Below are 230,686 nucleotides of genomic sequence, written 5' to 3' on the forward strand. Positions count from 1 at the left end.
GACAGTTGAAAGCTGATGAACAACTTTTCCTGGTGGCTTTTCTTCCCTTGCATATTACAAGATAAGAAACACCTCGCCTTTCATTATTAATGTCTTTTCAACATTGTGTTAGTTGTGCAACAGCCACTTTCTCTCAAAAGAAAAAAGTACCAAAAAAGAAAAGTCGCGGCTGCGCAAGGAACTTTGAAGGCTGTGCTTAGGCAGGGCTTGTGCTATCCGTTCCTTACGATGCCGCATTTTATGCGGTATGTTAGGTTTGTGCTTTTGTTTGGCGATTACCCAAAGCCCTTCTGCCTTACTCCAATCCTCCCTCATCTCACCCTACAAATCCTCCGTGTAACTCCGTGCAAACCTCTGCTATCTCCGCGGTTAAATTATAAACCCGTGCAATTAGAAAGCCTACAACTCACCCCGCCAAACTCTGTTCTCCACCCTTATCCTAACGTTAAGCATAGCCGCGTTGAGCAAAGTGAATATTACAGCAGTATAATACAGGTGAAATACCAGCGGAATAATGGCAATTTCGCAGATCACCTCCATATAGTTGGGATGTTTGAAGTATTTGAAAGGTCCTTTGGTAACGGGCTGAAAATTGGGTATGCGAAAGATCCGCGTGTTCCAGTATTTACCGAGCGATGAGATCACCCAGAATTTAAACAACAACAGCCCTATAAAAATAACCAGGAAAAGCCAGTTGATTGGTGTGCCGTCACGCCACTGGTATTCGGCAATGAGCGATACAATGAACAACGTGTGCATAGCCACCATAAAGGGGTAATGCTCCCGGCCGTATTCAATAGCCCCTTGTTGCAACAAAAAATGCTGGTTGCGTTTGGCTATCCATAATTCGGACAAGCGTTGCACAATAAACAGACTGATGAATATGGCGAAATACATTAGGCTTAGTTGTTTTCCATTTTTAATAATACCATTTCGCTGGAGAACCCCGGCCCCATAGCCAGCATTAATCCGTAACCATCATTAAAGCCTGCGCTCATGAACTTTTCCAGTACATACAACACTGTACAGCTCGACATGTTGCCATAATCGGCCATTACCCCACGGGTAAAGGTGAGCGCCTGTGGTTCAAGTTCAAGGGCGGTGGTATAAGCATCCAGTACTTTTTTCCCTCCGGGATGAAAGATGAAGTTTTTAATATCGCTTAGCTGTAACTGATGTTTACTTAAAAAAGCGGTAATGTCGACCTTAATGTTATTGTTGATAAATGTAGGGATATCTTTAGAGAACAGCACCTTAAAACCGGTATCCTGAAAATCCCAGCCCATTACTTCCAGCGAATCATAATACAACTTACTGCCCGATGCCAGGTATTGCACCCCGGTATCGTCAACATGGTTATTGCCTTTGATAATGCAGGCGGCTATTCCATCGCTAAATAAACTCGAACCTATAAAATTGCTCTTACTATAATCATTACGGATCAGCGTAAGCGAACATAACTCGGCCGACACCAACAGCACCACGGCATTCGGATTAGCCTGCGCGGCCGTATTGGCCTTTGCCATGCCCGATACCCCACCGCCGCAACCCAGCCCCCAAATGGGTGTGCGGTTAATGTGCGGATTAAGCCTCATTTTATTGATAATGAGCGCGTCCATACTGGGGGTGGCCAGTCCGCTGGTAGATACGAAGATGATATCGGTAAGCTCACTTTCGGTAACGCCTGCTTTGGCAAGGCATTCTTGCACCGCCTGTACCGAGTAGGCGAGCGTGGTTTCAATATAGTCGGCATTACGCTCCTCAAACGTATGCTCTTCTTTGTAGTAACTTAAAGGCTTGCAAAAATTACGAGTAATGATTTCGGTATTGTCAAAAGCGTATATCAGCCTGTCAACCTGCGGAAAATTGGCCGCGAACATGGCCCTGGCCTGTTCCTTTACTTCCTGCTGATCGGCACGATAGGGTAGATCTATTTTTGATACTGCTGCTATAAATGGCATAAATAAGTTTTACAGCAGCATTATTGAAGCCGCCGGGGGTAATAGTATAATTTACATCTGCTGTAAATTGTTTCGGCCGCGCTAAAGTATAAATTGCCGGTAAGCGTGCCTGTACTATACATACGTATGTAAACGCCGCGCAGTTGCCTAAGTAAATTTATATTAAATTATTACCAGCCCTTCATAAACCTGTTTTTAAAATTGTATTTTTATACTACGCTGTTTAGCGTGCCATTATAAACCGTGAGATTATTAACCTGTTCAATATTATGCCTGTTGGCAGCAATGGTTGTGTTAAACACATCATGCAATGTAGGTGCTCAAAAAAGTGATGCCGATAATAATAATACAATTGATGGTAACCGGTATATCCCCTTTAATTCGGCAAGTAAAACCATACATGTATTTGTAGCCCTGTGCGATAATAAATACCAGGGCATTGTACCCGCACCTGCTAAAATAGGTAACGGGCAAGATGCCGAAACTAACTTATACTGGGGCGGATTATGGGGTGTACGTACCTTTTTCAACAAAAGCCGTGAATGGCAATTATTAAAAAGCTACAATATTGATACGCTTATTTTACAGCGTCTAATTTATAAACACAAAACCGCCAATTTTTATTTAGTGGCCGATGCCTATAACGGTAAATACATAAAACGTTGCACTGCCGATTTTTTAAACAGCTGCGCGGGTAAAAGTAAAGATACACTCACGGTGAATAATACCATCGGCATAAACGGTAATGCCAAATTACTGGCTTACATTGGGCACGATGGATTGATGGACTTTAAGCTGAACGATGAATACATGAATGTTGATAGGCAACAACGCGACGCTATTATTTTAGCCTGCATCAGTCAGCAATATTTTGCGCCCTATATGCGATCGAGCAACACCCGGCCCTTGGTGTGGACCACCGGACTCATGTGCCCCGAGGCTTATACCCTTCACGATGCACTATCGGCTTATGTTAAAGGCGATAACGCGACCATAGTGCGCAAACAGGCAGCTATGGCTTATGCTAAATACCAGCACTGCGGCGATAAAGCTGCTTTGGATTTGCTGGTATCGGGGGTAAATTAATCCAGATGCTCTTTCAAACGTTGCACCAGTTTCGAAGCGCCCGAATCTGAATACGTTCCAAAGGCGTTTACCACCACGCCTTTAATGCCATAGTTTGGTGATGATACCGCGTAAACTACCATTTCATCGCCCGGGTCGGTTTCGCCTTCAAAACGATGGGTTTCATCAATCTCAAAATCTTCCGGCGAAAGGCTCACTTGTTGCTCGGGGCAGTTAAGGAAGTCATTTTGGGCATCTACATTAAAATTGGCAGTATATCCGCGTTCAACAAGGTCGTTAACGGCTTCGCTTACGGTATCATAGTTTTTCATGACACTAAGTTAGCAATTATGCATGGCATGTAGTGTTACGTAAACCTGGTTTCGCTAAATCTGAAAGTAATTTTTTCTCAATATCCGCTTGCTTAAATGTGTAAACTACAATACCCTTTTATACTTCCGGTATTCTTTGTCGGTTATCCAAATGTCCCTGCTTTTAAGGCATCGGGCACAAAAAAAACGGCGTATCGGTAAAAAGAACAAAAAGTTCCTCCCAATCCAATTTCGTTTTTTTGGATAATGATATGGGGTGCCGCACTTATAGCACCGCAAATCTGGCTTCTCATCGCTCATATAATTGGTTAGTACAATTGATTACGCTACAAATTAACAATTTGTTAATACAATATTTAGGTTTTGGCAATAATATTAACACCTATATAATAAAATTGTTACTAAATGCACACGCTATTGCCTCAGCAATATTGCGCTTATCATGTATTACAAAATATTATGCTTAGGTTAAAAATCTTCGTTTACAGCTTCACAGCCTATATTTTGTTGCGGTAAATGGTGTTCACGCGCCAGTTCTGCAAGCTTATCGGTTAATTGGTCGTCAATATTAAGGTCGGGGTCAAGCCTTAAGGTATAAGTATATATGGTGCTGTTATCGGCTTTATTATAATATCTGAAGTAGCTTAAATTGGTGTCCATATATAACAGAACACCTGCAATATAAAAAAAGTTTTATTAAAAATATCAGCCCTTTATGCCACGTACATTAATTACAATTACGCTGCTATGGGGTATACCCAGGGTTGTACCGGGCGTAACATTGAGGTATAGTTTTAAATAGCCGTCAACAATGCCGCTCATTACACGTACGGTGGCTTTATAGTTTTCGGGATAAATAAAAAGTTTAGGTTTACGAAAATGCAGCACGCCCTTATCATCCACATAAACGGTGAACGCGTAGCCAAAATTAGCATAAGCCTTGTTGATGGTAATGTTATATTCGGGCAGCAAATAATCGGCAACGGCATCCAGGCTATTGGCCGAATCTATCTTCATATAATTACGTTCAACCTTCACCAACGGACTCTTGCTTTTTACCGTAGCAGGCTGAAGCGCGGCAAATGAACTATCGGGCACCTTAACGGCAAGTTGTGTTCTGCTGCGGATGTAATCGGTATCTTGTTTTGAGGGCTGCCCCATGCGGGCGATCTTACCGGCAGGTTGTTTTTTCAGGTATTCTTCGGAGTAGAGTAATACGTAAATGTTTGAGCGCAGATTGTATATCGTTTTGCCGTCCACATTCATTACCTGCAATACCATGCTATCCCTGTTGGCCGTTTTCAGTTTGTACCAGGCATTAGCCATGTTGAAGATAGAATCGTGATCGAAGTATACCTTAAAATTGAAGTACTTATCGCGCTGCGGACTATACATGCTCACCGAATCTTCCGTCAGGAAATGCAATTTGTATGATGGCACCAGTTGAAAACCCTGGCTATCAAACTTCAATCCATTGGCATAAGCACGCCGTACCTCGGTATATTTTACACCTACTATGGGCGCGAAAGATGGTTTGCCATCGTCGGCAAGGGTACCGGGTTTACCTTTTTGGTTACATGAAATATAAACGGCAGGAATTATTAGCAGCAGCAGTAACTTAGCAATTTTCATACATCCCAAAATAAAGAAAAAACCTGTGCATGAGCACTTAAAAATTGCAAAAAGCTTTTAGGCTGATGAATGCTGTTATTTTTTGATGGTGATATAGAAAGTAGCCCCTTCGCCCACTGCCGATTTTACATGGATACTGCCCTTTAAAGCCTTCACCAGATCTTTAACCGTGGAGAGGCCTATGCCGTTACCCTTTTTATTGTAGCGGTCGGTTATTTTAAGGGTGAAATTATTGGCAAATATTTTTTCGTGGTATTGTTCGGTTATACCCATGCCATTGTCTTGTACCTCGAAACGGTAATAGTCATCGTCCTGATCAAAACGGATCTGTAACACCCCCTGTTCTTTATCATTGTAACGGATGGCATTACTTATCAGGTTCAGAAAGATCTGCTCAAAAGCTACCGATGATATATTGAGCATGTGATCGCCCTCAGGCAGTTTTACCTCAAAACTGTGCGGAATTACTACCATACAAAGCACCCGCTGCAACAAATCTTCCAGGCTTGCGCGTTGCTTTTTGGCCAGCAAAGTAGCAGGCGTTTGCGAGTAGGTGAGCATTTCATCAAGCATGGTAATAAGCCGATTGGTTGATGTGATATTAAGATCAACCAGTTTGCCGCAGCCTTCATCCTGCAATTTGTGCAGACGAATTTTTAAGGCCTGCGAAGTAAGCAATATACTGCTCAGCGGATTTTTAATATCATGCGCCGCCATCGAGGCAAATTTTTTGATAAACACGTTGCTATCCACCAATTCCTGATTGGTTGCTTCGAGTGCAGCCATTTTGCGGCGGAGTTCCAGCTTGTCCATCACCTGCTTGGCGAGTATCCTTAAAGCGTTGGCCTGCTCGGCCGTAAGTTTTTTTTGCTGATGATCAATGATACAAAGCGTACCCAATGCAAAACCATCCTCATTAACTAAAGGCACTCCCGCGTAAAAAACAATATTGGTATCGCCGGTTACCAGCGGATTGTTGGCAAAACGCACATCGCTGCGGGCATCGCTGATCTCCATTATATCGGCAGGCTTCGCGATAGCATGCGCGCAAAAAGACTGGTCTTTCGGGGTTTCAGAAACATCAACTCCAGGGTGCGATTTAAACCATTGCCTTTCGGCATCAACTAAACTGATAAGCGCTACTGGTGTATGGCAAATTGCCGAAGCGAGGGTTGTAATTTCGTCGAAGTCAATTTCTGCGGCGGTATCTAAAACACCATAAGAATTGAGCGCAGCTAATCTTTCATCTTCATTAGCAATTACTGGGAATAGCGGCATAAGAGGGGTACGGTCAATAGTTTTAATTAAAGCTAACCTACGTAAATTTGGTAACTTGTAGTTTGGGTTTATCTATATTTAACACATACCTTAACATTTAAACACTGAGGTTGTTTAAATCAATTAAATAAAATATCCAATTGTTGCAATTCCGCTGAAATTAAGCATCTTTAATGGATAGAAAAATCCTAAACTGTTTATGTTAACCACATTAAAGCATCACACCTTACTCATAGTACTATTGGCCATCTTATCAGCAGGCTGTTCACCGCTGGTGGTACCATCTGCTTACCAGGTACCAAATGTAAAAGAGCAGGGTGACGTTAACCTTACGGTAGTTACCGGTGTATCGGCATTAAATGTACAGGCAGCGGTAGTGCCTGTAAAGCATTTACTGCTTACATCTGCCTATAGCAATAACATACACCATACTTTAAAGGGGAATATTTATAACCATACTACTTTTGGTATAGGGTATTTAACCAGCCCGGCTAAAGTGCAGTTTGGTACGCTGTTCATATACGGCTTTGGCAAAAGCCGCGATAATAGCATCGACGAAAACGAGGGCAACAAAATATATCACCATACCGGCGTAAAGTATAAAGATTACCAGCTACAGCCTTACATGAATGTTAAAGCAGGCGAACATATTGATTTTTATACAGGCGTACGTTCGTCGTTTATTGATACCTACGCTTATGATAGTAACGAAACCAGCCGCAAAAACCCGGGTAACATGTTTACCGCCGAGCCTTTTTTGGGCATGCGCTTAGGGTTTGAAAATTTAAAGATTGATTATCAGTTCGGTATTTATAAACATAAAAGAACCTATGTAAGCAGTGTTTCGGGCGACGCGTTACTTAATATGCATATAGGCCTCACCTACACTGTAAACTGGAAAAAGGTTTTTAAACTTTAGCATGCCTATTTGCCGGCATCTACATCTTTTATAAATTTAATTATCCCGTTCATATATACCTGCTGATCATCCCACATAGCTAAATGGCTGCCGTTAGGGCAATACAGGTAATTGGCATGGGGCATTTGCTTGCTCATCCATTCCATATAACCGGGATCCATGGTATCATATTTGGCGCCTACGGTTAGGGTGCGCACCTTAATATCTTTCAGCCTGGCGGTTATATCCCAGTTAACGAGCCTGCCACCTGTTTTAAATTCGCTTGGCCCCTGCATCATTACATATATTTCGTTGTTGATATGTTTAAAGGTTCGCGCTACAGGCTCGGGCAGTTCGGGCAGGCGGCAAAGGTGCTGACTGTAAAAGTGTTCGGCCACCAAGGCCTGATAGGTGCTGTCCTGGTATAGTCCCTTTGCTTCGTAACCTTCCAAACTATCCACCAGCGATGGGCGCATTTGGTTGCGCAACAGTTTATTATAGTCGGCGTATGCCGGTATGCTGGCCATCATGTTGCCAACTATAAGGCCTTTCAGGTTGTTGGGATATTTAAGCGCATACTCCATACCCAGCATACTACCCCATGAGTGACCTAAAATGTAGAAGTTGCTGTTATCCAGTTTCAGTGCTTTGCGCACCTGCTCAACCTCGTCAACAAAGCGGGGGAGTGTCCACAAGCTGCTGTCACGGGACTGATCGCTGTAATACGATCCCAGCTGATCGTATTCTATCATCTCAAAACCCTCCTTAGGAAAAAAGCTTTCAAAGCACTCCATATACTCATGCGTAGTAGCCGGACCGCCGTGCAACAGCAAAATTTTAATACGAGGATTGTTGCCAATGCGCTTGGTCCACACCTTAAATTTACCCACAGGCGTTTCAATAGTCACCATTTTAATACCACCGGCCTGTACGCCGCTGTCAACAGGTGCAAAGTAAGTAGCCACGGTTGTCCCCTGGTTATTGCAGGATAATAAACCCGCAAGAAGTACGGCAAATGCGAGGTAAAGGAACATTTTCATAAAACTAAGATATTAATATTCTGATAATTAAACGCTCACACCTTTTGGTTGTCTTAATTATGTTGTGATTGGCTTTTTTAATTTTTATAATTGCAACATAGTTGCATGTAAAATGAAGTTAGACTACGAAGTAATCATTATAGGCGGAAGTTATGCCGGTCTTTCTGCCGCCATGACGTTAGGGCGTTCGCTCAGAAAAACGCTCATCATCAATAGCGGTAAGCCCTGCAACCGGCAAACCCCGCATTCGCATAATTTTATTACGCAAGACGGCGAAGCCCCGGCCATGATAGCCGCCAAGGCCATGACCCAGGTAATGAAATACCCTGATATTACCTACCAAACCGGGCTGGCAACCGGCATTGAAACCATATCCGAAGGCTTCCGTATAACTATCAAAGAGGGTGGAGATTTTACCACACGCAAGGTTATATTCGCTACCGGCATTGCCGATACCATGCCTGCCATACCCGGCTTTGCCGAATGCTGGGGGATTTCGGTTTTGCATTGCCCGTACTGCCACGGTTACGAGGTACGTAATAATAATTTAGGGCTATTGGTAGATGCCGGTACCGCTACCGATTTTTACAAACTGATCCGTCACTGGAGCCCCATCATCACCCTGTTTACCAACGGCGCCAAACTTACCGAAGAGCAATACTCTCTTTTTGCCAAACGCAAAGTAACCGTAAGGCACGAGCATATAAAGCAAATTGAGCACGACAATGGTTACATGAGCGATATCCACCTGTCGGACGGGACTACGGTAACCCTCGATGCCCTGTTTGCCCGCGTACCCTTTAAACAGCATTGCGAATTACCGCAAGCTTTAGGCTGCACCCTCACCGAAATGGGCTACCTGCAGGTTGACGAAATGGGGCACACCAACATACCGGGTATATACGCGGCCGGCGATAATACCACCCCAATGCGCTCGGTTGCCACGGCTACCGCGGCAGGCAATAAAACTGGTGCTATGTTGAATAAGGATTTGATAGATGAGGATTTCCTGTAGTTTTTTTAATATGGGTTTAAGCTTGGTTTAGATTTTACCGCAGAGTGCGCGGAGGTTTGCACGGAGTTGCGCGGAGCCTTTATTAGTTGTTATGAGTGAAGAGAGTTAAGTCATGTATCAATTAAAATCATAAGCCTGACATAACCAAAAAATGCGACATTATTAGGAACGGTAAACAAGTAAATCCCAATAAATCTCTTTGACATCAGCAATATAATTTGTAGTATGCAGCGGTTTAGCCATACCAACAAACCATATTAATAATGAAACATAAAGGATACTTTGCCGGAGCTACGTTACTGATAGGCTGCCTGATTTGCATGGGTTTTGCTACCATACACAACAAACCTAAAAAGGAACATTGGGTACAGCTTTTCAACGGTAAGGATATTAAGGACTGGAACGTTAAGATCAACCACCACGATTATAACGATAACTTTGGCAATACCTTCCGGGTGGAGGATGGCATTATAAAAGTGCGTTACGATAAATATGGCGCGTTTGATAACCAGTATGGTCACTTGTATTATAAAAAGCCTTTTTCGCACTTTAAACTGCGTGTAGAGTACCGCATTACCGGCGACTGGAAAACAGATGCGCCCGGCTACACCATTGGCAACAGCGGTATCATGTACCACTCGCAGGATCCTAAAACGATGCTGAAAGATCAGGATTGGCCAATATCGGTTGAATTTCAATTGCTTTGCGGTTTAGATGACGGCAAGCCCCGCCCAACAGGTAATATGTGCTCGCCGGGTACCGATATTGTATACAAAGGCATTATCGACGATAGGCACTGTATCGAATCATCCTCAAAAACCTACAAAAAAGAAGAATGGGTAAATGCCGAACTGATTGTACTGGGCGATTCACTTGTTACCCACATCATCAACGGCGATACCGTACTGCAATACTCAAAACCCCAAATAGGTGGCGGAGTGGTAAATAACTACGACAAAAACATAAAGATCGACGGTAAACGCCTTACCCAGGGTTTCATCGCCCTGCAAAGCGAAGGCCAGCCGGTTGATTTCCGCAAGGTAGAGATATTGGATCTGTCGGAAAAGAAGAAGTAAGCTAACTGAAACACAGTGCGTTTTTGGTTTAAAAGACTTTTAGTCTCTCTTGTGCTGGTTTTTTGCTGCTTACACAGTGAAGCAAGCTCAATACAGTATGCTTATAAAAATTTTGTTTTAAATAAAGACCAGATATGGGTGCTGTTGTATGATGGCAGGATAAAGATTTTTAGTACTGTCGATGGCAGATTGATTAAGCAATATGCACCGGCTAATAAGATACAGTGGCTGCTGGACGATAATTTGGGTAATATAATTATTGTTAATAATGGCAGGGAGATGCAGCAATTTGATACAGAAAACCAATCATGGAAAAACTTAGCGCTACTAAAATATAAAACACTGTATGGTATTGCCTTTAACAGTTTAAATGAATGCATTTTACTAACTGATGAGGGTATTGTAAAAGAAGGCGTAAATAGAAAAGTTTATTTGCCGGCATATGAATTTTATAATTCAGAAGCAGGTATGCGAGGAGCTGCCGGATGGGAAACGGATGAAAAAATGCAGTTTTATATGGACTCGCGAGATAATTTGTGGGTAACAACATCGCATGGGGAGTGGGGCGACGATCTTTTTATATTTAATACTATTGCCAACAAATTTATAAAATGCGAATATCCGTTAACGTCTCCATCATTAGAGCTAAACGGTCATCTTTATGCACTTTATGGTAGTATGTTTGATTATGTGGTTGTTCAATATACTCAAATACAAAACGACTCGTCAACTTCTTTTAAAGGCAAGCTTGTATACGAGTTAAGTAAAGATCCGGGCTTTAATAGCAAGGGAAAGAAACTCTCAGACGGATGGATAAGTAAATGTATCTTTAACAAAACAGACAGTAAATTGTACCTGCTAACTTCTAACGGATTATTTAAAGCAAAACCCGATAAGGAATTATCATTGTTGAAATATTGGACTAAAGTAGAAACCTTTTATCCTACCCCCAAGCAACTAAAAGGCTCATTTGGTTACCTGGATGGAAAAAAATATTCGACAGACCCCAAGGATGAATATTTAACAATGGATGATGATAAAGTTCCCGGACGTGTTAAAAAATGGAAAACATCTTCTAAAGATGATTACGAAGGATTCAATTTTGTTATAAAAATGCAATTTGCTGCTAACGGTAAGTTGGTTCTTTTATCGGGCTATAGCGGAGTTGGGTTGTTTGATGGTAAGCAATTTAAACTTCTTAGATAGGGATGTATGCTAATTTAGTATATGAGCTTTTGTCGATAATTACTTAAAAAGCTTCTTGCACAAGCCAGCCTCAAACTCAACTGCTTATTTTGCTACCTTTGCGCTATGGTAAAATATAATAAGTTAAGCAACCCTGTTACACTCTACTGAATTTCGTTCCAAACTACTTTTCATAGGCAAGTATGATATGCCCAATAACAATGTTGTTTAAATTTTAATTGATAAGGGATGAAGCCTTATTTACGTCTTTTTGATTTTTCGCAAAAAATAAATTATAAAAATGAAGTGCTGGCCGGTTTAACCGTTGCCATGACCATGATGCCCGAATCCTTATCGTTCGCTATACTGGCAGGCTTGCCGCCGCTGGTTGGCTTGTACGCGGCATTTATAATGGGGTTGGTTACTGCTGTTTTCGGCGGCCGGCCGGGATTGATTTCAGGAGGTGCCGGGGCTACTGTGGTAGTGTTGATCGCGCTCATGAAATCGCATGGAATTGAATATGTTTTTGCTGCCGTAATAGTGGCCGGTGTTATACAAATACTGGTTGGCGTGTTTAAACTGGGCAAATTCATCAGGCTGGTGCCGCAACCGGTAATGTATGGCTTTGTAAATGGACTGGCTGTAATTATTTTTATGGCACAGCTGGAACAGTTTAAAACTATAGTTGGCGGGCAGCAGGTATGGCTAAGCGGACCGGCGTTGTATGTTATGGCTGCCTTGGTAGCGCTTACAATAGGCATTGTGTTTATAGTGCCGCGTATTACTAAGGCAATTCCGCCCTCGCTGGTGGCTATTGTGGTGGTGTTTTTGCTGGTGCTGATATTTGGTATACCTACCAAAACCGTGTGCGATATTGCGGCTGTTAGCGGTGGCTTGCCGCCATTCCACATCCCTGCGGTACCACTAAGCGCCGATACCTTAAAGATCATATTTCCGTATGCGCTGATAATGGCCGGTGTTGGGTTAACTGAAGGCCTGCTTACCCTAAACCTGGTTGATGAAATTACCGCTACACGCGGCAACAGCAACCGCGAAAGCATAGCGCAGGGAAGCGCCAACATACTAAACGGTTTCTTTTTTGGTATGGGCGGTTGCCCTATGATAGCGCAAACGTTGGTTAACTTATCGGCAGGGGCAGGGGCGCGGTTATCGGGCATCATAGCCTCATTAACCATATTACTCATCATATTAATTGGCGCGCCGGTAATTGAACGGGTACCCATGGCCGCACTCACCGGCGTAATGATCATGGTGGCGATAGGTACTTTCGAGTGGATCAGTTTCCGCATTATTAATAAAATGCCCCGGCAGGATGTGTTTGTAGGGATACTGGTAGCCGTAATTACCGTTTGGCTGCATAATTTGGCATTAGCGGTTTTAATTGGCGTAATTATATCGGCATTGGTATTTGCCTGGGAGAGCGCCAAACGCATCAGGGCTAAAAAGTATATTGATGCTAATGGTGTAAAACATTATGAAATATACGGGCCGTTGTTTTTTGGTTCGGTAACAGCATTTAACGAAAAGTTTGATGTAAATGGCGACCCTGCCGCAGTGGTTATTGATTTTAAAGATAGCCGCGTGGCAGATATGTCGGGCATTGAGGCGCTTAATAAACTTACCGAACGCTACCATAAAGCGGGCAAAACATTACACCTGAAACACCTGAGCGATGATTGCCGCCTGTTACTTCAAAATGCGGCAGACGTTATCGACGTAAACATACTCGAAGACCCCGCTTACAGGGTGATGGATTAGGCGGATAATACAGCTGTGTGATAGAAAATTATTTCGCCCCCTTATTAGCTATAACCCTTTTAAAATCCTATTTTTAGCGCCCGAAATTGATACAGCAATATCAATTATTGATGCTAAATAAAAACACATAAATGAAAGTTTTAAAATTTGGCGGAACATCAGTAGGCAGTCCCGAAAGGATGAAAAAACTGCTTGATATTATTGATGCTTCGCAAAGGCAAATTGTAGTGCTGTCTGCAGTATCGGGCACTACCAATAGTTTGGTTGAAATTGGTCAGGCGTACCTGGCCGGCGATAAGCCCAGGGCTATTTCGCTCATCAATACACTAAAGGATAAGTACGAAGTATTTATTAAGGAACTTTTTGCCAAGCCGGAGTTTTTGGCCGAAGGTAAAGAAGTGATCGATTATCATTTCAACTTGCTGAGCAACCTCGCTAATGATCTGTTTACTTCTATTGAAGATAAGATCATAGTGGCGCAAGGCGAATTGCTGTCAACCACGTTATACCATGTATATCTGAAAGAGATTGGCGTACCATCTGTACTGCTGCCCGCTTTAGATTTTATGAAGATAGATGAAGACAATGAGCCCATTGTTGACCACATCACTACGCATTTAACCCCGCTGCTGGATAAATACCCAACTAATAACCTGTTTATTACGCAGGGCTATATTTGCCGTAACAGCTTTGGCGAAATTGATAACCTGCGCCGCGGCGGCAGTGACTATACCGCTTCGTTAATAGGAGCAGGCATCCGCAGTGAAGAGGTACAGATATGGACCGACATTGACGGTATGCACAATAACGATCCGCGGATTGTAAAGGGTACACAGCCTATAGCCCAGTTATCATTTGATGAAGCTGCCGAGCTGGCTTATTTCGGGGCGAAAATATTGCACCCGCAAAGCGTGTTCCCGGCGCAAAAATATAAGATCCCGGTTCGTCTGCTCAACACTATGGACCCGCAGGCACAGGGTACACTTATTACTAACGACAGCGAGAAGAATAAAATAAAATCGATAGCGGCTAAAGATGGTATTACAGCCATCAAGATCCAATCGAGCCGCATGCTGCTGGCTTATGGCTTTTTACGCAGGGTGTTTGAGGTGTTTGAGCGTTATAAAACATCTATCGATATGATCACTACATCAGAGGTGGCCGTGTCGTTAACCATTGATGACGTGACCAATCTCGGCGAGATCACCAAAGAGTTAAACTCTTTCGGTTCGGTTGAGTTGGATGTTGACCACACCATTATTTGCGTAGTGGGCGATTTTGGCGCCGAAAAGCATGGTTATGCTGCCCGCGTGCTCGAATCATTAAAACATATACCCATCCGTATGATATCTTACGGCGGCAGCGATCATAACCTGTCGTTACTGGTACGTACCGATGATAAAGTAGAAGCTTTAAGAAGCCTGCACAGCAGGTTGTTTTAAGCGTACCTATTATGTCATTGTAAGTTATAAATCCGGGGAAATATGAAGGTGAGATAATGTGTAAGATCAGATATGGCATGGCCTGTCACCCTGAGCTTGTCGAAGGGTGTGTGGGTGAGGGCCTCTGCGCACGATCCTTCTACAAGCTCAGGATGACCCGTTTTAATATGTAACGGTAGGACTAAGCAATGACAGCTTTAAAAAGAATTAAAACCGCACCTCCGGGTGTGGCACAGGCGGGGAAACCCGGCAAACAAAAAATTACATCATGTTCAATAACGATACTATAACCCGTTTTCAGCAGTTAGAAACACCTTTTTATTATTACGATCTTAACCTGCTGCGCCAAACCCTTAGGGCTTGTCGCGAGGCATCGGATAAATACGGTTTTCATGTGCATTACGCCATGAAGGCCAATTTTAACCCGAAGGTGCTGGAAGCGGTACAGTCGTTCGGTTTTGGTGCCGATTGCGTAAGCGGTAATGAAGTAAAGGCTGCTATTGAGTACGGTTTTGATAAAGGCAAAGTAGTATTCGCAGGCGTAGGTAAATCCGACAGGGAGATCAACGCCGCGCTGGATGCCGAGATCTTCTGCTTCAATGTAGAATCGGTACAGGAGCTGGAAGTGATCAACGAATTAGCGGCCGCCAAAGGCAAAACAGCCCGGGTGGCAATCCGCATTAACCCCAATGTCGACGCGCATACCCACCACTACATTACCACCGGTTTAGATGAAAATAAATTTGGCGTAAATACCTGGCAACTGAACGATGTAGCCGATGCTTTGCGTAAACACAAGAATATCCAGTTTATCGGTATCCACTTCCACGTGGGTTCGCAAATAACCGATATGGATGTCTTTAAAAGCCTTTGCGTAAAGATCAACGAGATTCACCAATGGTTTGATGAGCATGGTTTCACCGTAAAAGTACTTAATGCAGGCGGCGGACTTGGGGTTGATTACTACAGTCCGGACAATAACAATATTGCCGATTTCGACAGCTACTTTAAGGTGTTCAAAGATTTTCTGAACATAAAACCCGGCCAGGAAGTGCATTTTGAACTTGGCCGCGTGCTGGTAGCCCAAAGCGCTTCGCTGATATCAAAGGTGTTATACGTAAAGAACGGCCTGAAAAAGAACTTCCTGGTATTAGATGCCGGCATGACCGAACTGATTCGCCCGATGCTATACCAGGCCTACCACCAGATAGAGAATTTGAGTAAGTCGGGTAGTCTGGAAGTCCGAAAGTCCGAAAGTCCGGAAGCAGCCCCCACAACTCACAACCTACAACATACAACCCAAAGTACTAAGTATGACGTAGTAGGCCCTATATGTGAAAGTACCGATTGTTTCCGTAAGGATGTTGACCTGCCCGAATCATTTAGGGGCGATCTGATAGCTGTGCGTACTGCCGGGGCTTACGGCGAAGTAATGGCGTCGGGCTATAATTTACGCGATAGGGTAGCGAGTGTATACTCAGAATAGTATTTACAGTTTAGATTCCTTTTAAATTATATTTGCATTTTACCGATAAATTATACCTACCTTGCGGCCTTTAATAAAAAATACAATGCAAAAAGAAGGAACAGTAAAATTTTTTAATGAAACAAAAGGTTTTGGTTTTATTACACCAAGCAATGGTGGCCAGGACGTATTTGTTCATGCATCAGGCTTAATTGACGAGATCCGCGAGAACGACAAAGTAGAGTTCGAAGTGGAAAACGGCAGAAAAGGCCTTAACGCGGTAAATGTAAAAGTTATATAATTATAATATATCATTAAATCGTACAAGCATCAGCCTTATTAGGCTGATGCTTTTTTTGTGCTGTTTACACGGCAATTTCGTTTATCGCTTTTTGCAGCGCGTTCTCTTTTAAAGCAGGTATGTTAGTACCTTCCACACGTACGGCGGTAACATCCGTCATGCCGATAAAGCCTAAAAACTTGGTTAGGTAAGGCACTACAAAATCATAGCTCTGCATAGGGCCTTCGCTGTAAACGCCGCCGCTTGATACGGCCAGGTAAACCTTCTTGTTCTTCACCAAACCTTCAACGCCTTTATCTGAATAGCTGAACGTTACGCCCGCGCGCGAAATATGGTCTATCCACGCTTTAAGGGTAGAGTGTATACCGAAGTTGTACAGCGGCGCGCCAATAACAATGGTATCGGCATCCTGTATTTCCTGAATGGCCGTATCTGAATGTTTTACCGCTTCGGCGCTTTCGGGGCTGCGCTGTTCGGCCGGGGTATAAAATGAGGTAATGTGCGATTCCTCCAGGTGCGGAAAAAGCTCCGTAGTAAGGTCGTGAACCTTAACCTCGCTCTCCGGCGATTCTTCTTTTAGTTTATCAATAATGGCGTTACCCAATTTGATACTGTATGATTCGGCACCCCTTGGGCTCGAAATAATGTGCAAGATCTTTTTCATTTGTTTGTGTTTAATTATTTGTTATTTGACACAAACCTATTTAACTTTACTATCAAAAAGATACTACTATCCTTTAGGATACCGGTATCCTAAAGGATAGCAACAAGCTTATGACCTATTTAAAGTATAACCATAATAGTGAAACCTGCATGCAAAGTATCGTAGCGGTGCGCGATGCCTTGTATGTATTGAGCGGTAAATGGAAGCTTCCGCTGATAGTGGCGCTTTCATCGGGCCCGCTGCGGTTTAAGGATATTCAGCGCGCGCTGGAAGATATCACGCCCAAAATACTCTCCAAGGAATTGAAGGAGCTGGAGATCAACGGGTTTATTGAACGTAAAGTGTTTGCCACCACGCCGGTAACCGTATCGTACGAGTTAACGCCATACAGTGCCACGCTTGATAATGTAGTGGGCGCGCTGCGCGAGTGGGGTATGCAACACCGCGACCGTTACCGCACCAAGCCCAAAGAAACCACAGTAACAGAACCTATCCCCGAAACTGCCGAATAAATGAAATATCTGTATCTGGCTATCGCCATTATTGCCGAGGTAATAGCCACCAGCGCCTTAAAGGCATCGGCACAGTTTACCAAACTTTGGCCAACGGTAATTGTAATTGTGGGCTATTTAATAGCGTTTTACTGCCTTAACCTCACGCTTAAAGCATTGCCGGTTGGTATAGCTTATGCTATATGGTCGGGTGTGGGTATTGTACTGGTATCGGTTATTGCCTGGGTGCTGTATAACCAAAAGCTGGATATGCCCGCCATTTTAGGTATCGCGCTGATACTGGCCGGTGTGCTCGTTATCAACCTGTGGTCTAAATCGTCGGCACATTAATTATCGGGATATGGTTTCGGTATTTATTAACTTTCTGCAACTTTTTGGGGATATCCCGGAGGCCGACCGGCAACTAATTGAGGCGGCAATGCACAGCAGGGCATTAAAAGAAGGGGATGTGCTTTTGGAGGAAGGGCGTGTTTGTAAAGAGCTGTTCTTTATTTGCAGGGGTATATTACGCATTGTAAAGCTGAACGATAAAGGCAACCAGGTAACTTATTTCTTTTTAAAAGAGAACCAGTTTTGCTGCATCCTCGATAGTTTTAATAATAAAGTACCTGCCGAAGAAGGTATACAAGCCGCTTGCGACAGCGAGGTGCTAACCATATCGCGCGCCGCGCTCGATGGGCTTTACGAAAAGCTGCCTTACCTCAAAAAACTCATCACCGGTATTATAACACAGGGTTTGCTGGATAAGATAGCCCTGCGAAATTCATACCTCGGCGAAGACTCTACCAGCCGCTACCTCAAATTCATGACACGTCAGCCCGAAGTCGCCCTCCGTGTTTCCCTTACCGATGTGGCCTCGTACCTTGGTATCACTCCGCAGTCGTTAAGTCGTATCCGTAAAAGTATCAGGTGATCGTTTTTACCATATGGTAAGTGACCGCCGCTGCCTGGTGCTGAAATTTGTGCTGTTAAATATTCAATACAATGAAAACACAAACAGCACAACAAACATCAGGCAACTCATTAACCGGTAAAAAAGTAGTTATACTTGGCGGCAGCGCAGGTATAGGCCTGGCTACAGCACAAGCCGCCGCAGCGGCAGGCGCGCAATTAGTAATAGTTTCGAGAAGCATCGATAAGGTAAATAGCGCGCTTAAAAGCTTGCCCGCCACGGCCACAGGGTTAACAGCCGACCTATCAGACGAAGAACAGATCAAGGCATTGTTCGCTAAAATAGGCGGCTTTGATCATTTGGTGTACACCGCGGGCGAAAACCTCAAACTAAGTAATGTGGCAGATACCAATATGGACAATGCCCGCCGCTTTTTTTACACCCGCTATTGGGGCGCTTTCACCGCCGTTAAGCATGCTGCCTCGTAAATTAACGAAGGTGGCTCCATGACGTTAACCGGCGGTATTGCAGGCAGCAGACCGGGCAAAAGCTGGGCCGTGGCATCAAGTATTTGCAGCGCGATGGAAGGCCTCACCCGTGCACTGGCCGTAGAACTGGCCCCGGTACGTGTAAACCTTGTAGCGCCGGGCATAGTAAAAACCGACCTATGGAACGAAATGAGCCCCGCCGACCGCGAAGCCATGTTCAGTAATTTTGATAATACCCTGCTGGTAAAACGCGTAGGCGAAGCCGAAGACATTGCCAAAACCTACCTGTACCTCATGGAACAGCAATATAGCACCGGCCAATGCATTGTTGTAGATGGGGGAGGAGTGCTGGTTTAAAGGGAGGGGAAAGCTGAAAGGAGAAAGGTAAAGCTGAAAGGCAAAAGCGAAAAGCCCAAAAAACTCCCTCTTTGCGCAGCAGAGAGGGATGTCGAGCGCAGCGATGACAGGGTGAGTTAAAATCTTCTCCAGCAATGCCTGTCCTAATTCCTGACTCTTAACTCTTATTTCTAATCACAACCTGTAACACTGGCACCATAGTTGCATCTAAACAGTATAAAACATTAAAATTCAAAACTATGGGCCTGTTAAGATCTATTGCAATTGGTGCAGCTGTGGCTTACGGAGTAAGCTATATTACTAAAAAAAGAGCCGACGGTACATCATTAGCTGATGAACTGGTTGATAAAGCTCCGGAATGGTTTGGTAAAGCAAAAAAATACGGCGAAGAAGCACTCGAAACCGTAAAAGAACGCGTTAAATCATAATTAAACAACAAAACCTGCATTGCAGGTTTTGTTGTTTAAAGTCAAAATTCAAAAAGTTAAAGTCAAAATCCGGCGCATTTTATCTCACATATAAAATCTCACATCTCCTATCTAAATTTACTGCACCGTTATAGTCTTCGTTTGTGTAGTATGCGCGCTAAAATAGCCCAAGGAGTTATTGTTGATATTTGACGGCGGGTTGCCCGGTGTTACGCCGCCACCCGGTCCGTTTTGGGTTTGCTGGCTCAAGGTATACCAATATTTAAAAATATCGTTATCTATACACTGCATCTCCACTTCTACTTCATCGTTAGTGTCCAGTTCTTCATTGTCATCATCGCTACCATAAAATAATTGCTCTTTAACGTTGTTGCCGTTGGTAAGGCGGTCGTTATCGGCATATACGCGCCTGGTGAGTGTGTTGTTCACTTTCATAATAAAGCGGTACTGGTTGGTAGTAGTTTCCGGATCCTGGTAATGAACCGCCACTATTTTACGCAGGCTGCTGCCAAATTTGAGGTTTACAATGCTCAACGAATCTGCCCTAACGGGCGCAGGCATGGTTGACGATGCTGTGTAAATAGCTGTTTCGATCACTACTCTTAAAGTGTAAGTTTTACCCGGTATCCCTTTATACGGACCAAAGGTGTAGTTGCCCGGAGTAGACTCTTTGAAATGCAATACAACGCCATCATTAGTGGTAACCGAAACGTCGGCATTTTGTACCGGCGGATATACATTACTATCGGTATACGGTACTGATTGGGTTATCTTGATAGTTTGCAGATCAAGCTGATCGGTAATATTGCCTTCAATAACCAATTGATTGGGCGGGGTTTTAATATCAACATCAATTACCTTTTCGCACGATGCTAATAAGAGGCTGCCTGTGGCAAGGAGTAGTAGAGTATATATTTTATTAAGCATGATGTTAAAATTTAAAGTTCCAGGTTACTGATGGTATTACGCCGAAAAGAGATATCTGCACGGCTTCGGTACGGGTAGCATCATCCTTTTTATCCCTGAAGTTGATGGCGTAAGGGTTTTGGCGGTTAAGCGCGTTGTATAACCCAAACGACCAGCTCGATTTAAATTTCTTGGTTTCTTTCCCCTTCAGCGTAGCGCTGATGTCAAGTCTGCCGGTATAAGGCATACGGCTGGCATTACGATCAGTATAATAATAAGTAGTAAGGCCACCTATATTATATTTCCCGGCAGGGTAAGTCACCGCGTTACCGGTACTGTATACATAATTGGCGGCAAAGGTCCAGCGTTTACTCAGGTTGTAAATACCTACCAGCGCAAGGTCGTGCGTACGATCCTGCCTTGCCGGGAAGTAATTGCCGCTGTTCAGCTGATCAAATTTACGTTCGGTGCGCGACAGCGTGTAGCTCAACCAGCCGGTAAGCCTGCCCTTGGTTTTTTTAGCGTACAGCTCAAAGCCATAAGCACGGCCGCTGCCATAAATCAGTTCAGATTCTACATTGGCATTGGCAATCAGCTGCGCGCCGTTCTTGTATTCAATTTGGTTTTGCAGCCATTTATAATATACCTCGCCCGAAAACTCGTAAGCATTGTTAGCCGCGTTTTTAAAATAGCCGAAAGCTACTTGGTCGGCAAGCTCAGGTTTAATATTGTTGCTGCTCATCACGTACTGATCGGTAGGTGAGCTCGAATTGGCATTGGTAAGAATGTGTATATTCTGCGTATTTCGGTTGTACGATGCCTTAATAGAGTTTTCATCATCAAGACTATAACTTGCCGAAAAGCGTGGCTCTATGTTGAAATAGCTTTTGGCAAATTCGCCGCTTTTGTAGGTCGCCTCTGATGCTACTTCGCCATCGGCATTGTAGGTATTGAAAGTGCCCGGCCCTAATAACGAGAAACCGCTAAACCTTAAGCCATACAAAAAGCTCAATTTATCGGTCACTTTCCACTCGTCAGACAGGTAGGTGGCCAGCTCAACACCATAACGGTTTTCTATAGAAAGATCGTTAAAGCTGGAACTGCCCGAAGTGGTAATATCCGATGGAGCAATGCGGTGGTGTGTTGCCTGTAAGCCAAAGCGTAAGGTATGCTTGTCGCTGAAATATTGCAGGTCTTCTTTAAAATTGAAATCACGAATAAGCGAAGTTACATCGGCATTATTATCCTCATCAAGCAGCTTAATGCTGTAGCTGTATTTATTGTAAATGAGCGATGTATTGCTGAATAACCGGCTGTTAAACACGTGGTTGAGGCGAATGGTAGCAGTGGTATTCCCCCAGTCGTTATCAAAAAGGTTTTTTATGCCGATGTTATCCTGCCCGAAATAGCCGGATACAAACAGCGTGTTCTTATCATCAAACTTGTAATTTACTTTGGCGTTGATGTCGTAAAAGTTGAGGGTATTGCCACGCGTGGCCGAATCCGGCGATGCTTTCAGCAGGAAATCGATATAAGTACGCCTCGCGCTAATCATGAACGAACCCTTGTTTTTAACAATTGGCCCCTCTACCTTTAATCGCGAAGCAATTAAACCTATACCACCTTCGGCACCAAACTCTTTGTTGTTGCCATCCTGCATCTTTACATCCAGTACTGATGACAGCCTGCCGCCGTACTGCGCGGGCATGCCACCTTTGTACAGGCCAACATCTTTTACAGCGTCGGCATTAAAGGTAGAGAAGAAGCCCAGCAAGTGCGATGAGTTGTAAACGGTGGCCTCATCCAGCAATATCAGGTTCTGATCGGCCGCGCCACCACGTACAAAGAAACCGGTATTACCCTCACCGCCCGATTTTACACCCGGCAGCAATTGAATCGTCTTCAATACGTCCTTCTCGCCAAATATAACAGGGATATTGTCGAGGTCTTTCATGTTGATCTTATCCAAACCCATTTGCGGGCTGCGCACGTTCTCGTTCTTGCGGTCGGTAGCGTTAATGGTAACCTCCTTCAACTCACTGCCCGATTGTAGCTCGATATTCAGCTTTATGCTTTTATCAAGCGTAACCTTTTGCGTGGTGGTAGTGTAACCGGTGTAGGTTACGGTAAACTCATATTCGCCCTCGTTACCGGTTAACGAGTAAAAGCCGTACGCGTTGGTTGCCGCGGCAGTTTGCCCGCTGGTACCCTGTAATTTAACAGTGGCGCCTATGAGCGTTTCGCCGGTGGCCGCGTCGCGTACGGTACCGCTTATGGTATAACGTTTTTGAGCAAAGATAGGTGTGGTACAAAAAAGAGTGATCAGTAATAGCAGGGGAGTAAGGTAGCTGTTTCGTTTCTGCATGTAAATCAATAGATGTGAATGATGTATGTAATAAAATTATCGCAGGTTAAGACGAAAACTACTCTTTTTTGTTACAAGCCTTTCAAAAATTGTAATAAAAAGCATTGGGCTATTAGCTTTCATCCCCCGGTTCCCAAAGCTCAATTTTATTGTCTTCAGGATCATACACCCATGCAAATTTGCCTATCTCGTCGTTATGACGGCTTTCGTCAATACGCACACCTGCAGCTTGCAGCTGTTCCAGCAACGTATCCAGATCGCTAACGCGCAGATTGAGCATAAATTGCTGATCGGGCCTGCCAAAATAATTGGTTGTGGCCTTAAATGGCGCAAACACGGTTGGCCCACCCTGTTGCAGCCATGGTTCGCCGCTCATCATCGAATTAATACCAAAATGTTGTTCATACCATGCGCTAAGCGCCGATGGATCTGCCGCCCTGAAAAAGAAGCCGCCGAAACCTGTTACTAAACTTGCCATAATGTGTGTTTTTAGTTTGCTGTAAATATAAACGCTTTTGTAATTGCCTATGAGGGCAAACGCGTAATAAAGAAGGGCATACGCGACAAATTGTTCACTATTGTTGACAGGCATTCATTATTTGCTATTTTTACAACATCTTACTGTCTTAATAAATATCATCCACTCCCGATGATCGGATCTGCCTCCATGGTTATCCGCACAGGCAACTATTGCCTTCAAATTTCCTATCAAAATTTATAAAAAGACAAAGATCAAATGAATCAGCATATTAAGGTCGCGGTTATTGGCGGCACCGGTAAAGCCGGAAAATACATTATAAAAGAGTTAATCAGCCAAGGGTACAGCATTAAGATGCTATTGAAACGACCGCATTTGCGCGCGCAATTCGAGCATCCGCAAATACAATTTACAGAGGGCAACATGGCCGATGCCGAAACAGCCCGCGCGTTAATTAAGGATTGCACCGCGGTGATCAGCGCCATAGGCCAGCGGCAGGATGAACCACTAATATCTGCCCTTGCTACCACCAATATAATAGCGGCAATGAAGGAGTACGGTATAAAGCGTTACATCCTGATCACCGGCATCACCATGGATGTACCGGGCGACACCAAAAACACGTATACCCAGGCCATGACGGACTTTATGAAAAAATCGTATCCCGAAATAGTGGCCGATAAACAACGCGTGCTGGATATTTTAAACAACAGCGATATCGATTGGACGATTGTGCGCCTGCCAGTCATCAAACAAACAGATGAACGGGGTAAGCTGCTGGTCGATCTGCACGATTGCCCCGGCGAAAGTATCAGCACAGCCAACCTCGCCGCGTTTTTAGTACAGCAGATTACGGATACCGGATATATAGGTAAAGCACCGTTTGTAGCTTCTGAGTGAAAGGTTAAAGCTGAAAGGTAAAAGGAGAAAGCTGAAAGATAAGCTGAAACCAAAAGCTGAGAACTCCCTCTTTGCGCAGCAGAGAGGGATGTCGAGCGAAGCGATGACAGGGTGAGTCCCCCCGGTTTAACTTATTATCAAATAACTTAAACACCACGGCATACTATTTGTTATCAGTACAGTAAAACATCTATATAAAAGTAAAAAAACATGAAAGATCAATCAAAATTAGTTGCTGCACTTTTAATAGGTGCTGCTGCAGGAGCCGCTGCGGCTTTGTTATTAGCGCCTGATAGCGGTAAAGCTACAAGAGACGAAATCGCTGATTATTTCAACGATTTGTTAGATACAACTAAAGAAAAAGCACGTACTGCTGCTGCTGATGCAAAAGAGTACGGATCACATATAGTAGATAAAGCGAAAGCTAAATTTGGTAGCGTGGTTGACGAAGCCGGCGAATATCGCGACAAAGCTGTTGACGCTGTTAAATCAAAAGCATCAGAGCTTAGCGATAAAGCTAAAACTTACGGACAAGAAAAAGTAGAAGGCGCTAAAGATGAAGTGAAAGCTACTGCCGATAACTGGAATAATTCGGTACAAAACGCTTAATTAAGCATTTACTGATAATGAGAAAAGGCCTGCTGTGAAGCGGGCCTTTTCTCATTATATACGACTTATCAGCATTACAATGTAAAGCTATTATCACTTTCGGTAGCATCCATAAATATGCCTCCATCCAGTTTTACGGTTTTAACCGTTTTGCCTGTTTTTACGTTGATAGTGGCCTGTTTTTGGTTCGCTTTCCAAACAACCGGGGTTTGGTGTACGCTTTCGGTTGTGCCATCGGCATAAGTTAATTTCACATCAAACGGAACAACAAAGCCGCCTATGTTTTGTACCGATACGGCATAGCCATCCGCGCTTTTGGTTACTTTATCAATAGCCAGGTCGATATAGTAATTGGTGAAATACCAGTTGTTAAAGAACCAGTTCAAATCCTGGCCCGATACATTGCTCATCGAGTTAAAATAATCCCACGGAATAGGGTGCTTACCATGCCAGCGATCCATATAACCATGCAGCGCTTTCTTAAACAGCTCGTCGCCAAGCATATCTTTCAGCGCGAAATGGCTTAATGCCGGCTTGCCGTAAGCGTTGTTACCGTAACCGGCTTTCAACTCGCTCGATGGAGTGATGATGGGCAGATCCTGCGCGGTAGCAGGGTTATGGATCCAGCCATCCACACGAAATTGTTTAAACAATGCTTCAGCTTTTTCTTTACCTACTTCTGATGTACCTATCAGCAATTCAAAAGTAGTGGCCCAGCCTTCATCCATAAAAGCATAGCGGCTTTCGTTAATGCCCATATAAAAAGGGAAGTAAGTATGCGCTACCTCGTGATCTTGTACAAACTGGGTAAAGTGTGGATCATCGGTATGGCTGTCGTTACACATCATCGGGTACTCCATATCGGCAAAGCCCTGGAATGATGTCATTTTAGGGAACGGATACGGTACGCCCGGCCAGTTGTGTGATAACCAACCCAGCGTATTGCGGCCAAACTGTACCGCCTGGTGAAAATCTGCCGAGGCATCGGCAAAGGCAGCCTGCATACTTGCACGGCGTTTGGTTTTAGGGTCGACGATTACGCTGGCCGCGTCCCACACATAATGGTCGCTTATACCCACGGCCATATCGCTGATGTCGTTAGCGGTCCATGTCCAGGTATTGGTGGCGTTTTGGGTGGTAATATTCTTTTTAGCCAGATCCTGAGCGGTAGCTACGTGAATGGTAGAATCGCTGGTGTATGATTTTTGCAGGCGTTTAGCATACTCGGGCTGCAACACTTGTTTGGTATTTTGTAAGGTACCGGTAGCCCAAACTATATAGTTTTTAGGTACGGTTACATTAAGGATGTAGTTATTAAAGTCGTTGTAAAACTCCTGCGCGTCTGTAAAATCAAGGCGATCCCAACCGTTATAATCATCATAAACTGATACCCTTGGGTAAAAATACGCCAGGAAGTAAGTAGTAGAATCAATCATCCCTTCGCGGCCGCTTTCCAATGAGATCTGGTAGTGCCAGTCAATATCCAGCTTAACCGAATCTTTAGGCAACAACGGCTTTTTAAGCACGATACCCATGTTGGTGGTAGCTGCTTCGTTATTGTAAGTTAAACTTTCGCCATTGGCCAAAAGCTTATCTATTTGAGCGCCGGGCGTTAAATAATCTTTATTGGCACCATAAAACCTTGCCGCGCCGGGTTTATGTATGTTCAATATCATTTTCATGTTCAGCCTTTTCAAGGTATCGGGGCTGTTATTGAAATAGGTAATAGTTTCGGTACCCTTAATATCGCGACTTGGCGGCAGGGCGGTAATACTGATGTTGTAATTACCGGTATTTTGCCAGTATTTGGTGCCGGGTTTACCATCGGGCGAGCGGGTGCCCTTTTTAAATGCCTTTTGAATATCGCGTGGCATATACAGGCTTTGCGCCTGTGTTTGCGTAAAAGCAGCCGCGAGCAGCGCTGCTACAATTAGTTTTTTATACATGAGGTCGTAGAAAAATAAGGCCGAAGATAGTTATAAAATACAAATAGCCTATAGGTGGTAAACGCCTTTACTTCAGCTTTATAACAATTGTGTTACAAAGGGTGCGACTGTGTTAAATTTATTTACGTTTGTATTAAGTTATTTTAATAGGGGTATTAGATAACTGAAAACCTAAACCGGGCTTGTGCCTGGTTTTTTTTGTTTTAGTCCAGATTGATATACTCCTTGGTGATCAGTAAAAATAACTGGTCGTTATCTATCGACTCATCAAAGCACTCTATCAGCAACTGTTCTATTTCTTTATCGTCCAACTGTACCGATAGCGCTTTCAGCATTCGGCACGATATTATATTGATGTGCTCCAGCATCTGCACGTAAAGCAAAACATCGGTATCAAGTAAAACCGACACCGGCTGGGCATCATCCAAACAAAATTTATCTTTTACAATAGCTTTAATGGGGTTACAATTGGCATCTGAAGGGGTTTCTTCTATCAGTTCGTATATTACTGCCATGCGTTTTATCTGGCTGTTAATATCATCGCCAAACTCCTGTAAAGCCAGTTTTAACGAGTTGAATGATGCCAGTTCAATAAGGCTGCCTATAGTTTTGCTGATATATTGCTTGCCAAAGTAAAGCCTGTTAAGGTGATGCAGAAATACTTGTTTTACAAATTGCGGATCTGACGTTTTGGGTGACATACCTGTTTTTTGTGTAAATGTTAATGAGGTGATAATAAAAAGTTTAACAACACGTGGTTGTGAGCCTTGTTTCAAAAATACCATTATAAAAGCGGATAATTTTGAATTTTAATTATAAACTAATTCGCGATGCCGCTTAAGTTAAAAACTTATACATAAGGTGTATTTTTTTAATGCTTATATGACGGTCGTCTGGCGTAATTTACCCGGTAAATAACAACGCATCGCCACACAAAACCTTATATTTGCTATACTATGAAATATAAATTAGGCGATTTTGTACGCTTTGTAGACGAAAAAATGGAGGGTTACGTAACCCGCATTATTGATGAGCAAATGATAGGCGTAACCGGCGACGATGATTTTGAGATACCTGTACTGGCCAGCAAGGTAACCACGGTACATGGCTACGAGGGGGGTAAAAAAGCCGAAACAAAAACAGGTACCGAAGAAGCTGCCATACCGGCAAGCGAATTTATAAGCAAAGGCATATATATTGGTGTGGTTAATGATGCAAAGGCGGGTTCGGTAGTGCATTTTCATTTGCTGAACGAAACATCTTTCCAGTTGCTGGCATCATTTACTACCGATACCGGCGGCAAATACAAGGGCGAGTACGCGGGCATTTTAGCGCCAAATACTTCGGTGCAGATCTATTCGGCCCAACTGGCCGATTTGCAAGTATGGCCAAAGTTTAGCTTGAATGTGGTTTATCATACCAAGCAAAACGTAAAGCCCGAAGAGCCATTAGTGTTCACCGAAAAATTTAAGGCTAAAGATTTTGCCGGGGCGAAAAAGAAACTGCCCGTTAACGGTTTACAAGGCTGGTTGATTCGTGTGGATGAACCCGAACTGGTAATTGATGCCGATAAACTGAAGGAAAGCTTCTTTAAAACAGCCGAAGAAAAGACATCCATACCGGCTAAACCGGTAACCGAGGTTGACCTGCATATTGAAAAACTGCGCGAAGATCACCAGTTCATCAACAGTAGCGAGATATTGAAGATACAACTTACCCATTTTAACAAAACGCTTGATGCCGCCATTGTGCACCAACTGCCCGAAATTACCTTTATACATGGCGCAGGTAACGGCATATTACGCCACGAGCTGCATAAGCTATTGAGCAAACACCCCAAAGTGCAAACTTTTATGGATGCCCGTAAAGAGAAGTTTGGCTATGGCGCTACCAAGGCCATATTAAAATAATACACCATGAATGCCCGGCAGCTACTGCAATACCGCCTGTATAACCAGCAACTATCAAAGTCGCGTTTTAAAAACGCGGGCGAACTGGTAAGCTACATGGGGGCTATACAGGCGCAGGATTACGCCGGAGCGAAATGGGCATTGGGCTTGCGTTTAAATAACGCTACCGATAGCAAACTCGAAAAACAAATAAATGCCGGGGAGGTATTGCGCACCCACGTGTTGCGGCCAACCTGGCATTTTGTAAACCCGGCAGATATACGCTGGATGATAGAACTTACCGCGCCGCGCCTTAATCAGCAAAGCGCGGGGCGCAACCGGCAGCTAAAGCTGGATGCCAAAACCTTTGCAAAAAGTAATGATATACTGGCGAAAGCCTTGCAAGGAGGTAAGCAACTCACCCGCACTGAAATTGCAGCAATATTGGAGCAGGGCGGCATTGCTACTGATACCCAGCGCTTAATTCACCTGCTGTTTACCGCCGAACTCGATTGTGTAATTACCAGCGGCGCGAGGCAGGGCAAGCAGTTTACGTATGCATCCTTTGATGAACGGGCGCCAAATGCGAAATCGCTCCCCAGGGATGAATCCATCGCACGGCTGGCGCTCACTTATTTCAACAGCCGCGGACCGGCAACCCTCCACGATTTTGTATGGTGGAGCGGCCTCACTGTAGCCGATGCCAAAACCGGGTTGGAAGAAATTAAGGAGAAGCTGACCAATATCAGCCTCGACAACCAAACCTACTATCTCCCGCAACACCTGCCCGATACCAAACTGCCCGCACCCATATCGTGCCTGTTGCCCCCGTTTGATGAATACACCATTGCCTATAAAGACCGCAGCGCCGCCATCAATACAAAACATGCCGAACAAGGCGGTTACCTAATTTTCGACCCGGCCATTATGCTCGGCGGCAGTATCGCCGGCAACTGGAAACGCAGCATCGGCACAAAAAACATTACGGTTAATTTAAACCCCTTCGACGTACTAAAACCCGCCCAGCAAGCTGCTGTTGATAAGAGCCTGAAGCACTACGCTAAGTTTATGGGGATGGGTGTTGAAGTGAGGTAAGTGTTTGTGATTGTTGTGCCTAGGTTGTGTTTGTGCTGCAATTAGCGTTAGCCTGCTCTTGGGCGCAGTGCCCCATTACTTTTGAGCCCAAAAGTAACAAAAGGCTTGTCCAGCAAAAGGCTTCTTTGCCGCACAGGGCCCTTGCCCTGCAAACCGTGCAGAACTTGGGGCTGGAACTTTTGCCCCGCCGCTCATTTCCTCCCCACATGCAACAAGTTCCTATGCCCGCCTTTGCGCTCATGGTCTCCACAGTTCTGCCCGTTTTCGCCCGAAGCTGTTTGCTGACGGGAAAAGAAATATTTAAAGCCCTCTCCTATGGAGAGGGTTGGGTGAGGCAAACACTTCATGCTCCGTAACATTTTCATTATTTGTAAATAATTATCACTAAATCCGTTGCCATTATTTATTTTCATGGCAGTATGCGAAAGGCCTTATCCGCAGTTAGTACTGCATTGTTTGTTTTTGTTTTATTGTGGCTGCAACCAGGTTTTGTGCAGGCAGCCAATCCTGTAGTTCATGTTTCGGCTAAGCCTGCCTGGTTAAGCACCGTTAAACCTTATGATAAAAAGCCGCCTGCCCGTACGGTGCAAAACGGGTATTTCTATGCTTTAATTGAACGGCAGGTAAATGTAGAACAGCATGCCGATTATAACCACATCATCCGCGATATCGTATCCGGAGCGGGTATCCAAAACGGATCGCAAATTTCGGTAAGCTTTGAGCCCTCTTTCGAGCGGGTCGATTTCCACGAGATCATCGTATGGCGCAACAATAAACCCATCAACAAACTTAACGCTTCGGCCTTTAAAGTACTGGCAGATGAGCAGGAACTATCCAGCTTTATTTACCAGGGTAGCTACTCGGCCTTATATATCCTAACCGATATCCGCAAGGGCGATAGGATAGAGTATTCGTACACGGTAACAGGCAGCAATCCCATCTTTGCCAATAAATTTATGGGTAACTTTTATTTTCAAAGTCACCAGCCTATAGCCCATCAGTACACCGCATTAATTGCGGCTGATAAGAGGGCTTTGAATATCAAAACGTTCAACGCGGTGCCTAAAGCGGTGATAACACAAGCTGCCGGACTAAAAAAATATGAGTGGGAAGCTTTTATGGTTGCCGCCGGTACTTATGAAGATAAGCAGCCCGCCTGGTACAATTCCTTCCCCTACGTGCAGGTAAGCGAATACAGCAACTGGAACGAGGTGGCCAAATGGGCATTATCCATCAACCCGGTTATCACCAAATTTACCGGCGAACTGGCCGACGAGGTAGCCCAGCTAAAAAAGCAATCGGGCAATAGTAAAGAGAAATATTTCAGGAACGCCGTAAAGGCCGTGCAGGATGAAGTGCGCTATATGGGTATCGAAATTGGCGAATACTCGCACCGGGCCAATAATCCGGCAAAGGTGTTCGCTCAGCGTTACGGTGATTGTAAGGATAAAGCCTTACTGCTTACTTCGCTGCTGCGTGCAAACGGTATTGATGCCTGGATGGTGCTGGTAAACACCAGCATGCGTGGCCGGGTAGATCAGTATTTGCCAACAGCCAACGCCTTTAACCATGCCGTAGTAACCGCGGTAGTAGATGGTAAGCAGGTTTGGGTTGATGCCACTATAGCTTATCAGCGTGGTTCGGGGACTGATATTTATTTTCCGCCGTATGGCAAAGGCTTGATATTGAAGGATGGAACACACGCGTTAACCACCATCCCGGTAAAGACAGGCGGCAAAATGGAACTGACCGAAACATACAACGTTATGGATGCCGTAACACCTGCTACCTTAACGGTGTACACGGCTTATACAGGTTCAGAGGCAGATTACATGCGCGATAAGCTGGCCTCATCGAGCATGGCCGAAACAGAAAAGACGTATATTGATTATTACGCCAAGATTTACCCCAAAATTGAGTCGACAGATTCTGTTACGGTGACCGATGATGAGCAGGAAAATAAGATCGTAACTATTGAAAGTTACAAGATCCCTGATTTTTTTAAAAAGGATTCGGTTGAGGGTGGTTACGTACGCGGCTTTTATGCCAATTACATCAGCGACCAATTATCAGAGATCAACAGCAGGTTAAAAACGCCGGTGTCGGTAAATTACCCTTACAATATTGATTACTCCATAAAAGTAAACCTACCCGGCGGCTGGAGCATAGATGCAAGCCATACCGATATTGAACGTGATGCTTACAGGCTAAATACTTCTACCTCTGCAGACGGCGATATGCTCACGTTGAATTATAAGTTCTCTTATTTGCAGGATCATATCCCGGTGAATAAACTCGACGAATACCGTAAGGATGTTAAAAAGATAAGCGACGACGAGTTAGCCTATACATTTACCTACAATCCGGGTAACGAAACAAAGCCGCTTAATTTGAAGCCCATGCGTGTGAATATGTACATGGTGCTTTGTATAACTTTATTGGGTATTGTTATCGCGGTGGGCGGTGTATTGATCTACCGCAGGGAAACGCCGGGGATCGTGTTTTCATTCGGCTCGGGATTTGAGCCATTGGGCGGATGGCTGATATTGATACTGGTTGTATTTTTCTTTATAACAATAGCCGGTTTCTTTTCCTTATTCTCCGAAGGTTATTTTGATTTAGATAAGTGGAACAAATACGGCACAGCTGCCTTAAGTAATCAAAATAAAACATTGATTACGATTAAAGCGATAGGGCATATTATTTTAACCGGATACTCCATTTTTTGCCTCATCTTATTTTTAAACCGCAGAGATATTTTACCAAAGTACATTATAGGGTTTTTTATATCCGTAGTGGTGGTAAACGCTGTTACCTATATAGTTTCTTCAAGTACATTGCCGGATAAAAATGTATATAACGATCTTATATTTTCAATAGTGATGGGCGCTATATGTATACCTTATTTCATCAAATCGCATAGGGTTAAATACACTTTTATTGTACCGCAACCGGCTAATAACTACAGCTACGAAATGCGCGGTGCCGATGCATTCCCTGCTAATAAAGAGCAACAGTAAAGATGCCCGTAAACAAATATCGCGATGCTTTTAGGCATCGCGATTTAGGTTGAAAATAAATTATAATATCGCATCATAATTTACCTTAAGTTCTTTTGGGTAGTGTAAGGTCTTTTAGTTCGTCAAAACTAATGGATATACGCAGGCTTACCACATAAAGTTTTTAAAACCGATAATAAATTTGGTTGTTTATTCGGCTATTGGTTGCAGGCGTGCAAGGTACTGGCCGTATTCGTCATCTACCAAAATATCGGTGCTCCAGCCGGTCTTTTTTGCCACATCGGTTAAGGTATGTTCGTCCACATATAACCAGTTGAACCAATCTGTTTTTTTGCCTTTGTATTCATATTGATATTTAATTTCGCCATAATACCTGTCCTGCGGCGGGTTGCCCTCGTACAGGTAAGCAATGTCCGACGAATCGAACAGCAATTGCCCTCCCGGTGCCAGCAGCGTTTTAGCGTATTGCAGAAAATTAGCCAGGTTTTCCAGCGAACCGGTAAGCCCTATGCCGTTCATCAGTAAAAGCAGGGTGTCATATTTAGGCCCGGTGTAGGTAAATATATCGGCCTCAATTGCCTGTTGTAAGCCGCGCTTGCGCATCACCTCAACTGCCAGCGGCGAAATATCCAGCGCGGTAATATCCATACCCCGGTTTTGCAGTTCGAGACTGTGGCTGCCTGCCCCGGCACCTATGTCGAGCGTTTTGCCCCGGCATTCATTCAGGGCATGCCATTCCAGGTCGGGCAAATCATCTTCCTTACGGAAATAGGTTGATACCGGCATCTCCTCCTTCGGCCCATATTGATTATGGATCCAAAGTTTATGCTTGCTCAGTTTATGGTAGCGGTCGTAAATGGCTTGTCCTAAAATATCCTTCATGTGTTTACAAAGGTATCAAATCAATATATTTGGGCAATTGCTCAATTATGACCATCAGGAAAATCGCGTTTAGAGTTTTATTCCCCTCTCGAGAGGGGGCGGGAGAGGTTGAGCGTTGGCAGGGGTGTGTACTTGAACATGGCTATTCAAAAATGAACACACCCCTCCACCCCTCTCAAGAGGGGAGTCACACAATCCCGTTCCGCAATGTTTTAAAATCGATTTCACTTTTATGACCATCGCCCACTTTTTACTCATCATCATAATTACTGCCGGTATGATAGGCAGCGTAAAAAGCAGGAAGCTCACACTCACGGCAGCTATTACAGGCGGTTTGGTAAGCATCCTCATTTATATATGCGCTGCTTTTACGGGCATAGCCATCATAACTACCTTCTTTTTGGCGGGTACTTTAGCCACGCTATGGCAACGCGAACTAAAGCAAAGCATAAACGCCGCCGAAGCCAACGGAGGCAGACGAACGGCAGGGCAGGTACTGGCCAACGCGGGAGTGGCCGGGTTAACAGGCATCGCAACACTGATCTATCCGGATTTCCGGGAAGTATTTCAATTAATGCTGGCGGCATCCTTCGCTTCGGCAATGGCCGATACTTTGGCATCTGAACTGGGGATGCTTTATGGCAGGCGGTTCTTCAATATCCTCACCTTGAAAGCAGACATACGCGGCGAAAACGGCGTGATCAGCATAGAAGGTTTGCTGATTGGTGTGGCGGGCAGCAGCATTATCGCGCTAATATACGCCATTGGTTTTGGGTGGAGCTGGGCCATTTTGAAGATCATCATTGCAGGAACCATCGGTAACGTTACCGATTCGGTACTTGGCGCAAGTCTCGAACGCCGAAACCTGATCGGCAATAACACGGTTAACTTTTTAAATACGCTTATTGCGGGTTGTGTGGTGCTGCTGTTTTAAACCGGGCCTCGGTTTATCAACACATCTTTAAAACTACAAACTAATGACCCGGCCTGCTTATAAATATGTGCCGGATATTTTTTAGTTTTGTCGACTGAAAATGGGGTGAAATACTCGCCCTAATCCTTATTTTAATTAGCCCACATAGTGAAAAAACTCACTGAAAGTAATGCAGCGCGGTACGCGTTAACGTTAATCATTATCACATTCATTATTCGCATACTAATAGCCGCTTATACAGGCTTGGGTATCGGCGAGTCGTACTACTTTCGTGGTGCCATTACACTTGAACTAAGCTATTTCGATCAGCCGCCATTGTTTTTTTGGTTGAGCTGGTTAAGCACAAAAATATTCGGCTTAACTACACTGGGGCTGCGCTTCCCGGCAGTATTGCTGTTTGCAGGTACCAGTTGGATGTTGTTTTTACTTACACGCCAACTATTTAACGCCAAGGCCGGTTTTTGGGCGGTAGTGGTAATGAATTTGAGCGCGGTATTCACCGTGGCCATAGCCTGCTGGTTTCAGCCCGATGCGCCGTTGATGTTCTTTTGGCTGGCTGCCGCGTACTGCATAGTACAGGTAATGCAGGTTGGCGAAAATAGGGGCACTATCACTTTTAATAAACGTAAAACCTACCTGTGGTGGGTAAATATAGGCTTGTTGATGGGGCTGGCTACGCTTAGCAAATACCACGTATTGTTTTTATTTGCAGGTGTGTTCTTGTTCATAGTAGCCAATAAATCGCAAAGGCATTGGTTGAGGAACCCGGGGCCATACCTGGCGGTTTTGATCACGCTGATTATGGCGTTTCCTATCATTTGGTGGAACTATCAGAACAACTGGGCTTCTTTTGTTTTCCAGGGATCGCGCGCAGGTACCGGTCAAAAGTTTCAGCTGCATATCGATTGGTTTTTACGCAGCCTTGGCGGGCAGGCACTTTGGTTGCTGCCATGGATCTGGGTACCTACCTTCAGGCAGTTATTTGTATCGTTCAAGCAAAGGGTTACTTCGCTATCATACAGCTACGTGTTTTGGATTGCCGTTTTACCTATTGTTTTCTTCACCGTGATTACCCTTTGGGCCGATCTTCAATATCACTTTCACTGGCAGGCACCCGGCTACATGATGCTTTTCGCGCCGCTGGGTTACGCTATTGATAAAAAGCTGAGTAATACTGAAACCGCACGGGGCACACGCAGGTGGATGAACTTTTCGATATGGTTTACCGTTATCACGATTACCGTATTGAGCCTGCACATGGTAACCGGTTTTTGGACATGGTATGGCCCGAAATGGGCGGTAGGCCTCGCAGGTGATACCGACGACCCGACCGTACAGGGTATCGACTATAACGATATTAACACCCGCTTTGAAAAAGAAGGCTGGTTCAATAATAAAAACCTGTTTGTAGGTACGCCGCGCTGGTGGCTTACCGGTAAGGTAGATTGGGCGCTGAAAGGTAAAAAGGAGATCATCTGCTTTAACCACGACCCGCGTAACATGGCTTACCTTGTTGACCCTAACAAGCTGATTGGGCACGATGCCATTATTGTTTCGCAAGGCGAGTACGAAAGCGTTACCCAGGATGCCAAGCCGTTTTTCGACAGTATTACCGAACTGCCCGAGATCAAGATAATCCGCAGCGGCGTAACCGAGTTGCACATGCAGGTTTATTACTGTAAAAACTTCCACGTAACCAAAGAAACCCGCGAAGATTTACCGCTGTATAAACAGCTCACCGGCAGGCCGCCATTCGGTCCGGGTGAAAAACCGCAGGATTAATACTATCCCATAAAATATTAAAAAGAGGTTGTAATTGTAAAATTATATCCTCAAGTTTGTAATCATCAGATGATATGATGATTCAATTAAAATGGCAATATTAAAACGTAGTTCACTGGCCGATGAAGTAGCCGCCGCTATACAGCACCAGGTTAAAGCCGGGAAATATCAGATCGGCGAGAAGCTGCCTATTGAACCCGAATTGATGAAAAACTTTGGCGTTGGGCGCTCCACAATCCGCGAAGCGATAAAACTGCTGACCAACTCGGGCTTATTGCGGGTGCAGCAGGGTCTGGGTACCTTTGTTGAGGATACCTCGGGTATACGCGAGCCGCTGGCACAGCGTTTTAAACGGGCCAGCGCGCAAAATTTGGATGAGGTGAGGCAACTGCTGGAAATGAAAATAGCCGAAAAAGCCGCTGTTAACCGTACCGATGACGACATAGCCCAAATAAAGGCCATGTTTATACGCCGTACCGAAGCCGCCCGTGCAGGCCTGATGGCCGATTGCGTGGAGGCCGATGTGAGTTTCCACACCGCTATAGCCGAGGCATCCGGGAATGATATCCTGGCCGATCTGTACAAATCAGTTGCTACACACCTCAAAAGCTGGTTTATGGAAAGCTACCCCGATACGCAGATATTTGTGAGCACCACCCATCTGCACGAGCAACTCATGAACAGCATTATTGAAGGCGATGCCAAAAAAGCCTGGAACTGTGCCGCCCGCATCATTGGCCACGTTTCGCAATAAACTACTTATCCATCTATCCGTAAGGATAAAATATATATCTAAAATGAAACCATCCGCAGAAATTACTACCGACTCTACCGCTCCGGGCAGTATCATCAGTACCGAAACCAAACAGGCGGTGCAGCAAACGGTGTATCCTATTTTGTTCGCCATCAGTTTTTCGCACTTACTGAATGATATGATGCAATCGGTCATCCCATCGGTATACCCCATGATCAAAACCAACTTCCACCTGTCGTTCACGCAGATCGGGCTGATCACACTTACCTTTCAACTGGCGGCATCATTACTGCAACCCTTTGTAGGCAACTATACCGATAAAAAGCCAAGCCCGTATTCGCTGGCTATTGGTATGGGTTTTACACTGATAGGTTTGTTGAGCCTGTCAATAGCATCAAGTTTTATATTCATACTGGTTTCGGTAGCATTGATCGGTACCGGTTCGTCGGTATTTCACCCCGAATCGTCAAAGGTGGCCTATATGGCATCGGGTGGTAAACGTGGTTTGGCACAATCAATTTTCCAGCTGGGCGGTAACGCGGGCAGTGCTATCGGGCCTTTGCTGGCCGCGCTTATTATCATTCCGTTCGGGCAGGGTAATATCAGGTGGTTCGCGCTGGCGGCTGTACTGGCTATTTTTGTATTGTTGAAAGTGGCCGGTTGGTATAAAGGCCACCTTGCATTAAGGGCACGTAAAAAGGTTGCTGTTGAAGAGAGCCGCCCGGCATTATCAAAAGGCCGCATCATTACGTCGGTAGTGATCTTGCTGCTGCTCATCTTCTCCAAATATTTTTACATGGCCAGCATGACGAGTTATTTCACCTTCTACCTCATCGGTAAGTTCCACCTGTCGGTACAGCAATCACAAATGTATTTGTTCGTTTTTTTGGCGGCAGTAGCTGCGGGTACCTTAATTGGTGGTCCGCTGGGCGATAAGTTTGGTCGTAAATACATCATTTGGATCTCGATATTAGGTGTGGCGCCATTTACACTACTGTTGCCTTATGCCAGTTTATTTTGGACAGGCGTATTATCTGTATTTATCGGTGTAATTATAGCCTCGGCGTTTTCGGCCATATTGGTTTACGCAACCGAGCTTCTGCCGGGCAAGGTGGGCATGGTATCGGGCTTGTTCTTCGGTTTCGCCTTCGGGATGGGCGGATTGGGTTCGGCATTATTGGGTCGCCTGGCCGACCACACCAGTATTGCGCACGTATTTAACCTGTGCGCTTACCTACCGCTGATAGGTATTATTACAGGCTTACTGCCTGATATTGAAGGGAAAAAGAAGTCAGCCGTTAAATAAACAGCTGAACATCTCTTGTCGGCATAAAGTAAAATACAAGGCATCCTTTAAGGGTGCCTTTTTTTGTTGAAGAATGTTGCGCATCTTTGTACTGTAATATTTATAATTACAGTAAAGATGAACGGCCGCTTTCATATATCAGTACACATACTTACCCTGCTGGATGCAGCTAAGGGAGAGTTGGTATCGTCTGATTATTTGGCGGGCAGCATCAATACAAACCCGGCACTGGTGCGCAAAGAGCTAAGCAACCTGCGTAAGCACGGATTGATCATTAGCAAAGAAGGTAAGGCAGGCGGTTATATGCTGGCAAAATCGCCGGATCAGATCCGGTTTGCCGATGTATACGAAGCCGTTAAACAAACGGCAATTTTGGGACAGGCCAGGAATGAGCCAAACCCGAAATGCCCGGTAGGCAGGCAAATTAACCAGCATTTAAAAGATATGGACAAGGAGATTGAAGACGCGGTGATAAAAAAACTGTACGACTTTAACCTGGCCGATTTTAGTGAGAAATTTTATTGATTTTTTTTTAACATAAACTGTAATAATTTTAATTACAATAAACCAAACAAAAATGAAAGTAGCAATTATTGGCGCATCGGGCTTTGTAGGAGCCAGCGTATTAACAGAAGCATTAAACCGCGGTCACCAGGTAACCGCCATAGTACGCAACCCCGAAAAAATTACTGTACAAAACGATAACCTTGCCGTAACAGGTGCCGATATTTTTGAAACAGAAAAACTGGCAGCCATACTTGCAGGTAATGATGTAGTGATCAGCTCATATAACCCGGGCTGGGGTAACCCCGAAATTTATGACGACTTTATAAAAGGATCAACCTCAATACAAGAAGCTACAAAAGCAGCCGGTGTAAAAAGGCTGATAGTAATTGGCGGCGCGGGTAGCTTATATATTGACGGCAATCAACTGGTTGATAGTCCGCAATTCCCGGCTGAGTGGAAAGCCGGTGCTACAGCAGCACGCGATTTCCTTACCGAACTACGTAAAGAAGAAGAGCTGGACTGGACTTTCCTGAGCCCTGCCATCAACCTGCACCCCGGCGAACGTACCGGCAAATTCAGGTTAGGCACCGAAAGCCCCGTATTTAACGAGCATGGCAAAAACGACATCAGCGTAGCTGACCTTGCCGTGGCTTTGTTGGATGAAGTAGAGAACAAGCAGTTTGTAAAACAACGTTTTACGTTGGGTTATTAATATAGAGGGTTATGGCTTACTTAAGTCTTAGCTGTCATTCTGAACGAAGTGAAGAATCTTCTTCGCTATGCTAATCGGCGAATAGATGCTTCGTACCTCAGCATGACAGTTGTTTAAATAAATTATGCTATACAAACAGGGCTTAGAAAGTTTTTAAAAACTTTCTAAGCCCTGTTGCTTTTATACACTATTACACGTTTAACCTTTGAATAGAGGATACTGTAATTTAACAGTGTTTAAACAAGTAAAGCAATTAAAAGAAATAACTTTGCCGTATGAAAAACTATAAACTGATATTATCTGCCGCTGCTGTGCTGGCGCTTTCTGCCTGTAGCGTTGGTTCAAAAACATCACAAGGTCAAACCGATTCTGCTGGTACAGCGCAAACCGCCGATAGCACCGAAAGTAAAGTCCTGTTTGCAAAAATGAGCATCAGCGATGCTGTTAAAGGCAGCGATTCGGTACAACTTAAGTTTACTGTTTATAACCCTGCCGATACCGCGCAGCAATTTTGCAAATGGCATACCCCGTTTGAGCCTTTAATGAGCAAATACCTCGATGTTAAAGATGAAAGCGGGCAGGAAGCCAATTACAAAGGCGCTATGGCTAAACGCATAATGCCGCCTCCTGCTGATAGCTATATCAAGGTAAAACCTAAAGACAGCTTATCGGTAACGGTTAACTTGCTGAAAGGTTATGATATTACCAAGCCGGGTAAGTATACCGCTATCTACGTAGGCCAAAACATGAGTGGCTTAGTGATTAAAGATAGTGTTACGTTTGTTTACGAAAAGTAAGCTGACTCACCCTGTCATCGCTATGCTCGACATCCCTCTCTGCTACGCAAAGAGGGATTTTGTTTTTTAAGTCTTTTCACCCTCTTTGCGCTCGCGCAGAGAGGGTCGACCAGCGCAGCGTAGTCGGGGTGAGTAATTAAACTCCGATTTTAAAGAGCTTTTCGCTTTCAGCTTTCACCTTTCAGCTTCCCACTACCCCGTAATTGTTATCTTATATTTAGCCAGCAAGCCACTCAAACCATGTATGCTGAATTTTGCTTTGGCTATGGAGTTGTTTTCAGGGTCTATCACAAAATTATAGGCCGAACTGAAGTCGGCGCCTTTGAGTATGGTGTTATCAAATATTACACGGTTGAGGTCGCAATTGTCAAATACGGCGGAGGTGAGGTCGGCTTCGCTAAAGTCAGATTCATTTAAAATGCAATCGCTAAACTTAGTGCCTTTCAACCGCTTTTTGTAGAAGATGCTGTTCGTCATATTACAACCGGTAAAGCTAACCTCGAACGAGAAATGGTTGGATTTATCAAAATGGGCTCCCGCGAGTTTGCATTCCTGAAAGCTCACGTTTTGCAGGCCGGTATCGGTTAATTGTACCAGGGATAGGTTACAGGTTTTAAAAACACAATCAATAAACGTAATGTGCGACAGGTTGGCGTACGACAGATCGCAGTTCAAGAACTCACAACGTTCAAACACCCGTTTATGGCCCTCAATATCTGCCGGTTTGCTATTTTTAAATACTACGTCCTCGTCAATTTTGTAACTCATAATTGTGCCCTGTAAAATTGCCGCTAAAGTAATAACAATAGCCAATTTTGCAGATGTTAAAGCAGCTTTATAAATAAAATAAAATGTTTACCGCTTAGGTACATGCTGTTAAACAGGGCTTTCCACAAATCTTCTCATTCTTTCTTCATATCCAATCAATCAACCGCGAGCATGCAGGGGGCAAGCTATTTTAATATATTTTTAGGCACTGATTAATATTTAAACATATATCAATTTAACCAAAATAATAATTATTTACCCTGAACAATGAATTTTAAAAAGATTGTAGCCTTAGCGTTCGCTATAGCGCCCTCGCTACTGTTTGCGCAGGAGTGGCAGCCTAAAAAAGCTGTGCTTATGAGCAAGTTTGCCAAGGATGTAAACCCTAAAAGCGTATTGCCCGAGTACCCTCGTCCGCAGCTTACCCGTACCAAATGGCTCAACCTTAATGGTATATGGCAGTTTCAGGCAAGCAGCGGCGCTGCCGAAGCCCAGCCAAAAGGCAACCTGTCGAAAACAATATTGGTACCGTTCCCGGTGGAGTCGGCGCTTTCGGGCGTAATGGAGCAGCATGAGCGTGTTTGGTATCGCCGTAAATTCACCGTTCCGGCAGATTGGAAAGGCCAGAAAGTATTATTGCACTTCGGCGCGGTTGATTACGAATCGGAAGTATTTGTAAACGGCAAAAGCCTGGGTGTGCACACCGGCGGTTATGATCCGTTCACTTATGATGTTACTTCGGCCATTGCCAAATCGGGCGAGCAGGAAATTACCGTTCGCGTTTATGATCCTACTGATAAAGGCGGTTTCCCTCGCGGTAAACAAACGCTGAATCCGCAGGGTATCATGTATACCTCAACTACAGGTATATGGCAAACCGTATGGCTGGAGCCTGTGCCGGTAACCAGTATCGATAATATTAAAATTGTGCCTGATATTGATAAAGGCGTAGTAAACCTTACTGTAAATACTGCCGGTGTTACCGATGGTTATACAGTAGATATTAAAGTGAAAGATGGCGGCAAAGTAATTAAAACCACAACAGGTGGCGCCAATACCGTAATTAGCGTACCGGTAGAAAATGCCAAACTATGGTCGCCAGATGCACCTTTCCTTTACGACCTGGATATCAGCCTGACCAAACAAGGCAAAACTGTTGACGCGGTTGGCAGCTACTTTGGTATGCGTAAAATATCAGTAGGGCAGGAGGGTGAGTATAAAAAACTATACCTGAACAATAAATTTTTGTTCCAGATAGGTCCGTTAGATCAGGGTTTCTGGCCTGATGGTTTATATACCGCGCCTACTGACGCTGCATTGAAATACGATTTGGAAATGATCAAGAAGTTTGGTTACAACATGGTGCGCAAGCACATTAAGGTTGAGCCTTACCGCTGGTATTACTGGGCCGATAAGCTGGGCTTACTGGTATGGCAGGATATGCCGTCGCCAAACTCGTATACCGAGCATGTGCCGCCGGTTGATACAGCCGCTTTCCGTTCGGAACTGGTACGTATGATCAAAACCCACTGGAACTCACCGTCAATTATTACCTGGGTGGTATTTAACGAAGGCCAGGCGCAGCATAATACCAAAAACCTGGTAGATATGGTTAAAACCTTAGATCCATCGCGTTTGGTTAACCAGGCCAGCGGCGGCGGTCACTTTGATGCCGGTGATTACCTTGATATCCACAGCTACCCGCCTCCGGCAGTACCGGCGAGCGATAAACAAATTTTGGCTTGCGGCGAATATGGCGGTATCGGTTATATCATCCCTAACCATACCTGGGCTACAGGGCCAACGTATATCATGATTGATAATGAAAAGAAATACACCGACCTGTACGATACTTACGCTAACGACCTGGTAATGTACAAAACCAACAAAGGCTTAAGCGCGGCGGTATACACCGAAATTACCGACGTTGAAATTGAGCTGAACGGGTTATTAACGTACGATCGTGAAGTGATCAAAGGCCCTGTAGAAAAGATAGCGGCATCAAATCATAAAGCTATCCATGATGATCTTTACCTTGCAGAGATATTGCCATCGTCGCAAGTTAACCCGCGCACCTGGAAATATACCTTTGATAAACCTGCCGATAGCTGGTTTACCACCAAGTTTGCTGATGCGGCATGGAAATCGGGTCAGGCAGGTTTTGGTACCAGCTTTACGCCGGGTGCCAATGTAAAAACCGTTTGGGACGGTAAGGACATCTGGATCCGTCAGGAATTTACACTTGGCGACCTGAAAGACATCAAACGTGAAGACCTTGTACTATACATTCACCACGATGAAAAATGCGAGGTATACATTAACGGTGTAAAGGCTGCTTTTAAAGAGGACATTACATCGGGCTACGTTATCTCAACCATGAGCAAGGAAGCCCAGGCTGCATTGGTATCAAACGGTAAAAACGTAATTGCTATTCACTGTAACCAAACAGGCGGCGGCCAGTATATTGATGCCGGTATATCGGTAATTTCAAAAGACAAAGCCGTTCCGTTTAAAACGAACTAAGTTCTAATTCTAATAATAATTCAACCCGAAGCGGTGGGGCATTCATTTGCTCCCCGCTTCTTTTGTTATGGGGGGATTCGGGGCAGTTAAATTAAGAGGTTGATCAATATTGACTCACCCCGACATCGCTTCGCTTGTCACCCCTCTCCGCAAGCGGAAAGAGGGTTTTTAAAATCGTTTTTATTTTAATCCAGCCCTCTTTACGGCAAAGCCGTAGAGGGCGGTCCAGCGAAGCGTAGACCGGTGAGTTAATTATGCGAGATGACTTGTAGGTTTAATTCACGAACATTTGTTCAAGCTTCAGTTTCTTTTGTACTTCCAGCTTATAATTACGGCCAATGGGCAGCTCATGCCCGTTAATTTCGAGGCTGTAGGAGTAGAAGGAGTTGATCTTCGCCAGTGCTACAATAAACGAACGGTGAATACGCACAAATTGCCTTTCGGGTAACATTTCCTCTAAAAAACTGATCTTCTGCTTGCTGATGTATACTTCCTGCTGGGTAACCACTTTCACGTAATCGCGCAGGCTCTCTATCCATAAAATACTGTTGATGTTCAGTTTGATGGTTTTGCGGTCTACCTTAATATACAAAAAGGTGTCTTTATCGCCCACGGGTACTTCGTTGGCAATACGCACAGTTGCCTTATTATCGTAACGCTGGTACACTTTATCCATTGCCCTTAAAAAACGTTCGAACGAGATGGGTTTAAGCAGGTAGTCAACCGCGTTCAGTTCAAAACCTTCTAAAGCATATTCGCTGTAGGCCGTGGTGAAAATAATTTGGGGCGGATTCTTAAGGCTTCGTACAAAATCAATACCGCTCAGGCCCGGCATTTTAATATCCAGAAATATAAGGTCGATAGGTTTTTGTTGCAGCAATTGAAAAGCCTGTATGGCATTACTGCATTTACCTACTATTTCAATATCATCAAAGTTTTGCAGATAAGTACTGATTACTTCAATGGCAAGAGGTTCATCATCAGCTATAAGTACGCGTATCTTCATGTTGTTTCAACTGTGTTAAGGGTGTTAGCGTGGCTTTCAGCGGTACTTCCATCACTACTAAAAAAGCCTCATCATCGTTGAGTATTTTCAGTTGGTGCTTGCCGGGATACAGGTAATCCAATCGTTTGGTTACATTTTGCAGCCCTATGTTACCAAAATGCTTATCAGCATCAGCCTGTACCACATCTGCCTTACTATTAGACGTCTTTAATTTTAAAACGTTACCGCTCACCTCAATATTAATGTTGATCCATGCCTGGCCAATATTTTCGCTGGTGCCATGTTTAAAAGCGTTCTCTATAATAGGTAATAACAAAAGGGGCGCTATCAGTTTGTTTTGCAGATCGCCGCTGATGTTAAAGGTAAGGTCGAGGCGGTCTTCGTAGCGCAGTTTCTCCAAATCGGTATAGTTCTTCAGCATCAGTATTTCTTTACTCAGCGGTACATATTCGTCACCGCATTCGTACAGCATATAACGCAGCATTTCCGACAGCCCCAGCACTGCACCCGGCGATTTGTCCGAATTTTGCAAGGTAAGCGAGTATAAATTATTAAGCGTGTTGAACAGAAAATGCGGATGCAGCTGGCCTTTCAAAGCACTGAGTTCGGCCTTTACGGCTGCCTGCTTACGTTCGTACCACATTTTAAATAGCTTAATACCAAAAGCGACCCAAACTATAAAGTTAATGCCCTTAAAAGCGCTGATATAGCCGTTGATATCCGTTAATTGTATTTCAAGCGGACGGGTATCGGGCCAAAAATCTCCCTTGGGGGCGTATTTTATGATATAGGGATAAGTAATTAAAATGTCGATAAACCGGGATGCCACGGCAAGCAGTAAATTCAAAGCCAAGGTTAACAGGATAAACCAGGCGTACTTGTTTTTAAGCAAGTATTTAGGCGCCAGCCAGTAAGCCGTTGCGTAAAAGAAGATCAGGTGTAGTGGTATGTAAAAAACGTTATTACGGGCGGCTATCCAAAAGCTGCTTTTAGGGGCATAAATAAGATCGGTAAATATTATGGCCAATACCCAGAATGCCACATGTTGTATCACCCGTGTACGCGGCCACCGCGCCGAAATATTTACCATCGCTTTCATACAGCTAATTTACAATAAACCAATATTTTAAATACCATAAGTAGATGAACGGCATCTATTTGCATACCAACTGCATAATAAGGCTTACCTAAGCGGTTTTACGCATGACGAAAGGTGTTCATCATAAGTTAACGGTATTTTAATACTACTGTAGCGTTTTGCATCAGTACACGTAATATAATGTACCGTGCACTAAATACTTTTGGTGTATAATTTAAAACATATCACAATGAAAAAGATCATTTTAACCTTAGTAATCGCGGCTATCACCATAGTACAGGGCATAGCGCAAACCAACCAAAAAGTTCAGGAACCACAACAAGGGTTTTGGGTAGTTGAAGGCAGTACGCACAACAAAAAGCAAAATACCGTTAAGTTTTATAACGAAGAGAAAGAGCTTGTTTACGAAGAAACAGTAAATAAAAAACTGAAAGTAAGCGATAAAAAAGTACAAACCAAGCTTAATCAATTACTTGCCGTATTGGTAAACCAAAAGCAATACACTGCCGATAAAAGCCTGCTGGCCATTTGCTTTAACGTGCAAACAAACCAGGAAGAATTATAAGAACATTTAAACAATCACCTTTAACCATTAAGCGGCAGCCTGTAAAGCTTGCCGCTTTTTTTATTGGGTACAGGCCATAAAAAAGCCGCTCCTTGTTAAGGAGCGGCTTCGGTTTGTTTATTAGGTAGATGGATGTATTTTAAAATTTATAGGCAATGCTGCCAATGTATGCCCTTGGGCGTTGTGCCTCAAGGGTTGACCAGCCTTTGTAGTATTCTTTATTGGTAAGGTTATCTACCTTAAACGTAAACGTAAAAGCCTTAGCCGCGTAAGATGCCGAAGCGTTTAATACGGTGTAAGCAGGTAAAGCGAATACGCCGGTGGTTAGCCTGTTTAGTATTTGGTTTTCGCTGGCGTAATTTCCGCCGAAGCCTAATCCTAAACCTTTTACCATGCCTTCATCAAAGCGGTAGCTGATCCAGGCATTTATCATGTTTTTAGGACCGGCTTCTTCCGGGCGTCTGCCTAAAAAGTCTTCCTGGCTTGTTTTGGTTGTTTTACTGATGTTGCGGCTGTAACCTGCAATAATATTCAGCCCTTTTACCGGGTTAGCAGTGATATCAGCCTCAAATCCCTTGCTGTTGTTTTCGCCATCCTGTACGTAAGTTTGATTAACGTTTGCACCAATTGAACGTACCACATCAGTAACCTTAATATTGTAATAGCTAAAGCTGGCTGCAATTTTATTATCCCAAATGTTCAGTTTGGTACCAAACTCAAGCTGGTTTGCTTGCTGTGGGTTAAAGGTTACCCTGCGGCCCGAGCCATCAGTTGCAGGTGCAACATTGGTAAAACCGTTCATATAATTGGCAAATAACGAAAGCTGATCTTTTATTGGCTGATAAACCAAACCGAATTTTGGTGAGATGTGGGTTTGCGAATATTTACTATCGCCTGCATCTAAACCGCCGTTAACAAAGTGGTCAATACGAGCGCTCACCATGGCCGATAAGCTTGGCGTAAAATTAAACACATCAGACACGTAAGTGCTGTAAGTTTTTTGCTCCAGGTTGCTGTAGCTAACCGGCTGACCGGCCAACAAGCTATCCACCTGCGGTACTGATAGTATACCGGTATCGTCACCGCCAATGGTAACCATACCTACAACGGCATAACCTGTACCGTTATCAATATTTACACGGCTAAAATAGTCAACACCGGCCACTATCCTGTTACGCATACCGGCTATACTGAAATCGCCGATAAAGTTTTGTTGTAGATCGGTAGTAGTAATAGTAGCGTTTTGCTTGTTAATATAGCGGCCAAATACCGATGGGATATTCGGATAGCCAGGGAAATACTGCGAAGTTTCATACAGGTATGAATAATAACCGTCAGATTTCGCGGTACTGCGCGATACCACCGTTTGCGATCTCCACTCGGGCGATAGCTGGTAGTTCATTTGCGCCTGTATGTTGGTAGTAGGGTTTTTAATGGTAAGGTTATTACTGGTGTATGATTTTTTATAATCGTAACCTAAATCTTTCAGGTTATTTACCCTTAAGGCTATATCACGATCAAAAAACAACATGGTTGGGTTGGTACTCTCTGCACTTAACACCTCTGCGTTAAATAAGAATGATAGTTTATCATCAACCTTGTAAGATAACGTAGGGGCGAAGAAACGTGTTTTCTTAAAGCCTTGATCCTGAAAGCTGTTTTCATCGTGATAAGCGGCATTAACTCTTAATAACACATTACCTTCTTTATCAAGCGGGGTATTAACATCGGCAGTAATACGGTTTAAACCAAAGCTGCCCGCGGTATAAGTTACCTCGGTAGCGAAGGTTTTAAAAGGTTTTTTGGTGATGATGTTGATTAAACCACCATACGATATTATTGAACTACCGAATAAGGTACCCGATGGGCCTTTTAATACTTCAATACGTTCGGTATTAGCCAGGTCAAGTCCGCCTGTGGTTAAACCTGCAAGGCCGTTAACCAATGTTGGCTGTACCGCGAATCCTCTTAGCGAGAAATAGCCTGCACCATCACCACCACGACCGGTTGATGTCCATAATTTATCAATACCGGGTACATTTTTCAATGCATCGTTAAAATTGGTAATTACCTGCTCTTTTATCAGTTCAGATGATACGGTGTTGTATACCTGCGGATTTTCGAGATTGCTTAAGGGCATACGGGCAACATAATCGCTTGATTTTTGAGCGAATTTGTTCACCTTGCTGCCTTTAATATTTACTTCAACCAATTGGCTAAGGCTTTCGGAAAGGGTTACCTCAATAATGCTGGACTGGCCCGCGCCTACCGAAACGCTTTTTTCCTGGCTTACCAGGCCTACCGCGCTGATGAGTATAGTATAGTCACCTGCTTTAAGGTTTGAGATAGTGTGCTCACCATTTTCGTTGGTGGTGCCACCTCTTTTTGTGCCTTTTATGTAAACGGATACAGCTTCGGCCGCCTGGCCGTCGGATGTTTTTACAATGGTTTTGATACTGCCTGTTTGCTGGGCAAATAGAAATGCCGGTATCAGCATCAGCATAATTGTGTAAGTAAGGATTTTCTTCATGTGGTAATTTATTTAGACTAAATAAAAATAATGCCACAAAACAACTGAAAATTATCCAAGTATCAAAAGAGAATTTGTTTTTATTTAAGATGTGCTGGCTATGAATTTGTGATAACTATCATATTATCAGCAAATTTTACGTGATGAAACTGTGTGTAAATATTACACTAAACCCCAAAGCACAAGCTGTACCGCTTACACTTTGGGGTTATTATATATGGGGGTAGTTGATTTTTAATCTTCGCGATACAGCACCATACCTGCATGGTACAGTATACCGTTGCGGAAATCGCCATCGGCGGTGAAGCCTGTATCGTCAACATATTCGATATGGTCGCCGGTGATGATGTAGCTGCCTCGATAGGCACTTTTGCGTTCGCCGCGGCCCTCATCGTAGCGGCCGTTAGGTAGCAGGTGATGGCGGATATAGCCATCGCGTGTTACCCACATACCGGCGTATTTGTTGTTTTCCATTAATTAAAAACCGGTTGAGGTGCTTAGTTCTTTCCATGTTTCCAGGTCGCTTTTTACGGCATCCATTTTCACGTAGGCCATATCGTAGGCATCCTGCCCTAAAAACAAATGCAGCGGCGGGTTGCTTTCGTTTGCTGTCGCGATGATGGCCGCAACACCTTTTTCCGGGTCGCCGGGTTGGTTACCGTTGATCTCGTTTTGGTGAGCCGCCTGCGAATCGCGTACGTTTTGGTAAGCATCGTTAGGATTTTTAGGTACAATAAGCGAACCACTGTCTAAAAAACTGGTGCGGAAATAACCCGGCGATACCACGGTAACGTTCACCCCGAATGGTTTGGCTTCGGCTGCTAATGATTCGGTAAAGCCATGCACCGCGAATTTGGTGGCGCAGTAAATTCCCCATCCCGGAAAGTTGCCATTAAACCCACCAATTGAGGCGATGTTAAAAATATGCCCCGAACCTTGCCCGCGTAAATACGGCATAGCCTCGCGGATCACATTGAGCGAACCAAATACGTTCACATCAAAATTGGCACGTGCCTCGGCATTGCTCACTTCTTCCAGTCCGCCTACCATGCCGTAACCGGCATTGTTCACCACTACATCAATATGGCCAAAGGTGTTAATAGTGGCATCAATGGCTTCTTTTACGCTGGCTTCGCTGGTAATATCAACAGCAAGTGGTAAAAAATTAGCGGCATTGCTGCCAACGGCGCCGGTAAGGTCGGTTAACTTGCGCGATGTAGCTACTACATTGTAGCCTTGTTTTAATAATTGGTTCACCATAACCAGGCCCAGTCCTTTTGAGGCGCCGGTTATGAACCATGTTTTTTGGTTGCTCATGTTTTAGTTTTTTAAGTTTTTGTGTAGATTAAACTGTTTGATAATCTGTTGATTTGGTAAGCCCTTCCCATTTGCGGAACTCGTTCACCATGTTTTCTACCTTGGTGATGGCGCGGCTGTAAGCATCGCTGCCCAGTAACAGGTATAAAGGCGGGTTTGGTTCATCAACCACGGCTATCATCGCCTTGGCAGCCTTTTCAGGATCGCCTATTTGGGTGCCGTTCATTTTAAGGTAACGAGCATGTGTTTCGTGCACATCTTTATAAGCGTCGATCGAATTTGCCGCAATGCTTAATGAATCTGGCGTTAAGAAACTGGTGCGGAACGCGCCCGGCGCTACCAGGGTTACCTTGATGCCAAAGGCTTTTACATCTGCCGCCAGTACTTCGGTTAAACCGGCCACAGCGAATTTTGTAGCGCCGTAAACCGCCCAGCCTGTTGCCGGGGCAATACCTGCTATTGATGAGATATTAATGATATGGCCTGATAACTGCGCACGCATATACGGCAACACGTGGCGTACTACATTGAGCGTACCGAATACGTTAATATCAAAGCTGTCGCGGGTTTCTTTATCGGTTAACTCTTCAATGCTGCCACCAATGCCGTAGCCCGCGTTGTTAACTACTACATCAATACTTTTAAAGGTATCAACAGTGGTTTTAATTGCGGCGCTAACGCTGGCTTCGTTGGCCAGGTCAACCTGCAAGGGTAAAAAATTGGGGTTTTCGCCAACCGCGTTGTGCAGTTCGGCAGGGTTTCTGGATGTACCTGCAACGTATTGTCCGGCTTCCAGCAGTTGTTTAACAAGGCTGAGGCCTAAACCTTTTGATGCCCCGGTAATGAACCATACTTTTTTGCTATCCATAATTTTGTATTTTTTGATAGCACAAAGGTATAGCGGCAGGCGAGGGGAGCGTTTGCGCTAATCAAACCAATGGTTACGAAATTCAAACAATCCGAAAAGAAGTAGGGGTGATATTGGTTTGTTTTTTAAAAAAGTTATTGAAATGGCTGGCTTCTTCAAAACCCAGACAATAGCCAATTTCGGCAATGTTCCAGTCGGTATGCCTTAATAGGGATTTTGCTTCGCTCAATAAGCGTTCGCTGATGTGCTCGGTAGTGGTTTTGCCGGTGGTTTGTTTAATAGCCCGGTTAAGGTGGTTCACGTGTACCGACAGGTTATGCGCGAAATCTTTTGCCGACCGCAGTCTGAACCGTTGCGCGGGTGTTTCTATCGGGAACTGGCGCTCCAGTAATTCGGTAAATACCGATGTAATGCGCGAGCCTGCATCCGGGTGCTGGTACAGGGTATCGGTTGGCTGCGCTTTTAAAGCGTAGTGGGTAAGCTCGGTAGCGTAGTTACGCAGCAGGTCATATTTATAGGTGTAGTCTGATTGTATCTCATCAAGCATCTTGTTGAATATGTTGCTGATAAGTTCGTCCTGCGCCTCATTTAACAGGTAAGCTGGTTTGCCGCCAATGGCAAACATGGGCAATTCGCTAAGGCTGCCGCGAATTTTTTCGGTAAAGAAAGCCTCTGTAAATATGCAGAAGTACCCCGTTACGTTTTCTGATAACGACTCCCATTTGTAAGGTACATTGGGGTTAAAGAACATCAGCGTTGAACCCGATGTTTCAATACTTTTATCGGCATAATGGTAACGGCTGTTGCCGCGCAGTAGGGTTACCTTATAATAATCGCGCCTGCTGTAGGTAATTTTAACCGCGCCATCGCCCATACAATCTTCCAAACGGAAAACATTAAAATGGCCGATGCCCTGCTGAAGGTTATCGGGCATCCAGTTAAATTTTTGCTTGTAAAAGTCTTGAAGGGTTTCAGTGGTCATAAAAAGCAAATTACATAATTCAAACCGATTAATGCAATAGGGTATTGTAAGCTGAAGGTCAGTTTAACCTGTCGGCAAGCGTAATTGTACGGCTATATTTTTTACGGTACTCCTGTGGTGTAAGGCCGGTAATACGTTTAAATATCATCCGGAAGGTTTTTACATCGTTATACCCAGCATCGTACATCAGTCCGTTTATATCCTGGTCGTTTCGTTCCAGGGCTTTTTTGGCAGCTTCTATCTTTACCCGTTGCAGGTACTCGATAGGCGTATTATTGGTAGCGCTTTTAAACCGCCTGATGAAGTTGCGGGTACTCATATTACTTTGCTCGGCAATTTGATCGATAGACAGTTGCTGCTGAAAGTTCTTTTCAATAATATCCTGCGCTTTCAGTATCACCTTATCCTCGTGCCTGCGCTGGCTCTGAAAAATAGCGAAGTGCGCCTGGTTCACCTTATCAATATCTATCGAGAACATTTTACTTGCCCAAACAGTAACTTCCTTGCCGCAAAATTTCTCGATGAGGTACAGCACCAGATTGAGCGATAAAAACGCCCCGCCGCTGGTGTAAATACCATCCTGATCGGTGATCACCATATCGGGCTGTATATTCAGTTGCGGGTAGCGCTGGCGCATATCCTGCATGGCAGCCCAGTGCGAGGTGCAGGGTTTATCGCCAAGCAGCCCGGCTTCTGCCAAAAAGTAGCTGCCAAAACAAAGACTGGCAATCTCTGTCCCTTTGGCGCTCATTTCTTTAAGCCACGCTATCAGGTCGGCATTTTGGGTAAGCGCGGCATCGGCATCGCCCTGAAAGGCAGGTACGATAATAAGATCGGTGCTCACTACATCTTTCAAGGCCACCTTTTTCAAATCGCCGGCAGGCAGGTACAAATGCGTATTGTTCACATCGCGGCAAACCAGCTCCAGCTCAAAGGCTTCGGGCCTGCCCTGCATGCGCAAAAAGCCGTTAACGCCGCCAAAAATATCGGTAACACTCGAAATGGATGAAGAAATAGCGCCTTCGTATACAAGCAGAGAAATTTTCATAGGTTATGGTATAAAACTTGTTTTAGGTATAACGGCAAGTGAGATGTCCTGAATACCCCCTCAGTATGACAGCTATACACATGATTTGGTGTTATAAATTTGCAGAAATTTGAATAAATATAAAAACATTAGCCATGAAAGAAGAAGCATCCAAAATCAATTCGGCTATAACACAGCCAATTGGCCACAATAAAATTGTAAACGAAAGCGATTGGGTTATTCAACGTAAGCAACTGCTTGCCAAAGAAAAAGAACTGCTGCACCTGAAAGACGAGGTAAATAAACTGCGCCGCGCCCTGCCCTGGGTAAAGGTAGAAAAGCCGTATACTTTTGATGGCCCCGATGGTAAGGTAAGCCTTGCCGACTTGTTTGATTGCCGCAGCCAGCTTATTGTACAGCATTTTATGTTTGGCCCCGGATGGGAGGAAGGGTGCGTAGGCTGTTCGTACCTTGCAGACCATGTAGACTGCGCCCGTCGCCATTTTGAACATGCGGATGTATCTTTCGTAACGGTATCGCGTGCGCCCTACGCGGAGTTCGCGCCATTTAAAAAACGCATGGGCTGGACATTCAACTGGGTATCATCAAACGAAAGCGATTTTAATTTTGATTACCATGTATCCTTCACGCCCGAAGAAAAAGAAAAGGGTGAGGTGTATTATAACTACGAAATGGGCAAGTACTTTTTAGAAGAGTTGCATGGCGTAAGTGTATTTTATAAGGATGAGAATGGCGATATCTTTCATACCTATTCTACCTACGCACGTGGTGGCGAACCGCTGTTGGGTACCCTTGCCTTTTTGGATTTGGTGCCTAAAGGTCGAAACGAAACCGATGAGAATGGTAAACCTATCGACTGGTTGCGCCATCATGATAAATATGAAGACACCGCGACTAACCACTGCTGTTGCGGATAATTTGTGAAACCTAAAAGACACAGACCAATGGCAACCGAAAAATTTGAGGTAAAAGAAGACATCCTCACTATTTGTGAGCAGGCCAAAACCTTCCCGGCAGGTATACAGGATGCTTATGCAGCCTTATCGGCCAAAACGGGCGGCTTTACGGGGCGCGGCTGCTATGGCGTAACCGAAAAAGTTGACGGCCGTTATATTTATCGTGCCTGCGTAAGCGAAAGCTATCCCGGTGAGGGCGAAAAAATAGGAGCGGATCATTACACCATCCCGAAGGGAACCTATATAGCTAATAAATTAGGTAACTGGATGGAGAACATCCCGCGTATAGCAACCGTATTTGACGAACTCATGCGCCACCCCGATGTTACTATGGATGGCGGCATCGCCTTAGAATATTATGTGGGTAATGATGTTTGGCTGATGATTACAGCTAAATAATGGTGGCAGCAGCGCGTTAACAAACATTTGCGGGTAATTGAAATTCGCACATGTTTGTTAGCTGTTTTAATGTTGAATGCCTGCTGTTAAGTAGTTTTAGTGCTTCGGCTTTTCGGGTGGCGTGTCGCTTATTTCGCCAAATTCATTCACGTAAGCCATCATGTTCTCTAAACCACCGCCCGGTGAATTTTGCTGACGCTCTTCTCTGCGTTCCGCTTTTTCTTTTTTCTTTTTTAATCGATTATTTTCAAGTTGCTTCTTCATGAAGGATGCCTGAGATTTTGCCATAGTTATTATTAGGGTTTAAATAAATAAATTATTAAAAAATGCAAAAAAGCACCTCCCACAAGGAAGGTGCTTTACGACTAAATTTATAGTGATTTTTTAAATTACTTTTACATTTACCGCTGCAAGGCCTTTTCTGCCTTCTTCTACATCGAATGATACAGTATCGTTTTCACGAATTTCATCGATTAGACCAGTTGAGTGAACAAAAACATCGTTTCTGCTATCACTTTGTGTAATAAATCCGAAACCTTTAGTGGTATCGAAAAACTTTACAGTTCCTTCTTTTTGCATTATTTAATATTTGAATAAGTTGCAATGTAGTCATTAATATCGGCCAATTTTCTTTTTGGTGAAATTATTTAATGCAGTTTTAAATTTTAGGCATTGGTTAAATGATGAAAACAGCCTGCAATCTACCTTACTTGAAAGCGTAAGGCCATGTGCGATTCCTTCCCCAGGGAAGGAGGAGGAAGGGGTTTCTGCGCAATTAATATAAACAGGTTGAAAATTAATAGCAGTCATCCGGTAGGAATCAGGCTGCAAAAGCAAATCGTATATTCAACTCACCCCGACTACGCTTCACTGGTCGACCCTCTCTGCGCGCTGCGCAAAGAGGGTAAGGAAAAAATAAAAAATACAAAACCCTCTTTTTGCTTGCAAAGAGAGGGTGATCGAGCGTAGCGATGATCGGGTGAGTCCTCAACGCTTTGCAAAAGGGCAACCTATTTCAACCTCTCATTTAATTATTATTTAAAACCACCCATTATCCAATAAAGAATAATTACCTTTAGTAAATTCTACCCTTAGGCGTTGCCAATTTATAATACGGTGATAGTTAAGCTTCTGCTAATACATAACATCACTCAACATGCAAAACACCCACTACATTAAGTTTTATCGCGTTTTTAAAAACGGTACATCGGTAACCGAAATTCACAGTAACGATTTTAAGCCTACAATAACAAAGAATTTTAAAAGGGGATGGCTGATCGGTCCGCCGGTTGATGTGCTTTGTTCTATACCTTATAGCGAGTATTCGTTACCGGCCGATGAAACCATGTATTATGGTTATACCGATAAAATAACAGCAATGGAAAAAGCCAAAACAGGAGCTATTGTGCATGTTAATCAATTAATAAAAAATGCAGAGCAGGCCATTTTAAAATTGAAGCAATACCGCATAGATAATTACGAAGGCTTAAACCTTAGCCTGGTAGATACCAACATCCGCAGGTTAGAAAAAGAAATGAATATTAAATAATTTATATATGAGCAAAGAGAAAAAAGGTACCAAAGAAGTTAAAAAAGCCCCAAGTGAGAATGTAAATAAAAAACAATCGTCTTACCAAACAGATAAATCTTCAAAATCTGAAGCCCCAATTGGTAAAAAGGGCAAGTAATATGGACGAGCAAGCGATAGAAAATCAGGCAAGGATATTCCTATACGATTTGATGAACAGCCGCCATGAACACGGTTTTCATGCCGATGATACCTGGAACTTAAGCCTGGTATCAATTACCGATAGGGCTCAAATTGAAAAAGATTATTATCCGGCTATTGCCGTTAAAATAATCCCCGAGATACTGTTGCAGGTATATGTTGAAGTTAAAGCCAAACTTAAGCAGGCGTTAAACAAAGAAGAAGTACTGCTGGATGTTAAAACCGTTTTAAACAGCGATCTGAAATACATTGTAGCCTACAATCCTAAGCGGATACGCACATAGATCGATATGCGGGCGGTAGCCTGCGCACCTCCGCTGTTTAAAAGCTGGCTGGGCGGCATGTATTATACTCAATAGGCGTATAATCCATTTGTAATGTATGCTTTGTGCTATACTTTTACGCTTGGTCAATTATACGCCTGTTATATGATAAAAAAGCTCAGTTATTTATCTATTTTATTTATTTCGATACTGCCCATAGTCGCCAATGCGCAAAAGGTAAGTACGCCTGCACAAAGTTTAAAACTGTGGGATGATAAACCCGCCAAAGCCTGGATGACAGATGCCTACCCTATGGGTAACGGCCGTATAGGCGGCATGGTTTTCGGTGGTGTAGCCCGCGAACATATCCAGTTCAACGAGATCAGCCTGTGGACCGGCGACGAAACCAATACCGGCGCGTACCAGGCCTTCGGCGACCTGTTTGTTTACCTGAAAGGTAAAGATACTTCGGCCGCTACGCCTGCAAATTACCGCAGGCAACTGGACCTGAATACATCAACCCAAAACATCAGCTATACCGAAAACGGAATCACTTACCAGCGTGAATATTTTTGCAACTTCCCCGATAAGGTGATGGCGCTTCATTTTACAGCCAATAAAAAAGGCGCTTATTCGGCCATTGTACAATTAAAGGATGCGCATGGCGCTACCGTAACTGCCAGTGGTGCCGCTTTGCAAATTGCCGGTAAACTGGAGAGCGGCATGGCATACAATGCCCTTGTTCAGGTAAAAATAGAAGGAGGTACGGCAACTATTGAAGCTGACGGGAAAGGCGGTTCGCAACTCAATATTAAAAAAGCAGATGGCTTTACCATACTGCTCACCGCTGCTACAGATTACAGCAACAAACGCGAACAACACTGGAAAGGTGAAGACCCGGCTGTAAAAGTAAAAAGCGCTATAACCGCCGCCTCGGCTAAAACATACCCGCAGTTGCTTGCCGCTCACGTTAAAGATTACCAGGCATTGTTTGGCCGTGTGGCTATCAACCTGGGGAGCACCCCGGCTTCGGTACAGGCATTACCTACTTATAAACGACTCATCGCCTACAAACAAGCGCAGGACCCGCAACTGGAGGCTTTAATATTTCAGTTCGGGAGGTATTTGCTCATCAGCTCATCCCGCAAGGGCGGTTTACCGGCCAATTTACAGGGGCTTTGGAACGAGAGCAACAACCCGCCTTGGCGTTGCGATTATCACTCCAATATCAATATACAAATGAATTACTGGCTGGCCGAACCAACCAATTTGGCCGAATGCCATTTCCCTTATCTCGATTATATTAACAGTATGCGCGAGGTGAAAAAGGAGAATACCAAAAAGGAATATCCTGGCGTACGCGGATGGACGGTCAAGACCGAGAACAATATATTCGGTGGTGAAAGCTTTTTGTGGAACACGCCCGGCAGCGCCTGGTACGTGCAAAATATATGGGAGCACTATGCTTTCACTAAGGATAAGGCATACCTCAAAAACTTCGGTTACCCTATACTGAAAGAGATCACCGAGTTTTGGGACGATCACCTGAAACGCCGCGCGGATGGTACGCTGGTATCGCCGATGGGCTGGTCGCCCGAGCATGGGCCAACCGAAGATGGTGTAACCTATGATCAGGAAATTGTGTACGATCTGTTTACCAATTACATTGAGGCAGCCGATGTTTTAGGGCTGGATAAAACCTACCGCAATCACGTTGCCGATATGCGCGAGCATCTGCTTAAACCAAAAATTGGCAAATGGGGACAATTGCAGGAATGGGAAACAGATCGCGACGATCCGAAAGATACGCACCGCCATGCTTCGCACCTGTTTGGTTTACATCCGGGCAGGCAAATAAGTATAACGCAAACCCCCGACCTGGCTAAGGCCGCCAAAGTGAGCTTAACCGCTCGCGGCGACGAATCAACAGGTTGGTCGATGGCCTGGAAGATGAACTTTTGGGCACGCCTGCAAGATGGCGACCATGCCTATCTCATCCTCAAAAACTTTATTACCCTGGTTGGCGGCGATGGCGTTAATTATGATAACGGCGGCGGTATGTATGCCAACCTTTTCTGCGCGCATCCGCCGTTTCAAATTGATGGCAACTTTGGTTATACCGCAGGTGTGGCCGAAATGCTGCTGCAAAGCCAAACCGGCGAAATTCAGTTACTGCCCGCCCTGCCAAAAACATGGGCTACAGGCAGCGTAAAAGGTTTACGCGCCCGCGGCAACTTCGAAATAACAGATATGGTTTGGAAGAATGGTAAAATAGTTAAGCTCAGCATCAAATCACTATCCGGCGGCGATTGTAATCTGCGTGTACCTAATAGCCTGAAGGCTGCTTTTAAAGCAAACCCAGGCAAATCAACAGGCGATTTTACCTATGGTTTTAAAACACAAGCAGGTAAAGTATATAGCTTTATTGCTGGGTAAATAAGATAGGTTGTTTATTAAAAAGACTGATTTATGTAATATAAATCAGTCTTTTTAATTTGTGTGTTTTAGTAAAATACAGATTGCGTAATATTGTACTCCGAAATGAGAGCAAAAATACGCAGACACGTTACTACCGCTAAACACATCTTTTACAAAGAAACGCTGATCGATTTTAAAGAGCATTTGTGGACGTTCATCGGTTCGTTTTTAGGCATCGGAATTATCGGTTTTCTTAACAGCAGGCATCTTAATGCTAACGATAACCTGTTCCTTATCGGTTCTTTCGGCGCTTCATCAGTACTTATATATGGTATCATTAACAGTCCGCTGGCGCAACCGCGCAACTTAATTGGCGGGCACGTCATCAGCGCGCTGGTGGGCGTTACCATCCATAAATTTGTACCCGGCGAAATTTGGTTTACAGCGGCCCTTTCGGTTTCAGTCGCTATCGTTTTAATGCAGATCACCAAAACACTGCACCCTCCCGGTGGCGCAACGGCATTGATAGCCAATATTGGTTCGCCAAAAATTATAGCGCTTGGATACTGGTATGTGCTAAGCCCGGTATTCAGCGGGGTGATGATACTGTTGCTGGTGGCTATAATTTGCAACAATGCCACATCACACAGGCAATATCCCCGCAACAAACATTGGTTTAAAGTTTGGAAACGGAATTATAAGCATTAAGTATTTACCGCTGGTTTTATAAGTAAAGATTTGTAATTGCTTACAAGCATAACCGAATCGAAAAATAAAAGTTAATGCTTCTGATTATGCCGTTAATTGCCTTTATTTGAAGAAAAAACCGCTTATCACATGCGCTACTTCACATCTCCCCTTAAAACCAGGTTATCAGGTTTTATCTGTCTTTTAATTTTTAGTTTCATTATTTCATCCTGTGCAAAAAAAGCATCTGACGAGGAAGACTTACAGGCTGAACTCAATATTGAGGTAAATGACGCCACCAAATGGACATTAACCACGCCCGACGGTGAAGTATCTGCGGGCGCTACCGTAAACCTTTACCGAACCAAACAAGAATATAAAGATGCCAAACCGTACAAAACCGCTACAACCAATACCGAAGGAGTAGCCGGTTTTACAGTACCTGCAGGCAATTACTTTATTGTCGCCGAAAAAAATAGCGGAAGCAAACTGCTTACCAGTAACATAACAATTGAAACGGTAAATGGTGCCGACAAAGGCTATGCGCTTGATGGTATATTTCAAACTAAGGCAGAAATAACGGCTGCTCCTATACAAACATATGCCAAGCCCGGCAACTTTAAAAAGAAAGATATTAATGGCGATGGCATTGTAAATGATCTGGATTTGGTAGAATTGCCATATCTATCCACAACCGTAAAAAATACTCCAAATACCAAGGTGCGCATATTTATAGGCAGTACAGATAATGTACCCGGCAATGCGGTGAGTACCGTTGCTGATCTGTATAATATTTTAGATGCTACTGTTGAATCAGTATACAATTTTCAAAAGCAATTAACACTGGTGGATGAAATAGTAAGCGGAGAAGTGTCTTGTGATGGTAACTTATCCGCTTTTTGTTCGCTAAGCAACCGGCAAAATATCAGCCCGGCTGATGCAAACCTCTTAACACTTTGGAATTTAGGTTTAACATCGGTTACCAAAGCCAATACGGTTTTGTATTATGCTTCATATATTGACCTTGCCGCCAGCGATAAAAAACTAATAGAGGCAGAGGCCAAAGCTTTAAGAGGCTACCTATACTTTATGCTGGGGGCTTATTTTGACAGGGTGCCAATTGTAACTGAGCTTATAACAGACCCCAATGTTAGGTTTAACTTGCCCGAACCCGGCGAAGTTTCTATACAGGCAATTGCCGATCTAAGGCAAGCTGAAGCTGATTTGCCGCTTACCTGGCCAACGGAAAAAAGGAATTACATTAGTAAGTACGCGTGTAAGGGTTTAATAGCTAAACTTTTATTAAAATACCAGGGTTATGATGATGCTTTGGCAAAGGCCAACGAAATTATAAATAGCAATAGGTATTCTCTATCGGCCGATACCAATGCTGTATATTTTGATTTAAACGACGGCGAAGTGCTATGGAATGCAGGTAAGAATGAAAATGAAACCTTTTTTATGAACTACCTTGGCCGTGCCAAATACCAGCCAATATTGAGGCTTTCAGAAATTTACCTTATAAAAGCGAATGTATTAACGGAAAAGCAGCAGCTACACGACGCGTATAATGTATTAAAGATATTGGTAGACAGGAAGCAGAACCGCTTTTTCGATGATCAAACTGTTTTGTTATATGCAAGACGTTCTTTAAGCGAAGTATGGCAATATGAAATGCGTAACGAAGGCAGCCGTTATTTTAACCTGGTACGATGGCAAACCGTTTGGCATGAAGGGCCCATCGCGCAGTATAGATTGGTACTGCCCATACCGCAACATTTTTTGGATACTAACCCTGGTAACACACAAACCTATGGTTACTAACATGTAATAATATTCTACACCCGTCTTCGCGCTTTTCCCCGTCAACATTGGGCCTGCTTTTACCTGAAGCTTTTTTGCAGATGGCTATGCATTTTTCCGGTTCAAAGATGTAGTGAGGTGATTTATACAATAGATGGGCATGGTCGGTTATATTTTCATTACAAAAAAATGCTGCAATATAATGTGCGGATAGCAGAGCCTTTGCCATAACAAACCTACATTCTCCCTTTCTCTTCATCAAGCGCGTTGTCTTTATGTTTGCTCTTGCGGGCAAAGGTATCGCTGCCGAAGTTATAAGTAAAGGCGATGCCGAACCGGCGGGTGTCTGATTCGCCGGTTTGATAATAGTAAGCCTGTTTCAGCGCTACGGAATTGTTGCGGTATTTCCAGCTGTGAAAAATATCCTCCATCACCAGCCTGATGCTGCCTTTGTCTTTCCATATCTTTTTTTGCAAACCCGCATTAGCGCGTACCATGGCGGAAGTAAACGTTTGCCCGTTCAAATCGCGACTGGAATAATAACCACCCAATTCTGCACTCCAGCCCTTGCCGAATTGCAATTGGTTTAAGACATTGATGCGTGCCGCAAACGTCGCGGGGTTAAGCTTTTCGCCATACGCCTGTCCGTTAAGGCCCATGCGCGAAAGCAGCACATCGGTATTAAAAGTCCACCACTTGGCGGGTGAAATATTTAAACCCGAGTTGAACAACAGTATATAACCTTCTGATACGTTTTCGGGTTTGGTGATAAATCTACCCTCAACCACATTGGTGGTTTGAAAAATTACATTGGTGAAACGATTATAACTTAACCCGGTTCTGAAGGTTTGTCCGTGCTGATATTTCAGCTCATAGCGGTATTGGTATTGCGGGTTAAGTTCGGGGTTACCCAAACTGTACGAATACTGATCGCGATAAAATAAGAAAGGATTCAATAGCTGATAATTAGGCCGGTTAATACGGCGGGTAACAATAAACGACAGCGAGTTTTTTGATATTGTGTCCAGTTTATAATTAATAAATACGCTGGGGAAAACCTGTGTATAATCTTTATTGAACGCACTCGCTCCGCCAGCCTCATTGCCCAATTGTAGTCCGTTGGCGCTGGTATGTTCGGCACGCAGGCCCGCTTGGATGCCAATTCGTTTCCATGCCTTTTGCCCGGTGATGTAAGCAGCAGTAAAATCCTCGCGATATTTAAAATGGTTGGATCGCCCGTTATCAATAATTTGTTCGCCGTTAACAAGCTGATAGTAATCGGACGGATTATCATTGCTCACCCAGCTCCATTTAATGCCGGCTTCCAGCTTCGCCTTGTTCTTTAACGGGTGCACGTAGTCGGCTTTCGCCGTATAAATATTCATGGTTGATGGGAGGCTATACAGGAAGTTATCGCTGTGTTTTAAAGCCCCATCCGGTAAATAAACCAGGTTTTGTAAGTTCTGTTCCCCATCGGCTGTGTAGCGTAAGTAGTTAGCATCGGCAGTAATTTCGCGCCCTGTTTCACCAAAGCGGTGATAAAAGTTGAGGTTGGTATTCAAGTTATCGCGGCTGTCCCGGGCATCGGTATAGCTGTTGCCGGTGCTATCGGGTATAGTGATGCCATAATTAATATTACCGGAGTTGAGCACATTATACCGGGTGCTGTGGTTATAACTTACCTGCATACCATAGGTGGTGCTTTTAGTTGGCGCGTAATCCATACCTATATTGGTATTAATGCCCTTGCCTTTGTTCTGCTGGTAATTATTGAGTAATAAACGGTTAGTTACATTGCCATCGGTATTAAAAAAGCTGCGGTTATAAACATCGTCACTATAATTTTTATCATAGCTATAACCCAAGTTACTAAATATGTTGAGCTTATTGTAATTGTAATTAAGGTTGAGCGAATTGTTATTACGCGGAAGTTTACCCTGTGCGTAGCCTGATGACAAACTGCCGGTAAAGCCACTTTGCCTGTTCTTTTTGAGGCGGATATTGATCACTCCGTTACCTGCGGCATCGTATCGGGCAGGCGGATTATCCATCAGTTCAATCTTATCCAGGTTACCGCCGGGGATGGATTTCAGGTAATTAGCCAAATCAGCAGCCGAAAGGTAAGTTTGCCTGCCATCTATTAACACCAGCACACCAGCACGGCCGTTTAAACTGATCTCGCCACCGGCGTTCACGGTTACTCCGGGCGTTTTCTCCAGTACTTCGAGCGTGTTGCTGCTTGCGCTGCTCAGCATAGCGGCTACATTAACAACGGTTTTATCAATTTCTGTTTGTATCAGCGGGCGTTTCGATTTAATGGTGACCTCATTAAGCCCAATCTTTTTGGTGGCTTTTGAAGTATCATTAGTTTTATTGCTCCCCGTTTGTGCTAAACTTAATAAAGGGGCGAATAATATAATCAGGAAGAGGAGGGACGTTTTCATGTGCAGGTACTTTTAGTATTTGTTTATTGATGATGCAAATATTGAGGGGCGGCAACCGGCAGCGAAAAAAATATGTTGTACCTTGTTGCCTGGGTGACGAAAGCCTTAATTGAGGTGTTGGGCAGGTTTAAAACCTGTTTTTAGCTATTGGTCACCGGTTTTGCACTATCCGTAAGCAAGTATTTTGCAAGCGGATCATCTTGCACAGCTTTGCTATATGATTATCGAAGAAATTAAAACAGTAAACAAAAATGTACCGGCCGGGGCAGCTAAACCTACCGGCGGCTTTTTTGTAAGTAAGCTCTACTTTTTTGGTGGAGTATTGGCCGGCATCCCGGTGTATGTAGCCATAGCGCCGTATATAAGGTCTATGGATATCAGGAAAGATGAAATTGTTTCTCTTTCATGTACCATAGCATTTATAATGGGAGTTTTTACCGGGCGATACATGTCGCAAATGTGGGCCTCAAAATTAAGGACGGTACCGGTTTATGTGTTGGCGGCATTGGCTTTTCTTGTTTTTGCCTGTATGGCTTGGTTATTTTTTCATGCCGATTTCCCGCTTCATGGCCGCCCTGCTATTAACCTGATGATGTTCGCGTTACCGCTGGTAGTGGTCGGCATTACTTTTGGGGCTATCATTAAAATAGCGCATTCGGTTACATCCAATCAACTGGTAGCCGCGCAGCAGGAGGCCGACCATAGCAAGAGCGAATTATACCTGCTGCAATCGCAGTTAAGTCCGCATTTTTTGTTTAATACGTTGAATAACCTGTACGGGCTTTCCATTACTTCGCATCAGCGCATCCCGCCATTACTGCTCAAATTATCGGAGTTGCTGCGTTACTCGGTTTATGATGCAGGCGAAATTTATGTTCCGCTAAAAAGCGAACTGGCTTACATCAATAACTATATCGAGTTTGAAAAGATACGTATTGGCGACAGGCTGCAATTAACTACCGATATTGAAGATATTGCTGATGTCGAAATACGCATTGCACCCATGCTGCTGATCGTATTCATTGAGAACGCTTTTAAGCATTCAAAAAACACGGCGTCGCCCGAAGTTTTTGTAGATATCAAACTAAAAATATGGGCTAATTCTATATTGTTCTCGGTAAAAAATAGTTTCGGTACCGAAGAGCAGCAAGAGAGTGTATTGCCGCAAAGTAATGGCTTTGGGTTAGCAAACGCGCGTAAACGGTTAGAACTGCTATATCCGAACGCGTACGAATTGAACATCAATGATAACGGGAATTTTTATACTATTGATCTGCAATTAAAGATAAAAAAATGAACATCCTCAATTGCCTTATTGTAGATGACGAGCCGATAGCGCGGGATATTATTCAAAACTATTGCAGCCATCTGGATTATTTGCATGTGATAGCCGGCTGCGGCAACGCGCTTGAAGCTAAGGCTATTTTGCAATCGCAAGCTATCGATATTTTGTTTCTGGATATCAATATGCCGGTTATTGATGGGGTGTCATTCGCCAAAACGTTGAAGCATCAACCTCAAATAATATTCACCACCGCTTATAAAGAGTACGCCGCGGATGCCTTTGACCTTGCCGCATGCGATTACCTGTTAAAGCCGTTTTCGTTCGAGAGATTCATCATCGCCATTGATAAAGCCATGGAGAAATTACAGCCGGTATCATCGCCAAAAAGCGCAGACAACGATAGTGTTGCCACCAATAAAGCCGATGATTTTATTTTTATTAAAACCGACGGCCGGATTTACAAAATAATGCACCACGATTTGTTATACGCCGAAGCGCAAGGCAACTACACCAAAATTGTGACCGCTGTTAATACGCTGATGCCCAAAATGCCATTCTCGAACTTTGAAGAGCAATTACCGGATAGCCTATTTTTGCGCACTCACAGGTCATTCATTATCAATAAAGCCAAAATAGGTCATATAGAGGGCAACCGTGTTTTTATTAATAATACTGAAATACCCATAGGCAATAACTACCGCGAACAATTATTGAAACAGCTTGGTTTTTTAAAGTGAATACAAGGCTATAGTAATAAAGCGCTTAGTTAATTACATTTGCCTTACCTATGATTATAAAAACCTTACCCCGCTACGCGTTCGTCTGCTTGTTTTTACTGATATTTTCTGCCTGTAATAGTGATAAAAAGGAGGAGGGTTACCTTGCTATCCCCGATCCGAAAACACTGGGTGAAACCTTTATTACCAATACCGACGGACTGCTGAATAACGAAACGGTAAGCACGCTGAACCAAACATTGCAAGCACTCGATCAATCGGGCAAGGCACATATTGATGTGGTGGTTGTAAAATCCATTGGCGACGCGGTACCCAAGGATGCCGCCACAACCTTGTTCAGAAAGTGGAAGATAGGCGATAAGGAAACTAATAACGGCTTGCTGATACTGATAGTGAACGATCAGCACCGTATTGAATTTGAAACAGGTTATGGCCTGGAAGGCGACTTGCCGGATATTGTTTGTTACCGCATACAGCAGCAATATATGATTCCACATGCCAAAGCCAATGACCTCGACAGGGCGGTGCGTGAAGGTGTAGCCGCTGTAATAAGGCAGCTAAGCACTGGTAATGCCCAACTGGCCGATAGTACGGCTACGGATACCGCCACATCGGGCGCGGTAGCCATTACCGATTCAACAATGCAGGATATCGACTTGCCTTCCGGTGCGCTGGAAACAACCAGCTTAGTTAATAATAACTACCAAGAGCGTGAGTTACTGGATGGCTTCACCATAGCTATCGGTATAGTGTTTTTAATACTCACCGGTATTATCGATTTCCTTTTATATGGTTACCGTATTAAACGCAGACTGGCCAGCCTCATGTTTTGGCTCACCTTCTTGTTGCCGATAATAGTGGCTTTGTGCCTTAACTGGTTTTACCCGGTAAGCTGGTTTAATGGGCGTACCGCGTTGGTGTTTTACATAGCCATCAGTATTTATCTGTCCTTCCATTTTTTAATTGTTGGTAGCAAACTTGGTGTGCAGCTTAAGGGGAAAGACCGCTACGAGCAATACGTAGCCCGTAACCAAAGACACTACAACATGGTTTGGAGCGTGTTTATATTCCCCCTGCCTTTGCTGGCGGTGTACTGGGTTATTTATCACCGCATTATGTACAAATTGCGCAATACGCCCTATGCCTGTAAAGCCTGCGGTACGGCCATGCAAAAACTCTCGGAAACCGACGACGACAAGTACATTCAGCATGGGCAAAAAATAGAAGAGAGAGTAAAATCGGCAGATTATGATGTATGGACTTGCCACGATGAATCGCACGAGAAATTGATCTACGTTTACAAAAACCTGGGCAGCAGCGCCAAGGAATGCCCCAAATGCCATTATCTTACCTTGATGCCCGATGGTAAAGAAGTAGTTTCAGCCGCGACTGCTTCGTCAGAAGGGTGGGGCTGGAAACTGAAACGCTGCCACAATTGCGACCGCCGCGAAAAGGAACGCTATACCATACCCAAAGTATCAAGCTCATCGTCCTCATCCGGCGGTGGCTCATCATCCGGCAGTAGTTTCTCATCAAGCAGCGGCGGTTCGTCCGGCGGTGGCGGCGCGGGTAGCAGCTGGTAATGATTTCACAAAAGCTTTGACAACTTTTTAAAAGTTGTCAAAGCTACTAACGCCGTCAAAACTTATTATACACCATCAAAGCCTCCGCGAAACTCCGTGCAAAACTCCGTTACCTCCGCGGTAAAATCTAAAATCATATTTCTAATTTTATACTGACTACTAACCACTGGCCATTAACCATAGACTATCGACCATCGTCCATGGTCCCCCTCGTTAATTTCACACAACAGGTAGTTAAATAAACTTAACTAAAGCAACGGCAATCGATTGATTTTTATACCGAAGAAAATTTTATGAAAAGAAGAGAAGCAATACGCAGTTTGGCCGTGGCAGCGGCGGCCTTTCAGTTTTCAAAGGTATTGGCGGCAGGTAACAGCGCTATGCCTGGCGGGGCTAATGTATTTGAACCTACATGGGCTTCATTAAGTGCATACAAGGTGCCCGATTGGTTTAGGGATGCCAAGTTTGGTATTTGGGCGCACTGGGGGCCGCAATGCCAACCCGAACGTGGTGATTGGTATGCCCGTGGAATGTACGAGGAGGGGAGCGATCAGTATAAATATCATGTACAAAAATACGGGCACCCCTCAAAGTTTGGATTTAAAGATGTGATTAACGAGTGGAAGGCCGAAAACTGGCAGCCCGAGGAGTTAATGGCTTTATATAAAAGCGCGGGGGCCAAATACTTTATGGCATTGGCTAACCATCACGATAATTTCGACCTGTACGATAGCTCGCACCAGCCCTGGAACTCTGTAAAGTTAGGGCCTAAAAAAGACCTGATAGCAGGCTGGGCCAAAGCCGCCAAAAAACAGGGACTACCTTTTGGCGTAACGGTGCATGCCGCCCACACCTGGACCTGGATGGAAACCGCCCAAAGGGCTGATAAAAACGGGCCTTATGCCGGTGTACCTTATGATGGTAAGCTTACTGCCGCAGATGGTAAGGGTAAATGGTGGGATGGTTTTGATCCGCAGGAATTGTACGCCCAGCAACATGCTTTAAGTGCCGAAAGTCATAATAATGGTTCTATACATAGTCAATGGAATTGGGGCGATGGTGCCTCGCAACCAACTGATGCCTACATCAACAAATTCCTGAACAGAACGGTGGAATTAATAGACAAATACCAGCCCGAACTAATCTACTTTGATGATACCGCATTACCCTTATGGCCAATAAGCGACGCGGGTTTGAAAATAGCTGCCCACATGTACAACCAAAGTATAAAACGCAATGGCAAGCTAAAGGCTACGGTGTTTGGCAAAATATTGGATGAGCAGCAACGTAAGTGCATGGTATGGGATATTGAGCGCGGCCAAAGCAATAAAATAGAGGAGTTTGCCTGGCAAACCGATACGTGCATAGGCAGCTGGCATTACGACAGGCGCATATTTGAGCAAAAGGGATACAAGAACGCCAAAACGGTGATCCACACACTGGCCGACGTGGTGAGTAAAAATGGCAACCTTTTACTCAATATCCCTTTGCGGGGCGATGGCAGCATAGATGAGCAGGAGCGCGAAGTGCTTACCGGCATAGCCGCCTGGATGAAGGTCAACGAAGAATGTATATTCGGTACCCGCCCATGGAAAACGTTTGGCGAGGGACCGGCACTGGCATCGGCAGCACCATTGAGCGCGCAGGGCTTTAACGAGGGTAAAGGCAAACCATTCACTGCCGAGGATATTCGCTTTACCACCAAAAAGGGTAAGCTGTACGCTATATTATTGGGGGTACCGGCAGGTGGTGAGGTATCTATCACTTCATTAGCTAAAAAAGAAGGCAATACAGCGAGCGTAACTAAAGTAACCTTGCTGGGTTATAATGGCAAATTAGAGTGGAAACAGCAATCTGAAGGTTTAAGTATCACATTCCCGGTGTTACCTGTTGCTGCACAGCATGCCGTGGTTTTCAGTATAAGCGGCGTAGTGTAAGTTTAACTTACCCGGCAATACCAAGCCTGTAATTCAGCGGACTTTTGCCCGTGATATTTTTAAAACAGGTATGAAAGCTTGAAAAATTGTTAAAACCGCTCTCAAAGCAGATTTGTTTTACACTGATTCGGTTTTCCATCAGTAATTTACAGGCATATCCTATTCGCAATTCATTAATAAATTGCGAGTAGGTTTTGCTGGTTTTCGATTTAAAATACCGGCAAAACGATTGAGGTCTTACACTGGCTACATCAGCAATGGTATCCAAAGCTATCTTCTCCCTAAAATGCGCGAACGAATAAGCATAAATAAGATTGATACGTGCTTTATCGGCCTCGTCAAACACCGGCCTAAACCCTGCGGAGGAGAGCCACGCTTTTTCGTTGCCGCTTATTTCTATCAGCGCCTCTATCAATAACAATATGCGCATAGGGCCGTGGCTGTGTACAAGCTTCTCCATTATGCAGGCTACGCGTTCGGCTGTTTCTCCGTGTATCTGCAAACCCCTGCCTGCGGCTTCAAGCACTTGTTTTATGCACCTGTTTTCGGGGAGGTTTAAAAACTGGTCGCTCCAAAAATTATCATAAAAGTGGATAACGGTAGAGTAGGGACCGTTATTAGTTTCATCAGCGGGAGTGGTGTCTTCATCATATTTCCAGTAATGAGGCAGGTTTTTGCCCACCAAAACCATGTCCCCTGCGCTAAAACGCTTCATGTTGTCGCCAACAAACTGTGTTCCGCGCCCTCTGTGAAAATGGATCAGTTCTATCTCCGGGTGGTAATGCCAGTTGTTGTTAACGTTAGGCAGCATGTCTTGCCTCACATTAAATGAGTATTCGGGCTGGCTGTTTACTTTTAATAATTGCGGTTTCATTATTGGTTTATATGGCTAATTTACATTAAAAGATTACAAATGATCAATAGAAGGTTAAATTGACTTAATAGCTGGTTAACTACCTGTAACATTACCCACGCGCAGGTAACTTAATTTGAGCTATCGAAAAACCATTTTTCCCCGATAAATAAATGAAAATATTAAGCTGCGTAAAACCTTATGAATTGCGTTACCTCGAAAGCCCTGTTCCCCAGATACCGCCGGGACATGCGTTAATTAAGATAAAACGTGTTGGTGTTTGCGGTACCGATCTGCATGCTTTTGAAGGTAAACAGCCATATTTTAATTATCCCAGGGTGCTGGGGCACGAGCTATCGGGCGATGTCGCAGAACTGAATGGCGTATCCGATTTTAAACCTGGCGAAGCCGTTACCATAATCCCTTATTTTAATTGCGGTAATTGCGGGGCTTGCAGCGTGGGTAAATACAATTGCTGCGTGCGGCTTAAAGTATGCGGTGTGCACCAGGATGGCGGCCTTGCCGAATATCTTGTTGTACCCATATCCTCACTGGTGTATGGGCAAGGCCTGGGTTATGATGAACTGGCTTTGATAGAACCATTTGCCATTGGCGCGCATGCGGTTAACAGGGCTGGTATTAACAGTGATGATACCGTTTTGGTGATGGGCGCGGGGCCAATCGGTATGGCATGTATAACGTTTGCCAAACAAAGCGGCGCCAAAGTAATAGTAGCCGACAGGAATGCTTTCCGTTTGAATTTTTGCACTACAGTGTTAGGTGCTGATTTGGTAATAAATATTGAAACAGAAGACGCGCTTGCTTTACTGAACGATTATACAAATGGCCAAATGCCTTCGGTGATAATGGATGCTACCGGGAACCTTGCGGCAATTAACAGCGGCTTTAATTATATGGCGCATGGCGGTAAATATGTGCTGGTTGGCTTACAGGGCGGCGATATCAGTTTTAGTCACCCCGAGTTTCATAAACGTGAGGGAATATTGATGAGCAGCAGGAATGCTTTGCGTGCCGATTTCGATCAGGTTTTGGCATCAGTTGTGTCGGGTAGCGTACAATTGCACAGTTTTATTACTCATAGGTTAAATTTTGTCGAAGTAGTTTCAAAATTCTCGTTGCTGCTTTCTCCAAGCGAAAATGTAGTAAAAGCAATAGTTATCTTATAATAACTGTGAAGTTTTTGTGAATAAATATTGAGTAATAAATGTGGTCAAAAATGTATAACAAATTTATTTCTACCAAATAGCACGCCAAAAAATATTTGGGTAATTATTTGCCCAGTGTGTAATTTATTGCCCGTTTTGTTGTCTCTAATTTCCCCTGTTAGATGCCCCAAATTATTAATTTAACATTAGTAACAATAAACAAGGCATTAAATGCCAATGTATTAACTCAAATAGTGGTTTTTTTCGTTTTTGCTAATAAAAAGGTTAAAAGGCACGAAAATTGAATAGTTAATATTGCATTAATACCCCTAATTAAAATGCGTTAATAATTATATATACCCCCGGCATATTTAATAACCCTTTTGTAATTGGAGCGGAATTATGATAAAGCATCACGGTCAAATTGTAGAGCGATTAGTTAGAAGAAAAAATTACAGTATTACCGACCTGGCCAGGCAAACGTCTGTAAACAGGGGTATGGTGTACCATTGGTTCAATCAAAAATATCTGAAAGCAGATATCATTTTCCAGATTGGATGTGTGCTTGAGTATGATTTTTCGGTGGATTTCCCTGAATTTTTTACCAAGAACGATTTTAACAACCCTGAAAGTTATCGCAGGCAAAGGCCTACGTTAAGGGCGCCACAGGAGCAGTCGGACGCTAAGGTATGGAAAGACAAATACCTGTTCCTGCTCGAAAAATACAGCCAGTTACTAACTGAAAGAGCTGTTTATTAACCGCCTTTTTGGCGACACCTGTGATTGATACTGGCTGCGATAATTCGTTATTGCAAATGCCGTTTTTTAACTGTTTGTACAGGCTAAGCTGTTTCGTAGCTTAGGCAACAGTAATTTACATTTTAACATTATTAAAAAAGCTGAAGTATGCCATTTGATACTGCGGGAAAAGTATGGACTTTACTGAACGAAGAAGATATATCGCCCAGCCATTGGTTTCCGCTTGTAAAGCATACCGTGAGGTTGGCCAACGGCAAGGTGATCGATGATTACTATTTTTCGCCGCTGGGCGATGTGGCGCAGGTATTGGCTATAACCGCTAACAATGAGGTGGTTTTGGTAAAGCAGTACAAGCATGCTTTAGGGCAGATACTGCTTGAATTGCCCGGCGGCATGCAGCAAAAAAATAAGAGTATCATCGAATCGGCAATAAACGAGCTGGAAGAAGAAACCGGTATAAAAACAACATCTGAAAGGCTGATCCCGTTGGGTAAGATAGCCAACAACCCTACAAAGCTCAATCAGGTTACCTACGGTTTTTTATTGTTTGATGCCGAGATCAATACCGTGCAGAAACTGGATGAAACCGAGGAGATAGAGGTAGTTTTAATGCCCGCGCCCGAGGTGTTACGCCAGGCTATGAGCGGTGAAATATGGGTAACGGATTCACTCAATTTTATACTGAAGACGGCCTTACGCTACCCGGATATTTTTGAGCTGAAAGCTTTGCTATAAGTTTATAATATAGCGGGTTTTTACTTCGCTGTAGCCGGTTTTGGTTGATTGCCCGGGCCAACCACTGCCCTTAACAAGCTGCCCGATAATGCCGAAAAACCTCCTACCAGGCCACCAATTACTACGGTAACTCCTAAAATAAACACCCAGTTAGGCAGGTGGAATAATTTTGCCACCCTGTTGGCCAGTATATGCTGGTTAGGAAAACTTTTAAGCAAAGCCAATGCCAGCCAGGCCAATGCCACAGCCACACCACCCGACCAAAAAGCGCTGCCGTTTGTTCTTATTAAAAAGGCAAGTACAAGGCCAATTAAAGCGGCCAGCCACCATGGTAAAAAGAAACCGCTAATAAAAGTAAGTGCCAGTATGGCTGCAAATAATATCATCGCTTGGGTGTTTAAGTTTATTTACCTTTTAGTTTAAGTGTACTTTTTATCCGTGACGATTTTTCGTCGGCCGATTGCAGGTATAACAATTCGTCGAGTTTGCCATCTTTCCAGGTGGGCAGCATATCGTCGTAATAAAAACTACCTGGATTGCCCGATTCACCGCCCGGCAAAATGCCGTAGCCTTTTACCTGCGGACCTAATTGTACCACCATGCGCCATGAAGGCCCGTGCCCGCCAATAAGCGCGTTAACGGTTGAACCCGTTCCGCCCGAAATAAAGTTGCCTGAGCTGAATGCCGCCTGCCTTGTAAGGTGCGTTACCGACATCCTTTTTATACGGCCCCATTCCCAGTCTTGCCCCTGATCGCCGTGTTCGCGTATCAGCTGATCAATAGCGGCAATAAATGCCTTGTTCACAATGTCGCCGGCGGTTTCTATCGCCGGGGTCTGTTTATCATCGAACCATTTTGATGCCGGTTCTTTTAACAGGAGCTTCTCTGTTCTGTCTCTTGATGGTGCCGCGAGCGGTTCCTTCTTATCGCTAAAGGCTTTGTCCCAGGTTAGCTCATAAAACTTTCTCCACCAAAGATCAAAAATGGTAGCGCCTATGGCGTTCGCCGCGAAATGTTTGTTCCAAACGCTTACTGTTTTTAACGCGTCGGTTTGTGGCGCGTCCAATTTAGTGGCGTCAACATAACGCAGCAGGGTAGGTAAAACATCCTGTGCGCCAATGCTGTAATCGTCGGTTTGTAAAATGCGCAAACTATCTACAGTGGCGTTTTGCATAGCCGCCAGCCTGTCGTTTATACGTTTGCCGCGCTCATAACCGCCAAAATGCCAGTTGATATAGTAAGGATACGTTGGATCTGTTGATGATTGGTTAGCCGAACTTAAATAACCCTGAGCCGGATTTTTAACCGTTGGATTTTGCTCATACGGGATAAAGCCATGCCAGTCGTTCCCCGGGTCACTGCCGTCCATTATAAACTTGCCCTGCTCTTTATATTTAAGCGGGAATTTACCATTTGGTGTTATGGCGATATCTTTATCGGCATCGGCAAATATGAAGTTTTGTGCCGGGGCGGTGTAATATTTTAATGCTTCGCGATAGTCGTTATAATTGCTGCCGCGATTGAGCAGGTAAAAGGTCTTAAACTCGTCCGATTCATCATGTGCCACCCAGCGCAGGGCATTGCCAACAGGGATATTATCAGGTGCATCTTCCGTTTTTTTATCAGCACTTTCATATACTACCGGGCCGTGATGGGTGTACAGCACGGTATCGTACAATGGTTTTTTACCGCGGATGCCGATCACTTCTATACGGCGGGTAACTTTGTTCCAGCGGTTATTGTACCAGTATTCGGTTTTGGCGGCATCTTTAAATTTTATCTGGTACCAATCCAGCACGGATGCATCAACATTAGTAACTCCCCAGCTTATTTTTTGATTATAACCTATCACTATTCCCGGCGCGCCCGGTAAGGATACGCCGTAAACATTTACACCCGGTGCCGATAGTTGTGCCTGGTACCAAATGGATGGATAGGAGAGATTAAGGTGCGGGTCGTTAGCTAAAATAGGGTAGCCGCTGGCGGATTTGCTGCCGCTGATAGCCCAGTTGTTGCTACCAATACCTTCTACTTTTTGGCGCGTGTTAACATCAGATGTTTGCGCTAAAAAGCTTTTTGACGGCTGTGGAATGGCAACCGGCTTAAAATTCCATTTGGTGCCCGCCGGTATTATGGGCGACTCAAACATGGGATAATCCGGAAAGAGGTCTTTTACTATTGACGCGCCAAACTTATTGAGGGTGTTGGTCATGGCAAACTGGTCTGATCCGCCGGCCAGTGTTTGCGACATCAATTTTAACAGGAAAGCGCAGTTAATGGGCTTCCATAATTCAGGTTTATAATCAAGTAGTTTGTATTCTATCGGGTAATCTTTTGGGGCGAGGGATTTTATGTAAACGTTCACACCATCGGTATAGGCCTCAATCACCTGCTTCATTACAGGGTCTTTCATAATACCGCGCAGCGTGTTTTCTGCACCGTAAACCATACCCATGCGGCGGTTGTAACGGTCGGTTTCTAAGGCCTTATCGCCAATAACCTCTGCCAACCGGCCCGATGCGCTGCGGGTTTGGATATCCATTTGCCACAGGCGGTCGCGGGCGGTAATGTAGCCCTGCGCATAATACAGATCATGATCATTGCCCGCGAAAATGTGCGGAATGCGGCGCTCATCAAACTGAATAGTAACCGCTCCCTGTAAACCGGGTAAACTTAGCTCGTCGTTAATTTTGGCATTTTTGCTCTCGGCATTTTGCCAAAAACCCGATACCGGGTTAAGCAAGTTACCTAACACGGGGATATCACCAAATTTGGTTTGCAAGGCCCATAGCAATGCAACGGTTATGGCAAGTGACAGGCTGGCTTTTAAAAGCTTCATTGAGGATTATTTAATGGCTCACTAAAATAGATATAATTATAAAAGTTAGCTAATTATAGTGCCATCGGCCTCATATAAATATTGGGCGCGTCACCATTATAGTTCAAACCCGCCGGTCAGGTTGTGGTCGTTCCTAACCGGCGAAGTTTAAACACCCTAATTATTAGCTCTTCTATTACTTGTTATAGTACGCGAAATCTTTATGACGGATTTCGGCATCAGGCAATGACTTAAAGTAGTCAAGCGTGATCTTTAAACCTTCGCTGCGCGATACCTTCGGCTCCCAGCCCAGTATGGCTTTGGCTTTGGTGATATCCGGGCGGCGTTGTTTCGGATCATCAACCGGCAATGGCAGGCTGATCAGTTCTTGGTCTGTTCCCGTTAATTTGATGATCTCCTCACCAAACTGGCGGATAGTGATCTCATCGGGGTTGCCAATGTTCATCGGCTGGGCATAATCGCTGAATAACAAGCGGTAAATACCTTCAACCAAATCATCTACATAACAAAATGAACGGGTTTGTGAACCATCACCAAACATAGTCAGTGATTCGCCCCTCAAAGCCTGACCAATGAACGCAGGCAATACACGGCCATCGTTCAACCGCATCCTTGGCCCGTAAGTATTGAAAATACGGATGATGCGGGTTTCTAAGCCGTGGAAGGTATGGTAAGCCATCGTTATAGCTTCCTGGAAACGTTTAGCCTCGTCATATACACCACGCGGACCAACCGGGTTTACGTTACCCCAGTATTCTTCGGGTTGTGGGTTGATGTTCGGGTCGCCATATACTTCTGATGTAGAAGCGATCAGCATTCTCGCGCCTTTCACTTTGGCTAAACCTAATAAATTGTGTGTACCTAATGAACCTACCTTTAGTGTTTGGATAGGGATCTTCAGGTAATCGATCGGGCTGGCAGGTGATGCGAAGTGCAGGATGTAGTGCAGATCGCCGGGAACGTGTACAAAGCTGGATACATCGTGGTTATAAAACTCGAAATTCTCCAGTTTAAACAGGTGCTCTATGTTACGCAGGTCGCCTGTTATCAGGTTGTCCATACCAATTACATGGTAATCTTCTTTGATAAACCTGTCGCACAGATGCGACCCTAAGAAGCCCGCGGCCCCGGTGATCAGTATACGTTTTCTCGACATAATATTTTTAATCTTGTGAACAGATAGTTAAGGTTGCCCTTATCGGGTTTATTGCAAAAAGCCCTCTTTGTGAGCAAAGAGGGCCAAATAATTACTATATATAAGCTACACCGAAACGTTGTTTTACATCGGCCACTACTTGTTTTACATTTTGCTCTTCGCTGCGCGGACAGATCAGCAGCGTATTGTTTGATTCTACGACAATAAAATCGTGCAGGCCTTTTAGTATCACCAGTTTATCTTCGGGTACGTTAACCATGCAGTTGGTAGAATTGTACATGATCACTTTTTCAGCTGGGATCAACGCGTTACCGGCCTCGTCTTTATTGGTGAGGTCGTAAATAGAGGCCCATGTGCCTAAATCAGACCATCCGAACTCCGATGGAAGCACGTATACGTTCTCGGCCTTCTCCATAATCCCGTAATCTATAGAGATATTGGCGCAGTCGGCGTACACAGTATGCACATGTGATTTCTCACTTTCGGTGTTATATACTGTGCGGGCATCGGCAAATATAGTGTGCATATCCGGCAGGTGCTTGCTAAATTCGTCTACAATGGCTTTACCCGACCATACAAATATCCCGGCATTCCACAAAAAGTCGCCGCTTTCCACAAAGGTTTTGGCTACGTCAAGACTCGGTTTTTCGGTAAAGTTCTTTACTTTATGAAACTCATCGTTAAGCGTATCATCACTATATTGAATGTAGCCATAACCGGTATCGGGTCTTGATGGTTTAATACCCAGCGTAATAAGGCAATTATTCTCAGATGCTGTTTTTAAAGATTTTTCTATAGTAGCTATAAAAGCGGCTTCGTTAAGTATCAGGTGATCTGAAGGGGCTACTACTATGGCAGCATCGGGGTTTTGGCTTTCTATTTTATAACAACCATAGGCCACGCACGGTGCTGTGTTACGCATAACAGGCTCGGTGAGTATCTGGTGGTCGGCCACATCAGGCAATTGCGCTTTTACCAGGTCGGTATATATTTCGTTGGTAACTACGTAGATGTTCTCTTTAGGGCATACGCTCAAAAAACGGTCGTAGGTGTTTTGAATGAGGGTTTTACCTGTACCCAGTATATCTATAAATTGCTTTGGATGCGATGTACGGCTTATTGGCCAAAAGCGGCTTCCTATTCCACCGGCCATAATTATGGCATAGTAATTCTTATTCATGACAACAGGTTTGTGTTTATTTAATAGTTGATCTTAACTGTGATGCGGTGTTTTATAGCATCAGTACTTTTTCAGAAAATCGCTGTAAGCGAGGGTAATGCCTTCTTCCAGTTCTATCGTGTGCTTCCACCCCTGGCTGTGCAGTTTGCTTACGTCCATTAATTTGCGTGGTGTACCATCAGGTTTTGAGGCATCAAACGTTATCGCGCCTTCATAACCTACCACTTTTTTTACCAGCAAAGCCAAATCTTTGATGGAAATATCTTCGCCTGTGCCTATGTTAACCAGGCCCGGCTCATTGTAGTTTTGCATTAAGTAATAGCAGGCCTCTGCCAAATCATCTGCAAATAAAAATTCACGCTTAGGCGAACCCGATCCCCAAATAGCTACTTCGGGCAGGTTTTGCTCCTTAGCCTCATGAAACCTGCGGATTAACGCGGGCAGTACATGCGAATTTTGCGGATGGTAATTGTCATTATAACCATACAGGTTAGTTGGCATTACCGATATAAAGTTGCAGCCGTATTGGTCGCGGTAGGCATCGCACATTTTGATACCCGCAATTTTGGCAATGGCGTAAGGCTCGTTGGTAGGTTCAAGTGTGCCGGTAAGCAGGTAATCTTCCTTTAAAGGCTGCGGCGCCAATTTAGGGTAAATGCAGCTTGAACCTAAGAACATCAGCTTTTCAACACCATTTAAGTAAGCGTTGTGGATGATGTTGCTCTGTATTTGTAAGTTATCATACAAAAACTCGGCACGATAGGTATTGTTGGCCACTATGCCGCCTACTTTAGCTGCTGCCAAAAAAACGTATTCGGGTTTTTCCTGCTCAAAAAAAGCTTTTACCTGCTGCTGGTCGCGCAGGTCAACCTGGTCCGACGTTCGGGTTACCAGGTTGGTATAGCCCTCGTTTTGCAGTTTGCGGTAAATAGCCGAACCTACCATACCGCGATGCCCTGCAATGTAAATTTTCGCGTTCTTATCCATGCCGCTTATTCGTACTGGTTTTTAATCTGGTAACCCGAATTTTTAAGCAATTTCTCTCTTTGGAAAAGCTCAACATCGGCAGCTACCATTTCTTTTACCAGACCTTGCAGGTCATATTTAGGCTCCCAGCCCAGTTTTGTTTTTGATTTTGTAGGATCGCCAATTAAAAGTTCAACCTCAGTAGGGCGGAAATATTTAGGATCTACCGCTACTACTTCAGTGCCTTCTTCTAACTGAAAATCAGGATGAGCACAATGGGTTACATAACCTTTTTCATCCACACCTTCACCTTTAAACTCGATAGTGATACCCACTTCGGCAAAAGCCATGCGTACAAATTCGCGCACGCGGGTTGTTACACCGGTTGCAATTACATAGTCTTCAGGTACTTCCTGTTGTAATATCAGGTACATGGCCTCTACGTAATCTTTAGCATGGCCCCAGTCGCGTTGCGCGTCAAGGTTACCTAAGTATAATTTTTCTTGCAGGCTCATGGCTATTTTAGCCACACCGCGGGTAATTTTACGGGTTACAAAGGTTTCGCCGCGTAATGGGCTTTCGTGGTTGAACAGGATGCCGTTACAAGCGTAAATGCCATAAGCTTCGCGATAGTTAACGGTGATCCAGTAAGCGTACATTTTAGCTACGGCGTAAGGCGAGCGCGGGTAGAAAGGTGTAGTTTCTGATTGCGGCACAGCTTGTACCAAACCGTAAAGCTCCGATGTTGATGCCTGATAGATCTTGGTTTTTTTCTCTAAACCTAAAATACGGATAGCTTCCAGCAAACGCAGTGTACCTATACCATCGGCATTAGCGGTGTACTCCGGTGTATCAAAACTTACCTTAACGTGCGACATCGCGCCCAGGTTATAAATTTCGTCGGGTTGTACCTGCTGAATAATACGAATCAGATTGGTAGAATCGCTCAGGTCGCCATAGTGTAATACCAAACGCTGATCTTCATCGTGCGGATCCTGGTATAAATGATCTATCCTGTCGGTGTTGAATAAAGAGCTGCGGCGTTTAATGCCGTGTACTTCGTAGCCTTTTGATAATAGTAGTTCGGTAAGGTATGCGCCATCCTGACCGGTAATACCTGTGATAAGTGCCTTTTTCTTCATATTGTAATTATTGTGATGGAATGCTTAAATGTTACAAGCGTTCAACGAAAACACTGAATTTAATACTTAACAACTGAAATAGTATCACAAGTATTTGCAAACCAAGTGATTGTTTAAGTACCGTTGCTTCCCGAGATCTTTAGTTGGTTCTTCTCGGCGTTTTTTATTAATATTTCATTGTATCGCTCTAAAAGATCGATGTATTTATCTTTCCAATATGAATCTTCCGACTGCTCCGTTACGTGGTCATGGTCGCTATCGGCGTTTTTAAAGTCTTTATTGTTTTTGAACTCTTCTCCTGTAAATAAATGTGGAAACTCTACAGAAAAATCGTGCTGCAGGCACACACCTATGCGGTGGATGATCTCCAACTTTAAATTCTTTTGATTAAACCAATAGTAAACCGACCGTCTGTTAACCTTAGTGAACCTTGCTACTTCACTAATGCTAAAGCCCTTACGCCTTATTACCTTTTCAACTATTTGACCATAATGTAGATCCATACACGTCTTATACTAACTATACAGTTTCTTGCTATTTTATTGGTGACATTATTTAAATTGAGTTAAAAAAATTGAAAGGAACTTTCTTTTACATTTAACTGGCTACGTTTAAAGATACCTGATCAAAGCCTACCTTAACGGTTAGCACACAATCAAGCTGCTCGATAGCCATCAGTACTGATTTGCCCATAACCTGGCGCACAACGCCCTGGTAGTTCAGTAATAAGCCATCTTTTATCTTTACCTTATCTCCTATATTTAAACTTTGCGTGCTGTTTACTTCAACGTTTTCATAGTTGTTTACTATGGCGCTGATGCGTTCTATCTCTGAATCTTTTAAAGTTACGGCTTTACCGCAATGAAATACAAAGTTCAAAACGCCGGCTGTTTGCCTAATTTTAGTTTGCTCGCTCAAGCTAACCTTCACAAATAAATATGAAGGGAAAAGCGGCGATTCAACAACCTTGATCCTGTCGGCCCATTTATTTTTTGTTTTAATAGTGGGGCAAAAGGATGTAATACCTATTTCTTTTAAGCTACGGTCAATTTTTTTTTCAAATCTCGAACGCGTATAAACAACCATCCATTGCTGATGTGAAGTTTTATTGAGTTTGATCACTTTATTATCCATACATATGTATTAGTTAGGTTATTCATCGTAAACTTTGTTTAGCAGATTTATTGCAATTATTATTAATAATTATAATAATGATCGTGTGAAACAGGTTTCAATTAAAATTTTTATAAAAATCACGTTTTAAAGCAAGATTTTATACACTGAAAATCAACTTGTTTTAAAATTGTGAAATAATGTGAAGCATAAATCTGTTTACTTTACACTATAATTTATAGAATTGTATGCATTAGTAATATACTGATTATTAATGATATTGCCGTTTAAGCCAATTTATATACCCATTACTGAGTATTCCTTTACATAGCTATTTGCCCGGCGATGAAAATCAGCCGGTTCAGAAGGCTGTTTTTATGCTATTTGCCGATACAGGTGAAAGTAGGATGTCGTGTAGGCGATTTACACATTTCGCAAGCCGATTGATCACTTTACGCACCCACGTGAGAAATGCGTCTCGTTTTTTCTCGATTTTCAAACAAGCGGGTTTTCCGTTAACAAAAATTGAACGAAGTGCGTAATTTTATGCAAATAAATTATTGATTTGGTTGTTTCTTTTTGAAACTACAAAGAACTATATCAGTAATTACAAAAAAAGTAATCATGTAAGTGAAATGGCGAAGCTTTGAAATGCCGCCAGATATTGAAGATCATTCATTTACCGCAAAAATTACACATACAGGCTCTAAAACGCCTTTTTCGCCACAAACCCACAGTTACAATCATATAACCGGCAAACACTTTTTTAGCACTTTAACATTAAAATTTCTTCATTATTGGTTATCTCAATATTACCAAAGTGTGAAGGACGCATGTGATACAGCTTGAAATAAAGTGAAATTATTATCACACCCTTAATTAGGTGTTAATAATGCCCCAATAATTACACAATAAAATGAAAAAGCCAGAGACGTCAGGTAAAAGTGTACTAATAATAGGTATCAACTTTTCGCCGGAATTAACAGGAATTGGAAAATATACGGGCGAAATGGCTGATTGGTTGGTTAAGAACGACTATAAATGTCGTGTGGTAACTTCATTCCCTTATTATCCGTTTTGGAAGGTACAGGCACCATATACAAATAAGTTCTACAAAAAAGAAGTGTCTAACGATGGTATGCTTACCGTTTACAGGTGTCCTTTATATGTACCTCAAAAACCAAGCGGCTTAAAAAGGCTGATACACGATGCCAGTTTCTTCATTTCGGCATTCCTAATGACCTTCTATTTGCTGTTTAAACCAAAGGCCGATTATATATTTTGTATAGCGCCGCCTTTTCACCTTGGTTTTTTGGGTTTGTTTTACCGTTTATTCAGAGGCGGTAAAATAGTATACCATATACAGGATCTGCAAATTGAAGCCGCCCGCGACCTTCAGATACTAAAATCGAAAAAGGTATTCACCATATTATTCGCTCTTGAGCGCTTTATTATGCAAAGGGTGAACGTAATCAGCTCTATATCGGGCGGTATGCTTAAAAAGATAGCGCTTAAAACCAATAAGGAGATCACCTTTTTTCCTAACTGGGTTGATACCAAAATGTACTACCCTTTAAATGATAGCCGTGAGGACCTGAAGAAAACCTGGGGTTTTGAGGCGGATGATAAAGTGGTATTATACTCGGGCAGTATTGGTGAGAAACAAGGTTTGGAGGCTATTATAACAGTAGCCAAAGAGTTGCATCCGCTAAAATTTATCAAGTTTATTATTTGCGGAACCGGTCCTCACAAAGCAACGCTGGTTGCCAGCGCCGAAGAGCATGGCCTTACTAATGTGAAGTTTTTTCCTTTACAGGAAGCGCATTTGTTTAACAGTTTCCTGAATATGGCCGATGTGCACCTGATATTGCAAAAGCGTAACGCCAGCGATTTGATGATGCCATCAAAACTAACTACCATATTAGCTGTTGGTGGTTTATCATTGGTAACTGCCGAGCCCGGTACTGCCTTATTTGAACTGTTAAATGATAACGAAATGGGCGTGGTTATACCACCCGAAGATACCGATAGCCTTAAAAATGCTATTTATGATTGCTGTATCCGCGATAATTCATCTATAAAAAATAATGGCCGCAAGTATGCCGAGCAATATTTGAATAAGAACAATATTATCGAAAAAACAATCACCAAGTTAAAACCAGTACCGCCCTCATCAAAAGAGTCGGCATTAAAGTTTGAGTTGAACAGATAGCAGTACCATTTATGTGGTTAGTAAATGGCCGCCGTTTAAAATTGCTGCGTATGCCGGTTTACGAAGCTTCTTCGATATGGATAACCGCTTTAGGCTTCTTTAACGAAAACTCTTCCATAGCATACAAATAATTTGATGACGAATATTCATACACCTTAACATCGGTTAGGGTAACGTTAATTTCAGCATCAGTTTCTTTAATGAATTTTACCACCCCAAAAAAAGTTAAATCGAGTTCTACGTCAGTCAAATAAATTTTCCGCTGGGCCGGTTTAGTCATAGTAAGTTGTTTGGAGCGATAACGATTAATTGTCAGCATTATTATTTGTACGGTTAAAGGGTGAAATAGTTATAGAACCAAAACATTATTTTGAATAATTGAACAAAATGAACCGCCCCGGATTTGACATTGAAGGGGCACTTATAATGAATGTAATTTTCCTGAAAAGGAATGTAATAATTGATCTAATAAGCAGTATCATAATTTATTAATACTATTCAGCGTGAAATTAATAATCATTGACGATGAGCCCATTTATCATTTTATAATGCGTAAAATGATTGATGTGTATGTTCCGTCTGCACCAACAGTACAGTATCTTCAGGAGGGCGGTAAAGCCTTGCAATTTTTGGCAGAGAATAAAAACAATGCCGAAGAATTGCCTGATATCATACTGCTTGATATTCACATGCCTCTCATGAGCGGCTGGCAGTTTCTGGAGATATTTAAAAATATCCGCGGAACGCTAAGCAAACCGGTTTGGGTTTACGTGGTATCATCATCAATTGACCCTGTTGATATACACCGTTCAAAAGAGTACAATTTTGTACACGATTATATTATTAAGCCCATAACTAAAAACAAGCTTCAGGACATTTTGAAATAACCTGAAGCCCGGTAACCCGGCCTACTTAATTAAAAGATAGCCCGTCTTGCTTTTTTTACCGCCATCATCGGCTGTATATTCAATTACATAATAATAGGTGCCGGCCTGTTGCAGGCGCCCGTCGGTGCTCGATCGGCCATCAAAAACACGGTCTTTATTATTATAATCAGTTGTGTTGTAAACAGGCAGGCCATTACGGTCGTAAATAGTAACCTTGTTTTTAAGATAGTTTTCGATCCCATCAATCACAAAAACATCGTTTACACCGTCGCCGTTTGGCGAAAGCGCCTGGTTAACGGTGATCTTATTACTCTCAGCGGTTTGGCTGCTATCAACAGCCGCTGTAGCAGTAACGCTTGATGTTTTTAAAAGCGATGTTGTTTGTGTAGCAGGGTTTACAGCAATGGTAATACCGGCAATGCTGGTACCGCTGATATTATAAGCAGTAATAACATACTTGCTTGCGGCGCTTACCTCAGTTGGTTGCCCGCTAATTTGCCCGGTTGTGGTATCAAATATTAAACCGGCCGGCAATGGTTTACTGATGCTGTAGCAGGCAGGTACCGATTTAAGTATAGAATTTGTACCAAAATCGGCAATAAGTAAGTTACCCGATTCATCAATAGCCACCTGCCTTGGCGAGTGTAGCCCGGTTGATAAAGTGGTAGCTATTTTACCGGTAGGGCCTATACGCCTGATCATGTTGTTACCATAATCGGCAACGTAAATATTATCAAACTTGTCTCTGCTTAAATGGCGGGGGCCACTAAAGCCGGTTGCAAAAGTGGTACGTGCTAAAGTACCGGCAGCAACTTTAATAATATTGCCTGATCCTTGCTGGCTTACATACATGTTACCACCCGAATCAAATACGATACCGTAGGGTTTTGTAAATCCAGTTAAGTAGGTAACAGGCACAGTGGTACCAGCTTTAATTTGAAATATGGTACCCGTAAAATAGTTAGTAACATACGCGTTATCGTCAGCATCAAAAGCAATACCGTACGGGTCACTGAAGCCTTTTATTTTGGCTAATAATGTGCCCCCTTGGTTATACTTTAAAATGCAGTTTTGAGTAAACTGGGAAATGTAAATATTCCCGGCCTTATCAATACCAACGCCTGATGCCTGGTTATCACCTGTGCTCACCACACCAAGTAATTTCCCGGTGTTATCGAGCTTGGTGAGATCGCCGCTGGCAATACTGGTTGTGTAAACACTGCCATGGCCATCAATTGCCAAACTAAAAGGTGTTTGATACGATGACAACAAAACAGGGTCAGCGTATTTTGCCGGATAAACGGCGCCACCCGAATTAACGGGGGATATCGGAGTAATGACCTTCCCTACCGTGAAGGTGCCTGATGCGGGGTACGTAATTGCCGGCGATGTTTGTGCTTGAGCATTTACATTATTATCCCACAGTCCGATTACAATAACGAATCCAAATAATAAATGCTTTTTCAAAATCAATAACAGCTTGTGAAGCCAATGGTAATGAGTGCTTTTACGCTTATTTTACTAAAAAAGTTATGTAAGGGATTAATTTTTTTAAGTGAAAGACTTTAATTTAATTAAAACGATAATTTAACTGTGTTTAAACAAGTAAAATAAGGCGCTAAAAGTAACCAGGAATAATATGGCTATCAATGAATAAATGTGTTGCTTTGTCCTGTAAATGAGATGGTTATAAAAGTGTATTTATTTTGAAAAAACAGCAATAAAACATCTCGATCATTGCAAATCCACTAACAATAATCTCGAAAAAAAAGAAACTTTTAATTTAAATACTATCAATAGTTGTTTATTATAAGTTAAGAAATAACAACCTGATATATAGTTAGTTCGAAGCCATTTTGTTCATTTGCAGGTCTCAGTACAACTTTTTTTTAAAAAAGTTTGCCAACACTGTTTAAAAATGTGCGCGGTCACTGCAAACTGCTTACAAAAACTACTCAACAGCGCTACGGCGCTTCTACCATAACAATATAAAAATCAAAAATTAATATCCATAAAAACTCAAAACGTGATGATGAAAAACCATTTGTATAAAGGATTGCTATTCGTGATAATAGCAGTGCTGTCTGCATGTACTGCACAAAAAGATACCAGTTATTTCCAGGGACTTAAACGTAACTCGGAGCTTAGTTATAAAATCAACAATTACTCGCCGTTAACCATACAATCGGGCGATATACTGGCATTAAATATCAAAAGTTTGAACTCAGAAGGTTCAGCGGTGTTTAATACAGCCGCTGCTGCCGGCGCGGGTGATGCTAAAGGTGCTGCCGGTGCTGCCGGTGGTTACCTGGTAAGCGAAAAAGGCGAAATTGAGCTGCCCTTAGTGCATAGCCTTAAAGTAAGCGGTCTTACACTTGTGCAAGCACAGGCCACAATTCAAAAAGCCATAACCCCATACCTGAAAGAACCATTAGTTACCGTAAGCCTCGTGAACTTCAAAATATCGGTAATGGGCGATGTATCGCACCCTGATGTATTTAGTGTTAGCAGCGACCGTATAACTATACCGCAGGCTATTACTTTAGCAGGCGATCTTACTTCTACAGCAAAACGTAACAATGTATTGCTTATCCGCGAAATAGAAGGCGAACGCAAGTTTGTGAATATCGATCTTACATCGGCTCAGTTGTTTGACTCTCCTTATTATTATTTAAAAAATAACGACGTGTTATACGTTGAAGCCGGTAAGTCTAAATTCAAAACCGATAGCCCGATTCTGAAAATAATCCCTATTATACTATCTGTAGCCTCTTTGGTATTAGTTAGTATTCAACTGGGTAGATAGTATTCGTTAATAAAACATTAAATGAGCAAACAATCCAATCAAGATTTTTTTGGTTCTTCTAAAGTTGCCGAGGCAAAGTCTTTTAATATTCGCGAGTTCTTAAATAAGCTGCTGTATCATTGGCCATTGTACATTATATTTTGTGTGATATGCTTTAGTATAGCTGCATTTTATGTAAGGTATAAAAGGCCTGTTTACGAAATACATGCCAAGCTTTTGATTAAGGATAATCAGTCGGAAGGAAAGAAAACGGCGCTTGAAGAACTGAACCTAACAGGATCAACCAATAACCTCGAAGCTGAAATGGGGCTGATGAGTTCTATTCCGGTTACAAAAAGAGTAGTAGAAAGCCTTAAGCTTTGGGTAAGCTATTTTGAGCCAACCAAATACTATTCATACCGCGATCTGTATAAAGATTCACCGGTTGATTTCAGCATGATAAAACCGGGCGAAGGCCAGTTAGACCATGTATTCGATATTATTATCGCTGATGATAAATCTTTCCTGATAAAACAATCGGGCGATAAAACAACCCGGTTTAACTTTTCAAACAATATAAAAACCAGTTTTGGTGTATGGAGGCTTGATAAAACAGAAAGCTTTGCAAACTACATCGGCAGAACAATACGTATTAAACTGGTGGATCCTGATGAAGTAGTTAAATGGTATCAATATCAGATCCACGAAACCCCCATCCCTAAAAGCACCAATGTTGATGTAAGTATGGATGATGAGGTGCCGCAAAGGGGGCGAGATATTGTCGATAACCTGCTGATCTCGTACATGGATGCATCGGTACAGGAAAAACGCGAGTCAACCCACAACACACTCAAGTTTGTTGACCAAAGGCTGGCGTCGTTAACCGGCGAGCTGAACAATGTTGAGCGTAAATATGAAGGTTTCAAAAGTAACCAGGGTATCACCGAAATTGCCGATCAATCGTCACTTTTTCAGGGTAACGCCCAGGATAACCAAAAAAACCTTAATGCCATCAACATCCAGTTAAGTTTAATTGACGGTATTGAGGCTTATGTAAACTCAGACGAAGGCGCTATGAGTGCTCCTTCAACCATCGGTTTAGATAATTCGGGCTTAACCAGTTTGGTTGAAAAGCTAACCGCTTTACAGTTAGAGCATACCAAACTATTAGCTACGTTGCCCGAAACTAACCCTTTGTTTAACCCGCTTAACCAACAGATCAGCTCAACACGTAACGCGCTTAAACAAAATCTTAAAAGTTTTAAAAGCGGTTTGCAAACTACTAAAAGGTCGTTACAAAATTTAGGTTCGGGTTATCAGTCGTCAATACGTAACATACCCGGCCAGGAACGCGAGTTGGTTGATATTAAACGTATGCAGGGCATTAAAGAAAACCTGTACGTATACCTGCTGCAAAAGAAAGAAGAGCTGAGCTTGGATTATGCATCAACCATATCTGATGCCGTAATTATTGATTACGCGCACAATGGTAACCAAAAGGCACCTATCCCGAAATCGGTTTATGGTATTGCGCTTATGTTTGGCTTGTTAATACCAACGGCTTTAATATACGGTCGCGATGCCTTTAAAAACCGTATCCAAAGCAAAAACTCTATTATATCAGCCACGGGCTTAAATGTATTGAGCGAAATTGTACATTCTGATGATCCGGACCCAATTGTGGTACTTCACCAAAAAACATTCATTGGCGAGCAGTTTCGTGACCTGCGTACCAAGCTGAATTACCTACATGGTGGCCGTAGCGACGGGCGTACAACACTCTTCACATCAAGCATAGCCGGTGAAGGAAAGAGTTTTATACTAAGTAACTTAGGTACTGTACTTAGCGTTGCCGGTAAAAAAACGGTATTGCTTGAGCTCGACTTACGCAGGCCTACTTTTGCTACACGCTTTAAGCTTGATGATAAAAGACCGGGCTTAACTGAGTATTTGATAGGTAATGCTACCAAGAGCGAAGTTATTCAGCCATCGGGCATCTCCGAAAACCTATTTGTGATACCGGCAGGCATTATACCTCCAAACCCATCGGAGTTGCTGGAGAGTACCGAACTGGTGCAGCTAATTACTGAACTTAAAAAGGAGTACGCTAACGTATTGATTGATACGCCGCCTGTACACTTGTTAACCGATGCCATGATCATAGCGCACTTGTGCGATGTGAGTATGTACGTAATAAGACAGGATTACACACCGAAACACGAGCTTGAGTTTATTAAAGAACTGAATGCCGAGAAAAAGCTGCCGCGCCTGAACCTTATTTTCAATGGTGTGCAAAGCGATAAAACAGGCAGCAATTACGGCTATCAAAATAACAGCTATATTAAAGAGGCGCGTAAGCCATTTAAAAGCAGGCTTAAAAAATTCTTTAGCAGATTTTAATTGATTATGAAAGATTCTGCTACTTATGTTGCCGGTAACAGTGTGCGGTTTGAAAAGTTTAGTAAATGGACCAAACTCATCGCCGTTACATTTTCGGCCCAGGCTATTATACAGTTACTGGGTTTGTTTACCGGGATATTGATAGTTAGGTTACTGCCTACCACCGAATATGCCTTTTATACACTGGCTAACACAATGTTAGGTACCATGACGGTATTGGCCGACGGCGGTATCTCAACCGGTGTTATGGCGCAGGGAGGTAAAGTTTGGCAAGATCGCACAAAGCTTGGCGTAGTGGTAGCAACAGGCCTTAAACTGCGCCAAAAGTTTGGTATAGTTAGCTTATTGCTATTTATGCCGGTGCTTTTTTACATGCTGCACAGCCATGGTGCCAGCATCATGGTGGGGCTGGTTATTGTAGTATCAGTTATTCCATCGTTTTTTGCCGCGTTGAGCGATAACCTGCTCGAAATATCATCAAAACTTCACCAGGGAATAAACAAGCTGCAAAAAAATCAGCTTTCCGCAGCGGTGGGCAGGTTTATAATGATGACAGGTTCGTTGTTCTTTTTGCCGTGGACATTTATCGCTATACTGGGTAATGGTATACCGCGTATGTGGGCTAATATGCAACTCCGCAAAATATCTGCCGAATACGCCGATCCTAAGCAGGTATCTGATCCGGTAATTGAGCGCGATATACTTGCTATAGTAAAACGTACTTTACCGGGTGCTATATATTATTGCGTTTCGGGGCAAATTACGGTATGGTTAATTTCCATATTTGGTTCAACACAAGCTGTGGCACACATTGGCGCGTTAGGCAGGCTGTCAACAGTATTAACCATTTTTACTACGCTGTTCAATACATTGGTAATACCAAGGTTTGCCAGGTTACAAGAAGATAAGAAGTTAATTTTATCCCGGTTTTTACAAATACAAGGCGCCCAAATATTAATAAGCGTTGTTATAGTGGCCATTGTTATCCTGTTCCCTAACCAAATATTAATGGTATTAGGCAAGCAGTATGCAAACTTAACTACCGAAGTAATTCTTATATCCATATCAAGCTGCCTCGCAATGATATTGGGTGTTACCTATTCGGCAATAACAGCGCGGGGCTGGATATTGAAACCGGTACTTAATATCGCTATCAATATCTTGTTTCAATTGATCCTGATACTAACGATGGATCTTTCGAAAACTAAAAATGTATTGATGTTCTCTATCGTCGATTTCATTGTGAGCTATATCATCCTGATCATATTTTTCTTTTACCAGGTAACGCGTATTAAACCGGCAACGGTTAATGAAGCAGCAATATGATCTTTTCTTCAAAAAATGAATTAACAATTCAATTCCTGTAAAATTCTATACGGGCGCTACCCCTTGGCCCGTTTTATAAAAAAAACAGATAACAAAACCTTATGCAATCAGCAATTTGTACCTTATTTGAAGGGCATTATCATCATGGCTTAGCAGGCTTGACCAACTCCCTGCATAAAAACGGATTTCGCGGGCATATATATGCAGGTTACAAAGGGCAACTGCCCGATTGGGCTGCAAAAAGTGTGGCCAATAATGACCTTGGCTGGCCTGATGCCAAAACACTTACTTTGGCCGATGGCGTACAAATACATTTTTTGCCTGTAGTAACTAAAACTCACTTTACCAATTATAAACCCGATTATATGTTACAGCTCTGGGCCGGTCCGGCAAAGGATGCCCAGGGCTTAATGTACTTTGATCCGGATATCGTAATTAAATGTAAATGGGACTTTTACGAAAACTGGATAACCCACGGTGTTGCTGTAGTGCACGAAATTACGGCGAACGATATGCCGGCATCGCACCCTATACGCCAGGAATGGATAAAAGTGATCGAAAAAAGTGGTTTAACGGTTACAAGGCAGCTAACATCATACATTAACGCGGGCTTTTGCGGCATTAACAGAAACTGTATCGAGTTTCTCGAAAAATGGTCGATCATCATTAAAACCGCCGTTAGAGATTATGGCTTTGTAAGTGAAAACTTCCAGTTTACTAACCGCACCGATCCTTTCTTTGCAGGCGATCAGGATGCGATGAACATAGCCGCCATGTGCTGCGAATCGCCGCTAAGCGAGATGGGCCCCGAAGGTATGGACCTAACTTATGGTGGTTTTACCATGTCGCATGCAATTGGTTCGCCAAAACCGTGGAAAAAGAACTATCTTCAGTCGACTTTTAAAGGGATTGCCCCATCATTGGCCGATAAGGAGTTTTGGGCAAATATGCAGTCGCCGATATCGAGTTATAGTGTTAATACTATCAAGAAGAAAAGACTGTCAATGTCTGTGGCCGGGTTGATCGGTAGGTTTTACAAAAAAAGTTAAATCGACAATCTGAAAATCTTATATGGGACGCATCAGAAATTTTATCACTGAGTTTAGAATATGGTTCTGCAATTTTGTAATTGCCTACATTCCTTTTCATTTTATAAGGCTGGCCTATTACCGCCATATCATGAATTTTAAAATAGGTAAAAACTCAAGCGTTAACCTGGGTTGTGTGTTTAATACGCCGGGTTTGTTTGAAATGCAGGATAACAGCACGATCAATCAATTTTGCCACATAGATAACCGTGGCAGTATATTTATAGGTAACAACGTATCAATATCACCAAAATGCAGTCTCGTTTCGGCAGATCATGATGTGAACGATGAGGAATGCATAGGCCGGGTTGGCCCGATAGTACTGGAAGATTATGTATTTGTAGGTTACAACGCCATTATACTTAAAGATTGCACCCTTAAGCGGGGCGCAGTATTAGGCGCGCGATCTTTACTTACCCAATCGGCCGAGGCCGACGGAATCTATTTCGGGATACCTGCCAGGTTAAAAAAACACCGTAACCCTGTTTACAATTACTCAAGCGAGTACATGAGGCTTTTTCACTAAGCCGGCATTTACCCAACAACACACCTATACCTTACACAATATTGAGTTTGCCTTTCGGCGGGTCTTGCTGCTACATGGCAGCGTAACCGGCCGCAACACAAGGGCATACCAGCAACACGCAGCATGAGAATTGTTTTTATATGTGGCTCTTTAGCGCCCGGGCGCGATGGGGTAGGCGACTACACCCGCAACCTGGCCCGTCAATTAAGCATTACAGGCCATAAAGTTTCGCTGATAGCCATTGCCGACAGGTTTACCGAAGATATTGCCGAAGAGAAACTATTTGAAGACAGCTCCGAGGCAAACATTATAAGGATTCCACACAACTGGAAAAACAGCAGGAAACGCGAATACACTTCCAGCAAAATAAAAGACTTTAAGCCCGACTGGATCAGTATTCAGTTTGTGATATATAACTACCATCCAAAAGGTTTGCCTTTTGGTTTGCACAGGTTGCTTGGCGGGCTAAGCAAAAATATACGGGTACACATTATGTTCCACGAGTTGTGGATAGGTATAAGCGAGTATTCGCCGTTGAAGCACAAAATTTACGGATATTTTCAAATGCGCATCATCGCATCAGTAATTGAGGCGGTAAAACCAAAGGTAATATCTACCTCAAATATATTGTACCGCTATATTTTAGAGCGCATCCACACCTCATCAGTACTGTTGCCCTTGTTTAGCAATATACCGGTCGCGCCTAAAGATGAAGCTTATACCATATCGATTTTAAATCAGCTGGGTATAAAGAACGAAAGGGAACTATCACGCTGGAACATCGTAGGCGCTTTCGGCAAGCTTCATCCCGATACCAAAATAGAGCCGATACTGATACAGGAACTAAGCGCCTCGCAAAAGCTCGATCTGGATGTGGCATTTATAGCTTTCGGTAAAATAGGCGACGAAGGGCAGCAAGAATTTAACAGGTTAGAAAAATCATTGGCACCTGCTATTAGATTTCTGAACCTGGGCGAATTGAGCGAGGCCGAAATATCAAATACCATGCAGTTGCTCAACAAAGGCATATCATCAACCCCATTACATTACATAGGTAAAAGCGGCGTATTTGCCGCCATGAAACTGCACAATGTTGATGTATTCATCCCCGAAGAAGCCATGTTTCCGCAGTTTGATGCCAAGGTGAAAACTTATGTGAACGGCTTTGTAAAGCAAGACGCGTCGCAATGGGATGTAACCAATGTGGCTAAAAAGTTTTTGGGCCTCCTGCAATAATACTCGCGTAAATAACACACTCACTCTTACAATAAATAAGTACACAGTTAACCTTAACAAAACAATAATATGATTAACGTAGATAATATTTTACAGTTACAAGCAGATACTGTTATTGAATGGCACAATGAGCTAATCGTAAAAGAAGAAAAACTTCCGTGGAAATTTATTGAGGAAAACCACATGTGGAACTTTTCTTTATGGCACGAAGAAGATATAGCGAGGATAAAAGACATTGATCCTTTACGTATTGTAGAAGCAAAACGTAATATCGACAAATATAACCAGGCCCGTAACAACGCCATCGAAAAAATTGATGAGTGGATATTATCATACCTGGAAGTAGCCGGTACCGTACCGGGCGAAAAAATGCACTCTGAAACACCGGGTATGATCATCGACAGGTTGTCTATCATGTCGTTAAAAAGATACCACATGAACGAGGAAACTTTACGCGAAGATGCCTCTGCCGAACATAAATTATTGTGCGGTAACAAAGTGAAGGTGTTGGATGAGCAAATAAGCGATCTTTCAAACTGTCTTAGATTATTACTGATCAGTTTGCAGGCAGGCGAGTTGAAATTTAAGGTTTACCGCCAGTTTAAAATGTACAACGACCCGAGTTTGAATCCCGAATTGTATAAACGAGAACAGCAACTTAATGGCTAAGCGAAAATTAACCATCGACTCTTCTAAGGGCGGTAATGGTGATATCTGGATGCGATTGGTGAGCTTTTATGCCATCGCCGGTATATTAACCGATCTGGAGATCCATTTACTCATCCCTAAATTTTTACGCAACCTTGCACAGTACGCCTTTGGCGACAGGATAGTTATTGCCGACGAAGCTACCATAGGCCACATAGAACTTAGCTACTCAAATTTGGGTATGAAAGATCTGATCCGTGGCATCAGCAAAGGCAATAAATATATCAGCCCTTATCAACGGTCGGTAATAAACGATAAAAAGAAAAAGCAGCTTAAAGATTCTGTCAATTTGCTGTTGTTTACCATTGCCGATGTTTTAGGCGTGGTGCAGGTACCGCAGTGGCGATGGATAAAAACTTACCAGGGCTACCTGGACATCATCGGCATAAAAAAATTAAGAAGCGTTGATTACGATCAGTACATCAATAAAATGCAGGCCGATTATGAGTTGCTCTACAACAAACTTAACGGTCCCGATCTGCCCATATCACCTGAACTGGAATTTCCGGCCGATCTGCACGAGAGTACGGTAATATTCCCTACCGGTACCAGCAGGCAATTCATCCCGGTGTGGTGGGCAAAGCAAAACCTGCCCGATGCTTATTACGCCTTCTTCCATAAGGATGCCGAAGGCGAAAAATTTAAAGAAGCCGGCCTTAAGGTAGTGCCTTTTTATAAAGAAGCCGGTGACATCATTGCGCTTTCAAAAGCGGCTAAGTGGACGGTAAGTACCGATAGTTTCCCATCGCATTTATTGCAATACGCTTCAGAAACCTGCAGCATCACCATCACCGAAGTATTAAGATCAAGAATCATATCGCCCGTTTTTAAAGGTAAGGTGATTGACGCCCAGGTAAAATGCCACCCATGTTTGCACCTCGATCGTAAGAACCATCCGCTTTGCGCGGCCGGTTTTTCGGAATGTCAAAACTGGGTAAGCAGCATTTACACGAACGATCTTATCCAATCTATAGCCGTTTAAAATTACATTCGAGTAATGAATAAATTAAAGTCCTTGTATTTGGAGATCCTGCGTATTTCGGCAGCGTTTTATGTTTTCATCTTCCACGTAGGGTCAGTAACCATAGGCGGCGAGCGTTACTTTGCCACTACCGATTTTAATGATAGCCTGGGTTTAAGTAACCTTGGGGCGCATTATTTTGTGGTGGTGTTCTTTGTACTGTCCGGCTTTCTTATCACCATGTCGGTAAATAAGCCGGGGGTAACCATCAAAAGCTTTTTTATTGCAAGATTGGGTCGCCTTTATTCGGTATTGATACCGGCGCTTATATTTTCATTTGTGGTAAGCTTTGTAATTATTTACAGTGGCAGCATACCTGCCGAGCTGATCAAAAATAATGAGCACCTCGTGATACGGTTTTTCATGAACCTGTTGTTTTTAACGCAAAGCTGGACACTTTGCAGCACCCCGCCGCTCAATGATCCGTTTTGGTCGGTAACCTACGAGTTTATTTACTACGCGCTTATCGCAGTGATCACACTGGTTAAAAACTCAGTATTTAAATGGTTGGTTTTAGGCTTTATAGTACTGGTAGGTTTTCCAAAGGTTATTCTTTTGTTCCCAGCCTGGCTGGCCGGTTCGTTGCTGTATTTTGTTAGTAAAAAGGTAAGTATCAATAAAGGTGTTTCGGCGGTATTGTTCCTGCTTTCATTAGCCGGTATCATAGCGGTTATCATCAATCCCGAGTTGGTACCATTTACCAAAAATGAAAGTGATAACCAGTTTTTGGGTTTCAACCTTTTATTCTCATGGAATTACCTGGCCGATTTTGTTTACTCATTACTTATAGCTGCCAATATTTATTTCTTATTCTCCGTAGCTGATAGTAATTTGTTTAAAGGCGAGCAAAAGCTCATTACTAAACTGCATGATATTTTAAGGCTGGTAGGTAATTGTACTTATACACTCTACCTATTCCATTTGCCTTTATTGTTCCTGTTCGCATCGCTTTTACCTTACGACAGAACTAATTACCTGTACCCAACCGGTTTGATAGCTGCTACCCTGTTATCAGTATTTATAATAGCCCGGTACACCGAGTGGAAGGTGGATTTTTGGAGATCGGTAATGGAACGCACATTCAATTTATTCAGCTCCCTGTTTAAAGGGAATTTAAAAACATCGAAAATCTGATGGTTTCTATTTGCATACCAACCTATAATCAGGCGCCATATATTGAACTGGCTGTACGCAGTGTGTATAACCAAACAGTAAAGCCGTTTGAAATAATTGTATTTGATGATTGCAGTACCGATCAAACACCGCAGATACTTGAAAAGCTGGCACTGGAGATACCTATATTAAAAGTATTCAGGCAGCCACATAACCTTGGTATAGCGGGCAATGTTGATTCGTGCCTGCGTGCCGCAACCGGCGATTTGGTAGTCAGGTTAGATTCTGACGATCAGCTTTTTCCCGAATACGTTGAAAAGCTATCAGCACTGATCAGTGAATATCCCAACGCGGGTTACGCGCACGCTGCCATACAGGAAGTTGATCAATCGAACAATTTTTTAAATGAACGCCGCCTGTTCAGAAAAACAGGTTTTGTAACCGGCGAAACTGCCTTGATGGAAGCCTTAAAAGGCTACCGTGTTGCGGCAAATTTGATCATGTTTCGTCGTGAGGCTTTAGTAGCGGTGAACTACCTTGCAGGCAGGCCAAATTTTGGCGAAGATTACCACATGGCTTCGGCTATATCTGCCGCGGGCTACGGTAATGTTTATTTGAACGAAATTTTAGGTTATTACCGTGTATGGGTTGATGTGGGTAATGTAAGGCAAAAACGTAAGCTATCTGAAATTGACGGGATAAGACGCGTTTTTGACGATGTACTGGCACCTGCCTTTCAAAGGAATGGCTGGGGCTTAACTAAGGTTAATCAAACCCGCGTAAACTTCGCCGTTCGCCAATCAGACTGTTTGGGTTGGGATATTTACTCCGAACCCGAGAAAGAAGAATTGGTTACCGCTATATATAAATTATCGTCAGCGCCAAAAGTTAAGTTTTTTGTGTGGCTGCATTCTAACAAGATGGGCGGCTTGTTCAAATTATTCTCAAACTTAAAATCAGTACCTAAATCAATTATAAAAAGGTCTGTTTTAAAACTTCAAACCAGCAGGGCAAAATAAATGAAGATCATTCTTACACATCCAACAGGCAACCGTAACGTACGTGCCGTGCTTGATGGTTTATTACGCAACGACTTTCTGGCCGAGTTTGAAACTACCCTTGCCATTGACCCCGCTTCGGCATGGCTTAAAGTATTGCCAAAGGTGATGCAAAAAGAGCTGCTGCGCCGCTCGTATGATGTATCGAAAGACAAAATATGGTCGCACGAGGGATTGGAAATAGCCCGCATGGTTTTGCCAAAACTGAAACTAAAAAGGTATACCAATCACGAAAACGCTTTTGCCAGTACTTACTCGGTATATAAAGATTTTGATAAGGCTGCTTCAAAACGCCTTGCCAAATATGCAGGCCAAAGCAAACTTAACGCGGTTTACGCTTATGAGGATGGCGCTTTAGAGCAATTTAAAAGGGCTAAACAATTAGGTTTGGCTTGTATATATGATTTACCCATCGCTTACTGGGAAACCGGCCGTAAGCTGATGACCGAAGAGGCCGACCGCCTGCCGCAATGGGCCAAAACTCTTGGCGGTGGTATACTCGACTCTGAAAAGAAACTTGAACGCAAGACCCAGGAAATGGAACTTGCCGACGTAGTAGTTGGTCCGGGTTCATTTGTAATGGATTCGGTACCGGCCTGGGCAAAAACAAAGAAGATGATCGTATCCCCGTTCGGTTCACCTTCAACAACCAACACGCCCGTTATAAACCACAAAAAAACCGACAAGCCGTTAAGAGTATTGTTTGCAGGATCAATGGGGCAACGCAAAGGATTAGGGGATCTGTTTGCCGCATTGAATCTTGTAAACAGCAAAAACATCGAGTTGGTGGTAATGGGCAGTATGCTCGAAACACCGGAGTTTTACCGCAGCGAATTTGCCGGTTTTACTTATGAGCCCGGCCGTTCACATGCCGCGGTATTAGAGCTGATGCGCAGCTGCGACGTGTTTTGCCTGCCCTCTATAGTAGAAGGACGCGCGCTGGTTATGCAGGAAGCCATGTCGCAAGGGTTGCCGCTTATTATTACAGCAAACACCGGCGGCGCGGATTTAATAATAGAAGGCGAAACCGGCTTTTTAGTGCCTATACGCTCGCCGCAGGCCATAGCCGAAAAGCTAAACTGGTTTTTAAGCAACCGCGATAAAGTGGCAGCAATGGGTGAACAAGCCCGCCTGCACGCGGCCAATTACTCATGGGAAAAATACGGCTCAACCATAATTAACGAGCTAAAAGAATTTATACTTTAAAAATGCAGCAGTTTAATTGTACCTTTTCAGGGCGTTAAATTGCGGGGATATCCGGAAATGAAAGCAATCGGTTACGAAGCAAATAATACGCACATAGTTTCTCGTATGGATACAGCAGCAGATTTTAAGTGGTTAAAGAAAGCGATATGGGCCTACTTTTTGCTCCTCATTTTTGAAGGGGCTTTGCGTAAATGGTTCCTGCCCGGTTTGGCCACTCCCTTGCTTATCGTGCGCGACCCAATAGCCATGTGGCTGGTATATGAAGGCTGGCAACGCAATCTTTTTCCATCTACCATTTACCTGAAGGGGATGGTGATCATAGGGTTGATCAGTATTTATCTGGCGGTGGTTGCCGGCCATGGCAACGTAATAGTTGCTATATATGGCGCACGCATATTTTTGATACACTTTCCGCTCATATTTTTAATAGGGCGGGTATTTGACCGCGAAGATATTTTACAGATGGGTAGGGTTACCTTATATATAGCCTTACCTATGCTCATACTCATTAGTATGCAGTTCTACAGCCCGCAATCGGCGTGGGTAAACCGTGGTATAGGTGGGGATATGGAAGGAGCAGGCTTTAGCGGGTCGGGCGATTTTAAACGCCCGCCGGGCACCTTTTCTTTCACAAACGGTACAGCGTTGTACTTTGGCTGGCTGGCACCTTTTGTATTATACTTTTGGTTCCATCTAAAAAAGGTCAATATATGGCTGCTCATTTCCGCTTCGGGTGCCATGCTTATCGCCATACCATTCTCTATTAGCCGCACCTTGTTTTTTGAGGTGAGCTTAACGGTTGCCTTTGCGGTAATAGCCAGTGTGCGCAAACCCGAAAACTTTACCAAAGTTGTAATTGCCGGTATCGCAGGTATTATAGTACTGGGCATATTAAGTCAAACAGAATATTTCACCACAGCCACCGGTGCGTTCTTTGATCGTTTTGATACGGCTAATGAGCAGGAAGGCGGTTTGGTTAAGGGGGTAATTGGCGACAGGTTCTTCGGTGGTTTATTTACCGCGCTGGAAGAATCGTCCGATCAGCCTTTTTGGGGTTATGGTGTTGGCCTGGGCACAAACGTGGGCAGTATGCTGCTGTCAAATACCCGTATGTTCCTGCTTTCAGAAGGAGAGTGGGGCAGGCTTATCGGCGAGGTTGGCCCCTTACTTGGTTTAACTATTGTATTTATGCGGGTAGGTTTGGCGCTTAAGTTAACCTGGGGAGCATATAAAAAATTAGCTCAAAACGATTTTCTGCCCTGGCTGCTGCTCAGCTTCGCTTTTATCAATATTATAATGGGCTCGTGGGCACAACCTACGGCACTTGGTTTTGGTATTGTGATAGCCGGGTTATTAGTAGCATCACTTAAGCCGGAGCCAGAACCGGACACGGATACCGATTACGAAGATTCTTAGTTACTTAAGCATTATTATTTTGAAAATCATCTTCTTTACGCATCCCGACTTTTTGGGATCGGCGAGTATGCCCCGTTTTGCAAAAATGCTTGCCGACGGAATGATACAACGCGGCCACGATGTAGAGGTATGGCAGCCTAAACCAAAGTTCTTTAACTGGTCTAAAATTGGGTCGTTAAAAAAATGGCTGGGATATATTGATCAGTTTGTGGTTTTCCCGTCGGAGGTTAACAAAAAGCTTAAAAACTATGGTAACGATACTGTATTTGTATTTACCGATCATGCTTTAGGCCCCTGGGTGCCTTTGGTAAACAACAGGGCGCACGTAGTACACTGCCACGATTTTTTGGCCCAGTTATCGGCCCTTAACCATATACCAGAAAATCCTACCGGTTTCACCGGGCGTATCTATCAAAAATATATCAGGGGCGGTTATACCAAAGGGAAAAATTTCATCTCGGTATCTGAAAAAACAAACGAACTGCTTCAGCAATTTTTACCCGCTAAACCTGCGTTGAGCGAGGTAGTATATAACGGGCTTAATCAATCATTCAATTTAATTGATAAAGCCGAGGCAAGGGCAACATTATCAATCTTAACAGGCCTCAACCTTAATAATGGGTTTATAATGCACATAGGCGGTAACCAATGGTACAAGAACCGCGCGGGTGTTATTGCTATTTATGATGCATGGCGTAGTGTAAGCGATAAAAATTTACCCCTGGTGCTTGTAGGTAAAGCGCCTAATGCCGAATTGAACAGTAAAAAAGCGGCATCGGCCTACGCGAATGATATATACCTTTTAACCGCCGTAACCGACGAGCAATTGCAATTGGCCTATTCAGGGGCTACCATGTTACTGTTCCCTTCATTGGCTGAGGGTTTTGGCTGGCCAATTGCCGAGGCTATGGCTTCGGGTTGCCCGGTGATCACTACCAATCATGCCCCCATGACGGAGGTTGCTGCGGATGCCGCTTTCTATATTGACAGGAAGCCGGAAGTCGCAGAGGAAGAAAGTGCCTGGGCAAAAGAATCGGCCAAAGTTGTTGAGCACGTGGCCAGCCTCACCGCAGCAGAACTTACCGACGTAATAAATGCAGGCCTCAAAAATGCCGAACGTTTTGACACCGAAGTATCATTGAATAAAATAGAAAGCATCTACAAAAAAATATCGGCCAACGTAGCGTAGCTTGCTTTAAACCTAAACAAACATGAATAAACCTGTAAAAATAGCCGGGTATACCAGCATTATTTTAGATAGCCTGCGAATATTGGCTGCCCTGATAGTACTTGTTTTCCACATGTTCTATCACTGGTTTCACCCTTTAACCATGGCTTATAAACTAGATGATATCGCGCATGCCGCGGTGATCATCTTCTTTGTGCTGTCGGGTTATTTAATTTCATATACTACCACTACCAATAACAGGGGAAGTTCAAAATATTTTCAGGCACGCTTTAGCCGTTTATATTCGGTAGTTGTACCGGCCTTAATTGTAACCGCGCTATGCGAACTGGTTTTAAAAGCCATTCAGCCTGAAATATATGCTTCGTTTACCAGGGGAGCATCGTTACCAAGATATATCATATCAGGGTTGTTCATGAACGAGATCTGGTTCTTTTCGGCTGCTCCGCCAATGAACGGGCCACTGTGGTCGTTAAGTTTTGAGTTTTGGTACTATGTTATCTTCGGTTTGTGGATGTATAAAAAGAAAGGCATCCTATCGTACATAATACCAATAATAGGCTGCCTTATAGCAGGGCCCAAAATTTTACTGATGATGCCGGTATGGCTCATGGGTTACCTGGCTTTCCGTATACAGCGTGTTAATATTAACAACACGGTGGCCTGGTTGCTATTTGTGCTGATGTTTTTTATGGCGTTCTTTTTAATTACATCCATTTCGCCATTACCTTATAAACTGGGTACACCACCATGGTATTTTTCGGCACAGTTTTTTACCGATTGGATAATTGGTTTTTGTATAGGCTTCGCCTTGTGGATTATGCCTAAAGATACCACCGCTAAAACATCTGGTTGGATAAACGGTATCCGTATAGCGGCCGATCTTACCTTCCCGATATATGTGCTCCATAACCCAATACTGATACTTTGGGACGCGATATTTATAAACCATATAAAAGATGTATCGCAGTTATGGCAACCAACACTTTCGGTATTGGCGGTAACAGCTATAATCGGCTTTCTTTTAGAAAAACAGCGATATATATGGATTAACCTCTTCAGGAACCTGTTTAATCAGCTTAAAAAAATAATTACCTATCTAAAACCCGCTCCTAACGTAAAATAAAGGTTAATTTATGGTGGTCATTTTGGTCATTGTGTCAAAATTACACTTTGCGGAGTAACCTAAGTGGCTTTGTAACGTAGAAAGGGTTGAAAATCAATTGATTTTTAAGAGCGTTTATGAGTAAATTACCACTGACCCATATCGCCTCCACTCAAAAAACAGGAAAAAAGCTGTTTTGGAGGCTTGTTGTAGCATTTTTAGGATATCTGCTACCTATAGTTATTTGTTTAAAGCCGAATGCAGTTCTTGGCCAATCTGCAAATTATTTAACCAGTCCGGCTGCAAATACTTACACTTTAACCCAGCCGGCCAAAACCAGTGCAGGTATTTATACCAAGGATAGCATACTGGTACGTACCCTCTGGACAGCCAAAAGTTATGATGCCGGTACTTACCGCATAGAGTGGGATGGCAAAGATGATTTGGGTAACCCGGCGCCTGCCGGTGATTATGTAGCCAAAGTATTGGCTAATAATGTAAAGTATACCTGGAGCGGTGTTATCGGCAATTCGTCAGACAGTAATACCGGAAGCACAGTACATCGCGCTTCATATTATTTTATGACGGGTATGACCATCGTGAACAATACTGCCTACTATTGCAGCGGTTATAGCGAAGGCCGTCCGTCTATTGCCAAGTTTGTTACATCACAGCCCCAAAAGAAAATAAGCATTGAAAAGAATCCCGGCACTACCACCTCTAATATAGATTATGTTGCAAGTGATGGTAAACTGGTATACTGGTCGGGATATGATGCGTACGATCCTACAAATACCTGGGTTTTTGCCAATAAAATAGCCGATGACACCGATGTTACTTTTACCGGTGGCGTACAATACAACCAAAAGCACGGCAGAGGCTACAATGCCATTAGCTATATTAACCAGGCAAAAGCAACCATAACGGGTTTGGCCGTACAAAAGAAGGGTAACTTTTTATTTATAGCCAGGCAGGGTTTAAACAGGCTTACCATTTTAAACAAAACAACCGGTACCGCGGTAACCAACCTAACTGTTAGCGCACCTAAGTTTTTATGTATTGATGCCAATGATAACCTTTGGATGGTAACCGATAGTAACAAGGTTTCGAAATACATTGTTAACACTAACGGAACACTATCGACACCGGTTTTAACCATATCAAGCGTGCTTGCGCCTATATCAATGGCGGTTTCGCCGGATAATAACACATTAGCTATTGCCGATGGCGCTATTACCAGCCAGCAGGTGAAAGCCTTTAACACCACTACAGGTGCCAAGTTATGGATACTGGGTACAGCCGGTGGTTATATTCCTAACTCTTTAGTAAGCAACAATAAATTTTATTTTAACGATATAAGAGGCAGGATGTATGCGGCAGGGGTTTCAGGCTTCTTCCTTTTTATCGCTTTTCAACCCGATGGTTCATTTTGGGTTAATGATCCGGGTAACTACCGGGTGCAGCATTATTCGGCTCAATTACAATATATCGAAACTATTATGGCCATGGGGCCAAGTTACTCTACCTGGGCCGATAAAAATGATAATACCAGGGTAGGCGCTGAGTATCTCGAATTTAAAATAGATAATAGCGCGCCGTTAACCGGTAAAACAGGCTGGCAATTGGTAAGAAATTGGGGTGCCAATATATCTACCGCTTATGATCGTACCACTAAATTTACTAATGTGGTTACCTTAAAATCGGGAAGTGTATCAAGAACTTTTGGCTTTTTAAGAATAATGGATAATTATCACTTGGTAGAGTTTAAAAGCGACAATACACTGCGTTTTACGGGAGTAGTTAGAAGACGTTGTAATATAGATAAAGACGGAGCAATATTAACGGATGATTTAAGCCGTTATACTTTTAAAGGTTTCGACGCGCAAAATAACCCTATATGGAACACCGTGCCCGAGTCATTAGGCAACACGGTAATGTTAAATGATAAGTCGCCATTGCCTAAACAAGGCTTCAGAAATACGTACATCACCTCATCGGGCAAAGTCGTTTTTTACGATTACGGTATTGAGCTGAGTATCCGCCCAACGGTGGTGATCAACACCGGTTTCCATTTGGGTGCCATGCAAAAAGGTGGTAAAGATTATTTATGGAAAACCGCCAAGGGAACGCATTTAAGCTATAAAGGCGCTTATCCCGAACCCGACCTTTACGATATAGGCAACCAGGTTAACAATAATGCAGGCAGTTCTGCCATGGTGTTAAACAACAATATTATTACCGGTTACCATGGTGAGTTTTGGAAGGGTACACAAACCAATATGTACAACCATTACTTTGATAATGGTTTAGCAATAGGGCAGTTTGGTACCGTTGGCCAGCACAACGGCGAACAAGCCCCGGCAATGATGGCCGGTAATGCATTATCGCCCCAATTAGTAAAAGGTAACAATAGCGATGAAGCTTACCTGTTTCATGGAGATGAGAGTTTTCATAGTGGGATGCATAAGTGGACAATTTCAGGTTTAACTACTGTTAAATTGCTGAATGTGCCTATAAAGTATCCTTCGGATAAGGTGGCCGCTATTGTAGCGCCCGGTACCAATTTGATGGTGGGCTTACCATACGACCAGCTGCTGGTAAATAACACAGCCGGCTGGACAATGAGTCCTGAAACACAGCAAACAGGCTGGAGTGTTAGAACCAACGCCTTGGTATCTGATAAAAGGGATAATCCGGATGTATTTATAGTTTGTAAATCAGCAACAGGTACATTTAGCGTTAACCGCGACCTGGGTAATAATAACAAACTGGACTATTGGGCACTCAACGGTGAAATATCATATTACCTTACTGATCAGCAAGGCGTAATGAAACAATATTTTGATGTGCTGGATAACACCGGGAAGATCATTGTACGCATCAGCAATGTTTGGGCGCATTCATCAACTCCCGGCCAAACTAAAAATACTATTTACGGTAACAGCAAAGTATTGGTAACCGGTTTGAACGATAGCTTTATTGCACCCTTGATGCAAAAGCTGCAACCTTTGGAAATAAGAGGAAGCAAAGGATCGGTAATTATTAAATATGCCGGTTATTCGGTAACTGTTCCGCCTTTTGATGCTACGGCCAATGTATCATCGCCAAAAACAATGCGGGCATATATTACAGGCGGCGTTAACCCAACTGGGCGTAACTTTGGTTTTAAAGATATGCGTTTTGTTAATACCGTTACACCGCAAGCAATTACATTTGAACCGGTAGGCATAAAAAGCCTGGGCGATGCGCCATTTAACCTCATCGCGTCATCAACCAACAACATGCCGGTTAGCTTTAGCTTAGTATCGGGCCCGGCGGTAATTGATAAAAATACCGTTACCATAACAGGCGAGGGTGATGTGGTAGTTAACGCATCGCAATTAGGTAACTCGGCATACAAACCGGCCCCTTCTGTTAAACAAGCATTTACAGTAGCCGGTATCGAAAAGAATACACACATAGCCTTATAGGCTGATAAAAATATTGCAAACAGTAAGCAGGTGCATCACGCACCTGCTTACTGTTTTACTGATACCTTCAGGCGTAATAAATAAATCATTTATTACCGCGTAATACACTTTCTTCTAAATTTACAATGTGGCAAATTCGGCTTTGGCCGGATATTAACTGCTGCATTTATATCTGTTGCTCTATGCCAACCAACCTTTCCACCTTTACCATCGGCGATTATAAAAATGGCAGTAAAATAAAAGTACTCGTATGGTACTTTATCAATTACTATATTTTTAACAGCTCGTTTCCGTGGCCTTATAAGTTTAAAATTTTCTTGTTACGCGCTTTCGGCGCAAAAGTGGGCGATGGGCTGGTGATTAAAACCCGCGTACGTATCAAAAACCCATGGCGATTAACTATTGGCAACCACTGCTGGATAGGCGAGTCGGTATGGATAGATAACCTGGAAAATGTAACCATAGGCAATAACGTATGCATATCGCAGGAGGCGCTGCTGCTTACCGGTAACCACGATTATACAAAAAGTGATTTTCCGTACCGTTTAGGTGGCATTGAACTGGAAGACGGGGTTTGGATTGGTGCCAAAAGTACCGTATGCCCCGGAGTGGTTTGCAAGTCGCACGCTATTTTAACGGTAAACTCTGTTGCTAACAAAAACCTGGATGCCTGGAGCATTTACTCAGGTAACCCCGCTACGTTTGCACGCACGCGGAAATTTGAAGATTAAGCCATTCATCGCTATTGCTCTGATTCGTTCTCGGATCTGTAATATACCTTCTCTACCTGTAACCTTTACTTATACCTGTACCACTTGTTATTTTATTTATTAAAAGATAACAAGCATATTTACTCGAACAATCTTTCACAATTAAGTTACACATGCATCGAATTAAAAGCCTCGACGGGATACGCGCGATTTCAATTTTTATGGTTTTACTTGGTCATTGTGCCGATACCATAGGCCCAATTGTAACCGATAACAGTGCATTTCCGTTTTTTGCCAATGCCCGTTTAGGGGTGCGTATCTTCTTTGTGATAAGCGGCTACCTTATTACTAAAATACTTATCACCGAAAGAGATAAAACAGGGGGCATCAATTTAAGGAACTTTTATATCCGCAGGGCTTTCCGCATATTTCCGGTATTTTACCTGTACATTATAACCCTTATCGTACTTAAAAACTTTTTTATTCCGGAGCTTTTTGAAAGTTATGAGTGGATCGGTTTCGCATCGGTTTTTTTGTGGAATTACGCGCATTGGTTTATTGTGCCTAAAGCCACAAACGGCAACGTGGTATGGTTTTTCGGTCACTTCTGGACGCTATCCATGGAAGAGCAGTTTTATCTTTTATGGCCAATAACCTTTATTAAATTAAATGTAAGCACATTGAAAAAACTGGTTATCGGTATTATAATTGCCGCACCGGTGGTGAGGCTGGCTACTTATTATTTTATGCCTGATAGCCGCGGACAAATAGAGATGATGCTGCACTCGGGTGGGAGCATCATATTGATGGGCTGCCTTGGCGCGTTGATAGAGAACACCGCTTTCTTCAGAGATAAAGTGATGAAACTGGTTAACAACACCGCGCTTATCGCGTTCATCGGTCTGTTCGTTTTTGTTATTTCGCCGATGTTAGATCACCGTTTTCAGGGTGCTTATAAGTTACCCATTGGTGCCAACCTGGAGAGCTTGCTGATCATGATCTTGATATTCTGGAGTATTTATGTGCCATCAAAAGTAGCCGTATTTCTTAATAGCAAAATAATTACACATATCGGTGTGTTATCATACTCGCTGTATATATGGCAGCAGTTATTTTTAAATAATAAGATCGATTACTGGTTTAACCAGTTTCCGCAAAATATTTGCCTGGTAATTGTGGTAGCGCATATATCATATTACCTTATTGAAATGCCGTTTTTGAATCAAAAGAACCGTTTTATACGAAAACCCAAACCATTGGTTGTAGCAAGTGTTTAAAAAGGGCTTGCAGTATTACGGTATAAATAATATCTTTATAGACTACCTATGCGATCCGTCGGGTCGAGTTTATTAAGAATTTCTTTCATCCAATTTACCTTGCAGTTTAAGGCTGTTGCATCCTGAATGGAAAAAAAATTGAATTTGCTGTGCCTGCCTTTTGCGGGTGGCAGTAAATATGCTTATCGTGAGTTATTTACCAATATACCATCCATTTTTAATGTGATGGTTTTTGAGTATCCGGGCAGGGGAACGAGGATAAATGAAGATTTGTGTGCCGATGCCGCTACCATTGTTGATGACCTTTACAAACAGGCGCTAACCATCATTCATAAAGGCGAATATGCTATTTACGGGCATAGCTTAGGTGGAATGCTGGCCCACCTGTTGGCCTTAAAACTGGTAGAAAACAACCAACCACTGCCTGTACATATTTTCATTACAGGTACGCCCGGCCCATCAGCCCCTTCACGAACCACTAAGAAGCGGCATCTGTTACCTAAAAAGGAATTTATAGCCGAGGTAAAATCGCTGGGTGGTATGCCCGATGAAATTTTGGCGAGCGAAGACATGCTCGACTTTTTGGAACCCATACTGCGTAACGATTTTAAACTCAGCGAAACCTATAATTATAGCAATAAACCAGCACTCAATATCCCGTTAACGGTTATTACCGGTACTGATGAAGACCTGGAAAAAAAAGAAATATTGCTTTGGGAAAAAGAAAGCAACAGCGGAGTTGAATTTATAGAGATGGAAGGTAATCACTTTTTTATACTACAACACCAGGCAGCTATACTGCAAACCATACAAAACACTATCAGTAAACTTATTAAATCTCCCTATCATGGATAATAAACAAGTATATCTTAAACCAAACGTGGTATTTGAACCATTGGTAGATAAATGGTATGCCTGGAGCCATTTAATATCGCCGGCAACGGCAGCAATGAATATTGTAGGCAGGCATCTGGCTATCATCGAATCATACCTTTCGGCGCCTGCCATTCACGCCAGCGCGGTACTTAACCCTAAAATGAAGGGCGGTCCGTTTATGGATTTTGGCGGAGGCCGTGTAGACGAAGTTCGCGAACTGGAAGCGCAATCATACAAAAATCAAGATCGGGTAATTGAGTTTGCCAAAGCCATTAAATCACTCGACAGGTTACTGGCTGCTGAAGCTACCGGTTACGGTTTGGAAGACCTTTACCCTAAAGTACCCGATATTTTAAGGGGGTTTGTAGAACTGTATTACGATCGTAATAATAACCCGGGTTTCAGGTTTTTTGAAGCCTTATTATACCAAAGCGAGTTTTATAACAAAAGCTCGCAAAGCATAGCCTTATGGTTAACTGATAACGATGAGCGCCCGTTTTGTTTGAGCACACCACGACTTGAAGAATCACACGTGTTAGACTTGCAGGTACCTTTTGAGCATGCGTGTATAGATGAGCTTTCGAAAATGAAACGTGTACCGCAAAGCTACGAGTACATCAAAAACCTATGCGGTATTAAGCCCGATCAGGAAGCATTGTTTGAAACCTTCTTTACCGAAACCGTTCCGCCACCATACGAAAAATACACCGGCGATAAAATACGCATGCGTTATTTTGGCCATGCCTGTATCCTGGTTGAAACTAAGGACATCAGCATATTGGTTGATCCGTTGATCAGCTATTACGGTTATGATTCTGATGTAACACGTTTTTCTGATATCGACCTGCCCGATACTATTGATTATGTGCTGATCACCCACAATCATCAGGATCACATCCTGTTTGAAACCCTGCTGCCTTTGAGGCACAAAATTAAGAACCTGATTGTTCCGCGCACATCAAGCGGCAAGCTGGAAGATCCCGACCTGAAGCTGATGTTCAGCAATATCGGTTTCAAAAACGTGATAGGTATGGACGAGATGGAGCCCGTTCATTTCAACGATGCCATTATTACTGCCCTGCCATTTATTGGCGAGCACAGCGATATGAATATATTGACCAAATGCTGCTACCTGGTAAAAGTGGGTGATTTTAAGCTCCTCTTCCTGGCCGATTCGCGTATTGTGGAGCCAAGATTATACGAGCTTATTCATAAACATATTGGCGATGCCGATGTGTTGTTTATAGGCATGGAATGCGACGGGGCGCCTTTAACCTGGTTATACGGCCCACTGCTTACCAAAAAACTACCACGCGATATGGACGGTAGCCGCCGACTTGCCGGTTCTGATTGTGATAAGGGTATGGCACTGGTAGATATATTTAATCCGAAAGAGATCTATGTATACGCCATGGGGCAGGAGCCTTGGGTAGAGTTTATCAGCAGTATCAAATACACCGATGAATCGAACCCGATTGTACAATCGAACAAATTGGTGAAACTATGCACCGAGCGTGGTATTATAGCCGAACGCTTATATGGCGAAAAAGAGCTTTTATACGAAATGAATGCAGGCAGCTTAGCGGAACAAGAATAGCCGGCGCGCCTTTTTTGAACATTGAATAACCTTATGCACAAACCGTTTTTTCCTTTACACCCTGCCCAGCAGGAAGTGTTTGTTGACCAGCTTTTGAATATCGATAGCGCCCAATATAATATTGGCGGGTACATCGTATTGAAAGGAGCGTTGGATAAGGAGAAATTCCATGAGGCCGTGGGCTCGGCCCCGGTGGTGTTTGACGCGTTCAAGTTCAGGTTTGATTTGGCCCTTGCCGAATTAGGTTATCAATATGATGACAGCTTCGGCAAATGCGAACTGGTTGAGGTTGATTTCAGCGATCAGGAGGATGCCAGTGAAGAGGTCATCAAATGGATGCAGGGACGGTTCAATATTCCTTTCGCGTTAAGTGAGCAAACACTGCCTTTTGATCAATACCTGGTAAAAATTGCCGATGATGAGCATTGGTTCTTTGGTAAATACCATCACCTCATTACCGATGGTTACGGCTTTATTGTGTACGTACAATACGTAGCGCAAAAGTACAAGGCCCTGGCCAATGGCGACGATACGGTATTTAACTACCCAGCATACGGCGAAGAAATTGCCAATGCGGGCGAATACAACCAATCGGCACGTTATAAAGATGACGAGCAGTACTGGAACGAGAAGATCGCTGCCAAACCGCAAAAGCTGCTCACCCCGAAATATACCTTATCGGCAGCGCAAAAAGCAAGCACCACTTACAATATTGATATTCCGGCGGAGCAAAGGCTCTCGCTGGAGTATATTCAGCAGGTAAGCGGGGCCGGTTTTCAGCAGCTTACTTTAGCGGCATTGCTTATTTATTTTGGCAATGTATCGGCAGATACTGACTTCGTGTTTGGCATCCCGGTGCATAAACGGGGCTCAAAAAAGCTGCGTAATATGGTGGGTATGTTCAGCGGGGTTTTGCCGTTTAAAGGCAGCTTTGATAAAGAGCAAACGTTGGCCGGTTTATTGGCCGATGTTACCAACACGCAGAAAAAAGATTACCGCCATTATAACTACCCCATTGCCGACCTTAGCCGTAACCTTAAGCTGAATATTGCTGATGGTTATTTGTGCGAGGTGGTGGTAAACTACGAACCGCTTGATTTTGGCCTCGATTTCGGCGACGAAATTGAAGCCCGCATTATCCGCCTGGGTAATGATGAAGAGCGTACGCCATTGCAGTTATGCTGGCGCGATTACGGCAAAAACCAACCGCTGCAATTACAAATACAATTCAGAAACGAATACTTTACGGCAGAAGAGATTGATCTTTTAGGTAAACGTATCCTTTATATTATAGCGCAGTTTCCGCAGGCGCTTGATAAAAACGTAGGTGATATAACTATTTTACCTGCTGCCGAACGCGAAACGTTATTGGCATTCAGCACTTATACGCAGCCGGGAGCCAATACCGAAAGCTATCCCGAAGGGAAAACCATTACCGACCTGTTCGAGGCACAGGTGCAACAGTACCCTGATGCTATAGCCTTGCTGTTCGAAGGCAAAGAACTTAGCTACGCCGACCTTAACGCGAAGGCCAACCAACTGGCATATTACCTGCAAAAACAAGGTGTACAATCAGAAACATTGGTGCCAATTTGCATCGAGCGCGGTTTAGGGATGATCGTGAGCATACTGGCGGTTTTAAAGGCAGGCGGCGCTTATGTGCCCATTGACCCTGAATATCCGCAGGACAGGATCAACTACATGCTGGAAGATTCAGGTGCCAAACTGGTGATCGGCAGTTTGCAAACCCGTGAAAAACTGGCGGACTTTACCGGTATTATCATCGAATTAGATGGTATAGAAAATGTGTTACTAACAGAAAGCACGGATAACTTAAATGCTATATCAGGTACCAATAACCTGGCCTATGTGATCTACACATCGGGCTCTACCGGGAAACCTAAAGGGGTAATGGTGGAGCACAAAGGCTTGGTGAATTTGGCTGTTTATCACGATATTCTGTTTGATGTACAAGCGGGTACGCGCATATTGCAGTTCGCGTCGTTTAGCTTTGATGCATCGTGCAATGAAATATTTACGGCATTGGTCGGCGGCGGTACATTGGTACTATGCCGCAAAGAAGTGCTGTTATCGGCCGATGGTTTTAAGAACCTGATTGATACCTACAAGGTGGAGGTAGCTATTATACCGCCATCATTTCAGCAAATTATTGAGAACGATTTGGGTACGCTGCGCAGTATCATATCGGCAGGCGAAGCTCTGAACGAGCGTTTGGGCAGGCATATCCAATCGAAAGGTGTGAGGTTGATCAATGGCTACGGTCCCACAGAAGGTACCGTTTGCGCTACGCTTTCGGTTGATCCTATCCGCCCCGATGGCACTATCGTAATTGGCAAACCCATTGATAATGTACAGGTATACTTATTAAATGATGATATCTCACCGGTGCCAATTGGTGCTTATGGCGAATTGTGCATTGGCGGCACTCAAGTAGCTCGTGGTTATTTGAACCGTGCGGAACTTACTGCCGAAAAATTTATTGATAATCCGTTTGATACTACCGAAGGTGCAAAGCTTTACCGCACAGGCGACCTGTGCCGCTGGCTGCCCGATGGTAATATAGAATATGCCGGTCGTAAAGATGACCAGGTAAAAATAAGGGGCTACCGTATTGAGCCGGGCGAAATTGAAAGCGCGGTGCAACAAAGCGGCCTGGTAAAACTATCTGTAGTGGTAGCCAATACCGATGCGCAGGGCAATAAACGCCTGATAGGTTATGTAGTGCCTGCCGAAGGTTATACCAAAGAGGGCTTAGTAAAATACCTTAACGGTTTACTGCCCGAATACATGGTGCCGCAGCTGTGGATAGAGGAAGAAAGCTTTAAGCTGACCACCAATGGCAAAATAGATAAACGCGCACTTAAAGCGCCGGATTTTAGTGATTTACAATCCGTAGCGTACCGTGCGCCTCAAAATGAAACCGAGCAAAACCTTGTGCAGGTATGGAGCGGGTTATTGGGTATTGAAAAGATAGGTGTTGACGATAACTTCTTTGAGTTGGGTGGTCATTCGTTACTGGCCATGCGCGTCATCTCGCAGATCAGACTGCAAACAGGGAAGGAGCTATCGGTCCGTGATTTGTTTAATAACCCTACTATCGCCTTACTTTCTGCCAAAATAAACGATGAAAAAGTAATAGCTAACCAACCGGTATTAACAGCAGGCGAACGCCCGGCGGATATTCCATTATCTTTCAGCCAGGAGCGTTTGTGGTTTATCGATCAAATGGAAGGCAGCGTTCAGTACCATATCCCGGCGGTATTTAAACTGAAAGGAACGGTAAATAGAACGGCGCTTGAAAATACTTTTAAGGCTATTGTGAACCGCCACGAAGCATTACGCACGGTGATCACAGCGGCCGGAGGCATAGGTTATCAGCAGGTACAGCCTAAAGATAACTGGGCACTGGGTTATCACAAAACAGAACAAAACAACGAGGCAGAACTTCGCAGCCTGATAACTACCCTTATAAGCAAACCTTTCGACCTAAGTGCTGACAGCATGTTGCGTGCAGACCTGCTGGAAACCGGTACTGACGAGTATATGCTGGTGATCACCATGCACCACATCGCGTCGGATGGCTGGTCGGGTTCGGTATTGGTGAAAGAGTTTGTAGAATTATACAGAAGCGAGGTCACCCAAACAGCACCAAACTTAACCGACTTACCAATACAATATGCAGATTATGCCCTGTGGCAACGCGGCTACCTGCAAGGCGAAACACTGGAGCAAAAGCTGAACTACTGGAGAGAGAAACTGGATGATGTAGCCCCGCTGCAATTGCCAACAGACCATGCCCGGCCTGCGGTACAAAGTACCAAAGGCGCTACCCATACTTTTCAATTGAAAAGCGGTGTGGGTAAAAGTCTGCAAGAGTTAAGCAGGGAGCAGGGTGCTACTTTGTACATGACCCTGCTATCGGTATTTAAAGTATTACTGCACCGCTACAGCGGACAGGAAGATATTTGCGTAGGTACAGCGGTTGCAGGGCGCAACCAAGGCGAACTGGAAAGTTTGATCGGGTTCTTTGTAAATACTTTAGCCCTGCGCGATGAAGTGCGAGGCAATGATACATTTACCCAATTACTCGGCAAGGTGAAACAAACCACGTTAGCCGCTTACGAACACCAGGACGTTCCGTTTGAAAAGGTAGTAGAAGCAGTAGTAAAAGAGAGGGACACGAGCCGTAGCCCGCTGTTCCAGGTGATGATGGTGTTGCAGAACACACCCGAAACACCTGCATTGGAATTAAATGACCTGCAACTCGAATACAAACAAGAAGCGCACGGTACCTCGAAGTTTGATCTGACGATGTTTTTGACAGAGCAAAACGGCGAGATCACCGGCGAAATAGAATACAATACCGATCTGTACCAGGCTGCTACAATAGCAAGGATGATCGGCCATTATGAAGAATTAATAGGTGCGGTAATTACCAACCGGGCTGAAGAGATAGGTAAGCTGAACATCCTTACTGAAACAGAAAAAGAGCAGCAGCTTACCCAATTCAACAATACTCAAACAGTTTACCCGGCAGATAAAAGCATCGCGGAGCTATTTGAGCAACAGGTACAGGCAACACCATCAGCTACGGCGCTGGTTTTTGAAAACGCCGAGCTGACTTATGAAGAGCTTAATAAAAAGGCTAATCAACTGGCCGGCTATCTCGCCCGCCAAGGTGTAACTGCCGAAACACTGGTGCCGTTATGTGTGGAACGTGGAGTGGAGATGATGGTCGCGATTCTGGCTATCCTGAAAGCAGGCGGCGCTTATGTACCTATCGATCCTGAATATCCGCAGGATCGTATCGCTTACATGCTGGAAGATACCGATGCTAAGCTGATACTAAGCACCGTGGCAAGCCGGGATAAACTGAACAGCTTCACAGGTAAGGTGATCGAACTGGATAACAAGGCGACACAAGCGTTGTTAAGTAATGAAAGTGAAGAAAACCCGGCTGTAAAGGCATCGGCTAACAATCTTGCTTATGTGATCTACACTTCTGGTTCTACCGGTAAACCTAAAGGTGTTTTGGTAGAGCAAGGTAACGTGGTGAGCCTGGTGAAAAATGTAAGCTACGTTGATATCAGCAGCGATGATGTGGTACTGGTAACCGGTGCGCCAACCTTTGATGCCACTACTTTTGAGTACTGGAGCATGTTGCTGAACGGCGGCAAACTCATCTTGTGTAAAAATGAGGACCTGTTCATCGCGTCGTCGCTTAAAGCATTAATTACAAAATATGGGGTGACCACTATGTGGTTCACCTCAAGCTGGTTTAACCAGCTAACAGAGGATAGTCCGGAAGTATTTAGCGGGTTGAAAACTATACTGGTAGGCGGCGAAAAATTATCGGAACACCATATTCAAAAGATCAGGACAGTATACCCGGCTCTGAACTTAATTAACGGTTATGGCCCTACGGAGAATACTACCTTCTCGTTAACCTACCCCATAACAAACCCGGTCAGCAACCCTATCCCGATAGGGAAACCTTTAAATAATCGCACAGCTTATGTGCTCAACGGCAGCTATCAACTGGTACCTGTCGGCGCGATCGGCGAAATTTATTTGGGCGGCGCGGGTTTATCAAGGGGATATTTGAACCGTGAGGAATTAACCCGTGAAAAATTCATCAGCAATCCATACGATACCGGCGGCAGGTTATACAGCACCGGCGATTTAGGTAAATGGTTGCCTGATGGCAGTATCGAATACATAGGCCGCAAGGACGACCAGGTGAAGATCAGGGGTTTCCGGATAGAGCCGGGTGAGATTGAAAGCGTGGTAAAACAAAGCGGACTGGTAAAACAGGCCGTGGTAATTGTAGGTACCGATGCACAGGGCAGCAAAAGGCTCATCGGTTATGTTATCCCCTATGAGGGCTATAGTAAAGAAAACCTGCTGCAATACCTTAACAGCGTGCTGCCCGATTATATGGTACCGCAATTATGGGTTGAAGAAGAAATTTTTAAACTGACCGCTAACGGAAAAATAGATAAAAGAGCACTGAAAGCGCCGGATATGAGCGGCATCCAGTCGGTAGCGTACCGCGCGCCGGATAATGAAACCGAAGAAAAACTGGTGCAGATATGGAGCGAATTATTGGGGATAGAAAAAATAGGTACGGAAGATAGCTTCTTTGAACTCGGCGGGCATTCGTTGCTGGCCATGAGGCTTATCCACCGCATTGAAACGGGTTTATCCATCTCCATCCCGGTGAATATGCTGTTCAGATTTACCACTATTAAAGAATTAGGCAGGTATATTGAAACGCAAACGCACAGGGAGCCGGTTAACGAAAAACGGGCCTTCAAGGTAATGGATATATAGAGAGAGTGTAATGTCATTTAACACAAAAATTTAAGTACAAAGGGAGCCTAACTTATTACATGGAAGAGTTTTTTAATAAGGTTATTGACATACTATATGCGGCGAAGCAAAATGATGTGGAAATCATTCTGAATGGCGATCGCCTGCAACTTAAAGTCCCTGAAGATCAGGAAATAGATGAACAACTTTTAAATGATATAAGGGCTAATAAGCAACTGATAATTGATTTTTTAAGCAATGAAAGCTGGAAATCAAAAAGCATAAATGATACCGATAAAATAGCCGTATTTGACAGGGCTACACCTATCGATCTACCCTTATCCTTCGCGCAAGAACGCCTATGGTTTATAGACAGGCTTGAAGGCAGCGTACAATACCATGTGCCCGCGGTATTCCGCCTGAAAGGCGAAGTAAACAAGGCGGCGCTTGCAAAAACCTTTCAGACCATAGTTAACCGTCACGAAGTATTACGTACGGTGATGACGGAAAAAGGTGGCAGGGGCTACCAGGAGATAAAAGCCGAAAACAACTGGACGATAGAAGAACTGCAAGTAGCTGATCAAAGCGAAGCGGAACTACGGGAAACCATCCAGTCGCTGATCAATAAACCGTTTACGCTGACCGAAGACCACATGCTGCGCGCGGCATTGCTGGAGATCAGCGAAACGGAACATATTTTAGTGGTAACGATGCACCATATCGCATCGGATGCCTGGTCGATGCCGGTAGTGGTAGGCGAAGTGGCGGCGCTGTATAAAGAATATACCACAGGCGAGCAAGCTAATCTGCCGGAGTTACCGGTACAATATGCCGACTATGCCTTGTGGCAAAGAGGCTACCTGAAAGAAGAACTGCTGGAAGAAAAGCTGAACTACTGGAAAGAAAAACTGGACGACGTAGCCCCGCTTCAACTACCTGCTGACTATACCCGCCCGGCAGTACAAGGTACCAAAGGCAGCACACTGCTTTTCAGCATGGATACGGAAATAGGCAAAGGCCTGCAAACCCTAAGCAGGGAACAAGGCGTAACCTTGTACATGACCTTGCTTTCGGTATTCAAAGTATTGCTGTACCGTTATAGCGGACAGGAAGATATCTGCGTAGGTACCTCGATAGCAGGCAGGCCAAGACAGGAACTGGAAGGACTGATCGGCTTCTTCGTAAATACACTGGCTCTAAGGGACGAAGTAAAAGGCGAAGAAAGCTTTACGGACTTACTGAAGAAAGTAAAACAAACCACACTTGGTGCTTATGAGCACCAGGATGTACCGTTTGAAAAGGTAGTAGAAACGGTAGTAAAAGAAAGAGATAAAAGCAGGAGCCCGTTGTTCCAGGTAATGCTGGTGCTGGGTAATACACCTGAAGTGCCTGAAGTAAAGCTTGGCGGTCTGGAACTGTCGGGCTATAGCTATGAGCAAACCACGGTAAAGTTCGACCTGACATTCTTTGTAACCGAAACCAAAGACGGGTTACGCTTTGCGGTACAATACAATACAGATGTTTACGAGCATGTGCGTATCGCCCGCATGACGGAACATTTCCAGCAACTGATCAGATCAGTGCTGGCTAATCCGCAGGGAACAGTAGGCCATTTGCAGATACTGACAGCAGCGGAAGAGGCAAACCTGCTCAACCAGGGCAAAAGCACCGTTGCTTATCCGGAAACGGCAACAGTAGTTAGCCTATTTGAAGCGCAGGCAGCTAAAACGCCGGATGCGAAAGCGTTGGTGTTTGAAGATAAATCGCTCACCTATGCCGAACTGAACCAAAAGGCCAATCAGCTGGCGCACTACCTGCAAAGGCATGGTGTAAAGGCAGGTACTTTGGTGCCGCTGTATATGGATAGGGGCATAGGGCAGTTGACCGGTATGCTGGGTATATTAAAAGCCGGTGGGGCATATGTGCCACTGGATACCGATATGCCGCAGGAGCGGATAGGTCACCTGTTGGAAGATACAGACGCAAAAATAGCGATAAGCGAAAGCAAATACGCCGAACGCCTTACCGACGAAAACGACAACCTGAAAGTAGCGGAACTTGACGAACTGGATTGGGAGTTGTCGCTGGAAAGTGAAAGCAACCCGGCCATAACCCACAATGCTTACGATATAGCCTATGTGATCTACACATCGGGTTCAACAGGTAAACCGAAAGGGGTAAAAGTTAGTCACCGTAACTTGGTTGACTATGTTTACGGGCTCGACGAAAAGATCCAGATCAGCCGTTGCCGCAGGTTTGCTATGGTGACCACCATTGCAACCGATTTGGGTAACACTGTGCTTTATAGCTCATTGCTGTACGGCGGCGAGCTACACGTAATAAGCAAAGCGATGGCGAGCCACATAGAGGCCATGCAGGAATATGTGGAAGATAATCGCATCGACTGTATCAAGATAGTGCCATCACATTGGAAGGCTTTATCGCCCGAACCTGGTGCGCCTTTGCTGCCATCAAAGCTGTTGATCTTTGGTGGCGAGGCCTTGCCGAAATCATCGGTGGAGCGCATTCGTTTATATGGCGATTGCAGGGTGGTAAACCACTATGGCCCTACCGAAACCACGATTGGTAAACTGCTTTACGAAATACCCGCAGAGGAAGAAATTACCGGCAATATCATCCCGATAGGGAAATCATTTTCAAATACCGAAGTATACATATTAAGTAAAGAGGGCGAAGTGTGCCCTGTGGGCGTACCGGGTCAGCTGCTAATTGGCGGTGCTGGCGTAGCCGGGGGCTATTTGAACCGTGAGGAACTGACTGCCGAAAAATTCATCGATAACCCATTCGGAACAAATAAATTATACCAAACAGGCGATAAGGTACGCTACAATGCCGAAGGTTATATCGAATATCTTGGTCGTATTGACGACCAGGTGAAGATACGCGGTTACCGTGTAGAGCCGGGCGAGATCAGCCGTGTGCTGGAAACCAGCGACAAGGTAAAACAGGCGGTAGTCATCAGCCGTGAAGACAGGCAGGGCAACCTGCAACTGGCTGGTTATGTGGTAGCCGAAGGTAAGTTCGACCGCGGCGCGATACTGGATTACCTGAAAGCCCAACTGCCGGACTACATGGTACCGGCCTATCTGCAAGAAATAGAGAAAATACCATTAACCGCCAATGGCAAGGTAGACCGCAAGGCGCTGCCCGACCCGGAAGGCGAACAGATACAAGGTGGCCACCAGGCGCCGAAGAACGAAACCGAAGAAATTCTGGCGGAGATTTGGGCCGATATCCTTGAACTGGATACTGTAGGAACCACGGATAACTTTTTTGAACTGGGCGGTCACTCACTGCTGGCAGTACGATTGATCTCGGCGGTGCGCCGTGCATTTAAAGCGGAGTTGCCGATAAGCGACGTGTTCGATTACCCAACCATTGCCGAACTAAGCGAAAGGTTGCAAGGCGACCAAACTGAAAATAAAGAAGAAGCTGCCGCTCCGGCAGTTTTGCTGCCGCAGATAAAGGTGAGCGAACGCCCTGATGAAATACCATTGTCGTTTTCACAAGAGCGCCTATGGTTTATTGACAGGCTGGAAGGCAGTGTACAATACCATGTACCGGCTGTGCTGCGCCTGAAAGGTACTTTGAACATAAGCGCCTTAGAAAATACCTTTAAAGGCATAGTTAACCGCCATGAAGTATTGCGGACGGTTATCAAAGAACATAACGGTACAGGCTATCAGCAGGTAAAAGCGAAGGACAACTGGAACTTAAGTCAGCAAGATTTAACCAACCATACAGAAGAACAGGTAAAGCAGGCAATTCAAACGCTGATCAGCTTGCCGTTCGATCTGGCAGAAGATACATTGTTAAGAGCCACGCTGTTAACGCTTAGTGCTGCTGAATATATTCTGGTGGTAACCATGCACCACATCGCTTCAGATGGTTGGTCGGGTTCTATACTGGTAAAAGAATTTATAGAGCTTTACCGGAGCGAGGTTACCCAAACTGCGCCTAACCTGCAAACCCTGCCAGTACAATACGCGGATTACGCGTTGTGGCAAAGGAATTATTTGCAAGGCGAAACGCTGAATGAAAAACTTAACTACTGGAAAACAAAACTGGATGATGTAGCCCCGCTGCAATTACCTACCGACTACGCAAGGCCATCGGTGCAAGGCACGCAGGGTAGTACAACCACATTCCAACTGCCGGATCATCTAAGCAAAGCGCTTCACCAGATCAGCAAAGAACAGGGCGTAACCCTGTATATGACCGTGCTGGCTGTATTAAAAGTATTACTGTATCGCTATAGCGGGCAGGAAGATATCTGCGTAGGCAGCCCGGTGGCCGGCCGTAACCAAAGCGAGTTGGAAGGCCTTATCGGGTTCTTTGTGAATACGTTGGCTTTACGCAACGAGGTAAAAGGCGAAGAAACCTTTAACCAGTTATTGAGCAAAGTAAAACAAACCACGCTGGAAGCTTATGCTCACCAGGATGTACCATTTGAAAAAGTAGTAGAAACGGTAGTAAAAGAACGCGACTTGAGCCGCAGCCCACTGTTCCAGGTGATGCTGGTATTGCAGAACACGCCCGAGATACCAAAGCTGCAATTGAACGACCTGGAGCTGGATTACCTGCCCGAAGCACACGGTACATCGAAGTTCGATATCACCATGTTCCTGACAGAGCATAACGGCGGGATCCGCGGCGCGGTGGAATATAATACCGCCCTGTATAACGAAGCGACAATAGCAAGATTGATCAGCCATTACGAAGAACTGATCGCGGCTATCAGCAGCAATCCAACAGAAAAAATAGGCCAGCTGAATATCCTTACAAATACCGAGAAGGAACAGCAGCTTAATCAATTCAACAATACAAAAACAGTTTACCCAACAGATAAAAACCTGGCGCAGCTGTTTGAAGCGCAGGCAGAGAAAACACCATCAGCAACAGCGTTGGTGTTTGAGGGCAAAGAACTTACTTACGATACTCTTAATAAGCAGGCTAACCAACTGGCCAATCTCCTTAAAAAACAAGGTGTAAAGGCAGAAACACTGGTGCCGCTTTGCATTGAGCGGAGTACGGAAATGATCATTGCCATACTGGCGATACTAAAGGCAGGCGGCGCTTATGTGCCTATCGACCCGGAATATCCGCAGGATAGGATAGCTTACATGCTTGAGGATACCAACGCCGCTTTAATTATCACCAGTACAACAGGCAAAGAAAAGCTAAGCGATTATACCGGCAAAGTAATAGAGCTGGGCAGCGAAGCTATTCAAGCCCAACTGAATAACGAGAGCGAAGCAAACGTATTCACTGAAACCGCGCCGGATAACCTGGCCTACGTGATCTATACATCGGGATCCACAGGTAAGCCTAAAGGTGTAATGATGCCGGGCTCAAACCTGGTTAATTTGCTGTTTTGGCAGGAAGATCAGTTTAAAAATAAAGCGAGGCGTGTATTGCAATTCGCCGCGTTTACTTTTGATGTAAGCTTTCAGGAGATCTTTTCAACGCTTTGTTTCGGTGGAACGCTTTATTTGATCAATGGCGAACGCCGCCGTGATGTGAACGAGTTAATGCGTGATGTTGACCGGTACAAGATCACCCATTTGTTTTTCCCGTTCATCGTTCTGCAAAACCTCGCCGAATTCATCGTGTCATTACCGGAGGGTACACACTTTGCCGAGGAGGTAATTATAGCAGGCGAGCAGTTGAAGATCACCGATGATATTGCAAAACTGGTACATAAAACCGGTACAAGGATCATCAACCAATATGGCCCAACCGAAGCCCACGTGGTAAGCTGGTTCGATGTGGATAATGCCGCGTTGCCGCCGCTGCCGCCAATCGGTCGCCCTATATGCAATACGCAGATCTATATAATGAACGAAGCCATGGCTTTGGCCCCTGTAGGGGTATACGGCGAACTGTGCATTGGCGGGGTGCAGGTAGCCCGTGGCTATTTGAACCGCCCCGAATTAACCGCCGAAAAGTTTATCAGCGATCCGTTCAGCGGGGATGCTTCGGCCAAACTATACCGCACCGGCGACCTTTGCCGCTGGATGCCCGATGGCAATATTGAATACATAGGCCGCAGGGACGACCAGGTGAAGATCCGTGGTTTCCGTGTGGAACCGGGCGAAATTGAAAGCGTGGTGCAGCAAAGCGGCTTGGTAAGGCAAACGGTAATTATAGCGGCTGCTGATGCCCATGGCAACAAACGTCTGATAGGCTATGTAGTGCCCGATGAAGGTTATACCAAAGAAAAACTGGTTGCGTACCTCAATGGTGTACTGCCCGATTACATGGTGCCGCAACTATGGGTAGAAGAAACTGCCTTTAAAGTTACCTTAAATGGTAAGGTTGATAAACGCGCGTTGAAAGCGCCCGATATGAGCGAAATTCAATCGGCAAAATACCAGGCACCTGAAAACGAAACCGAAGCAATACTGGCCAAAATTTGGGGCGAACTTTTAGGGTTGGACAAGGTAAGCACCAACGATAATTTCTTCGAGCTGGGTGGCCACTCCTTACTGGCTATGCGTGTGATAGCGCAAATAAGGGTGCAAACAGGTAAAGAACTTTCGGTTCGCGAACTATTTACACATCCTACCGTTGGCGAATTGAGCGCTCATTTGCTGGCAGGTGAACATACTGCGGCAGTATTGCCAAAGATTATTCCGGCAGTGCGCCCCGATCAAATACCGCTTTCCTTTAGCCAGGAACGCCTTTGGTTTATAGATCAGCTGGAAGGTAGTACACAATATCATGTACCTGCTGTTTTTAGTTTGAAAGGCGAATTAAATAAGTTAGCTTTACAGCGTACATTTCGGGCAATTATTGATCGCCACGAGGTGTTGCGTACAGTGATCGTTGAAAAAGACGGTTACAGTTATCAGCAAATAAACCACGAAAATGACTGGGCATTGGGCTATACCAATGTAACCGGAAATAGCGAAGCTGTGCTTAAACAGCATATTCAAACCCTTGTTTCCAGGCCATTTAACTTAGGTGCCGATAGCATGCTAAGGGCCGATTTGCTCGAACTTGATGCCAACGATCATGTATTGGTGGTAACCATGCACCACATCGCGTCTGACGGTTGGAGCGGTTCGGTGATGGCTAAAGAGTTTGTGGCTTTGTATCAAAACGAGGTAAAAGGCACTGCTGCTGATTTGCCGGAGTTACCCGTACAATACGCCGATTACGCTTTATGGCAACACGGTTACCTGCAAGGTGAAACACTCGATAAAAAACTTAATTACTGGAAAGAAAAGCTGGACGATGTAGCGCCGCTGCAATTACCAACAGATTACGCCCGCCCGGCAATACAGGGCACCAACGGAAGCACAACAACATTTAAGCTTGACGCGCAAATAAGCAAAGCTGTACAGGAACTAAGCAGAGAACAGGGTGTAACATTATACATGACCCTGCTTTCGGTATTTAAGGTGTTGCTGTACCGCTACAGCGGACAGGAAGATGTTTGCGTAGGTACATCAATAGCAGGCCGCAGCCAGCAGGAACTGGATAATCTGATAGGCTTTTTTGTAAACACGCTGGCCTTACGCGATGAGGTAAAAGGCGATCACAGTTTTGTTGAACTGTTAAACGCCGTTAAGCAAACAACACTCGAAGCTTACGAACACCAGGATGTGCCGTTTGAAAAGGTGGTTGAAAGCGTAGTAAAAGAGCGCGACCAAAGTCGTAGTCCGTTATTTCAGGCTATGCTGGTATTGCAGAACACGCCGGAAGTACCCGAACTTAAATTGGGCGGACTAAATCTTTCTACCTACGAATTTGAGCTTACCACCGTAAAGTTTGAGCTTACATTTGTGGTGACCGAACTTGTGGACGGTTTGCAGTTCGCGGTACAATACAATACCGATCTGTATCATGAGGATACTATAGCCCGCATGATCGGTAATTATAAGGAGCTGATCAACTCGGTACTTTTAAACCGTGAAGAAAAGATAGGCCGCTTACGTTTACTAACGGATGCGGAGATCAATCAGCAATTGATCGATTTTAATGATACGGCTGTAGAATACCCGGCAGATAAAAGCATTGCCGAAATTTTTGAGGAACAGGCTGCCCAAACACCGGATGCCGTTGCTTTGGTTTTTGAGGGTGAAGAAGTAACCTACTCGGCGCTTAACGCGAGGGCTAACCGCCTGGCACGTTACCTGCAAAAGCAAGGTGTAAAGGCCGAAACCATGGTGCCGATCTGCGCCGAGCGCGGTCTGGAAATGATCATCGGCACGCTGGCGATATTAAAGGCAGGCGGGGCTTATGTGCCTATCGATGCTGAATATCCCGAAGAGCGTATCAATTACATGCTGGAGGATATCAATACCGAAATTTTACTAAGCAGCGCGCAAAGCAGGGATAAACTGCCGGCCTTTAAAGGCAAGGTGATAGAACTGGGCGCCAACCATATTTTTGAAACCGAAAGCGACGAAAACCTTACGGTTACGGTATCGGCAAGTAACCTCGCTTATGTAATTTATACATCGGGTTCAACCGGTAAGCCTAAAGGCGTGTTGGTGGAGCAGCGTAACGTGGTGAGCCTTGTTAAAAATGTAAACTACATCAACATCGGCAGCGATGATATTTTATTGATCACCGCGTCGCCAACCTTTGATGCCGCTACTTTTGAGTTCTGGGGTTTCCTGCTGAACGGAGCCAAGCTTATCATTGTTAAAAATGATGAACTGTTCGACATCGCGAAGCTTAAAAAATACCTGATAGAATTTAAAGTGAACATTATGTGGTTCACTTCGGGCTTGTTCAACCAATTATCAGAAGATCACCCCGAAATATTTGTCGGCCTGGATGCCGTACTATTTGGTGGCGAAAAAATATCGGAGCGCCTGGCCTTAAAGGTTAAGCACGTGTCTCCGGCAATAAAATTGATACATTGCTACGGCCCTACAGAAAATACCACTTACTCGTTAACATACCTGATACAAGGGAACGAAAGCCTGATACCGATTGGTAAACCATTCAGCAATCGTACCGCTTATATCCTGAATGATTATCAGCAATTAACACCGATAGGTGCGATAGGTGAAATTTATGTTGGCGGCGCGGGGGTATCTCGTGGTTACCTGAACCGCCCGGAACTGACTGCCGAAAAATTTATTGATAACCCGTTTGATACTACCGAGGGCTCGAAACTATACCGCACCGGCGACTTATGCCGCTGGTGGCCAGATGGTAATATTGATTACGTAGGCCGTAAGGATGACCAGGTAAAGATCCGTGGTTTCCGTATTGAGCCGGGCGAAATTGAAAGCGCCGTTCACCAAAGCGGTTTGGTAAAACAAACCGTAGTTATAGCTGCTGCCGATATGCAGGGCAGCAAAAGGCTGATAGGTTATGTAATACCTGATGAAGGCTACACTAAAGAAAAACTGGTGGCTTACCTCAATAGGGTATTGCCCGATTATATGGTACCGCAAATTTGGGTAGAAGAAGAAAGCTTCAAACTAAACAACAGCGGTAAGGTAGATAAAAGGGCGCTTAAAGCCCCTGATATGGGCGCGGTTTACACCAACGAATACAAAGCCCCTGAAAACGAAACAGAAGAAATGCTGGCTGCAATATGGTCGGTATTATTGGGGATAGAAAAGGTAGGTACAACAGATAACTTCTTTGAACTGGGAGGTCACTCGTTGCTTGCCATGCGTGCCATCTCGCAGATCAGGCAGCAAACCGGGCAGGAGCTAACTGTAAGGGAACTGTTCAGCCACCCTACAATTGCGGAGTTGAGCAATCACCTGCTGCTTAATATTGATGCCACGGCAGCATTGCCGGAGATCATCGTAGGAGAGCGCCCGAACGAAATCCCATTGTCGTTCTCGCAGGAACGCCTTTGGTTTATCGATAAGATGGAAGGCAGCGTGCAATACCATATACCTGCGGTATTCCGGTTAAAAGGTACGCTTAACAAAGCTGCGCTGCGCAATACCTTCCAGGCTATAGTGAACCGCCACGAGGCATTGCGCACCATTATTATAGAAGAAAATGGTAGAGGTTACCAGCAGGTTAAAGCCAAGAACGACTGGACCCTTGGCTATCAAAACTTAGCAGGTAAAACCGAAGCCGAAATAAAAGAATATATACAGGTAAGCATCAGTCAGCCATTCGATTTAACCACGGATGCCATGTTGCGTGCCGAACTGCTGGCCATAACAGAGAACGATCATGTACTGGTAATAACCATGCACCACATCGCTTCGGATGGTTGGAGTGGTTCGGTACTGGTAAAGGAATTTGTTGAACTGTACAGAAGCGAAGTAACGCAAACCCTTGCCGAACTGCCAACCCTGCCGATACAATACGCAGATTATGCCCTGTGGCAACGCGGTTACCTGCAAGGCGAGGTGCTCAGCAATAAGCTAAGCTACTGGAAAGAGAAACTGGGCGATGTTAGTCCGCTGCAATTACCTGCCGACCATGCACGCCCGGCAGTGCAGGGAACTAATGGTAAAACCAAAATGTTCCAATTGCCAACGCCATTGAGCAAGGGCATCAGCGAGTTGAGCAAACAACAGGGCGTATCATTATACATGGCCGCGCTGGCAGCATTCAAAGTATTGCTTTATCGCTATAGCGGGCAGGAAGATATTTGCGTGGGCAGCCCGGTAGCAGGCCGCAACCAAAACGAACTGGAAGGCCTCATCGGTTTCTTTGTAAACACACTCGCGTTGCGCGATGAAGTAAAAGGCGACGAACCATTCACCGAATTACTGCACAAAGTAAAACAAACCACGCTGGCCGCTTACGAGCACCAGGATGTGCCGTTTGAAAAGGTAGTAGAAACAGTTGTAAAAGAGCGCGACTTGAGCCGCAGCCCCTTGTTCCAGGTTATGCTGGTGCTGCAAAATACGCCTGATGTGCCCGAACTTAAACTGGACGAACTGGAACTGGAATATCTGCCCGAAGCGCACGGTACCTCCAAGTTCGATATCACCATGTTCCTTACCGAACGTAACGGTGAGATCCACGGTGGTGTTGAATACAATACCGACCTGTACGAGGCCGCGACTATCGACAGGCTGATCAGTCATTATGAACACCTGATCGCAGCCATTATTGCTAACCCAGCCGAACTGGTAGGTAAACTGAACCTGTTAAGCGAAGCGGAGAAAACACAGCAATTAAATGAGTTTAATGATAATCAGCTCGATTATCCAAAAGATAAAGTTGTTACTCAGCTGTTTGAGCAACAGGTAAAACAAAACCCTGATGCTATAGCCGTAGTGTTTGGAGAGCAAACGCTGACCTACGATGAGCTGAACAAAAAAGCTAATCAACTGGCGCGTTACCTGAAAAAACAGGGCGTGCAAGCCGAAACGCTGGTGCCTTTGTGTATAGAACGCGGACCTGAAATGCTGATCAGCATTTTGGCGATATTGAAGGCGAGCGGCGCTTACGTGCCTATCGACCCTGAATATCCGCAGGACAGGATCAGCTATATGCTGCAAGATACCCAAGCCGGTTTTGTGATCAGCAGTGCTGCAAGCAGCGATAAATTGGGCGCTTTCGGCGGTACTATTATCGATATCAGCAACACCGCTATCGAAGCGGAACTACAGGCCGAAAATGATACGGATCTGGCCGCGACTGCTTCGCCTGATAGCCTGGCTTATGTAATTTACACTTCAGGTTCAACAGGTAAGCCAAAGGGCGTAATGGTTGAGCACCGCAATACCGCGTCGTTCATCAATTGGAGCATACAGGAGTTCGCGAATAGCGATTTTGATATCGTTTACGCCTCAACCTCTATGTGTTTTGACCTTTCGGTATTTGAAATGTTCTACCCGCTAAGTACCGGCAAAAAATTGCGGATACTGAAGAACGGGTTGGATATTAAAAACTACCTGAATGTTGACGAAGCCATACTGATCAACACCGTACCATCGGTAATAGAAAGCCTGCTGAAAGATAAGGCAGACCTGCACCATGTTAACATCATCAACATGGCAGGCGAACCGGTGCCTGTACACGTATTGGAAGGTTTGGATACCACCGCTATAGAGGTGCGTAACCTGTATGGCCCAACTGAAGATACCACCTACAGTACACAATATGTAATGCGAAATGGCGAGCCGGTATTAATTGGTAAACCTATAGCTAACACCAATATTTATATATGTAATAAGGTTGAGGAAGGTATCAATCCGTTAGGTATTACCGGGGAGATTTTCATTGGCGGCGCGGGTATTGCCCGTGGCTATCTGAACCGCCCTGAACTGACAGCCGAAAGATTCATCAGCGATCCGTTCAGTAAGAATGCTGATGCCAAACTATACCGCACCGGCGATTTAGGCCGTTGGTTGCCCGATGGTAATATAGAATACCTGGGTCGTAAGGACGACCAGGTGAAAATCCGTGGTTACCGTATCGAACTGGGCGAAATTGAGCAGGTGCTGATGCAAAGTGGTTTGGTACAACAAGCCGTAGTATTGGCAAGGCCTGATAAACAGGGCGCGAAACGCCTGATTGGCTACGTAACCACCAATACCGCATTTAACCGCGACCAGATAGTACAATATTTACAGGCTTATCTGCCCGACTATATGGTACCCGGCATTTGGCTGAAACTGGAGGAGTTCCCGCTTACCTCTAACGGAAAGCTGGACAAACGCGCGTTGCCCGATCCGGATTTTACCGAAATTATCAGCCATACCTATGCCGCGCCGCGTAACGAGGTTGAAGAAAAGTTATGCAACATCTGGGGCGACTTGTTAAGCGTACCTCATGTGGGCATTTATGATAACTTCTTTGAGCTCGGAGGCGATTCTATCCTTACTATTCAGATAGTGAGCCAGGCGCGCCGGGTAGGTTTACGCTTGCAGCCGAAAGATATTTTCTACCACCAAATGATAGCCTCGCTGGCCGAGGTGATTATACAACGCGGCGATGATGTTTTACTGGGCGAACAAGGCGTATTAACAGGCAATGCCGGTTTACTGCCTATACAGCAATGGTACCTGCAAAAAAATCAGCCCGAAATATCGTATTACAACCAGGCTGTATTTTTTAAACTGAACAAAAACATATCGTCGGGTATGCTGCAATCGGCATTAAGCCTGATCACCATGCAGCACGATGCCTTACGATTCGTATACACCAAGGAAGGTGCGGAATGGGAGCAACGCTACGGTAACGAACATGCGCAATTACTTGTGGAGGATTTGCAGGACGAAGAAAAAAATCATCTGCCTGAACTAATTACAGCAAGTGCAAAAAAACATCAGCAATCTTTATCAATAACCGAAGGTAAACTGATGCGCGCGGTACTGATGCAAATGCCGGGTTACGAAAACGATAACCGCTTGCTCATCGTTGTGCACCATTTGGCTATCGATGGGGTATCATGGCGTATCATTTTGGAGGATTTGAACCAGTTGCTCGATAGCATGATAGGGCTTCAGCAACCTTCAATGGGAGCCAAAACAAGTTCATACAGGCAATGGCATACCGCCTTAACCGAATATGGTTTAAGCAAGAAGATTGAGGCGCAAAAAGCATACTGGAACGGGGTGGCCAACAGTTTTGAACCACTGCCCGATGATTGGGCATTTAACGGCGACGTTATGATGAGCGATGTAGCAGCCAGCCGTGTAAAGCTCGATGCCATTAACACCATGCACCTGCTACAGGAAGTGCCTAAAGTATATCATACCGAAATTAACGATATACTGCTGGCAGCCTTAAGCAAAACTTTATGCGACTGGGCAGGGCAGCAAAAAGTGATCATCGGTTTGGAAGGTCACGGCCGCGAAGCCATCAGCGAGAGCATTGACAGCAGCCGCACAGTGGGTTGGTTTACAAGCTTATACCCGGTAATGTTAGCAGCTGAAAACGATACCGATGGCCTGATAAAAGGGGTTAAGGAAGAGTTGAGGCGTATTCCGGAAAAGGGGCTTGGCTTTGGCGTATTAAAATATATCAATAAAATCGATGCTTTGCAAAGCCGTGATCCATGGGATATCGTATTTAACTACCTTGGGCAGTTAGACAAGGCTGTTTCAGCAGGTAACTGGCTTAGCCGGGCCGATGAGGAGATAGGTCAGTCGGTTAGCGCGGCGAATTATTCGGATGCAAAACTTTCTGTTAACTGTTTTATAGTACAGGGCGAACTGGTGATGAACTGGGGTTACAGTACCAAACATTATCGTGCCGAAACAATTAAAACGTTAGGCGAAACTTATATAAAAAACTTGGCCACAATTATTAGTTATTGTATGGAAAAGGGTAAATTAGGAAAGGTATATACCCCTGCCGACTTTGGATTAAGTGCTGAAATTAAGCACGAGGAACTGGATAAATTCCTGGAAGATGATAACAGCGATAATATTATGAGTTTTTAACTATTGGGTTTATGGAAATAAAGGAGTTTTTATCAAACCTTGGGGAAAAGAACTTTTCATTATCTGTTGATAATGGAAAACTCAATTTAAGGGCTAATAAAAGTAAAGTTACTGAAGATGAAATCAAATTAATAACAAGTAACAAAGATGTTATTAATTATATCAAAACTCATAGGGATGCATTAGTTGAATATATATCTGCACTGTCTAAATTACCATCGGCGGTAAAGTCAAAAGATATTTCTGCCATATACCGTTTAAGCGGTTTGCAGGAGGGCATGTTATTTCACAGCCTTTACGATAATGGCTCGGGTAACTACATTGAGCAGTTCACCTGCGATCTCGTCGATCTGGATGTGGATGTGCTTACCGCGAGCTGGGCTGCCATTATTAAACAGCACAGCATATTGCGCAGCGGTTTCTTTTACGATGAGTTTAGCATCCCCGTGCAATGCGTATACAATGAGGTAACGCTTCCGGTAGAGGTATTAGATTACCGCGAACTGGATGCCGCCGCCGCGCAGGAAGCTTTTGATAACTACGTAGCCGCCGACAGGAAGAAAGGGTTCGACTTTAAAAAGCCGCCGCTGATGCGACTGGCAATTTTCCGTTTGGAAGAAGGCCGGTACCGCATGCTGTGGAGCTCGCACCATATTTTGTTTGATGGCTGGTCGTTACCGGTGCTGATGGGCGAGTTTTTAAACACCTACGAAATGATCATCAATGATCAGCGTATGGAGGTGCAGCCCGAAGATAAGTATGAAGATTACATCCGCTTTTTAGAACGCCGCGATAAGGAAGCCGAAGAGCAATACTGGCGTACCTATCTGCAAAATATTACGCAGGGTACTAACTTGCCTTTCATTAGCGCTGTTAAGCGGGTAAATGATACGGCGGGCGGTTTCAGTTCGTTAATTGAGGTGCTGGATGCTGCGCATTCGGCTCAAATTCATGATTTTGCTAAACGGCATCGCTTAACGGTCAATACCCTCATGCAGGGCGTTTGGGCGTTTTTGTTGCATCAGTACACTAACGATCCCGCTATCGTATACGGCGTTGTTGTGTCTGGCCGGCCCGATTCGTTGCCTCATGTTGAGCAGCGTGTGGGGATGTATATCAATACCCTGCCTTTCCGGTCGGAGTTGAATAATAGCGCCGTGGTGGTAAGCTACCTGCAACAGTTACAGGCCGAGCAAATTACCGCGCGCGATCATCAGTACACCTCCCTGCAACAAATAAAACAGTGGACAGGCATCAAAGTCGACCTGTTCGACAGTATCCTTGTGTTCGAAAATTACCCGGTGAGCAAACTGGTAGCTTCACGCGCGTGGTCGTTACAGGTAAGCAATATCCATGTTCACGAACAAACCAACTATCCTTTAAGTATTTTAATAGCCGATGCCGATGATATAACAATTACTTTTAATTATAATACCAACCTGTTTGATACTGCCTATACCGAAAATGTATTGGCGCAGTTCGTACATGTTTTACACCAAATTACCGGCAATGCCGTAACAAACTGGAGCGATGTAGCACTGCTTACACCTGCCCAGCACAACACCGTATTTGAAGATTTTAATAATACGGCAGTAGATTATGATCTGACAAAAAACCTTGCCGAACTGTTTGAAGAGCAGGTAAGGCAAAGCCCCGATGCTACCGCGATTGTATTTGAAGGGGAGCAATTAAGCTATACCGAACTTGATAAACGTGCTAACCAACTGGCCCGCCATCTGCAAAAGCAGGGTGTAAAGGCCGAAACGTTGGTGCCGCTTTGTTTAGAGCGTGGTTTCGATATGATCACCGCCATACTGGCTATACTAAAAGCCGGTGGCGCTTATGTGCCTATCGATCCCGAATACCCGCAGGAGCGTATCAATTATATGCTGGAAGATACCGGCGCTGCGCTGCTATTAACTAATGCCGAAAGCAGCACTAAAATAAGCGGCTTCGCAGGTACGGTAATTGAACTGGATAACAGTGAAATTATCGCCATACTCAATACGGAAAGCACTGAAGACCTGCCCGAAAAAGCAGCCCCTGATAGCCTGGCCTATGTGATCTACACATCAGGCTCAACAGGTAAGCCCAAAGGGGTAATGAACGAGCATAAAGGTGTGGTGAACCGCTTAAAATGGACCCAGGATTATTTTAAGCTGACAGCCGCGGATGCCGTCCTGCAAAAGACCACCTTTTGTTTCGACGTATCGGTATGGGAACTTTTATGGCCAATAATCACCGGCGCTAAACTGGTATTCGCTAAACCGGGCGGTCAGGCTGATAGCGCTTACCTGAAAGAGGTGATTGATAACGAGCAGATCACGCTGATGCACTTTGTGCCATCAATGTTGAGCGCTTTTTTACCCGATGTAGAGGCAGGCGATTGTAAAAGCCTTAAAAACGTGTTATGCAGTGGCGAGGCTTTGAATGCCGCGCAGGTACAATTGTTCCGTACCAAACTGCCGAACGCAACTATCCATAACTTATATGGCCCAACCGAGGCCGCTATCGACGTAACTTATTGGAGCGATACCGATAAAAACGAAGCTATTGACCTGGTGCCTATAGGTAAACCGGTAAGTAATACGCAGCTTTTTATACTTAACGATAGCTTTGCTGTAACACCTGTAGGTGTATTTGGCGAACTATGCATTGGCGGCGTACAGGTAGCCCGTGGTTACCTCAACCGTGCCGAACTTACTGCCGAAAGATTTATCGCTAATCCGTTTGATGAAACTGGTAGCACCGAACTATACCGCACTGGCGACCTTTGCCGCTGGCTGCCCGATGGAAATATCGAATACTCGGGCCGTAAGGATGACCAGGTAAAGATTCGTGGTTACCGTATTGAACTGGGTGAGATTGAGAGCGTAGCACAACAAAGCGGTTTGGTGAAACAAGCCGTGGTAATTGCCGCTAATGATGCACAGGGCAGCAAACGCCTTATAGGTTATGCCGTGCCCGATGCTGATTATAGTAAAGATAAACTGATAGCCTACCTGCAAAGCGTGCTGCCCGAATACATGGTGCCGCAACTGTGGGTTGAAGAAACAGTATTTAAACTTACCCCAAATGGTAAGATAGATAAACGTGCGCTAAAAGCGCCGGATTTAACGGGTAGCCAGGCAGGTATTTACCGTGCCCCGTCGAACGAAACCGAGGAGAAGCTTGCTGCGATATGGAGCGAGCTTTTAGGCGTTAAGCAAATTGGTATTGATGATAACTTTTTTGATTTGGGCGGACATTCATTGCTGGCCATTCGTGTTATCTCGCAGATCAGGCTGCAATTGGGCAAAGAACTGGTTGTTCGCGAATTGTTTACGCACCCTACCGTTGCCACACTAAGCAAAAGGATCCTGAACCAAGACGAAGAAGCGGAGGCCAATATATTGCCGCCGATAACCGTGGCATCTCGTCCCACTGAAATTCCGTTGTCTTTCGCGCAGGAACGCCTGTGGTTTATTGATAAACTGGAAGGCAGCCTGCAATACCATATACCGGCTGTTTTTCGCCTGAAAGGCACCCTGAATAAAACCGCGCTGGAAAATACTTTTAAAGCGATTGTAAATCGCCACGAAGTATTGCGTACCGTAATTGCCGAAAAGGACGGGCTTGGTTATCAGCAGATACAAGCACCGGGTAACTGGAAACTAATAACCAGCAAGGCAAGCGGCATCAGCGAAACCGAACTGAAAGAAGACATACAAAACGCCATCAACGCGCCATTCGATCTGGGTACCGACAGCATGCTGCGGGCCGGGTTGATAGAAATAAGTGACGAGGAAAATATCCTGATCGTAACCATGCACCACATCGCGTCGGATGGCTGGTCGGTTTCGGTTATGGTGCGCGAATTTGTAGAGCTATATCGTAGTGAAATAAACGGCACTATTGCTCAATTACCCGCACTGCCGGTACAATACGCCGATTATGCCCTGTGGCAACGCGCGTACCTGCAAGGCGAAGTGCTGGATAAAAAACTAAGCTACTGGAAAGAAAAACTGGATGATGTAGCCCCGCTGCAAATCATCACTGATCGCCCGCGCCCGGCGGTGCAAAGCACCAATGGCAGTTCGGTTAATTTTCAGTTAGATGCCGAATTAAGCAAAGCCCTCCATGGGTTAGGCCGCAAGCAAGGCGCTACCCTGTACATGACCTTGTTATCGGTACTCAAAGTATTGCTGCATCGCTATAGCGGTCAGCAGGATATTTGCGTGGGTACGCCGGTGGCCGGTCGTAGCCAAGGCGAACTGGAGGGCCTGATCGGTTTCTTGATCAATACACTCGCGCTGCGCGATGAGGTAAAAAGCGAAATGAGCTTTGTGCAATTGCTCGGCGCGGTAAAACAAACTACGCTGGAAGCTTATGAGCACCAGGATGTACCGTTTGAAAAGGTAGTGGAAGCCGTTGTGAAAGATAGGGATATGAGCCGTAGCCCGCTGTTCCAGGTGATGCTGGTATTGCAGAACACGCCTGATGTGCCTGCGCTTCAACTGGGCGATTTGGAACTGGAGCCTATCGCTGAAACACGCAGCACGGCCAACTACGATCTTTCGATGTTCCTTGCCGAACGTGGCGACGAGATCTATGGCGGTATAGAATACAATACCGACCTGTACAACCGGGATACGATTGAGAAAATGATCGGCCATTACCAGGAACTGATCAGCTCGGTAGTATTAAACCCCGAAGAACTGGTAGGAAAGCTAAGCTTATTAAGCGAGATGGAGATCGGTCAGCAATTGACTGAACTTAACTCGACTGAAGCCGCTTACGCTACCGATAAAAATATAGCCCAACTGTTTGAAATACAGGCAGACAAAACGCCGGATGCCACAGCGCTGGTATTTGAGGGCGAAGAGTTAAGCTACAAGCAACTCAACGAAAGCGCTAACCAATTAGCCCGTTACCTGCAAAAGCAAGGCGTAACCGCCGAAACTTTGGTGCCTGTATGCGTAGAGCGTGGTTTCGGGATGATCATCAGCATTTTGGCTGTATTAAAATCAGGCGGGGCTTATGTTCCGGTTGATGCCGAATATCCTGAAGACCGTATCGCCTACATGCTGGCCGATACCAACGCGAAATTATTAATCAGCAATGTTGAAAGCAGTAAGCTGGGCACATTTGGTGGAACTGTCATCGACCTGAACAATAGAAACATCAGCGATGAACTACTGGCAGAAAGCAAAGAGAACCTGCCGGTATCAGCAAAGTTGGATAACTTAGCGTATGTGATCTACACATCAGGCTCAACCGGGAAACCGAAAGGGGTGATGATAGAACATCAAAACCTGCTGAACTATAGCTTAGGTTTCAAAGCTTATTTCGATATAACTGCCGCCGATGTTGTTTTGCAGCAATCGTCTATCTCGTTTGATACCATGTGTGAGGAAGTTTACCCGGCCTTAATTTCGGGTGCCAAACTCATCATTGTTAAAGAGGGCGGTAAGGATATCGACGCGATACAGCATTTTCTGCAAAACGAAAATGTAAGCATACTCAGCACCACGCCGAGCGTAATAGAATGGTTGAACCGCGAATGGGGATCTGCGCCAAACCTGCGCTATATTATCAGCGGGGGCGAGGTATTGCCACCGACTTATATCAGCAATATTTTCCCGGGCGTGCAGGTGGTAAACACCTATGGTCCGAGCGAAACGACGGTATGCGCCACTTATTATAAAATTGACGATGTTAACAAAGCCTCGCTTATCGGTAAACCGGTAAGCAATACGCAGGTTTATATATTAAATGATACAGCAGCCTTAGCCCCGGCAGGGGTACTGGGCGAGCTGTGCATTGGCGGCGCGCAGGTAGCACGAGGTTATTTTAACCGGCCTGAACTGACTGCCGAAAAGTTCATAGCCGATCCTTTCAGTGATGATCCTGCCGCGAGGTTATACCGCACGGGTGACTTGTGCCGTTTACTGCCCGATGGTAATATAGAATACGCCGGTCGTAAAGATGACCAGGTGAAAATTCGTGGTTATAGGATTGAGCCGGGTGAGGTAGAAACTGCCATACAGCAAAGTGGTTTGGTAAAACAAGCCGTTGTAATTGCCGGTACCGACGAACGTGGCAGCAAACGCCTGATAGCGTATGTGATTCCGCAAGATGGCTACGCCAAAGAAAAAGTAACAGCATACCTGCATAGCGTACTGCCCGAATATATGGTGCCGCAGCTATGGGTTGAGCAAGAAAGTTTCACCCTTACCCCAAGCGGAAAGGTAGATAAACGCGCGTTAAAAGCGCCGGATATGAGCGATGTTCAATCCGCGCAATACCATGCACCGGAGAATGAAACCGAAGAAAAGCTGGCAGCGATTTGGACCGAACTTTTAGGCAAAGACAAAATAGGTACTACCGATAATTTCTTCGAGCTGGGCGGGCATTCTTTATTGGCCATGCGTTTGCTCTCGCAGATTCGTACACAAACCGGTATCGATCTGAGCGTGCGCGAACTGTTTACCAACCCAACCATTGCCGCGTTGAGCAATATGTTGGTAGCGAAGGCATCGGGTATAGAAGCGACTGCGAACCTGCCCGAAATTTCGGCAAACAATCGCCCCGAAGACCTGCCCTTATCGTTTGCGCAGGAGCGGTTATGGTTTATAGACAGGCTGGAAGGCAGTGTACAATATCACGTACCGGCGGTATTCCGCCTGAAAGGCGAGGTGAATAAAGCTGCCCTTGCAAAAACCTTCCAAACCATTGTTAACCGTCACGAAGTATTGCGTACGGTGATGACGGAAAAAGGCGGCAGGGGCTACCAGGAAATAAAAGCGGAGGACAACTGGAAGATAGAAGAACTGCAAGTTGCTGATCAAAGCGAAGCGGAACTAAGGGAAATCATCCAGTCGCTGATCAATAAACCGTTTGTGCTGACCGAAGACCACATGCTGCGCGCGGCATTGCTGGAGATCAGTGAGACTGAACATATTTTAGTTGTAACGATGCACCATATCGCATCGGATGCCTGGTCGATGCCGGTAGTGGTGAACGAAGTGGCAGCGCTGTACAAAGAATATACCACAGGCGAGCAGGCCAACCTGCCCGAGCTACCGGTACAATACGCCGACTATGCCCTATGGCAAAGAGGTTACCTGAAAGAAGAGCTGCTGGACGAAAAACTGAACTACTGGAAAGAAAAGCTGGACGATGTAGCCCCGCTGCAACTACCGGCGGACCATACCCGCCCGGCCGTACAAGGTACCAAAGGCAGCACATTGCTGTTCAGTATGGATACCGAAATAGGCAAAGGCCTGCAGACCCTAAGCAGGGAACAGGGTGTAACTTTGTACATGACCTTGCTATCGGTATTCAAAGTGCTGCTTTACCGCTACAGCGGACAGGAAGACATCTGCGTAGGCACCTCGATAGCAGGCAGGCCACGTCAGGAACTGGAAGGACTGATCGGCTTCTTCGTAAATACACTGGCCTTAAGGGACGAAGTAAAAGGTGAAGAAACATTCACCGAACTGCTGAAAAAAGTAAAACAAACTACGCTGGGTGCTTATGAGCATCAGGATGTACCGTTTGAAAAAGTAGTAGAAACGGTAGTAAAAGAAAGAGATAAAAGCAGGAGCCCGCTGTTCCAGGTAATGCTGGTGCTGGGCAATACCCCTGAAGTACCCGAAGTAAAGCTTGGCGGTTTGGAACTGTCGGGCTATAGCTATGAGCAAACTACGGTAAAGTTCGATCTGACGTTTTTTGTAACAGAAACCAAAGACGGGTTACGCTTCGCGGTACAATACAATACAGATGTTTACGAGCATGCACGTATAGCCCGCATGACGGAACATTTTCAACAGCTGATCAAGTCGGTGTTGCAAAGCCCAACCGCTTTGGTAGGCAAACTGCAATTGCTAAGCGAAACAGAAGAGCAACAACTGCTTACACAAGGCAAAAGCACAGTAAGCTACCCGGATACGCTGACGGTAACAGATCTTTTTGAGAAGCAGGTAGTTAAGAATCCAACCGCTACTGCTGTTGTATTTGAAGGAAAGAAACTTACTTACGCAGAACTGAATGCAAAAGCTAACCAGCTTGCCCATTATCTGAAAAGGCAGGGTGTAAAAGCCGATCAGCCGGTATTGTTGTACATGGATAGGGGCATTGATCAGGTAACCGGTATCTTCGGTATTTTAAAGGCCGGCGGCGCTTATGTGCCTGTTGATGCCGATACCCCGCAGGACAGGTTAAGCTACTTGCTGGAAGACACCGGCGCTAAACACGCGGTAAGCCAGGGTAGGTATTCCGATCAATTGGCAGACTTAGATGACAACCTGAAAGTAGCCGCATTGGATGAACTGGATTGGGAGTTATCGCTGGAAAGCGATGCCAACCCTGAAGCGGTGACCAATCCGGATAACCTGGCCTATGTGATCTACACATCGGGTTCAACAGGCAAACCTAAAGGCGTAGAAATTAGCCATCGCAATCTTACAGATTATGTATACGGACTGGACGCGCAGATAAACATCAGCAGCTGCCGCAGGTTTGGTATAGTAAGCAGTATGTCAACCGATCTGGGCAATACGGTATTGTACGGTTCGTTGCTGTACGGCGGTGAGCTGCACGTGTTTTCAAAAGCGAAGGCAAGCCATATCGAAGATATGCACGCCTACGTGGAAGATAACCGGATAGATTGTATCAAGATCGTTCCATCGCACTGGAAAGCACTGTCACCTGAACCGGGCGCGCCTTTGCTGCCGTCGAAGTTAATCATATTCGGTGGTGAAGCTTTACCTGCGGAAGCGGTACAACGCATACAAAATTACAGCGATTGCAGGGTGGTGAACCACTACGGCCCAACCGAAACAACCATTGGTAAATTACTTTACGAGGCAACATACACAGGTCAAAAAAGTGGTGTTATCCCGATAGGAAAACCATTTTCAAACACCGAAATATACATATTAAGCAAAGAGGGCGAACTATGCCCTGTGGGTATTCCCGGTCAGCTGCTTATTGGCGGTACAGGTGTAGCAAAAGGTTATTTGAACAGAACGGAACTTACCAAAGAGAAATTCATAGATAACCCATTTGCAGAAAATTCAAACTCAAAACTCTACCAAACAGGCGATAGGGTACGCTTTGACGCGGAGGGCAATGTAGAATACCTTGGCCGTATTGACGATCAGGTGAAGATCCGTGGCTACCGTGTGGAACCGGGCGAGATCAGCCGGATACTGGAGGGTAGTCCGCTGGTGAAACAGGCGGCAGTTATCAGTAGCGAAGACAGGCAGGGCAACCTGCAACTGGCAGGTTATGTGGTAGCCGAAGGCGCTTTCGACCGGAGCAGGGTATTAGATTATTTGAGGGAACAATTGCCGGATTACATGGTACCTGCATACTTGCAAGCCATAGAAAAAATCCCGCTTACAGCAAGTGGTAAGGTAGACCGCAAAGCATTGCCCGATCCGGAAGGAGAGCAGCAAACCGGCGGTTACCAGGCACCCGAAAATGAAACAGAGGTAGAACTGACCGCTATTTGGGAGGATATCCTCGAAATTGAAAAAATAGGCCGTACGGATAACTTCTTTGAGTTAGGCGGCCACTCGTTACTGGCTGTACGATTGATTTCGGCGGTGCGCCGCGCGTTTCAGGCAGAATTGCCGATAAGCGATGTGTTCGATTATCCTACCGTGGCAGAGCTAAGCGCAAGGCTGCAAGAAATTGAAGCGGCAGGTATTCTTACAGCAACAACAGAAAACGACGATACAACCAACGATAATACCCATATAAGCAATAAAACATTGTTGCCGCAAATTACAGCGGTAGATAATCGACCGGCTGAAATACCTTTATCGTTCAGCCAGGAACGTTTATGGTTTATTGATAAGCTGCAAGGCAGTATCCAGTACCATTTACCAACGGTATTACGCCTGAAAGGCACAGTTAACAGAACTGCACTGGAAAATACTTTCAGGGGGATAGTGAACCGCCATGAAGTATTGCGTACGGTGATCTCAGAAGTTGACGGTAAGGGATATCAGCAGATACTGCCCGAAGGTAACTGGTCGTTAGGTTATTATACTATAAACGAGATCAGCGCCAGCGACGATGTTACCAACGAGGCGGAATTAACCGCATTGATACAGATGCTGATCAGCAGGCCATTTGATCTGGGCCGTGACAGCATGCTGCGTGCCGACCTGCTGGAAATAGGCGCTGACGAATACATGCTGATCGTAACCATGCACCACATCGCGTCGGATGGCTGGTCGGGTTCGGTATTGGTAAAAGAATTTGTGGAGTTTTACAGGAGTGAGGTAACTCAAACCGCACCTGATCTGCCGGTTCTGCCTATCCAATACGCCGACTATGCCTTATGGCAAAGAAATTATTTGCAGGGCGAAACGCTGGAGCAAAAGCTGAACTATTGGAGAGAAAAGCTGGACGATGTAGCCCCGCTGCAATTACCAACAGACCATAAGCGCCCCGCGATGCAAAGCACCAAAGGGCAAAGCCAATCCTTCCGTTTGAAAAGCGGTATGGGTAAAAGCTTGCATGACTTGAGCCGTGAACAAGGGGTAACGCTGTACATGACAGCGCTGTCGATATTCAAAGTATTACTGCACCGTTATAGCGGGCAGGAAGATATTTGCGTGGGTACACCGGTAGCAGGCCGTAACCAGGGCGAACTGGAAGGGCTGATCGGTTTCTTTGTAAACACGCTGGCCCTACGCGATGAAGTAAAAGGCAATGAATCTTTCACTCAATTATTAGGTAAGGTAAAACAAACCACCTTAGCGGCCTACGAACACCAGGATGTACCATTTGAAAAGGTGGTAGAAGCCGTGGTGAAGGACAGGGATATGAGCCGAAGCCCGTTGTTCCAGGTGATGCTGGTATTGCAGAATACCCCTGAAATACCTGCATTGGAATTGAACGAATTGCAACTGGAATACAGGGAAGAAGCAAACGGTACCACCAAGTTCGACCTTACCATGGTACTCACCGAACATAACGGTGAGATCTACGGGGGCATCGAGTACAATACCGACCTGTACGAAGCCGCAACAATAGCGAGAATGATAGGTCATTATGAAGAACTGGCCGCGTCTATCATCAGCGATCCTTCACAACAGGTTAGCAAACTGAACCTGTTAACAGCGGCTGAAAAAGCCGAACAGCTTGAAACCTTTAATGCTACTGAAGTAAATTATCCAACGGATAAAAGCGTTACTGAACTGTTTGAAGCGCAGGTACAAAAATATCCGGGTGCAACAGCACTGATATTTGAAGGGAAAACGTTGACCTATGCCGAGCTGAACAGTAAAGCGAACCAATTGGCGCGCTACCTGAATAAGCATGGGGTAACTACAGAAACGCTGGTGCCTTTGTGCATTGAGCGTGGTATGGAGATGATCATCAGCATACTGGCTATACAAAAGGCCGGTGCCGCTTATGTACCCATCGATCCGGAATATCCGGAAGACCGTATCGCTTACATGCTGGAAGATACCAGTGCTAACCTGATTGTCAGCAGCAAGGAAAGCAGGGATAAGCTAAGCGCGTTTAACGGTACTATCGTTGAAATTGGCAGCAAAGAGCTTGACAAAGAACTGCAAAAGGAAAGCAGCTCTAACTTAAGCGCCAAACCTGCGGCTAATAATCTGGCTTATGTGATCTACACATCGGGTTCTACCGGTAAGCCAAAGGGCGTAATGATAGAGCATAAAGGTTTGGTTAATCTGGCTTTAGGGCAGGGTGTTATACTAAATGTTGGGCATGGCACTCCGGTGCTTCAGTTCGCGTCTTTCAGCTTCGATGCATCATGTGTGGAAATTTTCACTACACTATCTAACGGTGGCAGCCTGGTGCTTTGCCGTAAGGACACCTTGTTATCGGTAGATGGATTTAAGAAAATCATCGAAAAGCATAAAGTGGAACTGGCCATTATCCCGCCATCATTCCAGCAAATTATTGAGAATAAATCGGGAACGCTGAAAACTATCATATCGGCAGGTGAGGCCTTGAACGAGCGTACCGGCAGGCATATTCAGTCGCAGGGTATCAGGCTGATCAACGGCTACGGCCCGACGGAGATTACAGTGTGCGCCACCCTGTCTGATGATCCGATTAAAGAAGATGGCACCGTTGTAATAGGTAAGCCTATTGATAATGTGCAGGTTTATATCCTGAATGAAGGTTCGAGTTTAACGCCTGTAGGTATATATGGCGAATTATGCGTAGGCGGTATACAGGTTGGGCGAGGTTATTTTAATCGCCCCGACTTAACTGCCGAAAAATTTATTGACAACCCGTTTGATACTACAAAAGGCGCTAAGCTATACCGCACCGGTGATATGTGCCGCTGGTTGCCCGATGGTAATATTGAATATGCCGGCCGTATTGATAACCAGGTGAAGATCCGCGGGTTCCGGATTGAATTGGGCGAAATTGAAAGCGCCGTAATGCAAAGCGGACTGGTGAAACATACCATTGTAATAGCCGCTGCCGATGTACAAGGCAATAAACGACTGATAGGTTATGCCATACCGGCAGATGGTTACAGCAAAGAAAAGCTGATCGCTTACCTGCAAATACATTTGCCGGAACACATGGTGCCGCAGTTATGGGTTGAGCAGGAAAGCTTTAAACTCACCACCAATGGTAAAGTAGATAAGCGTGCCTTAAGTGCGCCGGATATGAGTACCTTGCAAACAGATGCTTACAGCGCGCCGGAGTACGAAATAGAAGAGAAACTGGCGGCCATTTGGAGCGAGCTGTTAGGTGTTGAGAAAATTGGTACTAACGATAATTTCTTTGAACTGGGCGGGCACTCGCTGCTGGCTATGCGTGTAATATCGCTGATAAGGCAGGAGCTGGGTATTGAGTTTACCATCAGGGATTTGTTTACTTATCCTACCATCAAAGGTATCTACCAAAAAATACAAACGCAAAGCGCCAAAGTATCAGAATCGCTTATCCCGATCAAAAAATCGGGGAGTAAAACACCGCTGTATATTATTTGCGGTGCGGGTGGTACGGCCTTTAAATTTAAGGAATTTGCGGGTATGCTTGATCCGGAACAACCGGTATACGGCTTACAACAGCCAACCAATATCAAGGAGCTGGATGAGTTTCCGGAGACGATAGAGGGCATCGCGGCACGTTATGTTGAAGCTATACTGGCCGAAAATCCTGACGGTAAATACGCTTTATCGGGCCATTGTTTGGGTGGATTAATTGCTATTGAAGCGGCAAACCAATTGCAGGCGATGGGCAAGGAGGTAACTATGCTGGCCATGTTTGATGCCGACGCGAAGGAAATAGCAGTAACTGCGCAACCAAAATTGAGCGAATTTTACGGCCTGCCCGCCAAAATTAAAAGATCGTTTTTAGGACTCTCATTAAAAATAAAATTTGAGCTCTTCCTTTTAACAAAACACCCAAGGCAGGCAGTTATGTACAAAGCCCGCAAGGTTAGGTCTTTACTGAAAGATGCCGACATGAAACCTGAAAATTTGGATCAGGAAGTGTTTGATAAGATGTCGTCAAAAATTCAGAAGGCAGCTGAGGGTTATGTGATCAAGCCATTCAATGGTAACATTATATTGTTTAACGCTTTGCAGCAATATTTCTTTATTGATAAGATAAATAAGGTGATATACAAAGAGATAGCTATTGATTATACCAATAAGCATGCCTGGAAAAAATACGCGGCAGGTGTAGAGATCTACGAAGTAAAAGGAGAACACTCCACTATTTTTGAGCAAATTAATGCACTTGAATTTAGCCGGATATTACAGCAGCATTTAGATGAAAGCGCTAAGGCTTAATTTATTAAAAGTGTATTTATCAGTTTAGTATTATGAAAACGAAAGAGCAGGGGGATACCCCTGATACTAAAAATACGCCGGGTAAAAAGGCAGGCAGGCTAACCATGCGGGATAGGCTGATATCGTACCGTAACCTGCCGCGTTTTTTCAAACTGGTTTGGAAGGTAAGCCCAAGGTTAACTTTTATTAACCTGTTCATCCGGATATTGCAGGCCGCTATTCCGCTTATTATGCTTACCGTTGGTAAACAAATTATCGACGAGGCTATTAAGATCACGCACGATCAAAGTATATCGCACGATTACCTGTGGGAACTCATTGTTATTGAGTTTGCCATGGTGATATTGCTGATTGTGATGAGCAAGGCCACCTCGTTGATTGATGAATTATTGGGCGAAAAACTCACCAATAATACCACCAACATGATCATGGCGCATGCGGCAACGCTTGATTTGGTGCAGTTTGAAAACTCCTTGTTTTACGATAAACTGGAACGTGCCCGGCAGCAAACTACCGGCAGGGCTATACTGCTCACCCATGTGTTCAGCCAGATTCAGGATACCATTACCATTCTTTCGCTACTGGCCGTGCTGGTAATGTTCAGCGTGTGGATTATCCCGGTACTGGCCATATCCATACTGCCGTCACTATTTGGTGAGTTTTATTTTAACGCCAAAAACTATTCGCTTATACGCAGCCAAACCCAAGGCCGCCGCGAACTTGATTACCTGACCCTTGCGGGCACCAGCGATAATACCGCTAAGGAAGTGCGTTTATTTAGCCTGTCGGGTTTCTTTATACAGCGCTTCAAAAATATATCGGTTAACCTTTATAAAGCTAAGCGCAGGTTCGGGGTAAAAAAATCTATCATCAGTTCGTTGATAAATATACCCGGGGCATTAGGCTTTTACAGCGTATTTATCTATATTGTTGAGCAGGTACTGGTAGGTAAATTGTCAGTGGGCGATCTTACCCTACTATTAGGTACCATAAGGCAGTTGGGTTCACTGGTGCAGGGCAGTGCCAAACGCCTAAGCGCGGTAGCCCAGGGAGCAATTTATTTAACAGATTTTTTCGATTTCTTTGAGATAAAGCATTCCATAGTGGTTCCGCCAAATCCGCGGCCATTTCCGAGCCCTATTGTTACCGGGTTTACCTTTGAAAATGTTGGTTTTAAGTACATCAATTCGGACAGGTGGGCAAATCGTCACCTGAATTTTACCCTTCGGCCAGGCGAGAAACTGGCATTGGTAGGGGAGAACGGTGCGGGTAAAACCACGTTGGTTAAACTGCTGGTACGCCTTTACGACCCTACCGAAGGCCGTATTTTGCTGGATGGTTACGATCTGAAGGAATACAATATCAACGATATCAGGGCGCAAATGGGGATTATTTTTCAGGATTTTATCCGCTACCAACTTACCGCTGCCGAAAATATTGCTGTAGGTAATTTGGCCGAACTGAAGAACCGGGAACTGATTGAGCAGGCGGCACGCCAAAGTTTGGCCGATACCATAATTGAACGTTTGCCCGCAAAATACGACCAGATACTCGGCCATTATTTTGATAAAGGCTTTGAGCTATCGGGTGGTGAATGGCAAAAGGTGGCGCTTGCAAGGGCCTACATGCGCGATTCGCAGATAGTAATATTGGATGAGCCCACCGCTGCCTTAGATGCACGATCGGAATATGAAGTGTTTCAGCGTTTTTCGTCCATTACCGAAAAGAAAACGGCGGTATTAATATCGCACCGTTTTTCAACCGTGCGCATGGCAGATCGTATAGTGGTGCTGGAACGCGGCGAGATCATTGAAATTGGCAGCCACGAAGAGCTTTTACAACAGGAAGGCAGATATGCCGAATTGTTTGAACTACAGGCATTAGGATACAAATAGTATTCGCGGGGATTACTTCCCCAAAAGAGCCAATACATCATCAGATTAAAAGAAAACAGAATATAAAGCAATAAAACTTACTTATGGAATTAACGGCATCCACCTCTTTAACCGCATTAATTTTAACCAAGAACGAAGAGCCCAACTTAGCCCGCGTTTTGGATAAATTAACCTGGCTTGAACGGGTTGTTATATTAGATAGCTACAGTACCGATACTACCTTAGAAATTGCGGCTTCGTATCCGAACGTTGAGGTTTATCAGCGTGGCTTTGATACGCATGGCAACCAGTGGAACTACGGCCTTTCACTGCTAAAAAGCAAATGGGCGCTTACGCTTGATGCTGATTATGTTTTAACCGACGAGTTTATCGCCGAAACAAAAAGCATTATCGCCGACCCTAAATATGTAGCTTACCTAACCACCTTTAAGTTCTTGGTTTTCGGGCAAAAACTTTTAGGAGATAACACCACGCCACGCCCTGTTTTATTTGATTTGGCTAAGTGTAACTACTTTGATGACGGACATACTCAACGTTTGGCTATCAACGGCGAATCGGGTAATTATAAGTCGTATATTTTGCATGACGACCGTAAGTCGCTGTCTCGCTGGTTATCAAACCAGGATGGTTATGCCATTAAAGAGAGCAAAAAATTGATAGCCCCAACTACCGAAAAGTTACCATTGAGCGCTAAGCTGCGCAAAACAAAAGTACTGGCTCCTTTCCTGGTTTTCTTCCATTGCCTGTTTGTTAAGCGCTTAATTTTTAACGGCTGGGTAGGCTGGCACTATACCCTGCAAAGAACCATGGTTGAAATAATACTGGCGCTACGCTTAATTGAGGACGAAAAACTATCAAAACTGGTAGAAGAACAGCCTAAAAAGGTGCTGCAAAATCAATAATTTCGCTCCGAAATGCAGCGCTTCTATATTTATAATAATCACTCCTAATACACCTTATGAAAATATTACACATTATACCCGCGTATAAACCTGCTTACGGGTATGGTGGTCCAACAGAATCAGTATCGCGCCTGTGCGAAGGACTTGCCGCGGCCGGGCACAGTGTAGATGTATTTGCAACCACAGCCAATGGCGATAAAGAACTTGATGTGGTACCCGGTGTTGCTGTTGATGTGGACGGCGTTAATGTTATTTATTTTAAACGTATAACCGGCGACCCTACCCACGTAAGCCCCGATCTATGGTCGCACCTGAAAAAAACGGCCGGTAATTATGATGTGATACACGTACACTCTTGGTGGAATGTTTTGGTGGTGATGGCCGCGCGTATCGCGCTTAAAAGCAAAGCGAAAGTAATTGTTGCCCCAAGGGGAATGCTTAGTCCGTACATATTTTCGTCGGGTAAAAGCATATTTAAAAAAGCGATACATAATTTTATTGGTCGTGGTATTTTAAAGAGGTGTGTTTTGCATGCCACCGCGCCATCTGAATACGTAGAGTGCCGCGAAATTATACCCGGCTGGGAAGGCTTTGTGCTACCCAATATTATCACCCTGCCCGATGCGCCAATTACCGAATGGGTGAACGATACCTTTACGCTGATCTTCCTGTCGAGGGTTCACCCTAAAAAGGGGCTCGAAAATTTATTCAGGGCGATAGCTAAGCTTGATTTTAATGTGAAGCTTAAAATAGCCGGCAGCGGCGATGATGACTATATGGCCGAACTGAAAAAGCTGACTGCCGAATTGAATATTGAAGATAAAGTAGAATGGCTGGGCTGGGTGAACCGTGAAGAGAAGTTTAAAGAATTGAACCGCTCCGACCTGTTTGTGTTAACCTCTTTGAACGAAAACTTTGCCAACGTGGTCATCGAATCGCTGCACATGGGCACCCCGGTTTTGATATCTGAAGATGTTGGTCTGGCCGATTTTGTAAAGGAAAAAGATATGGGCTGGACATGTACCCTCGATGTGGATAGCATTGCCGCGCAATTGAAAGCTGCGTATCTGGATACAGCCAAACGCACGCTGATACGTAACACAGGCCGGGATACCATAGAGGAAACTTTTTGCGAAAAGGTACTTATTGACCAGTACGTTGCCGAGTACAAGAAATAAAGATAAGTGAGTTTCAGAACAAATTTACTTAAGGCCGAAAAGCTGCTGTTTTACGCTAACTGGCTGGCTGCCGCTGTGCTGCTGGCTAGTTACCTGTCGGCAGTTATCAGTCCGCAGGTGTTTTGGCCTTTGGCGATATTGGGCCTTGGCTACCCGGTGCTGGTGGCAGTAAACCTTGTTTTTGTAGTTTACTGGATGCTACGGTTGAAATGGCGTTATTCGCTGGTTTCAGGCGTAAGTATATTATTGGGACTGGGTATTTTACTGAATATCATTGGTCTGCATTTTTTTGCGGACCCCAACCCCAAAAACGAACATATAAGGTTGATGACTTATAATGTGCGTAATTTTAACCCGATTGATGAGCTCCCTAAAGGAGAGCAAGCACACAGGCGTATATTGCATTTGATTAATGAACTACAGCCGGATATTATCGGCATGGAAGAATTTAATTCGAGAGTTTCTGTTTTTAGGATATGCGATTCTCTAAAGAAAACATTAGGTACTGATCAATATTATTTTGAGCCATTTATAATCACTCCGAACGACTCAACGGGTCTTGCCCTCTTTTCAAAATTTCCGATAGTTAACAAAGGGGTAGTCAGGCTATCTAACCTTAAAAACGAGAACCAGTGCATCTTTATTGATGTGAAATATAAAAACCGTGTAATACGCGTTTACGATTTTCACCTGCAATCCATCGAGTTGGATTATTATGATTACTACCTGTTAAAGAATTTTAATGCGCAAAGAAGGGCAGGCTCTTTAAAAATAATGCAAAAGCTAAAGCGTGGTTTTATTTTGCGCAGTATGCAGGTTGATATAATCCGTAACCATGCTGCCCGCTGCCCGTATCCTTATGTGTTTTTGGGCGATTTTAACGATACGCCCAATTCTTATACCTTTAACCAAATGGCGGCAGGTATGCAAAATACCTTTAAGCATAAAGGCCGGGGATTAGGCAAAACTTTCAATGGCGGTTTCGCGGCTTTTCAAATAGACTATATTTTGGCAAGCCCGCATTTTAACGTACTAAGCTACCATATCACCCCCGAAAGAATTTCTGACCATTACCCTGTATACAGCGATCTGCAACTCAAGTAAGCCGGATAACGCTCCTCTTCCGCAAGCCATTTAGCCAAATGGCTGATCAATATTAAATATTTCTTTTAATTTTTCCTGTTGCAGGGGTTTCGATATAAACTCCCTTACAATAGAATATTGCAATGATTTTTCCTTGTCGTGCGCAAAGGTTGATGAGCTAACAATGTAAATAGCTATTTTATTCCAGGTGTTGATATGCAGGTTGTTAAGTTCATCTAAAAAATCCCAGCCACTCATAATGGGCATGTTGATATCCAAAAAAATATAGTCGGGTAAATCCTTTAAATTGTTAATGCTGTAAAGTTTTGTTAATGCATCTCTGCAATCTAAAAAATTGGTGATCTGCGCGTTTACCATTAATTTGTGGGCAAACTTTTCAAATATATAATGGTTCAGTTGATTGTCGTCTATACAGAAAATGTTAACATATAAATCATTCCCACCCATATTTTCAATAAAAACTTATAATTAAAACTTCTTTATCTGCCACGAAAACCTGCCGCAGCATATTTCATAAAGCTAAATTTAATTGGTGACTTCAAATATTATCGGTGCACATTATTTAACCTGCTTTCGGCCTATTTTTTTACGGTTACTTAACATGCATGCACGGCACAAGGTTACAACTTTAGCGCCTGTTACCTTATATTCAGCAGCTAATGACGCTTAAAATAAAGGCAAAATATTGTGATAAAACAAACAAGCCCTTTCGTGACAAAGGACTTGTTTAAAAATCATAACTAATAACGATTTTGAAAAAAACTCATATCAAATATACCGATGCGCTTTTAACTAATATTATACAATATGCCTACATTATTATGAGAAAAAGTGTGGTTGAACATCTACTTGTTATTTGTTAATTTTTTGTTTTTTAATGCTTTAAATATTGCGTTTTCGAAAAGTTATCACACTTTGCTCACCTGCTGTACCACACTTTGCCACCCGGTAAGGAAACTATTTTATTTTGAATGCGTAAAAGCCTGCGAAGTATAGCTTCAACATAACCACTTCAGAATGTTTGCTTCGGGCACTGCAAATGTTTGAATCTGCCTTTCACAATAATAACACCGCCTGTTCAATTGTTAAACCGCTTTTCACAATGAGAAGATCTTCCGGCCGAAGATTAAAATGCCGGAACAGCAGTATTACAATAACAGAACATGAAAAGATACATTAGTTATAAAACAAGTAGCCGCTTATACGTCGCCGTTAGTTTGTTGCTGAGCTTGCTGGTTTTATCGGTCGGCTCGAAAGCGCAGCAGTTTAAAAGTTTTAATCAGTATTCTAATAACCTGGTGCCTTTTAACCCGGCATACTCCTTAGTACACGGCGATAATGGCGCGGTTAATTCACTACTGCGCAAGCAGTTTACAGGTATAGAAGGCGCGCCTACCACGGTTATGGTCAATGGATATCTGCCACTAAGCTCAATAGGGGCAACGGCCGGTTTAATGATACAAAACGACCAGGTAGCCATTGAGCGGCTTACCGAGCTGAACGCTTTCTTCGCCAAATCAATACAGTTAGCAGGTACGCAGCATTTAGGGGTATCTATTAACGCGGGTTACCGTTTTTATCGAGCCAATTATACCTCGCTTGATCCTACCGGGGCTGATCCTAACTTTCGTAATAACATAGATGATAACAAGCCCAATATTGGTTTTGGGGTGATGTATTATTCGGATAAATTTTATCTCGGCCTATCGCTGCCGCGCTTAACTATTCGCAGCCTGGGTACAGGTTCACAGCAAACAGATGCCAATTTTCGTAATAGTTATTACCTGACGGGAGCTTATGTGTTCGACCTATCAGACGATATTAAACTCAAACCTGCCACACTCGTTAACTACACCCCATCTATACCGGTAGAAGCCGATATATCCGCCATCCTTTACACCAAGGAAGTATTCGGTATCGGCGCTAATTATAATACCCGGGGCTCAATAGCGGGGATATTATCTTTCAATGTTAACGCGGTACAAATTGGCTATAGTTACCAGGTAGGCACCAGCCGCATAGCAGGTTTTGGTAACGGCATTCACGAAATTATGTTGGGTTTTCGGTTTGGAAGTACTGCTAAAGAGAGTGGTGGGGTTTTGTAAAAGGGAAAGCTCAGCCGAGTGGCAACTATTTCGCGGCCTCCGGCCGCTTGCTTTCATAGCAGTTATGAGTTTAGCATAGCGTAACTCGTGACGCAGCACTGGTAAGGCTTTCAGCTTACCGGATTTAAACGGAAGTATGCCATCAGTTCTTCGTTAGGAATGGTAGTGCTTTAATTGAACGTTAGTGGATGTACTTTTTTCTTTTCTCTCAAAAGAAAAAAGTATCAAAAAAGAAAAGTCGCGGCTGCGCAAGGAACTTTTAAAGGTTGTGCTTAGGCAGGGACTGTGCTATCCGTTCCTTACGATGCCGCATTTTTTCGTGTATGTTAGGGCAGTGCTTTTGTTTAAAATAAAAAAAGCAACAGCCGCTACGGCTACAGCCGAGTGGCAACTATTTCGCGGCCTCCGGCCGCCTTCTTTCATCGCAGTTGCGATTTTAGTATGGCGTCGCCCGAAAGGGTAATAAAGGTTACATAGCAAATTCTTCAATCACTACCTCTTCATCCTCCGAATCCATGCACACGTAACACATATATTCCGGATCGATAGCTATCCGCTGTAAAAACCATCGCTGATTGTTATACAGCAGGGTATCATCAACGCAACTGAACGATGTTAGATCATCCAGTAAACCTTTGCCGGTGGCTTTAAGCAGCGCTTCTTTTTTTGCCCAAATTTGATAAAAGGTAGTCAAGCGGTCGCCCGACTGCTGTATGTATTCCCTTTCTTCAGGATGAAACTGACCGATCAGGTCATCAATATTGATCTCCCTTATTTTTTCAACGTCAATCCCCACCGGCGAATCGCCAAAGGCTACTGTAACCAGGGTTTTTGAGTGCGAGATATTGAAAAACTTCCAACCCGCTATCTGCGGCTTGTTAAAATTATCCCTTTCCCATTTATTAAAAAGTTGAAGCGCGTTATCGCGCTTTAGGGCGTGGTGTATGATCAGTCGGGCCAATAGCCTTACCCGTTGATCGTTAACGTTGCGGTACCGGGTGATCTCGGTATGTATGCTGATTGGCAGTAGCGGTAAATATTCATCTACCACAAGGCCATCCACTTCGTTATTAAAACAATATAATAGTTGAATAGCCATTTACCGTGTGTTGTATATCCCTATTGTGCCGAATATACGCAAAGCAATAATAAAATATATTATGCTGTTTTTCCTTTAAACAGCGCGTAAATAGCCATGGCATGGCCATGCCCCAGGTCGAAATCCTGTTTCAACCAATCTGTTATAGTGCCCGCCTTAACGCCCGGAGTAATTTGGTTGCCGGTTAAAAAACCTTTCTCGGTAGCTAATTGCTTAAAATCTTCAGGGCCTTTACCTGTTTTGATCTTGATGTTATCTAAATAAGCTTGAAACGACATAGATATAATGCTTTATCGGCATAAATATAACAGAACAATCTCTGCATCGCAATCAAGCCTCCTTAATATTTCTACAGTACGGCAGCGCTATAAACCTGCCGTACTGTAATATATCTTTTTAGCCCTTTACCAAAAACTTAGTGCTGATCCAACCTTGCAGATCAGTTTTGCCATCATACAGGCCCGGTATTTTTACGTTGGTCCAGTCGCCGTTGGTGGCGAGGCCATTTACTACGGTGCCTTGTGGCAGCGGTTTGGCAAGGGTGGCAAAGCTTGCGCCCGCACCGGCACGGATATTCACGGTTGCAGAAGTTTTTAGCGCGTTTACGCTGCTGGTACCAAAGGCATGTGCACGAAAGCTGGTCATTGGAAATGCCGGACCCGGATCTGACTTGCGGATAGGTGAAATATCATCGTGCCCTATAATATCTTTCAGTGCGTAGGTTTTAACCAGCAGGTCGGCAATTTTTTGTGTTACATCTATTTGCTGAGGCGTGTAAGTTTGCCAGCCGGCAGAAATGCCATCGTTTTTGTGGGCGGCAACTACAACCTGGTCGGCAGGTACTTCGGCACCATCAACGGGGCATATCCATTTGGCATCTTTTTTCACCAGACGCCCGGCGTTTACAATTTCAATCCCTATCGAAAATTGATTGAGGCCAACGAGGCCTTTCCATGTGCTTTTACCGGCATGCCAGGTAACAATGTTGAATGGCGCCAGCTGGGTAACCTTGCCATCGCGGGCAATAACCAAATGGGCTGATGCCTTGGCTGTAGGGTCAGTTAACCAGTTAATAGCGCCAGATGCTGAAGTGGCGGCGGTGTAATGTATTACTAAATACTGCGGGGTGTAAGGCCCTTTTTTGTTAGGGGTAGGTTTGAAAGCAACCTGGTTTCCGTTGTCATCAAACAATAAGTGATTAACGATTTTCATAAAAAATTATAATTTATAGGTTCAAATTCTTTTTGTAGCAGATGGCGTAAAGCCCCGAAAAATATACGCCGGCGTATCATAAGCTGCGCGGGGCGATACCATCCGTATGTGTTATGCGTGGCCGGGTTAACACCCTGCCGAAATAAATAGTAAGTATAAAGTTTGTTTTAAGCGCGTATAGGCAGGTTCATCTCAACACCTGTTATACAATAATTGGATTTTTCGGGCAAGAATGCACGAGTTAAATCACTACTAATATACCGTTAAAACACCTATTTAATATAGTGTATATACGATTGTTGTACAATGTGTTAGCATCTACTTTTACAACCGTAATGTTTAGAAAGATAAAGCATTTTTTGAAGGTTACATCTACCCCCTGATCTGATAGAAAAACTAAATAAAGGTATTGCCCGCAGCGCAATATGATATAGTGTAAATACTTAGGCGATGGCATTGCCCGGTATTTATCAACAACCAATTAACTAACCGTAAGAGTAATAATTTTTATTAACAGGATAAAAATATGATTCGCACTACGCTTGAATTTATTAAAAAAGAACTGGAAGCCTACATAGTTGAACGGGAGCAGGATCCTGCCAACTATAGTATTGGCAACGTGGTTGATCTTAAATCAATTGTGTTGCCTAACGGCGATATCAATGTTAGCGATAGTACGCATGTTACCTTATCGCTGGTAAATATTGAAGAGGAGCGTAGGGAAGGCAAGCAATCGTATTTTGTACCTACTGACGATAAAAAGTTCATCCAGCTAAATCCGCCTGTTGAACTCGACCTGTACCTGCTGCTGGTAGCCAATAATTCCGACTACCCAACCGCCCTGCGCGACCTGTCGAATATCATCGCTTTCTTTCAATCGCATACCGTATTTGATGCGCAAAAATATCCGTCGTTGAACCAGTCGGTGGTTGATCCGGTTAACAAGGCCTGGCAGGTTATTGAGCGTTTGAGCGTAAAACTGGTGAGCCTCACTTTTGAACAGCAGAACAACCTATGGGGCATGCTTAGCTCAAAATATATACCCAGCGCCGTGTACAGGGTTAAAATGCTTACCGTATTTGAAACCCGCAGCGACGAAAAGGTGGCAGCTATTAATGAACTAAACTTTGTTGAAAACTGATAATCGCCATGGCAACCATCACCATAAAATATACCGAACTGTTGAGCTTATCTGTAAAGCAGCCTTTTTATAACAATAAGGTATGCCGTGGATACCAGGCCACGCCGATACTCGATTTCAACATCGTGCCAACGCCCGAAACCTTAGCCTTTATGAAGGCCAAAAAAATGGTATTTAAAAATATCGATAACAGTGGCGGTTTTACCGTATTGGTGCAAACAAAGGGTAAAACACCGGGCGGTAACGAGTTATTGGGTTACCCTATTACGGTTGCAGATAAGCTGACCTTTGTTATGCTGCTTAAAAAACCCGACCTGATCAATTTTAACGTATTGCCAACCTCGAAAGAGGCTAATAAGATCTACTACTTTGGCAACCAGGTAGCTGATAAAACCGCGCTGCGCGACGACCTGCACCTATCTAAAAATATTACCGGGGTTGACGGCGCTGCAGATCAGCTCAAAAAGGTATCAAAAAACTATAACTTCCATTTTGCGGGCGTTACCACTACGGCTGCCGTTAAGGTAAAACACCTTTTAACCGGGGCAAAGGTGAACGCCAAACTGGTTACCTCGCAAAATGGCAAATCTGAAATATATGTTGATTTGTCGGCATTGCCATTGGGCTGCTGCCAGTTGCTTATCAGCAATGTAGTAAGCGATGAATTTTATTACCTGGGCAACATGGCCGATCAGCCAATGTTCGGGGTTATTGAGCTTTCGTTGTCAAAGCTGCTGTCGGCAAATTACCGGGTTGTTGAGCCCGATCTGTCCTTAACCGTAAAGCGACCTAAATATACGGTTTTATTTAAAAACAGGCAAACTACCTGGCGTTATAATATTCAATTGCAGCCCACCAGTCCGCTTTATATTGAAATGGCCAAGCTTACAGCCGTGCAAAAAGCCGACTTTATAAAACAGCTTACCGTGGCTACTAACGATACCGCCATTAAGTTTAAACTGGCCAGTAATACCGATAGCAATTTCGTGTTTATATCCACCAAAAACATTGCCCTGCAAGAGCGTTACGCCCTATCAACCAATGTGGCTAAAGACCTGATCATCTCGCTATCGAAATATGTTAAAACACCAAAAGAAACCATTATAAAATCAAGCCTGCCTTATCCCTCAACGGGTAGTATCGATGCGGGCAGCCTCCCCACTATTTATTCAGATGTATTCATAACACTTTAAAAAACAATAAACAATGGCAAATTACAGATCACCCGGTGTATATGTAGAGGAAGTATCCACCTTACCGCCTTCAATTGCAGAAGTAGAATCTGCCGTACCGGTTTTTATCGGCTATACCAAAATAGCTACCAACCTGGCCGCGAACGATCTTTTGAAGGTACCAACCCCCATTAACAGTATGGCCGATTACGTGCAATACTTTGGCGGTCCGTTTGTACAGGCTGCGGCCAATATCAGCATAGTTGTTGACGAAAAAAGAACAGGTACCAAAACAACCGGTTACAGCGCGGTGATTACACCTAATAAGGATGCCATGGGCAAACACAACTTGTACCATGCTGTAAAACATTACTTTGCCAATGGCGGCAGCCGCTGTTACATTGTATCGGTGGCTTTGTATACCGGTACTGTTGATGCTGATGACCTTGAAGCAGGTATCACCATTGCAGGCGCGCAGGATGGCCCGACTATATTGTTAAGCCCTGAAGCTGTATACACCAGCGAAAGTGAATTTAACTCACTTAACCAGGCCCTGATAGGCCTGGCCGCAAACCTGAAAGATCGTTTCGCTATACTGGATACCCGCCTTTCAACCGTGCCAAAATCAACCAGCTCGATAGGTACTGACGTGGCCGGAACCATTGATTCGGTAAATGCCGACCCGCTGATAAGGCAATACGGCGCGGTATACTATCCGCACCTCGAAACCACCTACAATTATGAGTTTGATTTTGACGCGCTTACCATTACCGATTATACCGTTAACGGTGCAGCACCTGCCGCGGCGGATGACAAGCAGGGCCAAGCTTTTTCGGCACTGAAAAATACATCGTCGGTATTGTACAACTACGTGCTTGGGCAGTATAAAAACCAGCATATCGTATTGCCGCCATCGGCAGCTGTTGCCGGTATCTATTGCCGGGTTGATGCCTCTCGCGGCGTTTGGAAAGCGCCTGCCAACGTCTCTATCAATGATGTGGTAAAACCAACCGTATCAGTAGCACGTGCCGATCAGGATCTGCTCAATATTAACGACCAAACCGGTAAATCAGTGAACGCTATCCTTAACTCACCGGGCTTCGGCACGCTGGTAATGGGCGCCCGTACACTTAACGGTAACGATAACGAGTGGAAATACATCAACGTACGCCGCTTCTTTATCACGGTTGAGCAATCTATCAAAAACTCAACTGCCATGTTCGTTTTCGAGCCTAATACCTCGTCAACATGGGTAAAGGTGCAGGCCATGATAGAAAATTACCTGTTCACCAAATGGCGCGATGGTGCCCTTGCAGGCGCTAAGCCCGAGCAAGCTTACTTTGTGAACGTAGGCATTGGCAGCACCATGACATCTGTTGATATACTGGAAGGCCGCCTCATCATTGAGATAGGTATGGCAGTCGCCCGCCCAGCCGAGTTCATCGTGCTGAAGTTTGAGCAAATGCTGCAAACCTCGTAATCAACCTAAATAATCGTATTAAAAATATTGTAAACATAAAAAACTACAACAATGGCAAATTATCCATTACCGGTCTTCCATTTCAGTGTTTCATTGGGCGGCGGGGCACCTATAGGTTTTTCAGAAGTAAGCGGACTTTCGCAGGAAGTTCAGGCAATTGAATACAGGGACGGCCTCATGTCGTCAACCACGCTGCCGCTGAAAAGTCCGGGCCTTAAAAAGGCAGGCAACATCACCCTGAAAAGAGGGATGCTAACCGCCAACAACGAGTTTTACGATTGGCTGAACAACAAAGGCAACCCCGGTGTTGAACGCCGCGATATTACTATTACCCTGCTAAACGACGAGAACAACCCTGTTTTTGTATGGAGTGTAGCCCAGGCATGGCCGGTAAAAATTGAAGGTCCGGGTTTAAAGGCCACCGGTAACGAAACCGCTATCGAATCAATTGAGCTGGTACACGAAGGCATCACCCTAAAAACCGCGTAAGCAATGGCAACCTACTACCCACCGGCAAGCTTTTACTTTAAGGTTGAATTTATTGGGGTAAGTGGTGCCGATAGCGATACCGAGCAGCGCTTTCAGGAAGTAAGCGGCCTATCGGTAGAGATTGAAACGGAAGAGGTACGCGAAGGCGGCGAGAACAGGTTTGTATATAAGTTTCCGAAGCGGGCTAAATATCCTAACCTGGTGCTTAAGCGGGGTTTGTTAAAGGGTACAGCTTTGCTGGATTGGTTTAAATCGGCCATGAACACTTACTTTTTTGTACCTGTTTATGATTTTAAACCTGCCGACCTGATGATTACCCTGCTGAACGACGCGGGCGAACCTTATGCCGTGTGGAACGTGGTGCAGGCTTACCCGCTCAAATGGTCAACTTCTGATTTTAAAGCGACCGATAACTCTGTGGTGGTAGAAACCATTGAACTGGCCTACCAGTATTTTGAACGTAAAATGTAGCAACCATGCCGGTACAGATAAACGAACTCATTATAAGAACAGTAGTTGACCCCGCGCCCACAAACAACGGCACGCAGGCCAATACACCCACAGGCGGCAACGAGGCCGAATTAGATGCCATAGAAAAGGTATTGGAAATAATTAAAGAAAAAAAGGAACGCTGATGGATACTCAAAGTGCGGCAAAATTGCCCTTCAACCTCAAAATACTGCAAACCGACGAAAATGGCATCCCCGTTTTAGGGGTACCCTTCCTGGCTATGTTTAACCCGGAGAATATTGCCATTACCGAGGATGTAGTATGGAGCCTGAGCAAAACGCCCGGCCAGGCCGGTGCCGATCCGGGGTTTTTAGGTGTGCAGCCACGCAAGTTTACGCTTGAGCTGATACTTGACGGAACGGGTGTAAACACCAATGGCGTTAAGATACCGGTAACGGCGCAAATACTGCTGTTCAGGGCGGCAACCACCACGGTTGATGGCACCAAGCACCGGCCGCATTACCTTCTGGTACAGTATGGCTTGTTCTTGTGCAATTGCGCGCTCACTTCATCAACGGTTACCTATACCATGTTTGATATGACGGGGCTGCCCATCAGGGCTAAAATAAGCGCCACGTTTGTTGAGCGTACGCCAAATTCGTACGGCAGTATCCTGAGCATGTTGTCCTCGCCCGATCTTACACACTCGGTACAGGTAAAGGAATGGGATATTTTGCCCCTGCTTACCCACCAGATCTACAAAGATCAAAGCTATTACTTGCAGGTGGCCAGGGTAAACAAGCTCAAAAACTTCCGCAAGCTGAAGGCCGGTTCCACGCTCATTTTCCCGCCGATAGAGGTAAAAAAATAATCATCAATAATAACTGATACAGATATGTTAGATAGTCTACCACCGGGCACACAGCCGGCAGCCGATGTAGTTAGCCAGAAGGTTCTGATAAACGGAACGGTGCTGAGCAATGAAGTTTTGCTATCGCGGATAATGGTAAACAAAACGTTTAACAAGGTGGCTTATGCCAAAATTGTTTTTATTGATGGTTCGGCATCCGAAGCCGATTTTACCCTGAGCGCCGATGATACCTATAAACCAGGCAACCAAATTGAGGTGCAGTTAGGCTATCACAGCAATGTGGAAACCGTATTTAAGGGCATCATTATAAAACACGCCATCAAAATAAGGCAAAATGGCGCTTCGCTGTTAATGATAGAGGCTAAAGACGAGGCCATTAAATTAACAGCAGCCCGTAAAAGCGCTTACTACAGCAAAAAAACAGACAGCGAGATCATCGAAACATTAGCGGCTGCTTATCAGCCTGATGTGGAAAGTACATCGGTAACGCATCCGCAACTGGTACAGTTTGATACCACCGACTGGGATTTTATACTTACTCGTGCCGAAGCCAACGGCATGCTGGTACTCACCGATGATGGCAAGCTGGTGGTGAAAAAACCAACTACCACAGGCACATCGGTATTAACAGCCACCTACGGCATGAATGTGTTTGAACTGGAAGCCGAAATGGATGCCCGCAGGCATGTAGCCACTGTGTCGGGCATATCATGGGATTATACCCAGCAGCAGGTGGAACAGTCAGACCCGGGCGATTCGTCGTTCAGTGATAACGGTAATATCCCGGCATCTGCCATGGGCGATGTGCTGGGTGCCGAAGTATTACTGAACCATAGTGGCCATCTTACCCAACCCCAGTTACAAAACTGGGCCGATGCTTATGCGTTGCGCAATCACCTGTCGAAAAACGTAGGCCGTGTGCGTGTGCAGGGCAATGCCGCTATAAAACCCGGTACCCTTATCACCCTGGCCGGTGTTGGCGACCGCTTTAACGGCGATGTATTTGTGAGCGGGATAGTGCATGTTTTTGATGGCACATGGCTCACCGACGTACAATTTGGCTGGCAGGAAGACTGGTTTTACAAAAGCGAAAATGTAATGGATAAACCCGCGTCGGGCTTATTGCCGGGCGTTAACGGTTTGCTGATAGGCACTGTTGCAGAAGTAACCGACCCCGAAGGCGGGCAGTATAGGGTGAAAGTAAAAGTACCCACCATTACATCGGGCGATGAAGGGATTTGGGCACGTGTAGCCACGCTGGATGCAGGGCCTAAACGGGGCGTATACTTCAGGCCGCAGGAGAAGGACGAAGTAGTACTGGGTTTTTTAAACGATGATCCGCGTGAGCCTATCATTTTAGGTTATCTGCACAGCAGCAGCACCAACGAAGCCCCGTTGCCCATTGATACAGGTGCCGAACAATATGGCTTTGTAACCAAAGAAGGGGTGAAGCTGGTATTTGACGATACCAATAAGCGCCTCACCCTATCGGTAACAACACCGGGCGGCGACAAAACTATCGTGCTGAATGATAGTTCGGGAGCATTCAGCATGACGGATGAGAACCAGAACAGCATAAAAATGGAAGCCAGTGGTATTACCATACAAGCAGGCCGTGGTAACGTAACCATCAAAGGCATGCAGGTAATGATCAACTGATCACCTGAAAAGAAATTATATAACCAACATTAATACACAAGCAAATGCCACCAGCAGCACGCGTAAGCGATAACCATGTATGCCCAATGGTTAACCCCAACGGCAGTCCGCATACCGGTGGCCCAATTTTACCGCCCGGCGCGCCAACGGTGCTTATCGGCGGTTCACCGGCCGCAACGGTGGGTAATATGTGTACCTGTGCCGGTCCGCCCGATAGTATCACCAAGGGTTCGGCAACGGTAATGATTGGCGGAAGCCCGGCCGCGCGCATGGGCGATATGACGGCGCATGGCGGCAGCATAATGGCAGGGTGCCCCACCGTATTAATTGGAGGTTGATTTTAAAAACAAAGAAATACTACAGCAATGGCAATTACAGACAGATCATTTTTAGGAACAGGGTGGAGCTTTCCGCCAACTTTCCGCAGGGATAACACTACCGTAGATATGCTGGTGAACGAGGCCGATGTATACAGCAGTATAGGCATTATCCTCTCTACCATCAACGGCGAGCGTGTAATGCTGCCCACCTTCGGTTGCAATTTGCAGCCCCATGTTTTCGATCAGATGGATACCCCGTCAATAGCTATGATAGAGAAGATAGTGAAAGACGCGCTTATTTATAACGAGCCGCGCATCATTGTAGAAGAAATTACTTCAACAGCTTTGCAAAACGAAGGAATACTGGAGATCAACGTGAAATACAAAATTATAACCACCAATACGCGCTATAACTATGTATATCCATTTTATATAAAAGAAGCCACCAATATAGCCACCTGATGATCGGCAGTGCTGATCAATTAAATAAACCATTATCCAAACCGGTTTTTATAGGCCGGAACATCAAAATATATGCTGAAATGGAAAACTGTAATTGCCATAACGAGATAAATCTTAAAGGTTCGGGCCAGTTAGAACGCTACCTGAAAGCGCTCGACCCTGCTTACGTATCAATTGATGGTAGAAGTACCGAAGACCTGCTGAACTTTGCCGCGGGTTACGCGGAGCAGATCAGGTTTTACGATATGCCCGACAGCCCCGCGCCAGACGATGGTGCCAAGCCCGAAAAGGTAAGCTGGGCCGAGTTTTTTAAGCGTGATATGGCAGTAATAGCAGCTTCGATAGCGCAGGTTAACCTGGCGCAGATCAAGGCAGATTATGACGCGATCAGCAACCAGTTGCAAGATGAACCAAGCCCCGAATTGTTTACAGCCCTGTTTGATGAGGTAATTAAAATAGCCGCCAAAATTGATAACTGGTACACCGTGGCCTTGCCGCAGAACCCGCTGTTTGAAGATTTGGATCTGGCCATCAACTCATCGCTGCGGTCGCAGCTGAAAAAGGCTATCTCGTACGAAGAAGGTTTTATTATAGTAGATTCAAAAACAGTTTTAAATATTGATTATGGTCGCATTGCTAACAAAAACCTTTGGGGATTGAATGACGATGCCGACCCTGATTTTGAAATATACCAGGGTTTAACCGCCGAAGAACGCATACTGAATGCCGCTCTGTATGTTGATGATATCTTCCATGCGTTTTATGGCGCCATCAGCAATATTGTAGAGCAATCGCCGAGTTATGTGGAGTACGCTTTAACGCAGTATCCGGCACATCAACCTTACATGGCCTTGTTCATCGCGTTTATAAAACTGTTCAGTTTGGCGCAGCAGCAAATGAACGGCCTTACCGATAAAATGCTAAACTTTTACTACCGCGATGTGCTGCACCTGGCAGAAAAACCTGCCGTGCCCGATAAGGTATTCGTGGTGTTTGAGCTGGCTAAAAATGTGGCAGAATATGACCTGGCTAAAGGCACAGCCCTCAGCGCCGGTAAAGATAACACAGGTAAAGAGCAGGTATACAAAACCGAAGACGGTTTTGTAATAAACCAGGCTAAGGTAAAGGAACTTAAAAATATATTTATTGAGAAAACGCCTGCCGAAGCTACCGAAGAACAAAAGACCATAGCCACCATATATGCCAAACCGGTAGCCAATTCAAAAGATGGCTACGGCGAAAAGTTTACCGAACCCGGCGCTAAGTGGCCAACCTTTGGCAACAGCCTTAGCAAACCAACACCGGCTAATATGTGCGATTATATTAACAACGCGCAAATTGAGCTGAACAGCAGGAACGAAGCTACTGTAGGTTTCGCGCTCGCCTCGCCGCAATTATTGTTGCAGGGCGGTAACAGGCTTGTGGGTTTCAGTGTGCCTGCACTATCCGAATTGCTTTTAAAACAACCGGATATGCTTGCCAATGTGCAGATAGCGTTAAGCGGCGAAAAAGGCTGGCTCACCATTGACAGGCAAATTACCGATGCTACCGAAAAAGAAAGTTTTACAAGGGCTATAGACGAGGGTATATTTGACCCGGCCTATACCGAAAGCGGTTTTTTTGTAGATGAAAAGCTACAAGGCATCTACCTGTATATATCAATAGCCGAAGCCGGTATTGTTGGTTTTGATGCCAAGGTGCACACCGGTCATACTTATAAAACCAACTATCCGGTAATGGAGTTTTTGATCGGTCCGGAGGTTGATATCCCGGCTACGGTGTACAATACATTACGGGTTAACGATGTGGCTTTGATTGTAAAAGTAGGTTCCATTAATCCGCTGCCCGGCGATGAAAAACAGCCTAATTACAATGGTAATTTCGATGGTTTAAAGAACCTGATTATACAAACCGATGCCGGTGTTTTACCCGCAGGCAAACCGTTCGATCCGTTTAGTGCCATACCCGCGCAAGGTTCGTCGTTTTATGTGGGTAGCGATGAGGTGTTCAATAAACCGCTGGGCTATCTATCCGTAAACATCAATAAAACACAAAGCACTGCTAACACGCAGTTTGCAATGGCCTCTTCAGAGGGGTATGAATATGGGGTAAGCGTACTGTATAACAGAACCTGGAAACGCCTGTGCAACAGTTACGGATCAGATTTTAGGCAGGAAACCCTTACCATCAATATTTTAAACGAATATACATTTGTTAACGGCGATAATGGCGAAGTTAAGGAAGTAAGCCTGGCCCGTAAACCGATAGAATACTTCGATGGCCTCGAAATAAATGCCGACAAAGGTTTCCTGAAAATTGATAACCTGGTATGGACAGGCGGCGAAATACAAGACCGCTTAAACCGTGCGCCTGAATTTCAAATAAAAGAAATATCGGTAAGTTATCTGTCAGTATTAAGAACGCTTGAACAGGGTATCGATCAGGTGTTTCATATCTATCCTTTCGGCACGGTTGAAACCGGCATCACCGTTAAACCAAGTAAGAAAGACGCCATATTAGCCGGGGACAAGATCGTATTAGGAAGAAGAAAAATTGAAGACGCGATCATCGATAAGCTGATCGTTAACGCTAATAACTTGTTGCTGCCGCAGTTTACCTGGGTAAATCCAACCAATATATACAAAACCGAGGTATCAGATACTGTCGACGATTACAGCGATGTAACTTATCAGGATGCAGGGATAAAGGGCGGTAAAAAATTGGGCGACCTGATGGTGTACGATGCCAATACCGCCACACCGGGTAAAAACATTGGCGACAGGATACTGGCCAAACTGATGTACGATGCCAGCGGCCTCAACGACAGGCTCACCGGTAAAAACAACCAATACTCGGGCACCATACAGGAAGAAGGGATGCTGTTCATTGGGCTGGAGAAACTGGTGCCGCTGCAAACTTTATCATTACTGTTTGAATTTGCTCCAGGCAGTGCCGTTAACGAAGATGATGAGCCGCCGGCGATCAATTGGTCGTACCTTACTTATAACGAATGGCGGCCGCTGAATGTGGAGAACCTGGTATCTGACAGTACTTACGGTTTTCAAACCACCGGTATTGTAAAACTGGATGTACCTGCCGATGCCAATGATAGCCACACCATTATTACCGATGGCCTGTACTGGTTTTGCGCCAGCGTAACCACCAATGCAGATCGTATTGCGCAACTGATAGATGTAATAGCACAAGCCACCGAAGCGGAGTTTTTCGATCAGGATAACAGTTCCGCGCATTATGATAACGCTTTGCCTGCCGGTTCTATCAGCAAATTGTCGGTAGCGGTATCGCAGGTGAGCAAGGTACAGCAGCCTTTCGCCTCGTTTGATGGCAAACACAGGGAGGTTGGTAAAGAATACTATACCCGCGTAAGCGAAAGGCTAAGGCATAAAGGCCGTGCCATTACCGCCTGGGATTATGAGCACCTTGTGCTGGATAAATTCCCGAGCGTGTTCAAGGTGAAATGTATCCCGAATACCGATCCGCGTTGCTTTTGCCGTAAAAAAACAACCCGCAGTACCACGGGCGCTCCGCAAGCTGATTGCTGCGGACCGGTGCGCGCATCGGGCCATGTACTGGTGGTGCCAGTGCCTAACCTTAAAAATAACAACGCGGCCAATCCGCTGCAACCTAAAACCAGCAGGCTTACTTTAATTGAAATAGCTAAATATTTAAGAACGGTAAGTTCGCCGTTTGTAAAGGTGCATGTCAAAAACCCGGTTTACGAGCAGGTGCTGGTGTTTTTCAGGGTGAAGTTTTTAAGCGGGGTTGATAAAGGTTATCACCTCAAAAAACTGAACCAGGAAATTGTAGAATACCTTACCCCATGGGCTTTCGACGAAAAGATAGAAGCCGATTTCGGGCAGAAGATCTACGCGTCGGCCATTATTACCTTTATTGAGCAGCGCCCTTATGTTGATTTTATAACCGACTTTTTGATGGGTGTTTGCCGCGATGAGTGCTGCGGATCGGCCAAAGCTAAACCCGGCGAGGTAACCAAAACAGGCTTTATCGAATCGTTAGATCAGGTAACAGGCTGTAACGATATTGAGCATTTTTTGAACGGACAGGGCTACTTTGTTGGCGATGTTATCGCGCAGCCATCTACCCAGTTATCCCTGCTGGTATCGGCACCGCACCATATTATTTTGCCTTTTGAGGATAAACCGGTACAGCTTACTCCTTGCGAAAAACGTAAGGCAAGGGAAGTGCCCGCGCAACCCGCGCCTGAAGCACCTAAAGAAGAGCCAAAGGATACCACGCCGCCAAAGGATACAGTGAATCCGGAACAACCCACATGGAATCCATCACCCAAACCTAAAAAAGATATTATAGAACCTGTCAACGAGGTAAAGGAAGATAAAATTGAAGTGGTAAAGCAACCAACCGACATTGTAAAAGGTACTGACGTGGTAAAAGGCGACAACATACTGAAAGATGTAAAAACGGTTGATAAACTGCTCGACAACAAAAAGATAGTGGTAAAAACCATTGCCGATGATAAGGTGGCCAAAGCCAGAACGCCGGTAGTGAAAACCGAAAAAGCTAAGGAAGCGCCTGCCAAAAAAACAGACGCGGACAAAACCACTGATACCAATAACGATACCACAGGCAAGCCCTGAAAAACCAAACCAATTCAAAACAGCGCATCTCTATAAAAAACTACTGCTATGCCAAATCCAGTTTCATTATCAAAAGCCAACCCGCTGCTCCCTGCCGAGGATTATACCGCGCTCCGTTCAAAAGGTATTAACCTTATTGAAGAAACAGGCAGCGACATCTGGACAGAATATAACAACTCTGACCCGGGCATCACCATACTTGAGGCGGTAAGCTATGCTATTACCGATCTGGCCTATCGTACCGGTTTCGAGGTGAAGGATCTGCTGGCACCCGAGCAACTTACACCCGATACCTGGAAACAGGTGTTTTATACCGCCAAGCAAATATTACATAACCGCGCCATCACCGTTAACGATTACCGTAAGCTCATCATCGATATTGAGGGTGTGCGCAATGCCTGGCTAAGCCCGAGTAAGGATTACGAAGTGCCAATTTGGATAGACTTTAACCTTTTTGAAAAACGGAAAGACCACGACTGCGCCTGCGAGGATGAGGAAGAAGAACTGTGCTATGGCAAACTGGGCATAAACCCGGTAAGCGTAGCCGATGCCAAAAAATTGCGCGAAGAAAAGCTGGCCAAAATAAATACCGAACTGGAAGCACTCAACAAAAGGCTGCAAGGCAAAAAAGAGGAACTGGAAAAAGTGCCCTCTGATGCCGATGTTACCATTATTGAAAAGCTAAAATCGATCATCAGCCATTTGCAGGAGCAAATTGACGACCTGACCGATGAACAAACCGCCGCGTCGGGCACTAATTATGTTGAACCCGAAATTGTGGAGATCGAGGGCTTGTACAACGTAATGGTTGAGTATGAGGAAGATATTATTGACGGCGCACGCCGCGAAGAAATAAGGCAGCAGGTGATAGATCGCCTGGCAGATAACCGTAACCTGTGCGAAGATTTTTTGAGTATTAACGCGGTTGAATACCTTGATTTTGGGATAGGCGCGTCCATCGTATTGGAAGAGTATGCCGATCCCGACCAGGTGCTGGCGCAGATCTTCTTTACTATTTATAAATACTTCACACCGTCAATCCCTTTTTACACCATTCAGCAAATGCTGGATAAGGGTTACCAGGTTGATGAGATATTTGAAGGCCCCGCGCTGGAGCACGGCTTTATTGAAACCACCGATCTGGAACGTACCGATCTGTACCGCGATATTACCTTATCGTCCATCATTGCCGAAATATCTAACATAAAAGGCATTAAGGGCATTACTTACCTGCACCTGCCATTTGATGGCGTAAGCGAGTATAAAGCGGTGAAGAATTACTTTTTTGAGTGGGTGAGTTACTTACGTAATGCCGGTATGGTGGCTCGTATTCAGCCGGCTATGTCGCAGGTGGTGTTTTGTAAGGAGCGAGATTTTATCAGCTATTTTACCGGGAGGGATGATGACCGTCGCCCCGAAAAAATGCTGAAACAGTTTAAAGATCTGAAAGCCATTGAGCGCAAATACAAACTGATTGGTACGCCTGATGATTTTGAAGTACCCAACGGCGAGTACATGGAACTGGAAGATTATTACCCGGTTACTTACTCCCTGCCCATGACCTACGGCGTAAGCGAGCGGGCCGGTTTACCTGCCAACGCTACCGAAGAACGCAAAACGCAGGCTTTACAATTAGGCGGCTACATGTTGTTTTTTGAGCAGATACTGGCCGATTACCAGGTGCAATTGAACCATTTACGCGAATTATTCAGTTTTGACGATACCGTTAAGCAAACTTATTTTACCCGCCCTCTTACCGAAATTGAGAACCTTCAAAACTTGTTAATTGATAAAGGCAATCACGGGGCGGGTAATTTTGATCAAATTTTAAGCGATTTCGCCAAGGTGGTGCAAAACCTTGCCGAAACACCTGCTATATACAATGAGCGCCGCAACGCTTTTCTTAACCACATGTTGGCACGTTTCGGAGAAGATTTGTCGGAGTACGAAGCGCTAACCAAACTGCTTAGCCCCGCCGGAGCCGCCGAGCGCTTGATTGGCGATAAGGTACGGATACTGAAAGATGGTGAATACCAACTCATCAGCAGCGATCGTGGCCGCGCTTACAACTATACCCTCATTGATACCTGGAACAGCGATAACGTTGCCGGTGCCGAACGCCGGATTGGCCGTTTACTGGGTTTCAATAACAACCAGCAGCGTTCGCTTGCCCCCGAGTTTTTAATATGCGAGCCCTTAATGGAGCAGGACGACCCGACCAAACCACCGGTACAAAAGGTATCAAAGAAAGGTTCGCCGCTTAACGTGGTTAAAATTCTCGATCCGGAGGATAAAACCAAAGTGCTGTTTACCAGCGTAGAGGTGGTAGATGGTTGCTGCACCGAGTTGCTGATGGAAGATATACTGCAACATGCCGACGACCGTATCTACTTTAAATTTAGCGATGAGGTAAAGGCCCGCAGCCGTAAAGCCGCCGGGTTAATAGGCAAATTCTGGTTTGAACTGTATGACAGTGCCGATCCGGCGGAAGCCGTGCTATTGGGTACCAGCGACCAGTTTAGCAAGGTAGAGGAGCGCGATGCCGCCTTTGAAAAGCTGCAAAAAATAATGGAGCAGGTAAATAGTAACGAAGGCTTGCACATTGTAGAGCATATTTTACTGCGCCCTAAACTGGATGAAGTATTGGATGAGAACGACACTACCGAACCGGTAAGCTTTTTAGACATTTGCCTGGATGCTTGCGATTTGGAATCGGTACTGGATGAGGATATACAGGAGCCTCCCTACAAAAAGAAAATATCGCGCACCCCTGCCGAGAAATGCTATGATGAATTGCCGTGGATACTGCAATACCTGCGTTTATCGCCCGAAACTGAGCTGTATGATAAATCGGTGCTGTTTCAAAAGGTGATTCCCGGCGATCCTAACCCAACAGTTTTGAAATTCAGGAAGTACGAGGATATGGTGCAACGTGTGGCCGACCTTAACGAGTATGGTTCGGAACGGAAGAGCTTTGAGATAGTAGCCGATAAGGAAGTGTCGGGTAAATATGGGTTCATTATTCATGGCGATAAAGGCGCTGTACTGGTGCAAAGCATCTTCATGTTCAACCTGAATGAAAATAAGGAGGGCGCCGATAGCGACCCTTACGATATCGAGAACGAAATAGAACGCCTGCTAAAATACTTTGGCCACGAGATGGACTGGTATTGCAGTCCGCTGGCTTGCGATGGTAATACCGATCCGTATTCGTTCAAAACAACCGTGGTACTGCCTTGCTGGCCAAAACGCCTGCGCAATCCGTCGTTCCGTAATTTGGTAGAGAAAACGATACTGGCCGAATCGCCTGCCCACGTGCAAACACGGGTGGTATGGATAGGCATACAGGAAATGCAGCGCTTTGAAAAGGTGTATAAAGACTGGCTGCTGGAAATGGCCCAAACCGAAGTGCCCGATTACGATAAGGTAAACCCGCTGGTTGACGCCCTGAATACGCTTACCCCGTGCGGTGTATGTAATGATGATTGTGACCACGATAATACCTACCAACCTGTAAAGCCGGTAAAAGATGACACACGTTATCAATAGTTTATTGTTTGAAACCCGTTGCCCCGATGAAACGCTGTCGTTCAACCTGCGCTATAACTTCGCGCAAACCTACCAGCAGCAAATAACCGAGGTAATTGATGAGGTATGCTCACAATACGTTACTGATGATGAGTTAATCCAAATTGATAAGCTGGAGCTTGATCTGGGTGTGTTTAGTACCCATACCCTGGGCACCGATTTTAAAAGTGTGCTGCGTGCCACCTTCGAGAAACAACTAAGTCAGCATCTGTCAAAAACAGAACCGGCCAAACGGCAGCAGCAAACGCAATTATCGCAAGCCGAAACGTTGGCATACTTTTTACTGAACGGCACACTGCCCTGGTTTGCTAATGAGGATGGCATCGATATTAATGAAATAGCCCAAAAGGTACTGGTTAATCAGGCCAATATGTTCAGGCATTTCTTTTACCAAAACAGGTTTAAAGCCTGGGTTTGGCAACGGGTATTGTTTCAACTCAATCCTGCTTCAAAACAACTGGTGATCCAACTCGCGCCTGATCTGAAAAAATCAGAAGAATTATTTACCGTATGGATAACCGCATTAACTAATAAAGCGACCGGGCTAAGCAGCAATACGGCCTTACAGCAGCAACTCGCAGATGTTAGCAATGTATTGCTCCACAACGCGCAACTCCTGTTTAAGGAGCCTGATGATGTTCAGTTATTGCATCAGGTATTTGAAAATCATATAGAGGAAATATTTAAGTCGGAAGCCGTTTTAGTAGCCCGCTTAAAGACTGAACTTACCGGCATTATTGCCGGAAACAGTTCAATACCTACAGCATCACCAATAAGCAAAGAGCAGGCAGATGAACTGATAAAAGCAGCTATTGCCAATGCCGAATCAAGTGTTCCTGCCACATTTGCGTCCGAATCTGAAACGGCGGCAGATGAGGGAGAGAAGTACGCGGTTAAGTATGCCGGTATCGTGCTGTTGCATCCTTTCCTGAAGACGTTTTTTACAAGACTCAATTTGCTCGATGATAATCAATGGAAGAATATGGATGCTGCTTTCAGGGCCGTGCATCTGCTTAAATATTTAAGTAATGGCGAACAGGAAGTGCCCGAGTATTCGCTTGTGTTTGAAAAGATCTTATGTGGTTTATCGGTAAATACACCTATCCCGCTTAATGTTCAACTAACTCCCGATGAAACCGAACAGGCTACCATGCTTTTAACGGATGTGATCGGTCACTGGTCGGCATTGAAAAACAGTTCGATTGATGCCCTGCGCGAAACCTTTTTGAAACGCGATGGCCTCATCACCAAAAAAGAAAACAGCTGGCTTTTACAGGTGGAACAAAAAACTTTTGATGTACTGCTGGATATGATCCCCTGGGGATACGCCACCATCAGCCTGCCCTGGAACAAATACCTCCTCTATGTTGAATGGTAATGATAAACGATAATGGAAACAGAAAATAATATAACCACAAATTCAACAGTAAACGCGCTCAACAGCAACGCGGTTACCCTCACCAAAGAACTCAACTGGTTTGTGGAAGTAATAAATGCCAGGCTGCGCGATTTCTTTTCTGATGAAATATTATCTGCCACTGCCGACACGCCATCTGTTGCCGCAAAAACAGAAAGTAGCAATACCTTGGATCATGCGCTCACTAACGCGCCAGATCTCACCGGAGATCATTCCATTTACAGCGATTTTGTAGCCTATTACCAGCTTACCACCGATGAAAGATTATTACTGATGCTGGCGCTGGTGCCTTATGTGCAGCCTCACCTGCTCGATGCTTTTTTCGCCATCAATAAACCATTGGGGCGCGGCTATACCGAGTTTGGCGGTGTTAAGGGCAACAGGCATGGCGGCTTTATCCCAACTATTGAAACCGCCTTGTTTTTATTGAGCGGTAATGATTTGGGCAACCGCTTTAAGCTGTACCAGCTATTTGAACCCGACCATGTTTTCTTCGCCCATAATATTTTACAGATAGACCCTGCCGGTAATAACGAACCTTTCTATTGCAGCACACTTACCATTACCGAAGAATACATCGACTTTTTTACCACGGGCAAACTGCGCAAACCACAGTTCAGTCCCGATTTTCCGGCTAAACGACTTACCACCGGTATGGAGTGGAGCGATTTGGTGGTAGATGAATTTACCATGGAGCAACTGGACGAAATACGCGTATGGCTGCAATACGGCCAAACCTTGCATACAGACTGGGGCATGGCTAAAAAGATAAAACCGGGTTTTAAAGCCCTGTTCCATGGTTCGCCGGGTACGGGTAAAACCCTTACGGCTATGCTGCTGGGTAAGCTGTTCAAGTTGGATGTATATCGTATAGACCTCTCCATGGTGGTATCCAAATACATTGGCGAAACCGAAAAGAATCTTGAAAAAGTATTTAAAAAGGCCGAGAACAAAGGCTGGATCTTATTCTTTGACGAAGCCGATGCCCTGTTTGGCAAACGCACCGGAATATCTGACGCTAACGACAAATATGCCAATCAGGAGATAGCCTACCTGTTGCAGCGACTGGAGGATTATCCCGGTTTGGTGATACTGGCCAGCAATATGCGTAACAATGTTGACGAAGCCTTTACCCGCCGCCTCAACGCTATTATCCACTTTCAAAAACCACAGATGCGGGAGCGACTGCGTATATGGGATTCGGCCTTTAGCGCGCAAAGTAATCCGCCGGATAAGAACAACATGCAGCAGATTGCTCATCAGCACGAGCTTTCGGGGGGCTCTATCATGAATGTGGTTCAGTATGCTTCGCTGATGGCCTTAAACCGTGGCGATAAAAAAATATCGGTGGATGACATTACCCTCGGTATTAAAAAAGAACTGAAAAAAGAAGGCAAAACCATGTAACCGGCTATAAATAGAACGCTATGCAAACCGATAAAAACACCGCTACAGAAACCTCCGCCGAAAAAGCCGGAGGCAGCAGCGCGTCAAATATTCAGCGTAAACTATCGGTAGGTGCCGAGAACGACCCGCTGGAGCACGAAGCCGATGCCATGGCCGACAAGGTGATGCGCATGCCCAATACGGCTGCCATACAGCGTAAGTCGGCTTCAGGACCCGGACCTGGTTATGATGATGAGCGGGTTCGCCTTAAACCATTAGCCAGTCAGATCACCCCATTCATCCAAACAAAAAGTAAGGGCGAAAGTACCGTGAGCGATGCCGTATCGGGCCGTATCAGGAGCAGCATGGGTGGCGGCAGCCAAATGGCCGATGGTACTAAAAGCTTTATGGAAAGTAGGTTCGGCACCAGCTTTAGCGATGTAAATATTCATAACGGCGAAGAATCAACTCAGCTTAACCGGTCGCTCAACGCGAAAGCCTTTACAGTAGGCAACAATATTTATTTTAACAAAGGGCAGTATCAACCCGAAACCGATAGCGGCAAACACTTGCTGGCGCACGAGTTAACGCACGTAGTACAGCAAAAAGGAGGAGCAAACACGGTTAACCGCAAGGTTGATACCTACCGCACCGAAGGTATTAACACACCTGATATAGGCACCATTGCCGGTAAAGATTACTGGCTGTATGTAGTTGGCGAAAAGTATGATGTAACCTTTGCCCCGAGGATGAATACCAATGCGGAGGAAAAACACGCGGTACTAAGTGCTGCATGGGCTAAGCAACCCGGTAGTGTTGCCGCCGCGTCGGAGATGATTCTGTTAATTCCGGGTACAAACCGCGCTGCGGGATCAAAAACCCTGATGTACAAGGCTGTATTTAAGCCCAAGGATGCCACCATAAAGGACGATAAACCGAAGTTGAGTTTTACATTCATCAGTGAAGTAGGCACTGCCGAAGCAGCGCAAGCTTTACCGCAGGGCTATACCACTAAAGGCCATAACGTAACCTATAACGATTTACCCGACGACTATTTTGATAAGTTTCCGGATGCCAAACAGCAAATTTTATACTGGATAGAAAGCAATAAGGCTACTGATCTCAGCAGCGTACTCACGGTAGAAACTACGGTGAAGACAAAAAGGAAAATGATCAAATTTAACATAACAGGTACTAAAAATGCCAAAGGTGTTTTTGATGGCACCATTACTTATTTAGGTGAAAATGTAACTGATGCACCTGTATCGGTAGGTTATAACGATAAAGATTATGGCGATCTCGAAATAGAAAAAGCGCAAAAAAATAAAGACTATAAGCTGGGCGCTGTAGATGTAAGTAAGGTGCCTGCGGCAGAGCGTGTTTTTGTAAAATATATGGCGGCTACTTATGCCAAAAAGGGATCAAACAATGCCGAAGTTGATGTAATAATACCTATCGATACAAAAAAAGTGCTGTACACTTTCCGGTACATCAATAAAACCAACGATGTTGAGGTAGAACGGATCGGTGAACTGGGTAAGGAGGTAAGCTTTAGCGGTGTATCTATCCAAAACGCGGCCGGTTTCGCGGCAGCCAATACTGATGCGGCCGCATTAAAAACATGGCTGGGGCAACGTTACAAGGGCTTAACCATTAAGGGTGCCACCCAGGCCGATATTATTAAAGAGGCCGATACCCAATTGCAAAAAGAGGCAGGAACCGCAGCATGGTTCAACAAAAACTATGGCATGTCTGTACTCGACAGTACGGAGGGCGCAGATAGGTGGCAGAAAACCCATGGCTGGACAGAACCGCAAACCTGGGGTATGAAAGATTTTACCACTGCCGAATTAATGCTTTTAGAGCAAGCTTTGCAAGCACAAAGCCAGCCTATGTTAACTGCCTTAAAAGGCGTGAAGTTTACCCGCCAAAACAATGAGCGCGATAAAAAAGGAACATCAACCAATAGTGATACCGCCGGGTTTACCGCCGGCAATACCAGCGAACGGACAATAACTATTTACGACAGGTTCAATCTTTCCGAAAATATCATGTTTGTTGGCGATAAGTCGAAAGTGCATAATACCAGTCTGATGACTATAGTGCACGAAATGGGGCATGCCGTAAGTTTTGGTCAAACAGGGGTTGAAGCCGCGTTTAATGCTTTTGTGAAAAAGAATAACATTCCTGCTGTTACCGCTTATGCGGGTACTAAGGTAAATTCAGAATCATTCCCCGAAGCTTACGCGTTGTTTCATTTAGATCCCAACTGGATGAAAACCAATATCCCGGCTATGTATACCTGGTTTGAAACTTTGAGCACCAGTGGCAAAGCGCCGTAACAGGAGCATAAAATAGCCGGATTTAAAATAAACCAATCTTAGTTAACCGTTCAACAGCAAGCAAATGCACGAAAACGCCACCCTCGCCAAAACGCCCCAAAGCACACCCGCTGCTGTGGCTAACCAGGTTGTGCCCGTGCAGGAACAGGCAGAACAGGAGCCGAATTTAATGCAGTTACTGCCCGTACAGCTTAAGCTTGCCGTTGGTGCGCCCGATGATCCGCTGGAGCAGGAAGCCGATAGCATGGCCGACAAGGTGATGCGCATGCCCGATACCAAATTTGTACACCGCAAATCGCCGGGCTCCGGGTATGCAGAAGATGAGGTTCAGCTAAAGCCATTGGGTGGCAGTAAAGTACCTTTTATTTCAACCCAAAGTTACCGGGTAACAGCCATTCAGCCAAAGCTTTCGGTAGGCGCGCAGGATAGTCCGTTAGAACGGAAGGCTGATAGCATGGCCGACAGGGTAATGCAAATGCCCGCTGCATCATTTATCTATCGCAAAGCAACAGATGGTGCCCTTTATGATGATGAGCATGTGCGTTTAAAGCCATCTGCCAATATCCTGATGCCATTCATCCGCACCAAAAATGAGGATGATGAGGTGAATGATTCGGTTGCTGCACGCATACAAACCAACCGTGGTAAGGGCATGCCGCTAAGTGGCGGCATAAAAGAATTTATGGAAAGCCGTTTCGGGGTCGATTTCGGTGAGGTAAGCATACACACCGGCGACGAAGCTGCCCGTTTAAATGCTGCTTTAAATGCGAGGGCTTTCGCGGTAGGTAACGATATTTATTTTAATGCAGGCGAGTACCGCCCCGATACCGATGAGGGCAAACATTTACTGGCGCACGAATTAACCCACGTAATTCAAACATCAAAAGCATCGCTTAATAAAATTAACGACCAGGTTAGTTCAGTTAATGGCGACGATAAGATACTAAAAGACCCCGACCCAAAACTGGCCACTGCCGATGATGAACAACTGTTGTCATTAGCATTAGGAATGTTGAAAGCCCATCCACGTGGTACGCAGCGCAGTGGTGCTATAAGTATTTTGGTAGCCTTGGCCCTTAAGCAGGGTGTGGCACAACAACGCGCTGCTCAACTTATAAAGCAAATGCTTGCCGGCGTGCCTGACAAAAATATTGATGATCACTCGGCAGCTGTAGAAGAGTTGCAACACTGGGTAGCCAAAAATATAGAGGGATATGATCTTTTACTATACGGTAGACTATGGTATGCCGATCACGGTAAAAATGAAATTGGAAGCAGCAAGGTTATAGGCCCTTTTCGCACATGGTTGCATTATAATCAGGGCAAGTTTGCTATAGATTATTTAAGGAGGAAAGCCACGGGCGCAGATAAATTGCAGGCAAATATTGCCGGCCGTATTGTGGTTGATTTGCTTGAACTTGAAAACGATCCCGAATCGCAAAAATATAAGCCAAACTATGCTGCTTTAAGACAAATGGCACAGGCAAATGGCCTGGAAAGTTTCGGCAGCATTGGCATGGCATCTGCCACACCTATTATATTTTCGGCCCTTAGTGCCATGCGCCAGCAAATGGAGGTGTTGCTAAGAATGGTTAAGTTAGGGCCTTTGGGAGATCAGTGGTCTGATGCCGACCAGAAACTGCTTACGGATAAAATAAACAGCCTTAGCGTGAAAGGGATGCAGGTGAGCAGCGGTAGAATATCCTTCAGCGCCGAAAACCGTGAGGAAACTGAACACTATATACTTACTATCAGCGCTGATGCCAATGTAAACTGGCTGCTTGATATGGCACAAGCCTTTACCATAGCGGCAGATACGGGAGGCCGCCTGCAAAACCATACCGAGTTGCTGCATCAAAACGCGGAAGCGCTTGATAAGCTCATGGGTGCCAAAAATATGGAGCAAAGCGATGAACGTTTGGCCCTTTTTGATTTGCGGCACGAATACATTACCGAATGGCTATCTATACTGGGCGAAACCTTTAAGGGCAACGTCGGTGAACTTGCCGAAAATTACCAGGCCCGGATAGATATGATTGACCGCAAGGTTGAGCATTTTGATGAGGTAATTGCAAAACGGAAATTTAAAACCGCACGCGAGCATTACGGTAAATACTCGGGTATGTGGAACGATGGTAACAACGCGTATCCGGGTAATGATAAGTTACAGGAAGCATTCTTTTTTACCATGCGGCGCGTGCTTCAATGGGAAAAGGATACCTTATCACAACGGTTTGCTACAGGTTTTTCGGGCACAATGGGTGGTAAACGGGTGTCAATGGCACCGTCTGACGATTATATCACCACCGATTTGCATGTGGCTACGGCTCTTGAAACGGATACCAATATTTTCGGGATGCAGTCGGCGCTGTTTTTGGTTTATGCATCAAACCTGAACCTGCATAACACCATGATAAAAAGCGATATAGGCTCGGCCGATTTTAGGGCCGAGCAGGGTAAACGCTTAACAGACATGCGTGCCGAACTGGAAGGTTTGTGGAATAAGAATGATTTTGAAACATTCCTGAAAAGAACCGACGCTTACCAGAAAACAATGGAGAGCGTAGCCGAGGACATTAAAGACCGGGCAAAGATCGATTTTCTGATCAACCTTGCCATTACGCTTGTAGCCGCGCTGGTTACCGAAGGGGCCGCGCTTGCGGTAAGGCTGGCTTCGCTTTCTGAAATGCTTGCCCTTGCCCGTACCGCGCGTGCCATCTCATCCATGTCTACCTTGTTCGAGATAGGGGTATTTACCTCTGCCGAACTCACTATGCAGCACATGGCCTTCGGTAAAGAGATAGGCGCGTCAGAAGTTGTTAAATCAGTTGCTACCAACCTTGCCTTTATGGGGGTATTAAAAGGAGTAGGCAAACTGGCCGAACCTTTAGCTAAGGGCAGCCCTATACGGCAATTAATGTTCGGGCACCTGATTACTTTTACAGGTGTGGCATCAATATCAGCAACGGCAACCCGTATCGAAACCGGGCACTGGCCGCCGGATATTGCCTTGTTTTTAGCGCAAACCGCCACAACTTATTTATTGATAGCGGGTATGCATCACGCTTTTCAGCGTATGGTGGCCAAGCCTGCCATCAGCAATGCAGCCAAAACACGGTTAGAAAATCTAAACGCCTCCAACGAAGCACTGGAGGTACAATTGAGAGAAAAAGTGCTTTTTGGTGAACTAAGCAGAGCTGATTTTGAAGTTATGCGCACCGAGCGTTTACGATTAATAGAAGAAGCGCGTTTGGTAGGAGAGGTGCTGAAGGATGGCGGTGTAATTTCTGCGGCCGAAATGAAATCTATAAATGCCGTGGCTGAAAGTGCCAAGCTGGATGCCCAGAATGCAACTTTCCCTATTAACGGCCCATCAGGAGGTAAAACGGTATTGGCTTTGCCTGCACCTGATTCTGTAATAGAACTTACCCGAGTTGGCGATACTGATACCTATGTTTATGATCCGAACAAGCCGCATACCGGGGTTGATAATATGCTTGCCCGGTATAAAGAAAAAGGCTTTAAAACAGAAGGCAATAATGCGTTAACAAGGGTTATTGATCCGGTAGGGCGTACCCGGTTTTTACTTACATCGGCACCGCAAAAAAATACCCGTTTGCTTTTACCTGCCGGTATTGGCTCTGATGCTCCTGTTAAAAGCGCGCTTGAAAGGGCAACCAATATAAGCGAAGCCCAATTGCCTGCCTTGCGCGCCCAACTGGCCAAAATAAACCGCGAAATAGAGGTGAAACTACCGGCCGATGGTTATGCCGATCATACTATACTGGCTACTATAAGCATGCTGGTTGAGCAAATGAGCATACTTACCCCCAACTGGCCTATTGATGGTGTACGAGGCTTAGCCGATGCCATGGCGCTGGAACGAGGTATCTCGCGCCGAGCTATAAGAGCTTTGTTTAAAGCAGTGCCCACCAATGCCATTGCCGATCTGTTTGCTAATTACCATGTTATAGTAACCAGTCCGAAAGTAAAAAATGGCAGCGAGTTTTTAATAGCCGAAGACCTGCGGCCCGGCAATAGCGTAAAACTGATTGATGCCTGGATGAAAATTCGTGAAAAAGGCTACGAATTACCCGAAGACATGGATATGCGCGCCGTAAGGGGCGTATTGCGCCAAATAGATAAGATGCCCGGCGGATGGCTGCAATGGTTATCAAACATTGCTAAAGAAAAGCGGGGCGATTCATTACGGTCGGTTAGCGGATTGACCGATCCATCGGTAACGATGCCTAAAAATGTTACCGAGCTGCTGGCTAATCTTAGTGCTGATATAGCAGGTCATCCGGGCCTTAACCCATTGGCCGGGGCAAATGGCGAAGCCTTCGTAAAACAATTAGAGGCCGTACCCGGTGCGGGTAAATTTGCCGAAGCGCGGTTACGCCAGGGTTTTGTGATAAAAGTGGATAACCTGCGCCTGCAAGTAGCCATGCTGGTACAAAGCCCCGCGCTGCTACACGGAAAGTGGGAGTTGCTATTGGGCGATGCTAACGAAGTAAGGCAAACCACCGATGTATTATTAAAAGGCGGTAAAATATTAACAGCTGATGGGTATATAGGGCCGAAGGCGCCTTTGCCAAATGTTAGCCTAATTGCATTTAACTTGCCCGGAGGCGGCAACGTACTTAATGCTCCGGCAAGTATGGACGTTCATATTGATCTGTTATACACCGAGGGCGATGGTAGTTTATCGGCCATGGAAACCACTACTGCCGAGTTAGGCTTACCTGCGGCATGGAGTTCGCTCGACCCTGAAAGTCCGAATTATAAAAATACAGATATTGATTGGAAGGCTGTTGACAGCAACATATCATCGCACCGCAAATTTATGCAGGCGGTTAAAATATATCAGCTTAACAAAATGGCTACCGCGCTGGGTACGGCATGGTCCGGACAGCAGGTTAATCCGGCCAATATGTATATGCGTGCCGGCGACTTTAGTGCACCGGCCGCCCGTGCGCTCGAAAGCCTGGGCTTTAAATTACAAAACTTACAGGGTAAAACCGAAACAGCAGCACAGGTAGTTGCCCGTAAAAGGAATGTTAAGCAAGATGCCAAAACAGCAGCTTTTCAACTCAAAATAGCATATAAGCCTAACCAGTTCGGGGTCGACAAGATCAGCTATAAACCCGGGGCAGAATCGGTAGCCGAAATCCGTCGTTATTATAGTAAGGAGATAATTACCGGTCCGGATAAGGATGGTGTTATTGTAGTGCAAATGAGCGACGGATCGAAGCTTACTTTCTACCCTGAAAACAAAGAAGCTACTTTCACCAAAACCTTAATTGAACGCCCCGCAACCAAACTCGACCCGAAAACGCCGCATTCTATAAGTATTCAGTGGAGCAATATCGGTAGCATACCAGGTATTAAGATACAGCGTGGGCCTACGGCGCCTATCGTTACGGCCAAAGATTTTTGGAACGAAACTGGCGACAAGATGTACGACATTGTTAAAGATGGTTATTATATGAAATATAATGCCAACGATGGCCGGTTGCTGATAGGTGACGTGCAAAAGGGAGAGGTGCTGGGCTTTTATTTGGATGATGCCCGTAACTTCCCTAACCCACCTTACGGTGAAGTACTTATTAAAGATCCGATGAAAGATATGCCGATGGCTATTGATAAGCTGAGAGTGTATCATGGTTTAACCGGAAAAAATGCACCATTAACAGGTAAATTCAGCAGCGGAGCTGTTATTGTGGGTGATCCTAATAAAACCACTACTATAGTAGGCGCTTTTGTAGTGGTTGACGGTAAGGTTACCTATACCGATATGCCGCAGTTGTTCGATAATTTCGGCAATCTCAAAAATGCCGATTTCGGTGCCAAAAAAGGTGGCTTTAATGTGTTGAATGTGGGCGAAGGTTTCTACGAACCGGGTACTTTCTTTGATAAGTATAACCGCCCGTGGTTGTTAGAAGCAATAAAAAGAGATGATATTTTTTATTCCGCATCTGACCCTAAAAGGGATATCTTTATATTTCAGCGCGATTCTAATGGCGATTGGATAGAAGTGCCCGATCCGGTTACGGGTTTGCCTGTGCGTAAGCGTACCGGTTTTGGCAAAGAGGTGCAAATATTAGAGCAAAACGGCTACAAGTATGATGTTGCAACAAAAACGTTTAAAAAATAAACTATCATGATAGGGGGATACAACGGTTTTGCCGATGACGTGGCGGCCATTTTTGCCGATACTATAAAACAATACGGATTTAGGCTGATACAATCATCATTTGATTTGGCTAAGTTTGAAAATGATAAGGTGCAGCTGATATTTTCTATTGTTGAAGAAACCATGGTGATGTCGGTAAAAACGGATGCCGGTATATACAAAGTAACCGACGTAGCTATACTGGCTGATAAAGCCTTTTATGATAAATGGGAGGCCGACAGAAAAGCGGCGTGCGATCCTTTGTCGCGTGAGGATTATTATAAAATGTACCTGGAATATTATCATGTGTTATCAGATAAATATTTTGCAGATACCTATGCCACAGGTAATATACCAATGCAAGCTGAACACGACGATATGAAACAAAAGCGTGATCAGCTAAATGAAAGGTATAGCCGGGCATGGCAGGCCGTGCAGGAGCTGGACTACGAACATCCTATACGGCAAAAATATATTTTTGATGATCCTACATGGGTTAACGATATGTTGGCGCTAATGGAAGAAAAGTAATACTAAATATCCATACATAAAACCATCTCGCCCCAAAGTATGTTGCCTGAATATTCATCTTAGAATATGCTAATGTGTAAGCTCCAAAATATTAAATAATTTACGCGTAAATGGATTTTACAATAGAAACAAAGGATCTTATCAGCATATTAATGTCGGTAATATGTGGTGGTATTATAGGTTTAGAGCGGGAGTACAAGCATAAATCGGCGGGGTTTCGCACTATTGTACTCATCACGCTGGGGTCCACCATATTTACTATCGCGTCGCGGCATGGCTTAAAGTCGGATGATAGGATAGCGGCAAATATTATTACAGGTATAGGTTTTATTGGTGCCGGTGTGATCTTTAAAGATCAGTTCTCTGTAAGAGGGTTAACTACTGCCGCCGTTATCTGGACATCGGCCGCCATCGGCATGACGGTGGGTATAGGTTACCATGCCCTGGCGTTGCTGTTAACCGTTGTTACCATGTGCATATTACTGCTGATGAATCGTGTTGAAAAGATGGTGAGCCTGTTGCAAAAGCAGCGGCGATTGAACGTTACCTTTCGCACGGCCGATTTTGAGCAGGTAAAAAATCTCGAAGAAATGTTGAGCAATAAACAATTGATCGCAGATCGCTTGCAGGTAAGCAAAGATCAGGATACGCTTACGGTGGTATGGCACATATCCGGCAAGAAAGCCGTATTGTTATCTCTCAACGAAGTTCTTGCCAATATGCCCTCGATTATCAGTTTTAAATAATGCTTTATGCCCCGTTCAATTAGGGAACACCAATACCGGCACATGCACGTGAGCAGGCAGTATGTGTTTAATCGTTCCGTTCAATAACTCCCTGAAATGGTATTGATGGTTCACTAAGGCAATCAGGTTGGTATCCATGGCATGTACCATAATATCTACCGCTTTATGTATATCGCGTTCTTTAATATTATTGAAAAATAAATTATCGTATTTAACGTAGCGGCTTATACCATCGCTGAAAACCTCAGTGGCATACTGCTGATCCATATCGGGCAGACCATCGGCCGGTAAATGAGCTATTTGAATGCCTGCCTGGTAAGGTTTCGCCAGGGCCGAAAGGTACCTTACAACCGGTAACTGGCAATAACGAAGATCGGCAAGATAGCTTACCGTTGAAAAATCGGTAGTATGGCAATCCTCGGGGATAAGCATCAGCGGGCACCTTACTTTGTTAAGTATGGTATGTATATTTAATTGTGGTATGGTGTTACCAACGTTAAGCGCATTAACTATCATCCAGCTATCGTGCTGAATAATGAGCTGTGATAATTCCTGCTCAGAAATATTGTGGGCGTCAATGTATTCCGTTGAGGGTTGAAAGGCGTGCGGAGTAACTTCGGAATGATAATGTACCGGATGCAATGCTTCATCTGTAATACGATGAGGTCTGCCTGCCACCAGTACTTTTTCCTGTACTGTACCGGCAACGCTAACCGGGTTAACGTTAGCGATAAGCAAATTGGCCTCTATCCGGGCGGCCATATTCCGGGCAAAACGGATAACCTGCCGCGCATGCGCAGAGCTATCATTGATAACGAAAATGTTTTTCATACTGGGTAGCTTGAGAATATATATCTAACGCCAAACTACCGGCATTTGTGAGCAGCAAATTAAAACCTGACCAATGGTTGACAATAGGCACTATTATCGTGGCATTTATCCTAAAAAAGGGGATTTTTGAGCTACTGGATAGGTTTTTCTCGTAAATGGTTGTGCTGACCATTATGCTCATTTTATCGAGTGTAGTAACCATTTTGGTGGCGTAGATTATCGCCTCACGGGTTCAACTATATTAATCCCCTCTTCGCCTGCAATTATCGCTTTCGATGCCATTTGGTAAAACAGCGAATGCTCAACCACGCCGGGCAGCATCTTAATGTGCGTGTTCAGTTGGCTAAGGGCGGGCAATTGTTTAAAATGCACATCGAGCAGCATATTGCCATTGTCAGACATTACTGCGCCATCCTTTTGGGTTCCGGTGCGCAGGTTGATGTTAATATCCGCGAAATCGTTGGTAAATCGCTTAATTACCACTTGCAGGGCAGCCGGTATCACTTCTATCACCAATGGATAAGTGGTATCCAATTCCGGAACAAATTTAGAGTTATCGCCGATGATAATAAATTCGCGGGCCATGGAGGCCAGTATCTTTTCGGTAGTGTGGATGCCCCCGCCGCATTTCAGGGCGTTTAGTTGGATATCAAACTGGTCGCAGCCGTCAAAATAAATATCGAGACTGTTAACCAATCCCGGCGATTTAACATTTAAGCCATGCCCGGCCAGCAACACCGTAGTTTTAAACGATGAAGAGGTAAAACTAAGCGTACCTGATAACTCGCTATCCGCAGCTAATAAATTAACGAGGTGAGCAATGGTTGTCCCTGCCCCTAAACCTATGGTTTGGTTCGGCTTTATCAATTTCAACGCTGCTTTGGCAGCTTCCAGTTTATGATCTGTCATGGTGGTAATATAGTTATCTGTCAACAAAACAGCGCAAAATGTAAATAAATAGTTAGCAAAAAGAAAACTTCGAGACTTGGAAAGACCTTACCTTATGAGCCGACTATCCCAAATCGGAAAGGTAAGCTACTAATTGCTTAAAAACTAAAAATGCCCGTTACGTGTAAAGCATAACGGGCATTTCAGTTTTATGTATTTGCATTTATGACTTCCGGTTGCTTACATTTGCGGGCATAACAATAAAACACTCAATCATTTGCGCCATGTAATCGTGTCAATAATTCATTTTTAAATGAAACTTCCCCATCCCCGGGGAGGCTGTGACGCTTATTATCTTTTATTTTAATCTTTATAACATGGCTATATCGCAAAAATATGGTCGTACGTATCATTATCCGTTTTCGCCCGGTACAACCAGCGACGATCGTATACAGCACGACTATTGGGAGTATTTACAAAAAATACCCACATTAATACATACTGAAAAACTCGACGGTGAAAATAATTGTCTGTCTAAACACGGTGTGTTCGCCCGTTCGCACGCGGAACCAACTACATCCCCATGGACGGAAAGTTTACGCCGCTACTGGCAACTTGTAAAGCACGATCTGGGTGATCTGGAGGTCTTCCTGGAGAATCTGTACGCTATACATTCTATTGAATACCGCAACCTCGCACATCATTTTTACGTGTTCGGTATTCGCGAGAACGATAGGTGGCTAAGCTGGGAAGAAATCAGGTTTTACGCTGCGATGCTCGATTTGCCAACGGTACCACAATTGAGTATTGTAAAGCCCAGCAATGATAAAATTGCTTTTGAAAAGAACGCGCTGGCTTTGGCACAGGGCATTGGTTTATTGCAACCGCATGATGCAATTACTGGGGCGCCGGTTACTATGGAAGGTATTGTGAGCCGGAATGCCGATGGCTATCATGTTGACGATTTTGCACATAATGTATTCAAGTATGTACGCAAAGGACATGTAAAAACCGATCAGCATTGGACACGTAACTGGAAACGTGCCCCGCTGAATAACGAAGGGAGGGTTTATGTGGACAGTAAGTGAAAATAAAAACTGGGATTTTTTGCAGCAGCGTTTTAATTGGGTTGCCCGCATGGATGATGTACCGCAAGATGTCATTTACCATGCCGAAGGTGATGTGGCCATACATACACAAATGGTGCTGGCTGCTTTACTGGCCGAACCTGCCTTTCAGCAGCTTGATGTGCAAGCGCAGGAAATACTTTGGGCGGCCGCTTTACTGCACGACGTAGAAAAATACAGTACCACGGTAATGGAAGCTGATGGGCGCATAACCTCAAACGGGCATGCACGCAAAGGAGCAGATACCTCGCGGCGTCTGCTTTACCGTGACATGCCTGCTCCGTTTGCCATACGCGAACAGATAGTTGGCCTGGTACGTTATCACGGTTTGCCGCTTTGGGTTTTTGAAAAGCCCGATCCTGCAAAAGCGCTGATAATGGCTGCCGCCGAAGTAAATACACAATGGCTGGCGCTATTGGCCCGTGCCGATGTAAAAGGGCGTATTTGTAATGATATGGATGACCTGTTATTTAAGGTTGATTGTTTTGAAGCATTTTGCCAGGAACAGGGTTGCTGGGGCGTTCCGCGTGCATTTTCATCTGATGATGCACGTATGTATTACCTGCAACACCAGGATGCGTACCTTGATTATGTGCCTTTTGATAAGTCGGCGGCCGAAGTTATTTTAATGAGCGGTTTACCGGGTGCTGGTAAAAATACATTCATCAGCAAGCATTACCCGGATATGCCGGTGATTTGTTTGGATGATATCCGTAACCAGTATGGAATATCGCCGACCGATAAAGCCGGCAACGGGAGGGTAATACAGGAAGCCAAAGAACAGGCGAGGGTTTTTCTGCGGAAACAGCGGCCCTTTGTTTGGAACGCAACTAATACTACCCGGCAAATGCGCGCGCAATTAATAGAGCTATTTACTACTTATAAAGTAAGTGTGCGTATTGTTTATATTGAAGTACCGTATGCGAAACTGCTACTGCAAAACGGCAGCCGTGAGGCGGCAATACCGCTAAACGCATTAGAGAAACTCATAGATAAGCTGGAAGTGCCCGGACCTAACGAAGCACACGTGGTACAATACCAGGTGCTTTAAATATTGTTTAAAAAGCCGGTACTTTAAGTAAGGGGCCGGCTTTTAAAATTTATGAGGTGGGGAAAACGAGGTGAATCAGACATAAACAAAGTCATCATCCAATCAAAATATATTACAGTTTGGCAATTTGTTCGGGGTACAAAACCTAATATGTACTTTTGCCTGTCAACACGGTAGATATTATAGATAAAAAGGTATACATAATGAATGACGATTTTTACAGTCAGTTAGTTGAAAAGGCACCCGGTACCAAAGTGATTCCGCCTAACGCGGTTATTGCTGCCTGGGCGCAAAGCATCATTCATCTTCTATATCCGGAACATGCTGGGCAGGTGTTCAACTCTGTCGACGATGTAAAACAGCACATGGCAGCGTTAGAAAACGAGCTTGCCGGGTTTATACTAACCTGCAACAAACAAACCGACGAGCCATGCCGCAGTTTAGCCACACAGTTTTTTGAAGGACTGGAAGAGCTTTACCGTTTACTCAATACCGATATACAAGCTATTTATAACGGCGACCCTGCCGCGCGCAGCGAGTTTGAAGTGATACGTACTTATCCCGGTTTTTATGCTATTTGCTTTTACCGCATAGCGCATTTACTTCATGAGTTAAATGTGCCTTTTGTGCCGCGGATCCTTACCGAGCACGCGCATTCCAAAACAGGGATCGATATTCACCCCGCCGCTGTTATAGGCGAATATTTTCATATAGATCATGGTACCGGCATTGTTATCGGCGAAACATGCACCATTGGCCGTTATGTAAAAATGTACCAGGGCGTAACGCTTGGCGCGCTTAGTGTGCGTAAAAATATGGCGGGTATTAAACGTCACCCTACGGTGCAAGATCGTGTGGTGATCTATTCCGGTGCTACCATTTTGGGTGGCGACACCGTGATAGGGCAGGATAGCATCATCGGCGGCAACGTTTGGCTTACCGAAAGTGTTGATCCCTTTGCTACGGTATACCATACACCCATGATCACCGTAAAAAATACAACTGAAACCCATTAATACGATAATAGTATGGCCGGAATAATCGACTTGATAGGCAATACCCCCATGGTGGAGATCACCAAGCTTAACCCTAACCCCAACGTGCATATTTATGCCAAGCTGGAAGGTAATAACCCTGGCGGCAGCGTTAAGGACAGGGCATCGCTGAACATGATCCGCAGTGCTATTGAACGGGGCGAAATAAAACCGGGCATGCGCCTCATCGAAGCTACCAGTGGCAATACCGGCATCGCGCTGGCCATGATAGCCCGCTTGTTCGATCTGGAGATAGAACTCATCATGCCGTCAAGCTCAACCCGTGAGCGTACACTTACTATGGAAGCTTTCGGCGCTAAGGTGACATTGCTGGAAAATATGGAAGTTTGTCGCGATTATGCCGAAGAGAAAGGTGCTACCGATGGCTATTTCCTGCTCAACCAGTTTGCCAACGAAGATAATTACCTGGCGCACTACAAAACAACCGGTCCGGAGATCTGGAACGATACGCAGGGCGGCATCACCCACTTTGTAAGCGCAATGGGCACTACCGGTACTATAATGGGTACCTCAAAGTATCTGAAAGAACAAAACAGCGATATCCAGATAGTGGGCTGCCAGCCTGAAGAAAACTCATCCATCCCGGGTATTCGTCGCTGGCCGGAGGCTTATCTGCCTAAAATATATGACCCGGCAAGGGTCGACAGGGTAATGGACATCTCCGAAACCGAAGCAACCCTTATGGCTCGCGAACTGGCCAAAGTAGAAGGCGTATTTGCCGGGATGAGTACCGGCGGAGCGTGTTCGGCAGCTATCCGCCTTGCTAAAGAGCTAACCGAAGGCACCATCGTATTTATAGCCTGCGATCGTGGCGACCGTTATTTAAGCAGCGAATTATTCGGATAGGAGGTAAATACTATAAAGGTATTTTCCAGGCAAAATCAAAACTTATGAGGTGCTCATAGGTAGATGGGCTATTACGCAAACCGATAAAACTCGGGCGATATATAACACCAATATTAAAGGTTTTGCTAAATTGCCAGTAACCGTTAAATACCACGCCCATAGCATAATTGGTTTTGTTTTTATAAGTAGTAGTTACATCTGTTGTGTCTGTGCCCCGATGAAGCACCCACGTGTTTCGGTTATATGATAGTCCGTAACCCAACGAAAGGCGTTTGATCTTATGATTATTGCTCAGACTAAGCCATGATGTTTCCATGTGTTCGTGCGCCTTCCCGTAATGAACCACAGCCGGAACTATCATTTCAAAATCTAATGCTGCTGATGTGGTTAAATTGATAAACTGATTTTTACTGTGATAATAATCGAGCCCGAATGAGATGCCCATATAACCCGCGTTTGATTGGATGCCCTCATTTTTAGGGTGCATCCTGAAGATGTTTATGTATGGCGTAGAAACGTGTAATAATACATCTCCTTTTTTATGTAAAAACGAAAATGTGTTATATCGTAATGAAGTATCTCCCTGTTTGATATATATGTGTGAAGGATAGGTAAACCTCTTCGGATTGTTTATTACCACCAATCCCGACCCAAAGTAAACCATATCCATATAATAAGTAAAAGCATTTTTGGCTTTAATATTTATCGCCTGTTTTGCGCTATCTGTTTCTACGGTAATTCTTAATGGCTTTTTGCTTTTTTCAACTTTAAATTTCGCCTTGTTCTTAATGGTTTCAACAGAAGTTTTATTTACGGTGATCGTAGCCGGCTGCTCTGTATGCACCGTGATCGTTTCCGAACGTTCCTGAAGCAGTAATGTAGCGCAAGATGAAAATAACAGGCAGCTGATTGTAAGCGTAAATGTATTTTTTATAAAGTGATGTAGCCGCATTGTGATATAGCTTTTGGGTGTCGCTAATATAAAAGGTTTTCGCTGTAAATAATTGAGGATGTAAGCGGTTTCTGTATTGTTAATTAAGGATGTTGCCGGCAGGAATTTAAGCTGAAATCCTTGCCAAAATCATTTAAAAAGTTATTTTTGGTTTCTATATATAGATTAAATTCCTATTTGGAGACGAAAAAATAAAGCGTTCACATTTGTAATCAAAATGGATAATAAAGAGGCAAATAACGGGTCGATGATTGCGAAATCGATGGAGGTGCTGGAGTTACTGGCGGCTCACCCTACCGGCTTAACGCTGCAGGAAATGGTGAGTCTGCTGAAATATCCAAAATCATCGGTATATAAAATAGCCAGTACGCTGTACGGCTTAAATTACCTTGGTAAGGAGCTGGATAGCCTGAAGTACTACCTGTCGCGCAAGTTGCTGATGCTGGGGCTTTCGGCGGTGAGCGGCTATGATATTATTGAGCGCTCAAAAGAACACATGATCCGGCTGCGCGATGAAATTGGCGAGTCGATAATGATTGGTACCCTGTTAGATAAGGAAGCCATACTGCTGCACCAGTACCAGGGCACTATTGATTTTGTTTTCCTGCTGAAACAGGGCATGCGTTTCAGCCTGCATTCTACCGCGCCCGGTAAGGTATTGCTGGCCTTTTTGCCACCAAAGGAACAAAAGGATAAGATAGATAACATTGAGCTGGACGAGATCAACGAATATACCATTACCGACAAAGATGTGCTGCGCAAGGAGCTGGCGAAGATAGTCCACGACGGTTACGCGGCCGACATCAACGAAACCGTAATGGGAGTACACTGCGTTGCCGCGCCCATATTTGATGAAACCAATAACGTGATCGCCTGTGTATGGACCTCCGGTCCGGCAGGCAGGCTGCCCGAAGAGAATATACCACACATAGCCCGGCAAATAGTTAACTGCGCTATGGCTATATCGTACAACATCGGCTACAAAAAACAAAAATGATCAACCCGAAACATAAATCGTAAACAATAATAAATCAATCAACAAAAATGAAAAGAACAAGAAATCTATTAGTAGGTATGCTTGCATTAGGCGCTGTGCAAACGGCATCGGCACAAAGTTTAGATAAGATGCAGTGGTTTAACGAACCCGAAAAATGGGATATCAAAAATAATACATTAACCATGACTGTAACGCCGCAAAGCGATTACTGGCGCATATCGCACTATGGCTTTACCGTTGACGACGCGCCGTTTTATTATACCACCTACGGTGGCGAATTTGAGGCCAAAGTAAAACTAACCGGCGGCTACAAAGCCCGTTTCGACCAAATGGGCCTGATGATTCGTGTTGACCATGAGAACTACATAAAAACAGGTGTGGAATTTGTTGACGGCAAGTTTAACGTAAGCACCGTAGTAACCCACCACACCAGCGACTGGAGCGTAACCACACTGGACAAAGTACCGCCTTTCATTTGGATAAAAGTAGTGAGACGATTGGATGCCGTAGAGATATTTTACTCGTTCGACGACGTAACCTACATCATGACCCGCAACGCCAACTTGCAGGATAATCACCCGGTACAAGTGGGCCTGATGGCAGCTTCGCCGGATGGAAAAGGTTTCGAGGCCAAATTTGAAAACTTCAAAGTAAAACACCTGGCAGATCAACGCCGTTTAGAGTGGCTTAAAAAACACGCGGAGTAAGCAGCTTCAGTAACTCATATATAACAAGGGGGAATGCTATAATGAGTATTCCCCTTTTGTTATTTATATGGAGTTGTAATGCTTTGATAGTTAGTTGATAGTGTTTCTTATTGAAGAAATATTTTTTCTTGCAAGTGTAAAGAAATTACTATTTTGTGCAGCAAATACAGTGGCTGTATAACCCTGCCTGTAAACGATCTTTTTTTAAGAAGAATTACCCCGAAAAGTTCTGCTCGTAAAGTTTATTAATGAACAATTTTAAAAGAAAGTGTAATGGCTGATTTAAAGTCTCGAACTTCGCTTACGGACGAGTATATCGTAAACGGGGGAAACGGCGAGGTGATCATTGACCTCATAATAGGGGCAATGGGGCAATCCGGTATTTCAATAATAAAGCTGGATAGCGTTGTGCTGGCAGATGAGATAATAGGCTCACTTGTTGGGTTTGTGATAGGTACCAATAAGGAGGTAGAAAACAAGTTCCTCACGGTTACTACTATTATTACAGATGTAAGCAAGGATAGCGATGTAACAAGTCTTGATTTTGCGATAAAGGGAGGTAACCAACCTTTTAAAGCAAAAATGGAGCGGGCAGTACAAGGCGAGGGCGATTCGGTAGCTTATGATATTGACATTTTCTTTCACCAACAGCTGTTATGAAAAAGATATTTATCCTGCTTGTTATCATAGCCGCATGGTCAAATCAATTATTGGCACAGGGCACGCCTATTGATACCACCATTAATTTAGATGTGTTGAAGTCGCCGGCTTCGCCTGCGTTCAATATGCTGGGTTTAAGTCCGAGTGATGTTGAGCGGCCTACAGATGTTAACGCTTTTGCCCTCTCCTTACAAAACTCAACCAAAAACTTTACCACTTTACCCAATAGTTACGCGGTTGAAATTGCGCCTGTTTACATCGTAAAAAAGAGCCTTATCAGTTTAGATAAGTTCAATTCAACAAAGTTTGGCGATGTGTTTTTACAGAGCCTGGTACTCTCCATCGGTTACACGCATGTTGGCCCCGAGGGGATGGAAGATGTAGATAGCCTGCGCCAATCAAAAATGGGGATAGGAATCAGGTTTGCAATTGTGAGGCCTAAGTTTTCGGCTAAAACAAGCCAAACTTACAACGATCTGATAGCGCAGCAAAAGGTACTGTTAAAAGATTACCTGAAAATTAAAGGAGAAAACCCCGATGCTAAAGAGCTGCAACTCACCAAAGATTCGATAAAGGCCCTGTTTACAACGCCTATGGATGCTGAAAAGCGTAAAAGCGAACTGGAGCGGTTAAACTTAAAACGTGCTGCTTTAGTAGAGAGTATTAACGAGGCCGGTAATACCCTTCTGGCAGATCGTGAAGCGTTCAATACAGTAAAGAAAATTGCCAGCGACTTTAAGATAGAACGCACCGGCGCGTTCCTTGATTTTTCGGCAGGCATGGTGCTTGATTTTCCCTACGACCGCTTTAGCAACAGCACCGTTAGCAAAGCCGGCGCATGGTTAACCGGCGGATACGAGGGTGGCAATAACGGCCTTTCTATTATGGGTATAAACCGTTTCTTGTTTCAGCCCGATAAGGTATTTGCCGATGATAACAATGTGCTGGCCACTAAAAATATCTCTACTTACGATGCGGGTTTAAGGCTGTTATACAATGGTTTGGCGGGTAGGTTTGTATTAAGTACTGAGGCCATTTACCGCAGTGTGATCTCAAAAAGTACCATAGATCCTTCGTGGCGGTTAGTATTTAATACCGAGTACGATATCGGCACGAACAAGAAGATCACCTTTGCCTTCGGCAGAAACTTCGACGGAACAACCACCAAAGGCGGCAACCTGGTAGCCGCTCTCAATTTTATAAGTTCGTTCGGTTCGGCACGTAAAATTTCAAACTGAAGTTAGCCCGATATACATTTTATAACACAAAAGAGCCGCCTTCTGCAACAGAGGCGGCTCTTTTGTGTTGTAATGATTAATCGCTGATTTCGCAGGATAAGGCAAGTTCTTTTTGCGCGTCTAAAGCTTCAAGGCGCGCTACTAATGAGGCCCGCATATCAGTATAAGCATCACGGCCAAGCGCTAATCGCCTTGGCACTGGGCTTACTTCTACACTGTTTATAATTGCCTCCACAGATTTGTTTACATCGCCATTTATCGGGAAATCGCCGTTGGCAATAGCCCGGCGTACATCGTGGGCGGGTGTGTTCTCGTAGGCTTCAATAAACGGTGCTTCTACCATCGCGGTAGCGAAAGATGTTTTATGTGCACCGGGCTCTACAATGGTAACACCAATGTTAAACGGAGCAACCTCTTGTGCCAGGGTATCGCAAAAACCTTCAACCGCCCATTTGGTGGTGTGGTAGTAGCTGAAGTTAGGATAGGTAGTTTGGCCTCCGGCCGATGAGATCTGTAAAATGCGGCCACCACCTTGTTTACGCAAGTGGGGTAATGCCGCGCGGATCACCTGTATGGAGCCAATAATATTGGTGTCTATCTGATGGCGTATCTGCTCGTCGCCGGCCTCTTCGGCAGCGCAGAAAAGCGCGTACCCGGCATTGTTAACAATGATATCAATGTGGCCCAACTCTGCAAAGGCTTTGTTTACTACGCTTTTTACAGCGGCAGTATCGGTAACATCCAATGTGGCTATCCAAAGCTGGTCGGCATATTGGGTTTTAAGATCGTTCAGCGCATCTGCCTTGCGTACGGTAGCTGCCACGCGGTGGCCTTGTTCTAATAATTTTTCGGTAAGTACACGCCCTATGCCAGACGACGTACCGGTTATGAACCATGTTTTCATGAAGATTATTTTTATTATTTAAATGACTTCACAAAAGTATTGGCTGGCATATCTCCCGTTTAGCCCTAATCAAACCATTGCTGACGTAAATCAAACCATCTGCCGTAAAGCTGTTGGTATTTGCCCCGTATGTTTACGAAATGCTTGCGTAAAATGCGTAGGTTCATCAAACCCCAAACTATAACTTATTTGGCTAACCGACCAATTGGAGTGCAGTAATAGCGCGCGGGCTTCCTGCATTATACGTTCGGTTAATAACTGCGTGGTGGTTTTGCCTGTTACGGTTTTTAGCGCACGGTTTAAGTGATTGGTATGCACGGCCAGCTTATCGGCAAATGCCTGTGGTGTGCGCAAGTGTAATTGCTGCAATGGTGTAACCAACGGGAATTGATCTGCTAGTAAGGTTTTAAACGCTTCCGTAAGGCGGTCGGCGGCTGTTTGCGCGTGCGTTTCTGCCTGCGGTTCAAGTTTTAGTGCGCCATGAATGCACTCCAGCACATATAAAAACAACAGATCGTATTTATGCGGGTAATCTGATGCTTGTTCTGCAAGCATTTTTTGAAACATGGCGGTAAATAGCTCTCGTTCTTTCAGGTCGAGGCGAAATACAGATTGGCCATTAGCATTAAACACCGACCAATCAGCAGGGCGATGATAGGTATGCAGGGGCAAAAAATCGTCAGTAAACATGCAACTGTAGCCGCCGCATGTACCGGTGTGCACTTCCCAGCGGTAGGGTACCTCACAATTGGTGAAGATCAACGCGCATGCTCCCGGTTCAATCAAATACTCTTTATCCAGATAATAATAGCTGGCATGGCCTGTTATCAGCGAAATCTTATAAAAATCTTTACGGCTGTAAACTGTTGTAGCCGCTATATTTTCGTGGGTAAAGTCATCAAGCCGCAAGGCAACAAAATGCCCGCCGCTTTGCCGCCAGGTTTGCTGCGTTATCGGAAACGAAGGCGAATAATCGTCAAGTATTTGTTGTTGAACCATAAACAAAAGTAGCTATCATTAAATTAAAAGCCCTTACGGTTATGGTAATATTACTGTAAGCCTCCGCTACTTTCCGCTCTTCACAAATGTTTCAAATTTCAACACTCCATGCTCATCTGCCTTAAAGGTTTTACCATTATCGCTGCTTGTTAACGCGCTGCCGCCGGTAAAGTTGGTCAGGTCGCTTAGGGTAACGCCGTAGCAACCCGTTGTAGCGGCTGATTTTAATATAATCACATACTTTGTGCCTTTCTTTACCTTCAAATTTGGCTTTACGTAAATGTTCTTAGCCGACCAGCCGATAGACTGATCTGCTATGGTTTCGCTGTACAAAGCCTCGCCGGTCGGTTGCGAATTGCCGTTTGTGGCGTAGACAGACACTACGAGTTCTTTATCCGGGTTATTGTTTTTGAAAGCTGTAAAACTCAATTTGCTCAACAGTCCCGATTTGGTGGCGGTGAACGATTGCGCCCTTTGCAGCGATGCGGCAATATCGCATTGCTTGCTAAAATCATCGCTCCCGGTGGAATTATCCAGGTTGGCGGGTACGGGTGATTTTACCTTTTTAGGCAGCTTATAAGTTTCCAAACATTCAAGCGGATTAATAGCGCCATCGGCAGTAAATGTTAACGGTGCCCAGTAATAGTTGGCCAGTGCTTCGTTCTTGGCGGCATTGTTCCACAGGTCGCTGCCGTACAGGTAAACGGTTTCGGCGTTTATTTTTATGGTCGATACAAAAGAAGGCTGTCCCCCGCACGAATTATCACTGATCTTCACCGCATCAGACCATGGCCCTAAAGGCGATTTCGCCGTACGGTACGAAGTACCTGTACCCGAGCAATAGCCGCAGTTAGGATCGCTGTAAACTACATAATAAATGCCCCTGCGTTTAAACAGCCCGGGTGCTTCGGTTTGTTCGCCGCTTACTGAAGCTACGTGCTCACCGGTACCCGAAAGATAATCGGCAGTCAGTTTTTCTATCACGATAGAACCCTTTTTGCGCCAGTCGGTATAGGCAAGGTAAGCGGTGCCATCGTCATCAATAAAAGTGTCATGGTCGCCGTTGTTTAACCCGGCGGCAGGCATGTCGCTGTTCACGGCCAAATGCGGTTCGGCTACTTCGGTGAAAGGCCCGATGGGTGTTTTTGCGGTAAATACCCGGTAACCAACTACATTATCATACACGTTTATCCACAGTACATACAGCTTGGTTTTTTGGTTATATATCACATGCGGACGAAAACAGCCATAAGTTTTTCCATCGCAGCGGGATTGCCATACAGATGTTTTAGCATCGAACAGATACCCGCGGTCTGTCCAGGTAGAAAGGTCGGTTGACGAATACACCTTGAAACCGCAAAACGGCGCGCCCTTGTTTCCCCACTGAAAGCCGCAATCGTAACTGGTGCCGTATAAATAATAGGTGCCGTTAAAATGCGCTATCTCGCCATCGTGCGCGTCTACAGCATCGCCGGCAGTACTAAAGCGTATAGCCTGGCGACCCTTTGCATCAAAGTTTTTTATTTGCGCTACAGCGGGTGCAAGGCATATCAGGGTGCATAAAAAGGTAAATAGTAATTTCATACGGTAACAATAGGTGGCAGGTGTTTTATAGTAGATCATGACTTAATTTTCTGTATTCGGTTGGTTTTAAACCTGTTTTCTCTTTAAATATCTTCGAAAAATAAAAGCTCGATTCAAAGTTCAGTTCTATCGATATTTCCTTAATGGGTACGTTGCTGTTGCTTAGCAAGTCCTTCGCCTTATCAATTTTCAATTGCAGGTAATACTGCCCCGGCGAAAGGCCTGTATAGTTCTTAAACAGCTTGCGGAACCATGAGTACCCTACATTCAATTCGTGCGCGGCCTGTTCCGGCGAGTAGGCGTTGCTGATATTGGCCCTGAATAACAGCCTCGATTTATTGATGATATGCTCTTCCTCTTTATTGCCCGCCGCACTTTGCTTGGTTAGCGCGTGGCAGGTGCCTATTAAATGCAGTACCGCGCCGGATATGAGTGGCTGGTAACCCGGTTTTTCCAGCTTGGTGTTTTCAATAATGCAGTTATAAAGGTTAAAAACACTTTCGTTAAAGCCTATGTACAGGCAAGGGCTTTCGGGCTTAACATAACCCGACCGGAGCAGGTTATCAATAATATCGCCTTTTATACCTACCCAGTACTCATCCCAGCCGGTATGGTTATCGGGTTTGTAGCGGTGCCGTTCGTTAGGGAAAAGCACGATCAGCGTTCCGGCCTTGATGGTGGTTTGCTTAAAATTTTCCGATTCAAATACGCCTTGTCCGTTAGTGATGTAAATGATCTGGTACTCCTGTAGTATCCGCCAGCTGCTCCAGTTAAAGTTGTGGTGAGCAGGGTGGTTCTTAAACGGGTAATCGTTGGTAGCTTCAATGTGCGTGCAGCCCGCGTTTAAAACGGTAAGCCCCCAATCCTCATCCTCTTTACTAACCGGAAGGTATTTGAAAAAATTAATCATAAACAATCAATATCAGTTAAGCTAACCAATTAAGGTTAAGCCTACAGATTTTTTTTAAAAACTATTTCCAGGTTTATAGCTAAGGTAACAGCGGTTACCAACAAATGTTAAAGCTAATAATCATTTCTGAGGCATGGTTAATAATGTCAAAAAATGCAGCCGAAATATCAAATTGTTAATTTTTTTATGGGGTTAGATCTGTTCCTTATTATATAGTTGCATCTGGTATAATGTATTGAAAATAAGCTATTTGGTGTCGAATCAAAATCTACAGCTGTTTTGTCAAATCCTCCATTTTTAGCGGCCTGCCATTCAAATACTTTTGGCAGTACCAATTAGCCAATTAAACAGCTACTGCCTTTTGGGCAACCCAATTTGTAAATAAAAAAATAGTAACGCCTATGGTGAAATTACCAGTGCTTCAATATTTCAGTACCTAAAAACGATAACCAATTTTCAAAAAACCAATAATTTATGAACAGTAAAGCTTTACTTGATAGTGCGGGCCGAATGCTTGCAACTTTAGTGATACTACTATGGTTTTGTGCGCCTTCAATAGCGCAAACAACATCAGCAATTTCCGGAACAGTAACTGATTCGGTGGACGCGCAACCCATTATAGGGGCAACGGTAACAGTGGTGGGCACTACCGGCGGAACCCAAACAGACGTTAACGGGCACTTTTCTATCAGCGCCGCCAAAGGCGCTGTACTTTCGGTACGTTACATTGGCTACAACGAACGCCGTGTAACTGTAGGTGCCGATACTAAGATCAATATTAAAATGAGCACCTCAATGCAAGGCCTCAAAGAAGTGGTGGTACTGGCATACGGTTCGCAGCGCAAGGCGGATATAACGGGCGCGGTATCCCAGGTAGATCTGTCGAAATCGCAGGGGATACCGGCTTCAAACGTGGGGCGATTATTACAGGGACAGGCACCGGGTGTGGTAGCCAAGCAAACCAGCGGGCAGCCCGGGCAGGAGCTACAGGTTGAAATACGTGGTAACAGCTCATTGGGCGCAAACAGCGATCCGCTTTACGTGGTAGATGGTTTCCCGGTAGGTACCAATGTGGGTAACTCCTTAAACTCAAATGATATTGAGAGTATTACCATTTTAAAGGATGCCGCCTCAACTTCGGTTTACGGATCAAGGGGCGCTAACGGGGTAGTGCTGATCACTACCAAGAGCGGTAAAAAAGAGGGTAGCAAATTGAGTGTAACAACCAACAACGGTTTTGCCAATGTGCCCGATTCGCGCCGTGTGCATGTACTCAACGGACAGCAGTTCGCGCAGTTTCAAAAGGATGTGTTTTCTGACAAGATTAGGTATTTTCAAAAGCGCGAGCCTTTAGAAAGCGAGATCCCGGAGGATTTCAGGTTCCCGGATCAAACCAAAACATCAACCGACTGGTACAAAGAGATCTTAAACCAAAATGCCCCGTTCAGCGATTATAATGTATCGTTAACCAATGGCGGCGAAAAATCAAGTTCGTACATCTCGCTGGGTTATCTTAGCCAGAGCGGCGCGCTTATCAATACCGGCTTTAACAGGGTTACTGCACGTGCCAATTTAGATGGCCGACCGAGCAAATACATCAATCTCGGTTTACACCTTTCGGGCGCTTATTCATGGGCAAAAAACAGTGATGCCATTGCGGGCGGCTTCGGCAGCAACATAGTTGACCAGGCTTTGCTGATGGACCCGCGTGAACCGGTATACAACGAAGACGGCAGTTACAATAGCTACATTGGAGGGCACGATAATATCTTCGGTTTCCCTAACCCGGTACAGCGCCTTAAAGAAGAATTACATAAACAATATAAAAGCAACCTGACGGCCAATGCCTATATCGATGTTAAGCCAATAAAGGGCATCTCTATCAGAACCAACATTAACGGGATGATTGATGATATGCGTAACCACGATTTTACGCCGTCAACCATTGCAGGCTTTAACAGTCCGCCGCCGCGCCAAACCAGGGGAGGCGAATACTTCTACAACGGGTTAAACTACGGGATGGATAACCTCGTAACCTACACACCCGAACTTAAAGATCATAAACTGGAAGTTACCGTAGGGCACATCTTCCAAAAAAACACACTTAACACAGGCAATGCCACCGGCAGCCAATACCCTGATGACCTGGTTGAATATGTATCGGCAGCTAACCTGCGCGATGGCAGTTCGGGTATGTCTGCATTTACTATCGAGAGTTTTCTGTCGCGTGTAAACTATTCTTATAAAGGTAAATACCTGTTCACCGCGGCGTTTAACCGCGAGGCCAGCTCCCGTTTCGGCAGTAGTAACCGTTGGGGTAGTTTCCCGTCGACGTCAGTAGGCTGGCGTATCTCGCAGGAAAATTTCTTCCCTAAATTTTCCTGGCTGGATGATCTTAAATTGAGGGCCAGTTATGGTATTACCGGTAATAATAATATTGGTAACTACACTTCACAATCAAATATCAATTTAAGTAACTACGTTTTAGGCTCCACCGTTGTTGATGGTAAAGTTGTGCCGGGCAAAGTTTTACCGGGTGCTACAATCAGTTCATTTCCCAATATTAATTTGGGTTGGGAGCAGTCAAAACAAACAGACATCGGTTTGGATTTGAGTGTATTACAAGGCAAAATAAATGTAACTGCCGAGTATTACAAGAAACTGACAACCAATATGCTGCTCAATGTAGAGATACCAGCTGTAGCCGGTTTTGGCAACATAATTACCAATATAGGTAAACTGCAAAATAAAGGATTAGAGCTGGGTATCAACTATCGCGATAAATATGGTAAAGTAAGCTTCAATACAGGTTTCAATATCTCGTTTAACCGCAACAAAGTGCTTGAGATTGACGGCGACAGAAACTCGCTGCTAACAGGTGCTTTTTACGATGGCTATAACATTAGCGAAGTTGGGCAGCCAATTGGTATGTTTTACGGCTTTAAAGTGCTGGGCATTTACCAAAATCAGGCGCAAATTGACGGCTCGCCGCATAACCCTAACCACATACCCGGTACTTACCAGTATTTTGATGGCAATGGAGATGGTGTGATCAGCTATGATACGCAGGATATGGTGGTGATAGGCAACCCTAACCCTAAGTTTACCTGGGGTTGGAACTGGAATGTGGGCTACAAAGGTTTCGATTTAAGCATGTTGCTTAACGGCTCGTATGGCAGTCAGATCTACCGTGCAGTTGAAATGAACCTGGCCAATATTGATGGCGTTTTCAACGTGTTAACAGATGTGCAGAACCGCTGGCGTTCCGAGCAAAACCCGGGTTCGGGCAAGTGGCCGGGCTCAAACACCTACCAGTTTACAAGAGAGGCAAACTCAAAGTATGTAAATAGCGGCAACTACATGTGGATCAAAAATATCACGCTGGGGTACACCATTCCGCGGATTAAAAACTTCTTTGATGCCAAGGTTTTCGTGAGTGTGGATAACGCGTTTTTGTTCACCAAATATCCGGGCAATAACCCCGAGATCAACGCTGCCCGTACCAATAACGGTAACGATGTGATCAGTCCCGGACGTGATGGCGAATCGTACCCGGTGCCAAGAACGGTATCTATAGGAACCAGAATCAATTTTTAATTTAAAAACCTGACACGATGAAAAATCTACATAAATTAGTAATCCTGATGGGCTTTCTGGCTACGGCATCATCATGTAAAAAATCATTTTTAGATCTGTCTGATCCTACTAAAAAGAATGCCGATCAGTTTTATAAAACTGAAGAACAGATAAAACAGGCGGTAAGTGGTGCTTATAGTTCCCTGCAAGATCATGTGAACAGTCAGTACATATTTGCCGAAATGTCGTCGGACAATACCACTATACAGCTCAATCCGTCAGACAGGGGCCAAAACGACCGTGTGGAGGCTTTTGAATTTTGGAATTTAACAGCAACCAATGTAAACATTGCCGATCTGTACAATCAATCGTACAACGCGCTGTACAATGTCAACTTCGCGCTATCGCGTATTGATGGCGTTGCCGGTATGAGCGATCAAAAAAAGGCGCAGTACAAAGGCGAACTGCAATTTATACGTGCTTACTACTATTTTAATTTGGTGCGTTACTTTGGCCCGGTAGTATTAATTACCGAACCGCTGGCGACCTCGTCTGACGCGTTCAAGACAACCCGTAGCAGCGAGGCTGATGTATATGCGCAAATAGTTAAAGACCTAACCGGGGCATCTGCCAATTTGCCGGCGAAAAGTGAATACGCCGGCGACGATATAGGCAGGGCATCAAAGGGTTCGGCATTAGGCTTGCTTGGTAAAGTTTACCTTACCCTAAAAGATTATCCAAAGGCCGAGGCCACCTTAAGGCAGGTATTAGGTTTAGGCTATTCGCTGGTGCCTGTGTATGCCAACGTGTTTGATATCAACAACAAAAACAACAGCGAATCTTTATTTGAGGTGCAATATCAGGGAGGTAACGCGCTGGGCGAGTGGAGCAGTTTTATTTACATCTTTGCTCCGCGAAACTCGGCAGGCGCGGTAACCGGTTTCTCAACCAGTAACCCGCAAGGCTGGAACATCCCCACCAAAAACCTCATCGGCGAATTTGAGGCCGGTGACGAACGAAAAAGTGTAGCTTTAAAAGAAGGTTATACCAATGCCGCCGGTACTTTTGTGCCTATCCCTTTTGTAAACAAATACAACCACCCGCATACCATTGAAGGCCGTACCGATGATAACTGGCCAGTGCTAAGGTATTCGGATGTGCTGTTGATGCTGGCCGAAGCGATAAACGAACAAAACGGGCCGGGCAACGCGTATACCTACATTAATCAGGTAAGGAAAAGGGCAGGCTTAGGTGAAATCTCGGGCTTAAGCCAGGAAGCTTTCCGTACCGCTATCAGGCATGAGCGCCGGGTTGAGCTGGCCTTTGAGAACGACCGCTGGTTCGACCTGAAACGCGCTTATACCAACGCGCAAATGGTTACCTTGTTAAACGCCCATGGCCAGGCCGAAAAAGCTTCGCCAACGGTTGACAGGGGCGGGGTGCCATTTATCGGCAACGATTATAAATTTGATGGGTACGAAGCACTGTATCCTATCCCCGACAGGCAACTGTTTCTGGATAAGAACTTAACGCAAAACCCGGGTTATTAACATAAATTGAATTGTTTGGTTCAAGGAAGGGAGTTGCCGATGGGGGTCGGCGCTTCCTACCTTTTAATAGCTACAACATCTACCTATGAAATTACTTTTTACATCAGCTTTTTTAATTGCAGGCCTTGCATGTGCGGCGCAATCGCTCCGGGTTGACTGGAACGCCAGCGGTACTGTCACCAAATCAACGGCTACTTTACAGGTGGTGGGTAACCCTATGCTGCGGCCAAAAGCAGCCATGCACGATGGCGCCTTTGCCGCTTTGCGTAGTTTAAATGCCGACTATGTGCGCTATGTGCCCTGGTTTCCTTACCCTAAACTGGCCGTGGCCGAACTGGAGCCGCCAACAGCAACCAAAACCTCGTGGGATTTTAGTTTGATAGACCCCATGACCATTGATTTTTTGGAGAATACCAAAGGGCATTCGGTAATGATGAACTTTAGTACCATACCGCAATGGATGTTTAAAACCGATAACCCGGTAACCTATCCTGCCGACCCAAATCAGGTAAGCTGGGGCTACGGCGGCGGTACCGAACTGCGCGACCCAACCTTAAAAGAACTGACCGATTATTATGTACGCCTCATTAGCTGGTACACCAAAGGCGGCTTTACCGATGAGCTGGGCAAATACCATAAATCGGGCTATCACTATAAATTTGATTACTGGGAGGTACTCAACGAGCCCGATCTGGAACATAGCATGTCGCCCCAAACCTATACTAAAATATATGATGCCATCGTTACCGCCCTTAAGCCCATAATGCCTGCAACCAGGTTTGTGGGCATGGCGGTAGCTTTTGAAAAGCCCGAATGGTTTGAGTACTTCCTTAACCCGGCCAACCATAAACCGGGCATCCCGATAGATATGATCTCGTACCATTGCTATGCGGCGGCCAATCCTAACCAAAAGTTTGATGCCTATGAATACAGTGTATTTGACAAGGCCGAAAGCTTTGTAAACTCGGTTGGCTACATCGAGAACATCCGCAAACGCTTAGCGCCAAATACCCGTACGGATATTAACGAGCTGGGGACTTTTGTGAGCGAAGAGATGCGTAACAAACCTATCGATCCTGCTTTCTGGAATTTGTCTGCCGGGGTGTACGCTTATTTCTTCATCGAGCTGTCAAAGGCTGGTATTGATGTGATCGGCGAATCGCAACTGGTGGGTTTCCCTACGCAGTTTCCGGATGTCAGCATGATCAACCATGAAAACAATAAACCCAATGCCCGCTACTGGGTTTTAAAACTAATAAAAGATAACATTAAACCGGGCAGCACCATGATAAAAACAGGTGTTGACGGCGATGGCGGAGCCGATATGCTGGCGCAGGCCTATTTGGCCGGTGGCGAAAAGAAGGTGCTGCTGCTTAACAAACGCAATAAAACCATCACCCTAAAACTCCCTGCCGAATTTAAGGGCGCTAAAGTAAGTACGATAGACGGTGATTCGGGCGATAATGAAGCCACCGCATCGGTGATCGGTAATGATGAAGTGGTGCTTAAGCCATTCGCGGTTAAATTAATTACAGTTGGCAAGTAAGCGGTATGACGATGATCGCCTTTAAAATGAAATTGAAACCCGGCGCCAAAGAGGAATATGCCAAAAGACACCAGGCTTTATGGCCCGAGGTAAAAGCCCTGCTTAAAGCACGTGGGGTAAGTAACTACAGCATATTTTATGATGCCGAAACCGATATTTTATTTGCTGTACAAGAGGTGGAGAAAACTATATCCGCTTACAATACTGCCCACGAAGCGATATTGCACACATGGTGGAATTACATGGCAGATATTATGGATGTAAATGCAGATAATTCGCCGGTTATTGTAAATTTAGAGCAGGTGTTCCATTTAGATTAGTCAAATCAGTCAACCCAATATAAACGAGCATAATGTTTAAAAAACTTATCATTCTTTTCAGTTTCCTTTTTTGTATTTCAGTAACAGCAAATGCTCAGTTAAAGGCTATTAAAACCGGTTTTTTATCGCCGCCCGATAAGTACAAACCCGGCGTTTACTGGTATTTTATGGATGGCAACATGTCGGCCGAAACCATTACTAAAGATCTGGAGTCGATGAAAAAGGCGGGTATCGGCAACCTCATCTTTTTAGAAGTTAACGTGGGCGTACCAAGCGGCCCGGTTGAGTTTTTAAGCCCCCAGTGGAGCGAACTTTTTGTACATGCCGAAAAAGAGGCACGCCGTTTAGGTATCGAAATTACATTAGGCATTGGCCCCGGATGGACAGGTAGCGGCGGTCCGTGGGTTAAAGGCAAACAATCTATGCAGCACTTGGTAGCCAGCGAGGTAGTTGTTACCGCGGGCGATAAAAAGAAGATAGTACTACCCGTACCTCCGCCAAAGAAACCCTTTTTCGGCGAAGGAGGGCTTACACCCGAGTTTAAAAAGGAATGGCTTGAATACTATGAGGATGTAGCCGTTTTGGCCTTCCCGCTTACGGAGCAGGCTAAACCCATTGCCGATTTTGAGGAAAAAGCCTTGTTTTACCGTGCGCCCTATAGTTCGGGTGTGGTGAGGTCATACTTGGCGCCGCCTTCAATAGCTAACGACGATAAAGCCATCGCCAAAAACAAGATACTCGACCTTACCACAAAAATGCAGCCCGACGGAACCCTTAGCTGGGCACCACCCGCAGGCAAGTGGAAAGTGATGCGCTTTGTAAGTCGTAACAATGGTGCCATTACCCGCCCTGCGCCCGTGCCGGGTTTGGGTTTTGAGAGCGATAAGTTTGATACCACCGCGTTGAACGCGCATTTAAATGCTTACGTAGGTAACCTGCTAAAAAAGATAGGCAAAATTGAAAAAGCTACCCCCGGTGGTTTAAAGCGCCTGCACATGGATAGCTGGGAAATGGGCGCGCAAAACTGGACGGGTACTTTCCGTAAAGAGTTTATGAAACGACGCGGTTACGATCCGCTAAAGTATTACCCCGTTTATGAGGGCAACATAGTAGGCAGCCTTGCCGAAAGTGAGCGCTTTTTGTGGGATTTAAGACAAACCTCGCAGGAGCTGGTTTTGGAGAACCATGCCCGGCATGTTAAGGCTTATGCCAAAAAACATAACATGTCGCTGTCAATCGAGCCTTATGATATGAACCCGACTGCCGATTTGGAATTGGGCGGCGTGGCCGATGTGCCGATGGCCGAATTTTGGAGCAAGGGTTTCGGCTTTAACTCCACCTATAGTGTAATTGAGGCTACGTCGGTGGCACACGTGATAGGTAGTTCGCTGGTTCCGGCCGAGGCTTTTACCGCGCAGGATAACGAAGGCTGGAAACAGCACCCAGCATCAATGAAAAACCAGGGCGATTGGGCGTTTGCGGCAGGTATTAACCGCTTTGTGTACCACACTTTTCAAAACCAGTTTCTGCCCGATTCATTAAAACCCGGCGCTACCATGGGGCCATACGGTGTACATTGGGACCGCAGCCAAACCTGGTGGCCAATGGTGAGCGCGTACCACAGCTACGTAACCCGTTGCCAGTATGTTTTGCAGCAGGGCCGCACCGTGGCCGATGTGCTTTATCTTACACCCGAGGGTTCGCCGCATGTTTTTGTACCGCCATCATCGGCCATAGTGGGCGATACCATCGGCGATAGGCGGGGCTACAATTTTGATGGTTGTTCGCCCGGCCAATTGATGAAAGCTACGGTGAAAAACAACCGCATTGAGTTTCCGGGTGGCGGCAGCTACCGTTTGCTGGTACTACCCATTTATGAAGCCATGACACCGGAACTGCTGGCAAAAATCGGCAGCTTGGTTAAGCAGGGCGCTACCATTGTAGGCAACCCGCCTTTACGATCGCCGAGTTTGGTAGGTTACCCTGATTGTGATAACCGGGTTACGCAATTGGGCAAACTGATATGGGGAGCAGCCAAAGTGCCAGCCAATACCGTTCAGTACAAGTACGGTTTAGGAACAGTTATTTGGGGCGAAGGCTTCAGCGCGAAGCCCGATCATTTATACCCGGCCTACGATCTCACCGCGGGTATACTGAAAGACAAAGGCATCGCGGAAGATTTTACAGCCAACGGCGATCTGCGTTACACGCACCGCACCGGCGACGGTTGGGATATTTACTTCGTATCCAACAAAACCAATAAACCCGTGAACACCGTGGCGCAGTTTCGCAGTGTAAAAGGTGCCCCCGAATTTTGGGATGCCATCACCGGGAAAGTTAAAAGCGTAAGTGAATTTACAGCAGATAAAGGCATCAGTTCGGTGAGTATCCAGTTGGATGCTTACGAAAGCGTGTTTGTGGTATTCGCCAAAGAAAATACCGCGAAACCATCAGGCACAAACGCCTCTGTATCTGCCCAAACATTGCAAACCTTAAGCGGCCCCTGGGATGTAAGCTTTGATACCAAATGGGGCGGCCCTGCACATACCGTATTTGAAACCCTTACCGATTGGAGTAAAAATGCTGACGAAGGCATCAAATATTACTCGGGCACGGCCGTATATCAGAAGAAATTCGATCTGTCAGCGGCGGTTCAGGGGCCTTTATACCTTGATCTTGGTGATGTGAAGAACATGGCAAGGGTAACGCTGAACGGTAAAGACCTCGGCATTGTGTGGACAGCGCCATGGCATGTAGATATAGCTTCCGCCGTACGCGAAAAGAATAACGAGCTGAAAATAGAAGTGATCAACCTGTGGCCAAACCGCTTGATAGGCGACGAAAAGAAACCTTACGACGGCATTGTTAACGATAAATGGCCCGATTGGCTGCTGAACGGTAAATCACGCACCAGCGGCAGGTACACTTTTACATCAACCAATCAATATAATGCCAATTCACCTTTGTTGCTATCGGGGTTAACAGGGCCGGTAAAACTTATCCAATATATAAATAACAAATAATATAAAAATGCATACACAAACTAAGGTGAAAGTTGGCTTATTCGGGATAGGGCTGCGGGCATATTGGGAGCAGTTTACAGGTTTAGAAGAACGATTAACAGGATATGTTAATGTAGTGGCCAAAAGTATGGAAGCCTTTGATGCCGAAATTGTTAACCTTGGTTTAATTGATACGCCCGAAAAGGCTTTTGAGGCGGGGCACACCTTTAAATGTGCCGATGTTGATATCCTGTTTCTGTATGTATCTACTTACGCTTTGTCGGCCACGGTTTTGCCGGTGGTGCGCAAAGCCAATGTGCCGGTTATTGTGCTCAATCTTTCGCCGGAAGCCAGTATCGATTATGCGAGCTTCAACAAACTGAACGACAGAACCGCCATGACGGGCGAGTGGCTGGCCCATTGTTCATCGTGTTCGGTACCCGAAATTGCCAACGTGTTTAACCGCAGTAAAATACCTTTCTACCAGGTAACGGGGATGCTGAAAAACGATCCGCATGTGTGGAAAGAGGTGGAGGAATGGGTGGATGCCGCCAGGGTAGCCCGCGTAATGTATTACAACAGGCTGGGCATAATGGGCAACTATTACGGCGGCATGATGGATATTTATACCGACCTCACCCTGCAATGCGCCACCTTTGGCGGGCATATTGAAATTATTGAGGTAGATGAATTATCGCACCTGCGCGAATCGGTAACTACCGAAGAAACCGCTGCCAAAATACTCGAAATACAGCAGGAATTTGATGTACAGGCTGATTGCTCACCTTACGAACTCGACCGTGCCGCGCATACCGCCGTAGCGCTTGATAAACTGGTGGCTAAACATCAGCTGGGTTCGCTGGCGTATTACCATAAAGGTACCGGTAATGCAGCTAACGAAAACACGGTTACGTCGGTGATCCTTGGTAACTCATTACTCACAGGTAAGAACATCCCCGTAGCGGGCGAGTATGAAATTAAGAACGCCCAGGCCATGAAAATTATGGACAGCTTTGGCGCGGGCGGCTCGTTTACCGAGTATTACGCCATGGATTTTAACGACGATGTAGTATTGATGGGGCACGATGGCCCTTGTCACCCCAAAATAGCCGAGGGTAAAATTAAGGTGAGGCCATTGCAGGTTTACCACGGTAAAGTGGGTAATGGTCTGTCGGTAGAAATGTCGGTAAGTTATGGGCCGGTCACATTGCTTTCGGTAGTGGAAACAGGTGATGGTACACTCAAATTACTGGTAGCCGAAGGCGAGTCCGTTCCCGGTGAAATACTGGAGATAGGCAATACCAACAGCAGGTACCGTTTCCCGTTGGGTGCCCGCAACTTTGTAGAAGCCTGGAACCGCCAGGGGCCCGCGCACCATTGCGCCATAGGCAAAGGCCATATCGCCTCGAAGATCAAAAAACTGGGAGATATATTGAAGGTGAGTACGGTGCAGGTTTGCTGAGGGGAAATATTTTTTAGGTAGGGGATATCTGTAATAGCGATTAAACCCCTTCCTCCTCCTTCCCGTGGGAAGGAATCGCACAAGGCCTGCGCTTTGCAATTGTTGAATATCACACCCTGCTGTTACTTGCGCTGATCTGTGATCAGTGCTTAATATGGGTGGGCGATTGCATCGCCCTCTGCATTCGCATTGCAAATGCGTTCCCATTTTAAGCGCTCGTTGCAAACGAGCGCAAGAATAAAAAGACTATAAAAGTCATGCTGAATTTATTTCAGCATCCCATAAGCAGGGTAAACACTTTGCTTATCGGGTGCTCTTCCAATGGGGTGCCGAAATAAATTCGGCATGACGGGTCGAGCAAATCGGTCTTCCTAATATCTGTAGTTACAAAAGAACACGCATCCTCATCAATCTGGCTTCATTTTACTTGGTAGCACTTTAAACTTCTTTTTAAAGGCTACTGTAAAGTGCTGTGAGTTTTTATAGCCCACGGCTTCGGCTACCTGGCTTACTGTTTTGCCTTCCTGCAGCAGAAGGTAGGCTTTGTTCATGCGTATTTCGGTGAGGTAACCGAAAACGGTATAGCCGAAAAGTTTCTTAAAGCCTTTCTTGAGCTTAAAATCGTTAAGACCGGTTTTGCGTGCCAGCTCAACCAGCGAGTAGGGGTTGCGCAGGTTTTGTTCTACAATATATTTAGCCTCGTTTAACCGGCCGATGTCTTTATTCTTCAGGATTTCCTCATTAGCATGTATCTTTTCCATGCGCTCCATTTGCATGGATAGGAGGTCTAAAATACGGGCTTCAATGGCCATGCGGCGGATATGGGCAGGGCGGTCGCCCCTTAGCATATCTTGTATAATGGTTTTAGTACGGTTATCGCCCAAATCGGTAGACAGCAGGGTATATGGCTGATCCTCTATGGCTAAATGTTCGGGCAGTATCTTCTTTACAAAATTGTAAGTGAGGCAAATAGTGAATATTTTGGCATATTCCTCAATACGCATATTAACGTTGGTGGTAGCACAATAAAAGGTTTGATAAACGCCCTTTTTCAAGGTTCTCCCTTCCGAATCCGGGTCGGGATAGAAAGTAAGGCTGCCATCCAGTACAAAGCTCATTACCCAAAAAAAGTTATCGGAGCTTAAATTCATGGTGTGTGGAGTATCGGGTTTAAAATCGCCTAAAAACAAGGCCACGCCATCAAACCATAACTCTTTTAATTGCAGGTTCGCGTAATGCCCGAACGTTGAATCGCGTTCTGTAAAGTGCTTATCTGTAATGAAATCATCAGGGTAATCCAGCAAAAATACCTCCCCGTCGCTTTGGGCCGAGGATAATTGAAACTCCATAAAATCCGTCTTGCGTTATTTAAAATCCGTTTCCCGTTATCTACGTTATGGGAATATCGGCAAATTTGCAGCATTATTTTTAATTAGTCTAAATAATGTTTAAATATATTTCGATTGTTCTTTTTTACTTATTGATCATCCCCGCCACATTATCCGCACAAAACGAAACCGGAAGCCTGCAAGGCACAATCTTGACCAGCGATGGTAAACCCGCGCAAGGTGTATCTGTTCAGTTACTGAATTCACCTTACGGTGCCAGCACACAACAAAACGGTAAATACCTGCTCAAAGCCAAACCCGGCAATTATACCGTACAATACAAAGCATTAGGTTCGGTTAGTCACCAGGAAGAAGTAACCATCAGCGCAGGCAAAGTAAGCACCCGGCCCGATGTGGTTTTAGAGGTTACCTCCGTACAATTGAAAGATGTAGTAGTTACGGGGCAATACGCGCCGCAATCATTAAAAAACTCGGTATACATGGTGCGCAATATCACTGCCGAGCAAATACGCTTACGCAACCCGGCAAAGGTGCAGGATGTATTGGTAGACCAGTTGGGCATCCGTTTCACTAACGACCTTACTTTGGGTACTTCGGATATTACGCTGATGGGCGTATCGGGCCAGCGGGTAAAGATCTTGCTGGATGGCGTGCCCCTGCTTGATCGCGGCGACACGCGCGAAAGCCTGAACCAGGTAGATATCAACACCATTGACCATATTGAATTGGTAGAAGGCCCTATGTCTGTAAGTTACGGCAGCGACGCATTAGGCGGTGTAATTAACCTCATTACCAAAAAAGGAACGGGCGGCGAAAGTCTGCGAGCTACTGCCCGTATACAGGAAGAAACAGCTGGTAAACAATACAAGGCTTTTGACGGCAGCGGCATCCACATGGAAAATGTGGGCCTTAACTGGGAGCATAAAGGCTGGCAGCTGTCGGGCAATTTTACGCGCAATAATTTTGATGGCGCCCGGTTGGGCTGGATGCCTAAAGACCAGTATTTGGGCAATGGCGTTGTTGGCTATCGTACCAATAAATGGCATGTATGGTACCGGCTTGATGGTACCGACGAAACCTTGCGTAACGATGGCCCGGTTAACGTAGAAACTAATGTAAGGATAGATCAGCACTTTTTGACCAACCGTTGGATGCACCAGCTACAGGGCGAGTGGCAGCTGAACGACAAGCTGAGCTTTAACGGCGCGGCATCATATACCGATTACAGCAGGCGTACGCAAACCAGCAGCCTCAACGTACTTACCGGCGACCGCAGGCTTACCCTGGGACCCGGCGAGCAGGACAAAGCGGTTTTCGATACCAAGTTTTTCCGTGGTACGGCGCAATATAAGGTAAGCGATAAGGTATCGTTACAACCCGGTTTCGAGGTTAACTTAACAGGCAGCAGCGGCGCGCGCATATTGGGTACGCCTGCTATTAATGATTATGCTTTCTTTATCTCGTCAGAGATCTTGGTTGGGCGGGCCTTAAGCCTGCGGCCGGGTGCAAGGTTCACCAAAAACTCGGTGTATGATGCGCCGCCGGTTATACCATCGTTAAATGCCAAAATAAAACTGACGAGCGACCTTGATCTTCGCCTGGCTTATGCCCGTGGCTACCGGTCGCCGGCATTGCGCGAGCTTTATTTTAATTTCTTTGATGCCAGCCACTCCATCCGTGGTAACGAAAACCTGAAGGCCGAACACTCCAACAGCTTCAACGGTTCGTTCGCGTGGCGGGCTATTACTATTGGCGATGTTAGCATCCGCTCAACAGCAGGCGGTTTTTACAACCAGTTTGATAACCTCATCACCACAGGTTATGACCCGGCCGATCCATCGGTAATGACCTATATCAACATTGATAAATACAAAACGACGGGCGGTACATTCGAGAACACCATCAGCTATAGAAATTTAGATGCCAAAATAGGCTTTTCTTATACCGGTGTATACAATCGTTTGCAGGAGGATGATAACAGCCTGCCCGGCTTTACCTGGTACCCAGAGGTAAACAGTAATTTGATGTACCACTTTAAAGGCATTAAGACGGATGTAAGCCTGTTTTACAAATACAACGGCAAACTGCCAGCCTATGAGTTAAGAACGGTTGAGGGTGTAACCAGTATTCACTTGGCGCAGCGGGCGGCATTTCACACGGCCGATCTTACGGTGAATAAATTCATCAGCCGCAATATTTCAATAGGCGGCGGTGTGCGAAACCTGTTTAACGTAACCTATGTAAACAATACCTCTACCGATGTAGGCGGGGCGCACAGCACCGGCGGACCGGTACCGATATGGTATGGCCGATCTTATTTCCTCGGTTTAACCTTTCAATACAGTAAATATTAATTATTAACATAAAAATTACCAAACAAGTATTAATCAAGTACATTCCATGAAAAAAGTATCCTATTATTTATTCGGCTTTATCTTATTAACCGCGGCTTGCAAAAAAAGCGATCCGGCATTGCCGGATAACCAGCTTGCCTTTACCGCGGCTACACAAGGCCTTGCATCTACCGATGCCTCTATCGATATTACGCTTAACCTGGGCCGCGCTACTGACGTAGCCGTACCGGTAGCTATTGAACTGCAATCAGCCGGTGTTACCTACGGTACCGAGTTTACTACCGTGCCTGCCGCGGCATCAAACACCCTTAACTTAACTATACCTGCGGGCAGCAGTTCAGCTACCTTTAAAGTGGTTAAAAAAGACGGCGTGTTTTTAAACGGTACCGAGTCGGTTAGCTTTGTTATTAAATCGGCGGGTTCACCGGTGGTATTAGGTTCAACCAATACCTTAAAACTGAGCTTCTCATCAATCGTATCAACCGGTTCTGAGTTAACATTGCAGGGTGGCGAAGGCGCTTCGGCAGCAGTTAATTCAGTTTATGTTGATTTGAGCGCCAACGCGCAATCTTCAGTAAAACGTATAAGCTGGGATCTGGGCTTTTACAATGGCGACGATTTCAGGGTGATATTGAACAACACTTCAGCAGCTTCTGTAGTGGCTGTAGATAAAACAGATATCAACGCGGTTTCAGCAAGCGATATCACTATTACTGATCTTGAACTGGGCTTTGGTAAAGGTACCTTCAATATTTTTGATGATGTAACCGGCGATCTTACCAAAACCGCTATCGCGCAAGTATCTGCAACAGATGCATCAAACAAAGTTTATGTAATTAACCGTGTTGGTGGCTCAGGCACTACTGCTGCCCCAGCCGACTTAGTGAAAGTACGCGTATTGCGTACAACTAATGGTTACACGCTGCAATACGCAAACCTTAACGAAACTACTTTTAAAACCTTAACCGTTACCAAAAGCACGGCTACCAACTTCAACTACATCAGCTTTGAAACTAACGCGCCGGTAACTGTTGAGCCTGCTAAAGACCGTTGGGATATAGTTTGGGGTTACAGCGCGTACTTTACTACCGGTATACCTTATGTATTCTCTGACTTGGTATTCACCAACTACCTGGGCGGTACGCAATCGGCAGAGGTATTAACTACCACTGTAAGCTACGATGCTTATGCTGAGGCTAACATTGCAACTACAACATTCAACAACACCCGTAACACCATTGGCGCGAACTGGCGTGCTACAACCGGTACCGTAGGTGTAAAAACAGATCGTTTCTACGTAGTTAAAGATTCAGCCGGAAACGTGTACAAACTGAAATTCATCAGCTTTACTACCCAGGATGGCGGTACACGCGGATATCCGAAAATACAATACGCTTTAGTTAAAAAAGCCTAATAAGCCGTTAGCTAAAAATAAATCAGACTAATTCCCCGGGGCGGTTCTTCCTTTAAAGGAGGGCCGCTTTTTTGTTTTGGGATGAGTTCATTATCAAGGTGTATGATCTAAATCATTCAATGCTTAATTAGAAAGCACTTTGCTGCCGGAGCCAATAATGTTTGCAACTTAAGGGCATAAGCGCTACTTTTACGGCAATGAAGAAAGTATGCCTTTACATACTATTTATTCTTGTTATTGCTGATAACGCATCTTTAGGGCAGTTGATAAAATTGCCTGTACTGTTTGAACATTATGCCGAGCACCAGCAATTGAACGGTAACATCAGCGTTATGAAGTTCCTGTCCATGCATTACTGGGGCCAGGATTTGCCTGATAATGATGACGACCGCGATAATCAGCTGCCTTTTAAAAAGGCATCCATGCATATTCATTTTTACTTCTTTACGCCTGCAAAGCAGTTTCATGTGGTTAACGCACCATCGTTCCGTAAAATAACTTACGGCCTGCCCCAAACAGCAGATTTACCCGAAACCTGTGTAGGCTCGCTTTTTAAACCGCCAAGATTGCACTTTACCGTTTAACCGGGCTTTAGCCCATTTATTCTTAATGGCTGCTCCTTTACAGGGATGGCTTATTGTGCATTTCTAAAAAATATTTTATGCTGAACAAGATCATCAGCTTTTCCGTGCGGAATAAGCTGATCATTGGCCTGTTCGTATTTGCCCTTGTATTATGGGGAGGTTACGAAGTAACCAGGCTGCCTATTGATGCCGTGCCTGATATTACAGATAACCAGGTACAGGTAATCACCGTTTCTCCATCTCTTGGCGCACCCGATGTGGAACGCCTCATTACTTTCCCGGTAGAACAGGCCTGTAGTAATATCTCCGGTCTTAAACAAATCCGTAGTTTCTCCCGTTTCGGGCTATCGTTGGTAACCATTGTTTTTGATGATGCTACCGACTTATTTTGGGCCCGGCAGCAGGTAAGCGAACGCCTGCAACAGGTGCAGCGCGATATTCCCGATGGTATAGGCGCGCCCGAACTGGCCCCTATATCAACCGGCCTGGGCGAAATTTATCAATACGTAGTGCGCCCCAAGCCAGGCTACGAGGGCAAATACGGCCCCACCGAACTGCGCACTTTGCAAGATTGGGTGGTACGTCGCCAGTTAATGGGTACTCCCGGGGTGGCCGAAGTATCCAGCTTTGGCGGTAACGTTAAGCAATACGAAATTGCCGTTAAACCCGGTCAGTTGAAGGCCAGCAATGTAACCATTGCCGAGGTTTTTGACGCGTTGGGCCGTAATAACCAAAACACGGGCGGCGCTTATATTGAAAAAGGGCCAACCGTGCTTTACATCCGCAGCGAAGGCTTAACCACCAACTTGCAGGATATTGAAAAGATAGTAGTGAAAACGCTGCCTAACGGCCTGCCGCTGCTTATCCGCGATGTGGCAGAAGTGCGTTTTGGTTCGGCTATACGCTACGGTGCCATGACCTTTAATGATAAGGGTGAAGTAGCCGGTGCCGTGGTACTGATGCTAAAAGGCGAAAACTCATCGGTAGTGGTGAAACGGGTGAAGGATAAAATTGCCGAAATACAAAAATCCCTGCCCGAAGGCGTAGTGGTGGAGCCTTTTCTTGATCGTACCAAAATGGTGAACAACGCCATCGAAACTGTAGAGCATAACCTGATGGAAGGCGCGCTTATTGTAGTATTCGTACTGGTGTTTTTCCTGGGAAATATACGGGCGGGGCTAATCGTATCGTCGGTGATACCGCTGTCTATGCTTTTTGCCATTATTTTAATGAACATGTTTGGCGTGGGCGGTAACCTGATGAGTTTGGGCGCTATTGATTTTGGTTTAATTGTAGATGGCTCGGTAATTATTGTAGAGGCCGTATTACACAGCTTTACACATGCGCAAAAGTTTAAGGCAGTAAGCCGCATAACGCAGGATGAAATGGATGGCGAGATAATTAAATCTACCGGATTAACCATCAACTCGGCGGTATTTAGCCAAATCATTATCCTTATTGTTTACCTGCCTATTTTATCGTTACAGGGTATTGAGGGTAAAATGTTTAAGCCGATGGCGCTAACCGTGGCCTTTGCTATACTGGGCGCGTTTGTAATGTCGGTTACTTATGTGCCTATGATGAACGCTTTGTTTCTGAATAAAAAGCTGAACCATAAAAAAACACTTGCCGATAAAATGACCACGTGGCTGGAGCAAAAATACCAGCCACTGTTAAAAAAGGTAATGAATTACCCCCGCTCGGTTATTGCGGTTACACTTGGTTTGTTTGCCCTGTCTATTTATTTAATGATGGGTTTAGGCGGCGAGTTTATACCCCAGATAGAGGAAGGCGATTTTGCGGTTGAAACCCGTTTGCTTACCGGCAGCAATCTGAAAAACACCATAAAATATACTCAGCAGGCGTCGGCCATATTGCTTAAGGAATTTCCGGAAGTACAAAAAGTGGTAACCAAAATTGGCAGCGCCGAAATCCCTACCGACCCTATGCCTTTTGAAGCAGGCGATATGATGGTGATATTGAAAGATAAAAAGGAATGGACATCGGCCGAAACCTTCCCGGAATTATCAGAAAAAATGACCCATGCGTTGGCTGCCGTACCGGGTATCAGGGTTGGTTTTCAGTTTCCGGTGCAAATGCGTTTTAACGAGCTCATGACAGGTGCAAGGCAGGATGTAGTGTGTAAGATATTCGGTGAAAACCTGGATTCACTTACCAGTTATGCCCATCGCCTTAATAATATTATACAAACAGTACCCGGCGCTATCAATGTTTATGAAGAAACGGTTACCGGTATGCCGCAGGTAGTGATTCATTATAACCGCGATGCTATGGCCAAATATGGCCTCAACGTACTTGATGTTAACACTACAGTAAATACCGCCTTCGCAGGACAAAGCGCCGGGCAGGTATTTGAAGGTGAAAAACGTTTCGATCTGGTCGTACGCTTAGCCAACGAGTCGCGCCGCGATTTGAGCGATGTGCGTAACCTGCTTATATCAACACCAACCGGGCAGCAAATACCCATATCTCAGGTTGCTCAAATTGAAGAGGTAGAAGGTGTAAATCAAATTCAGCGCGAAGATACCCGCAGGCGTATAGTTATCGGCTTTAACATCAGCGGCCGCGATGTGCAATCCATCGTAACTGAATTACAGCAAAAGGTACAACAGCAATTAAAGTTACCGGCAGACTATAAGCTGGTATACGGAGGCTCGTTCGAGAATATGAACGCCGCCAAGGCACGACTATCTGTAGTGGTGCCTGTTGCCCTGCTGATGATCTTCCTGCTACTGTACTTTGCCTTTAGTTCGGTTAAACAAGGGTTGCTTATTTATACAGCAATTCCATTATCGGCCACTGGTGGCATTTTCGCTTTGTGGATCCGCGATTTGCCTTTTAGCATTTCGGCTGGTGTGGGCTTTATTGCCTTGTTCGGGGTAGCGGTATTGAATGGTATCCTGCTCGTATCGGAGTTTAACCGCCTTAAAAAAGAAGGGTGGACAGATATTCGCAAAATAGTAATGGAAGCCACCAAATCAAAACTCAGGGCCCTGCTGATGACGGCACTGGTACCTTCGCTGGGCTTCATCCCGATGGCTATAAGTAATGGTGCTGGCGGCGCGGTACAAAAGCCGCTTGCTACGGTAGTTATAGGCGGCTTAATTATATCAACTATGCTCACTTTATTTGTATTACCTATATTTTATATCCTTTTCGAAAAGGGCTTTAAATACTTTAGGGTTAGCCCTAAACCGGCTGTGCTCATATTGTTGTTTTGTTTAGGAGGATACACCGCATCGGCACAAACCACGGTAACTTTACAACAAGCCGGAGAATTACTGAAAAAGAACAACCTATCAGTACAGGCAGCTGTGCTGAACGAACAGTACAACAAAGCCCTGTTGCCATCAGCCTTCGACCCGGATAAGGCAATAGTAGGTATGGAGTACGGCGAACTCAATAGTACGTTTAAGGATACAAGGTTCTCTGTTAGTCAGAGCTTTCAGTTTCCAACGGTTTATGCCCGTCAGCGGTCGGTATATAAAGCCAATGTGGCTATCGCGCAAAGCGAAACTAAAAACCGGTTATCAGAACTTCAAACGGAACTGAAACAGGTATTTTATACACTGATAATACTTCAGCAAAAGAAAAAAGTGCTGATGCAGGCCGATAGCATTTATAGCCGTTTCGTCGAAAAAGCCGAAAACAGGTTTAAAGCCGGTGATGCCGATCGCCTGGAAACCGCTACTGCTGCCAACCAGCGGATACAGATAGCCACACAGCTAAAAGCCCTGCTTACTGATGAAGCCGTTTATAACAACAGGCTAACGTTACTTACCAATAGCATCACGCCAATTGTGCCCGTAGCCGATAGTATTGTATACAGCGCTACGCTTGTAACTGCCGATACCGGCACCATACGCAATAACCCAACGCTGCAATTGCAGCAGGCTAAAATTGAGCATAGCAGCGCGGCTTATAAACTGGAGAAAAACAAGTGGCTGCCTACGCTCAGCATAGGTTACGCCAATATGTCGTTACAAGGCTGGCAAAGCCTGGCCGACCGCAGCGAAAAGTTTTTTACCGCCGGTAATCGCTTTCAATCGGTAACGGCTGGTATTGGTATTCCGTTGTTTTTTGGCGCCAATGTTTCACGTACCAAAGCAGCAAAGGCACAGGTTGGTATACAGCAAAAAGAGATGGACTACCTTAAAGCCCGCATCAATAATGAACTGGCTAACGCGCTTGAAACTTACCACCGCAGTTTGGAGCTGATTAAAACATATCAAACCGCTTTGCTGCCCAATACATCGGCCATTATAACCTCGGCCACTAAAAGGCTGGCAAGCGGCGATATCGACTACCTGAACTGGGTGATACTGGTTAACCAGTCGTTTGATACCCGGGGGCAGTATTACCAGGCCGTGCAGCAGCTTAACGAGGCTGTATTTGAAATAGAAAGATTACAAGGCAAGAACTAAAAAGAGTATACCATGCAATATATAAAATTGAAAAGAATAGTATTTATACTGCTCACGGCTTTTACGGCGGCATGCAGCAGTAAACCCGATAAACAGCCTGTAGCTGACAGCGCCAAAGTTGAAAAGCAAACCGATCCTACCGTTATAACTTTAACCGCGGCTCAAATTAAAAGTGCAGGCATTGAAACCGGTCCGGCCGAGATGAAAAACATGCACGCCTTGATCAAGGTGAATGGTACCGTTGATGTACCGCCGGAGAATGTGCATACGGTGAGTTTCCCGATGAGCGGTTATGTTAAGAGTAACAAACTGATACCCGGTATGCAGGTGCAAAAAGGTATGCTGCTGGCCGTATTAGAAGATCAGGCATTTATACAAATGCAACAGGATTACCTTGCCGCTAAAGCCAGATTGGAGTTTAACGAGGCCGATTACAACAGGCAGGTGGAACTGAACAAAAGCCAGTCGAACAGTCAGCGGGTATTACAGCAATCAAAAGCCGATTTTGAAACCCAAAAGGTAATGGTACGTTCGCTTGGCGAAAAGTTGCGCCTTGTAGGCATAAAGCCCGAACACTTGAAGGAATCAAACCTGTCGCGGTCCGTTGCTATTTATGCGCCGCTTACGGGTTATGTAAGCAAGGTGAATATTAATCCGGGTAAGTACATTTCTCCGGCAGATGTATTGTTTGAATTGATAGACCCAAGTGAGGTACACATTGATTTGCAGGTGTTTGAAAATGATGCCCAATACCTAAAAAAAGGCCAAACGGTATTATGTTCATCCAATGCCAATCCGGATAAAAAATATTCTGCCGTGTTGGAGCTCATCACCCATAATTTGGATGAAAATAAGGCCATCGAGGTACACTGCCACCTGGTAAACCCAACCCGCGATTTGCTGCCCGGCAGCTTTATTAATGCCGAAATAGCGGTAAGCAATCAGCAAGCAGCAGCCGTGCCCGACGACGCGCTGGTAACCTGGCAAGGTAAACATTACGTATTTGTAGCTACAAATAACAGCACTTTTAGTATGAAGGAAGTAGAACCGGGTAACGCGGTAGATGGTTTTACAGCTATAGGCACCAAACTGCCCGGCACCAGCATCGTTACCAAAAATGCTTATACATTGCTTACCATGTTAAAAAACAAGGGCGAAGAGTAGGGGTGTTATGCGGCGCTCTGCCTGATAAAAATAGTTGAGCAAAAGAGAGCCGGTAATTCTGATGAGGAGTTGCCGGCTCTCTTTATTTACGGTTATGATGATTTTGATACGCGGATATAGAGCAAGAGCAGCTAAACTTAATCAAACCATTACCCATAATTCACATCACGGCAATGTGTGCTTCTTAACTTCGAAGAAACATAAACTGCTCATATGGATAAGGAAAATTTACTTAATAAGTTAAGCCGCAGAAACTTTATACGCAACTCGGTAATTGCAGCCACAGGCGCCGTGCTGTTGCCTTCAACAATCATCAGCTGCCGCAAAGGCGATAACGACCATGTAGAATACAATGGCCAGGGATTTAACGAAGGAGTGGCCAGTTTTGACCCATCGCAGGATAGGGTGATCTTATGGACACGTTATACGCCTGCTGCTCAGGAGCAAGGCAATCCCGAAATATTTTTAGATGTAGCTAAAGATAAAGACTTTAAAAATGTAGTGGCAAGTCAGGCCGTAATTGTAGATGCCAACAGCGACCATACGGTACATGTTGACGTGAGTAAGCTGACATCCAACACCAAATATTATTACAGGTTCAGAAGCGAAAAAACGAAGACCATATCTATCACCGGTGAAACCAAAACCCTGCCTGCCGCGGGCGAAGCTACAGCAGTTAAATTGGCTGTTGTTTCCTGCGCCAATTTTCAGGCGGGTTTGTTTAACGTTTACGGTGCCGTTGCCGAGTCAGATGCCGATGTTGTAGTGCACCTGGGCGATTATATTTATGAATACCAGGCAGGCGGTTATGGTACCAACGGTACTACCGCTACTTTGAACCGTGCACACAAACCGGCCGGTGAAATTATTAAGGTAGATGATTACCGCGAACGTTACAGGCAATACCGCAGCGACGAGCAATTGCAAAAAGCGCACCAGTTAAAGCCATTCATTTGCGTTTGGGACGACCACGAGGTTGCCAACGATGCCTATAAAGATGGTGCTGAGAACCACCAGCCTAACGAGGGCGATTTTGCTACCCGTAAAATGAGCGCTATACAGGTATGGCACGAGTATTTGCCTGCCCGTGTACAGGACAATGCCAAGATATACCGCAACTTTGAGATAGCCGGTTTTGTAAACCTGGTGATGCTGGATACCCGCATTATTGGTCGTGATAAGCAATTGAGCTATACCGATTACTTCACCCAAACAGGTTTGGATAGCGCCAAGTTTTTGGCTGCCTGGCAAAACCCGCAACGCAGTATATTGGGGCAGGAACAAAAGAACTGGCTGGTTTCAAAAATAAACGGTAGCAGCAGTAAATGGCAGGTACTGGGTAACCAGGTTTTAATGGGTAAAATGTTTATACCTGCCGAGCAGCTGATACTTACCGCGCAAATTGCGGCAGGCAGTACCGATCCGGCTTTGTTTGCCCAATACAATAAAATACTTACCGAACTGGTAACCATTAAAACCCGCCTGCTGCAAGGCGACCCTACATTAACCGCCGCCGAAAAAGCAAGGGTACAAACCGTGTTGCCTTACAACCTTGATGCCTGGGATGGCTACCCGGTTGAGCGTGAACTGATCTACGCCGCTGTGAAAAACAAAAAACTGATCTCGCTGGCCGGTGATACGCATAATGCATGGTACTCTGTACTGTCGGACAGTAGCGGCAATAAGGCAGGTACCGAGTTTGCTACATCTTCAGTTAGTTCGCCGGGTTTTGAGGCCATTTTTGGCGACAACCCACAAACGCTGGCGGGTTTTGAACAGGCTAACGCTTTGTTGATAGATGACCTGCAATATGTTGATGCCTCAAAACGTGGTTTCGTAATGGCTACCTTTACGGCCACGGAAGCTAAATCAGAATGGAAATATGTGAGCACCATTGCCACTAAAAATACCGCGACGGTTACCGCTAAAACAGTTACCGAATCGTAGGTAATTGCGATACCAACATAAAAGCAAGCGGTCGAAGTAATTTTCGACCGCTTGTTTTGTTAAATGCTGGTACTCTGTCAGCTCTCCTGATACTAATTTGTGGTTGTAAAAAAGATGTTACATTATTTCGTTCCGGATTATAATTTATTTGAGTTTTAGCGTAGATTAGGGCGGGCCAATATTCATGGTCTAACTGAATGAACCTAATTAGTTTAGCGCGTTTACATGGTAAGCGTTCCCCTAAAAAAGTCAGTAACTTTTATGTTGGCTGCCTCGTGCTTTTATTGTTGGCACCAACAATGGTATTGGCGCAAAAAGATGTGTTAACCCAGCATAATAATTTGTACCGCACCGGCTGGTATCAGCAGGAAACAACGCTTAATACCAAAAACGTAAAACGCGGCAACTTCGGTAAAATATTCAGCCGCACGGTTGACGATCAGGTATACGCCCAGCCCTTGGTTAAGCTCAATGTAACCCTGCCTAAAGCTGGTAATAAGAACGTGCTTTTTGTAGCCACGGTAAACAATACCGTGTATGCTTTCGATGCCGATTCGTCCAATGTTGCCGACCCTTACTGGACGGTAAACCTCAACCCAAAAAACTCACGCGCGGTTAAAAACACCGATATGACGGGGGCCTGCGGCGGCGGCTACCGCGATTTTTCGGGCAATATGGGTATTGTAAGTACCCCCGTGATAGATTCAACTACCAATACCATTTATATAGTTGCGCGCAGCCTCAACACAACAACCAACGTTTACGAGCAATATATCCACGCACTTGATATCACCACCGGTGCAGAAAAGGCCAATAGCCCCAAACTTATCACCGCGCAAATTAACGCCGATGGTGATGGCAGTGTTGGTGGTAAGTTGAGCTTTGATCCGCAGAAGGAAAACCAGCGCTGCGGCTTGCTGCTTTTAAACGGTAATATTTATTTAGCCTGGGCTTCACATTGCGATTGGGGGCCTTATCATGGTTGGGTAATGGGGTATGATAAAATATCGCTCGCACAAAAAATAGTGTACAATACCACCCCGAAAGGTTACAATGGCGGTATCTGGATGAGTGGTGCCGCCCCGTCGGCAGATGAAGATGGTAATTTATATGTGGCCGTGGGTAATGGCTCGGTAGGTGTTGGCGATGACTTGGCCGACGTAACCAACCGCTCGGAAAGCGCTATCAAGCTTAAACCCGAGAACGGTACGCTTACCGTAAAATCTTTCTTCACCCCCAATAATATTGATGAACTGGAGGCTACCGATCTTGATTTCGGGGTGACCGAGGTAATGCTGATACCCGGCACCAAAGTAGCCATGACGGCCTGTAAAGATGGCAAGATCTACGTGCTCGACCGTGATAATATGGGCGGCTACAATGCCGATAGAAATAATCCATTACAGACAATCGATCTGGGTGTTAACGCGCATTTGCGGTCGTCGTTCTCTTACTACCGCGGCGAGAAAACGGAATTTGTTTATTCATGGTCGGAGAACGGTTTGCTCAAAGCCTTTCCGTTCGACAGGAGCAAAGGTATTTTTGATCTTGACAAAACCGTAAGCAGCGGCGCGCAGGGGCCAACGGGTAACAGCGGGGCATTCTTGTCGGTATCCTCAAACGGGTCGAGGGATTCTACAGCCATATTATGGACAACCTACGCCGCCAATGGCGATGCCAATCAGTCAGTAAGGCCGGGCATATTGCGGGCTTTTGATGCCAATGATGTAACCCACGAACTTTGGAACTCATCGGCCTACCAGGAAGATATTGTGGGTAATTACGCCAAGTTTAACTGCCCTACCATCATCAATGGTAAAGTGTATTTGGCTACGTTCTCAAACAAAGTAAACGTATACGGGCTTACCAAAACACCGCTCGATACCTGTAATTCGCCCAACATCGCCCTAAATAAAAAAGCAGTTGCCTCATCAACCGAAGGGATTGAAGAAACAACCGAGGATAAGGCCTTTGATGGCGACAACAATACAAGGTGGGCAAGTGAATCGGGTGTTGACCAGGAAAATATTTATGTGGACCTGGGCAGGCGTTACGACCTGTGCCGCGTAGTTTTAAAGTGGGAAGTGGCCCTGGGCAAAAACTTCGATATCCAGGTATCTGACGATGCCGTGAAATGGACCACCATAGCCGCCATTAAAAATAATGAAGACTTTGACGACTATATCCCGGTGAAAGGTACGGGCCGTTATGTGCGCATGAATGGTACCGAACGTGGTAGCCCGTATGGATATTCGTTATATGAGTTTGAAGTATACGGTACCCAAAGTGAGGGCGATTGCGCCGCGCCAACCAACCTAGAGAAGGTGAATATTTACGAAAATTCGGCCGTGTTGAAATGGGCACCTGCACCCGGCACAGGTTACAATGTAGAATACAAAGCCGTAGCCGCCGCCAACTGGACTACCGCGACCGCAACAACCAATACCATCACCATTCAGGGGCTGGCATGCGCTACCGATTACCTTTTCAGGGTGCAGGCACTTTGCGTGGGCGGTGGTAAAAGCACGTATTCAACGGTAGTGTCGTTATCAACCATTGCCTGTACTACGGTATGCGGCGCTTTGCCAACACGGTGGTCAACCCAGGATATTGGCGACGTAGGCATAGCCGGATCGGCTTGCTATAATACCGAAGTATTTGAAGTAAGCGGATCGGGCCGTAATAAAGCGCTCAACTCGGATGCCCTGCATTTTGCCTACAAAACGCTGGTTGGCGATGGCGAGATAAAAGCACGCATAGTAAGCATTGAATCGGGCGCTGCGGGCGGTATCATGATCCGCGAAAGCATGGCGCCCGGCGCTAAGTACGCGTTTATAGGTTTACTTAACGGTAATGCCATTTTTCAAACCCGTTTAAGTACCAGTGCCAATAGTATCACTACTACGGCAACGTCTATAAAAGCACCATACTGGATAAAGCTGGTAAAGATAAAATCGCTTTATACGGCTTATATTTCTGCCAATGGCGTTAACTGGATAGCTGTTGGTAAACCAGCCGAACTCGCCTTTGGGCAGGGCTTGCCGGTTTACGCGGGCTTATCTATTTCGAGTTACAGCAATACCACACTTTCAAAAGCGAGCATAGATAATTATATGTTTTCGGGGATTATGGAGCTGGAGCTGAAAAGCTTTACTGCCAGCCTTACGCTAAGTAAAACCGTAATGCTGGAGTGGGTTACCACACTCGAAAATAATATCAGCAAGTTCGTTATTGAGCATAGCGAGGATAACATTCATTTCACCGACCTGGCTACTGTCAACGCGGCGAACAGTGGCAAATTCATGAAGACCTATACTTACGAAGCGCTTCAACCCAAAAAAGGGAATAATTATTACAGGTTACGGATCATCAGTCTGGATGAAAAAACAAGCTACTCGGCACCTGTATATGTACGCCTGAGTGATTCAACTTCGCCTACCCTATACCCAAACCCGGCGAAAGAGAAGATCAATATAGCGCAGGGTAACGAACCTATCCGTTTTGTAAAGATCTACGACATTAACGGGTCGCTCATTAAAACCATAAATAACGAGGCTGCCAACAGCCAGGTGGTAACGGTATACAACCTATCGTTAGGGGTATACATAGCCGAAATACGAACGGCAACCGGTGTTTACCGCAAAAAGTTTATCGTAACAGATTAACGATGTATGGCAGTGTATTTATAGATCAGGTATTATAAATACACTGCTTTTTAAAGCGCAGCTATAGCCTGGTATTTTCCGTCCCCAAAGCTTTTCATGGCTTGTTCATTTTGTTCATTTTTGGTATTTTAAAACTTATAGGAATATTTAGGCCTTTTGCTAAATCAAATTGGCATTTACTCTCTTATAATTGTCATTAGGTTGTATCAACATATGCACAACTAAGGACTGCCACCCTTTTTATATTATTTTATATTGATTTAAGCTGCAAAACGAAAAAATTACAAGGTCAAATTGTGGACTTGCCACGATTTGATATGGGCACGATTAGGAAAGACAGAAGGGGATTTATGGCACGTATATCAATTTATCATATAGAATTACTTAAGAAGGAAGTGCTTAAGCATGCCGGGTTAACGCATATTAATCCGGGTGATTGCAGGATGATCTCCTTTAAGGTGATCCAAAAAACAAAACACCGCATTAGCGAAACAACGATAAAAAGGATATATGGCTTCGCTTTTTCAAAGTTCCAGCCGTCCTTATTTACCTTAGATTCGTTGGCTGAGTTTTGCAATTACCGGGATTGGGAGCACTGGCAGAAACAGGAAGAACCCGTAATAGACGAAGCATTGCCCTTTACATGGTCTGTCCTGAAAAAGAATGCCGAACGCATTACCGGCCATACCATTCAAACCTTGCGCAACAGGGCTGGCATACCTTTCCATTACACCATTTGCCGCGATTTTATAGACCGGCACATGATCAAGTTTGCACGATCATACCAAAATGCTACGGTAATTACTGCTCCTGCCGGTTACGGTAAAACCATAGCGATATGCCGCTGGCTCGAAAAACGGCTTGAAGAACGCGAATCTGCCGATACTTACCTGTTTTTTAACTGTGTTTCGCTCATGAGCGCGCAACTGGGCGGTAAAGACCTCCATAATTGGATGCAGGAGCTGTTAGGATATGGTAAACAGGATGATATACAAGCGCCGGAAGATATTGAGGGGCGCGGTACAGGTAATTTCTATTTTATTGTAGATGGCTTTGACGAACACCTGTTTAGGACGGGATTGTTCAACACCTTGCTGGCTCAAATTACAGAAGTGTTCAGTACCTATCGCGAACGCCGTTTTTTTAAGCTGATGCTTACCATGCGTTCATCAACCTGGCTTAATAACCGCGATGAGCTATTTGCAGGGCCGTACAATTGGTTCACGGGTTTTGTAACCGAAAACAGTTCAATTAACGTACCCTTGCTAAACGCTGCCGAGATCACCAATATTTCGGCACGTATTAACCCGGCAAGCATGGAGAATGCCAACCCGGTTACGATAGCCGAAAGTTTCAGGAACCCCTTGTTTCTCGAATTATATTACCGGCAACACCCTGCCGATTTTTCTTTTAAGCATATCGATCATACTTCGCTGTACGACCTTAACGCCCTTTTTGTGCTCAATAAGGTGTATTTAAGTACACTTTCGGATGATAAGGTGTTGCTTGGCGATGAGATTGTAAGCCGACTTGACCTAACGGCCAATGAAGATGGTGTAGATAAACGGAAGCTTTTATCCGGAATGCCCCCGCAGCAGGAGCGTGCCTATTACGAACTGTTGGGTATAGGTTTTTTAAGGGAAGTGCATGAGCCGGGCACAAATAACGATCATACGAGGGTACAATTTGGTAACCCGCATTTTACTACACATAGCATTGCCCGTGCCTGGTTAAAAGATAATAATGAGCGGTTTGATGACGCGCTGATAGAAAAGATAAACACTGAACTCGAAAACAGTCCTTACCGTTTGTCGGTAGCTAAGTGGTGTATAATTCATGCCATAAGAACTGGGCAGCAGGATAGTTTCGGTAAAATTACCGGGCTTAAGCTGGAACCCGATGAAAAAGCGGACCTGGTGGTTTTTCTGGGCGATCTTTTGCGTAACGAGTTCAAACTTTTTAACAGGAGCGAACTGCTGATCAACTATTTCGGTCGTCCGTTCAGTAAAGAAATGTTTGAGTACTTTTTCGGGATGGAGCTCATCAATTCCGACTATAAAAATACACTGCGCACCCTCCTGATGTTTAACCTGCCCGATCATAAACGGATATTGGTGAACACCGCTTTGGGGATCATCGCTGTAATTAACCTCGATCTGGAGGAACTGGAGAGTTGCATAGGTACGTTGAGGGATATCAGCAATGAAGCCTACAACCGTTTCCCGGTAAATCCGCTGGATTGCCTTTATGCACTGCTTCAATATTTTAAATACGGTATTGTAAATAAGGATGTACTGGCGGCCATCACACGTTTGCCATACAGCATGCCATCGTCGCAGCGTCAATTGATGCGCAGTGCTTCAAATGATATGCTTTGTTTGCTGGCTTGTTATACGGGTTATCTTTTTAATAATCCGCCAAAGCTGCTTCGGTTAGTTGAAAAGGTGAACAATGGTTATCGCAGTGTGCCGGTTAGTAATGCGCGTGATACTTACGCTTTCTTTATTTACATAGCACAGGCCGATGCCTATTTCAGGATGGGAGAGGCAGATAGGGTTGTGGCTATTTACGAAGCATTGCAATTCGACTATCGGGATTTCACGATGACACCATTCATGAACATTTTGCGGGCCTGCATGAAAATTAAAATGCTGGTAATTACCGGCCAAGAACACCTGATAATGCCTGAATTGGCTTACGTAGAAGATATAGCGGAGCAATCGGGCAGTAAGATCTCGAAACTGTACACCATGGCGCTGCTGCTGAAAAACGGTATCTTCCTTTCAGAATACCCCGAATTTAAAGAACAGTTCAGCTACGATATCCGCAAAATAAGCAGGGATAACGCGTTATTGCAGGAGAATTTTATTGAAGGGTAGAGTGTCGCCTTACAAATTTTGTCATTGCGAGAATTTTAATTCTTTTGAACTTTGAAGGCAAAATGACGATGGCTTACAACCACTCTCCACTGTCATGCTGAGGAACGAAGCATCTATCACCAACATGTATCGCGAAGAGGATTCTTCACTACGTTCAGAATGTCCCCCATTCCTCTTACATCTATTATTAAATCAGCATTAATTTTATCCCGTAAACAATTTTACAAATGGCGTGTTAAAATAGCACATCAGCAGCGCGACTATTGATCTATTAGGCACAGGGGTGCCGGGTGATGATAGCATGGGGGAGGGTACCACGTTAGCTTTATGGTGCAATATTAAATCAGCTCATTTTCATGATTAAAAAATTACTCATCATCATATGCCTTTTTCCGGCTATAGCGTTCGGTCAGGCCGCGTCAACTATTGTTGCCGATACCGTATCAAAACAGGATACCGCAAGGCAAACAGATTTGATTGACATAGCCAGGTCGCTTATCAGTATCAATCCTAAAAAGCCAAAGATCAAAAAGAGCCAAAAGGTATACTTTTCGGTATTGCCATTTGGCGGAACGGTACCCGGTGGTAATGGCAGAGCATTGGTTACCAGCACCACGGCCAGCATATATTTTGGCCCCTTGAAAACCACTACCGCATCTACAGCCACCTTTGCGCCATACTGGAACTTTAAATCGCGCTATGGTTTGCCGTTGCGCACAAGCGTATGGCTGCCCAATAACGAGTGGACTATTCAGGGGGATATCCGCTTTTTGCGTTACCCGCAGTTAACATGGGGTTTGGGTACCGCGCGTACCAATAGCGATAACGTATTGGTAAACTACAATTATATCCGTTTTTACCAAAGCGCGCTGAAGCGCATCAGGCCTTACTTTTTTGCAGGTATAGGTTATAATCTTGATTTCCATTCGGGGATAAAAAGCGATGATGTAAATAAAGACCTTAAGCAATTTACTAATTACGCTTATGGTACGGCGGGAAGTTCGTTATCATCCGGAATTTCCTTTAACGCGCTTTACGATACCCGGAATAATACCATTAACCCACTGCCCGGCGCTTATGCA

The 230,686-nt window shown here is 44.8% G+C and carries 162 protein-coding genes and 1 pseudogene (1 of these 163 cut by a window edge); 114 read left to right on the forward strand and 49 right to left on the reverse strand.

The features are described 5' to 3' along the window. Positions 1–399 precede the first annotated feature (399 nt). Complete coding sequence (locus tag ABD894_RS06555) at positions 400–897, reverse strand: isoprenylcysteine carboxyl methyltransferase family protein (protein ID WP_345210198.1); 498 nt, start codon at positions 895–897, stop codon at positions 400–402. A 5-nt stretch (positions 898–902) separates the two neighbouring features. Beyond that, positions 903–1,961, reverse strand: coding sequence for a type III polyketide synthase (locus ABD894_RS06560; protein ID WP_345210199.1), 1,059 nt, complete (start codon positions 1,959–1,961; stop codon positions 903–905). A 285-nt stretch (positions 1,962–2,246) separates the two neighbouring features. On the opposite strand from ABD894_RS06560, the gene ABD894_RS06565 reads away from it, so the two are divergent. Then, on the forward strand, positions 2,247–3,047 hold the full coding sequence (locus tag ABD894_RS06565; RefSeq protein WP_345210200.1) for a hypothetical protein: 801 nt from the start codon (positions 2,247–2,249) through the stop codon (positions 3,045–3,047). Here ABD894_RS06565 and ABD894_RS06570 read toward each other — a convergent pair. The 4 genes from ABD894_RS06570 to ABD894_RS06585 form a co-directional block, all read right to left on the reverse strand. Then, positions 3,044–3,358 carry a phosphoribosylpyrophosphate synthetase gene (locus tag ABD894_RS06570; protein WP_345210201.1) on the reverse strand — a complete coding sequence of 105 codons (315 nt, stop codon included), beginning with the start codon at positions 3,356–3,358 and terminating at the stop codon, positions 3,044–3,046. The two genes, ABD894_RS06565 and ABD894_RS06570, sit on opposite strands and share 4 nt — an antisense overlap. A 468-nt stretch (positions 3,359–3,826) precedes the next feature. After that, positions 3,827–4,018 (reverse strand): hypothetical protein, encoded by a 192-nt coding sequence (locus tag ABD894_RS06575; protein ID WP_345210202.1) that lies wholly within the window; start codon positions 4,016–4,018, stop codon positions 3,827–3,829. Positions 4,019–4,063: 45 nt separating this feature from the next. After that, positions 4,064–4,990 carry a hypothetical protein gene (locus ABD894_RS06580; protein ID WP_345210203.1) on the reverse strand — a complete coding sequence of 309 codons (927 nt, stop codon included), beginning with the start codon at positions 4,988–4,990 and terminating at the stop codon, positions 4,064–4,066. 75 nt (positions 4,991–5,065) lie between these two features. Then, positions 5,066–6,268 carry a sensor histidine kinase gene (locus tag ABD894_RS06585; RefSeq protein ID WP_345210204.1) on the reverse strand — a complete coding sequence of 401 codons (1,203 nt, stop codon included), beginning with the start codon at positions 6,266–6,268 and terminating at the stop codon, positions 5,066–5,068. 199 nt (positions 6,269–6,467) lie between these two features. Between ABD894_RS06585 and ABD894_RS06590 the strand changes: the two genes are divergently transcribed. After that, positions 6,468–7,187 (forward strand): hypothetical protein, encoded by a 720-nt coding sequence (locus ABD894_RS06590; RefSeq protein WP_345210205.1) that lies wholly within the window; start codon positions 6,468–6,470, stop codon positions 7,185–7,187. Positions 7,188–7,192: 5 nt separating this feature from the next. Here the strand turns inward: ABD894_RS06590 and ABD894_RS06595 are convergent, their stop codons facing one another. Then, the gene (locus ABD894_RS06595) at positions 7,193–8,206 is read right to left on the reverse strand and encodes a proline iminopeptidase-family hydrolase (protein ID WP_345210206.1); all 1,014 of its coding nucleotides are present in this window, start codon (positions 8,204–8,206) and stop codon (positions 7,193–7,195) included. 112 nt (positions 8,207–8,318) lie between these two features. On the opposite strand from ABD894_RS06595, the gene ABD894_RS06600 reads away from it, so the two are divergent. The 7 genes from ABD894_RS06600 (at position 8,319) to ABD894_RS06630 (ending at position 16,469) form a co-directional block, all read left to right on the forward strand. After that, the gene (locus ABD894_RS06600) at positions 8,319–9,221 is read left to right on the forward strand and encodes an NAD(P)/FAD-dependent oxidoreductase (RefSeq protein ID WP_345210207.1); all 903 of its coding nucleotides are present in this window, start codon (positions 8,319–8,321) and stop codon (positions 9,219–9,221) included. Positions 9,222–9,484: 263 nt separating this feature from the next. Then, entirely contained in the window at positions 9,485–10,297 is an 813-nt protein-coding gene (locus ABD894_RS06605; protein ID WP_345210208.1) for a 3-keto-disaccharide hydrolase, read from the forward strand. A 15-nt stretch (positions 10,298–10,312) separates the two neighbouring features. Next, positions 10,313–11,503 carry a ligand-binding sensor domain-containing protein gene (locus ABD894_RS06610; protein WP_345210209.1) on the forward strand — a complete coding sequence of 397 codons (1,191 nt, stop codon included), beginning with the start codon at positions 10,313–10,315 and terminating at the stop codon, positions 11,501–11,503. A 228-nt stretch (positions 11,504–11,731) separates the two neighbouring features. Continuing rightward, on the forward strand, positions 11,732–13,261 hold the full coding sequence (locus ABD894_RS06615; RefSeq protein ID WP_345210210.1) for a SulP family inorganic anion transporter: 1,530 nt from the start codon (positions 11,732–11,734) through the stop codon (positions 13,259–13,261). 131 nt (positions 13,262–13,392) lie between these two features. Next, the gene (locus ABD894_RS06620) at positions 13,393–14,703 is read left to right on the forward strand and encodes an aspartate kinase (RefSeq protein WP_345210211.1); all 1,311 of its coding nucleotides are present in this window, start codon (positions 13,393–13,395) and stop codon (positions 14,701–14,703) included. Positions 14,704–14,971: 268 nt separating this feature from the next. Continuing rightward, positions 14,972–16,189 (forward strand): diaminopimelate decarboxylase, encoded by a 1,218-nt coding sequence (lysA, locus tag ABD894_RS06625; protein WP_345210212.1) that lies wholly within the window; start codon positions 14,972–14,974, stop codon positions 16,187–16,189. A gap of 85 nt (positions 16,190–16,274) precedes the next feature. Further along, entirely contained in the window at positions 16,275–16,469 is a 195-nt protein-coding gene (locus ABD894_RS06630) for a cold-shock protein (protein WP_345210213.1), read from the forward strand. A gap of 64 nt (positions 16,470–16,533) precedes the next feature. Here ABD894_RS06630 and ABD894_RS06635 read toward each other — a convergent pair whose 3' ends face one another. Continuing rightward, entirely contained in the window at positions 16,534–17,133 is a 600-nt protein-coding gene (locus ABD894_RS06635) for an FMN-dependent NADH-azoreductase (protein ID WP_345210214.1), read from the reverse strand. A gap of 110 nt (positions 17,134–17,243) precedes the next feature. Between ABD894_RS06635 and ABD894_RS06640 the strand changes: the two genes are divergently transcribed. From ABD894_RS06640 to ABD894_RS06660, 5 genes and pseudogenes are all read left to right on the forward strand, one after another. Further along, positions 17,244–17,645, forward strand: coding sequence for a winged helix-turn-helix transcriptional regulator (locus ABD894_RS06640; RefSeq protein ID WP_345210215.1), 402 nt, complete (start codon positions 17,244–17,246; stop codon positions 17,643–17,645). After that, the gene (locus ABD894_RS06645) at positions 17,646–17,975 is read left to right on the forward strand and encodes a DMT family transporter (RefSeq protein ID WP_345210216.1); all 330 of its coding nucleotides are present in this window, start codon (positions 17,646–17,648) and stop codon (positions 17,973–17,975) included. It abuts the gene before it with no gap. A gap of 10 nt (positions 17,976–17,985) precedes the next feature. Continuing rightward, positions 17,986–18,558, forward strand: a complete 573-nt coding sequence (locus ABD894_RS06650) for a Crp/Fnr family transcriptional regulator (protein ID WP_345210217.1) — start codon at positions 17,986–17,988, stop codon at positions 18,556–18,558. 71 nt (positions 18,559–18,629) lie between these two features. Beyond that, positions 18,630–19,382, forward strand: a pseudogene (locus ABD894_RS06655) (SDR family oxidoreductase). A gap of 239 nt (positions 19,383–19,621) precedes the next feature. Further along, positions 19,622–19,810 (forward strand): YtxH domain-containing protein, encoded by a 189-nt coding sequence (locus ABD894_RS06660; protein ID WP_345210218.1) that lies wholly within the window; start codon positions 19,622–19,624, stop codon positions 19,808–19,810. Positions 19,811–19,927: 117 nt separating this feature from the next. Here ABD894_RS06660 and ABD894_RS06665 read toward each other — a convergent pair whose 3' ends face one another. The 3 genes from ABD894_RS06665 to ABD894_RS06675 form a co-directional block, all read right to left on the reverse strand. Next, positions 19,928–20,737, reverse strand: coding sequence for a DUF4249 domain-containing protein (locus ABD894_RS06665; protein WP_345210219.1), 810 nt, complete (start codon positions 20,735–20,737; stop codon positions 19,928–19,930). Between the two features lie 4 nt (positions 20,738–20,741). Beyond that, the gene (locus tag ABD894_RS06670; protein ID WP_345210220.1) at positions 20,742–23,081 is read right to left on the reverse strand and encodes a TonB-dependent receptor; all 2,340 of its coding nucleotides are present in this window, start codon (positions 23,079–23,081) and stop codon (positions 20,742–20,744) included. A gap of 112 nt (positions 23,082–23,193) precedes the next feature. Next, on the reverse strand, positions 23,194–23,559 hold the full coding sequence (locus tag ABD894_RS06675) for a VOC family protein (protein WP_345210221.1): 366 nt from the start codon (positions 23,557–23,559) through the stop codon (positions 23,194–23,196). Between the two features lie 258 nt (positions 23,560–23,817). Between ABD894_RS06675 and ABD894_RS06680 the strand changes: the two genes are divergently transcribed. Beyond that, on the forward strand, positions 23,818–24,459 hold the full coding sequence (locus tag ABD894_RS06680) for an NAD(P)-dependent oxidoreductase (protein ID WP_345210222.1): 642 nt from the start codon (positions 23,818–23,820) through the stop codon (positions 24,457–24,459). A gap of 210 nt (positions 24,460–24,669) precedes the next feature. Beyond that, the gene (locus ABD894_RS06685; RefSeq protein WP_345210223.1) at positions 24,670–25,068 is read left to right on the forward strand and encodes a YtxH domain-containing protein; all 399 of its coding nucleotides are present in this window, start codon (positions 24,670–24,672) and stop codon (positions 25,066–25,068) included. Positions 25,069–25,142: 74 nt separating this feature from the next. Here ABD894_RS06685 and ABD894_RS06690 read toward each other — a convergent pair whose 3' ends face one another. Then, complete coding sequence (locus ABD894_RS06690) at positions 25,143–27,014, reverse strand: M1 family metallopeptidase (protein ID WP_345210224.1); 1,872 nt, start codon at positions 27,012–27,014, stop codon at positions 25,143–25,145. A gap of 203 nt (positions 27,015–27,217) precedes the next feature. After that, positions 27,218–27,715, reverse strand: coding sequence for a DUF892 family protein (locus ABD894_RS06695; RefSeq protein ID WP_345210225.1), 498 nt, complete (start codon positions 27,713–27,715; stop codon positions 27,218–27,220). A gap of 255 nt (positions 27,716–27,970) precedes the next feature. On the opposite strand from ABD894_RS06695, the gene ABD894_RS06700 reads away from it, so the two are divergent. The 3 genes from ABD894_RS06700 to ABD894_RS06710 all read left to right on the forward strand — a co-directional run bounded on the left by ABD894_RS06700 (position 27,971) and on the right by ABD894_RS06710 (position 33,018). Next, positions 27,971–28,924, forward strand: a complete 954-nt coding sequence (locus ABD894_RS06700) for a Smr/MutS family protein (RefSeq protein ID WP_345210226.1) — start codon at positions 27,971–27,973, stop codon at positions 28,922–28,924. Positions 28,925–28,930: 6 nt separating this feature from the next. After that, positions 28,931–29,998: a winged helix DNA-binding domain-containing protein gene (locus ABD894_RS06705; protein ID WP_345210227.1), complete on the forward strand. Its 1,068-nt coding sequence runs from the start codon at positions 28,931–28,933 to the stop codon at positions 29,996–29,998. A 419-nt stretch (positions 29,999–30,417) separates the two neighbouring features. Next, positions 30,418–33,018, forward strand: coding sequence for a DUF3857 domain-containing protein (locus ABD894_RS06710; RefSeq protein ID WP_345210228.1), 2,601 nt, complete (start codon positions 30,418–30,420; stop codon positions 33,016–33,018). 189 nt (positions 33,019–33,207) lie between these two features. On the opposite strand, the gene ABD894_RS06715 is transcribed toward ABD894_RS06710, so the two are convergent. Then, positions 33,208–33,900, reverse strand: coding sequence for a class I SAM-dependent methyltransferase (locus ABD894_RS06715; protein ID WP_345210229.1), 693 nt, complete (start codon positions 33,898–33,900; stop codon positions 33,208–33,210). Between the two features lie 232 nt (positions 33,901–34,132). Here ABD894_RS06715 and ABD894_RS06720 point away from each other — a divergent pair, with 232 nt between their 5' ends. From ABD894_RS06720 to ABD894_RS06750, 7 genes are all read left to right on the forward strand, one after another. After that, entirely contained in the window at positions 34,133–34,834 is a 702-nt protein-coding gene (locus tag ABD894_RS06720; RefSeq protein ID WP_345210230.1) for a DUF92 domain-containing protein, read from the forward strand. 147 nt (positions 34,835–34,981) lie between these two features. Beyond that, on the forward strand, positions 34,982–36,616 hold the full coding sequence (locus ABD894_RS06725) for an ArnT family glycosyltransferase (RefSeq protein WP_345210231.1): 1,635 nt from the start codon (positions 34,982–34,984) through the stop codon (positions 36,614–36,616). A 91-nt stretch (positions 36,617–36,707) separates the two neighbouring features. Then, on the forward strand, positions 36,708–37,370 hold the full coding sequence (locus ABD894_RS06730; protein WP_345210232.1) for a FadR/GntR family transcriptional regulator: 663 nt from the start codon (positions 36,708–36,710) through the stop codon (positions 37,368–37,370). A gap of 43 nt (positions 37,371–37,413) precedes the next feature. Beyond that, the gene (locus ABD894_RS06735) at positions 37,414–38,676 is read left to right on the forward strand and encodes an MFS transporter (RefSeq protein WP_345210233.1); all 1,263 of its coding nucleotides are present in this window, start codon (positions 37,414–37,416) and stop codon (positions 38,674–38,676) included. A 117-nt stretch (positions 38,677–38,793) separates the two neighbouring features. Next, complete coding sequence (locus ABD894_RS06740) at positions 38,794–39,201, forward strand: Rrf2 family transcriptional regulator (protein ID WP_345210234.1); 408 nt, start codon at positions 38,794–38,796, stop codon at positions 39,199–39,201. Positions 39,202–39,253: 52 nt separating this feature from the next. Beyond that, entirely contained in the window at positions 39,254–39,895 is a 642-nt protein-coding gene (locus tag ABD894_RS06745; protein WP_345210235.1) for an NAD(P)-dependent oxidoreductase, read from the forward strand. Between the two features lie 275 nt (positions 39,896–40,170). Beyond that, positions 40,171–40,692 (forward strand): protease, encoded by a 522-nt coding sequence (locus tag ABD894_RS06750; RefSeq protein WP_345210236.1) that lies wholly within the window; start codon positions 40,171–40,173, stop codon positions 40,690–40,692. Positions 40,693–40,884: 192 nt separating this feature from the next. On the opposite strand, the gene ABD894_RS06755 is transcribed toward ABD894_RS06750, so the two are convergent. Next, positions 40,885–41,460 (reverse strand): pentapeptide repeat-containing protein, encoded by a 576-nt coding sequence (locus ABD894_RS06755; protein WP_345210237.1) that lies wholly within the window; start codon positions 41,458–41,460, stop codon positions 40,885–40,887. 267 nt (positions 41,461–41,727) lie between these two features. Between ABD894_RS06755 and ABD894_RS06760 the strand changes: the two genes are divergently transcribed. Next, complete coding sequence (locus ABD894_RS06760; protein WP_345210238.1) at positions 41,728–43,983, forward strand: sugar-binding domain-containing protein; 2,256 nt, start codon at positions 41,728–41,730, stop codon at positions 43,981–43,983. Between the two features lie 274 nt (positions 43,984–44,257). Here the strand turns inward: ABD894_RS06760 and ABD894_RS06765 are convergent, their stop codons facing one another. Continuing rightward, positions 44,258–44,989, reverse strand: a complete 732-nt coding sequence (locus ABD894_RS06765; protein WP_345210239.1) for a LytR/AlgR family response regulator transcription factor — start codon at positions 44,987–44,989, stop codon at positions 44,258–44,260. After that, the gene (locus ABD894_RS06770) at positions 44,964–46,088 is read right to left on the reverse strand and encodes a sensor histidine kinase (protein WP_345210240.1); all 1,125 of its coding nucleotides are present in this window, start codon (positions 46,086–46,088) and stop codon (positions 44,964–44,966) included. Before ABD894_RS06770 ends, ABD894_RS06765 begins: the two co-directional genes overlap by 26 nt. A gap of 229 nt (positions 46,089–46,317) precedes the next feature. Here ABD894_RS06770 and ABD894_RS06775 point away from each other — a divergent pair, with 229 nt between their 5' ends. Next, positions 46,318–46,653 carry a hypothetical protein gene (locus tag ABD894_RS06775; RefSeq protein WP_345210241.1) on the forward strand — a complete coding sequence of 112 codons (336 nt, stop codon included), beginning with the start codon at positions 46,318–46,320 and terminating at the stop codon, positions 46,651–46,653. Between the two features lie 139 nt (positions 46,654–46,792). On the opposite strand, the gene ABD894_RS06780 is transcribed toward ABD894_RS06775, so the two are convergent. The 6 genes from ABD894_RS06780 to ABD894_RS06805 all read right to left on the reverse strand — a co-directional run bounded on the left by ABD894_RS06780 (position 46,793) and on the right by ABD894_RS06805 (position 53,398). Then, positions 46,793–49,183: a TonB-dependent siderophore receptor gene (locus tag ABD894_RS06780; protein WP_345210242.1), complete on the reverse strand. Its 2,391-nt coding sequence runs from the start codon at positions 49,181–49,183 to the stop codon at positions 46,793–46,795. Between the two features lie 234 nt (positions 49,184–49,417). Further along, the gene (locus ABD894_RS06785; protein ID WP_345210243.1) at positions 49,418–49,657 is read right to left on the reverse strand and encodes an Atu4866 domain-containing protein; all 240 of its coding nucleotides are present in this window, start codon (positions 49,655–49,657) and stop codon (positions 49,418–49,420) included. A gap of 3 nt (positions 49,658–49,660) precedes the next feature. Beyond that, entirely contained in the window at positions 49,661–50,500 is an 840-nt protein-coding gene (locus tag ABD894_RS06790; RefSeq protein WP_345210244.1) for an SDR family oxidoreductase, read from the reverse strand. A 28-nt stretch (positions 50,501–50,528) separates the two neighbouring features. Further along, a complete protein-coding gene (locus tag ABD894_RS06795) occupies positions 50,529–51,368 on the reverse strand; it encodes an SDR family NAD(P)-dependent oxidoreductase (RefSeq protein WP_345210245.1) in 840 nt (279 codons plus the stop codon). An 82-nt stretch (positions 51,369–51,450) separates the two neighbouring features. After that, positions 51,451–52,350: a helix-turn-helix domain-containing protein gene (locus ABD894_RS06800; RefSeq protein ID WP_345210246.1), complete on the reverse strand. Its 900-nt coding sequence runs from the start codon at positions 52,348–52,350 to the stop codon at positions 51,451–51,453. Positions 52,351–52,408: 58 nt separating this feature from the next. Beyond that, on the reverse strand, positions 52,409–53,398 hold the full coding sequence (locus tag ABD894_RS06805) for a GlxA family transcriptional regulator (protein WP_345210247.1): 990 nt from the start codon (positions 53,396–53,398) through the stop codon (positions 52,409–52,411). Positions 53,399–53,532: 134 nt separating this feature from the next. On the opposite strand from ABD894_RS06805, the gene ABD894_RS06810 reads away from it, so the two are divergent. Continuing rightward, positions 53,533–54,315, forward strand: a complete 783-nt coding sequence (locus ABD894_RS06810) for a DUF899 domain-containing protein (RefSeq protein ID WP_345210248.1) — start codon at positions 53,533–53,535, stop codon at positions 54,313–54,315. A gap of 27 nt (positions 54,316–54,342) precedes the next feature. Beyond that, positions 54,343–54,753 (forward strand): hypothetical protein, encoded by a 411-nt coding sequence (locus ABD894_RS06815; protein WP_345210249.1) that lies wholly within the window; start codon positions 54,343–54,345, stop codon positions 54,751–54,753. Between the two features lie 96 nt (positions 54,754–54,849). Here ABD894_RS06815 and ABD894_RS06820 read toward each other — a convergent pair whose 3' ends face one another. Both ABD894_RS06820 and ABD894_RS06825 read right to left on the reverse strand, forming a co-directional pair. Beyond that, positions 54,850–55,041, reverse strand: coding sequence for a hypothetical protein (locus tag ABD894_RS06820; protein WP_345210250.1), 192 nt, complete (start codon positions 55,039–55,041; stop codon positions 54,850–54,852). A gap of 96 nt (positions 55,042–55,137) precedes the next feature. Beyond that, a complete protein-coding gene (locus tag ABD894_RS06825) occupies positions 55,138–55,332 on the reverse strand; it encodes a cold-shock protein (protein ID WP_345210251.1) in 195 nt (64 codons plus the stop codon). Positions 55,333–55,909: 577 nt separating this feature from the next. On the opposite strand from ABD894_RS06825, the gene ABD894_RS06830 reads away from it, so the two are divergent. From ABD894_RS06830 to ABD894_RS06855, 6 genes are all read left to right on the forward strand, one after another. Then, a complete protein-coding gene (locus ABD894_RS06830; RefSeq protein ID WP_345210252.1) occupies positions 55,910–56,302 on the forward strand; it encodes a hypothetical protein in 393 nt (130 codons plus the stop codon). 7 nt (positions 56,303–56,309) lie between these two features. Further along, positions 56,310–56,441 carry a hypothetical protein gene (locus ABD894_RS06835; protein ID WP_345210253.1) on the forward strand — a complete coding sequence of 44 codons (132 nt, stop codon included), beginning with the start codon at positions 56,310–56,312 and terminating at the stop codon, positions 56,439–56,441. 1 nt (position 56,442) lies between these two features. Further along, a complete protein-coding gene (locus ABD894_RS06840) occupies positions 56,443–56,766 on the forward strand; it encodes a hypothetical protein (RefSeq protein WP_345210254.1) in 324 nt (107 codons plus the stop codon). A 144-nt stretch (positions 56,767–56,910) separates the two neighbouring features. Beyond that, positions 56,911–59,181 (forward strand): glycoside hydrolase family 95 protein, encoded by a 2,271-nt coding sequence (locus tag ABD894_RS06845; RefSeq protein ID WP_345210255.1) that lies wholly within the window; start codon positions 56,911–56,913, stop codon positions 59,179–59,181. Between the two features lie 105 nt (positions 59,182–59,286). Then, positions 59,287–59,871: an HPP family protein gene (locus ABD894_RS06850; RefSeq protein WP_345210256.1), complete on the forward strand. Its 585-nt coding sequence runs from the start codon at positions 59,287–59,289 to the stop codon at positions 59,869–59,871. Positions 59,872–60,000: 129 nt separating this feature from the next. Next, on the forward strand, positions 60,001–61,674 hold the full coding sequence (locus ABD894_RS06855) for a RagB/SusD family nutrient uptake outer membrane protein (protein WP_345210257.1): 1,674 nt from the start codon (positions 60,001–60,003) through the stop codon (positions 61,672–61,674). 215 nt (positions 61,675–61,889) lie between these two features. Here the strand turns inward: ABD894_RS06855 and ABD894_RS06860 are convergent, their stop codons facing one another. Continuing rightward, positions 61,890–64,097, reverse strand: coding sequence for an outer membrane beta-barrel protein (locus ABD894_RS06860; protein WP_345210258.1), 2,208 nt, complete (start codon positions 64,095–64,097; stop codon positions 61,890–61,892). A 217-nt stretch (positions 64,098–64,314) separates the two neighbouring features. Between ABD894_RS06860 and ABD894_RS06865 the strand changes: the two genes are divergently transcribed. From ABD894_RS06865 to ABD894_RS06880, 4 genes are all read left to right on the forward strand, one after another. Next, the gene (locus tag ABD894_RS06865) at positions 64,315–65,394 is read left to right on the forward strand and encodes a sensor histidine kinase (RefSeq protein ID WP_345210259.1); all 1,080 of its coding nucleotides are present in this window, start codon (positions 64,315–64,317) and stop codon (positions 65,392–65,394) included. Then, positions 65,391–66,119: a LytR/AlgR family response regulator transcription factor gene (locus ABD894_RS06870; protein ID WP_345210260.1), complete on the forward strand. Its 729-nt coding sequence runs from the start codon at positions 65,391–65,393 to the stop codon at positions 66,117–66,119. The genes ABD894_RS06865 and ABD894_RS06870 overlap by 4 nt, the downstream gene beginning before the upstream one ends. A gap of 50 nt (positions 66,120–66,169) precedes the next feature. After that, on the forward strand, positions 66,170–67,702 hold the full coding sequence (locus ABD894_RS06875; RefSeq protein WP_345210261.1) for a TPM domain-containing protein: 1,533 nt from the start codon (positions 66,170–66,172) through the stop codon (positions 67,700–67,702). A gap of 293 nt (positions 67,703–67,995) precedes the next feature. Further along, positions 67,996–69,639 (forward strand): alpha-L-fucosidase, encoded by a 1,644-nt coding sequence (locus ABD894_RS06880; RefSeq protein ID WP_345210262.1) that lies wholly within the window; start codon positions 67,996–67,998, stop codon positions 69,637–69,639. Positions 69,640–69,646: 7 nt separating this feature from the next. Here ABD894_RS06880 and ABD894_RS06885 read toward each other — a convergent pair whose 3' ends face one another. Beyond that, entirely contained in the window at positions 69,647–70,513 is an 867-nt protein-coding gene (locus ABD894_RS06885) for an AraC family transcriptional regulator (protein WP_345210263.1), read from the reverse strand. Positions 70,514–70,665: 152 nt separating this feature from the next. Here ABD894_RS06885 and ABD894_RS06890 point away from each other — a divergent pair, with 152 nt between their 5' ends. The 3 genes from ABD894_RS06890 to ABD894_RS06900 all read left to right on the forward strand — a co-directional run bounded on the left by ABD894_RS06890 (position 70,666) and on the right by ABD894_RS06900 (position 73,152). Beyond that, a complete protein-coding gene (locus tag ABD894_RS06890) occupies positions 70,666–71,679 on the forward strand; it encodes a zinc-binding alcohol dehydrogenase family protein (protein ID WP_345210264.1) in 1,014 nt (337 codons plus the stop codon). 381 nt (positions 71,680–72,060) lie between these two features. Next, positions 72,061–72,417 carry a helix-turn-helix domain-containing protein gene (locus ABD894_RS06895; RefSeq protein WP_345210265.1) on the forward strand — a complete coding sequence of 119 codons (357 nt, stop codon included), beginning with the start codon at positions 72,061–72,063 and terminating at the stop codon, positions 72,415–72,417. A 147-nt stretch (positions 72,418–72,564) separates the two neighbouring features. Continuing rightward, on the forward strand, positions 72,565–73,152 hold the full coding sequence (locus tag ABD894_RS06900) for an NUDIX hydrolase (RefSeq protein WP_345210266.1): 588 nt from the start codon (positions 72,565–72,567) through the stop codon (positions 73,150–73,152). A gap of 20 nt (positions 73,153–73,172) precedes the next feature. Here ABD894_RS06900 and ABD894_RS06905 read toward each other — a convergent pair whose 3' ends face one another. The 8 genes from ABD894_RS06905 to ABD894_RS06940 all read right to left on the reverse strand — a co-directional run bounded on the left by ABD894_RS06905 (position 73,173) and on the right by ABD894_RS06940 (position 81,569). Next, positions 73,173–73,538 (reverse strand): hypothetical protein, encoded by a 366-nt coding sequence (locus ABD894_RS06905; RefSeq protein WP_345210267.1) that lies wholly within the window; start codon positions 73,536–73,538, stop codon positions 73,173–73,175. A 17-nt stretch (positions 73,539–73,555) separates the two neighbouring features. After that, positions 73,556–75,991, reverse strand: a complete 2,436-nt coding sequence (locus tag ABD894_RS06910) for a penicillin acylase family protein (protein WP_345210268.1) — start codon at positions 75,989–75,991, stop codon at positions 73,556–73,558. A 175-nt stretch (positions 75,992–76,166) separates the two neighbouring features. Continuing rightward, positions 76,167–77,147 (reverse strand): UDP-glucuronic acid decarboxylase family protein, encoded by a 981-nt coding sequence (locus ABD894_RS06915; RefSeq protein ID WP_345210269.1) that lies wholly within the window; start codon positions 77,145–77,147, stop codon positions 76,167–76,169. A gap of 94 nt (positions 77,148–77,241) precedes the next feature. Continuing rightward, the gene (locus ABD894_RS06920; protein WP_345210270.1) at positions 77,242–78,327 is read right to left on the reverse strand and encodes a mannose-1-phosphate guanylyltransferase; all 1,086 of its coding nucleotides are present in this window, start codon (positions 78,325–78,327) and stop codon (positions 77,242–77,244) included. A 60-nt stretch (positions 78,328–78,387) separates the two neighbouring features. Then, positions 78,388–79,314 carry a GDP-L-fucose synthase gene (gene fcl, locus ABD894_RS06925; RefSeq protein ID WP_345210271.1) on the reverse strand — a complete coding sequence of 309 codons (927 nt, stop codon included), beginning with the start codon at positions 79,312–79,314 and terminating at the stop codon, positions 78,388–78,390. A 5-nt stretch (positions 79,315–79,319) separates the two neighbouring features. Beyond that, positions 79,320–80,435 (reverse strand): GDP-mannose 4,6-dehydratase, encoded by a 1,116-nt coding sequence (gene gmd / locus ABD894_RS06930; RefSeq protein WP_345210272.1) that lies wholly within the window; start codon positions 80,433–80,435, stop codon positions 79,320–79,322. A gap of 113 nt (positions 80,436–80,548) precedes the next feature. Continuing rightward, positions 80,549–80,938, reverse strand: a complete 390-nt coding sequence (locus ABD894_RS06935) for a hypothetical protein (protein WP_345210273.1) — start codon at positions 80,936–80,938, stop codon at positions 80,549–80,551. A gap of 94 nt (positions 80,939–81,032) precedes the next feature. Beyond that, complete coding sequence (locus tag ABD894_RS06940; protein ID WP_345210274.1) at positions 81,033–81,569, reverse strand: UpxY family transcription antiterminator; 537 nt, start codon at positions 81,567–81,569, stop codon at positions 81,033–81,035. 895 nt (positions 81,570–82,464) lie between these two features. On the opposite strand from ABD894_RS06940, the gene ABD894_RS06945 reads away from it, so the two are divergent. Beyond that, positions 82,465–83,760, forward strand: coding sequence for a WcaI family glycosyltransferase (locus tag ABD894_RS06945; protein WP_345210275.1), 1,296 nt, complete (start codon positions 82,465–82,467; stop codon positions 83,758–83,760). Positions 83,761–83,818: 58 nt separating this feature from the next. Here the strand turns inward: ABD894_RS06945 and ABD894_RS06950 are convergent, their stop codons facing one another. Next, positions 83,819–84,040: a hypothetical protein gene (locus ABD894_RS06950; protein WP_345210276.1), complete on the reverse strand. Its 222-nt coding sequence runs from the start codon at positions 84,038–84,040 to the stop codon at positions 83,819–83,821. A 223-nt stretch (positions 84,041–84,263) separates the two neighbouring features. Between ABD894_RS06950 and ABD894_RS06955 the strand changes: the two genes are divergently transcribed. Further along, on the forward strand, positions 84,264–84,647 hold the full coding sequence (locus tag ABD894_RS06955; RefSeq protein ID WP_345210277.1) for a response regulator: 384 nt from the start codon (positions 84,264–84,266) through the stop codon (positions 84,645–84,647). A 21-nt stretch (positions 84,648–84,668) separates the two neighbouring features. On the opposite strand, the gene ABD894_RS06960 is transcribed toward ABD894_RS06955, so the two are convergent. Continuing rightward, positions 84,669–86,114 carry a T9SS type B sorting domain-containing protein gene (locus tag ABD894_RS06960; protein WP_345210278.1) on the reverse strand — a complete coding sequence of 482 codons (1,446 nt, stop codon included), beginning with the start codon at positions 86,112–86,114 and terminating at the stop codon, positions 84,669–84,671. A 562-nt stretch (positions 86,115–86,676) separates the two neighbouring features. Here ABD894_RS06960 and ABD894_RS06965 point away from each other — a divergent pair. The 26 genes from ABD894_RS06965 (at position 86,677) to ABD894_RS07090 (ending at position 150,316) form a co-directional block, all read left to right on the forward strand. Continuing rightward, positions 86,677–87,453 carry a polysaccharide biosynthesis/export family protein gene (locus ABD894_RS06965; RefSeq protein ID WP_345210279.1) on the forward strand — a complete coding sequence of 259 codons (777 nt, stop codon included), beginning with the start codon at positions 86,677–86,679 and terminating at the stop codon, positions 87,451–87,453. 21 nt (positions 87,454–87,474) lie between these two features. Beyond that, positions 87,475–89,832, forward strand: coding sequence for a GumC family protein (locus tag ABD894_RS06970; protein ID WP_345210280.1), 2,358 nt, complete (start codon positions 87,475–87,477; stop codon positions 89,830–89,832). Positions 89,833–89,838: 6 nt separating this feature from the next. Further along, positions 89,839–91,158, forward strand: a complete 1,320-nt coding sequence (locus ABD894_RS06975; protein WP_345210281.1) for an MATE family efflux transporter — start codon at positions 89,839–89,841, stop codon at positions 91,156–91,158. A gap of 101 nt (positions 91,159–91,259) precedes the next feature. Continuing rightward, positions 91,260–92,207, forward strand: a complete 948-nt coding sequence (locus ABD894_RS06980) for a hypothetical protein (RefSeq protein WP_345210282.1) — start codon at positions 91,260–91,262, stop codon at positions 92,205–92,207. Between the two features lie 130 nt (positions 92,208–92,337). Beyond that, positions 92,338–92,772 (forward strand): acyltransferase, encoded by a 435-nt coding sequence (locus tag ABD894_RS06985; protein ID WP_345210283.1) that lies wholly within the window; start codon positions 92,338–92,340, stop codon positions 92,770–92,772. Positions 92,773–92,895: 123 nt separating this feature from the next. Beyond that, positions 92,896–94,008 (forward strand): glycosyltransferase, encoded by a 1,113-nt coding sequence (locus ABD894_RS06990; protein WP_345210284.1) that lies wholly within the window; start codon positions 92,896–92,898, stop codon positions 94,006–94,008. A gap of 69 nt (positions 94,009–94,077) precedes the next feature. Further along, positions 94,078–94,677: a DUF4254 domain-containing protein gene (locus ABD894_RS06995; protein ID WP_345210285.1), complete on the forward strand. Its 600-nt coding sequence runs from the start codon at positions 94,078–94,080 to the stop codon at positions 94,675–94,677. Continuing rightward, positions 94,670–95,698: a hypothetical protein gene (locus tag ABD894_RS07000; RefSeq protein ID WP_345210286.1), complete on the forward strand. Its 1,029-nt coding sequence runs from the start codon at positions 94,670–94,672 to the stop codon at positions 95,696–95,698. Before ABD894_RS06995 ends, ABD894_RS07000 begins: the two co-directional genes overlap by 8 nt. A gap of 15 nt (positions 95,699–95,713) precedes the next feature. After that, on the forward strand, positions 95,714–96,871 hold the full coding sequence (locus ABD894_RS07005; protein ID WP_345210287.1) for an acyltransferase family protein: 1,158 nt from the start codon (positions 95,714–95,716) through the stop codon (positions 96,869–96,871). Beyond that, positions 96,871–97,869, forward strand: coding sequence for a glycosyltransferase family 2 protein (locus ABD894_RS07010; protein ID WP_345210288.1), 999 nt, complete (start codon positions 96,871–96,873; stop codon positions 97,867–97,869). Before ABD894_RS07005 ends, ABD894_RS07010 begins: the two co-directional genes overlap by 1 nt. After that, the gene (locus ABD894_RS07015) at positions 97,870–99,114 is read left to right on the forward strand and encodes a glycosyltransferase family 4 protein (protein WP_345210289.1); all 1,245 of its coding nucleotides are present in this window, start codon (positions 97,870–97,872) and stop codon (positions 99,112–99,114) included. It begins immediately after the preceding gene. 105 nt (positions 99,115–99,219) lie between these two features. Beyond that, positions 99,220–100,530: a hypothetical protein gene (locus ABD894_RS07020; RefSeq protein ID WP_345210290.1), complete on the forward strand. Its 1,311-nt coding sequence runs from the start codon at positions 99,220–99,222 to the stop codon at positions 100,528–100,530. A gap of 19 nt (positions 100,531–100,549) precedes the next feature. After that, positions 100,550–101,719 (forward strand): glycosyltransferase, encoded by a 1,170-nt coding sequence (locus tag ABD894_RS07025; protein WP_345210291.1) that lies wholly within the window; start codon positions 100,550–100,552, stop codon positions 101,717–101,719. 22 nt (positions 101,720–101,741) lie between these two features. After that, positions 101,742–102,842: an acyltransferase family protein gene (locus ABD894_RS07030; RefSeq protein WP_345210292.1), complete on the forward strand. Its 1,101-nt coding sequence runs from the start codon at positions 101,742–101,744 to the stop codon at positions 102,840–102,842. A 116-nt stretch (positions 102,843–102,958) separates the two neighbouring features. After that, the gene (locus ABD894_RS07035; RefSeq protein ID WP_345210293.1) at positions 102,959–106,291 is read left to right on the forward strand and encodes a FlgD immunoglobulin-like domain containing protein; all 3,333 of its coding nucleotides are present in this window, start codon (positions 102,959–102,961) and stop codon (positions 106,289–106,291) included. A gap of 182 nt (positions 106,292–106,473) precedes the next feature. Beyond that, positions 106,474–107,022, forward strand: a complete 549-nt coding sequence (locus ABD894_RS07040; RefSeq protein WP_345210294.1) for a WcaF family extracellular polysaccharide biosynthesis acetyltransferase — start codon at positions 106,474–106,476, stop codon at positions 107,020–107,022. Positions 107,023–107,174: 152 nt separating this feature from the next. Next, positions 107,175–108,278 carry an acyltransferase family protein gene (locus tag ABD894_RS07045; RefSeq protein WP_345210295.1) on the forward strand — a complete coding sequence of 368 codons (1,104 nt, stop codon included), beginning with the start codon at positions 107,175–107,177 and terminating at the stop codon, positions 108,276–108,278. Positions 108,279–108,404: 126 nt separating this feature from the next. Then, entirely contained in the window at positions 108,405–109,133 is a 729-nt protein-coding gene (locus tag ABD894_RS07050) for a thioesterase II family protein (protein ID WP_345210296.1), read from the forward strand. Further along, complete coding sequence (locus ABD894_RS07055; protein ID WP_345210297.1) at positions 109,126–110,751, forward strand: MBL fold metallo-hydrolase; 1,626 nt, start codon at positions 109,126–109,128, stop codon at positions 110,749–110,751. The genes ABD894_RS07050 and ABD894_RS07055 overlap by 8 nt, the downstream gene beginning before the upstream one ends. Positions 110,752–110,784: 33 nt before the next feature. Continuing rightward, positions 110,785–117,105 (forward strand): amino acid adenylation domain-containing protein, encoded by a 6,321-nt coding sequence (locus tag ABD894_RS07060; RefSeq protein WP_345210298.1) that lies wholly within the window; start codon positions 110,785–110,787, stop codon positions 117,103–117,105. Positions 117,106–117,164: 59 nt separating this feature from the next. After that, on the forward strand, positions 117,165–131,444 hold the full coding sequence (locus ABD894_RS07065; protein ID WP_345210299.1) for a non-ribosomal peptide synthase/polyketide synthase: 14,280 nt from the start codon (positions 117,165–117,167) through the stop codon (positions 131,442–131,444). An 11-nt stretch (positions 131,445–131,455) separates the two neighbouring features. Continuing rightward, on the forward strand, positions 131,456–145,237 hold the full coding sequence (locus tag ABD894_RS07070; RefSeq protein ID WP_345210300.1) for a non-ribosomal peptide synthase/polyketide synthase: 13,782 nt from the start codon (positions 131,456–131,458) through the stop codon (positions 145,235–145,237). A 32-nt stretch (positions 145,238–145,269) separates the two neighbouring features. Next, positions 145,270–147,132 (forward strand): ABC transporter ATP-binding protein, encoded by a 1,863-nt coding sequence (locus tag ABD894_RS07075; protein WP_345210301.1) that lies wholly within the window; start codon positions 145,270–145,272, stop codon positions 147,130–147,132. Between the two features lie 83 nt (positions 147,133–147,215). After that, the gene (locus tag ABD894_RS07080; protein ID WP_345210302.1) at positions 147,216–148,034 is read left to right on the forward strand and encodes a glycosyltransferase family 2 protein; all 819 of its coding nucleotides are present in this window, start codon (positions 147,216–147,218) and stop codon (positions 148,032–148,034) included. A gap of 56 nt (positions 148,035–148,090) precedes the next feature. Then, positions 148,091–149,212 carry an XrtY-associated glycosyltransferase XYAG1 gene (locus ABD894_RS07085; protein WP_345210303.1) on the forward strand — a complete coding sequence of 374 codons (1,122 nt, stop codon included), beginning with the start codon at positions 148,091–148,093 and terminating at the stop codon, positions 149,210–149,212. 6 nt (positions 149,213–149,218) lie between these two features. Further along, positions 149,219–150,316 carry an endonuclease/exonuclease/phosphatase family protein gene (locus tag ABD894_RS07090; protein WP_345210304.1) on the forward strand — a complete coding sequence of 366 codons (1,098 nt, stop codon included), beginning with the start codon at positions 149,219–149,221 and terminating at the stop codon, positions 150,314–150,316. A 30-nt stretch (positions 150,317–150,346) separates the two neighbouring features. On the opposite strand, the gene ABD894_RS07095 is transcribed toward ABD894_RS07090, so the two are convergent. Beyond that, entirely contained in the window at positions 150,347–150,763 is a 417-nt protein-coding gene (locus ABD894_RS07095; protein ID WP_345210305.1) for a response regulator, read from the reverse strand. 716 nt (positions 150,764–151,479) lie between these two features. On the opposite strand from ABD894_RS07095, the gene ABD894_RS07100 reads away from it, so the two are divergent. Together ABD894_RS07100 and ABD894_RS07105 are read left to right on the forward strand one after the other, a co-directional pair. Beyond that, positions 151,480–152,421: a PorP/SprF family type IX secretion system membrane protein gene (locus ABD894_RS07100; protein ID WP_345210306.1), complete on the forward strand. Its 942-nt coding sequence runs from the start codon at positions 151,480–151,482 to the stop codon at positions 152,419–152,421. A gap of 184 nt (positions 152,422–152,605) precedes the next feature. Then, positions 152,606–152,884: a hypothetical protein gene (locus tag ABD894_RS07105; RefSeq protein ID WP_345210307.1), complete on the forward strand. Its 279-nt coding sequence runs from the start codon at positions 152,606–152,608 to the stop codon at positions 152,882–152,884. Positions 152,885–152,890: 6 nt separating this feature from the next. On the opposite strand, the gene ABD894_RS07110 is transcribed toward ABD894_RS07105, so the two are convergent. The 3 genes from ABD894_RS07110 to ABD894_RS07120 all read right to left on the reverse strand — a co-directional run bounded on the left by ABD894_RS07110 (position 152,891) and on the right by ABD894_RS07120 (position 154,732). Next, on the reverse strand, positions 152,891–153,520 hold the full coding sequence (locus ABD894_RS07110) for a 4'-phosphopantetheinyl transferase family protein (protein ID WP_345210308.1): 630 nt from the start codon (positions 153,518–153,520) through the stop codon (positions 152,891–152,893). A 59-nt stretch (positions 153,521–153,579) separates the two neighbouring features. After that, complete coding sequence (locus ABD894_RS07115) at positions 153,580–153,798, reverse strand: DUF4287 domain-containing protein (RefSeq protein WP_345210309.1); 219 nt, start codon at positions 153,796–153,798, stop codon at positions 153,580–153,582. Between the two features lie 118 nt (positions 153,799–153,916). Continuing rightward, positions 153,917–154,732 (reverse strand): N-acetylmuramoyl-L-alanine amidase, encoded by an 816-nt coding sequence (locus ABD894_RS07120; RefSeq protein ID WP_345210310.1) that lies wholly within the window; start codon positions 154,730–154,732, stop codon positions 153,917–153,919. 526 nt (positions 154,733–155,258) lie between these two features. Between ABD894_RS07120 and ABD894_RS07125 the strand changes: the two genes are divergently transcribed. From ABD894_RS07125 to ABD894_RS07210, 18 genes are all read left to right on the forward strand, one after another. Beyond that, entirely contained in the window at positions 155,259–155,873 is a 615-nt protein-coding gene (locus ABD894_RS07125) for a Pvc16 family protein (RefSeq protein ID WP_345210311.1), read from the forward strand. 8 nt (positions 155,874–155,881) lie between these two features. Continuing rightward, the gene (locus ABD894_RS07130; RefSeq protein ID WP_345210312.1) at positions 155,882–157,066 is read left to right on the forward strand and encodes a hypothetical protein; all 1,185 of its coding nucleotides are present in this window, start codon (positions 155,882–155,884) and stop codon (positions 157,064–157,066) included. A gap of 13 nt (positions 157,067–157,079) precedes the next feature. Further along, entirely contained in the window at positions 157,080–158,525 is a 1,446-nt protein-coding gene (locus ABD894_RS07135) for a phage tail sheath family protein (protein ID WP_345210313.1), read from the forward strand. 51 nt (positions 158,526–158,576) lie between these two features. Then, on the forward strand, positions 158,577–159,014 hold the full coding sequence (locus ABD894_RS07140) for a phage tail protein (RefSeq protein WP_345210314.1): 438 nt from the start codon (positions 158,577–158,579) through the stop codon (positions 159,012–159,014). A gap of 3 nt (positions 159,015–159,017) precedes the next feature. Next, positions 159,018–159,485: a phage tail protein gene (locus tag ABD894_RS07145; protein ID WP_345210315.1), complete on the forward strand. Its 468-nt coding sequence runs from the start codon at positions 159,018–159,020 to the stop codon at positions 159,483–159,485. A gap of 5 nt (positions 159,486–159,490) precedes the next feature. Next, positions 159,491–159,649, forward strand: a complete 159-nt coding sequence (locus ABD894_RS07150) for a DUF5908 family protein (RefSeq protein WP_345210316.1) — start codon at positions 159,491–159,493, stop codon at positions 159,647–159,649. Then, positions 159,649–160,335: a CIS tube protein gene (locus ABD894_RS07155; protein WP_345210317.1), complete on the forward strand. Its 687-nt coding sequence runs from the start codon at positions 159,649–159,651 to the stop codon at positions 160,333–160,335. The genes ABD894_RS07150 and ABD894_RS07155 overlap by 1 nt, the downstream gene beginning before the upstream one ends. Before the next feature lie 24 nt (positions 160,336–160,359). Beyond that, positions 160,360–161,994 carry a type VI secretion system tip protein VgrG gene (gene vgrG, locus ABD894_RS07160; RefSeq protein ID WP_345210318.1) on the forward strand — a complete coding sequence of 545 codons (1,635 nt, stop codon included), beginning with the start codon at positions 160,360–160,362 and terminating at the stop codon, positions 161,992–161,994. A 44-nt stretch (positions 161,995–162,038) separates the two neighbouring features. After that, positions 162,039–162,332: a PAAR domain-containing protein gene (locus ABD894_RS07165; protein WP_345210319.1), complete on the forward strand. Its 294-nt coding sequence runs from the start codon at positions 162,039–162,041 to the stop codon at positions 162,330–162,332. Between the two features lie 27 nt (positions 162,333–162,359). Then, positions 162,360–162,776 carry a GPW/gp25 family protein gene (locus tag ABD894_RS07170; protein ID WP_345210320.1) on the forward strand — a complete coding sequence of 139 codons (417 nt, stop codon included), beginning with the start codon at positions 162,360–162,362 and terminating at the stop codon, positions 162,774–162,776. A gap of 80 nt (positions 162,777–162,856) precedes the next feature. Next, positions 162,857–167,413, forward strand: coding sequence for a hypothetical protein (locus ABD894_RS07175; RefSeq protein ID WP_345210321.1), 4,557 nt, complete (start codon positions 162,857–162,859; stop codon positions 167,411–167,413). Between the two features lie 48 nt (positions 167,414–167,461). Continuing rightward, on the forward strand, positions 167,462–170,962 hold the full coding sequence (locus tag ABD894_RS07180; protein ID WP_345210322.1) for a hypothetical protein: 3,501 nt from the start codon (positions 167,462–167,464) through the stop codon (positions 170,960–170,962). Then, positions 170,943–172,379 (forward strand): contractile injection system tape measure protein, encoded by a 1,437-nt coding sequence (locus tag ABD894_RS07185; RefSeq protein ID WP_345210323.1) that lies wholly within the window; start codon positions 170,943–170,945, stop codon positions 172,377–172,379. The genes ABD894_RS07180 and ABD894_RS07185 overlap by 20 nt, the downstream gene beginning before the upstream one ends. 12 nt (positions 172,380–172,391) lie before the next feature. After that, on the forward strand, positions 172,392–173,825 hold the full coding sequence (locus tag ABD894_RS07190; protein ID WP_345210324.1) for an ATP-binding protein: 1,434 nt from the start codon (positions 172,392–172,394) through the stop codon (positions 173,823–173,825). A 20-nt stretch (positions 173,826–173,845) separates the two neighbouring features. After that, on the forward strand, positions 173,846–176,146 hold the full coding sequence (locus tag ABD894_RS07195) for an eCIS core domain-containing protein (RefSeq protein WP_345210325.1): 2,301 nt from the start codon (positions 173,846–173,848) through the stop codon (positions 176,144–176,146). 64 nt (positions 176,147–176,210) lie between these two features. Next, positions 176,211–182,303, forward strand: a complete 6,093-nt coding sequence (locus tag ABD894_RS07200; protein ID WP_345210326.1) for an eCIS core domain-containing protein — start codon at positions 176,211–176,213, stop codon at positions 182,301–182,303. Between the two features lie 6 nt (positions 182,304–182,309). After that, positions 182,310–182,852 (forward strand): hypothetical protein, encoded by a 543-nt coding sequence (locus ABD894_RS07205; RefSeq protein ID WP_345210327.1) that lies wholly within the window; start codon positions 182,310–182,312, stop codon positions 182,850–182,852. A 110-nt stretch (positions 182,853–182,962) separates the two neighbouring features. Continuing rightward, a complete protein-coding gene (locus ABD894_RS07210) occupies positions 182,963–183,598 on the forward strand; it encodes an MgtC/SapB family protein (protein ID WP_345210328.1) in 636 nt (211 codons plus the stop codon). 15 nt (positions 183,599–183,613) lie between these two features. Here the strand turns inward: ABD894_RS07210 and ABD894_RS07215 are convergent, their stop codons facing one another. Beyond that, complete coding sequence (locus ABD894_RS07215) at positions 183,614–184,429, reverse strand: hypothetical protein (protein ID WP_345210329.1); 816 nt, start codon at positions 184,427–184,429, stop codon at positions 183,614–183,616. A 216-nt stretch (positions 184,430–184,645) separates the two neighbouring features. After that, positions 184,646–185,338: a ribose 5-phosphate isomerase A gene (gene rpiA / locus ABD894_RS07220; protein WP_345210330.1), complete on the reverse strand. Its 693-nt coding sequence runs from the start codon at positions 185,336–185,338 to the stop codon at positions 184,646–184,648. A 356-nt stretch (positions 185,339–185,694) separates the two neighbouring features. On the opposite strand from rpiA, the gene ABD894_RS07225 reads away from it, so the two are divergent. The 4 genes from ABD894_RS07225 (at position 185,695) to cysM (ending at position 189,396) form a co-directional block, all read left to right on the forward strand. Continuing rightward, the gene (locus ABD894_RS07225; protein ID WP_345210331.1) at positions 185,695–186,405 is read left to right on the forward strand and encodes an RNA ligase family protein; all 711 of its coding nucleotides are present in this window, start codon (positions 185,695–185,697) and stop codon (positions 186,403–186,405) included. Then, a complete protein-coding gene (locus ABD894_RS07230) occupies positions 186,389–187,495 on the forward strand; it encodes an AAA family ATPase (RefSeq protein ID WP_345210332.1) in 1,107 nt (368 codons plus the stop codon). The genes ABD894_RS07225 and ABD894_RS07230 overlap by 17 nt, the downstream gene beginning before the upstream one ends. Before the next feature lie 158 nt (positions 187,496–187,653). Then, positions 187,654–188,511 (forward strand): serine O-acetyltransferase, encoded by an 858-nt coding sequence (locus ABD894_RS07235; protein WP_345210333.1) that lies wholly within the window; start codon positions 187,654–187,656, stop codon positions 188,509–188,511. A gap of 12 nt (positions 188,512–188,523) precedes the next feature. Beyond that, positions 188,524–189,396, forward strand: coding sequence for a cysteine synthase CysM (gene cysM / locus ABD894_RS07240; protein ID WP_345210334.1), 873 nt, complete (start codon positions 188,524–188,526; stop codon positions 189,394–189,396). 10 nt (positions 189,397–189,406) lie between these two features. Here cysM and ABD894_RS07245 read toward each other — a convergent pair whose 3' ends face one another. Beyond that, positions 189,407–190,348, reverse strand: coding sequence for a hypothetical protein (locus tag ABD894_RS07245; RefSeq protein WP_345210335.1), 942 nt, complete (start codon positions 190,346–190,348; stop codon positions 189,407–189,409). Positions 190,349–190,565: 217 nt separating this feature from the next. Between ABD894_RS07245 and ABD894_RS07250 the strand changes: the two genes are divergently transcribed. From ABD894_RS07250 to ABD894_RS07265, 4 genes are all read left to right on the forward strand, one after another. Further along, complete coding sequence (locus ABD894_RS07250) at positions 190,566–191,345, forward strand: IclR family transcriptional regulator (RefSeq protein WP_345210336.1); 780 nt, start codon at positions 190,566–190,568, stop codon at positions 191,343–191,345. 47 nt (positions 191,346–191,392) lie between these two features. Further along, entirely contained in the window at positions 191,393–192,052 is a 660-nt protein-coding gene (locus ABD894_RS07255; protein WP_345210337.1) for a DUF1349 domain-containing protein, read from the forward strand. A 273-nt stretch (positions 192,053–192,325) separates the two neighbouring features. Then, the gene (locus ABD894_RS07260; RefSeq protein WP_345210338.1) at positions 192,326–192,712 is read left to right on the forward strand and encodes a hypothetical protein; all 387 of its coding nucleotides are present in this window, start codon (positions 192,326–192,328) and stop codon (positions 192,710–192,712) included. Continuing rightward, positions 192,709–193,950, forward strand: coding sequence for a hypothetical protein (locus ABD894_RS07265; RefSeq protein ID WP_345210339.1), 1,242 nt, complete (start codon positions 192,709–192,711; stop codon positions 193,948–193,950). Before ABD894_RS07260 ends, ABD894_RS07265 begins: the two co-directional genes overlap by 4 nt. Positions 193,951–194,026: 76 nt before the next feature. On the opposite strand, the gene ABD894_RS07270 is transcribed toward ABD894_RS07265, so the two are convergent. The 4 genes from ABD894_RS07270 to ABD894_RS07285 all read right to left on the reverse strand — a co-directional run bounded on the left by ABD894_RS07270 (position 194,027) and on the right by ABD894_RS07285 (position 198,347). After that, positions 194,027–194,854, reverse strand: coding sequence for an SDR family oxidoreductase (locus ABD894_RS07270; RefSeq protein ID WP_345210340.1), 828 nt, complete (start codon positions 194,852–194,854; stop codon positions 194,027–194,029). Between the two features lie 90 nt (positions 194,855–194,944). Further along, the gene (locus ABD894_RS07275) at positions 194,945–195,853 is read right to left on the reverse strand and encodes a helix-turn-helix domain-containing protein (RefSeq protein ID WP_345210341.1); all 909 of its coding nucleotides are present in this window, start codon (positions 195,851–195,853) and stop codon (positions 194,945–194,947) included. A gap of 66 nt (positions 195,854–195,919) precedes the next feature. Next, a complete protein-coding gene (locus tag ABD894_RS07280) occupies positions 195,920–197,437 on the reverse strand; it encodes a family 43 glycosylhydrolase (protein WP_345210342.1) in 1,518 nt (505 codons plus the stop codon). 25 nt (positions 197,438–197,462) lie between these two features. Continuing rightward, entirely contained in the window at positions 197,463–198,347 is an 885-nt protein-coding gene (locus ABD894_RS07285; protein ID WP_345210343.1) for an AraC family transcriptional regulator, read from the reverse strand. A 474-nt stretch (positions 198,348–198,821) separates the two neighbouring features. Between ABD894_RS07285 and ABD894_RS07290 the strand changes: the two genes are divergently transcribed. From ABD894_RS07290 to ABD894_RS07315, 6 genes are all read left to right on the forward strand, one after another. Continuing rightward, positions 198,822–201,944, forward strand: coding sequence for a SusC/RagA family TonB-linked outer membrane protein (locus ABD894_RS07290; RefSeq protein ID WP_345210344.1), 3,123 nt, complete (start codon positions 198,822–198,824; stop codon positions 201,942–201,944). 17 nt (positions 201,945–201,961) lie between these two features. Further along, positions 201,962–203,473 carry a RagB/SusD family nutrient uptake outer membrane protein gene (locus ABD894_RS07295; RefSeq protein WP_345210345.1) on the forward strand — a complete coding sequence of 504 codons (1,512 nt, stop codon included), beginning with the start codon at positions 201,962–201,964 and terminating at the stop codon, positions 203,471–203,473. Between the two features lie 85 nt (positions 203,474–203,558). Continuing rightward, the gene (locus ABD894_RS07300; RefSeq protein ID WP_345210346.1) at positions 203,559–205,019 is read left to right on the forward strand and encodes a GH39 family glycosyl hydrolase; all 1,461 of its coding nucleotides are present in this window, start codon (positions 203,559–203,561) and stop codon (positions 205,017–205,019) included. A 26-nt stretch (positions 205,020–205,045) separates the two neighbouring features. Next, positions 205,046–205,339: an L-rhamnose mutarotase gene (gene rhaM / locus ABD894_RS07305; protein ID WP_345210347.1), complete on the forward strand. Its 294-nt coding sequence runs from the start codon at positions 205,046–205,048 to the stop codon at positions 205,337–205,339. A 32-nt stretch (positions 205,340–205,371) separates the two neighbouring features. Beyond that, positions 205,372–208,362: a glycosyl hydrolase gene (locus tag ABD894_RS07310; RefSeq protein ID WP_345210348.1), complete on the forward strand. Its 2,991-nt coding sequence runs from the start codon at positions 205,372–205,374 to the stop codon at positions 208,360–208,362. Positions 208,363–208,369: 7 nt separating this feature from the next. Continuing rightward, a complete protein-coding gene (locus tag ABD894_RS07315; RefSeq protein ID WP_345210349.1) occupies positions 208,370–209,803 on the forward strand; it encodes an arabinose isomerase in 1,434 nt (477 codons plus the stop codon). Positions 209,804–210,210: 407 nt separating this feature from the next. Here ABD894_RS07315 and ABD894_RS07320 read toward each other — a convergent pair whose 3' ends face one another. Then, a complete protein-coding gene (locus ABD894_RS07320; RefSeq protein ID WP_345210350.1) occupies positions 210,211–211,152 on the reverse strand; it encodes a helix-turn-helix transcriptional regulator in 942 nt (313 codons plus the stop codon). 95 nt (positions 211,153–211,247) lie between these two features. On the opposite strand from ABD894_RS07320, the gene ABD894_RS07325 reads away from it, so the two are divergent. The 9 genes from ABD894_RS07325 to ABD894_RS07365 form a co-directional block, all read left to right on the forward strand. Further along, positions 211,248–213,506 (forward strand): TonB-dependent receptor, encoded by a 2,259-nt coding sequence (locus ABD894_RS07325; RefSeq protein WP_345210351.1) that lies wholly within the window; start codon positions 211,248–211,250, stop codon positions 213,504–213,506. A 46-nt stretch (positions 213,507–213,552) separates the two neighbouring features. Beyond that, positions 213,553–214,920 (forward strand): HmuY family protein, encoded by a 1,368-nt coding sequence (locus ABD894_RS07330; protein ID WP_345210352.1) that lies wholly within the window; start codon positions 213,553–213,555, stop codon positions 214,918–214,920. A 197-nt stretch (positions 214,921–215,117) separates the two neighbouring features. Further along, positions 215,118–215,504 carry a hypothetical protein gene (locus ABD894_RS07335; protein ID WP_345210353.1) on the forward strand — a complete coding sequence of 129 codons (387 nt, stop codon included), beginning with the start codon at positions 215,118–215,120 and terminating at the stop codon, positions 215,502–215,504. Between the two features lie 77 nt (positions 215,505–215,581). After that, positions 215,582–219,949, forward strand: coding sequence for a CusA/CzcA family heavy metal efflux RND transporter (locus ABD894_RS07340; RefSeq protein WP_345210354.1), 4,368 nt, complete (start codon positions 215,582–215,584; stop codon positions 219,947–219,949). A gap of 12 nt (positions 219,950–219,961) precedes the next feature. Then, positions 219,962–221,113 (forward strand): efflux RND transporter periplasmic adaptor subunit, encoded by a 1,152-nt coding sequence (locus tag ABD894_RS07345; protein WP_345210355.1) that lies wholly within the window; start codon positions 219,962–219,964, stop codon positions 221,111–221,113. 213 nt (positions 221,114–221,326) lie between these two features. Then, a complete protein-coding gene (locus ABD894_RS07350; RefSeq protein ID WP_345210356.1) occupies positions 221,327–223,060 on the forward strand; it encodes an alkaline phosphatase D family protein in 1,734 nt (577 codons plus the stop codon). A gap of 197 nt (positions 223,061–223,257) precedes the next feature. After that, positions 223,258–226,725 carry a discoidin domain-containing protein gene (locus tag ABD894_RS07355; RefSeq protein ID WP_345210357.1) on the forward strand — a complete coding sequence of 1,156 codons (3,468 nt, stop codon included), beginning with the start codon at positions 223,258–223,260 and terminating at the stop codon, positions 226,723–226,725. A 350-nt stretch (positions 226,726–227,075) separates the two neighbouring features. Further along, positions 227,076–229,604 (forward strand): hypothetical protein, encoded by a 2,529-nt coding sequence (locus ABD894_RS07360; protein WP_345210358.1) that lies wholly within the window; start codon positions 227,076–227,078, stop codon positions 229,602–229,604. Between the two features lie 356 nt (positions 229,605–229,960). After that, positions 229,961–230,686, forward strand: the 5' portion of a protein-coding gene (locus ABD894_RS07365; protein ID WP_345210359.1) for a BamA/TamA family outer membrane protein. 495 nt of this gene lie beyond the right edge of the window; only the first 726 of its 1,221 coding nucleotides appear in the window; it begins with the start codon at positions 229,961–229,963; its stop codon lies off the right edge, out of view.

The sequence above is a fragment of the Mucilaginibacter gynuensis genome (assembly GCF_039541195.1).
GTDB lineage: Bacteria > Bacteroidota > Bacteroidia > Sphingobacteriales > Sphingobacteriaceae > Mucilaginibacter > Mucilaginibacter gynuensis.

What these genes read in the sequence shown, in the direction of transcription:
- ABD894_RS06560 (WP_345210199.1), bottom strand. Translation starts at nt 1,961, where the DNA reads ATGCCATTTATAGCAGCAGTATCAAAAATAGATCTACCCTATCGTGCC.
- ABD894_RS06765 (WP_345210239.1), bottom strand. Translation starts at nt 44,989, where the DNA reads ATGAAGATACGCGTACTTATAGCTGATGATGAACCTCTTGCCATTGAA.
- ABD894_RS06980 (WP_345210282.1), top strand. Translation starts at nt 91,260, where the DNA reads ATGCAATCAGCAATTTGTACCTTATTTGAAGGGCATTATCATCATGGC.
- ABD894_RS06590 (WP_345210205.1), top strand. Translation starts at nt 6,468, where the DNA reads ATGTTAACCACATTAAAGCATCACACCTTACTCATAGTACTATTGGCC.
- ABD894_RS07150 (WP_345210316.1), top strand. Translation starts at nt 159,491, where the DNA reads ATGCCGGTACAGATAAACGAACTCATTATAAGAACAGTAGTTGACCCC.
- ABD894_RS07230 (WP_345210332.1), top strand. Translation starts at nt 186,389, where the DNA reads ATGTGGACAGTAAGTGAAAATAAAAACTGGGATTTTTTGCAGCAGCGT.
- ABD894_RS07215 (WP_345210329.1), bottom strand. Translation starts at nt 184,429, where the DNA reads ATGAAAAACATTTTCGTTATCAATGATAGCTCTGCGCATGCGCGGCAG.
- ABD894_RS07175 (WP_345210321.1), top strand. Translation starts at nt 162,857, where the DNA reads ATGGAAAACTGTAATTGCCATAACGAGATAAATCTTAAAGGTTCGGGC.
- ABD894_RS07315 (WP_345210349.1), top strand. Translation starts at nt 208,370, where the DNA reads ATGCATACACAAACTAAGGTGAAAGTTGGCTTATTCGGGATAGGGCTG.
- ABD894_RS07075 (WP_345210301.1), top strand. Translation starts at nt 145,270, where the DNA reads ATGAAAACGAAAGAGCAGGGGGATACCCCTGATACTAAAAATACGCCG.
- ABD894_RS06580 (WP_345210203.1), bottom strand. Translation starts at nt 4,990, where the DNA reads ATGAAAATTGCTAAGTTACTGCTGCTGCTAATAATTCCTGCCGTTTAT.
- ABD894_RS06865 (WP_345210259.1), top strand. Translation starts at nt 64,315, where the DNA reads ATGATTATCGAAGAAATTAAAACAGTAAACAAAAATGTACCGGCCGGG.
- ABD894_RS06835 (WP_345210253.1), top strand. Translation starts at nt 56,310, where the DNA reads ATGAGCAAAGAGAAAAAAGGTACCAAAGAAGTTAAAAAAGCCCCAAGT.
- ABD894_RS07205 (WP_345210327.1), top strand. Translation starts at nt 182,310, where the DNA reads ATGATAGGGGGATACAACGGTTTTGCCGATGACGTGGCGGCCATTTTT.
- ABD894_RS06570 (WP_345210201.1), bottom strand. Translation starts at nt 3,358, where the DNA reads ATGAAAAACTATGATACCGTAAGCGAAGCCGTTAACGACCTTGTTGAA.
- ABD894_RS06680 (WP_345210222.1), top strand. Translation starts at nt 23,818, where the DNA reads ATGAATCAGCATATTAAGGTCGCGGTTATTGGCGGCACCGGTAAAGCC.
- ABD894_RS07195 (WP_345210325.1), top strand. Translation starts at nt 173,846, where the DNA reads ATGCAAACCGATAAAAACACCGCTACAGAAACCTCCGCCGAAAAAGCC.
- ABD894_RS06745 (WP_345210235.1), top strand. Translation starts at nt 39,254, where the DNA reads ATGAAAGTAGCAATTATTGGCGCATCGGGCTTTGTAGGAGCCAGCGTA.
- ABD894_RS06825 (WP_345210251.1), bottom strand. Translation starts at nt 55,332, where the DNA reads ATGCAAAAAGAAGGAACTGTAAAGTTTTTCGATACCACTAAAGGTTTC.
- ABD894_RS06870 (WP_345210260.1), top strand. Translation starts at nt 65,391, where the DNA reads ATGAACATCCTCAATTGCCTTATTGTAGATGACGAGCCGATAGCGCGG.
- ABD894_RS07015 (WP_345210289.1), top strand. Translation starts at nt 97,870, where the DNA reads ATGAAGATCATTCTTACACATCCAACAGGCAACCGTAACGTACGTGCC.
- ABD894_RS07340 (WP_345210354.1), top strand. Translation starts at nt 215,582, where the DNA reads ATGCTGAACAAGATCATCAGCTTTTCCGTGCGGAATAAGCTGATCATT.
- ABD894_RS07060 (WP_345210298.1), top strand. Translation starts at nt 110,785, where the DNA reads ATGCACAAACCGTTTTTTCCTTTACACCCTGCCCAGCAGGAAGTGTTT.
- ABD894_RS06720 (WP_345210230.1), top strand. Translation starts at nt 34,133, where the DNA reads ATGACCATCGCCCACTTTTTACTCATCATCATAATTACTGCCGGTATG.
- ABD894_RS07190 (WP_345210324.1), top strand. Translation starts at nt 172,392, where the DNA reads ATGGAAACAGAAAATAATATAACCACAAATTCAACAGTAAACGCGCTC.
- ABD894_RS06770 (WP_345210240.1), bottom strand. Translation starts at nt 46,088, where the DNA reads ATGAAAGCGATGGTAAATATTTCGGCGCGGTGGCCGCGTACACGGGTG.
- rhaM (WP_345210347.1), top strand. Translation starts at nt 205,046, where the DNA reads ATGAAATTGAAACCCGGCGCCAAAGAGGAATATGCCAAAAGACACCAG.
- cysM (WP_345210334.1), top strand. Translation starts at nt 188,524, where the DNA reads ATGGCCGGAATAATCGACTTGATAGGCAATACCCCCATGGTGGAGATC.
- ABD894_RS06810 (WP_345210248.1), top strand. Translation starts at nt 53,533, where the DNA reads ATGAAAGAAGAAGCATCCAAAATCAATTCGGCTATAACACAGCCAATT.
- ABD894_RS07035 (WP_345210293.1), top strand. Translation starts at nt 102,959, where the DNA reads ATGAGTAAATTACCACTGACCCATATCGCCTCCACTCAAAAAACAGGA.
- ABD894_RS07265 (WP_345210339.1), top strand. Translation starts at nt 192,709, where the DNA reads ATGAAAAAGATATTTATCCTGCTTGTTATCATAGCCGCATGGTCAAAT.
- ABD894_RS07325 (WP_345210351.1), top strand. Translation starts at nt 211,248, where the DNA reads ATGTTTAAATATATTTCGATTGTTCTTTTTTACTTATTGATCATCCCC.
- ABD894_RS06735 (WP_345210233.1), top strand. Translation starts at nt 37,414, where the DNA reads ATGAAACCATCCGCAGAAATTACTACCGACTCTACCGCTCCGGGCAGT.
- ABD894_RS06820 (WP_345210250.1), bottom strand. Translation starts at nt 55,041, where the DNA reads ATGGCAAAATCTCAGGCATCCTTCATGAAGAAGCAACTTGAAAATAAT.
- ABD894_RS07135 (WP_345210313.1), top strand. Translation starts at nt 157,080, where the DNA reads ATGGCAAATTACAGATCACCCGGTGTATATGTAGAGGAAGTATCCACC.
- ABD894_RS06855 (WP_345210257.1), top strand. Translation starts at nt 60,001, where the DNA reads ATGCGCTACTTCACATCTCCCCTTAAAACCAGGTTATCAGGTTTTATC.
- ABD894_RS07245 (WP_345210335.1), bottom strand. Translation starts at nt 190,348, where the DNA reads ATGCGGCTACATCACTTTATAAAAAATACATTTACGCTTACAATCAGC.
- ABD894_RS07155 (WP_345210317.1), top strand. Translation starts at nt 159,649, where the DNA reads ATGGATACTCAAAGTGCGGCAAAATTGCCCTTCAACCTCAAAATACTG.
- ABD894_RS07110 (WP_345210308.1), bottom strand. Translation starts at nt 153,520, where the DNA reads ATGGCTATTCAACTATTATATTGTTTTAATAACGAAGTGGATGGCCTT.
- ABD894_RS07290 (WP_345210344.1), top strand. Translation starts at nt 198,822, where the DNA reads ATGAACAGTAAAGCTTTACTTGATAGTGCGGGCCGAATGCTTGCAACT.
- ABD894_RS06990 (WP_345210284.1), top strand. Translation starts at nt 92,896, where the DNA reads ATGAGAATTGTTTTTATATGTGGCTCTTTAGCGCCCGGGCGCGATGGG.
- ABD894_RS07120 (WP_345210310.1), bottom strand. Translation starts at nt 154,732, where the DNA reads ATGAAAATCGTTAATCACTTATTGTTTGATGACAACGGAAACCAGGTT.
- ABD894_RS06715 (WP_345210229.1), bottom strand. Translation starts at nt 33,900, where the DNA reads ATGAAGGATATTTTAGGACAAGCCATTTACGACCGCTACCATAAACTG.
- ABD894_RS06600 (WP_345210207.1), top strand. Translation starts at nt 8,319, where the DNA reads ATGAAGTTAGACTACGAAGTAATCATTATAGGCGGAAGTTATGCCGGT.
- ABD894_RS07115 (WP_345210309.1), bottom strand. Translation starts at nt 153,798, where the DNA reads ATGTCGTTTCAAGCTTATTTAGATAACATCAAGATCAAAACAGGTAAA.
- ABD894_RS07045 (WP_345210295.1), top strand. Translation starts at nt 107,175, where the DNA reads ATGCATCGAATTAAAAGCCTCGACGGGATACGCGCGATTTCAATTTTT.
- ABD894_RS06880 (WP_345210262.1), top strand. Translation starts at nt 67,996, where the DNA reads ATGAAAAGAAGAGAAGCAATACGCAGTTTGGCCGTGGCAGCGGCGGCC.
- ABD894_RS06650 (WP_345210217.1), top strand. Translation starts at nt 17,986, where the DNA reads ATGGTTTCGGTATTTATTAACTTTCTGCAACTTTTTGGGGATATCCCG.
- ABD894_RS06605 (WP_345210208.1), top strand. Translation starts at nt 9,485, where the DNA reads ATGAAACATAAAGGATACTTTGCCGGAGCTACGTTACTGATAGGCTGC.
- ABD894_RS06595 (WP_345210206.1), bottom strand. Translation starts at nt 8,206, where the DNA reads ATGAAAATGTTCCTTTACCTCGCATTTGCCGTACTTCTTGCGGGTTTA.
- ABD894_RS06875 (WP_345210261.1), top strand. Translation starts at nt 66,170, where the DNA reads ATGATTATAAAAACCTTACCCCGCTACGCGTTCGTCTGCTTGTTTTTA.
- ABD894_RS06700 (WP_345210226.1), top strand. Translation starts at nt 27,971, where the DNA reads ATGAAATATAAATTAGGCGATTTTGTACGCTTTGTAGACGAAAAAATG.
- ABD894_RS06760 (WP_345210238.1), top strand. Translation starts at nt 41,728, where the DNA reads ATGAATTTTAAAAAGATTGTAGCCTTAGCGTTCGCTATAGCGCCCTCG.
- ABD894_RS07030 (WP_345210292.1), top strand. Translation starts at nt 101,742, where the DNA reads ATGAATAAACCTGTAAAAATAGCCGGGTATACCAGCATTATTTTAGAT.
- ABD894_RS07170 (WP_345210320.1), top strand. Translation starts at nt 162,360, where the DNA reads ATGGCAATTACAGACAGATCATTTTTAGGAACAGGGTGGAGCTTTCCG.
- ABD894_RS06900 (WP_345210266.1), top strand. Translation starts at nt 72,565, where the DNA reads ATGCCATTTGATACTGCGGGAAAAGTATGGACTTTACTGAACGAAGAA.
- ABD894_RS06945 (WP_345210275.1), top strand. Translation starts at nt 82,465, where the DNA reads ATGAAAAAGCCAGAGACGTCAGGTAAAAGTGTACTAATAATAGGTATC.
- ABD894_RS07275 (WP_345210341.1), bottom strand. Translation starts at nt 195,853, where the DNA reads ATGGTTCAACAACAAATACTTGACGATTATTCGCCTTCGTTTCCGATA.
- ABD894_RS06630 (WP_345210213.1), top strand. Translation starts at nt 16,275, where the DNA reads ATGCAAAAAGAAGGAACAGTAAAATTTTTTAATGAAACAAAAGGTTTT.
- ABD894_RS06705 (WP_345210227.1), top strand. Translation starts at nt 28,931, where the DNA reads ATGAATGCCCGGCAGCTACTGCAATACCGCCTGTATAACCAGCAACTA.
- ABD894_RS07360 (WP_345210358.1), top strand. Translation starts at nt 227,076, where the DNA reads ATGGCACGTATATCAATTTATCATATAGAATTACTTAAGAAGGAAGTG.
- fcl (WP_345210271.1), bottom strand. Translation starts at nt 79,314, where the DNA reads ATGGATAAGAACGCGAAAATTTACATTGCAGGGCATCGCGGTATGGTA.
- ABD894_RS06675 (WP_345210221.1), bottom strand. Translation starts at nt 23,559, where the DNA reads ATGGCAAGTTTAGTAACAGGTTTCGGCGGCTTCTTTTTCAGGGCGGCA.
- ABD894_RS07055 (WP_345210297.1), top strand. Translation starts at nt 109,126, where the DNA reads ATGGATAATAAACAAGTATATCTTAAACCAAACGTGGTATTTGAACCA.
- ABD894_RS06895 (WP_345210265.1), top strand. Translation starts at nt 72,061, where the DNA reads ATGATAAAGCATCACGGTCAAATTGTAGAGCGATTAGTTAGAAGAAAA.
- ABD894_RS07330 (WP_345210352.1), top strand. Translation starts at nt 213,553, where the DNA reads ATGAAAAAAGTATCCTATTATTTATTCGGCTTTATCTTATTAACCGCG.
- ABD894_RS06670 (WP_345210220.1), bottom strand. Translation starts at nt 23,081, where the DNA reads ATGCAGAAACGAAACAGCTACCTTACTCCCCTGCTATTACTGATCACT.
- ABD894_RS06915 (WP_345210269.1), bottom strand. Translation starts at nt 77,147, where the DNA reads ATGTCGAGAAAACGTATACTGATCACCGGGGCCGCGGGCTTCTTAGGG.
- ABD894_RS07020 (WP_345210290.1), top strand. Translation starts at nt 99,220, where the DNA reads ATGGATACAGCAGCAGATTTTAAGTGGTTAAAGAAAGCGATATGGGCC.
- ABD894_RS07065 (WP_345210299.1), top strand. Translation starts at nt 117,165, where the DNA reads ATGGAAGAGTTTTTTAATAAGGTTATTGACATACTATATGCGGCGAAG.
- ABD894_RS06795 (WP_345210245.1), bottom strand. Translation starts at nt 51,368, where the DNA reads ATGGATAGCAAAAAAGTATGGTTCATTACCGGGGCATCAAAAGGTTTA.
- ABD894_RS07255 (WP_345210337.1), top strand. Translation starts at nt 191,393, where the DNA reads ATGAAAAGAACAAGAAATCTATTAGTAGGTATGCTTGCATTAGGCGCT.
- ABD894_RS06985 (WP_345210283.1), top strand. Translation starts at nt 92,338, where the DNA reads ATGAATTTTAAAATAGGTAAAAACTCAAGCGTTAACCTGGGTTGTGTG.
- ABD894_RS06965 (WP_345210279.1), top strand. Translation starts at nt 86,677, where the DNA reads ATGATGAAAAACCATTTGTATAAAGGATTGCTATTCGTGATAATAGCA.
- ABD894_RS06920 (WP_345210270.1), bottom strand. Translation starts at nt 78,327, where the DNA reads ATGAATAAGAATTACTATGCCATAATTATGGCCGGTGGAATAGGAAGC.
- ABD894_RS07080 (WP_345210302.1), top strand. Translation starts at nt 147,216, where the DNA reads ATGGAATTAACGGCATCCACCTCTTTAACCGCATTAATTTTAACCAAG.
- ABD894_RS06805 (WP_345210247.1), bottom strand. Translation starts at nt 53,398, where the DNA reads ATGAAAATTTCTCTGCTTGTATACGAAGGCGCTATTTCTTCATCCATT.
- ABD894_RS06840 (WP_345210254.1), top strand. Translation starts at nt 56,443, where the DNA reads ATGGACGAGCAAGCGATAGAAAATCAGGCAAGGATATTCCTATACGAT.
- ABD894_RS07140 (WP_345210314.1), top strand. Translation starts at nt 158,577, where the DNA reads ATGGCAAATTATCCATTACCGGTCTTCCATTTCAGTGTTTCATTGGGC.
- ABD894_RS06685 (WP_345210223.1), top strand. Translation starts at nt 24,670, where the DNA reads ATGAAAGATCAATCAAAATTAGTTGCTGCACTTTTAATAGGTGCTGCT.
- ABD894_RS06710 (WP_345210228.1), top strand. Translation starts at nt 30,418, where the DNA reads ATGCGAAAGGCCTTATCCGCAGTTAGTACTGCATTGTTTGTTTTTGTT.
- ABD894_RS07210 (WP_345210328.1), top strand. Translation starts at nt 182,963, where the DNA reads ATGGATTTTACAATAGAAACAAAGGATCTTATCAGCATATTAATGTCG.
- ABD894_RS06640 (WP_345210215.1), top strand. Translation starts at nt 17,244, where the DNA reads ATGACCTATTTAAAGTATAACCATAATAGTGAAACCTGCATGCAAAGT.
- ABD894_RS06690 (WP_345210224.1), bottom strand. Translation starts at nt 27,014, where the DNA reads ATGTATAAAAAACTAATTGTAGCAGCGCTGCTCGCGGCTGCTTTTACG.
- ABD894_RS07345 (WP_345210355.1), top strand. Translation starts at nt 219,962, where the DNA reads ATGCAATATATAAAATTGAAAAGAATAGTATTTATACTGCTCACGGCT.
- ABD894_RS06830 (WP_345210252.1), top strand. Translation starts at nt 55,910, where the DNA reads ATGCAAAACACCCACTACATTAAGTTTTATCGCGTTTTTAAAAACGGT.
- ABD894_RS07005 (WP_345210287.1), top strand. Translation starts at nt 95,714, where the DNA reads ATGAATAAATTAAAGTCCTTGTATTTGGAGATCCTGCGTATTTCGGCA.
- ABD894_RS06750 (WP_345210236.1), top strand. Translation starts at nt 40,171, where the DNA reads ATGAAAAACTATAAACTGATATTATCTGCCGCTGCTGTGCTGGCGCTT.
- ABD894_RS07085 (WP_345210303.1), top strand. Translation starts at nt 148,091, where the DNA reads ATGAAAATATTACACATTATACCCGCGTATAAACCTGCTTACGGGTAT.
- ABD894_RS07355 (WP_345210357.1), top strand. Translation starts at nt 223,258, where the DNA reads ATGAACCTAATTAGTTTAGCGCGTTTACATGGTAAGCGTTCCCCTAAA.
- ABD894_RS06905 (WP_345210267.1), bottom strand. Translation starts at nt 73,538, where the DNA reads ATGATATTATTTGCAGCCATACTGGCACTTACTTTTATTAGCGGTTTC.
- ABD894_RS07285 (WP_345210343.1), bottom strand. Translation starts at nt 198,347, where the DNA reads ATGATTAATTTTTTCAAATACCTTCCGGTTAGTAAAGAGGATGAGGAT.
- ABD894_RS07300 (WP_345210346.1), top strand. Translation starts at nt 203,559, where the DNA reads ATGAAATTACTTTTTACATCAGCTTTTTTAATTGCAGGCCTTGCATGT.
- ABD894_RS07335 (WP_345210353.1), top strand. Translation starts at nt 215,118, where the DNA reads ATGAAGAAAGTATGCCTTTACATACTATTTATTCTTGTTATTGCTGAT.
- ABD894_RS07125 (WP_345210311.1), top strand. Translation starts at nt 155,259, where the DNA reads ATGATTCGCACTACGCTTGAATTTATTAAAAAAGAACTGGAAGCCTAC.
- ABD894_RS07260 (WP_345210338.1), top strand. Translation starts at nt 192,326, where the DNA reads ATGGCTGATTTAAAGTCTCGAACTTCGCTTACGGACGAGTATATCGTA.
- ABD894_RS07010 (WP_345210288.1), top strand. Translation starts at nt 96,871, where the DNA reads ATGGTTTCTATTTGCATACCAACCTATAATCAGGCGCCATATATTGAA.
- ABD894_RS06970 (WP_345210280.1), top strand. Translation starts at nt 87,475, where the DNA reads ATGAGCAAACAATCCAATCAAGATTTTTTTGGTTCTTCTAAAGTTGCC.
- ABD894_RS07145 (WP_345210315.1), top strand. Translation starts at nt 159,018, where the DNA reads ATGGCAACCTACTACCCACCGGCAAGCTTTTACTTTAAGGTTGAATTT.
- ABD894_RS07165 (WP_345210319.1), top strand. Translation starts at nt 162,039, where the DNA reads ATGCCACCAGCAGCACGCGTAAGCGATAACCATGTATGCCCAATGGTT.
- ABD894_RS07070 (WP_345210300.1), top strand. Translation starts at nt 131,456, where the DNA reads ATGGAAATAAAGGAGTTTTTATCAAACCTTGGGGAAAAGAACTTTTCA.
- ABD894_RS06890 (WP_345210264.1), top strand. Translation starts at nt 70,666, where the DNA reads ATGAAAATATTAAGCTGCGTAAAACCTTATGAATTGCGTTACCTCGAA.
- ABD894_RS06950 (WP_345210276.1), bottom strand. Translation starts at nt 84,040, where the DNA reads ATGACTAAACCGGCCCAGCGGAAAATTTATTTGACTGACGTAGAACTC.
- rpiA (WP_345210330.1), bottom strand. Translation starts at nt 185,338, where the DNA reads ATGACAGATCATAAACTGGAAGCTGCCAAAGCAGCGTTGAAATTGATA.
- ABD894_RS06785 (WP_345210243.1), bottom strand. Translation starts at nt 49,657, where the DNA reads ATGGAAAACAACAAATACGCCGGTATGTGGGTAACACGCGATGGCTAT.
- ABD894_RS06940 (WP_345210274.1), bottom strand. Translation starts at nt 81,569, where the DNA reads ATGGATAATAAAGTGATCAAACTCAATAAAACTTCACATCAGCAATGG.
- ABD894_RS06565 (WP_345210200.1), top strand. Translation starts at nt 2,247, where the DNA reads ATGGTTGTGTTAAACACATCATGCAATGTAGGTGCTCAAAAAAGTGAT.
- ABD894_RS06790 (WP_345210244.1), bottom strand. Translation starts at nt 50,500, where the DNA reads ATGAGCAACCAAAAAACATGGTTCATAACCGGCGCCTCAAAAGGACTG.
- ABD894_RS06860 (WP_345210258.1), bottom strand. Translation starts at nt 64,097, where the DNA reads ATGAAAACGTCCCTCCTCTTCCTGATTATATTATTCGCCCCTTTATTA.
- ABD894_RS07185 (WP_345210323.1), top strand. Translation starts at nt 170,943, where the DNA reads ATGACACACGTTATCAATAGTTTATTGTTTGAAACCCGTTGCCCCGAT.
- ABD894_RS07095 (WP_345210305.1), bottom strand. Translation starts at nt 150,763, where the DNA reads ATGGGTGGGAATGATTTATATGTTAACATTTTCTGTATAGACGACAAT.
- ABD894_RS06995 (WP_345210285.1), top strand. Translation starts at nt 94,078, where the DNA reads ATGATTAACGTAGATAATATTTTACAGTTACAAGCAGATACTGTTATT.
- ABD894_RS07040 (WP_345210294.1), top strand. Translation starts at nt 106,474, where the DNA reads ATGCCAACCAACCTTTCCACCTTTACCATCGGCGATTATAAAAATGGC.
- ABD894_RS06620 (WP_345210211.1), top strand. Translation starts at nt 13,393, where the DNA reads ATGAAAGTTTTAAAATTTGGCGGAACATCAGTAGGCAGTCCCGAAAGG.
- ABD894_RS07250 (WP_345210336.1), top strand. Translation starts at nt 190,566, where the DNA reads ATGGATAATAAAGAGGCAAATAACGGGTCGATGATTGCGAAATCGATG.
- ABD894_RS06635 (WP_345210214.1), bottom strand. Translation starts at nt 17,133, where the DNA reads ATGAAAAAGATCTTGCACATTATTTCGAGCCCAAGGGGTGCCGAATCA.
- ABD894_RS06775 (WP_345210241.1), top strand. Translation starts at nt 46,318, where the DNA reads ATGAAAAAGATCATTTTAACCTTAGTAATCGCGGCTATCACCATAGTA.
- ABD894_RS06885 (WP_345210263.1), bottom strand. Translation starts at nt 70,513, where the DNA reads ATGAAACCGCAATTATTAAAAGTAAACAGCCAGCCCGAATACTCATTT.
- ABD894_RS06780 (WP_345210242.1), bottom strand. Translation starts at nt 49,183, where the DNA reads ATGAAGAAAATCCTTACTTACACAATTATGCTGATGCTGATACCGGCA.
- ABD894_RS06575 (WP_345210202.1), bottom strand. Translation starts at nt 4,018, where the DNA reads ATGGACACCAATTTAAGCTACTTCAGATATTATAATAAAGCCGATAAC.
- ABD894_RS07225 (WP_345210331.1), top strand. Translation starts at nt 185,695, where the DNA reads ATGGCTATATCGCAAAAATATGGTCGTACGTATCATTATCCGTTTTCG.
- ABD894_RS06555 (WP_345210198.1), bottom strand. Translation starts at nt 897, where the DNA reads ATGTATTTCGCCATATTCATCAGTCTGTTTATTGTGCAACGCTTGTCC.
- ABD894_RS06975 (WP_345210281.1), top strand. Translation starts at nt 89,839, where the DNA reads ATGAAAGATTCTGCTACTTATGTTGCCGGTAACAGTGTGCGGTTTGAA.
- ABD894_RS06695 (WP_345210225.1), bottom strand. Translation starts at nt 27,715, where the DNA reads ATGTCACCCAAAACGTCAGATCCGCAATTTGTAAAACAAGTATTTCTG.
- vgrG (WP_345210318.1), top strand. Translation starts at nt 160,360, where the DNA reads ATGTTAGATAGTCTACCACCGGGCACACAGCCGGCAGCCGATGTAGTT.
- ABD894_RS06665 (WP_345210219.1), bottom strand. Translation starts at nt 20,737, where the DNA reads ATGCTTAATAAAATATATACTCTACTACTCCTTGCCACAGGCAGCCTC.
- ABD894_RS06585 (WP_345210204.1), bottom strand. Translation starts at nt 6,268, where the DNA reads ATGCCGCTATTCCCAGTAATTGCTAATGAAGATGAAAGATTAGCTGCG.
- ABD894_RS07350 (WP_345210356.1), top strand. Translation starts at nt 221,327, where the DNA reads ATGGATAAGGAAAATTTACTTAATAAGTTAAGCCGCAGAAACTTTATA.
- ABD894_RS06815 (WP_345210249.1), top strand. Translation starts at nt 54,343, where the DNA reads ATGGCAACCGAAAAATTTGAGGTAAAAGAAGACATCCTCACTATTTGT.
- ABD894_RS07310 (WP_345210348.1), top strand. Translation starts at nt 205,372, where the DNA reads ATGTTTAAAAAACTTATCATTCTTTTCAGTTTCCTTTTTTGTATTTCA.
- ABD894_RS06800 (WP_345210246.1), bottom strand. Translation starts at nt 52,350, where the DNA reads ATGACCACTGAAACCCTTCAAGACTTTTACAAGCAAAAATTTAACTGG.
- lysA (WP_345210212.1), top strand. Translation starts at nt 14,972, where the DNA reads ATGTTCAATAACGATACTATAACCCGTTTTCAGCAGTTAGAAACACCT.
- ABD894_RS06935 (WP_345210273.1), bottom strand. Translation starts at nt 80,938, where the DNA reads ATGGATCTACATTATGGTCAAATAGTTGAAAAGGTAATAAGGCGTAAG.
- ABD894_RS07130 (WP_345210312.1), top strand. Translation starts at nt 155,882, where the DNA reads ATGGCAACCATCACCATAAAATATACCGAACTGTTGAGCTTATCTGTA.
- ABD894_RS06740 (WP_345210234.1), top strand. Translation starts at nt 38,794, where the DNA reads ATGAACGGCCGCTTTCATATATCAGTACACATACTTACCCTGCTGGAT.
- ABD894_RS07320 (WP_345210350.1), bottom strand. Translation starts at nt 211,152, where the DNA reads ATGGAGTTTCAATTATCCTCGGCCCAAAGCGACGGGGAGGTATTTTTG.
- ABD894_RS07000 (WP_345210286.1), top strand. Translation starts at nt 94,670, where the DNA reads ATGGCTAAGCGAAAATTAACCATCGACTCTTCTAAGGGCGGTAATGGT.
- ABD894_RS07280 (WP_345210342.1), bottom strand. Translation starts at nt 197,437, where the DNA reads ATGAAATTACTATTTACCTTTTTATGCACCCTGATATGCCTTGCACCC.
- gmd (WP_345210272.1), bottom strand. Translation starts at nt 80,435, where the DNA reads ATGAAGAAAAAGGCACTTATCACAGGTATTACCGGTCAGGATGGCGCA.
- ABD894_RS06645 (WP_345210216.1), top strand. Translation starts at nt 17,646, where the DNA reads ATGAAATATCTGTATCTGGCTATCGCCATTATTGCCGAGGTAATAGCC.
- ABD894_RS06615 (WP_345210210.1), top strand. Translation starts at nt 11,732, where the DNA reads ATGAAGCCTTATTTACGTCTTTTTGATTTTTCGCAAAAAATAAATTAT.
- ABD894_RS06845 (WP_345210255.1), top strand. Translation starts at nt 56,911, where the DNA reads ATGATAAAAAAGCTCAGTTATTTATCTATTTTATTTATTTCGATACTG.
- ABD894_RS06755 (WP_345210237.1), bottom strand. Translation starts at nt 41,460, where the DNA reads ATGAGTTACAAAATTGACGAGGACGTAGTATTTAAAAATAGCAAACCG.
- ABD894_RS06910 (WP_345210268.1), bottom strand. Translation starts at nt 75,991, where the DNA reads ATGAAGCTTTTAAAAGCCAGCCTGTCACTTGCCATAACCGTTGCATTG.
- ABD894_RS07295 (WP_345210345.1), top strand. Translation starts at nt 201,962, where the DNA reads ATGAAAAATCTACATAAATTAGTAATCCTGATGGGCTTTCTGGCTACG.
- ABD894_RS07050 (WP_345210296.1), top strand. Translation starts at nt 108,405, where the DNA reads ATGGAAAAAAAATTGAATTTGCTGTGCCTGCCTTTTGCGGGTGGCAGT.
- ABD894_RS07270 (WP_345210340.1), bottom strand. Translation starts at nt 194,854, where the DNA reads ATGAAAACATGGTTCATAACCGGTACGTCGTCTGGCATAGGGCGTGTA.
- ABD894_RS06730 (WP_345210232.1), top strand. Translation starts at nt 36,708, where the DNA reads ATGGCAATATTAAAACGTAGTTCACTGGCCGATGAAGTAGCCGCCGCT.
- ABD894_RS07200 (WP_345210326.1), top strand. Translation starts at nt 176,211, where the DNA reads ATGCACGAAAACGCCACCCTCGCCAAAACGCCCCAAAGCACACCCGCT.
- ABD894_RS06660 (WP_345210218.1), top strand. Translation starts at nt 19,622, where the DNA reads ATGGGCCTGTTAAGATCTATTGCAATTGGTGCAGCTGTGGCTTACGGA.
- ABD894_RS06850 (WP_345210256.1), top strand. Translation starts at nt 59,287, where the DNA reads ATGAGAGCAAAAATACGCAGACACGTTACTACCGCTAAACACATCTTT.
- ABD894_RS07100 (WP_345210306.1), top strand. Translation starts at nt 151,480, where the DNA reads ATGAAAAGATACATTAGTTATAAAACAAGTAGCCGCTTATACGTCGCC.
- ABD894_RS07180 (WP_345210322.1), top strand. Translation starts at nt 167,462, where the DNA reads ATGCCAAATCCAGTTTCATTATCAAAAGCCAACCCGCTGCTCCCTGCC.